Origin of the sequence: Roseobacter sinensis (genome assembly GCF_025755255.1) — a bacterium.
GTDB classification, from domain to species: domain Bacteria; phylum Pseudomonadota; class Alphaproteobacteria; order Rhodobacterales; family Rhodobacteraceae; genus Roseobacter; species Roseobacter sinensis.
The window spans coordinates 168397-378606 of record NZ_JALIEB010000004.1 but is presented as its reverse complement, the minus strand read 5'-3'; the positions used below and the strand labels follow the sequence as shown (position 1 = coordinate 378606).

General features: G+C 63.6%; 214 protein-coding genes, 2 tRNA genes and 1 riboswitch (1 of these 217 only partly in view). Of the genes, 107 read left to right on the top strand and 109 right to left on the bottom strand.

Going from position 1 to position 210210, the window contains the following annotated elements:
- Nucleotides 1–94 precede the first annotated feature (94 nt).
- From MUB52_RS09245 to MUB52_RS09215, 7 genes are all read right to left on the bottom strand, one after another.
- Nucleotides 95–385, bottom strand: coding sequence for a hypothetical protein (locus MUB52_RS09245; RefSeq protein WP_263843917.1), 291 nt, complete (start codon nt 383–385; stop codon nt 95–97).
- 6 nt (nt 386–391) lie between these two features.
- Complete coding sequence (rplA, locus tag MUB52_RS09240; RefSeq protein WP_263843916.1) at nt 392–1090, bottom strand: 50S ribosomal protein L1; 699 nt, start codon at nt 1088–1090, stop codon at nt 392–394.
- A 1-nt stretch (nt 1091) separates the two neighbouring features.
- Nucleotides 1092–1517, bottom strand: a complete 426-nt coding sequence (rplK, locus tag MUB52_RS09235; RefSeq protein ID WP_263843915.1) for a 50S ribosomal protein L11 — start codon at nt 1515–1517, stop codon at nt 1092–1094.
- A 124-nt stretch (nt 1518–1641) separates the two neighbouring features.
- Complete coding sequence (gene nusG / locus MUB52_RS09230; protein ID WP_263843914.1) at nt 1642–2175, bottom strand: transcription termination/antitermination protein NusG; 534 nt, start codon at nt 2173–2175, stop codon at nt 1642–1644.
- A gap of 207 nt (nt 2176–2382) precedes the next feature.
- Entirely contained in the window at nt 2383–2580 is a 198-nt protein-coding gene (secE, locus tag MUB52_RS09225; RefSeq protein WP_263843913.1) for a preprotein translocase subunit SecE, read from the bottom strand.
- Between the two features lie 113 nt (nt 2581–2693).
- Nucleotides 2694–2769: transfer RNA gene (locus MUB52_RS09220), tRNA-Trp, on the bottom strand.
- 78 nt (nt 2770–2847) lie between these two features.
- A complete protein-coding gene (locus MUB52_RS09215) occupies nt 2848–3504 on the bottom strand; it encodes a CatB-related O-acetyltransferase (protein ID WP_263843912.1) in 657 nt (218 codons plus the stop codon).
- A gap of 234 nt (nt 3505–3738) precedes the next feature.
- Here MUB52_RS09215 and MUB52_RS09210 point away from each other — a divergent pair, with 234 nt between their 5' ends.
- Nucleotides 3739–3888 carry a hypothetical protein gene (locus tag MUB52_RS09210; protein ID WP_263843911.1) on the top strand — a complete coding sequence of 50 codons (150 nt, stop codon included), beginning with the start codon at nt 3739–3741 and terminating at the stop codon, nt 3886–3888.
- A gap of 241 nt (nt 3889–4129) precedes the next feature.
- On the opposite strand, the gene tuf is transcribed toward MUB52_RS09210, so the two are convergent.
- Nucleotides 4130–5305 carry an elongation factor Tu gene (gene tuf, locus MUB52_RS09205; RefSeq protein WP_263843596.1) on the bottom strand — a complete coding sequence of 392 codons (1176 nt, stop codon included), beginning with the start codon at nt 5303–5305 and terminating at the stop codon, nt 4130–4132.
- A 109-nt stretch (nt 5306–5414) separates the two neighbouring features.
- Nucleotides 5415–5945: a hypothetical protein gene (locus MUB52_RS09200; protein ID WP_263843910.1), complete on the bottom strand. Its 531-nt coding sequence runs from the start codon at nt 5943–5945 to the stop codon at nt 5415–5417.
- A 191-nt stretch (nt 5946–6136) separates the two neighbouring features.
- Between MUB52_RS09200 and MUB52_RS09195 the strand changes: the two genes are divergently transcribed.
- Complete coding sequence (locus tag MUB52_RS09195) at nt 6137–7513, top strand: cytochrome P450 (protein ID WP_263843909.1); 1377 nt, start codon at nt 6137–6139, stop codon at nt 7511–7513.
- On the opposite strand, the gene parC is transcribed toward MUB52_RS09195, so the two are convergent.
- Complete coding sequence (gene parC, locus MUB52_RS09190) at nt 7510–9813, bottom strand: DNA topoisomerase IV subunit A (RefSeq protein ID WP_263843908.1); 2304 nt, start codon at nt 9811–9813, stop codon at nt 7510–7512. The two genes, MUB52_RS09195 and parC, sit on opposite strands and share 4 nt — an antisense overlap.
- Nucleotides 9814–9994: 181 nt before the next feature.
- Between parC and MUB52_RS09185 the strand changes: the two genes are divergently transcribed.
- The 6 genes from MUB52_RS09185 to MUB52_RS09160 all read left to right on the top strand — a co-directional run bounded on the left by MUB52_RS09185 (nt 9995) and on the right by MUB52_RS09160 (nt 14397).
- Nucleotides 9995–10612 (top strand): SH3 domain-containing protein, encoded by a 618-nt coding sequence (locus tag MUB52_RS09185; RefSeq protein ID WP_263843907.1) that lies wholly within the window; start codon nt 9995–9997, stop codon nt 10610–10612.
- A 57-nt stretch (nt 10613–10669) separates the two neighbouring features.
- Nucleotides 10670–11500: an SDR family NAD(P)-dependent oxidoreductase gene (locus tag MUB52_RS09180; RefSeq protein WP_263843932.1), complete on the top strand. Its 831-nt coding sequence runs from the start codon at nt 10670–10672 to the stop codon at nt 11498–11500.
- 80 nt (nt 11501–11580) lie between these two features.
- Nucleotides 11581–11784 carry a twin transmembrane helix small protein gene (locus MUB52_RS09175; protein WP_263843906.1) on the top strand — a complete coding sequence of 68 codons (204 nt, stop codon included), beginning with the start codon at nt 11581–11583 and terminating at the stop codon, nt 11782–11784.
- A 5-nt stretch (nt 11785–11789) separates the two neighbouring features.
- Nucleotides 11790–12362, top strand: coding sequence for a cob(I)yrinic acid a,c-diamide adenosyltransferase (locus MUB52_RS09170; protein ID WP_263843905.1), 573 nt, complete (start codon nt 11790–11792; stop codon nt 12360–12362).
- Between the two features lie 350 nt (nt 12363–12712).
- The gene (locus MUB52_RS09165; protein ID WP_263843904.1) at nt 12713–13471 is read left to right on the top strand and encodes an electron transfer flavoprotein subunit beta/FixA family protein; all 759 of its coding nucleotides are present in this window, start codon (nt 12713–12715) and stop codon (nt 13469–13471) included.
- Nucleotides 13471–14397, top strand: a complete 927-nt coding sequence (locus tag MUB52_RS09160; RefSeq protein ID WP_263843903.1) for an electron transfer flavoprotein subunit alpha/FixB family protein — start codon at nt 13471–13473, stop codon at nt 14395–14397. The genes MUB52_RS09165 and MUB52_RS09160 overlap by 1 nt, the downstream gene beginning before the upstream one ends.
- Before the next feature lie 57 nt (nt 14398–14454).
- Here MUB52_RS09160 and MUB52_RS09155 read toward each other — a convergent pair whose 3' ends face one another.
- Nucleotides 14455–15291 carry a DUF6473 family protein gene (locus MUB52_RS09155; RefSeq protein WP_263843902.1) on the bottom strand — a complete coding sequence of 279 codons (837 nt, stop codon included), beginning with the start codon at nt 15289–15291 and terminating at the stop codon, nt 14455–14457.
- A gap of 157 nt (nt 15292–15448) precedes the next feature.
- Here MUB52_RS09155 and MUB52_RS09150 point away from each other — a divergent pair, with 157 nt between their 5' ends.
- On the top strand, nt 15449–16324 hold the full coding sequence (locus MUB52_RS09150; protein ID WP_263843901.1) for a 3-hydroxybutyryl-CoA dehydrogenase: 876 nt from the start codon (nt 15449–15451) through the stop codon (nt 16322–16324).
- Nucleotides 16325–16327: 3 nt separating this feature from the next.
- Here the strand turns inward: MUB52_RS09150 and MUB52_RS09145 are convergent, their stop codons facing one another.
- From MUB52_RS09145 to MUB52_RS09115, 7 genes are read right to left on the bottom strand one after another with little or no spacing between them, the layout of a single operon-like run.
- Entirely contained in the window at nt 16328–17209 is an 882-nt protein-coding gene (locus MUB52_RS09145) for a lysophospholipid acyltransferase family protein (RefSeq protein WP_263843900.1), read from the bottom strand.
- 43 nt (nt 17210–17252) lie between these two features.
- A complete protein-coding gene (locus tag MUB52_RS09140; protein WP_263843899.1) occupies nt 17253–17522 on the bottom strand; it encodes an HPr family phosphocarrier protein in 270 nt (89 codons plus the stop codon).
- Between the two features lie 7 nt (nt 17523–17529).
- Nucleotides 17530–17931: a PTS sugar transporter subunit IIA gene (locus MUB52_RS09135; RefSeq protein WP_263843931.1), complete on the bottom strand. Its 402-nt coding sequence runs from the start codon at nt 17929–17931 to the stop codon at nt 17530–17532.
- A gap of 5 nt (nt 17932–17936) precedes the next feature.
- The gene (gene rapZ, locus MUB52_RS09130) at nt 17937–18824 is read right to left on the bottom strand and encodes an RNase adapter RapZ (RefSeq protein ID WP_263843898.1); all 888 of its coding nucleotides are present in this window, start codon (nt 18822–18824) and stop codon (nt 17937–17939) included.
- Nucleotides 18821–19237, bottom strand: a complete 417-nt coding sequence (locus MUB52_RS09125; protein ID WP_263843897.1) for an HPr kinase/phosphorylase — start codon at nt 19235–19237, stop codon at nt 18821–18823. Before MUB52_RS09125 ends, rapZ begins: the two co-directional genes overlap by 4 nt.
- A gap of 43 nt (nt 19238–19280) precedes the next feature.
- Nucleotides 19281–21002, bottom strand: coding sequence for a sensor histidine kinase (locus MUB52_RS09120; protein ID WP_263843896.1), 1722 nt, complete (start codon nt 21000–21002; stop codon nt 19281–19283).
- An 8-nt stretch (nt 21003–21010) separates the two neighbouring features.
- A complete protein-coding gene (locus tag MUB52_RS09115) occupies nt 21011–21712 on the bottom strand; it encodes a response regulator transcription factor (RefSeq protein WP_263843895.1) in 702 nt (233 codons plus the stop codon).
- 323 nt (nt 21713–22035) lie between these two features.
- Between MUB52_RS09115 and MUB52_RS09110 the strand changes: the two genes are divergently transcribed.
- On the top strand, nt 22036–23634 hold the full coding sequence (locus MUB52_RS09110) for a phosphoenolpyruvate carboxykinase (protein ID WP_263843894.1): 1599 nt from the start codon (nt 22036–22038) through the stop codon (nt 23632–23634).
- A 21-nt stretch (nt 23635–23655) separates the two neighbouring features.
- Here MUB52_RS09110 and MUB52_RS09105 read toward each other — a convergent pair whose 3' ends face one another.
- Both MUB52_RS09105 and MUB52_RS09100 read right to left on the bottom strand, forming a co-directional pair.
- The gene (locus MUB52_RS09105; protein ID WP_263843893.1) at nt 23656–24387 is read right to left on the bottom strand and encodes a hypothetical protein; all 732 of its coding nucleotides are present in this window, start codon (nt 24385–24387) and stop codon (nt 23656–23658) included.
- A 54-nt stretch (nt 24388–24441) separates the two neighbouring features.
- Complete coding sequence (locus MUB52_RS09100) at nt 24442–25419, bottom strand: LysR family transcriptional regulator (RefSeq protein WP_263843892.1); 978 nt, start codon at nt 25417–25419, stop codon at nt 24442–24444.
- 109 nt (nt 25420–25528) lie between these two features.
- Here MUB52_RS09100 and MUB52_RS09095 point away from each other — a divergent pair, with 109 nt between their 5' ends.
- The 4 genes from MUB52_RS09095 (at nt 25529) to MUB52_RS09080 (ending at nt 28912) form a co-directional block, all read left to right on the top strand.
- On the top strand, nt 25529–25888 hold the full coding sequence (locus MUB52_RS09095; RefSeq protein WP_263843891.1) for a helix-turn-helix domain-containing protein: 360 nt from the start codon (nt 25529–25531) through the stop codon (nt 25886–25888).
- A 288-nt stretch (nt 25889–26176) separates the two neighbouring features.
- Nucleotides 26177–27862: an acyl-CoA dehydrogenase family protein gene (locus tag MUB52_RS09090; RefSeq protein WP_263843890.1), complete on the top strand. Its 1686-nt coding sequence runs from the start codon at nt 26177–26179 to the stop codon at nt 27860–27862.
- A gap of 130 nt (nt 27863–27992) precedes the next feature.
- Nucleotides 27993–28514: a TetR/AcrR family transcriptional regulator gene (locus MUB52_RS09085; RefSeq protein WP_263843889.1), complete on the top strand. Its 522-nt coding sequence runs from the start codon at nt 27993–27995 to the stop codon at nt 28512–28514.
- 5 nt (nt 28515–28519) lie between these two features.
- Nucleotides 28520–28912, top strand: coding sequence for an META domain-containing protein (locus MUB52_RS09080; RefSeq protein ID WP_263843888.1), 393 nt, complete (start codon nt 28520–28522; stop codon nt 28910–28912).
- Here MUB52_RS09080 and recO read toward each other — a convergent pair.
- From recO to folK, 12 genes are all read right to left on the bottom strand, one after another.
- Nucleotides 28896–29621, bottom strand: a complete 726-nt coding sequence (recO, locus tag MUB52_RS09075) for a DNA repair protein RecO (protein ID WP_263843930.1) — start codon at nt 29619–29621, stop codon at nt 28896–28898. The genes MUB52_RS09080 and recO overlap by 17 nt on opposite strands.
- A complete protein-coding gene (locus tag MUB52_RS09070; RefSeq protein WP_263843887.1) occupies nt 29621–29950 on the bottom strand; it encodes a DUF1491 family protein in 330 nt (109 codons plus the stop codon). The genes recO and MUB52_RS09070 overlap by 1 nt, the downstream gene beginning before the upstream one ends.
- 72 nt (nt 29951–30022) lie before the next feature.
- Complete coding sequence (gene era, locus MUB52_RS09065; RefSeq protein WP_263843886.1) at nt 30023–30931, bottom strand: GTPase Era; 909 nt, start codon at nt 30929–30931, stop codon at nt 30023–30025.
- Nucleotides 30928–31614: a ribonuclease III gene (gene rnc, locus MUB52_RS09060; protein ID WP_263843885.1), complete on the bottom strand. Its 687-nt coding sequence runs from the start codon at nt 31612–31614 to the stop codon at nt 30928–30930. Before rnc ends, era begins: the two co-directional genes overlap by 4 nt.
- Complete coding sequence (gene lepB, locus MUB52_RS09055; RefSeq protein ID WP_263843884.1) at nt 31611–32450, bottom strand: signal peptidase I; 840 nt, start codon at nt 32448–32450, stop codon at nt 31611–31613. The genes rnc and lepB overlap by 4 nt, the downstream gene beginning before the upstream one ends.
- Before the next feature lie 240 nt (nt 32451–32690).
- Nucleotides 32691–33095, bottom strand: a complete 405-nt coding sequence (acpS, locus tag MUB52_RS09050) for a holo-ACP synthase (RefSeq protein WP_263843883.1) — start codon at nt 33093–33095, stop codon at nt 32691–32693.
- Nucleotides 33092–33715, bottom strand: a complete 624-nt coding sequence (locus MUB52_RS09045) for a LysE family translocator (RefSeq protein ID WP_263843882.1) — start codon at nt 33713–33715, stop codon at nt 33092–33094. Before MUB52_RS09045 ends, acpS begins: the two co-directional genes overlap by 4 nt.
- Nucleotides 33712–34461 (bottom strand): pyridoxine 5'-phosphate synthase, encoded by a 750-nt coding sequence (locus MUB52_RS09040; protein ID WP_263843881.1) that lies wholly within the window; start codon nt 34459–34461, stop codon nt 33712–33714. The genes MUB52_RS09045 and MUB52_RS09040 overlap by 4 nt, the downstream gene beginning before the upstream one ends.
- Before the next feature lie 39 nt (nt 34462–34500).
- Nucleotides 34501–35172 carry a DUF2062 domain-containing protein gene (locus MUB52_RS09035; protein WP_263843880.1) on the bottom strand — a complete coding sequence of 224 codons (672 nt, stop codon included), beginning with the start codon at nt 35170–35172 and terminating at the stop codon, nt 34501–34503.
- 90 nt (nt 35173–35262) lie between these two features.
- A complete protein-coding gene (locus MUB52_RS09030; RefSeq protein WP_263843879.1) occupies nt 35263–37422 on the bottom strand; it encodes a RelA/SpoT family protein in 2160 nt (719 codons plus the stop codon).
- A 33-nt stretch (nt 37423–37455) separates the two neighbouring features.
- Nucleotides 37456–37809, bottom strand: coding sequence for a DNA-directed RNA polymerase subunit omega (gene rpoZ, locus MUB52_RS09025; RefSeq protein WP_263843878.1), 354 nt, complete (start codon nt 37807–37809; stop codon nt 37456–37458).
- Between the two features lie 98 nt (nt 37810–37907).
- Nucleotides 37908–38516, bottom strand: a complete 609-nt coding sequence (folK, locus tag MUB52_RS09020; protein WP_318527414.1) for a 2-amino-4-hydroxy-6-hydroxymethyldihydropteridine diphosphokinase — start codon at nt 38514–38516, stop codon at nt 37908–37910.
- Nucleotides 38517–38613: 97 nt separating this feature from the next.
- Here folK and MUB52_RS09015 point away from each other — a divergent pair, with 97 nt between their 5' ends.
- From MUB52_RS09015 to MUB52_RS08965, 11 genes are all read left to right on the top strand, one after another.
- Nucleotides 38614–39168: a LabA-like NYN domain-containing protein gene (locus tag MUB52_RS09015; RefSeq protein WP_263843877.1), complete on the top strand. Its 555-nt coding sequence runs from the start codon at nt 38614–38616 to the stop codon at nt 39166–39168.
- Between the two features lie 136 nt (nt 39169–39304).
- The gene (gene ispH / locus MUB52_RS09010) at nt 39305–40255 is read left to right on the top strand and encodes a 4-hydroxy-3-methylbut-2-enyl diphosphate reductase (RefSeq protein WP_263843876.1); all 951 of its coding nucleotides are present in this window, start codon (nt 39305–39307) and stop codon (nt 40253–40255) included.
- Nucleotides 40256–40272: 17 nt separating this feature from the next.
- The gene (locus tag MUB52_RS09005; RefSeq protein ID WP_404818209.1) at nt 40273–40647 is read left to right on the top strand and encodes a nuclear transport factor 2 family protein; all 375 of its coding nucleotides are present in this window, start codon (nt 40273–40275) and stop codon (nt 40645–40647) included.
- 74 nt (nt 40648–40721) lie between these two features.
- A complete protein-coding gene (locus tag MUB52_RS09000; RefSeq protein ID WP_263843874.1) occupies nt 40722–41336 on the top strand; it encodes a LysE family translocator in 615 nt (204 codons plus the stop codon).
- Nucleotides 41333–41989, top strand: a complete 657-nt coding sequence (locus MUB52_RS08995; protein ID WP_263843873.1) for a glutathione S-transferase family protein — start codon at nt 41333–41335, stop codon at nt 41987–41989. The genes MUB52_RS09000 and MUB52_RS08995 overlap by 4 nt, the downstream gene beginning before the upstream one ends.
- A 31-nt stretch (nt 41990–42020) precedes the next feature.
- Nucleotides 42021–42470, top strand: a complete 450-nt coding sequence (locus MUB52_RS08990) for a DUF3429 domain-containing protein (protein WP_263843872.1) — start codon at nt 42021–42023, stop codon at nt 42468–42470.
- Nucleotides 42470–43063, top strand: coding sequence for a class I SAM-dependent methyltransferase (locus MUB52_RS08985; RefSeq protein WP_263843871.1), 594 nt, complete (start codon nt 42470–42472; stop codon nt 43061–43063). Before MUB52_RS08990 ends, MUB52_RS08985 begins: the two co-directional genes overlap by 1 nt.
- The gene (gene rnhA, locus MUB52_RS08980; protein ID WP_263843870.1) at nt 43056–43520 is read left to right on the top strand and encodes a ribonuclease HI; all 465 of its coding nucleotides are present in this window, start codon (nt 43056–43058) and stop codon (nt 43518–43520) included. The genes MUB52_RS08985 and rnhA overlap by 8 nt, the downstream gene beginning before the upstream one ends.
- Nucleotides 43513–43914 carry an NUDIX domain-containing protein gene (locus tag MUB52_RS08975; RefSeq protein ID WP_263843869.1) on the top strand — a complete coding sequence of 134 codons (402 nt, stop codon included), beginning with the start codon at nt 43513–43515 and terminating at the stop codon, nt 43912–43914. The genes rnhA and MUB52_RS08975 overlap by 8 nt, the downstream gene beginning before the upstream one ends.
- The gene (locus MUB52_RS08970) at nt 43911–44534 is read left to right on the top strand and encodes a trimeric intracellular cation channel family protein (protein WP_263843868.1); all 624 of its coding nucleotides are present in this window, start codon (nt 43911–43913) and stop codon (nt 44532–44534) included. Before MUB52_RS08975 ends, MUB52_RS08970 begins: the two co-directional genes overlap by 4 nt.
- A 180-nt stretch (nt 44535–44714) precedes the next feature.
- Nucleotides 44715–45149, top strand: coding sequence for a YHS domain-containing (seleno)protein (locus MUB52_RS08965; RefSeq protein ID WP_263843867.1), 435 nt, complete (start codon nt 44715–44717; stop codon nt 45147–45149).
- A gap of 93 nt (nt 45150–45242) precedes the next feature.
- Here MUB52_RS08965 and MUB52_RS08960 read toward each other — a convergent pair whose 3' ends face one another.
- From MUB52_RS08960 to MUB52_RS08950, 3 genes are read right to left on the bottom strand one after another with little or no spacing between them, the layout of a single operon-like run.
- Complete coding sequence (locus MUB52_RS08960) at nt 45243–46265, bottom strand: ABC transporter substrate-binding protein (protein WP_263843866.1); 1023 nt, start codon at nt 46263–46265, stop codon at nt 45243–45245.
- The gene (locus MUB52_RS08955; protein ID WP_263843865.1) at nt 46235–47617 is read right to left on the bottom strand and encodes a sensor histidine kinase; all 1383 of its coding nucleotides are present in this window, start codon (nt 47615–47617) and stop codon (nt 46235–46237) included. Before MUB52_RS08955 ends, MUB52_RS08960 begins: the two co-directional genes overlap by 31 nt.
- Nucleotides 47614–48282, bottom strand: coding sequence for a response regulator transcription factor (locus MUB52_RS08950; RefSeq protein ID WP_263843864.1), 669 nt, complete (start codon nt 48280–48282; stop codon nt 47614–47616). The genes MUB52_RS08955 and MUB52_RS08950 overlap by 4 nt, the downstream gene beginning before the upstream one ends.
- 105 nt (nt 48283–48387) lie before the next feature.
- Here MUB52_RS08950 and MUB52_RS08945 point away from each other — a divergent pair, with 105 nt between their 5' ends.
- The 10 genes from MUB52_RS08945 (at nt 48388) to MUB52_RS08900 (ending at nt 57893) form a co-directional block, all read left to right on the top strand.
- Nucleotides 48388–49356 carry a Bug family tripartite tricarboxylate transporter substrate binding protein gene (locus tag MUB52_RS08945; RefSeq protein WP_263843863.1) on the top strand — a complete coding sequence of 323 codons (969 nt, stop codon included), beginning with the start codon at nt 48388–48390 and terminating at the stop codon, nt 49354–49356.
- Entirely contained in the window at nt 49356–49844 is a 489-nt protein-coding gene (locus MUB52_RS08940) for a tripartite tricarboxylate transporter TctB family protein (protein WP_263843862.1), read from the top strand. Before MUB52_RS08945 ends, MUB52_RS08940 begins: the two co-directional genes overlap by 1 nt.
- A 1-nt stretch (nt 49845) precedes the next feature.
- The gene (locus MUB52_RS08935; protein WP_263843861.1) at nt 49846–51351 is read left to right on the top strand and encodes a tripartite tricarboxylate transporter permease; all 1506 of its coding nucleotides are present in this window, start codon (nt 49846–49848) and stop codon (nt 51349–51351) included.
- 121 nt (nt 51352–51472) lie between these two features.
- On the top strand, nt 51473–52828 hold the full coding sequence (locus tag MUB52_RS08930; protein ID WP_263843860.1) for a DUF1446 domain-containing protein: 1356 nt from the start codon (nt 51473–51475) through the stop codon (nt 52826–52828).
- On the top strand, nt 52821–53120 hold the full coding sequence (locus tag MUB52_RS08925) for a DUF4387 domain-containing protein (RefSeq protein ID WP_263843859.1): 300 nt from the start codon (nt 52821–52823) through the stop codon (nt 53118–53120). The genes MUB52_RS08930 and MUB52_RS08925 overlap by 8 nt, the downstream gene beginning before the upstream one ends.
- Before the next feature lie 158 nt (nt 53121–53278).
- Complete coding sequence (locus tag MUB52_RS08920; RefSeq protein WP_263843858.1) at nt 53279–54229, top strand: glycosyltransferase family 2 protein; 951 nt, start codon at nt 53279–53281, stop codon at nt 54227–54229.
- A complete protein-coding gene (locus tag MUB52_RS08915) occupies nt 54229–54615 on the top strand; it encodes a GtrA family protein (protein WP_263843857.1) in 387 nt (128 codons plus the stop codon). Before MUB52_RS08920 ends, MUB52_RS08915 begins: the two co-directional genes overlap by 1 nt.
- Nucleotides 54612–55385 carry a class I SAM-dependent methyltransferase gene (locus MUB52_RS08910; protein WP_263843856.1) on the top strand — a complete coding sequence of 258 codons (774 nt, stop codon included), beginning with the start codon at nt 54612–54614 and terminating at the stop codon, nt 55383–55385. Before MUB52_RS08915 ends, MUB52_RS08910 begins: the two co-directional genes overlap by 4 nt.
- A 19-nt stretch (nt 55386–55404) precedes the next feature.
- Nucleotides 55405–56805, top strand: coding sequence for a hypothetical protein (locus MUB52_RS08905; RefSeq protein WP_263843855.1), 1401 nt, complete (start codon nt 55405–55407; stop codon nt 56803–56805).
- 107 nt (nt 56806–56912) lie between these two features.
- Nucleotides 56913–57893, top strand: a complete 981-nt coding sequence (locus MUB52_RS08900; protein ID WP_263843854.1) for an endonuclease/exonuclease/phosphatase family protein — start codon at nt 56913–56915, stop codon at nt 57891–57893.
- Between the two features lie 13 nt (nt 57894–57906).
- Here the strand turns inward: MUB52_RS08900 and MUB52_RS08895 are convergent.
- The 3 genes from MUB52_RS08895 to MUB52_RS08885 form a co-directional block, all read right to left on the bottom strand.
- Nucleotides 57907–57983 (bottom strand) — tRNA-Arg (locus MUB52_RS08895).
- Between the two features lie 42 nt (nt 57984–58025).
- Entirely contained in the window at nt 58026–58484 is a 459-nt protein-coding gene (locus tag MUB52_RS08890) for a GNAT family N-acetyltransferase (RefSeq protein WP_263843853.1), read from the bottom strand.
- Entirely contained in the window at nt 58481–58792 is a 312-nt protein-coding gene (locus tag MUB52_RS08885; protein ID WP_263843852.1) for an ETC complex I subunit, read from the bottom strand. Before MUB52_RS08885 ends, MUB52_RS08890 begins: the two co-directional genes overlap by 4 nt.
- A 141-nt stretch (nt 58793–58933) precedes the next feature.
- Between MUB52_RS08885 and MUB52_RS08880 the strand changes: the two genes are divergently transcribed.
- The 4 genes from MUB52_RS08880 (at nt 58934) to MUB52_RS08865 (ending at nt 63109) form a co-directional block, all read left to right on the top strand.
- A complete protein-coding gene (locus MUB52_RS08880) occupies nt 58934–59668 on the top strand; it encodes a vWA domain-containing protein (RefSeq protein WP_263843851.1) in 735 nt (244 codons plus the stop codon).
- Nucleotides 59669–59752: 84 nt separating this feature from the next.
- Nucleotides 59753–61960 (top strand): excinuclease ABC subunit UvrB, encoded by a 2208-nt coding sequence (gene uvrB, locus MUB52_RS08875; RefSeq protein ID WP_318527413.1) that lies wholly within the window; start codon nt 59753–59755, stop codon nt 61958–61960.
- 4 nt (nt 61961–61964) lie between these two features.
- Nucleotides 61965–62564 carry a restriction endonuclease gene (locus tag MUB52_RS08870; RefSeq protein ID WP_263843850.1) on the top strand — a complete coding sequence of 200 codons (600 nt, stop codon included), beginning with the start codon at nt 61965–61967 and terminating at the stop codon, nt 62562–62564.
- A 206-nt stretch (nt 62565–62770) separates the two neighbouring features.
- Nucleotides 62771–63109: a hypothetical protein gene (locus tag MUB52_RS08865; RefSeq protein WP_263843849.1), complete on the top strand. Its 339-nt coding sequence runs from the start codon at nt 62771–62773 to the stop codon at nt 63107–63109.
- Here MUB52_RS08865 and MUB52_RS08860 read toward each other — a convergent pair.
- A complete protein-coding gene (locus MUB52_RS08860; protein WP_263843848.1) occupies nt 63106–63345 on the bottom strand; it encodes a TFIIB-type zinc ribbon-containing protein in 240 nt (79 codons plus the stop codon). The two genes, MUB52_RS08865 and MUB52_RS08860, sit on opposite strands and share 4 nt — an antisense overlap.
- Nucleotides 63346–63470: 125 nt before the next feature.
- On the opposite strand from MUB52_RS08860, the gene MUB52_RS08855 reads away from it, so the two are divergent.
- The gene (locus tag MUB52_RS08855; protein ID WP_263843847.1) at nt 63471–63899 is read left to right on the top strand and encodes a hypothetical protein; all 429 of its coding nucleotides are present in this window, start codon (nt 63471–63473) and stop codon (nt 63897–63899) included.
- A 230-nt stretch (nt 63900–64129) separates the two neighbouring features.
- On the top strand, nt 64130–64801 hold the full coding sequence (locus MUB52_RS08850; protein WP_263843846.1) for a hypothetical protein: 672 nt from the start codon (nt 64130–64132) through the stop codon (nt 64799–64801).
- Nucleotides 64802–64806: 5 nt separating this feature from the next.
- Here the strand turns inward: MUB52_RS08850 and MUB52_RS08845 are convergent, their stop codons facing one another.
- The 3 genes from MUB52_RS08845 to MUB52_RS08835 all read right to left on the bottom strand — a co-directional run bounded on the left by MUB52_RS08845 (nt 64807) and on the right by MUB52_RS08835 (nt 68686).
- Entirely contained in the window at nt 64807–66546 is a 1740-nt protein-coding gene (locus MUB52_RS08845) for a right-handed parallel beta-helix repeat-containing protein (protein ID WP_263843845.1), read from the bottom strand.
- 94 nt (nt 66547–66640) lie between these two features.
- Nucleotides 66641–67042, bottom strand: coding sequence for a DUF4864 domain-containing protein (locus MUB52_RS08840; RefSeq protein ID WP_318527412.1), 402 nt, complete (start codon nt 67040–67042; stop codon nt 66641–66643).
- A 60-nt stretch (nt 67043–67102) separates the two neighbouring features.
- Nucleotides 67103–68686: a lysine--tRNA ligase gene (locus MUB52_RS08835; RefSeq protein ID WP_263843844.1), complete on the bottom strand. Its 1584-nt coding sequence runs from the start codon at nt 68684–68686 to the stop codon at nt 67103–67105.
- A gap of 118 nt (nt 68687–68804) precedes the next feature.
- On the opposite strand from MUB52_RS08835, the gene MUB52_RS08830 reads away from it, so the two are divergent.
- Together MUB52_RS08830 and MUB52_RS08825 are read left to right on the top strand one after the other, a co-directional pair.
- Nucleotides 68805–69227, top strand: a complete 423-nt coding sequence (locus MUB52_RS08830; RefSeq protein ID WP_263843843.1) for a tellurite resistance TerB family protein — start codon at nt 68805–68807, stop codon at nt 69225–69227.
- A gap of 87 nt (nt 69228–69314) precedes the next feature.
- On the top strand, nt 69315–70583 hold the full coding sequence (locus tag MUB52_RS08825; RefSeq protein WP_263843842.1) for a hypothetical protein: 1269 nt from the start codon (nt 69315–69317) through the stop codon (nt 70581–70583).
- 35 nt (nt 70584–70618) lie between these two features.
- Here the strand turns inward: MUB52_RS08825 and dacB are convergent, their stop codons facing one another.
- The 6 genes from dacB to MUB52_RS08795 form a co-directional block, all read right to left on the bottom strand.
- On the bottom strand, nt 70619–72160 hold the full coding sequence (gene dacB / locus MUB52_RS08820; protein WP_263843841.1) for a D-alanyl-D-alanine carboxypeptidase/D-alanyl-D-alanine endopeptidase: 1542 nt from the start codon (nt 72158–72160) through the stop codon (nt 70619–70621).
- Between the two features lie 44 nt (nt 72161–72204).
- A complete protein-coding gene (locus MUB52_RS08815; protein ID WP_263843840.1) occupies nt 72205–72846 on the bottom strand; it encodes a nicotinate-nucleotide adenylyltransferase in 642 nt (213 codons plus the stop codon).
- A gap of 71 nt (nt 72847–72917) precedes the next feature.
- On the bottom strand, nt 72918–73394 hold the full coding sequence (locus tag MUB52_RS08810) for an MOSC domain-containing protein (RefSeq protein WP_263843839.1): 477 nt from the start codon (nt 73392–73394) through the stop codon (nt 72918–72920).
- Nucleotides 73384–74661 (bottom strand): alpha/beta hydrolase, encoded by a 1278-nt coding sequence (locus tag MUB52_RS08805; protein WP_263843838.1) that lies wholly within the window; start codon nt 74659–74661, stop codon nt 73384–73386. Before MUB52_RS08805 ends, MUB52_RS08810 begins: the two co-directional genes overlap by 11 nt.
- A gap of 224 nt (nt 74662–74885) precedes the next feature.
- A complete protein-coding gene (locus MUB52_RS08800) occupies nt 74886–75902 on the bottom strand; it encodes an extracellular catalytic domain type 2 short-chain-length polyhydroxyalkanoate depolymerase (RefSeq protein WP_263843837.1) in 1017 nt (338 codons plus the stop codon).
- Between the two features lie 339 nt (nt 75903–76241).
- Nucleotides 76242–79088 (bottom strand): eCIS core domain-containing protein, encoded by a 2847-nt coding sequence (locus MUB52_RS08795; protein WP_263843836.1) that lies wholly within the window; start codon nt 79086–79088, stop codon nt 76242–76244.
- Between the two features lie 405 nt (nt 79089–79493).
- On the opposite strand from MUB52_RS08795, the gene ettA reads away from it, so the two are divergent.
- The 6 genes from ettA to MUB52_RS08765 all read left to right on the top strand — a co-directional run bounded on the left by ettA (nt 79494) and on the right by MUB52_RS08765 (nt 84448).
- Complete coding sequence (ettA, locus tag MUB52_RS08790) at nt 79494–81149, top strand: energy-dependent translational throttle protein EttA (RefSeq protein ID WP_263843835.1); 1656 nt, start codon at nt 79494–79496, stop codon at nt 81147–81149.
- Nucleotides 81146–82222 carry a TIR domain-containing protein gene (locus tag MUB52_RS08785; RefSeq protein WP_263843834.1) on the top strand — a complete coding sequence of 359 codons (1077 nt, stop codon included), beginning with the start codon at nt 81146–81148 and terminating at the stop codon, nt 82220–82222. Before ettA ends, MUB52_RS08785 begins: the two co-directional genes overlap by 4 nt.
- 314 nt (nt 82223–82536) lie before the next feature.
- Complete coding sequence (locus tag MUB52_RS08780) at nt 82537–82920, top strand: hypothetical protein (protein WP_263843833.1); 384 nt, start codon at nt 82537–82539, stop codon at nt 82918–82920.
- 19 nt (nt 82921–82939) lie between these two features.
- The gene (gene cutA, locus MUB52_RS08775; RefSeq protein WP_263843832.1) at nt 82940–83260 is read left to right on the top strand and encodes a divalent-cation tolerance protein CutA; all 321 of its coding nucleotides are present in this window, start codon (nt 82940–82942) and stop codon (nt 83258–83260) included.
- Nucleotides 83261–83326: 66 nt separating this feature from the next.
- A complete protein-coding gene (locus tag MUB52_RS08770; RefSeq protein ID WP_263843831.1) occupies nt 83327–83692 on the top strand; it encodes a hypothetical protein in 366 nt (121 codons plus the stop codon).
- A gap of 90 nt (nt 83693–83782) precedes the next feature.
- Complete coding sequence (locus tag MUB52_RS08765; protein WP_263843830.1) at nt 83783–84448, top strand: hypothetical protein; 666 nt, start codon at nt 83783–83785, stop codon at nt 84446–84448.
- Nucleotides 84449–84888: 440 nt separating this feature from the next.
- Here the strand turns inward: MUB52_RS08765 and MUB52_RS08760 are convergent, their stop codons facing one another.
- The 5 genes from MUB52_RS08760 to MUB52_RS08740 all read right to left on the bottom strand — a co-directional run bounded on the left by MUB52_RS08760 (nt 84889) and on the right by MUB52_RS08740 (nt 90582).
- Nucleotides 84889–85371: a chemotaxis protein CheW gene (locus MUB52_RS08760; protein ID WP_263843829.1), complete on the bottom strand. Its 483-nt coding sequence runs from the start codon at nt 85369–85371 to the stop codon at nt 84889–84891.
- Complete coding sequence (locus MUB52_RS08755) at nt 85372–87963, bottom strand: methyl-accepting chemotaxis protein (RefSeq protein WP_263843828.1); 2592 nt, start codon at nt 87961–87963, stop codon at nt 85372–85374.
- Nucleotides 87964–88297: 334 nt separating this feature from the next.
- Nucleotides 88298–89449 (bottom strand): serine hydrolase domain-containing protein, encoded by a 1152-nt coding sequence (locus MUB52_RS08750; protein ID WP_263843827.1) that lies wholly within the window; start codon nt 89447–89449, stop codon nt 88298–88300.
- A gap of 165 nt (nt 89450–89614) precedes the next feature.
- The gene (locus tag MUB52_RS08745; protein ID WP_263843826.1) at nt 89615–90049 is read right to left on the bottom strand and encodes a c-type cytochrome; all 435 of its coding nucleotides are present in this window, start codon (nt 90047–90049) and stop codon (nt 89615–89617) included.
- 125 nt (nt 90050–90174) lie between these two features.
- Entirely contained in the window at nt 90175–90582 is a 408-nt protein-coding gene (locus MUB52_RS08740; protein ID WP_263843825.1) for a SpoIIAA family protein, read from the bottom strand.
- Nucleotides 90583–90774: 192 nt separating this feature from the next.
- Between MUB52_RS08740 and MUB52_RS08735 the strand changes: the two genes are divergently transcribed.
- Entirely contained in the window at nt 90775–91950 is a 1176-nt protein-coding gene (locus MUB52_RS08735) for a cation:proton antiporter (protein WP_263843824.1), read from the top strand.
- Nucleotides 91951–91998: 48 nt separating this feature from the next.
- Here the strand turns inward: MUB52_RS08735 and MUB52_RS08730 are convergent, their stop codons facing one another.
- Nucleotides 91999–92457 carry a Crp/Fnr family transcriptional regulator gene (locus tag MUB52_RS08730; RefSeq protein WP_263843823.1) on the bottom strand — a complete coding sequence of 153 codons (459 nt, stop codon included), beginning with the start codon at nt 92455–92457 and terminating at the stop codon, nt 91999–92001.
- Between the two features lie 120 nt (nt 92458–92577).
- On the opposite strand from MUB52_RS08730, the gene MUB52_RS08725 reads away from it, so the two are divergent.
- Entirely contained in the window at nt 92578–93093 is a 516-nt protein-coding gene (locus MUB52_RS08725) for a flavodoxin family protein (protein WP_263843822.1), read from the top strand.
- 181 nt (nt 93094–93274) lie between these two features.
- Nucleotides 93275–94927 carry a PHA/PHB synthase family protein gene (locus tag MUB52_RS08720; protein ID WP_263843821.1) on the top strand — a complete coding sequence of 551 codons (1653 nt, stop codon included), beginning with the start codon at nt 93275–93277 and terminating at the stop codon, nt 94925–94927.
- A 15-nt stretch (nt 94928–94942) separates the two neighbouring features.
- On the opposite strand, the gene MUB52_RS08715 is transcribed toward MUB52_RS08720, so the two are convergent.
- On the bottom strand, nt 94943–95281 hold the full coding sequence (locus MUB52_RS08715) for a phasin family protein (RefSeq protein ID WP_263843820.1): 339 nt from the start codon (nt 95279–95281) through the stop codon (nt 94943–94945).
- A gap of 131 nt (nt 95282–95412) precedes the next feature.
- On the opposite strand from MUB52_RS08715, the gene MUB52_RS08710 reads away from it, so the two are divergent.
- The gene (locus MUB52_RS08710) at nt 95413–97995 is read left to right on the top strand and encodes a cation-translocating P-type ATPase (protein ID WP_263843819.1); all 2583 of its coding nucleotides are present in this window, start codon (nt 95413–95415) and stop codon (nt 97993–97995) included.
- Here MUB52_RS08710 and MUB52_RS08705 read toward each other — a convergent pair.
- Complete coding sequence (locus MUB52_RS08705) at nt 97977–99014, bottom strand: sodium:calcium antiporter (RefSeq protein ID WP_263843818.1); 1038 nt, start codon at nt 99012–99014, stop codon at nt 97977–97979. The genes MUB52_RS08710 and MUB52_RS08705 overlap by 19 nt on opposite strands.
- 80 nt (nt 99015–99094) lie before the next feature.
- On the opposite strand from MUB52_RS08705, the gene MUB52_RS08700 reads away from it, so the two are divergent.
- Together MUB52_RS08700 and MUB52_RS08695 are read left to right on the top strand one after the other, a co-directional pair.
- On the top strand, nt 99095–99808 hold the full coding sequence (locus MUB52_RS08700) for a VIT1/CCC1 transporter family protein (RefSeq protein ID WP_263843817.1): 714 nt from the start codon (nt 99095–99097) through the stop codon (nt 99806–99808).
- A gap of 78 nt (nt 99809–99886) precedes the next feature.
- On the top strand, nt 99887–101005 hold the full coding sequence (locus MUB52_RS08695) for a site-2 protease family protein (protein ID WP_263843816.1): 1119 nt from the start codon (nt 99887–99889) through the stop codon (nt 101003–101005).
- Between the two features lie 51 nt (nt 101006–101056).
- Here MUB52_RS08695 and MUB52_RS08690 read toward each other — a convergent pair whose 3' ends face one another.
- Both MUB52_RS08690 and MUB52_RS08685 read right to left on the bottom strand, forming a co-directional pair.
- Entirely contained in the window at nt 101057–101503 is a 447-nt protein-coding gene (locus MUB52_RS08690) for a universal stress protein (RefSeq protein WP_263843815.1), read from the bottom strand.
- Nucleotides 101504–101532: 29 nt separating this feature from the next.
- Complete coding sequence (locus tag MUB52_RS08685; RefSeq protein ID WP_263843814.1) at nt 101533–101970, bottom strand: host attachment protein; 438 nt, start codon at nt 101968–101970, stop codon at nt 101533–101535.
- A 126-nt stretch (nt 101971–102096) separates the two neighbouring features.
- Here MUB52_RS08685 and MUB52_RS08680 point away from each other — a divergent pair, with 126 nt between their 5' ends.
- On the top strand, nt 102097–103641 hold the full coding sequence (locus MUB52_RS08680) for a PAS domain S-box protein (RefSeq protein ID WP_263843813.1): 1545 nt from the start codon (nt 102097–102099) through the stop codon (nt 103639–103641).
- Here the strand turns inward: MUB52_RS08680 and MUB52_RS08675 are convergent.
- Nucleotides 103608–104390 (bottom strand): response regulator, encoded by a 783-nt coding sequence (locus MUB52_RS08675; RefSeq protein WP_263843812.1) that lies wholly within the window; start codon nt 104388–104390, stop codon nt 103608–103610. The two genes, MUB52_RS08680 and MUB52_RS08675, sit on opposite strands and share 34 nt — an antisense overlap.
- 164 nt (nt 104391–104554) lie before the next feature.
- Between MUB52_RS08675 and MUB52_RS08670 the strand changes: the two genes are divergently transcribed.
- Entirely contained in the window at nt 104555–105265 is a 711-nt protein-coding gene (locus MUB52_RS08670) for a helix-turn-helix domain-containing protein (RefSeq protein ID WP_263843811.1), read from the top strand.
- On the opposite strand, the gene MUB52_RS08665 is transcribed toward MUB52_RS08670, so the two are convergent.
- Together MUB52_RS08665 and MUB52_RS08660 are read right to left on the bottom strand one after the other, a co-directional pair.
- Nucleotides 105262–105693, bottom strand: coding sequence for a DUF2267 domain-containing protein (locus MUB52_RS08665; RefSeq protein WP_263843810.1), 432 nt, complete (start codon nt 105691–105693; stop codon nt 105262–105264). The genes MUB52_RS08670 and MUB52_RS08665 overlap by 4 nt on opposite strands.
- 19 nt (nt 105694–105712) lie before the next feature.
- Nucleotides 105713–106900: a hypothetical protein gene (locus MUB52_RS08660; protein WP_263843809.1), complete on the bottom strand. Its 1188-nt coding sequence runs from the start codon at nt 106898–106900 to the stop codon at nt 105713–105715.
- A gap of 148 nt (nt 106901–107048) precedes the next feature.
- On the opposite strand from MUB52_RS08660, the gene MUB52_RS08655 reads away from it, so the two are divergent.
- The 6 genes from MUB52_RS08655 (at nt 107049) to MUB52_RS08630 (ending at nt 113161) form a co-directional block, all read left to right on the top strand.
- On the top strand, nt 107049–107534 hold the full coding sequence (locus tag MUB52_RS08655; protein WP_263843808.1) for an Hsp20/alpha crystallin family protein: 486 nt from the start codon (nt 107049–107051) through the stop codon (nt 107532–107534).
- Nucleotides 107535–107588: 54 nt separating this feature from the next.
- Nucleotides 107589–108428 (top strand): universal stress protein, encoded by an 840-nt coding sequence (locus MUB52_RS08650; protein WP_263843807.1) that lies wholly within the window; start codon nt 107589–107591, stop codon nt 108426–108428.
- Between the two features lie 147 nt (nt 108429–108575).
- Nucleotides 108576–110021, top strand: coding sequence for a YfcC family protein (locus tag MUB52_RS08645; protein WP_263843806.1), 1446 nt, complete (start codon nt 108576–108578; stop codon nt 110019–110021).
- Complete coding sequence (gene arcA, locus MUB52_RS08640) at nt 110018–111241, top strand: arginine deiminase (protein ID WP_263843805.1); 1224 nt, start codon at nt 110018–110020, stop codon at nt 111239–111241. The genes MUB52_RS08645 and arcA overlap by 4 nt, the downstream gene beginning before the upstream one ends.
- A 3-nt stretch (nt 111242–111244) precedes the next feature.
- Complete coding sequence (gene argF / locus MUB52_RS08635; RefSeq protein WP_263843804.1) at nt 111245–112246, top strand: ornithine carbamoyltransferase; 1002 nt, start codon at nt 111245–111247, stop codon at nt 112244–112246.
- The gene (locus tag MUB52_RS08630; protein WP_263843803.1) at nt 112247–113161 is read left to right on the top strand and encodes a carbamate kinase; all 915 of its coding nucleotides are present in this window, start codon (nt 112247–112249) and stop codon (nt 113159–113161) included.
- On the opposite strand, the gene MUB52_RS08625 is transcribed toward MUB52_RS08630, so the two are convergent.
- The 3 genes from MUB52_RS08625 to MUB52_RS08615 are packed head-to-tail and all read right to left on the bottom strand — an operon-like array spanning nt 113132 to nt 115094.
- Nucleotides 113132–113854 (bottom strand): DUF5765 domain-containing protein, encoded by a 723-nt coding sequence (locus MUB52_RS08625; RefSeq protein ID WP_263843802.1) that lies wholly within the window; start codon nt 113852–113854, stop codon nt 113132–113134. The genes MUB52_RS08630 and MUB52_RS08625 overlap by 30 nt on opposite strands.
- Nucleotides 113855–113857: 3 nt before the next feature.
- Nucleotides 113858–114157 carry a chaperone modulator CbpM gene (locus MUB52_RS08620; protein WP_263843801.1) on the bottom strand — a complete coding sequence of 100 codons (300 nt, stop codon included), beginning with the start codon at nt 114155–114157 and terminating at the stop codon, nt 113858–113860.
- Nucleotides 114158–114161: 4 nt separating this feature from the next.
- Nucleotides 114162–115094: a DnaJ C-terminal domain-containing protein gene (locus MUB52_RS08615; RefSeq protein WP_263843800.1), complete on the bottom strand. Its 933-nt coding sequence runs from the start codon at nt 115092–115094 to the stop codon at nt 114162–114164.
- A 154-nt stretch (nt 115095–115248) separates the two neighbouring features.
- Here MUB52_RS08615 and MUB52_RS08610 point away from each other — a divergent pair, with 154 nt between their 5' ends.
- Together MUB52_RS08610 and MUB52_RS08605 are read left to right on the top strand one after the other, a co-directional pair.
- The gene (locus MUB52_RS08610) at nt 115249–116094 is read left to right on the top strand and encodes a universal stress protein (RefSeq protein WP_263843799.1); all 846 of its coding nucleotides are present in this window, start codon (nt 115249–115251) and stop codon (nt 116092–116094) included.
- 203 nt (nt 116095–116297) lie between these two features.
- On the top strand, nt 116298–117608 hold the full coding sequence (locus MUB52_RS08605; RefSeq protein ID WP_263843798.1) for a ferredoxin reductase family protein: 1311 nt from the start codon (nt 116298–116300) through the stop codon (nt 117606–117608).
- A gap of 133 nt (nt 117609–117741) precedes the next feature.
- Here MUB52_RS08605 and MUB52_RS08600 read toward each other — a convergent pair whose 3' ends face one another.
- A complete protein-coding gene (locus MUB52_RS08600; protein WP_263843797.1) occupies nt 117742–118626 on the bottom strand; it encodes an MBL fold metallo-hydrolase in 885 nt (294 codons plus the stop codon).
- 280 nt (nt 118627–118906) lie between these two features.
- Here MUB52_RS08600 and MUB52_RS08595 point away from each other — a divergent pair, with 280 nt between their 5' ends.
- The 5 genes from MUB52_RS08595 (at nt 118907) to MUB52_RS08575 (ending at nt 125117) form a co-directional block, all read left to right on the top strand.
- On the top strand, nt 118907–119902 hold the full coding sequence (locus tag MUB52_RS08595; RefSeq protein WP_263843796.1) for an HlyD family secretion protein: 996 nt from the start codon (nt 118907–118909) through the stop codon (nt 119900–119902).
- Nucleotides 119899–122595, top strand: a complete 2697-nt coding sequence (gene rbbA, locus MUB52_RS08590; protein ID WP_263843795.1) for a ribosome-associated ATPase/putative transporter RbbA — start codon at nt 119899–119901, stop codon at nt 122593–122595. The genes MUB52_RS08595 and rbbA overlap by 4 nt, the downstream gene beginning before the upstream one ends.
- Complete coding sequence (locus tag MUB52_RS08585) at nt 122592–123713, top strand: ABC transporter permease (protein WP_263843794.1); 1122 nt, start codon at nt 122592–122594, stop codon at nt 123711–123713. Before rbbA ends, MUB52_RS08585 begins: the two co-directional genes overlap by 4 nt.
- A gap of 485 nt (nt 123714–124198) precedes the next feature.
- A complete protein-coding gene (locus MUB52_RS08580) occupies nt 124199–124675 on the top strand; it encodes a histidine phosphatase family protein (protein ID WP_263843793.1) in 477 nt (158 codons plus the stop codon).
- Nucleotides 124676–124877: 202 nt separating this feature from the next.
- Nucleotides 124878–125117 (top strand): hypothetical protein, encoded by a 240-nt coding sequence (locus MUB52_RS08575; RefSeq protein ID WP_263843792.1) that lies wholly within the window; start codon nt 124878–124880, stop codon nt 125115–125117.
- 91 nt (nt 125118–125208) lie between these two features.
- On the opposite strand, the gene MUB52_RS08570 is transcribed toward MUB52_RS08575, so the two are convergent.
- The 9 genes from MUB52_RS08570 to MUB52_RS08530 form a co-directional block, all read right to left on the bottom strand.
- Nucleotides 125209–125472 carry a hypothetical protein gene (locus MUB52_RS08570; protein WP_263843791.1) on the bottom strand — a complete coding sequence of 88 codons (264 nt, stop codon included), beginning with the start codon at nt 125470–125472 and terminating at the stop codon, nt 125209–125211.
- A 196-nt stretch (nt 125473–125668) separates the two neighbouring features.
- Entirely contained in the window at nt 125669–126658 is a 990-nt protein-coding gene (locus MUB52_RS08565; protein ID WP_263843790.1) for an ABC transporter substrate-binding protein, read from the bottom strand.
- A gap of 22 nt (nt 126659–126680) precedes the next feature.
- Nucleotides 126681–127523, bottom strand: a complete 843-nt coding sequence (locus MUB52_RS08560; RefSeq protein WP_263843789.1) for an ABC transporter permease — start codon at nt 127521–127523, stop codon at nt 126681–126683.
- Nucleotides 127520–128380, bottom strand: a complete 861-nt coding sequence (locus MUB52_RS08555; RefSeq protein ID WP_263843788.1) for an ABC transporter permease — start codon at nt 128378–128380, stop codon at nt 127520–127522. The genes MUB52_RS08560 and MUB52_RS08555 overlap by 4 nt, the downstream gene beginning before the upstream one ends.
- A gap of 284 nt (nt 128381–128664) precedes the next feature.
- Entirely contained in the window at nt 128665–129438 is a 774-nt protein-coding gene (locus tag MUB52_RS08550) for an ABC transporter ATP-binding protein (protein ID WP_263843787.1), read from the bottom strand.
- 2 nt (nt 129439–129440) lie between these two features.
- Nucleotides 129441–130046 (bottom strand): lysozyme inhibitor LprI family protein, encoded by a 606-nt coding sequence (locus tag MUB52_RS08545; RefSeq protein ID WP_263843786.1) that lies wholly within the window; start codon nt 130044–130046, stop codon nt 129441–129443.
- A 3-nt stretch (nt 130047–130049) separates the two neighbouring features.
- Nucleotides 130050–131510 carry a dihydropyrimidinase gene (gene hydA, locus MUB52_RS08540; RefSeq protein ID WP_263843785.1) on the bottom strand — a complete coding sequence of 487 codons (1461 nt, stop codon included), beginning with the start codon at nt 131508–131510 and terminating at the stop codon, nt 130050–130052.
- A gap of 83 nt (nt 131511–131593) precedes the next feature.
- A complete protein-coding gene (locus tag MUB52_RS08535) occupies nt 131594–131917 on the bottom strand; it encodes a hypothetical protein (protein ID WP_263843784.1) in 324 nt (107 codons plus the stop codon).
- Entirely contained in the window at nt 131914–133164 is a 1251-nt protein-coding gene (locus MUB52_RS08530) for a Zn-dependent hydrolase (RefSeq protein WP_263843783.1), read from the bottom strand. Before MUB52_RS08530 ends, MUB52_RS08535 begins: the two co-directional genes overlap by 4 nt.
- 178 nt (nt 133165–133342) lie before the next feature.
- Between MUB52_RS08530 and MUB52_RS08525 the strand changes: the two genes are divergently transcribed.
- Both MUB52_RS08525 and MUB52_RS08520 read left to right on the top strand, forming a co-directional pair.
- Nucleotides 133343–133960: a TetR family transcriptional regulator C-terminal domain-containing protein gene (locus tag MUB52_RS08525; RefSeq protein WP_263843926.1), complete on the top strand. Its 618-nt coding sequence runs from the start codon at nt 133343–133345 to the stop codon at nt 133958–133960.
- A 116-nt stretch (nt 133961–134076) separates the two neighbouring features.
- Nucleotides 134077–134547 carry a hypothetical protein gene (locus MUB52_RS08520; protein ID WP_263843782.1) on the top strand — a complete coding sequence of 157 codons (471 nt, stop codon included), beginning with the start codon at nt 134077–134079 and terminating at the stop codon, nt 134545–134547.
- Between the two features lie 5 nt (nt 134548–134552).
- On the opposite strand, the gene preA is transcribed toward MUB52_RS08520, so the two are convergent.
- The gene (preA, locus tag MUB52_RS08515; protein ID WP_263843781.1) at nt 134553–135854 is read right to left on the bottom strand and encodes an NAD-dependent dihydropyrimidine dehydrogenase subunit PreA; all 1302 of its coding nucleotides are present in this window, start codon (nt 135852–135854) and stop codon (nt 134553–134555) included.
- Between the two features lie 13 nt (nt 135855–135867).
- Nucleotides 135868–137190: an NAD(P)-dependent oxidoreductase gene (locus MUB52_RS08510; RefSeq protein ID WP_263843780.1), complete on the bottom strand. Its 1323-nt coding sequence runs from the start codon at nt 137188–137190 to the stop codon at nt 135868–135870.
- A gap of 325 nt (nt 137191–137515) precedes the next feature.
- On the opposite strand from MUB52_RS08510, the gene MUB52_RS08505 reads away from it, so the two are divergent.
- Nucleotides 137516–137722, top strand: a complete 207-nt coding sequence (locus tag MUB52_RS08505; RefSeq protein ID WP_159977586.1) for a cold-shock protein — start codon at nt 137516–137518, stop codon at nt 137720–137722.
- Between the two features lie 51 nt (nt 137723–137773).
- On the opposite strand, the gene MUB52_RS08500 is transcribed toward MUB52_RS08505, so the two are convergent.
- Both MUB52_RS08500 and MUB52_RS08495 read right to left on the bottom strand, forming a co-directional pair.
- A complete protein-coding gene (locus MUB52_RS08500) occupies nt 137774–138391 on the bottom strand; it encodes an SOS response-associated peptidase (protein ID WP_263843779.1) in 618 nt (205 codons plus the stop codon).
- A gap of 3 nt (nt 138392–138394) precedes the next feature.
- Complete coding sequence (locus MUB52_RS08495) at nt 138395–139033, bottom strand: arylesterase (RefSeq protein WP_263843778.1); 639 nt, start codon at nt 139031–139033, stop codon at nt 138395–138397.
- Between the two features lie 53 nt (nt 139034–139086).
- Here MUB52_RS08495 and MUB52_RS08490 point away from each other — a divergent pair, with 53 nt between their 5' ends.
- Both MUB52_RS08490 and MUB52_RS08485 read left to right on the top strand, forming a co-directional pair.
- A complete protein-coding gene (locus MUB52_RS08490) occupies nt 139087–139776 on the top strand; it encodes an ABC transporter ATP-binding protein (protein WP_263843777.1) in 690 nt (229 codons plus the stop codon).
- Entirely contained in the window at nt 139773–142301 is a 2529-nt protein-coding gene (locus tag MUB52_RS08485; protein ID WP_263843776.1) for an ABC transporter permease, read from the top strand. Before MUB52_RS08490 ends, MUB52_RS08485 begins: the two co-directional genes overlap by 4 nt.
- 232 nt (nt 142302–142533) lie before the next feature.
- Here MUB52_RS08485 and gcvP read toward each other — a convergent pair whose 3' ends face one another.
- The 3 genes from gcvP to gcvT all read right to left on the bottom strand — a co-directional run bounded on the left by gcvP (nt 142534) and on the right by gcvT (nt 146950).
- Nucleotides 142534–145377: an aminomethyl-transferring glycine dehydrogenase gene (gene gcvP / locus MUB52_RS08480; protein ID WP_263843775.1), complete on the bottom strand. Its 2844-nt coding sequence runs from the start codon at nt 145375–145377 to the stop codon at nt 142534–142536.
- A 72-nt stretch (nt 145378–145449) separates the two neighbouring features.
- A complete protein-coding gene (gene gcvH, locus MUB52_RS08475; protein ID WP_263843774.1) occupies nt 145450–145809 on the bottom strand; it encodes a glycine cleavage system protein GcvH in 360 nt (119 codons plus the stop codon).
- A 16-nt stretch (nt 145810–145825) separates the two neighbouring features.
- Entirely contained in the window at nt 145826–146950 is a 1125-nt protein-coding gene (gene gcvT / locus MUB52_RS08470) for a glycine cleavage system aminomethyltransferase GcvT (RefSeq protein WP_263843773.1), read from the bottom strand.
- Between the two features lie 145 nt (nt 146951–147095).
- Nucleotides 147096–147184: riboswitch (glycine riboswitch) on the bottom strand.
- A gap of 97 nt (nt 147185–147281) precedes the next feature.
- Here gcvT and MUB52_RS08465 point away from each other — a divergent pair.
- Nucleotides 147282–147872 carry a gamma-glutamylcyclotransferase family protein gene (locus MUB52_RS08465; protein ID WP_263843772.1) on the top strand — a complete coding sequence of 197 codons (591 nt, stop codon included), beginning with the start codon at nt 147282–147284 and terminating at the stop codon, nt 147870–147872.
- On the opposite strand, the gene MUB52_RS08460 is transcribed toward MUB52_RS08465, so the two are convergent.
- The 3 genes from MUB52_RS08460 to MUB52_RS08450 all read right to left on the bottom strand — a co-directional run bounded on the left by MUB52_RS08460 (nt 147819) and on the right by MUB52_RS08450 (nt 151083).
- Complete coding sequence (locus MUB52_RS08460) at nt 147819–149219, bottom strand: MATE family efflux transporter (protein ID WP_263843771.1); 1401 nt, start codon at nt 149217–149219, stop codon at nt 147819–147821. The two genes, MUB52_RS08465 and MUB52_RS08460, sit on opposite strands and share 54 nt — an antisense overlap.
- A gap of 68 nt (nt 149220–149287) precedes the next feature.
- Nucleotides 149288–150613 (bottom strand): glutamate--tRNA ligase, encoded by a 1326-nt coding sequence (gene gltX / locus MUB52_RS08455; RefSeq protein WP_263843770.1) that lies wholly within the window; start codon nt 150611–150613, stop codon nt 149288–149290.
- A 59-nt stretch (nt 150614–150672) separates the two neighbouring features.
- Entirely contained in the window at nt 150673–151083 is a 411-nt protein-coding gene (locus MUB52_RS08450; RefSeq protein ID WP_263843769.1) for a DUF1801 domain-containing protein, read from the bottom strand.
- Nucleotides 151084–151186: 103 nt separating this feature from the next.
- Between MUB52_RS08450 and MUB52_RS08445 the strand changes: the two genes are divergently transcribed.
- Nucleotides 151187–152113, top strand: a complete 927-nt coding sequence (locus MUB52_RS08445) for an MBL fold metallo-hydrolase (RefSeq protein ID WP_263843768.1) — start codon at nt 151187–151189, stop codon at nt 152111–152113.
- A 47-nt stretch (nt 152114–152160) separates the two neighbouring features.
- Here the strand turns inward: MUB52_RS08445 and MUB52_RS08440 are convergent, their stop codons facing one another.
- Nucleotides 152161–152970 carry an alpha/beta hydrolase family esterase gene (locus MUB52_RS08440; protein WP_263843767.1) on the bottom strand — a complete coding sequence of 270 codons (810 nt, stop codon included), beginning with the start codon at nt 152968–152970 and terminating at the stop codon, nt 152161–152163.
- A gap of 157 nt (nt 152971–153127) precedes the next feature.
- A complete protein-coding gene (locus MUB52_RS08435; protein WP_263843766.1) occupies nt 153128–154786 on the bottom strand; it encodes an NAD+ synthase in 1659 nt (552 codons plus the stop codon).
- Nucleotides 154787–154968: 182 nt separating this feature from the next.
- On the opposite strand from MUB52_RS08435, the gene MUB52_RS08430 reads away from it, so the two are divergent.
- Both MUB52_RS08430 and MUB52_RS08425 read left to right on the top strand, forming a co-directional pair.
- Complete coding sequence (locus MUB52_RS08430) at nt 154969–156354, top strand: MORN repeat-containing protein (RefSeq protein ID WP_263843765.1); 1386 nt, start codon at nt 154969–154971, stop codon at nt 156352–156354.
- An 86-nt stretch (nt 156355–156440) separates the two neighbouring features.
- On the top strand, nt 156441–157202 hold the full coding sequence (locus MUB52_RS08425) for a hypothetical protein (RefSeq protein WP_263843764.1): 762 nt from the start codon (nt 156441–156443) through the stop codon (nt 157200–157202).
- Here the strand turns inward: MUB52_RS08425 and MUB52_RS08420 are convergent.
- The 3 genes from MUB52_RS08420 to MUB52_RS08410 all read right to left on the bottom strand — a co-directional run bounded on the left by MUB52_RS08420 (nt 157199) and on the right by MUB52_RS08410 (nt 160404).
- Nucleotides 157199–157996, bottom strand: coding sequence for an EAL domain-containing protein (locus tag MUB52_RS08420; RefSeq protein WP_263843763.1), 798 nt, complete (start codon nt 157994–157996; stop codon nt 157199–157201). The genes MUB52_RS08425 and MUB52_RS08420 overlap by 4 nt on opposite strands.
- A 219-nt stretch (nt 157997–158215) precedes the next feature.
- Nucleotides 158216–159742 carry a cryptochrome/photolyase family protein gene (locus MUB52_RS08415; RefSeq protein WP_263843762.1) on the bottom strand — a complete coding sequence of 509 codons (1527 nt, stop codon included), beginning with the start codon at nt 159740–159742 and terminating at the stop codon, nt 158216–158218.
- Nucleotides 159739–160404 carry an SDR family NAD(P)-dependent oxidoreductase gene (locus MUB52_RS08410; RefSeq protein ID WP_263843761.1) on the bottom strand — a complete coding sequence of 222 codons (666 nt, stop codon included), beginning with the start codon at nt 160402–160404 and terminating at the stop codon, nt 159739–159741. The genes MUB52_RS08415 and MUB52_RS08410 overlap by 4 nt, the downstream gene beginning before the upstream one ends.
- A 282-nt stretch (nt 160405–160686) precedes the next feature.
- Here MUB52_RS08410 and MUB52_RS08405 point away from each other — a divergent pair, with 282 nt between their 5' ends.
- The 7 genes from MUB52_RS08405 (at nt 160687) to MUB52_RS08375 (ending at nt 169047) form a co-directional block, all read left to right on the top strand.
- Nucleotides 160687–162255 carry a 2-isopropylmalate synthase gene (locus MUB52_RS08405; protein ID WP_263843760.1) on the top strand — a complete coding sequence of 523 codons (1569 nt, stop codon included), beginning with the start codon at nt 160687–160689 and terminating at the stop codon, nt 162253–162255.
- Nucleotides 162256–162444: 189 nt separating this feature from the next.
- Nucleotides 162445–163485: a rod shape-determining protein gene (locus MUB52_RS08400; RefSeq protein ID WP_195819615.1), complete on the top strand. Its 1041-nt coding sequence runs from the start codon at nt 162445–162447 to the stop codon at nt 163483–163485.
- Between the two features lie 73 nt (nt 163486–163558).
- A complete protein-coding gene (mreC, locus tag MUB52_RS08395; protein WP_263843759.1) occupies nt 163559–164461 on the top strand; it encodes a rod shape-determining protein MreC in 903 nt (300 codons plus the stop codon).
- Nucleotides 164458–164997: a rod shape-determining protein MreD gene (locus MUB52_RS08390; protein ID WP_263843758.1), complete on the top strand. Its 540-nt coding sequence runs from the start codon at nt 164458–164460 to the stop codon at nt 164995–164997. The genes mreC and MUB52_RS08390 overlap by 4 nt, the downstream gene beginning before the upstream one ends.
- Nucleotides 164998–165028: 31 nt before the next feature.
- Nucleotides 165029–166972 (top strand): penicillin-binding protein 2, encoded by a 1944-nt coding sequence (gene mrdA, locus MUB52_RS08385; protein ID WP_263843757.1) that lies wholly within the window; start codon nt 165029–165031, stop codon nt 166970–166972.
- A complete protein-coding gene (rodA, locus tag MUB52_RS08380; RefSeq protein ID WP_263843756.1) occupies nt 166969–168108 on the top strand; it encodes a rod shape-determining protein RodA in 1140 nt (379 codons plus the stop codon). Before mrdA ends, rodA begins: the two co-directional genes overlap by 4 nt.
- 6 nt (nt 168109–168114) lie before the next feature.
- Complete coding sequence (locus tag MUB52_RS08375; RefSeq protein ID WP_263843755.1) at nt 168115–169047, top strand: 2-hydroxyacid dehydrogenase; 933 nt, start codon at nt 168115–168117, stop codon at nt 169045–169047.
- On the opposite strand, the gene MUB52_RS08370 is transcribed toward MUB52_RS08375, so the two are convergent.
- From MUB52_RS08370 to MUB52_RS08345, 6 genes are all read right to left on the bottom strand, one after another.
- Nucleotides 169048–171063 carry a M3 family metallopeptidase gene (locus tag MUB52_RS08370; protein ID WP_263843754.1) on the bottom strand — a complete coding sequence of 672 codons (2016 nt, stop codon included), beginning with the start codon at nt 171061–171063 and terminating at the stop codon, nt 169048–169050.
- Nucleotides 171064–171134: 71 nt separating this feature from the next.
- Nucleotides 171135–172190: a HesA/MoeB/ThiF family protein gene (locus tag MUB52_RS08365; protein ID WP_263843753.1), complete on the bottom strand. Its 1056-nt coding sequence runs from the start codon at nt 172188–172190 to the stop codon at nt 171135–171137.
- Entirely contained in the window at nt 172190–172660 is a 471-nt protein-coding gene (gene dut, locus MUB52_RS08360) for a dUTP diphosphatase (RefSeq protein ID WP_263843752.1), read from the bottom strand. The genes MUB52_RS08365 and dut overlap by 1 nt, the downstream gene beginning before the upstream one ends.
- Nucleotides 172661–172664: 4 nt before the next feature.
- On the bottom strand, nt 172665–173858 hold the full coding sequence (coaBC, locus tag MUB52_RS08355; RefSeq protein WP_263843925.1) for a bifunctional phosphopantothenoylcysteine decarboxylase/phosphopantothenate--cysteine ligase CoaBC: 1194 nt from the start codon (nt 173856–173858) through the stop codon (nt 172665–172667).
- A gap of 70 nt (nt 173859–173928) precedes the next feature.
- Nucleotides 173929–174720: a ChaN family lipoprotein gene (locus tag MUB52_RS08350; protein WP_263843751.1), complete on the bottom strand. Its 792-nt coding sequence runs from the start codon at nt 174718–174720 to the stop codon at nt 173929–173931.
- Nucleotides 174721–174740: 20 nt separating this feature from the next.
- Nucleotides 174741–175619: an RNA polymerase factor sigma-32 gene (locus MUB52_RS08345; RefSeq protein WP_263843750.1), complete on the bottom strand. Its 879-nt coding sequence runs from the start codon at nt 175617–175619 to the stop codon at nt 174741–174743.
- A 97-nt stretch (nt 175620–175716) separates the two neighbouring features.
- Between MUB52_RS08345 and cobU the strand changes: the two genes are divergently transcribed.
- Genes cobU through MUB52_RS08325 form a run of 4 tightly spaced genes read left to right on the top strand, consistent with a single transcriptional unit; the run spans nt 175717 to nt 179143 of the window.
- Nucleotides 175717–176238: a bifunctional adenosylcobinamide kinase/adenosylcobinamide-phosphate guanylyltransferase gene (gene cobU, locus MUB52_RS08340; protein ID WP_263843749.1), complete on the top strand. Its 522-nt coding sequence runs from the start codon at nt 175717–175719 to the stop codon at nt 176236–176238.
- Nucleotides 176235–176816: a histidine phosphatase family protein gene (locus tag MUB52_RS08335; RefSeq protein WP_263843748.1), complete on the top strand. Its 582-nt coding sequence runs from the start codon at nt 176235–176237 to the stop codon at nt 176814–176816. The genes cobU and MUB52_RS08335 overlap by 4 nt, the downstream gene beginning before the upstream one ends.
- Before the next feature lie 60 nt (nt 176817–176876).
- Nucleotides 176877–177572, top strand: a complete 696-nt coding sequence (locus tag MUB52_RS08330) for a glutathione S-transferase (RefSeq protein WP_263843747.1) — start codon at nt 176877–176879, stop codon at nt 177570–177572.
- Nucleotides 177573–177628: 56 nt separating this feature from the next.
- On the top strand, nt 177629–179143 hold the full coding sequence (locus tag MUB52_RS08325) for a YifB family Mg chelatase-like AAA ATPase (RefSeq protein ID WP_263843746.1): 1515 nt from the start codon (nt 177629–177631) through the stop codon (nt 179141–179143).
- On the opposite strand, the gene gshB is transcribed toward MUB52_RS08325, so the two are convergent.
- From gshB to rsmI, 3 genes are all read right to left on the bottom strand, one after another.
- Complete coding sequence (gene gshB / locus MUB52_RS08320) at nt 179140–180075, bottom strand: glutathione synthase (RefSeq protein WP_263843745.1); 936 nt, start codon at nt 180073–180075, stop codon at nt 179140–179142. The genes MUB52_RS08325 and gshB overlap by 4 nt on opposite strands.
- Nucleotides 180076–180148: 73 nt before the next feature.
- Complete coding sequence (locus MUB52_RS08315) at nt 180149–180523, bottom strand: YraN family protein (protein ID WP_404818211.1); 375 nt, start codon at nt 180521–180523, stop codon at nt 180149–180151.
- A gap of 10 nt (nt 180524–180533) precedes the next feature.
- A complete protein-coding gene (gene rsmI, locus MUB52_RS08310; RefSeq protein WP_263843744.1) occupies nt 180534–181391 on the bottom strand; it encodes a 16S rRNA (cytidine(1402)-2'-O)-methyltransferase in 858 nt (285 codons plus the stop codon).
- Nucleotides 181392–181473: 82 nt separating this feature from the next.
- Here rsmI and MUB52_RS08305 point away from each other — a divergent pair, with 82 nt between their 5' ends.
- Genes MUB52_RS08305 through murJ form a run of 3 tightly spaced genes read left to right on the top strand, consistent with a single transcriptional unit; the run spans nt 181474 to nt 186983 of the window.
- Entirely contained in the window at nt 181474–182655 is a 1182-nt protein-coding gene (locus MUB52_RS08305) for a penicillin-binding protein activator (RefSeq protein WP_263843743.1), read from the top strand.
- Between the two features lie 9 nt (nt 182656–182664).
- Entirely contained in the window at nt 182665–185442 is a 2778-nt protein-coding gene (locus MUB52_RS08300) for a [protein-PII] uridylyltransferase (protein ID WP_263843742.1), read from the top strand.
- Nucleotides 185439–186983: a murein biosynthesis integral membrane protein MurJ gene (murJ, locus tag MUB52_RS08295; protein ID WP_263843741.1), complete on the top strand. Its 1545-nt coding sequence runs from the start codon at nt 185439–185441 to the stop codon at nt 186981–186983. Before MUB52_RS08300 ends, murJ begins: the two co-directional genes overlap by 4 nt.
- A 191-nt stretch (nt 186984–187174) precedes the next feature.
- Here murJ and MUB52_RS08290 read toward each other — a convergent pair whose 3' ends face one another.
- Nucleotides 187175–187861 (bottom strand): rhomboid family intramembrane serine protease, encoded by a 687-nt coding sequence (locus tag MUB52_RS08290; protein ID WP_263843740.1) that lies wholly within the window; start codon nt 187859–187861, stop codon nt 187175–187177.
- A 76-nt stretch (nt 187862–187937) separates the two neighbouring features.
- Here MUB52_RS08290 and trpS point away from each other — a divergent pair, with 76 nt between their 5' ends.
- Complete coding sequence (trpS, locus tag MUB52_RS08285) at nt 187938–188954, top strand: tryptophan--tRNA ligase (protein WP_263843739.1); 1017 nt, start codon at nt 187938–187940, stop codon at nt 188952–188954.
- Between the two features lie 10 nt (nt 188955–188964).
- Here trpS and MUB52_RS08280 read toward each other — a convergent pair whose 3' ends face one another.
- Complete coding sequence (locus MUB52_RS08280; protein WP_263843738.1) at nt 188965–189396, bottom strand: hypothetical protein; 432 nt, start codon at nt 189394–189396, stop codon at nt 188965–188967.
- A gap of 289 nt (nt 189397–189685) precedes the next feature.
- Here MUB52_RS08280 and MUB52_RS08275 point away from each other — a divergent pair, with 289 nt between their 5' ends.
- From MUB52_RS08275 to MUB52_RS08260, 4 genes are all read left to right on the top strand, one after another.
- Entirely contained in the window at nt 189686–190165 is a 480-nt protein-coding gene (locus MUB52_RS08275; protein ID WP_263843737.1) for a VOC family protein, read from the top strand.
- Between the two features lie 90 nt (nt 190166–190255).
- Entirely contained in the window at nt 190256–191356 is a 1101-nt protein-coding gene (locus MUB52_RS08270; protein WP_263843736.1) for a class II histone deacetylase, read from the top strand.
- Between the two features lie 2 nt (nt 191357–191358).
- The gene (locus MUB52_RS08265) at nt 191359–191937 is read left to right on the top strand and encodes a nitroreductase family protein (RefSeq protein WP_263843735.1); all 579 of its coding nucleotides are present in this window, start codon (nt 191359–191361) and stop codon (nt 191935–191937) included.
- Nucleotides 191934–192659 (top strand): EI24 domain-containing protein, encoded by a 726-nt coding sequence (locus MUB52_RS08260; protein WP_263843734.1) that lies wholly within the window; start codon nt 191934–191936, stop codon nt 192657–192659. Before MUB52_RS08265 ends, MUB52_RS08260 begins: the two co-directional genes overlap by 4 nt.
- On the opposite strand, the gene MUB52_RS08255 is transcribed toward MUB52_RS08260, so the two are convergent.
- A complete protein-coding gene (locus MUB52_RS08255; RefSeq protein WP_263843733.1) occupies nt 192589–192885 on the bottom strand; it encodes a DUF1467 family protein in 297 nt (98 codons plus the stop codon). The genes MUB52_RS08260 and MUB52_RS08255 overlap by 71 nt on opposite strands.
- Nucleotides 192886–192903: 18 nt before the next feature.
- Nucleotides 192904–193308, bottom strand: a complete 405-nt coding sequence (mce, locus tag MUB52_RS08250) for a methylmalonyl-CoA epimerase (RefSeq protein ID WP_263843732.1) — start codon at nt 193306–193308, stop codon at nt 192904–192906.
- A 157-nt stretch (nt 193309–193465) separates the two neighbouring features.
- Here mce and MUB52_RS08245 point away from each other — a divergent pair, with 157 nt between their 5' ends.
- Nucleotides 193466–194185: a response regulator gene (locus MUB52_RS08245; protein WP_263843731.1), complete on the top strand. Its 720-nt coding sequence runs from the start codon at nt 193466–193468 to the stop codon at nt 194183–194185.
- 312 nt (nt 194186–194497) lie between these two features.
- Here MUB52_RS08245 and aspS read toward each other — a convergent pair whose 3' ends face one another.
- The 4 genes from aspS to MUB52_RS08225 form a co-directional block, all read right to left on the bottom strand.
- A complete protein-coding gene (aspS, locus tag MUB52_RS08240) occupies nt 194498–196498 on the bottom strand; it encodes an aspartate--tRNA ligase (protein WP_263843730.1) in 2001 nt (666 codons plus the stop codon).
- 122 nt (nt 196499–196620) lie between these two features.
- Nucleotides 196621–197304 (bottom strand): GntR family transcriptional regulator, encoded by a 684-nt coding sequence (locus MUB52_RS08235; protein ID WP_263843729.1) that lies wholly within the window; start codon nt 197302–197304, stop codon nt 196621–196623.
- A 208-nt stretch (nt 197305–197512) separates the two neighbouring features.
- On the bottom strand, nt 197513–198733 hold the full coding sequence (gene acdA / locus MUB52_RS08230; RefSeq protein WP_263843728.1) for a 3-sulfinopropanoyl-CoA desulfinase: 1221 nt from the start codon (nt 198731–198733) through the stop codon (nt 197513–197515).
- 94 nt (nt 198734–198827) lie between these two features.
- Nucleotides 198828–199676, bottom strand: coding sequence for a LysR substrate-binding domain-containing protein (locus MUB52_RS08225; protein WP_263843727.1), 849 nt, complete (start codon nt 199674–199676; stop codon nt 198828–198830).
- Nucleotides 199677–199943: 267 nt separating this feature from the next.
- On the opposite strand from MUB52_RS08225, the gene MUB52_RS08220 reads away from it, so the two are divergent.
- From MUB52_RS08220 to MUB52_RS08195, 6 genes are read left to right on the top strand one after another with little or no spacing between them, the layout of a single operon-like run.
- Nucleotides 199944–202814: a monovalent cation/H+ antiporter subunit A gene (locus MUB52_RS08220; RefSeq protein ID WP_263843726.1), complete on the top strand. Its 2871-nt coding sequence runs from the start codon at nt 199944–199946 to the stop codon at nt 202812–202814.
- Nucleotide 202815: 1 nt separating this feature from the next.
- Nucleotides 202816–203163 (top strand): Na+/H+ antiporter subunit C, encoded by a 348-nt coding sequence (locus MUB52_RS08215; protein WP_263843725.1) that lies wholly within the window; start codon nt 202816–202818, stop codon nt 203161–203163.
- Entirely contained in the window at nt 203160–204710 is a 1551-nt protein-coding gene (locus tag MUB52_RS08210) for a monovalent cation/H+ antiporter subunit D (protein ID WP_263843724.1), read from the top strand. The genes MUB52_RS08215 and MUB52_RS08210 overlap by 4 nt, the downstream gene beginning before the upstream one ends.
- Nucleotide 204711: 1 nt before the next feature.
- Nucleotides 204712–205209 (top strand): Na+/H+ antiporter subunit E, encoded by a 498-nt coding sequence (locus MUB52_RS08205; protein WP_263843723.1) that lies wholly within the window; start codon nt 204712–204714, stop codon nt 205207–205209.
- Entirely contained in the window at nt 205206–205493 is a 288-nt protein-coding gene (locus tag MUB52_RS08200) for a K+/H+ antiporter subunit F (protein ID WP_318527411.1), read from the top strand. The genes MUB52_RS08205 and MUB52_RS08200 overlap by 4 nt, the downstream gene beginning before the upstream one ends.
- The gene (locus tag MUB52_RS08195; RefSeq protein WP_263843722.1) at nt 205490–205891 is read left to right on the top strand and encodes a Na+/H+ antiporter subunit G; all 402 of its coding nucleotides are present in this window, start codon (nt 205490–205492) and stop codon (nt 205889–205891) included. The genes MUB52_RS08200 and MUB52_RS08195 overlap by 4 nt, the downstream gene beginning before the upstream one ends.
- On the opposite strand, the gene MUB52_RS08190 is transcribed toward MUB52_RS08195, so the two are convergent.
- Nucleotides 205877–206818: a LysR family transcriptional regulator gene (locus MUB52_RS08190; protein ID WP_263843721.1), complete on the bottom strand. Its 942-nt coding sequence runs from the start codon at nt 206816–206818 to the stop codon at nt 205877–205879. The two genes, MUB52_RS08195 and MUB52_RS08190, sit on opposite strands and share 15 nt — an antisense overlap.
- Before the next feature lie 138 nt (nt 206819–206956).
- Here MUB52_RS08190 and MUB52_RS08185 point away from each other — a divergent pair, with 138 nt between their 5' ends.
- Nucleotides 206957–208669: a BCCT family transporter gene (locus MUB52_RS08185; RefSeq protein ID WP_263843720.1), complete on the top strand. Its 1713-nt coding sequence runs from the start codon at nt 206957–206959 to the stop codon at nt 208667–208669.
- A 152-nt stretch (nt 208670–208821) separates the two neighbouring features.
- Here the strand turns inward: MUB52_RS08185 and MUB52_RS08180 are convergent, their stop codons facing one another.
- A complete protein-coding gene (locus MUB52_RS08180; protein ID WP_404818206.1) occupies nt 208822–209181 on the bottom strand; it encodes a LysR substrate-binding domain-containing protein in 360 nt (119 codons plus the stop codon).
- A 214-nt stretch (nt 209182–209395) separates the two neighbouring features.
- Between MUB52_RS08180 and MUB52_RS08175 the strand changes: the two genes are divergently transcribed.
- Nucleotides 209396–209803, top strand: coding sequence for a RidA family protein (locus MUB52_RS08175; RefSeq protein WP_263843718.1), 408 nt, complete (start codon nt 209396–209398; stop codon nt 209801–209803).
- A gap of 33 nt (nt 209804–209836) precedes the next feature.
- Here MUB52_RS08175 and MUB52_RS08170 read toward each other — a convergent pair whose 3' ends face one another.
- On the bottom strand, nt 209837–210210 hold the 3' portion of the coding sequence (locus tag MUB52_RS08170) for a metal ABC transporter permease (protein ID WP_263843922.1). The gene runs 475 nt beyond the window's last position; the window shows 374 of its 849 coding nt (coding positions 476–849); the start codon falls outside the window, past its right edge; the stop codon is at nt 209837–209839.

Here is a 210210-nt window from a genome sequence, read left to right as displayed (position 1 = left end):
TAGATCGCTCATATCACCATTCGATTTTCGACCGATGAATCATGCCACTCAAAGGAAATCAATGGGTCCTGACCCTAAGATGGCTGTAGGCGAACTAACTGCGCGCAAATACACTTAAAGTCTTTATCAGCGTAGCTGCAGCGAAAGCTAACTTCGTCCCACGACTTGTCAAATGCCGGGCTGATCTTGGCTGCGCCATGAACGAACGGCAGCGATCTCCGCCGCCGCGTGGCGTAATGGCCAGAGCTTCTTCAGCAATTTTGTCCTGCGAGCGCATGCAGCGAGAAAATGCAATGGCCAGGTCGGGCTCAAAGCTGACTTCGACGATCATAACCAGAACAAAAAAAAAGCGTCCCAAAGGGACGCCTTTAATCAATCTTGCCAAGCGCGACTACTCGGTCACAGCATTATCCACGGAGACGGACACGCCCGGGCCCATTGTAGAACTCAGCGCGATTTTCTTCATGTAGGCGCCTTTGGCACCGGTCGGCTTGGCCTTGGCCACAGCACCCACGAAAGCGCGGATGTTTTCGACCAGCTTGGCTTCGTCGAATGACAGTTTACCAACGCCCGCGTGCACGACGCCGCCTTTTTCGGCCTTGAACTGCACTTCACCACCTTTGGCGGCTTTCACGGCCGCTTCGACGTCCATGGTCACGGTGCCGACCTTGGGGTTCGGCATCAGGTTACGGGGGCCGAGCACCTTACCCAGACGGCCCACGATGGGCATCATGTCGGGCGTGGCGATGCAGCGGTCGAACTCGATCTTTCCGCTTTGTACGGTTTCCATCAGGTCCTCGGCGCCGACGATATCAGCACCGGCCTTCTCGGCTTCTTCCGCTTTCGGGCCGCGGGCGAAAACAGCCACGCGGACCGATTTGCCGGTGCCATTCGGAAGGCCAACCACACCGCGGACCATCTGGTCTGCGTGGCGCGGATCAACACCGAGGTTCATCGCGATCTCGACGGTCTCGTCGAACTTGACGTTCGAGTTGCCCTTGATCAGCGCGACGGCCTCTTCGACGGTCACATTCTCTTTGCCAGCGAAAGCCTCACGCGCGGCGCGGGTTCTCTTTCCAAGCTTTGCCATCTTACTTCACCTCGATGCCCATGGAGCGGGCAGAGCCCAGGATGATCTGCATCGCCGCCTCAACGGAATTGGCGTTGAGATCCTTCATCTTCGCCTCGGCGATCTCGCGCACCTGCTTGGTGGTCACGTGACCCACAACCTCGCGCGAAGGCATCTTGGCTCCGGACTTCAGCTTGGCCGCTTTCTTCAGGTAATACGACGCCGGCGGCGTCTTTATGTCCATGGTGAAGGACTTGTCCTGATAGTAGGTGATCACCGTGGGGCACGGCGCGCCGGGCTCCATGTCTGCCGTCTTGGCGTTGAATGCCTTGCAGAATTCCATGATGTTGATGCCGCGCTGACCGAGCGCCGGACCAACCGGCGGGGACGGGTTCGCTTGACCGGCGGGGACCTGAAGCTTCATGGTCCCGGCAAGTTTCTTGGCCATTGGCCTTCTCCTTTTCCAACCCCTCTCCGGCGCGCCGGTTTGGGCTTTCGGCGGGGAAACCCGCCGTTGTTGTCGTGGTCCGGTCCGGGTGCCGCGGCCCCCTCGCCTCCCACGTTTGACGCACTCAGGTCTGTTTGTTGACCTGGGTGAATTCCAGCTCGACCGGGGTTTCCCGGCCAAAGATCGACACCGACACCTTCAGGCGCTGGTTCTCGTCGTCGACCTCTTCGATCATGCCGTCGAAGTCCTCGAACGGACCGTCGGCCACCTTGACCTTCTCGCCCACCTCGAAGTGGATGAGCGTGCGCGGGGCTTCTTCGCCTTCCTGAACCCGGTTCAGGATCGCATTCACTTCCGCATCGCGCATCGGCATCGGGCGGCCTTGCGGGCCCAGAAAGCCAGTCACGCGGTTGATCGAGTTGATCAGGTGATAGCCCTGGTCCGACATCTCCATGTGCACGAGCACATAGCCGGGCATGAAGCGCCGCTCTGTCGTGACCTTCTTGCCGCGGCGCACTTCGATCACCTCTTCGGTCGGAACCAGCACCTCGTCGATCTGCTCTTCGAGGCCCTGTTCACTGACCGAGGTCCGGATTTGCTCTGCGATCTTCTTTTCGAAGTTCGACAGGACACTGACCGAATACCATCGCTTTGCCATCTGATCCTTCGTTCCTGTCTTGCACCGCGCCCCCGAAGGAGCCTGAATTTCACTGATTTTCAGGCGCCTGGCCTGCTGATCCGGAACAAAAAATCGGCGCACAACTCGAATCGCCGTACGCCCCTGCTCTGGTCAGGTGTGCGGGATACTCCGCAAGAGCCAATGTTTCAAGGGGGCTGATGTGTTTTTTGGCCGATGCCGCGGGGGTCAGCCGAAGACGTTCAGAACGGCCTGCAGGCCCCACCTGATGATGATGTCGACCGTCGCGAAGAAGACCGCCGTCAGGGCGGCAAGGATAAAGACCATGACCGTCGTCAACATCACCTCACGGCGGGTCGGCCAGACAACCTTGGCCACCTCGGCACGGACTTGCTGAATGAACTGAAGCGGATTGGTCGTGGCCATCGAGCGTCTCACTATGCGTCTTGTTGCGTCGACATAACGAGACCGCCCATCAAATTCAAGGGCCAGAGCCCATCGGTCCGTCCGCGCGCCATGCGTTCAAGCGGGTCTGTAAGTGGCAGGGGCTGAGGGACTCGAACCCACGACCCTCGGTTTTGGAGACCGATGCTCTACCAACTGAGCTAAACCCCTATGCCGGACTTTGGCCTAGTCGGAAACGCGTTCGGGTTCAAGAGGGATCGCAATGCGCCGCTGAAAAAGGCGGCGCGCCTACGCGGCGACAGCCTCCAACGCTGTGATATCGGCGCCCACGATCAGCGCCTCATGCTCCAAGATGTTCTCTATGGGCCAGTCCCACCAGGCGACCTGGAGCAGACGCTCCACGACCTCGGGCGCGAACCGGCTGCGGATCACGCGACCGGGGTTGCCGACGACGACGCTGTAATCGGCGATCTCGCCCCCCACGACGGCACCCGATCCGATAATCACACCGCTGCCGAGCCGCGCGCCCGGCAGCACCCGCGCCTCCGCACCGATCCAGACATCATGCCCGATGATCGTGTCCCGCCCCCTTGGAAGCGTGTCGGTATAGCCCGAAAACCGCTCTGGATCGTGGATCGCGAATGGGAAGGTCGAAATGCCCCTCATGTCGTGATTGGCGTCGTGCGTGATGAAGCGGACGCCATGCGCGATCTGGCCGAACTTGCCGATGATCAGCCGATCACGAGAGTTCGGAAAGAGGTAAGGAGCGAGCCTGCTGGCCCAATCCGAAGGCGCCGCAGGTGGATCGAAATCATTTGCGTAGGTGTAGTCCCCAACTTCGATACGCGGATGATCGATCACCGCCTTGAGAAAGACGTTGTTGGGCAAGCTGGTGCCATCGGGAAACCGCACCGGATGCACTGTATCGGGGGATGGAAACTTCATCGAAACTCTCCACACTCGGACGCCTCGCCGCTCTTCTACCGGACACGCGACGAAAGAGAATGAACAATTTTCAATAAATCTGGGGAAGTGTGATCCGCTTCACTGAAGAGGGGGATGTTTCGGGTCAGAAAGAGCCCAGTCGGTGTGTTGAGTGATGTTGTGATTGGTAGCTGCCGGGATTTTTAGCACAGGCCGGACTCATTACCGGCACCTTCTATTTTTGGGACCAGAACCATGCATATGAAATTCATCTCGTTCATCGCCGGAGCTGCGATCATCCTTGCGGGATGCGCCAGCCAAGCGACCTATCCGCTGACCGGTGCTGCGGCGGAGGATGGCGATCCGGTCTACGTCATGACGGCGCCGCGGGTCGCACAGTATTGAGCTAGCGGGCGTCCGATGCCGGACATCATCGGACCCTGGTGTTGCGCTCTTCCTCGGGGGCGTTGCACAAAAAAAGAGCCACCAGTCTGCTGGTGGCTCTTTTCCTTTTTTTGGGGGGGCCGGGTGTGGCTCGCGCCCCTTTGGAGTGGCTTTCAGTCCTTGTTAACGAAAGTGACCACAGATTTGCTGCGACCTCTCGCAATGCTGAACCGCGCGCGGGGCTGTTGCCCCGCGCCCCGGGTTACTCGGTGATCTTGGACACGACGCCTGCGCCGACGGTGCGGCCGCCTTCGCGGATCGCGAAGCGCAGGCCCTGTTCCATCGCGATCGGCGCGATCAGCTCGACGCCGAAGGCCACGTTGTCGCCCGGCATCACCATCTCCGTGCCCTCGTTCAGCTGAACCGTGCCGGTCACATCCGTCGTGCGGAAGTAGAACTGCGGGCGGTAGTTCGCGAAGAACGGCGTGTGGCGGCCACCCTCATCCTTGGTCAGGATGTAGGCCTCGGCCTCGAACTTGGTGTGCGGCGTCACGCTCCCTGGCTTGCAGAGCACCTGACCACGCTCCACGCCGTCGCGGTCGATGCCGCGCAGCAGGGCGCCGATGTTGTCGCCCGCTTCGCCACGGTCCAGCAGCTTGCGGAACATCTCGACACCGGTGCAGGTCGTTTTCTGGGTGTCGCGAATGCCGACGATCTCGATCTCGTCGCCCACGTTGATCACGCCCCGCTCGACACGCCCCGTCACCACGGTACCGCGGCCGGAGATCGAGAACACGTCCTCGACCGGCATCAGGAAGGGCTGGTCCACCGCGCGCTCGGGCGTCGGGATCCACTCGTCGACAGCCGCCATCAGCTTGCGGATCGATTCCTCGCCGATCTCGGGATTGTTGCCTTCCATCGCCGCCAGCGCCGAGCCGGGGATCACGGGAATGTCGTCGCCGGGGTACTCGTAGGAGCTGAGCAGCTCGCGGATCTCCATCTCGACGAGCTCGAGCAGCTCTTCGTCATCCACCTGGTCGACCTTGTTCATGTAGACAACCATCGTCGGGATGCCCACCTGGCGGCCCAGCAGGATGTGCTCGCGCGTCTGCGGCATCGGGCCGTCGGCCGCGTTCACCACCAGGATCGCGCCGTCCATCTGCGCCGCACCGGTGATCATGTTCTTGACGTAGTCCGCGTGGCCGGGGCAGTCGACATGTGCGTAGTGGCGCGCGTCGGTCTCATATTCCACATGCGCGGTCGAAATGGTGATGCCGCGCGCCTTCTCTTCCGGTGCACCGTCGATCTGGTCATAGGCCTTGAAGTCGCCGAAATACTTCGTGATCGCCGCCGTCAGCGTCGTCTTCCCGTGGTCAACGTGACCAATCGTGCCAATGTTTACGTGCGGTTTCGTACGTTCAAACTTTGCCTTTGCCATGGTGAGAGGCGCCCTTTTTGCTTGCAGGGGGTCGTGACGGACCCATTCTTCATATGGCGCGCGATGTATTGCGAAGCCGCGGGAAAATCAAGCACTACCGCAGGCTGGGCTAGCCTGCCTCGGCAACGGCACTTTCTTCGACACCTTGCGGAGCGTCCGGAGCGGCGACGCCGGGCCCCTCTTCGAACCAGCCCTCTTCCGCATTCTTTTCGACGAGGTAGTCCTCGATGGCCTGCGCGACGTTGCGCGAGAGGTTCAAAAGCTGGGTCTCGGCAGACTGGCTCCACCCGGTCCCAACGATGCTGGCGCCGTCCAATGTCTCGAGCACAGTGAGCTGTTCCGGTTCCTCATTGAGTTTGACGCCGCGCGCGTCATCCCAAACGGTCAGCCGGATGATCATCGCGGACTTCGGCGCCGCGACGACCGGCACCCCGCGTTTGGCGAGCACATAGCCTTCGATGCTGACACCGAAGTGATAGTCCTTCGCCCCCTCATAGCGGTCGAACCGCTCTGCAATCGCGCTCTGCAGCGCGTTGGTCAACTGCTCTTTCGAGACTTCGCGGCTCACGGTTGCGGTCGTCTGGACCTTAGGCGCCACCACGACGTTGTGCCCAAGGCTGAAGTCTCCGAGCGGAACCATGGGGGCATCCAGATCCCGCGCCCCTGTGCATGCAGCGAGCGATATGCTCGCCAAGAGGAGAGTTAATCGCCTGATCATTCTTCGCCCCGTTGGTGTTCTTGTTGTCATATGCCTAGCCGATGGGGCCTGCGCGCGCAATCCGCAGGGGGTCTAGCCGTGGAACACCGCGCATCCGGCCCTATCTTTGGAGCATGGGACATCACCCGCCTTGGACAATCAACGACCGGCGCCTGCCGGTCCGCGTGCCCCTGACGCATGAGAAGCTGGGCGTTTTGCGCAGCTTCAACATGATGCGCGAGAACGTCCTGAACATCATCCCTGAGATTGCCACCCGGCAAGCCGTTGTCTCCGGCCGGACCGCACGGCGCTGGCACATGATCATGCACCCGCCGTCGATCCGGCAGATGCTTCTGGACCGGGTCGAAGACTACCCGAAATCGGTGGTGACCAAGAACCTGCTGCGCCCCGCGGTGGGCGACTCGCTGTTCATCGCCGAGGGCCAGCACTGGCGCTGGCAGCGGCGGCTTGCGGCACCCGCCTTCTCGCATCGCAACGTGCGCAACCTCGCGCCGGTGATGACCGCCGCCGCCGAGCGCAGCGCCGAGCGGATCGCAGATGCCGGACGGCGTGCAGTGAACCTGCTCGATGAGATGATCGCAGCCACCTTCGACGTGATCTCGGAAGTGACCTTCAGCGACGACGGCAGCTTCGATCGCGGCGACATCCACCGCGCCATCGAAGACTATGTGGCCGATGCCGGGCGGGTGTCGCTGCTCGACGTTCTGGGCGCGCCCGACTGGCTGCCCCGGCCTGCGCGCGTGTTCTCGGCGCAATCCATGGCCGAGATGCGCCGGAGTGCGGATGCGGCCATAGATGCGCGCGCCGCCCGAGGGCCGGGCCCCGTGCCCGACTTTCTCGACCTGCTGCTCGCGGGCGAAGATCCGAAGAGCAAGCGCAAGCTGACCACGAGCGAGCTCCGCGACAATCTGTTGACCTTCATCGTCGCCGGCCACGAAACGACCGCGCTGTCGCTGGCCTGGTCTTTCTACCTCTGCGCCTTTGACCCGGAGGTTCAGGAGCGCGCGCGCGCCGAGGCGCACTCCGTCCTGCAGGGCCGCGCGGCGACCGGCGATGATATCGATCAACTGCCGTTCATCCGCCAGATCATCGACGAGGCGCTGCGGCTCTATCCGCCCGCCGGGGTGGTGTCGCGCACGGCGCAGAAGGCCGACAATCTGCACGGCGCAGACATCCGGCCCGGCGATACGGTGATGATCCCGATCTATGCGCTCGGTCGGCACAAGCAGCTGTGGGAGGATCCCGACACATTCAATCCCGACCGCTTTGCCGATCGCAAGGCCATTGACCGCTATGCCTATCTGCCCTTCGGGGATGGCCCACGCATCTGCATCGGCGCGTCGTTTGCCTTGCAGGAAGCCGTGATCATCCTCGCCACCCTGCTGTCGCGGTTCCGCTTCACCCCGGTGGCCGGCCGAGACCCCAAGCCCGTGATGATCCTGACCCTGCGGCCAGAGGGCGGTGTCTGGCTGATGGCCGAGCCGGTCTAAGTAAACTTGTTGTCGCGTGGGAACCCGCGGGGGGCCATGCGCCCGGCACTGGCCCGCTTGCCTGTCCACTCCGCGAGTTCGGTTTCGGTGCGCGTGCGCCCTGCCGGGTCGAGCCAGCTCAGCCCCTCGTCCTGCGTGAATGTGGTGGCGTCCGACAGGCCGCCGTCCTTGTAGCGCTGCAAGCGGACGCCTTTGCCGCGGCCCATCTCGGGCAATTCGTCGAGCCCAAAGACCAGCACCTTGCGGTTCTCACCTACCACGGCCACGCTGTCACCCGCCACCGGCTTGCACACACACGCGCGGCTTTCGCCGCGCACGTTCAGCACCTGCTTGCCTGACCGGGTTTGCGCGACCACGTCATCCTCGGGCACGATGAATCCATCCCCGGCACTGGACGCGACCAGCAGTTTGCGCCCGGGCTGATGGCTGAAAATCGTCACGATTTCAGCCTCATTCGGCAGGTCGACCATCAGGCGCAGCGGCTCGCCCATGCCGCGCCCGCCCGGCAGATTGGATGCCGAGACGGTGTAAAACCGGCCGTTCGCGCCAAAGACCAAAAGCCGATCCGTCGTCTCCGCATGGAAGATGAACCGCGGGCCGTCGCCATCCTTGAACTTGAGCTCGCGCGTCAGATCGATATGCCCGGTCATCGCGCGGACCCAGCCCATCTGCGAACAGACCACGGTGATCGGTTCGCGGTCGATCATCGCCTCGATCGGGACCTCTTCGATCTCGGCGGCTTCTTCGATCAGCGTGCGCCGCGCGCCGCCCTCATAGTCCTTGCCGAATTGTTTGCGGGTCTCGCGCAGCTGGGTGGTGATCGTCTCCCACTGCAGGTTTGGGTTTTCCAGAAGGTCTTCCAGATGCGCGCGCTCCTCCATCAGCTCGGATTGCTCGCGCATGAGCTCGATCTCTTCGAGGCGGCGCAAAGACCGCAGGCGCATGTTCAGGATCGCCTCGGCCTGTACCTCGCTCAGCTGGCCTTCGCCCGGCGCAGGAGAAACATAGTCGGCCTCGTCCTTCGCCCGGACATGCGTCTTGCCCCAATCCTCGCGCATCAGCGCCGCCTTGGGGTCGTCGTCATAGCGGATGATGTCGATCACGCGATCGAGATTCAGGAACGCGATGATGAAGCCTTCGAGCACCTCCAGCCGGTGGTCGATCTTCTCCAGCCGGTGGCGCGAGCGGCGCAGCAACACGTCCTGACGGTGGTCGAGGAAGGCGCGCAGCACCTCCTTCATCGAGCAGACCTTGGGTGTGACCCCGTCGATCAGCACGTTCATGTTCAGCGAAAAGCGCACCTCCAGATCGCAGTTGCGAAAGAGCATGCCCATCAGCACCTCCGCATCCACGTTCTTGGAGCGGGGTTCCAGGATCATGCGTATATCGTCAGCGGATTCATCGCGCACATCGGCAAGGATCGGGATCTTCTTGGTCTGAATGAGCTCCGCGATCTTCTCGATCAGCTTCGACTTCTGAACCTGATAGGGGATCTCGGTGACCACGATCTGCCACTGGCCTCGGCCCAGATCCTCGACCTCCCACTTGCACCGCAGCCGAAAGGAGCCGCGCCCGGTACGGTACGCGGCCGCGATGTTCTGCGGCGGCTCCACCAGCACGCCGCCGGTCGGGAAGTCCGGGCCGGGGACATACTTCAGAAGCGTATCATCACGCGCATCGGGGGTCTTGATCAGATGAATGCAGGCATCGCAGAGCTCCGCGATGTTATGCGGCGGAATATTCGTCGCCATACCGACCGCGATGCCACTCGATCCGTTGGCCAGAAGGTTGGGAAACTGCGCAGGCAGCACCACGGGTTCGGTCAGCGTGCCGTCGTAGTTCTCGCGGAAATCGACGGCGTTTTCGTTCAGCCCCTCCAGCATCGCCTCGGCGACAGCGGTCATCCGCGCCTCGGTGTAGCGGCTGGCGGCCGGGTTATCGCCGTCGATGTTGCCGAAGTTCCCTTGCCCGTCGACCAGCGGGTAACGCACGTTGAAATCCTGGGCAAGCCGGGCCATCGCGTCGTAAATCGCCGCGTCCCCGTGCGGATGGTAGTTCCCCATCACATCGCCCGAGATCTTCGCCGATTTGCGGAAACCGCCCGTCGAGCTCAGCCGCAGCTCGCGCATGGCATAGAGAATGCGCCGGTGCACGGGTTTCAGCCCGTCACGTGCATCGGGCAGCGCGCGGTGCATGATCGTGCTGAGCGCATAGGTCAGATAGCGCTCGCCAAGTGCCCGGCGCAGCGGCTCGGACAGATCGGCGGGCGGCATATCGGGAGTGTCGAGATCGTCGGCCATTACGGCTGTGTAGCCTCAGCCGTGCGGTCGAACAAGCGCCATGTGGCACCGCCATGACCGCCGATTGAAGATGGCTCGGACGCCGCGCCTGTAAGCCGCGTTGAAACCATTTTTGCGTAGGACGGACCCAAAGGCCGTCGAAATGTGTTAGACTACCACAGCGCGTAACGAGGATTTTGATATGAAGCGATTCATTTTATTCAGTTTTGCATTCCTGGGGCTCGCATTCTACGAGCTCAGCGGCGGCTCCGATTTTGACCCGGTGACCGCGCGGAATGACGCGGTATTGGCGCGGAGCGGCGTCGATCTGACTGCAGAGCCTTCGGCCGACCAGTCCGGTGATACAGTGCAGCTGGCGCAGGCCGATGCTGTACCCGAAGTGACCCGCGTGTCGCTGAACCTGACCGCGCTCGGCGATGTGTTGGAGCGTGAGAGCGCGCCTGCGCGGACCACGGAGCCCCTGCCAACACCTGAACCGAACGCCGCCTCGGTGACATCGGTCACCTTCAGCCGCGACAACGATGTCGTGCTGCCCAGCCTGATCTTTCCCGGCACCACCGCCCGCGCGTCCTCCGATGCGGTGGGTGCAGCGGCAGACCCGCGCGATCTGAGATCGGTCACCGCGGACCGGGTCAACATGCGCGGCGGGCCGGGCACGGCGTTTGATGTGGTCACACAGCTGGACCGCAACACGAAAGTCGAGGTCTTGCAGGACGACGGTTCGGGCTGGGTCAGGCTGCGCCCGCTGGATGGCGGCCCCGAGGGCTGGATCGCCGATTTCCTGCTGACCCGCGGATAGGCTTGCGCGCCCTACCGCAACTTGCCAATGCTGGCAAAGGCAGATGCGGGGCAGGTCATGGCACAGAAGTCGATCCTCATCACCGGATGTTCGTCTGGCATCGGGTATTGTGCGGCCGTCGGCATGCGCGCGCAGGGCTGGCGGGTCTTTGCCGCCTGCCGCAAGCCAGAGGACTGCGAACGGCTGAAGGGCGAAGGATTCGAGAGCCCGCATATCGACTACACGGATGAAGCGACCATCGAAGCCGCGCTGGCCGAGGTGCTTGCAGCCACAGGCGGAACGCTGGATGCGCTCTTCAACAATGGCGCGCACGGAACCCCCGGCGCTGTGGAAGACCTGCCCACGGACGCGTTGCGCGCCATTTTCGAGGCGAACTTCTTCGGCTGGCATCACCTGACGCGCGCCGTGATCCCGGTGATGCGCAAGCAGGGGCATGGGAGGATCATCCAGTGCTCTTCGGTTCTGGGCTTCGTCACCATGCCCTGGCGCGGCGCTTACAACGCCACGAAATTTGCGCTCGAAGGGCTGACCGATACCTTGCGGGTCGAGATGCGCGACACCCCCATCCACGTCAGCCTGATCGAGCCCGGACCGGTGACGTCGAACATCCGGCAGAATGCGATCCCGCATTTCGAGCGCTGGATCGACTGGCGTAATTCGGTTCGTTGTGCGCAATACGAAACGGGCCTGATCAAGCGCCTTTACGAAGAGAGAGGACCGGACCGCTTCGAACTCCCCGCGACCGCCGTACTGGAGAAGCTGATCCATGCCTGCGAAGCGCCGCGACCGCAGGCGAGGTACTATGTGACGACGCCGACGCATATCATGGGCACCCTGCGCCGCATCCTGCCGACACGCGCGCTCGACTGGGTGCTGTCGAGGGGGTAATCCGCAGGCAACCGGAAAACCGGTTCGCTTTTTCTGCCTATGCCCCTACATGTGCGGCTGACAAAGAAAAGGAACATGCCGTGGGTGACCCCTTACTCGTCTTGATCATTCTCGCTTGTGTCGCTGTCGTCGTGGTGCTGATGCTTGGCCTGGGCGGATTTGCGGGCGGCGGCGACTTCAACAAGAAGAATTCCAACAAGCTGATGCGCTACCGGATCGCGGCACAGTTCGTAGCGGTCGTGCTGATCGTCATCTATGTCTACCTGCGGCAAACGGGGAGCTGAGCCTTATGGTCGTCCTGAACAAGATCTACACCAAGACCGGCGATGCGGGTGAGACCGCCTTGGGCAATGGCGCGCGGGTCGCGAAACATGCGGTGCGTGTCTCGGCCTACGGCACATCGGACGAGTTGAACTCCTTCGTGGGTGTGGCCCGGCTCGAGGCCACTGGGGCCGTGGACGAAGCGCTCAGCCGTATCCAGAACGATCTCTTCGATCTCGGTGCCGATCTCTGCCGCCCCGATATGGAACAGGACGCCGAGGCCGAATACCCGCCGTTGCGCATGGTGGACGCGCAGGTCTCGCGTCTGGAGAGCGAGATCGATGTGATGAATGCCGAACTCGACCCGCTGCGCAGCTTCATCCTGCCGGGTGGATCCGCGCTCGCCGCGCATCTGCACGTCTGCCGCACTGTCTCGCGCCGGGCCGAGAGGCTCTGCGTTGAACTCGCCACGATGGAAGCGATCAACCCCGCGGCGGTGAAATACCTCAATCGCTTGAGTGATTGGTTCTTCGTGGCGGCCCGCATGGCCAACAACGGCGGAAAAGACGACGTGTTGTGGGTTCCGGGCGCAAACCGCTGAAAGCGGCGGCGCATCCAGTGGATGTGTCGGCGACCGGACGGGCGGAGCCCCGGCACGGCACGGCGGGCGCGAACCGCTGAAAGCGGCGGCGCATCCGGTGGATGTGTCCGAACCCCGGTTCACCGCCGCGTTTTTCGACCACATGACCGCCCGGTTCTATTTCGCACCCATGGCGCGGACGATCGGAAATTTTTGCTCTGATCGGTGAAAATCAAAGAAAACGCGGCGTTCCTGCGCACCGGCGTGACGATTTTACACTGTTTCATGCGCCCCAGCTTGGGTAAACCACCGCTCAGACAACGAAAGGCTCACGGGGAGTGTGAGTCGCTTATCCAAGGAGAGATGCGCCCATGAAGGTTCTTGTGCCTGTCAAACGCGTGATCGACTACAACGTGAAGGTGCGCGTGAAAGCGGACGGATCGGGGGTTGATCTTGCCAATGTGAAAATGTCGATGAACCCGTTTGACGAGATTTCCGTCGAGCAGGCCATCCGCCTGAAGGAAGCCGGGCAAGCGGATGAAGTTGTCGTGGTTTCCATCGGCGTGAAACAGAGCCAGGAAACCCTGCGCACAGCGCTGGCGATGGGCGCAGACCGGGCCATTCTTGTTGTGGCCGCCGACGACGTGCATCAGGACATCGAACCGCTCAGTGTGGCGAAGATTCTCAAGGCCGTTGTCGACGAAGAGCAGCCGGGCCTCGTGCTCTGCGGAAAGCAGGCCATCGACAACGACATGAACGCCACCGGCCAGATGCTCGCCGCACTGATGGGGTGGAGCCAGGCGACATTCGCATCCGATATCGCCATCGAAGGCGACAAGGCGGTTGTCACCCGCGAAGTCGACGGGGGGCTGCAAACGATCAAAGTGTCGATGCCCACCGTGATCACCGTGGACCTGCGCCTCAACGAACCGCGCTATGCCTCGCTGCCGAACATCATGAAGGCGAAGAAGAAGCCTTTGGATGAAAAGACCGCAGCGGATTATGGCGTCGATGTGACCCCGCGTCTGGAAATCGTGAAGACCGTTGAGCCGGAGGCGCGCGCCGCAGGTATCAAGGTGGGCTCGGTCGATGAGCTTGTGTCGAAACTCAAAGAAGCGGGGGCTGTGTAATGGCTGTTCTACTCCTTGCCGAAGTAACCGATGGTGAGCTGTCGATGGACGCCACCTCCAAGGCCGTGACCGCGGCCAAGATGCTCGGTGATGTGACCGTGCTGGCTGCAGGCGGTTCTGCCGCTGCGGCGGGCGAAGCGGCTGCCAAGATCGACGGCGTCAGCAAGGTTCTGGTCGCGGAAGATGCGATGCTGGGGCACCGACTGGCGGAGTCCACGGCAGCTCTGATCGTCTCGCTCTCCGGAGACTATGAGCACATCGTCGCACCGGCCACGACAGATGCCAAGAACGTCATGCCGCGGGTCGCGGCTCTGCTGGATGTGATGGTGATTTCCGATGCCTCCGGCGTGGTCGACGGCAACACTTTCGAGCGCCCGATCTATGCGGGCAACGCCGTCCAGACGGTGAAATCCGCTGACGCCAAGAAAGTCGTGACCTTCCGGACATCGACCTTCGATGCGGCGGGCGAAGGCGCGGCGGCCCCGATCGAGACCATCTCGGCAGCAGACAACCCCGGCCTCAGCGAATGGGTCGAGGACAAGGTTGCCGAAAGCGACCGGCCCGAGCTCACCTCGGCGGGTGTCGTCGTGTCCGGCGGGCGCGGTGTGGGGTCGGAGGATGACTTCGCGCTCATCGAGAAGCTCGCCGACAAGCTGGGCGCAGCCGTTGGCGCGTCGCGCGCCGCGGTCGACTCGGGCTATGCGCCCAACGACTGGCAGGTGGGTCAGACCGGGAAGGTTGTGGCACCCGATCTCTATGTGGCCGTCGGGATCTCTGGCGCGATCCAGCACCTCGCGGGGATGAAGGACAGCAAGATCATCGTTGCGATCAACAAGGACGAAGAGGCGCCCATCTTTCAGGTGGCCGACTATGGGCTTGTGGCAGATCTCTTCACCGCCGTGCCGGAGTTGATAGAGAAGCTCTGAGCAGCGGAAGACACCGCATTTTGACAGGGGCCGTGCGTCGTCGAGCGCGGCCCCTTCTCATACCAGATCCTGCAGGACCGGGCCCAGAGCCTGCGCCAGTTCGCCATGCGCTTTGGGGCCCAGCATCTCGGCCGCGGCCATCGCCTCCAACTGGCTGAACACCATACCCTCGGTCCCCGCGGCCATGGCCTCGGGCGTGACGACCACTTCCGCGTAGGCCGCCACCTCGGGCATGAGATCGTTCAGCATCTCACGGGTGACGAACAGGGGTGACTTGCCGGTTGCGGGGTCAATGGTGTCGTCGACCTCCGGCAGGGGCGCGTGATCGGCAAACCAGACCAGCACCGCCTTGCCGTTGATCTTCCGCAACAGCAGCTTCATCCGGGCCAGCCATGCGGTCTGAACCTCGTTGCGAACCGCGGCAAACCGCTCGGCCGACACATTGTAGAGCCGGCTGAGCATGTGCTTGTTGAAGTGGAATTCAGCAAAGTCGACTTCGGGATAGATCGAGTGCAGCAGCGAGGACGCCTTCACGAAGCGGTCGTTGCGGCGCGGGTGCACGGTGTAGAAGCGATTCGACAGGTTCTGCGCGCCAAAGATCTGAACCACCGTCACCTCGGCCCGACAGCAGGCGTCTTTCAGAACGGCGTCATTCAGCAACACGTCGATGCCGGCGTTTGCGATCCCGAAGTTGACGCAATTTACGCCCAGGCCACTCTCGACCAGCGCTGGATAGGGAGTCTTTATGAATTTTCCGTAGGTTGCGGTGCCGCCGAGGAATGCGACATAGGGCGCATCGAGCCGCCGCTCGGGCCCCCGGAACAGCAGCTTTGACGTGCCATACCGGCACGGCATGTAGTCGAGGGCCCCCGCCCCCAGTACCTCATAGGTCATAGAACCCACCTTGTTAAACTCACCCGATATGGAGTTTGCCTTGCGGGTCCTTAGATTCCCTTAAACCTTCATTTTGTCCCGTATTTTAAACACCGGATGGCCTTGCGGCGGCCCCATGCGGCACCCTAAGGTGCCTCAAATCGAAAAGGGGCGGCCGATGGACATCAAGGCAATCGGGATTGTGGGCGCGGGGCAGATGGGCAACGGGATCGCGCATGTGATGTCGCTTGCGGGGTACGACGTGCTGCTGAATGACATCAGCGAAGACGCGCTGAGCGCCGCAGTCGAGCTGATGTCGAAGAACATGGCGCGGCAGGTCAGCCGCGGGAAGATCACTGACGCCGATCAGGAGGCGGCGCTGGCGCGGATCAAGACCACACAGACGCTGACCGACCTTGGCCAGACCGATCTGATCATCGAAGCGGCGACGGAACGGGAATCCGTAAAGCAGGCGATTTTCGAAGACCTGGTTCCCCATCTGCAGCCACATACGATCCTCACATCGAACACCTCCTCCATCTCGATCACCCGGCTCGCGAGCCGGACCGACCGACCCGAGAAATTCATGGGCTTCCACTTCATGAACCCTGTGCCCGTCATGCAGCTGGTGGAGCTGATCCGCGGGATCGCGACGGACGAAGCCACCTATGCCGCCTGCAAGCAGGTCGTGGATCGGCTGGGCAAGACAGCCGCCTCGGCCGAGGACTTCCCGGCCTTCATCGTGAACCGTATCCTGATGCCGATGATCAACGAGGCCGTCTATACGCTTTACGAGGGCGTCGGCAGCGTGCAATCTATCGACAGCTCCATGAAGCTGGGGGCGAACCACCCGATGGGGCCGCTGGAGCTTGCGGACTTCATCGGGCTCGACACCTGTCTTGCCATCATGAACGTGCTGCACGACGGATTGGCAGATACAAAATACCGCCCCTGCCCGCTGCTCACGAAGTATGTCGAGGCGGGCTGGCTGGGCCGCAAGACGCAGCGGGGCTTTTACGACTACCGCGGCGAGAACCCGGTTCCGACGCGCTGAGACCTAATCGGTGAGAGACAGCGTGTGGTCCCGCAGCCAGGCCATGAAGCCGCGTGGGTCATCATCCCATTTGCGCAAATCGTCCTGATCGAGCGGGTGGCCGACAATCGGGGCCTGTGACTTGTTCAGCGAATGCACAATCTCGTGCAGCAGCAACCCCTGCCGCAGGATCGGCGAGAGCTTGTTGGCGATCTGGTAGGCGCGGGAGTTTTGGCCCGGAAACTTGATCGGCAGCACGGTGGCGCCAGAGCGGCGGATGAGCTTCGCGGTAAAGACATTCCATTCGCCCTCGACAGCCGGGCCGAAGAACGTCTCCGACGCCGCAACACCGCCGGACGGAAAGAGCGCAACCACGCCGCCGTCCTTGAGGTGCTGCATGGCCTTGGCGCGCATCTCGACCCCCTTGCGCTGCGCGGCGGGGTCGTGCGGGAAGGGCACCGGGATCATGTAAGACCCCGCGACCTCGTCGATGACGGTCAGCAGAGAGCGCGTGAGGATACGATAGTCGGGCCGCACGCGCCCGATTAGATCCGCAAAGATCATCCCATCGACCATCCCATGCGGGTGGTTCGAGACCACGATCACCGGGCCAGTCTTCGGAATGCGAGCAAGCTGATGCTCGGGGGTCAGCAGGTCGATGCCCATCACGTCCAGAGCCGCTCGCCAGAAGGCCTGACCCTGTGGCGCGCCACGCCGCTCGAACTCCCGGACCAGGCGCAGGATGGTGAGCTTGCCGGTCAGAGCCTCGATGATCCTGATCGCCGTTGACTTCCAGGGATCTTCGAAGGTCGAGGCGTAGGAAAGGCTGCGACGGTCATATTTGGTGAAATTGACCGGCTTTGCGACGCCTGTGGGTACGTCAATGTCTTGTGAGCTCTCTACCAAGACCTGTTATCCCGTTCTGCAGCTCTCTGGCCGCTTCGTTTTTCTACTGACCTTCGCCGAATTTGTCGGCCACAAGAACCGTCAGCGCCTCGGCGAGCGCGTCCGCGTCTGGCCCCGAAGTCCGTATGTCAATAAAGCTTCCCTTGGACGCTGCCAACATCAAAAGTCCCATGATACTGTCACCGGAGGCGGATTGCCCGTCTTTCAAAACCTCGACACATGCATCGAACCCCTCCACAACCTCGACCAATTTGGCCGACGCGCGGGCGTGCAGCCCCTTCTCGTTCACGATTTCAAGTCTGCATTCAGTCATGGGTATTTCAGCTGTCCTGTTCCGGGCTGACGTTTTGGCTGTCGATATACTTTTTTCCGGCCTCAAGCGCCAATCGCACCGCGTCCGGAACCGGTTTCTGACGGCTTTTCGCCAGTTTGATCAGCATCGGCAGATTTGCACCATAAACGATCCGGCGGTTGCCGGGCCGGCAGGCCAGAAGGCTGAGGTTCGACGGCGATCCGCCATAGAGGTCGGTCACGACCACCACGCCACCACCGGTGTCGACCGCGTCGGCAGCCTCGCAGATCTCGCGCTCCTTGGCGGTCCGGTCGTGGTCTGCCTCGATCGAAATCGCCCGGATCCCCGGCTGTGTGCCAACCACATGTTCAACGGCAGCCAGATACTCTTTGGCCAACCCACCATGGGCCACAATCACGATACCGATCACCAGGCTCAAGCCTCTTCTTTTTTGCGCAGGTCCAACTCGCGGTGTCTTATAGACACTTGCCAGCCCGCCTCCGCAAGGCGCAAAGCATGCCTTTCGGCCATCACGACGGAGCGATGCTTGCCACCGGTACACCCAAAGGCGATTGACAGATACGACTTTCCCTCATCGCGATAAGCGGGCAGCAGGAGCAGGCTGAGAGACAGCACCTGCTGCTCGAAGTCGGCGAAGCGCGGATCGGCTGTGACATGGTCAGCGACAGGCTGCGACGTACCATCCAGATTGCGCAGATCGGGCACCCAGTAGGGGTTCGACAGAAAGCGGCAGTCGAACACCATGTCGACGCTGCGGGGCAGGCCTCGCTTGTACGAGAACGACTGAACCGAAACCGTCAGCCGCCGCTGACCACCCGGAGCGAACCAATGTTCGACTTCGGCCCGCAGTTGGTGGACGTTCAGATCGGTGGTGTCGATCAGCACGTCTGCGCGGGCGCGCAGGGGCCCAAGCATGTCGAGTTCCCGGATTATTCCTTCGGAGGGTCGGTCGTCCGGCGCCAGCGGATGCCGGCGGCGCGTTTCCGAAAACCGCCGGAGCAGCACATCGGTGCTGCAATCCAGGTACAGCAGTTCGGGCGCCAATCCCGACACGCCGGTCAGGCGCCCGAGAAGGTCGATGATCGCATTCGTCGAGAAATCCCGGTTGCGCGGATCGATTCCCAGCGCCAGAGGACGATCCGAATGCGGCCCGTCCAGCAGGGCAGGCAGTAATCGAAGCGGCAGATTGTCGACCGCCTCGAACCCTGCATCTTCCAGCACGTTCAGCGCACTCGACCGGCCCGCGCCCGAAGGTCCGGTGACAAATACGATCCTGCGTGCCGTGGGTTCGGGGTCGGTCATGACGGGTCTCTTCTGCCCGCCTTTAGATATTGCAAAACGGCCGCGGGGAAACCGGGGCTGTCCACTTTGTGAAGACAGGGCAGCGCTATCCCGGCGATCTTATGTTCACGCACTGGGGGCAGCCGGTCATTTTCGAGATGATCCATGTCAATCACCAGGCAAAGCTCTGCTCGCGGAGCGAAGTCGGCATTCAGCAGGCCAACGCCTCGCGCCTCGATCAGACCCGCAATTGCGTCTGGTGCGCTCGCCCAGAGCGCACTGCCTTCTCGGGTGACCTGGGTGCGGTCGTCGGCCACGAGTTCGGCGCCAAACGCCATCAATTGCAGAGCGAGCGAGGATTTCCCCTGACCTGCTGCACCGATGATCAGAGCTGCACGTCCGTTATGGGCCACCGTGCTCGCATGCAGGATCATGTTCTCCGGCCCCGCGCAACCCTCGGCGTGCCCCCATCATCACTCAAATCGGCAGGCCAACCACAAATCGCGCGCCCAGCGGGTCGGAGGTGATGTCGGCCTCGGTTGGCCGAATGTTCTCCGCCCAGATGACACCGCCATGCGCCTCGACAATCTGCTTCGAGATCGCCAGCCCGAGGCCTGAGTTGTTACCGAAATGCTCGTCCGGCCGTTGCGAGTAAAAACGCTTGAAAATCTTCGACAAGGCCTGATCCGGAATACCGGGGCCGGTGTCTTCGACCACGATCAGCACGCGATTGTCCTTCTTGCGCGCCCAGATGCGGATGGCATCACCATCTTCACAAAAGGAAATCGCGTTGGTGATCAGATTGACGAAAACCTGCGCGAGCCGCGCCTCAAGCCCATGCACGGTGATCGGCGTCTTTGGCAGATCCGTGATGAACTCGATACCCTTCGCGCGGGCCTCCTCGCCGAGATATTGGCTGAGATTGGTCAAGGTCGTCAGCACATTGAAAGGCTCTTCTTCCTCTTTCACCAGCTCGCTGTCCAGCCTGGACGCATTCGAGATGTCGCTGACAAGCCGGTCGAGACGTCGGACGTCGTGGTCGATCACGTCGAGCAGCTTTTCACGCTGATCCTCGCGCGTCACCATCCGCAGCGTTCCCACGGCGGAGCGCAGCGACGCGAGGGGATTCTTGATCTCATGAGCAACATCTGCGGCGAATTGTTCGTTCCCGTCGATCCGGTTGTAAAGCGCAGATATCATACCGCGCAGCGCGCTGCTCAATCGCCCGATCTCGTCCGGTCGCGCCGTCAGATCCGGGATGCGGATCCGACCGGAGTTCATCTTGCGCGCATTCCTGTCCCGTCCGAGCTCCGCAGCGGCAGAGAGTTCGGCGAGGGGGGTGGCGATGGTCGAAGCCAGCACGAGGCTCAGACCGACCGAGACAAGAATGGCGATAACGAACATCTGCAAAACACGCTCGTGGCCGATCCGGACAAGGTGGTCAATTTCTCCGGCCGCGGTTGCGACCGCAACGACACCGATGGCTTCCCCATTCTGCACAACCGGTGTGATGACAGTGAAGAGCTTGCCACCTGCGATGTCCAACTCGTTGCGGATTTGCGTCCCCTCGGTGAGACCATCTCCGATCATCGGTTTGAGCTTTTCGCTCAGGGGTGTCGGGTCGACCGCGCGCGGCTCCGAAAAAGGGATGGATACGGTTGACCAGAGCCAGCTCAGACCATCGGTCAGGTAGGTCTTGTCCCCGAACCCACCGTCGGACTGTCGGGTCGGAAGCTGACCTTCGATGTTGGCGATGAGACGTTCGGAGCGGTCATAGATAAAGACTTCAACGCCGTTGCGCAGATCGAGACCCGCGAGTGTCGCCGCAACATCGGGCCCCTCGCCAGCGGCGAGACTCACAGGCGCCGTAGCGGGAAGCTGCGCTTCGATCACATCGGCAATCAGCTCGGCTTCGGACAAGAGCGACGTTGCGCGCTGTAGCGCAAGGCTGTCGCGGGAAGAATTGAGATTCAGGATCCCGGTCACAAGCACGCAGAGCGCTATGACATTGAATGTGATGATCTTTCTGGTAATCGGCGACGCGCGCAGAGACATCAACCCGCGGCGTTCGCGGGGGGCAGGCGCTTCCGTGTCTGCAGTGCTGTCGTGCGCGACCCCGTCTTCGCCCAGAGCGACGTCGCCGTCGCTATTGGGCGGAGGCGTAATATCGCGCACAAAGGTCCTATCGGCCAGGGCCATCTCAACGATTAGTCTTCGTTGTATCTGTAGCCGATCCCATAGAGGGTCTCAATTGCCGAAAACTCTTCATCGGCCGTGCGCATCTTCTTGCGAAGGCGCTTGATATGGCTGTCGATGGTCCGATCGTCCACGTAAACTTGGTCGTCATAGGCGACGTCCATCAGCTGGTCGCGCGACTTGACGAAGCCGGGACGCTGCGCCAGAGCCTGCAACAGCAGGAACTCGGTCACCGTCAGAGACACGTCCTTGCCCTTCCAACTCACCGCGTGACGCAGCGGATCCATGCGCAGATCGCCCCGCTCCATCACCTTGGTCTCTTCACCGTCTGAGGTCACATCGCCCGCGACGGCATCCTGTCGCCGCAGAAGAGCACGAATACGCTCGACCAGGAGGCGCTGCGAGAACGGCTTCTTGACGTAGTCGTCTGCGCCCATCCGCAGACCGAGCACCTCGTCAATCTCATCGTCCTTGGAGGTCAGGAAAATCACCGGCATTGCCGTTTTCTGACGCAGGCGCTGCAGCAGATCCATCCCATCCATCCGCGGCATCTTGATATCCAGCACCGCCATATCCGGCAGCTTCTTGTTGAACGCATCCAACGCGGCTTGCCCGTCGTTATACGTCTCGACCTCGAAGCCTTCGGCTTCGAGCGTCATCGACACCGATGTCAGAATGTTCCGGTCGTCATCCACCAGTGCAATTTTTGACATGACCCGTTTCCTTGTACTGCCCGATCGTTTGATGGCGAGGCCCTTCGCCTTCTCTTGGCCCTTCGATATCGATACTCACGCGCGAATCAGCAGTGCGCACCCCGACAGTTGAGCCATAATTTGATTACGAATGACTGAACTGATGCGTATTCCCGCCGCCTTTTGGCCAAGATCTCCGCGCAAATCCACGCACACCGAACCCTTCGGAGACAAAGTTTGAAATGGTGGCGCTAACTGCGCGCAGGCGCCTGTTCAACAACAAAAACGTCATGTTATGAGGCCTCTGCGCCCGTGCGCGCGGCGTTGAAATAGGAGAACGACGGATGACACATGGACGGGTGAACCCGGATTTCACGCTCGAGGATCAAGGGATCAAGGGGGTCGGGGCCGTCTATTACAACCTGATCGAACCGGACCTGATCGAACAGGCGCTCGCGCGTGGCGAAGGGCGCTTGGGCAAAGGCGGCGCGTTCCTCGTGGCCACAGGGAAGTTCACAGGGCGCTCTCCAAAGGACAAGCATGTGGTCAAGACCGAAAGCGTCGCCGACACGATCTGGTGGGAAAACAACGCCGCCATGTCGCCCGAGGGCTTCGACGCTCTTCATGGCGATATGCTCAAGCATATGGAGGGCCGCGACTATTTCGTGCAGGATCTCACGGGTGGCGCAGATCCGAAACATGCGATCAACGTTCGCATGATTACCGAGCTCGCCTGGCACGGGCTCTTCATCCGCCATATGCTCCGCCGCCCTGACCGGGAGGATCTGGACGACTTCATCGCGGATTTCACCGTCATCAACTGCCCGAGCTTCCAGGCCGATCCGGCCCGGCACAGCTGCCGTTCGGCAACCGTGATCGCCATGAATTTCGACAAGAAGCTGATCCTGATCGGCGGGACGGAGTATGCAGGCGAGAACAAGAAATCTGTCTTCACGCTGCTGAATTACCTGCTGCCCGAGAAGGGCGTTATGCCAATGCACTGCTCGGCCAACCACGCGACGGGCAATCCGGTCGACACCGCCGTGTTCTTCGGCCTGTCGGGAACCGGCAAGACAACGCTCTCGGCCGATCCGGCGCGTATGCTGATCGGCGATGACGAGCATGGCTGGTCCGACACCGGCACGTTCAACTTCGAAGGCGGCTGCTATGCCAAGACCATCAGCCTCAGCCCCGATGCCGAGCCCGAGATCTATGCCACGACCGAGAAGTTCGGCACAGTCATCGAGAATATGATCTACAACGAGGAGACGCGAGAGCTCGACTTTGAGGACGACAGCCTGACCGCAAACATGCGCTGCGCCTACCCGCTGCACTACATCTCGAATGCCTCCGCCTCGGCGCGGGGCGGGCATCCGAAGAACATCATCATGCTGACCTGCGACGCTTTTGGCGTGCTGCCGCCCATCTCGCGACTGACGCCGGCGCAGGCGATGTATCACTTTCTCTCAGGCTTCACCTCGAAGGTGGCGGGCACCGAGCGTGGCGTGACCGAGCCCGAGCCGACGTTCTCGACCTGCTTCGGCGCGCCCTTCATGCCGCGCCGCCCCGAGGTCTACGGCAACTTGCTGCGGGAGAAAATCGCGACCCATGGCGCAACCTGCTGGCTGGTGAACACGGGCTGGACGGGGGGGGCCTATGGCACCGGCTCGCGCATGCCGATCAAGGCGACACGCGGGCTGCTGACCGCGGCGCTTGACGGCTCCCTGGCGGATGCGACCTTCCGGAAGGACCCGAATTTCGGCTTCGATGTGCCGGTGGATGTCAAAGGCGTGCCGACCATCCTGCTCGACCCGCGCCGCACCTGGGATGATGCAGAGGCCTACGATCGTCAGGCCGCGAAGCTGGTGAAGATGTTCTCGGACAACTTCGAGCAATACCTGCCGTTTATCGACGACGACGTCAAAGCTGCGGCGATCAGCTGATCGCCGCCACGCTCCCGGTGATCAGGCGGCTTTCTTCGACGGCTCCGGAACGTCCACCACGTCGATTATGGGCATTTCAAGCAGGTACCGCGTGTCTTCGTTGGTGAGGTAGCTCAGAAACCCCTCCAGCGGCCTGTCGGAGCCTTTGCGGAACCACCGTAGCGCACCCGGTTCGTTGTGCATGTAGCCCATGCGCTCGGCAAACCCCTTGAACGCCACCGTGCGCGCCATGAAGCCGAAGATATGATCGGGGTTCCAACGGCACATCGCCTCGTGGATGCCGTATCGCGCGAGCACCGTGGACAGCCCGGTGCCGCGGTACGGCCCGGTATCGCCCATCCAGACTTCGCCGTGGTAGACCACGCGCCCGGTGATGCGGTTGGCCCCGGGGCTGGCCCGAAACCGCGAGCGCCGCAGGTCGAGGTCGGGGATCGCCGGGGGAAAGTCGCGGAACCGCTTGAGCATGTAGCCGCCCAGGGTCTTTTGCCGCAGATCGATCAAGCGGGAGGCTTGCGTGTGCATCAGCAGGCCGTCAGCGTCGCGCGCGATCAGCCAAAAGGCGTTCTTGTCGTTCAGGTCGTGCACATCGGGATCGAAGGGTGCGCCGAGGCCCTGCTGCGGCCGCTCGGCGCTCAACAAGGCTCGATACTTGAGAAAATTTGACCCAATCGTGACAGAAATGCGGTTTTGGTGCAGAATATCGCGACTTGTCGCCACGAATTGTGTCCCCGCATTCAAACTTTGAAAAGACATGCCAAAACTCCTTTGCACGAGCATCCCCATGCAAAGGTTAGACTAAATAAGTGCTTAACGCTCGAACTTTGCGTCAGCAGGATCGAAATTTACCATAATATCGGCAGAAGGCTGCACAATCTTGCCATGATCGAGCCCAAATATCTCAATATCGGACGAAGGCTCGACCAAGGAATAGAGCGCCAGACTGCCGTCAGGGAATCGCCCCCCAAGCATTAGACGTTGATAGTTGACAGGTTTGAGGGTCCCATCCGCCTCGGACGGAACCAGTGTGAAAACATGGTCCAAGCGCAGACTCTGCGTGGTTTGAACCTCGTGGAAGGGCTCATCCAGCATCCGCGCGAAGTCGTCGCCACCGGGCATGCGCCCCAGCGACCGGCCGACGCTGCTGCGCGCCTTGGCCCAACCGAACCACTTAACAAAAAACGATTCTTCGCCGAACTCCACGCAGATCCAGCCTGCGATCGTATGGCGATAGACGATGAGATAAGGACGCACGTGCTCCATATGTGGCGATTCGATATCGCCCCCGGCCATGGCCCAACTGCGCAGCGTCTCGCGCTGCAAACAGGACGGAGAATCCCAAACGCGCCCCAGGGAATGCTGCTGCTGCCAGAAGCACCACCCGTCGGGCAGAACCGAACTGAAGAGCTGCAGCCCATGCACATGGCTGACGTTGCTGTTCAGCCAGGCGTTGCCGCGCGCCAGAATGCCCTGCGCTTCGGGCAATGCACGCTCACCCGCCTCGGTCAACTGGTACTGACGGTCCTCAACGGTGAAAAGCGCCTCGCCCTTCGCCTCCTCCAGCTGGGCGATGTGCCGACGCACCGTTTGCCGCGTGCTGCCAAGCTCCTTGACCGCGTGACTGAGGTTGAGCGTCCGCGCCAGCGTCGTGAACGACCGGATCATCTCATGCAACAAGCCATGAGAATCAGCGGTCTTCTTGATCGCTTCCGACGTATCTGACGGGTCCACCATTCGGTTCATAGCATGGATGGTAAATAAATCACCCAGTAATGCAACATTTTTCACCCATCACCAGAACATTTTTAATCAAAAAAATGAAAAAGGTACTCAATTGAACGATTCGGTGATTCCCGGAAAGAGTGTGAACAGTCACAACCAGAGGTGTTAAATAGTTATGTCCCATCCAGTCGATGTTCACGTTGGTCGTAAATTGAAGCAGATTCGTACGATGCGCCGCCTGTCGCAGACAGATGTCGCTCGCAAACTGGACCTGTCGTTCCAGCAGATCCAGAAATACGAAATCGGATCGAATCGAATCGCGGCCAGCAGACTTTACGAGTTGTCGCGAATTCTTGACGTTCCTACGTCTTATTTCTTCGAAGGTCTTGATGCGGAGGTTGAAAAATCCGAGCGCCGAGACCCAAGCCTCGAGATCGTCACGGCCCTGGCTGCCATCCGCGACGACACAATCAAGACACGCATCGTAACCTTCATCGAAGATGTTTCGGGCGTGACGGTAGCGCGTCAGGGCTGAGCCCCTGGTCATTGGCGCATCGGCAGGCAGTTTCGCCTGCCTTCCGATGCGCCCTGTATCAATCAAGAATCTTTAGTGAGTTTGTGACTGATCAGCGCCGCGCAAGCGGCGCTTTTTCGTGTGAGGGTTGCAAGTTGCCCCTAAGAAACAGAGTGTTTCCAGATCAACCACGCAACACCGCAAAAAACGTCGCGAAATTTTCGTCCAAATTGACGCATCATCCCGCATTTATGTTGCGCTGCAACTGCGAAAGACTTACATCGTCCCCAACCGATGAAGGATGCTGACATGCCGCATGATGGACAGACCCCTCCGACGCAGGACACCGTGATCCTGGACGATCTGCTGAGCCTTACCGCCGCTGCTCTGCCGCCGCTCGATGCGCTGCTAGAGACCGCGACGGCGCGCGTGACGTCGCAGGTAAGCGAGGACGGTCGCATCTCAGGCGCGCTGGTCGAACAGCACCAGACCGCGGCCCACGGTTTGGCCTGGATCGCGACCTACGTCCAGGCTCTGCGGCAGATGCAGACCTGGGCCGAGCGTCTCTCCGCGAGCGGCTCCTTTGGCGAGACCGAGCAGCTCATCCAGCAGATCGCGTTTGGCGAATACCTCTGGCAGCTCTACGGCGGCCTCCAAATGAATCAGGGCGAAATGCTGCGGCTTCAGGATCTGGGGTTGGACCAGTCCGACATGCGCGCGATGATGGAGCCGGCGATCATGACGCTGACGCAGCGCGGCAACACCCAAGCCGCCCGCACGCGACTGGTCGAGCTGATGCAGGAGCACTCCGCCGACATCATCACCGGTGCCTCGGGCCTGGATGATGAACTGGAGATGATCCGGGAACAGTTCCGGCGCTACGCGGTCGAGAAAGTCGAGCCCTTCGCCCACGACTGGCATCTGAACGATGATCTGATCCCCCTGGAGGTGATCGAAGAGCTCGCGGAAATGGGTGTCTTCGGACTCACGATCCCGGAAGAATACGGCGGCTTTGGTCTCTCCAAGGCGTCCATGTGCGTTGTCTCCGAAGAGCTGTCGCGCGGATACATCGGCGTCGGCTCGCTCGGCACCCGGTCAGAGATCGCGGCGGAGCTGATCCTCGCGGGCGGCACCGAGGCGCAGAAAGAGAAATGGCTGCCGCAGCTCGCCAGCGCGGAAACCCTGCCCACGGCGGTCTTCACCGAGCCGAACACCGGCTCCGACCTCGGGAGCCTGCGCACCCGCGCGGTCAAGGACGGCGATGACTACCGCATCACAGGCAACAAGACGTGGATCACCCATGCCGCGCGCACCCATGTGATGACCTTGCTCGCGCGAACCGATCCCGAGACGACCGACTACAGGGGTCTGTCGATGTTCCTCGCAGAGAAGACGCCTGGCACCGATGAGGCCCCCTTCCCCACCGAAGGTATGACTGGCGGCGAGATCGAGGTCCTGGGCTATCGCGGCATGAAGGAATACGAGCTCGCCTTCGACAACTTCCACGTCAAGGGCGAGAACCTGCTCGGCGGCGAAGAGGGCAAGGGCTTCAAACAATTGATGGAGACCTTCGAGAGCGCCCGCATCCAGACCGCCGCGCGCGCTGTTGGCGTCGGTCAGTCCGCCCTCGACATCTCGATGCAATATGCGCAGGACCGCAAACAGTTCGGCAAACCGCTCATCGCCTTCCCGCGTGTTTCGGGCAAGCTGGCGATGATGGCGGTCGAGCTGACCATCGCGCGGCAACTCACCTATTTCTCTGCATTCGAGAAGGACGAAGGTCGCCGCTGCGACGTCGAGGCCGGAATGGCCAAGTTACTCGGGGCTCGTGTGGCCTGGGCTGCCGCCGACAACGGGCTCCAGATTCACGGCGGCAACGGCTTCGCGCTGGAGTACAAGATCAGCCGCGTGCTTTGCGACGCGCGAATCCTCAACATCTTCGAAGGTGCTGCGGAGATTCAGGCCCAGGTTATCGCGCGGCGTCTGCTCGCCTGACGCCGCGCACGGGGGGCCGACGGCGGGCATCCGCGCGAAAACCGGGCCCCAATCAGAAGGCAAACGCCGTTCCACGCCGTGTGGTCGCTTCGCACTTGCAGCATCACAGCCACCTGCGTATGGCTGACCCATGGCAACACAGCGACTCACCCGTCAAAAGTGGATCGACGCAGCCCTCACGGCGCTCGTCGAAAATGGCCCGCCCGCCCTTGCGGCGGAGCCGCTGGCCCGCGAACTCGGGGCCACAAAGGGTTCATTCTACTGGCATTTCAAGGATGTTCCGGCCCTGCACGAAGCCGTCGTGAAGGACTGGCAATCGCGGGCGCTGTCAGACATCGCCGAAGCGCTGTCCAAGAGCGGCAATGCCGAAAAACGGCTACGCAGCTTCGGCAAGCAGTTCCTCGCCGACAAGCAGGATCCGGCGTTTCGTGCCTGGGCTCAAACCACATCGATGGTGGCGCAGGCAATGACGGATGTGGACACGGAACGGCTCACCTATCTCGTCAACATCCTGGCGCAGTTGGGCGTCCGCAATCCCGCCTTTGCGCAAAGCTGTCTCGCCGCACTGATCGGTTTGCCGCAACTGCACAGCAAGACCAAACCTGCGCAGGCCTTCGATACGATGATCGACCTCGTACTCGCCCTGAAATGACGCGGATGTGGATACTGGCCGTCCTGATCGCTTGCGTCGGTCTTTCGGCCTGCCGGCGGGACGAGACGCTGACCGCCTACGGTGCGGCGAACAAAACCTGGCGGCTTGTCGAATTGGATGGTGCGGCAACCTCCTACAGCGCCAATCTGCGGTTTCCGGAACCCGGGCGGATGTCGGGTCAGGCCCCCTGCAACAGCTTCAGCGGGCGCATGAGCGCGCCCTACCCGTGGTTCGAGGCGAGGGAGCTGGTGACCGCGCGGCTGGCTTGCCCGCACTTGCAGGAGGAAAGCGCTTATCTGACGGCACTTGCCGCGATGACCCTCTCGGAGGTGCTGGGCGATACGCTGATCCTATCGACACCAGAGGGGCGTCAGATGATCTTCACAGCCGCCGAGTGAGCACATCGACGAAGCGCGCTCGTGCGTCGGGCAGCGGCGCGGTACCGAGATCAGCGGCCAAGTGAGCGGTCAGGAAATGCCCTGTCGTGCGAAGCGCTTCTGAGATCTCGGCATCCGCCCCGGAGCCTTCGCCGCGCAGCACATCCGGCAGCGGCAGCAGCCGATCCGCCCAGTCGCCCGCGGCTCCGCGCGAGACGGCGCGGCCTGATCGCGGCGACACAAAGGCAAGGTCCTCCGTCTGGCCCGTCACCGCGCAGGTATCGAGCTGAAGCGCGTACCCCATCTCCTCCAGAAGCCCAAGCTCCCACCTCAGATAGGCCAGTGGCCAGAGGTCTGGCTGGTCCAGCAGATCGAGCAACTGCTCGCTGCGGTGATAGAGGCGCGGGTGCGGTTCTCGTTCGGGCAGGGAAAAGCTCAGAAGGGCCACGACCGCGTTCAACCCCGCAAGCGAAAGACGATCGCCGAGGGCGGCTGCGGCGCGGCTGCGCACAGGCTCCACCTGGAAACTGCCGATATGATCTTCCAGCCGCGCCCGCCAGGTCACGTCAAGCTGCGCACCGGGCTGCAGCACAGGCGCGATCCGACGACTTGTCCCGCCCCGAACAACCCCCGCGTGCCGCCCGTGCTCGGGCGTAAAGACTTCAATGATGGCCGACGTCTCTCCATGGCGCCGGGTGCTCAGTAGGATCCCCTGGTCGCGCCACTCGATCATGCGAAGCCGGGCTGATCCAGCATGTGTCGGCCCTGCCGGTCCTCGACCTCGATCACCCAGACGTCCGGGTCGTTCTTGCGTTGCCTGTGAATGCAGGCATCCACCTCCGCCTCGCTGCCCTGTTCGAGGATCGACCAGCTGCGCGTATCCTCCATCAGATTGTAACTGCGATGATAGATCGTCGCCTGCCCGTCCAGACGGTTCAGCTTGACCAAAACGCTGCCCGCATCGTCATCGCCACGAGCGACGATGAACGCAGGGATGTCGAGCCCCCGCAGCCGTGTCAGATAGGCGTCAATCCAGAACCGGGCCGTCAGCCGGGTCATGCCGACCCCTTTGCACGTCCAAAGACGAGCGACCCCAAGCACAGGCCTGCATAGGCGCAGAACCACTTCGGGTCAGCCATTGCCATCTTTGAACTCCAGCCCCATCTCGGCGTAACGCTCGGCTTCGTCGAGCCAGTTCGGCCGCACCTTGACCTGCAGGAAGAGATGCACCTTGCGGCCAAGAAACTCCTCCAGTTCTTCTCGCGCGGCCTTCGACACTGCCTTGATCGTCTCCCCTTTGTGGCCCAGCACGATGCCCTTGTGCCCGTCGCGCACCACATAGATCAACTGGTCAATCTTGGCTGAGCCGTCCTTGCGCTCCTCCCAACTCTCAGTCTCGACCGTCAGCTGATAGGGCAACTCCTGGTGCAGGCGCAGCGTCAGCTTCTCGCGGGTCATCTCGGCGGCGATCATGCGCATGGGCAGATCGGCGATCTGATCCTCGGGGTAGAGCCACGGGCCTTCGGGCAACTCTGCCGCCAGCCAGCCGCGCAGGGCCTCCACGCCATGGCCCTTTTCGGCGGAGATCATGAAAGTTTCGGCGAACGGATAGCGATCATTCAAGTCCTTGGTCAGCCCCAGCAGAACCTCCGACTGCACCCGATCGATCTTGTTGATGGCCAGCGCCACCCGACGGCCTTCACCGATGTCACCGAGCCCTTCTAGGATACGCTCCACGCCCTCGGTCAAGCCACGCTGCGCCTCGACCAGCAACACGATGATGTCCGCATCGGCTGCCCCGCCCCAGGCCGCGGCGACCATGGCGCGATCAAGCCGGCGGCGCGGCCGGAAGAGGCCTGGCGTGTCCACAAAAACGATCTGCGCCTCGCCTTCCATCGCGACCCCTCGGATGCGTGCCCGGGTGGTTTGCACCTTATGCGTCACGATTGACACCTTGGCACCGACCATACGGTTCAGAAGGGTCGATTTACCCGCATTCGGCTCGCCGATCAGGGCGACAAATCCGGCCCGCGTGGTCATTCCGAGGTCTCCAGCGCAGACAGCAGATTACCGGCAGCGGCCTGTTCGGCCTGGCGCTTCGAGCCCGCGGTTGCCTCGCGCCGCTCCCCCGTCTCGAGTTCGGCCGCTATGGTGAAAATCGGCGCGTGGTCGGGGCCCGAGCGCGACACCTCGACATAGGACGGCGGTTGAAGGCCACGCGCCTGCGCCCATTCCTGCAGCGCGGTCTTGGCGTCGCGGGCGTCCTCTTCCACGTTATGCAAACGGTCGCCCCAAAGGCGCAGGATCAGCGCCTTCGCGGTATCAAACCCCGCATCGAGATACACCGCTGCCAAGACAGCCTCGATGCTGTCGCCCAGAAGCGCCTGCTTGCGCCGCCCGCCCGACAGCATCTCCGAGCGCCCAAGCCGCAGCACAGCGCCCAGATCAATCTGGCGGGCCACATCCGCACAGGTCTCCTTGCGGACGAGCGCATTGAATCTCGGGGCCAATTGCCCTTCAGTCGCCCCCTTGTCGAGGCTTAGCAAGGCCTCTGACATCACGAGCCCCAGCACCCGGTCCCCAAGGAACTCCAGCCGCTGATTGTCGTCGCGATTGGTGGAGGAGATCGAGGCGTGTGTCACCGCCTGCGCCAGCAATTCCGGGCGCTTGAACCGATGCCCGAGCCGGTCCTCGAAGGACTTCAGTTCCGCTGACAGCTTCACTCGACCGCCCTGAAGAAGCGGTCGCCCCGCCAGGTCCAGAAGAACAGCATCGACCGGCCCGCGGAGGAGAACATGATCCGATCCGCGCGTCCGATCAGATTCTCATAAGGCACGAACCCCACGCCTTGCACCTGCTGCGCAAGACGGCTGTCAGCGGAGTTGTCACGGTTGTCCCCCATGAAGAAGTAATGACCCTCCGGCACCGTATAGACACCGGTCCGGTCCGAGGCCTGCGGGCTGATGTCGAGGACAATATGCTCCGTGCCACCGGGCAAGGTCTCGATGAACCGGGCCTTCTGGCAGACACCGCCATCGCCGACCGGCCCATTGCCGCAGCGCGGACGACGGCCCTCGGGACCCTGCGGCTCCATGATCTCTTCGAATGTTCCGGCAGGCTCCTGCGGCGCCGCTTCACCGTTGATGTAAACGATCCCGTCGCGCATCTGGATGCTGTCACCGGGCATGCCGATCAGGCGCTTGATGTAATCGCGCCCCGAAACCGGGTGGCGGAACACCACCACATCCCCCCGCTCGGGCTCGCCGCCCAAGAAGCGCGTGTTGTCGCCGTCGAAGACACCGCAGATGTCCTTGGCATCGATGTTGATACCGAAGCGCGGCAGGATCAGGCTGGGGCACGACGCATAGGAGTAACCGTAGGCCATCTTGTTCACGAAGAGGAAATCCCCCACCAGCAAGGTCTCTTTCATCGAGCCCGACGGAATCCAGAACGGCTGGAAAAAGATGGTGCGAAAGACGCCCGCGATGAGCAGCGCGTAGACGATCGTCTTGATCGTCTCGACAAAGGCGTTTTGCTGCTTTTCTTCCTTGGCGTCCATCGGGCGCTCCCACTCATTGGTTTGCGCCTAAATGCGGGGGTGGGCGGGGGGTGTCAAGGCGACTGCGCGCAACCCTGCGCGAGCCGGTGCGACCGATTGGGTCGAAACCAACCCAAAGCCCTTGTTTTCAACGTCAAAGCCCATGTGATCGTGCCACGCCGACCCTTCCGAGGCTGTGCACTGGTTCTGGGACGCCGCGCCGCCCGAAGGAGCAGCCGCTTGGCCGCCCAAAAGACGACACTAGCGCTCAACCGGCCGCGCCTCGATCACCACGAAGGCCTGCGCCCAGGGGTGATCATCGGTCAGGGTGACGTGAATCACCGCCTCAAACCCCTCAGGCGTCATCTCATCGAGCCGCTCCCTGGCCCAGCCCGTGACATGCATGACCGGCTGCCCGGTCGAGAGGTTGCTGACCGACATGTCCTTCCACGCGATCCCCATGGCAAGCCCGGTCCCCAGCGCCTTGGAACAGGCCTCTTTCGCCGCCCAACGTTTGGCATAAGTGCCCGCCACGTCCTTGCGCCGCTCGGCCTTGCGCTGCTCGACTTGTGTGAAGACGCGGTTGCGGAAGCGGTCGCCAAAGCGGTCGAGCGTGCCCTGGATCCGCTCAATGTTTGCAAGGTCGGTGCCGATGCCGAGGATCATTCCAGACGGGCCGTCAGGATCTTGAAGCTGGCAAAGCCGAAGAACCCTGCGAAGACAAGGTCGAACCAGCGCTGCGCCCGGGCGTAGGCGCGCACCACGGCCGCAGAGGAAAAGAGCAACGCGTAGCCCAGGAAGATCAGCATGGACCCGGCGTAGAGCAACCCGAAATAGCCAAAGAGCATCAGCGGGGTGGCGTCCGCGGGTGCCACGATCGCGTAGATGGAGCCCCAGCTGAGGATCGCCTTGGGGTTGGTGATATGGATCGCGGCCCCCTTCATGAAGAGCGTGCGCGCGCTGCCCGAAAACGGCGTGCCCATGGCGGCGGGGCCCGAGCTGGCGGCCCGGCGCAGCGCCTTGAGAGCCAGCCAGCCGAGGTAGAGCGCACCGGCATAGCGGATCATCTCGAACACCCAGGCGTTGGCAAGCATGATCGCCGAGAGACCGAGCGCGGCAGCGATGCCCCAGGCGGCGGAGCCGGCGAGGATGCCCAGCGCGAAGACGAGCGCCGAGGCGCGGCCCGCGGTCATGGCGGTGCCCGCGATGCCCATGGTGGCGGGGCCGGGCGAACCGCCCGCGAGCACCCAGGCAATCCAGATGGCGACAAACTGTGCGGTGATCATGCCCGCGCCTCGTCCATCAGGCGGCGCATCTCCTTGATCGCCGGTTCGAGCCCCAGGAAGATGCTCTCGCCGATGAGGAAGTGGCCAATGTTGAGTTCACGCACTTCCGGGAAGGCCGCAACCGGCATCACGGTATCATAGGTCAGCCCATGGCCCGCGTGCACTTCCAACCCCAGTGAATGGGCGTAGGTCGCCATCTCGCGCAGGGCGTCGAGCTCCTCGTGGTGGGTGTCGAGCTCGCCATCGGCATAGGCATCGCAATACGCACCCGTATGCAGCTCGATCACCTGTGCCCCGATGCGGTGCGCGGCCTCGACCTGGCGCTTGTCAGCGGCGATGAAGATCGACACGCGACAGCCAGCATCGCGCAGGGGTGCGATGAAATGGGCCAGCCGGTTTTCGTCGCGTGCGACATCGAGCCCGCCTTCCGTGGTCCGCTCCTCGCGCTTTTCCGGTACGATGCAAACGGCGTGTGGCTTGTGGCGCAGCGCGATCTTCTGCATCTCGTCTGTGGCGGCCATCTCGAAGTTGAGAGGCACGTTCAGCACCTCCATGAGCCCCTCGATGTCCGCATCCGAGATATGGCGACGGTCTTCGCGCAAATGCGCGGTAATGCCATCGGCTCCTGCCTTCTCAGCCAGCCGCGCCGCGCGCAGCGGGTCCGGGTAGGCGCCGCCGCGTGCATTGCGCACGGTTGCGACGTGATCGATGTTGACGCCGAGGCGCAGGTGTTCGTGATTGGCCATGACGAGCCCCCCTGTTCACGTGCTTTGACCCAAGCACTGTTAGTCCCCGGTTGGATGTTCCGCTTTGCGTTTTGCGTCTGCTTTTGCAGCAGCCTTGGCCTTGAGGGCGTCGAATTTATTCTTGATCATACCTTTACGGCGCGCCTGGTAAACCCGGATCACCGGCACGGAGAGGTAATAGCAGAGACTGGCAAAGAAGATGCCTGGCAGAATGCCACCAACCAGATAGGGAAAGAAGATCTCGTCGTAGAAGATGCTGAGCCGGGTCCAATCGGCACGGGCATCGGTGAAGATGGCGATAAAGTTGTCTTTCAGATCGGCGGCGGCATCAGCGAATTTTCCAACAAAGGAGCGATGCATCCGCTCGTCCACTTGATCGCCCAAGAGCCAGTGCCCGGTGCTGAGTGCAGCCACCCCGATGGGCACATAAGTGAGCGGATTGCCGAAGAAGGTGCCCATAAGGGCGGCGATCACGTTGCCGCGCAGCACGAAGGCGAGCCCTGCCGCGATGAAGAAGTGAAAGCCGTAAAACGGGGTAAAGGCGGCGAAGACTCCGGCCCAGATGCCGCGGGCAATCCGTTCCGGGCTGTCGGGCAGACGCCGCATCCGGTGCTTGACGTAATGGAACGCGCGCGCCCATCCGCCACGCGGCCAGAGAAACTCTGCCACGGCGCGGGGCCAGCTCTTGGGATCGCGGCGCTTGAAGACCAAGGGACGGGGTTCCTCTGCAGCAATGATGTCGGATGCCTGCCCGCGCAGAACACTCCGGAATAGTGACCTATCAATGACGGGGTCGCTGCCTCAGGCAGGTGTTTCCACCGGCCCTTGGGACAGATTGCGGGCCCGCGAAATCGCGGCCACATCGCTCTCGGCCTCAAGGGTCAGCATCAACGAATGCAAATGCGCAACGTCCCTGAGCTCCACATAAATCAGAAGTCGGTAAAAGTCAGGTTTCCTATCGATAAATTGCAAATCTGAAATATTCGCTCGGGTTTCTCCGATTAAAGTACAGATGCGACCCAAGGTCCCTGCATCATTATTGAGCGTCACATCGAGCGTCGTGCCGTAGATCGCCGAGTGCGGGCCCTCGTGCCAACGCAGGTCGAGCCAGCGGTCGAGCTGCTCTTCATAGGTGCTGAGCCTATCGCAGTCGATCGCATGCACCACCACGCCACGACCGCGGTAGGTGATGCCGACAATGCGCTCGCCCGGCAGAGGCTGGCAGCAGAAGGCACGCTCAAAGGACTGCCCGGGCGTGAGGCCGATCACGGCCCGGCGCGCATCGACCCTCTCGCCGGGTTTTGGCGTGAGATCGGGGTAAACCGCCTGTACCACTTCGCGGCCGGTAATCTCGGCACTGCCGAGGCGCGCCAGCAGATCGTCGCGGTTCTTGAAGCGCATGTGGCGCGCGGCGGTGGCCAGCGCCTTGTCGGTGGCCTTGCGGCCCACATGTTCGAAGGCCGAGCGCGCGAGTTCGCGTCCGAGCTTGACGAAACGCGCGCGGTCCTCGTCGCGCAAGGCGCGTCGGATCGCCGAGCGGGCCTTGCCCGTGGTGGCGATATCCAGCCAGGTCGCCTGCGGGCTCTGGCCTTCGGCGGTGATGATCTCGACGTTCTGGCCGTTCTTCAGCCGGGTCCAGAGCGGCACCCGCATGTGGTCGACCTTCGCGCCCACGCAGGCGGTGCCGATGCGGGTGTGGATGGCGAAGGCGAAATCGATCGGCGTTGCGCCACGTGGCAGCTTGACCACTTCACCCTTTGGCGTGAAGCAGAAGACCTGGTCGGAATACATCTCGAGCTTGACTGCCTCGAGAAAATCCTCGTGGTCTTCCTCGGCGTCGAACTGCTCGGAGAGCTGGGTGATCCATTTCGCGGGGTCCACGGCGAAGGGGTTCTTGCTGCGTACCCCGTCGCGGTAGGACCAATGCGCCGCCACCCCGGTCTCGGCCACATCATGCATCTGGCTGGTGCGGATCTGCACCTCGACGCGCTTGCCGTCGCGGCCCGAAACGGTCGTATGGATTGAACGATAGCCGTTGGATTTCGGCTGACTGATGTAGTCCTTGAACCGCCCCGGCACCGCACGCCAGCGCTGGTGGATGGCGCCCAGCGTGCGATAGCAGTCCTCTTCCCGCTCAGTGATGATGCGGAAACCGTAGATGTCGGAGAGGCGGGAAAACGTCTGCTCCTTCTCCTGCATCTTGCGCCAGATCGAATAGGGTTTCTTGGCGCGCCCGAAGACCTCGGCCTCGACGCCCGCCTTGTCGAGCTCCAGCCGCATGTCGCCGGTGATCCGCTGGATCACGTCACCGGCCTCGCGTTGCAGGTTGATGAAGCGGCGGATGATACTGGCGCGGCCTTCTGGGTTCAGGACACGAAAGGCCAGGTCTTCCAGCTCCTCCCGCATCCACTGCATCCCCATGCGGCCCGCGAGCGGCGCGAAGATCTCCATCGTCTCGCGCGCCTTCTGCGCCTGTTTTTCGGGGCGCATCGCCTTGATCGTGCGCATATTGTGCAGCCGGTCGGAAAGCTTGACGAGGATCACCCGCAGATCCTTCGACATCGCCATGAAGAGTTTGCGGAAGTTCTCGGCCTGCTTCGTTTCCGTCGAGTTGAGCTGGAGGTTGGTGAGCTTGGTCACCCCGTCGACCAGCTCGGCCACCTCGTCGCCAAAACGCTTGGCGACCTCGGCATAGGATGCCTTGGTGTCCTCGATGGTGTCATGCAGCAGCGCGGTGATGATCGTCGCATCATCGAGCTGCTGCTCGGTCAGGATGGCGGCAACAGCCACCGGATGGCTGAAGTAGGGCTCGCCCGAGTGGCGCAGCTGCCCCTCATGCATCGCGCGGCCATAGTCGTAGGCCGCGCGGATCAGCGCTTCATTCGTCTTTGGGTTGTACTTGCTTACGAGGCTGACCAGATCGTCGGCAGTGATTTCGATCTGGTCCAGCGTCGTTGTCATCCATCAGCCCCTTGGGCCGGGGTCAGGCTGTGCTCAGCTCTGCCCTTGCGCCGCCATCAACTGCCGCAGCAGCATCTCTTCAGACATGGTATCCTCTTCGGGCTTGTCCTGTTCGGCGCCCATCAGAAGTGCCATTGCGTCCTCTTCCGGCTCGTCGACCTCGATCTGGTTCTGGTTGCTCTCGATCAGGCGCTCGCGCAGCTCATCGGCGCTCTGGGTTTCGTCCGCGATTTCGCGCAGCGATACGACCGGGTTCTTGTCGTTGTCGCGGTTCACGGTGATCGCGGCGCCTGAAGAGATCTCGCGCGCACGATGCGCCGCCAGCATCACCAGCTCGAACCGGTTCGGAACTTTATCGACGCAATCTTCGACAGTGACGCGGGCCATGGAACACTCCATTGATCGGGGGTGGGTCAGAAGTCGCCTATTTAGGCTTCTTTTTCCCGATTTACAAGCACCCATTGCGGCGCGGTGGCCGCCATGTGCTAGAGCGCTTTGACCTCCCGCTTCAGGGCAGCGGGCAGCTGGTCCAGCATTTCGACAACCGTCTTGTCGAGGGCCGGGTGCACCCAATCCGGCGCCACATCGGCGAGCGGGACAAGCACGAACGCGCGCTCCTGAAGCCGCGGGTGCGGCAAGATCAGCTCGTCCGGGACGGTCTGCAGTTGGTCTTCGAGCGGCAGAGCGCGCCATCTGGCCTGGGTGGCGGCGTCCGGCAGCAGGATGTCGCCAACGCCAATCAGGTCCAGATCGAGGGTCCGCGCGTCCCACCTCTTGACACGGGTGCGGCCCATCTGCGCCTCGACCATGTGCAGCGCCTCAAGAATGGCCACGGGGGGAAGCGCGGTTTCGACGCTGAGGGCTGCATTCACATAGTCGGGGCCGTTTCCTGGCGGAAAGGCCGGGGTCCGGAAAAGGCGGCTCTCGGCCCGAATCACCCCCAGCCGCTCTACAACCGCAGCGATAGCCATTTTGACCACTTTCTCGGGCAGGCCCTCGCCCGATGCGCGATTTGACCCAACGGCAACCAGCGCGATTGTTCGGCTTTGTGGCAGGTTTTTGCCGGATTTCGGGGAGAGTGTCTCTTGCGGCACAACCAAAAAACCCTATTTTTGAACTGATCGGTTCGCCAAATAAGTAATCAAATTGTTTCGTGAGCACCAGCGACCGGGTTCAGCGGAAGGACCAAAAATGTTTTACAAGGACGAACGGCTTGCGCTGTTCATCGACGGCTCGAATCTCTACGCCGCGGCGAAGTCTCTGGGCTTTGACATCGACTATAAGTTGCTGCGTCAGGAATTCATGCGTCGGGGCAAGCTGTTGCGCGCGTTCTACTACACGGCCCTCCTGGAAAACGACGAGTATTCGCCCATTCGACCGCTGGTCGACTGGCTGAACTACAACGGGTTCACGATGGTGACGAAGCCGGCCAAGGAATACACCGACAGCATGGGACGCCGGAAGGTCAAGGGCAACATGGATATCGAGCTCGCTGTCGACGCAATGGAGCTTGCCCCGCGGGTCGATCACATCGTGCTGTTCTCCGGCGACGGCGATTTCCGTCCTCTGGTGGAGAGCCTACAACGCTCGGGCGTTCGCGTGTCGGTTGTTTCGACCATCCGCAGCCAGCCGCCGATGATCTCGGACGATCTGCGCCGTCAGGCCGACAACTTCATAGAGCTTGATGAGCTCAAGGAGGTCATCGGGCGCCCGCCGCGCGACATGCCGGATGCGGCGAACGGCTGATGCTGCCGTCGCACCTGTGGTGCGGGCAGGAAGTGCGTATTTCTTGAACAGTTATGACGGCGGGTGCGGCGGCAGCGCTCTGGACGCCCGCGGCGTGAGGCGGTAGCTAGGTCTTAAGCGGAGGAGAGCCTCACCGATGACCAAGCCGCCACTGACCCTCTATCTGGCCGCGCCGCGCGGGTTCTGCGCCGGTGTGGACCGCGCCATCAAGATCGTGGAGATGGCGCTGGAAAAATGGGGCCCACCTGTCTACGTGCGCCATGAAATCGTGCACAACAAGTTCGTGGTGGATGGGCTGCGCGATAAGGGCGCGGTGTTTGTCGAAGAACTGGACGAATGCCCCGATGACCGCCCGGTGATCTTCTCGGCCCATGGCGTGCCCAAGGCGGTGCCCGCCGCCGCCGCAGCGCGGGAGATGATCTATGTGGACGCAACCTGCCCGCTGGTCAGCAAGGTGCATATCGAGGCGCAGCGGCACTCCGACAACGGTTTGCAGATGGTCATGATCGGCCACGCAGGCCATCCCGAGACCGTGGGCACGATGGGGCAATTGCCCGAGGGCGAGGTGCTGTTGGTGGAAACCGTCGAGGATGTGGCGACGGTGGAGGTCCGCGACCCCGAACGGCTGGCCTATGTGACGCAGACAACGCTCAGCGTCGACGACACGGCCGACATCGTCGCCGCTCTTCAGGCCCGCTTCCCCACCATTGTCGGTCCGCATAAGGAAGACATCTGCTATGCCACCACCAACCGGCAGGAGGCGGTGAAGGCGATGGCACCAAAATGCGACGCAATGCTGGTGGTGGGGGCGCCCAATTCTTCGAACTCCAAACGGCTGGTGGAGGTGGGCGCGCGTGCGGGCTGCCGATACGCGCAGCTGGTCCAGCGCGCAACGGACATCGACTGGCGCGCGCTTGAGGGCATCCGCAGCGTTGGCATCACCGCTGGTGCGTCGGCGCCGGAGGTGCTGATCAACGAGGTGATGGACGCCTTTTCCGAGCACTACGACGTGACCCGAGAGGTGGTGGAGACCGCCGTTGAGAATGTCGAGTTCAAAGTGCCACGCGTGCTGCGCGAGCCGGCGTGACGCCAAAGGCGGTCGTCGTGGCCTTCTGGAAAGCGATGCAGAGCAACGATTTCGTCCATGCGAGCAGCTGGCTGTCAGAGGGCTACGAGGGCTATTGGCCGCAGTCACGCGAATTGATCCGTGGCCGCACGAATTTCATTGAGATCAACCGGCAGTATCCGGCTGCAGGGCGCTGGCAGTTCGACATCCGCACGCTGATCGCGGAAGGGTCACGGGTGGTGAGCGAGGTCGACGTCACTGACGGAGTGGTTTCGGCCCGCGTGATCACCTTCCACCAGGTAGAGCGCAAGCGGATCCGGTCGCAACTGGAGTATTGGCCCGATCCCTTCCCGACGCCTGCATGGCGCGCGCGCTATGTCGAAGTCATTGACCGTCCGAACTTTCCCGACTGAGCAGGCGTCGCTCCGGCTCGCCAAGCCCGCCGGACCCGGATAAGGTGAGCTCAATGTCGTCCGGAGGGTCTCTCATGATCTCGCTGCAATTTCTTCTGACCGCCATCGTCGTCGTCCTGGCTCCGGGCACCGGCGTGATCTACACGCTGGCACTGGGCCTGGGTCAGGGCCGTGGCGCAGCCCTGTGGGCCGCCATGGGCTGCACCATCGGGATCGTGCCACACCTGGCCGCGGCCACGCTGGGGCTCGCCGCCCTACTGCACACATCGGCAGTCCTCTTCACCATCGTGAAATTCGCGGGCGTCGCCTACCTGCTCTATCTCGCGTGGCAATCGCTGCGCTCCGGCGGGGCGCTGGCGATCTCGGCGGACCGAACGGTCGAAAACGGCTGGCGCATCGCGCGACGCGGCGCGCTGATCAACATTCTGAACCCCAAGCTGTCGATCTTCTTCCTGGCCCTCTTGCCACCGTTCCTCTCGGGCAACCCGGCCACGGCGACGCTGGAGATGACCGTGCTGGGCGCGATCTTCATGGCGCTGACCTTTGCTGTCTTCGTGCTCTACGGCCTCTTTGCCGCGCAAGCGCGCACGTGGCTGTTGGGCTCGGAGGCGGTGATGCGCTGGCTCAACCGCTCCTTCGCTGCGATCTTCGCAGCGCTTGCCGGCCGGCTGGCGCTGGAACGCGCGTGAGCGGGCTCACGCTCTACGGTTACCGTCCTTCTGTTTATACCCGCGTGATCCGGCTGGTACTGGCCGAGAAGGGGCTGAGGTATCGCTCCTGTGAGGTAAACCCCTTCGACCCCGGGGCCAGCGGTGACCGGCAGACGCCACATCCCTTCACGCGCGTGCCGGTGCTGGACCACGATGGCGTCCGGATCTACGAGACAGCGGCCATCGCGCGTTATCTCGACGCGGCCTTTCCGGTGCCGCCGCTCACGCCCGGCACGCCGATCGCGGTGGCCCGAATGGCGCAGGTGGTCGCGATCGTCGATGCCTACGGTTACTGGCCGCTGGTCCGGCAGGTCTTCGGACATGGCGTCTTCCGGCCACGGCACAGGCTTGAGGCCGACCCGAAGGAGATCACGGCCGGGCTTGCCGCCGCCGAGGCCGTGCTCGACGCGCTCGAGGCGATTGCCGTGGAAGGCACGGTGCTGACCGGCGCGGGGCCTACGCTTGCCGATTGCCACCTTGCGCCCATGATCGCCGCCTTTGCCGCGGCACCCCAGGGGCGCGCCGCCGTGGCCAGACGCCCGGCGCTCTCCAAATGGTGGCAGTGTTGGGCCACCCGCCCAAGCATGCGTCAGACAGATGTGGGCTTTGATAGAGCAAACGCAGAGTCTTGACCTCGCCGGTCGGCATGTCACAAAGCAGATCATGGCCCGTATCCCCACCGCACCGCTGATCCTTGGCCTTGCCGGGCTCATTCCCTTTGTCTGGGGGGCAGCGACCTATGTGAACAGCCCGCTGGCGAGCTGGGGGGCCGAGGCGCTGGGGCCGCGGTTTGTGGGACCTTACGTGCAGCTTTTCTATGGCTCGGTGATCCTCAGCTTCATGTCCGGCGTGCTCTGGGGCTTTGCCACCAAGACCACCGGCGCGAGGGCCGCAACGGGCTATGCGCTGTCGGTGATCCCTGCCCTTTGGGCCTTCTTCATGACCGGCGGCGGGCCGACCACAGCGGCGATGAACCTGATCTTCGGCTTTCTGGGCCTGCTGGTGCTGGATTTCGCCTTTTCGCAATGGGGGCTGACACCGCGTTGGTGGATGTCGCTGCGGGTGCTCCTGACCGCCGTGGTGGTGGCCTGCCTTGTGATCACGGTGATCTGATGAGCGACCCCGAAACCCTGAAGGTCTATGCCAAGCGGGCGCAGGACTATGCCAGGCGGTTCTCCGGCGACAGCGCGCAGAACCCGCATCTGATGGATTTCATCGCCGCACTGCCAAAGGGTGGCCATGTGCTCGATCTGGGCTGCGGGCCGGGCACCTCCGCCGCGCGCATGGCAGAGGCGGCCCTGCGGGTCACGGCCTTTGACCCGGTGCCGGAGATGGTGGCGCTGGCCGCCGCGCATCCGGGTGTCGAGGCGCGGGTGGCCGGGTTCGATGATGTGACGGGGCACGATCTCTATGACGGTGTTTGGGCGAACTTCTCGCTGCTGCACGCGCCGCGCAGCGACATGCCCCACCATCTGGCCGCCATTGCGTCGGCGCTGAAACCCGGCGGGCGCTTTCACATCGGCATGAAGACCGGCACCGGCGAAAAGCGCGACCCGATCGGACGGCTTTATACCTATTACATGGATGCGGAGCTGACCTGGCTGCTCAAGGAGGTTGGCCTGACGGTCACCGACCGCACGACAGGCCGTGGAAAGGGCCTTGACGGTGTCGAAGCGGACTGGATATGCCTCGCCGCTCATGGCTGAGCTTTTCGCATACACCGATGGGGCCTGTTCGGGCAATCCCGGGCCCGGGGGCTGGGGCGTCCTGCTGCGGGCGATGGATGGTGAGACCGTCGTGAAGGAACGCGAGCTCAAGGGCGGCGAGGCCGAGACCACCAACAACCGCATGGAGCTTCTGGCCGCGATCCACGCGCTGGAAAGCCTCAGTCGCCGCAGCGCCATCACCATCGTCACCGACAGCAATTACGTCAAGAACGGCATCACCGGTTGGATTTTCGGCTGGAAGAAGAATGGCTGGAAGAATGCCGCCAAGAAGCCGGTGGCCAATGCCGAACTGTGGCAGCGACTGGATGCGGCGAATGCGGCGCATGATGTGACCTGGAAATGGGTCAAGGGCCACGCGGGCCACCCCGAAAACGAGCGCGCGGATGAGCTCGCCCGCGCGGGCATGGCGCCTTTCAAGAAGGCGGCCGGTGCGTGAGGTCGCCTGCCCCGTCGCGCTGCACCTTAATGGGGTGCCGCGGCGCATCACGGCGTTCGAGCACCCCTTGGCCGGGCGGCAACTGGTGAAAGGCGGCATCCGGGCCGGAGAGCGCCCCGAACAGGCCGCCGCACGCGAGCTCTTCGAGGAAAGCGGGCTAGAGACGCGGGCGGCGATCTATCTGGGCGAAAGTGCCGAGATAGATGCAGGCACCCGCTGGCACTTCAGCCTCTGCCGTCTGGCGGGGCCCCTGCGGGCGCGCTGGCAGCACCGCTGCGCCGACGATGGGGGGCATCTCTTTCGCTTCTTCTGGGTCGAATTGGACGCGCCGCTGCCCGAGGGCTTCGCGCCGCCGTTTCAGCGCGCGGTGGATTGGATCAGGGGCCACCTATGACCCTCATTGCATTTCTCGACTACGCCTCGGTCTTCATCTTTGCGCTCACCGGCGCGCTGGTGGCCTCGCGCCAGCAGCTGGATCTGGTTGGGTTCGCCTTTGTCGCCTGCCTGACGGCGGTGGGCGGCGGGACGGTGCGCGATGTGCTCCTGGACCGCAACCCGATCTTCTGGATCGCGCAGCCGGCCTACATCGGCGTGGCCTGTGCCGCCGCTCTGCTGGTGTTCCTGACCGCGCATCTCTTCGAGAGCCGGCTGAAGGCACTGATCTGGCTCGACAGTTTCGCGCTGGCCGTGGCGGTGGCGGCAGGCACCGGCGTGGCGCTGTCACTGGGCCAGCCGGTGCTCGTGGTGGTGCTGATGGGCACCATCACCGGCTGCATGGGCGGGCTCTTGCGGGACGTGGTGCTCGACGACGTGCCGCTGGTGCTGAAGCAGGGCGAGCTTTACGTCACCGCCGCCTTTGCCGGCGCGACGGTCGCTGCGCTGATCCGGCCCTACTTCCCCGATGCGCTGGCGCCGCTGATGCTCTGCGCGGGCGTGACCTGGGCACTGCGCGCAGGCTCGCTCGCGTTCGGTTGGCGCCTGCCCGTCTACAAGAGCCTCCCGCCGCGGTCTTGATGGTGCTTGACGCCATCAGCGACCGAACGGAGCCCCGGCAAGGAGCCACCTCACTTTCAAAACAAGAGCCCGTGAGGCCGGTCACTTTTCTCTCGATGGAACGTCATTGGTCAGTGATCCGTCCGGTGGCGTATCCGGGGGCGCGCCCCGTACAAGCGGGTGCTTAACATGGAGAAAAAAGTGATCAGAAAACTTGTCGCGGCATTTGCGGCCGCAGTCACCCTCGCCCTCACCTCGTTGCCGGCAACGGCAGGAAACCAGCTGGCGGTGGCCATCGGGGGATACGACACGGTGTCGTACCATCAGGACGGACCAAAGCCCGGGGAGGCGCGAATCAACCACTTCTGGAACGGCGCGATCTGGTACTTCTCCTCGACGGAGAACCGGGACGCCTTCGCGGCGGATCCTGCGCGCTATGCCCCGGCCTATGACGGGTATTGCTCTTGGGCGGCGAGCCAGAACTACAAGGCCCCGGGCGATCCCAATGTTTGGCAGATCGTGGATGATGTGCTCTATGTGCAGGTTCATCCGCGGGCGCAGGAGCTGTGGCAGGCGGATATCCCCGCGCATATCGATGCGGGCAACGAGAACTGGCCGCGCATTCACCCGTTCTGAACCCTGCTCGCAAAACCAGGCCCCCGCGCCAGCCATTGGAGCGGGGGCAGACGTTGCAAGCGCAGCTAAATCTGTCACAGCGCAGATCTCCGTCTACTCCTGCTCGATGGAGCTGACCCAGCTGCGCAGGAAGGTGTCTCGACGCAGCCGGTCCAAGAACACAAGCAAGCCAGGGCCCAGGCGGATCGGGCGGATCACGCTTTCGTCGGCGCCCGCACCGCTCACGACCGGGGGCAGACCTGTGGCCGCCAGCAGATCGGGGCGCAGACGCAGCCCTGCCAGAAAATCGATCATCTGCCCCGCGGCCTCGGGCGCCTGTGCCGTTTGCGGGATGAGCGCGGTGCGCAGCATAACCGAAACGAAGTCATCCATCTCAACGATCACGATGCCCGGCGTATTCGGCAGCCGCGCCCGCGCGTAGGAGCCCAGAACGTTGTAGGCCAGCGCCAGCTCGCCGCGCGCCACCGCATCGATCATCTCGGCAGAGCAGCAATACAGCCGGGTGCCCAGCCGCCCCATGACTTCCGTGAGCCGCCAGAAGCTTTCAGTGTTGCGCGAGTCCTGCGTCGCGAAGAGATAGCCTGCGCCCGAGATCCGCACGTCGTAGGTGCCGATGCGCCCGCCAAAAACATCTGGATGGTCCCGCAGCAGCGCGATCAGCCCCTCGCGGTTGGTTGGCACCTCGAGCGTCTCGAAGGCCTCGGCGTTCAGCACCAGCACCGCAGGCTCCTGCGTGAAGGCGAAGACGCGGTCACGCCACTTGGCCCAGGACGGCAGGGCCGCCGTCGCGTCCGAACTGTAGCGCTGTGCAAATCCGTCGTTGGCAAGCTTGGTCTGCAGGTCCATCGCCGAGGAGATCGCCAGATCGTAATGCGCGCCCTCCTCATAGAGCGCCACCATCACCTGCGCGGAGCTCGCCACGTCATAGGTGATGGCAATGGGGTAAAGCGCCTGGAAGGCCTCGATGATCGGCTCGAAGACATCCGCGTCGGCCGTCGACAGGATGCGCAACTCAGCACTGCCCGGGGCCGGGTAGCGGCGGCTCTCTTCCAGCTCGAAGGCGTGGGCGAGGCTCGCGGCAAGGCTCAGCAGCAGGGCAAGACAAGCGTGACGCATGCGCCGGATCCTTCGGAACTGGAGATGATTTCAAGCGCCCCGCCATGGGCTTCGGCCACGTCGCGCACGATGGTCAGGCCGAGGCCGGAGCCGACCACATCGCCGACGTTCGAGCCCCGCGAGAAGCGCTCGGGCATTCGAGCCACATCCTCGGGCAGAAAGCCGCGGCCCTGATCGCGGATCTCCAGCCGGCATGGGTCGCCCGGCACAAGCCGGGCGGTGATGACCGTGTCGGCGGGCGAGTACTTGATTGCATTGTCCAGGATGTTGCGCACCGCGTTCTGCAGCAGGATCGTATCCCCCTGCACGGACAGCGGCATGTCGGGCAGGTCGAGCGTGATCGCGATGTCCTTCAGATCCGCGGTGGGCGACAGCCGGTCGACCGCGTCGCGCAAAAGCTCCCCCGGGTCGATCTCTTCGGTCTCCAGCTGATCCGAGCGCAGAGTGACCATCGCGTGGTCAAGCAACTGCCCGGCAGAGCGGGAGCTTTCATCCACCGCACGGATCATCTGGCGCAGGGCAGCGCGGTTTTCCGGCTTCTCCATCTGCAGGTGCACCATTTCCGCCTGCGTGCGCACCGTGGCGAGCGGCGTGCGCACCCGGTGGGCGGCCTCGACGATCAGGTCTTCGGAGCGCGTCAGCGCCGCGCGCAGCCGGTCGATGAAGCCGTTGAGCCCGCCCACCAGCGGTGTGAGCTCCGTCGGCGTCTCGGCCGTCACGGGCCGCAGATCCCGGGGGCCGCGCCGGCGCACGGCTTCGGCCAGACGGCTGAGCGGCGCGAGCGCATTCTGTGCAGCGAAGGTGCTCAGCGCGGTGGCCGCAAGGAAGAAGACCACCCCGATCGCGGTTGCCGTTGTGGTGATGCGCGCGGAGATGGCGGCGAGCCCCAGCCGCGTCTGCGCCACCACCACCTCCACCCTGTGGACCTGCCCCGCCGCATTGAGCGCGCGCCGCACCACAACCGCGCGTACCGTATCGCCGCGGTAGAGATAGGTTGCAAAGCGCGGGTCGCGCCCAGTGCCCGACGCCTCGGGCACCGGCAGGTCGTCGTAGCCGGTCAGCGTTTCGCCATCGAGGCGCACATGGTAAAACACCCGATCCTCGCTGACCGTACCCAGCATCGAGAGCGCTGAATAGGGGATCTCGACGCGCACGACCCCCGCATCGGTGTAAAGCGCATCCGCGATGGATGTGGCAGAGGCCGCGAGGATATTGTCCTGGGTCGCCTCCGTCGCCCGCTCGGCCACAACACGCAACGAGAAGAAAAAGGCCACCGACAGGAGGGCCGCCACCAGCGCCAGCTGCACCACCAGACGGCGGCGAATGGAACTCTGGCCGCGGGCGACAGTCATTCCCGGCGCACCATGCGATATCCCAGCCCCCGCACCGTCTCGATGGTGGCCTGCGTTTCACTGAGCTTGCGGCGCAACCGGCCCACGTAGACCTCGATGGCATTCTCGGAGACATCGTCGGCAAAGGAAAACAGACGATCCATCAGGTGCGATTTGGAGAAGATCTGACCCGGTGCGGCGAAGAAGACCTCCAACAGCCGCATCTCGCGATTGCGCAGCTGTTCGGCGCGCCCGCCGGCCGAGATGGTCCCCGCGTTCGAATCGAATATGAGCTCCGCGAATTCCTTTTTGTTGTCCGCCGCCCCGCCCAGGCGCCGCATCACCGCGCGGGTACGGGCCTCGAGCTCGGCGAAATCGAAGGGTTTCGTGATGTAGTCGTCGGCCCCGAGATCGAGCAACCCGACCCGGTCGGAGACCTCAGACCGCGCGGTCAGCACAATCACCGGCGTGGGTGCGTCCTGCGCACGATGTCGGCGCAAGAACTCGCGCCCATCGCCATCGGGTAGCATAATATCGAGCAAAATCAGATCGTAAGACACCGTGCGCGTGGCCAGCTCGGCATCCGCAAGGCTCGCCGCATGATCGACCACATGGCCATCGACGGCAAAGCGTCCGCTCAGCGCGCGCGCCAGGTCGGCGTTGTCCTCAACCAGCAAAAATCTCATTTGGTGCTGCTCATTCTTCCGGCGTGACAGGTTCGTGTCAGGTTCCTAAAGTCATCTGACCACATGAAACGAGTGCAGACTCGTGAAGTCAAATGGGAGGAACCAATGACACAAAGCTTCTTGAAGGCGCTCATGACGGGTGCCGTGTTGTCTGTTGGCGTGGCAAGCGGTGCCACGGCGGCGGAATGCATCGCACCTGCGAACCCCGGCGGCGGCTGGGATTTCACCTGCCGTCAGATCGGCAAGATCATGTATGACATCGGCGTGGTCGATCAGCCGGTGCAGGTCACCAACATGCCTGGCGCGGGTGGCGGCCTCGCCTACAACCACGTCGTCACCGAGCGGTCTGACGACGCGGATCTGTTCGTCGCGGCCTCGTCCGCCACCACCACGCGGCTGGCCCAGAACGCCTATGCCGGCATGACGGCGGACCAGGTGCGCTTCGTCGGTGCAATCGGAGCGGATCCGGGTGTGATCGCCGTGGCTGCTGACAGCGAGTACCAGTCGCTGACCGATCTGGTCGAGGCGATCAAGGCCGATCCGGGCTCCGTCGCCTTTGCCGGGGGCTCCGCCGTGGGTGGCTTCGACCACATGAAGCCGCTGATGATCCTGCAGGAAGCGGGCTTCACCGATATCACATCGGTGAAATACATCGGTGTTGATGGGGGTGCGGATGCGATCACCCAGACCGTGGGTGGCTTCACCCAAGCGATGACCGGCGATATGTCCGAGATCGTCTCCTTCCTGGCCAATGGCGACATCCGCGTGATTGCCGTTCTGACCGAGGAGCGCGTGCCGGGCTTTGAAGACATCCCGACAGCAAAAGAGCAGGGCTATGACGTGGTCGCCGTGAACTGGCGTGGCCTCTACGTGCCAAAAGGCATCTCCGACGAGAAGTTCGATGAATGGGCCGGCAAGCTGCAGCAAGTGGCCGACAGCGAGGAATGGGCCAAGGCAATGGCCGACAACGGCCTTGCTCCCTTCACCAAAGTCGGCGGCGACTTCCAGGCCTACGTTGACGGGCTGGTGGCCGAGATCAATGCCATGTCAAAGGAACTGGGGGTCATCCAGTAATGGCCTCGGACCGGATCTTCAGTCTGGTCTGTCTGATTACGGCGGTCGCGTATATTGCGGCCGCCACCCAGATCCAGACAAACCCGTTCTCGGGGGAATTCCTGCCCAAGCTCTTTCCGCTGATGATCGGCGGCGTGGCAGCGCTCTGCTCGCTCACGATCATGTTCCGCCCGGACCCGGACCCGAACTGGCCCCCGGCCCGCACCTGGGGCGCGATGGCGGTGGCGGTCCTGGTGCTCTGCGTCTACGCGGTGATGATTACGCCTCTGGGGTTCATTCTGCCCACGGCGATTGCCGCCGGCATCCTGAGCTACCAGATATCCCCGCGGGTCAAGCCCGCCATCCTTTCCGGCATCGGCCTCTCGCTGGGGCTTTTCGTGCTCTTCAAGTTCGCGCTCGGTCTGGGCAATATCGTGGCCTACAAGGTGCCGACCGCTGCCAAGCTCTGGGACGCGCTGACAATCCTCATTCCATTCGTGGGGCACTGAGATGGATATCCTTGCCAACCTCGCGCTCGGGTTTTCCGTCGCACTCTCGCCCTTCACGCTGTTTCTGGCGGTCTGTGGCTGCTTTTTGGGCACCATCATCGGCGCGCTGCCGGGTCTCGGCCCGTCGAACGGCGTGGCGATCCTGATCCCTATCACCTTCACGTTGGGGCTGGACGCGACCTCAGCGCTGGTGCTGATGACAGCCGTGTATTACGGCGCCATGTACGGCGGACGGATCAGTTCGATCCTGCTGAACATTCCCGGTGACGAGCCGGCGCTGATGACAACGCTCGACGGCTATCCGATGGCCAAACAGGGCCGCGCAGGCGATGCGCTGGTGCTCTCCGGTGTGGCGTCCTTCGTGGGTGCCCTGCTGGCGACGGTGGGTCTGATGCTGCTGGCGCCGACGCTCGCGCGGGTGGCCTTCTTCTTTGGCCCAGCCGAGTATTTCGCCCTCTATTTGCTGGCCTTTTGCACGTTGGGGGGCATGGCGTCCAACAACCAGGCCAAAGCGGCGCTGGCGGCCTGCATGGGGCTGGGCATCGCGATGATCGGGGTGGACAGCTCTTCCGGCCTGCCGCGGCTGACGGGCGGCAACCTGCATCTTTTCGACGGGATCGACTTCCTTGTGGCCATCGTGGGGCTCTTTGCGATTGCCGAAGTGTTCTTCTTCATCGAAAGTCACGGCAAAGGCTCCTCCATCGGCGTGAAGCTCGACAAAGTGCGCATCCCCTGGAAGGACATCATGTCCACCAAATGGACGATGCTGCGCGCCTCGGGCGTGGGGTTCGTCGCGGGCATCCTGCCCGGCGCGGGGGCCTCGCTGGGCTCGTTCCTGGCATACATGTCCGAAAAATCCATCGCTGGCGAGAAGGGCGGCTTCGGCACAGGCGTGCCCAAAGGCGTGGCCGCGCCCGAGGCGGGAAACAACTCCGCGGCGGGCGGCGCTCTGGTGCCGATGCTGACGCTGGGCGTGCCCGGTTCCGGGACCACGGCGGTGCTGCTGGCGCTGCTGATGACGCTGAACATCACACCGGGACCCACGCTCTTCACCGAGCGGGCGGACGTGGTCTGGGGCCTGATCGCGTCGCTGTTGATCGCCAATTTCGTACTTCTGCTGATGAACGTGCCGATGGTGAAGATCTTCGTGAAGATCCTCTCAGTACCCGCCTGGGTGCTGCTGCCGGGCGTCACGATGATCTCCTTCGTGGGCATCTACTCGCTGTCGGGCAGCTATTTCGACCTGCTGCTCATGGTTGGCTTCGGCGTGCTGGGGTACGTGCTGCGCAAGCTCGACGTGCCCACCGTTCCGATCATCCTGGGCATCCTCTTGGGCGGGAAGATGGAAGACGCGCTGCGCCGCGCCATGACGCTGTCGGATGGAGACCCGACCTACCTCTTCTCCAGCCCCATCGCCATCGGGCTCTGGGTGGCAGCCATCGCGGGCTTCGTGGCTCCCATGTTCCTGCGCAACATCCTGAAGAAGCCCCAGGCGGTGACCGACTGATGGACGGCGTAGCCGTCCTGCCCGGCTTTGCCGGGCTTAGCCGGGGTGCCGGCGGGCGCGGGCCAAGGCCCGCGCCCGCCGGCACCCCGGCACCCTGCGCTCCACTGCAAGGGCGGCGTATATGACACGGGTTCTTGTTCCGTCCGGCGCCTTGGGCCTCAATTATGATCCAGAGGCACTTGCCCGCGGCATTGCGGCCACGCCAGACATCATTGCCATCGACGGTGGCTCAACGGACAGCGGGCCGTCTTACCTTGGGCGCGGCGTTTCGAAGTACGCCCGCGCCTCGACCAAGACGGAATGGGCGGGCTTGATGCACGCTCGTGCCGAGGCTGGTGTCCCGCTGGTCATCGGCACAGCCGGAACATGCGGGACCGACAGTGCGTTGGACTGGATGCTCGACATCACCGGCGAGATTGCGGCCGAGCAGGGCACGCCTCTCAAGGTCGCAGTGCTGCGCTCCTCGCAAGACCCAGATTGGATCGCAAATACCTTCGCCGAGGGAGCGATCACACCCCTGCCCGGCGCGCCTGACATCGCTGAAGACGATATTCGCGCCTGCACCAACATCGTGGCCCTGGCCGGGGCTGAGCAGATCGCTGCGGCCCTGCAAACCGGAGCGGATATCATCATCGCCGGGCGCACCACCGACACGGCGATCATCGCCGCGCTGCCACTGATGCAAGGGTGTCACGCGGGCGGCGCCTGGCACGGGGCGAAGATCGGCGAGTGCGGTGCGCTCTGTGCGACCAATCCGCAATCCGGCGTGATCCTCATCGACTTCGACGACGCGGGCTTCACCGTGACCCCGCTGGCAGACGGCGCGCATGCCAGCCCGCAGACGGTCTCGGCCCACATGCTCTATGAAAACTCCGACCCCTTCATCCTGCATGAACCGGGCGGGCATCTGGACGTGACGCAGGCGCGCTACACCGCGCTCGACGACAGCTCGGTGCGGGTTGAAGGGTCGGAATGGGTGCCGTCCGACCGCTATACCGTCAAACTCGAAGGCGCGCGGCCCGCGGGCTGCCGCACGGTGCTGCTGGCGCTGCTGCGCGACCCGCATTATGTGGCGAACGCTGCCGCCTGGGCGGATGACATCGTTGGGAAATGCTCCGCGAAGGTGATGAACCGGATGGGACTTGGGCCGGAGGACTTCACGCTGGAGATCCGCCTGATGGGCCACTCGGCCAGCTTCGGCGCCTTGGAAACGCGCAAGGGCGACCCGGTGGAAATCGGGGTGATCGGGATCGTCACGGCACCCTCGGAGGCGCAGGCGGCCGAGATCGGCAAACTCCTCAACCCATATCTGCTGCACCACCCGCTGACACAGGAAGAAGAGCAACCGACCTTCGCCTTTCTCTTCTCGCCGCCCGACATGCACCAGGGTGTGGTCTATGAATTTGCACTGCATCACGTGCTGCATCTGGACGACCCGATGGAGGCGTTCCGGCTAGAGGTGGTTCACATTGGCTGAGTTGCGCACCCTCGTCAGCAAAGTCCGCAGCAAGAATGCAGGGCCCTTCTGGCTGACCATCGACATCTTCTGCGGCAGCCCCGAGGCCTACGTCCGGGTCAGCCGCGACCTCGCCACGACCCGCATCGCGAGCGTGTTCGACGCGGACAGCCAGACGGTCAAACGCTTCGACATCCCGGACCTGAACGTGGTTAAGTTCTCACTGCCACGCCCAACCGTTCAGGGTGCCCTCGTGGATCGGGACATGCACGGCGCCTCTTGGGCGGCGCTGGTGGGAGAACTTGATATCTAAGGGTTTTTGCCGTTCGAAACGCGGCTTTGTGAACACTGTTTTTCCAATCCACCGACAATCCGACGGTCGCGCTTTCGCAGTTTCGTGCTGAAATCGCCTTATTCCCACCGTATTGCCTGGCTAATTTTGCGGCGAGTCAAATCGCGCGGGGCCGCACCATGTTTCTGTCGATCGTCGTTCCTTGCATGAACGAAGAAGACATCATCCCGACGTTGCTCGACAGGCTGTCGGCAGCGATTGCGCCCTGGCAAGACGCGGCGGAGATCGTGCTCGTTGATGATGGGTCCAGCGATGGCACCTGGGAAGCGATTCAGGACGCCCGGCTGTTCTGCCCCAACCTCGTCGGCGTGCGGCTCTCGGCCAACCGAGGTCACCAGATCGCGTTGACGGCGGGGCTGGAAGCCGCACAGGGCGAGCGGATCATGATGCTTGATGCCGATCTTCAAGATCCGCCCGAACTGCTCGGCGACATGATGCGGATGATGGACCAGGGCTATGACGTCGTCTACGGCCGCCGCATCGAACGACAGGGCGAGAGCCTGTTCAAGCGCGCCACGGCGCATCTCTTCTACCGGCTGCTGAACGCGCTGTCGGACGTGCCGATCCCGCACGACACCGGTGACTTTCGCCTGGTGAACCGCAAGACGCTCGATGCGGTTCTGGCCATGCCCGAACGCGCGCGGTTTGTCCGCGGCATGTTCGCTTGGGCCGGGTTCCGTCAGATCGGCATCGAATACTCTCGTGCACCGCGCGAGACGGGCGAGACGAAATACCCCTTCCGCGCTATGCTGCGCTTTGCCATCGACGCGATGACCTCTTTCTCGACCAAACCGCTGAAGCTCGCCACGCGCCTCGCCTTTGCGAGCCTCGGTATCACCGCGCTCATGGCGATCTACGTTGCCTATTCGCTGATCCTGTACCAGACGGCTCCGGGCTGGGCCTCGGTGGTGCTGGCGATCGGCTTCTTCTCGGGCGTGCAGTTGCTTACGCTCGGGATCATGGGCGAATACATTGGGCGCCTCTATACCGAGGCCAAGAACCGCCCGCTCTATTTCGTCAGCGAGGAGTCGCGGGAGCCTCCCAAGCCCGCTGTACGGAAGTCCGCCTGATGCAGATGCTGCGCTTTGCCCTGATCGGCGGCCTCGTGGCGCTGAGCTATCTGCTGCTCTACCTGGGCTTTCTCGCGCTCGATCTGTCGCGCGGCTGGGCCAATACGCTTGCCTTCGGGCTCGCCATCTGCCTGCAATATGCCGGTCAGGCCGGGTTCACCTTTCGCAAGCGCCTGCTCGACAACGTACAGATGGCGCGCTTTGGCGCGATGGTGGGTCTGGGGTTTGTAACCTCCGCGCTGATCACCGGCTGGCTCGCGCCGAGCCTCGCGCTGCCCGACTGGGCCGCGGCGCTCATGGTCACGGTGGTGCTGCCGGTGCAGAACTACATCGTCATGAGCGCCTGGGTCTTTGCAGGGCACAAAGTGGGAGGCACGCCGTTATGAGCCACATCTACAGCGGCACCTTCTTCGACTACATCGACGCAAGCGCGCGCGCCTCGGCACAGAGTGTCACGCAGCTGCTCTCCCCGCAGCTGCGCCCGGCGAGCGTTATCGATCTGGGCTGTGGCCGGGGCGTCTGGCTCGACGAATGGCAGCGCGCGAGTGCTGCGGATGTGCTCGGCGCCGATGGCGCGTATGTCGACCCGGACACGCTCGAGATCGCGCGTGACGCGTTCCTGCCAACCGATCTGACCCGGCCGCTTGCCACCGGGCGCCGCTTTGACCTTGCACAGAGCCTCGAGGTGGGCGAGCACCTGCCCGCCGATGCAGCCGAGACGCTGGTGCAGAGCCTCACCACGGCGTCCGACCGTGTGTTGTTTTCCGCCGCGGTTGTGGGACAGGGCGGCGAGTTTCACATTAACGAGCGGCCGCTCTCCTATTGGCAAGGGCTGTTCGAGGCGCGCGGGTATCGCGCCTATGACTGTGTGCGCCCGCATCTGCACCACAATCGGGCGGTGGCGCCCTGGTATCGCTACAATACGATCCTCTATGTGAACGACGCGGGCCGGGCCGGGCTGCCGGAAGCGGTGCTGCACCATGAGGTGCCCGCCGGAACCGCGGTGAAGAACGGCGGCGACGCCTTGTGGCGCCTGCGCTGTGCGGTGCTTGGCCGCTTGCCACAGCCCGCCGTCACCCGCATCGCCCAACTGCGCGCCGCGTTGCTGGCCCGCCGGGCGCGTTCCGCCGCCGCCCGCGCGCACGCCTCGGCCTGATCCGATGGCGATGGCGGAGATGACAGAGGCGCCGACGCGGATGCCGCTCCGGATCCCTCCGGTCTTCTGGCTGGCGCTCGGGGTCATCGCCCTCATCTCGCTGCCGAACCTGCGCGACCCGATGATCCGCCATGACGACTTCCCCGCCCTGCTCGGCCATGCGGATGCCTTCTGGAACAAGACCCTGCATGAGGGGCGCTGGCTGAACTATGTCTGGCATCTGCGTGACATGATCACGCCCGCCTGGTTGAACTTCGCCCTGTACCAGATCTGTTGGGCGATTTTCGCAACCGCCCTTGCGGTCGCAGCGACACGGCAGGACAAATCGGTGCCCGCGGCCGCGCTCATGGCGGCGCTGATCCTTGTCGCGCCGCCGGCGACGCTGATCTCATTGTGGTTCAACACGCTGCTGCCCGGCCTTGCGCTTGTCGCACTGTACGGGGTGATCGTCTGTTGCAGCCCCCAGCCGACGGCGCGGCGGCTGCTGCCCGTCTTCATCGTCGCCACCTTCATGGCTTACACCACCTATCCCCTCCTGCTGCTGGCGCTCTGCCTGGCCGCAACGCAGAGGAGGTCTCTGCGCGACCTCTTCGGCCTGCTGTCGCTGTTCTCCGCCAGCTTCATTGGCGCGGTCCTCATTACCTATGCGTTGAACTGGCAGGTGCATGGCATCTTCGGCGTGCCACTGGCAGAGTGGCGCGAGGCCGAACCCGCCGAGAGCATCGCGGGGCTCTGGGCCAATCTGTCCTGGGTGCAGACCTCCTTTGCACGGTTCTTCGAGAAGGCGATGTTGGGGTCGATACCGCTGCTTCTGGTCCATGGCGGTTGCTTGCTTGGTGCGGCCCTCGTGATGATCCGCCGGGCACCGATGGAACTCGTGTACTTCGCCACGGGACTGCTGACGGGGCTCGCCCTCGTCGTGGTGCAGGCTGCCAAACTCGGCGTTCTGGTGCCGCCCCGGGCGATGATCTTCCTCTGGGTGTTCTACGCCGCGATTTTGGTCCGCGGCGCGCAACTGCTGAGCCAAGACCAGACACCCCTGTCCCGCCTCGGCGTGGTTGCGGCCGCAATCCTCACGTTGGCCTATGGCGCGGTCACTCACCAGCGCTATGCGGGCTTCCAGCAGTGGCAGACACAAACCCGCAGCATCGGCCTTGCGCTGGCCAACCTGCCGGGGCCCGTGCATGTCGTCGGCCGTGCAACGCAAAGTGCCGCGGGCCAGTCAGCAGGCATCCAATCGGATCAGGCGCTTGCCTACCGGCTGGAACAGTTCAGCGGGCACCGGATCGTCCTCTGCCAGCCGACTGGGATCGACTGTGGTGACCTGCCGCCTCACACATCCGCCGGCTGGCAGGTATTGCGAACCGGTGACACGACGCGGGTCATCGTACCCGACGACGGGGCCGAACGACCCCGCTAGGCCCACCACATTGGGCCTTCAAATTCGCCTCTGCCTGGGGAACAATCCCCTGGCAGCGTGGTTGACACCAGGGCGTGTCCGGCGCGCGGCCGTCGTCAGAAGCGAGTATGCAGGATATGTATTTCGGTCTCACCCTCTTGTTCTGGATACTCGTGGCCCTGGTGCTCTTCACGACGCTGGCGCCGCTGACCCACAGCGCCTTGTGGTGGGTGCGCGGCTGGGACTTTCCGCGCGTACATATCGCCTGTGTCGCACTGCTGACCGCTGGCCTTGGGCTCTATCTCGCTGGCACTCCGCCGCGCATCGGCGCGGTGATCCTGATCTGCTGTGCGCTCTATCAGGGATACCGGGTGCTGCCCTACACACCGCTGGTCCGGACCGAGCTGGCGCTTGCGCCCGATACGCCGGCGGACGCGCAGGTCTCCATCCTCGCGGTCAACGTTCTGATGGAAAACACCGACCACGACCGGTTGCGCGCGCTGATCGACCGCGAAGACCCCGACGTGCTGTTCCTGATGGAAACGGATCAGACCTGGGTTGATGCGGTCGAAGACCAGCTGGCCCGCTACGAGACGGTACTGCGGCATCCGCTCTCGAACTACTACGGCGCAGTCTTTGCGACGCGCCTGCCCGTCACCCGGGCTGAGATGGTGTTTCTGAGTGATGACGACACGCCTGCGGTGCTGTCGCAGCTGACGGCGCCAACGGGGGATTTCTTCTTTGTCGGTCTGCATCCGAAGCCCCCGGTGCCTGGCACCGACACCGAGGCGCGCGATGCCCAGATCAAGCGCGCGGCGCAGATGGCCGACCGAACTGTACTGCCCGTGGTGGCCATGGGGGATTTCAACGATGTGGCCTGGTCCTGGACGGCGGAGCGGTTCAAACGCTACGGCGACTTTCGCGACCCGCGCGTGGGCCGCGGGATGCTGCCGAGCTTCGACGCACATTCATGGATCATGCGCTTCCCGATCGACCAGCTTTACCTGACGCGCGGCGTCGAACTCGTCTCCTTCGGGCGGCTGGAGCATGTCGGCTCGGATCATTTTCCGATGAAGGCGGTCATCACTATCACCGGGCTGGACCCATAAAAACAAGGGCGGGTGGCGATCCCTGAAGGACTCGAACCCTCAACCTGCTGATTAGAAGTCAGCTGCTCTATCCAGTTGAGCTAAGGGACCGCTGGTGTCACTCATGCCGCAGCGAAGCGGCCCACGCAAGTCTCAGATCGTGCGGGTCATGAAAACGCTTTCGGGGTCATGCGTGTACGAGCCGAATGGATCCGTGTAGCGGAAGCCATGCTTCTCATAGAGCCGGCGCGCCGCGGCAGAGGCCTCGCGGCTGCCGGTTTCCAGCCAGAGACTCCGCAGACCCATCTCGCGCGCCGCCGCGATGACATGAGCGATCAATGCGTTGGCCACGCCTTGACCTCGCGCGATGTCGGCCACATGCATGGATTTGACCTCGCCCGCGTCAGGCGACAGCGGCTGCAACCCCGCCATGCCAAGACACTGCTGCCCGCGCCACGCCACCCAGAGCATCACATCGCTGTCGGCATAGTCCTGCGGTGTCAGATGGTGGTTGCTTTCGGCGGGGTAGTGCGCATCGCCATGGGCGTTGTGCGCTTCGATCAGAGCAACAACAGGCGGAGCGGCCGGATCAGCCCGCCGGATATCGATCAATGGGTCCAGGCGCCGCGCCGGCCAGTGGCGAAGTTCTCACCATATCCCCCGGGGCGAATGTTCGGGCGACGCTTCTTGGGCTCTTGCACGATGGCCTCGATACCATTGTCCCGGGCGTATTCGACGGCCTCTTCCTTTGTCTCGAAACGCAGCCGTACCTGGCTTTGCGTATCGCTCGACGACGTCCAGCCCATGAGCGGATCCACCTGACGCGCCGACGCGGGCGCGAACTCCAGCACCCAGTCATGCGTCTTGGCGGTGCCTGACTGCATGGCGGTTTTTGCAGGCTGATAGATGCGCGCACGCATGGCAGAACTCCTCAGATCTCCGGCCTCTTATATCGGCAATTTGCCGTTCTGAAGCAAGACGCCAAATGCTGCAAAGCCTCGCTATTTTGGCGGGATAGACACACCGCCTGGCATTTGCGAGAGTTCGAGAAGGAGGCGCCCATGACGGCAAAACGATCTCTCGGCGTGATGCTGGCCACGGTGGCGACACTGGCCGCCGGGCCGCTTATCGCCTCGCAAAGCTGCACCGATGACGCGATGCTGGTCTTCGATGGCTCGGGCTCGATGTCCGAGATGGGGTTCAACCTGCTGGATGAGCCGCGTATTTTCGAAGCGCGCCGCGCGGTGCAGGACAGCATACCCCAGATCGCCGCCTTGCGCCGCGTGGGCCTGGTGATCTATGGTCCCGGCCAGCCCGAGGCCTGTGGCCATATCGAGCTGAGATTTGGCCCGCGCGCAGATGCCGCCGGCCCGATCATCGACGCGGTCGAACGGCTGCAACCGGCGGGCGAGACGCCGTTGACCAAGGCGGTGGAACGCGCCGCCGAGGTGCTGAATTATCGCGCAGCGCCGGGCGTGATCGTGCTGCTGACGGATGGCAAGGAGACCTGCGACGGCCAGCCCTGCGCGCTGGCCTCGGACCTGGCAGCGGAGGCGCATGACCTCACCGTGCATGTGATCGGCTTCAAGGTGCGTGACGACCACTTTGGCTGGGACGACCCGCAGGACGAAGGTTATGAACGCCGCGTGACCGTCGCACGCTGCCTCGCGGATCGCACCGGCGGCACCTATGCCTCGGCCGAGACGTTGGAGGAACTGACCGAGGCGCTGACCCGCACGCTCGGGTGCCAGTTGATCGGGCAGCACACAGGCACGCGGCACCGCCTGCCCAGCTGACAGTTTTTGTCACGAGCGGCGGCAGCGCCCCTTGAACCCCTGACAATTCGTGGCACCTTGGAGGGGACCTGCAAAGGAGCCCTCATGCCCTACGCCCAGACCGATTCGTCCGACGCCCCCGTCATCATGGCCAACCCGGCCCCCGACGTGCGCAGCCGCGCCAAGCTGGAGGGTGGCAAGAAGTTCGTGATGGCGACGGACTTCGAGCCGGCAGGCGACCAGCCCACCGCGATTGCTGAGCTCAGCGCGGGCGTGCTGGATGGCGAGCGCGACCAGGTGCTGCTGGGCGCCACCGGCACCGGCAAGACCTTCACCATGGCCAAGGTGATCGAGGAGACCCAGCGCCCCGCGATCATCCTCGCGCCCAACAAGACGCTCGCCGCGCAGCTTTACGGTGAGTTCAAGGGCTTCTTCCCGGACAACGCGGTGGAGTATTTCGTCAGCTACTACGACTACTACCAGCCCGAAGCTTACGTGCCGCGGTCGGACACCTACATCGAGAAGGAAAGCCAGATCAACGAACAGATCGACCGGATGCGCCACTCCGCCACCCGGGCGCTGCTGGAGCGGGACGATGTGATCATCGTGGCCTCCGTCTCCTGCATCTACGGCATCGGGTCGGTCGAGACCTATGGCGCCATGACGCAGGACCTCAAGGTCGGCAAGATGTACGACCAGCGGCAGGTCATGGCCGACCTTGTGGCCCAGCAATACCGCCGCAATGATCAGGCGTTCCAGCGCGGGTCGTTCCGCGTCCGCGGCGATTCCTTGGAAATCTTCCCCGCCCACCTGGAAGACCGCGCCTGGAAGTTGTCTTTTTTCGGCGAAGAGCTGGAATCTATCACCGAGTTTGACCCTCTGACCGGTGAAAAAACCGACAGCTTCGACCAGATCCGCGTTTATGCCAACAGCCACTATGTGACGCCGAAGCCGACGATGCAGCAGGCGATCATTGGCATCAAGAAAGAGCTGAAGATCAGGCTGGACCAGCTTGTAAACGATGGCAAATTGCTCGAAGCTCAGCGGCTGGAGCAGCGAACGAATTTCGATCTGGAGATGTTGGAGGCCACAGGCGTCTGCAATGGGATTGAGAACTATTCGCGCTATCTCACGGGTCGCGCGCCGGGCGAGCCGCCCCCCACGCTCTTTGAATTCATCCCCGATCACGCCATCGTCTTTGCCGATGAATCCCACGTCTCCGTTCCGCAGATCGGCGGCATGTACAAGGGCGACTACCGCCGCAAGTTCACGCTCGCCGAACACGGCTTCCGCCTGCCCTCCTGCATGGACAACCGCCCCCTCAAGTTCGAGGAATGGGACGCGATGCGGCCCCAATCCGTCTTCGTCTCCGCCACCCCCGCCGCCTGGGAGATCGAACAGACCGGCGGCGTCTTCACCGAACAGGTGATCCGCCCCACCGGCCTGCTGGACCCGGAGGTCGAAATCCGCCCCGTCGAGATGCAGGTGGACGATCTGCTCGACGAGGTGCGCCGCGTCGCCGAGGCCGGCTACCGCACGCTCTGCACCACGCTGACCAAACGCATGGCCGAGGATCTCACCGAATACATGCACGAACAGGGCATCCGTGTGCGCTACATGCACTCCGACATCGACACCATCGAACGCATCGAGATCCTGCGCGACCTGCGCTTGGGCGCTTTCGACGTGCTGATCGGCATCAACCTGCTGCGCGAAGGGCTCGACATTCCCGAATGCGGGCTGGTCGCGATCCTCGACGCGGACAAGGAGGGGTTCCTGCGCTCCGAAACCTCGCTCATCCAGACCATTGGCCGCGCGGCGCGCAACGCCGATGGCCGGGTGATCATGTATGCCGACAAGATCACCGGCTCGATGGAGCGCGCGCTGGCCGAGACCGACCGCCGCCGCGCCAAGCAGATCGCCTATAACGAGGAACACGGGATCACGCCCGAGACGGTGAAGAAGAACGTCGAGGACATCCTCGCCGGGCTCTACAAGGGCGACGTGGACATGAACCGCGTGACCGCCCAGGTCGACAAGAGCCTCGCCGGCGGCAACCTGCAGGCCGTTTTGGACGGGTTGCGCGCCGACATGCGCAAGGCCGCCGAGAACCTCGAATTCGAAGAGGCCGCCCGCCTGCGCGACGAGGTCAAACGGCTTGAGGCGGTGGATCTCGCCATCGCCGACGACCCCATGGCCCGGCAATATGCCGTGGAGAAGGCCGTCGACGACGCCCAAAAAGCCTCAGGCCGCAGCACCATGGGCCGCGGCGGCATGCGGGGTGGCACGCGGCGGAAGCGGAAGGGGCGGTAGAAAAATGGCGCTTACTCTTGGAATCTCGAATCTCAACTTGTCTGGATCAACCCATGTTCCCGCTGCCCCAAAGGAAGACTTAGACAAGCTACCGTTAGACCTGATCCTTCCTACGGAAATTCTAGAGCTTGCAGAGACAACCAGCGAAGGGTCGTTGATACGAGCCCTTGCATTCCCTTGGTTGGAGATTCTCAATCAACTTGAAAACAATCCGGATTTGATCCACGACTTCTCGCAATCTCCAAGAAAGTTCGAAGAGTTTGTTGCGGCAAGCTATGAAAAGGATGGTTTCAGCGTCACTTTGACTCCGCAAAGTGGTGACGGTGGCAAGGATGTGATTGCCGAGAAGAAAGGTTTCGGGGCCTTTCGGATCATCGACCAGTGCAAAGCTTTCTGCAAAGGGCGCGCCGTCAGCCCTAACGATGTTCGTGCAATGATGGGTACTCTTTACCGCAACACCAATGCATCGAAAGCGGTGATAACGACTACTTCGGTGTTTGCACCTTCGGTCGCGGATGAATGGAAAGACTACATGCCAAATCGATTGGAGTTGAGAGACAAAACCGGACTAATCGAATGGCTTCAAGGATTAAAAGATAGATAGACTCACCTGTGGTGAGGAAACTAGGCGCCCGACCCTAGGGGGCGTGAAGCGCCCTCCCTGGGGGGAGGGTAGGGCGCTGCCGTGCGGAGCACGGCTGGTTTGGGTGGCGAGCGAACCGCGCAACTCAAGCCCAAGATGCGCGGGGACGGGTTTTGTGCTATACTCGCGGCATTTCAAACCAAACCCTTTTCAAACCGCGAGTATTTATGACCCAATTTGCCTTCGGCTACGCCTTCGCCCTTTTCACCGCGCTCATCGTCATCATCGGCGACTTCGCGATCAAAACCGCCGCCGACGCGGGGCACACGATCACCTCGACCTATGTCGCCATCGGCGTGGCGCTCTACGGCGTCTCGGCGCTCTTCTGGTTCTACGCCATGCAACACGTGACCCTCGCGCAGGCGGGCGTGGCCTATTCCATGCTCACGCTTGTCGCTCTGGCGGTCATCGGCGCGGTCTGGTTCGGCGAGGCCCTACACGCGCGCGAGTATGCAGGCCTCAGCTGCGCGCTGCTCTCCATGGTGCTGATGAGCCGCCTCGCCTAGAAGTCGAACAGCTCGTCGAGGAAGCCGCCGCGCTTCTTCTTGCGATACCCTCGGTCGCCCCGGTCGTCATAGCCGCGCTGTTGCGGCGGCGGCGGAGGTGCGGAGGCACTGCGGTCGATGATCTTGTCGAGTTCGCCCCGGTCCAACCAGACCCCGCGGCACTCCGGGCAATAGTCGATCTCGACCCCGCTGCGATCGGTGATCACAAGTGTTGCTCCATCCACGGGGCATTTCATAAGGCGGTCTCCTATTGTTGCGTTACGTTCCGATACATGTAGGGGCGCTGGTGCCGGTTTTCATCCGGCAGGCCCGAGAATCCGCCCGGGCTGGTCAAGCCCCGCCGCCAGCCTAGCTTTGCGCCATGAAGTTGACCCTGCCCGCTCTGATTTGCGCGGCCACCACGGCCCAGGCCTGGGAGTTCACGCCCGGCCTGCCCTGCCGCCTCACCCATGAGACGGCGGACGTGGCGGTCGAACTCACCCATGACCCGACCGAGCCGCTCTATTCGATCACGCTTACGCTGCCCGCGCCCTGGACCCCGGCGCCGGTGTTCTCGATGGGCTTCGAAGGGGGCGCGGCGCTTAGCATCGCGACCGACCGGCACCAGTTGAGCGCCGACGGCACGGCGCTCACGGTCACCGACCGTGGCTTCGGCAACGTGCTGCGCGGGTTGGCCTTCAACCAAGCGGCCATCGCGACCGTGGGAGATCAGCGCGTCGCAATCCCGCTGGACGGGGCGGCAGAGCCCGTCGAGCAGTTCCGCCGCTGCGAGGGGCGCGCCGGGGTTTAGGACCCCACGTCGCGAGACCAGCGCTCGCGGTGAAGCCTTTCGCCCCGCGGCGACCGCCGCGCAGCGCCCGATCCGCCTCGATGGGGGTGAGGGCGCTTTTCGCCCACCCAAGGCTCCGACCCTGTCTTCACCGTGCTGTGCAAGCATTGCGGATCGGATCATCCATGCTGCCCCCGGGCATTTACCAATTGTTAAGGCCCGTTAACCATGATCCGCGCCGGGAGACTGGTATGATGCGGCACCTCGCGCTGGCCATTGGGATCTTGCTGGCAAGCGCGCAGACCGCGCCCGCTGGCCCGTGGCTGCGCGAAAGAGGCAAGGGCTTCATCTCCACCTCCGGCAGCGTCACCGAGGAGAAAGACGTCTCGGGCTCGGTCTATTTCGAATACGGGCTGCGCGACACCATCACCCTCGGCGCCGACCTCTTCTACGGCATCGACCGCACGCTGCAGCAGTCGGGCTCGGGCATCGTCTTCCTGCGCTTTCCGCTCAGCAAACCGGACGCCACGCACAAATGGGCCTGGCACATCGGCCTGGGCGCGCGGTCGCTCAACACCGTGATCACGCCAGCGGTGGAGGCGGGGCTCTCCTGGGGGCGGGGCATAAAGGTGGGCGAGCGTTACGGCTGGGCGGTGATCGACAGCAACCTCAACATCCCCGGCGAGGACCTCGAGACGCGGATCAAACTCGATGGCACCATCGGGCTCAGCTTCACCGATCACGTCAAAGGCATGGCGCAGGTCTTCCTGACCCACCAGGGCGGCGAGGTCTTCACCAAATTCGCGCCGTCTTTGCTGCTCAGCCCCGGAAAGGGCCGCACAACGATCCAGCTGAGCGCGGAAATCCCCGTCTCGGGGGGCGGCGAGACGCAGTTCAAGATCGGCCTCTGGCGCGAGTTCTGACCCGGTCAATCACCTGAAGTGGAGAAGAGATTGCCGTCGGGCTGGAGTATGTCCTGCCCTTCACCCACGACCACCGTGCAGTCTTCGAAGTGATTGCCGACGAGAAGCGCGACGGAGCCGCGCGCGAGAACCAGCCCGGGATGCTCTGCTCCGGTGGTATTGGTCAGATGGCAGCCGGACATCAACATGTACGCACCGGCGAAGTGTCCGAGCATATGCGGCCCGTCAGAGCGGCAGTTCACGATCCGCAGACCGCTGGAGCCCGCATTGAAGCCCAGATGCGGCAGCGCGGTGCGGCGGCGACTGACGAAGGCGCTGCGATCAAGCACAAGACCGGTGCAGCCGGTACCGCAGGAGGTCAGCCCACGGTCGCGCATGTCGCGGATCGTGCAATCCTGAAGGCGGAGGTTCGCGCCGCGCGGGGGCAGCAGGATGCCGCTGGCCAGCCCCTCGCAGCAAAGCTCGATGTTCGACAGGGTGAGATCGTAGAGCCCCGGCATCGCGCTGAAGTCCAAGAGATAGCGGAAGCGGGTCAAGGTCAGATCGCGCTGCCCCGCGCCGCCGCCGAGATCACCGTTCAACGTGAGTAGCCCGGCTTTCGCATCCGTCGCGCCGACATAGATTTCCGGCTCCACGCCGGCGCCCGCAACATGCGCGCCCGGCGGCACCTGCCCGGCGATAGCTGCGTCGCTCAGCACCCGCGGCTGGTCCGGCGACCACTCGACCCGCACCCGCCGCTCCCACGGGATCCAGTCCGGCCCGGCGGCCGCAGTGATCTGCCCGTTGCACAGCGTCTTGCGCACATGGGGCGTGGCGGTGCGGCGGGGTGCAGGCAGCCGCAAGGGTTCGCTCAGGGTGACTGCCAGCCCTTTCATATCGAACCGGTTCGGCGCATCAGGTGCCATCAGGGCCTGTAGCCCCTTGCGCAGGGCCAGTGTCATATCGGCGAATGCGGCGGCGTAGCTTGGCAGATCGAACTGCTGACACAGCAACAGCACCGCCGCTTCCGGCATTGCCACCCGGCCTTCGAACCGCACCTGCGCCGAAAGGGCGACGTCGCGGCCCAGAAAGAAGCACCCTCGGGGCACGAGCAAGCTGCGGCCTTCGGCTGCGGCATCTGCGGCCTCGAAGGCGTCGCTGTCATCCGTGATCCCATCGCCTGCTGCGCCGAAATCGCGCACGTCGATCTGTGAGAGCTGTTGAGAGAAGAAGACCGAGGTCACGTCGTCGATCACGATCCTGTCGATCCGCAGGCGGGCGCCTTTCGGCCCTGTCACATCGAGCCCGAAGTGCCCATAGAGTGCATCGGGGCCCCAGACCATGTCGACACCGAGACGCGCGCCGGGTCCAACGATGGCGGAGACTTCGACGATCTCGCCAGGCGCTCCAAGGCGCAGGCTTGGCCCTTCCGTCTGGGCATCGGCCACGATTCCGCCGCCCGGCCCTCCCGCAAATCCGGCAATCCGCACCGAGGGCGCAGGGCCCTCCAGGAGCTTGATGCGGACCGACACCCGAAGATAGCAACCCGGCAGCAGCGGCGTTTCACCCCGATATCGGAGGCGGTGCAGGCTTTCGGTCTTTTCCAGTTCCAGACAGGTCCCAAAATCGGGATCACCCTGGACAAGATGGAACTCCCGGCCCAAACCCGACGCGCCAGGCTCGCCAGAACCGCCACTGTAGGCGTCAAAGGCCTGCGCGTAAGCGGGCGGCATCAACTCCGCCCCATCGGTGATTGCCTTGTTCATGCTCTGACCTCGATCGCGCCCATCGCGAGTGGCCCAGAGCTAGCGCGCCGGGGTTAAGGCCACCCTTGACCACCGTGACGGTGCCCGCGGCGGATCAGGCGGCGAACTCGCTGCTGTCGAGGATCTGCACGCCATTGATGCGCCAGCCTGCGCCGGTTTCTAGCATGCGGTATTCCAACACGTGCACGCGCCCTTGCCGATCGGTGATCATCACCCGCTGGGCGTAGGTGCTGCCCTCTTCGCGCAACTCCAGATAGCGGACATCGGCGGGCCGCCAGACCATGGGATACCCTTGCGTGACCATGCGCTGGAAGTTCTCCGGCGTGCCGAATAGCCGCTGGATATTGGGGCTCGCGAATTCAAAGGCCGCACCGAAGTCATCCGCCTGAAAAGCGTCGAGCTGGCTGTTGATCGTGGCCCGGATGTCGGCCTCCTGCGCAGGCACCGCCGTCGCCAAACCCAGCGCAAAAACGGCCCCGATGATGATGGTACGCACGGCGCGCCTCCCTCTTGTTTCAGTCAAAAGAGTAAGGCGCGCCGGGCGCAGGGCAAGCGGTCAGCCGTCGCTGACAAGCTCACCTGCCAAGGCCTTGTCGATCAGCGCGACGGTTTCCTGCACCCCGTAGAGTGCTATGAACCCGCCAAAGCGCGGCCCCTGGCTCGCGCCCAGCAGCACCTCGTAGAGCGCCGTGAACCACGCGCGCAGCGGCTCGAAGCGGTCGCGCCCGCAGGCATAGACGAGGCTTTGCAGCGCCTCGTCTTCGACCGGCCCGTCATAGGCGGCAAGTTGATCCCGCAGATCGGCCAGCGCCGCGTGCTCCAGATCGGTGGGCAGCCGGTACACTTTCTTCGGCTTCACGAAGTCGTTGTAGTACCGCACCGCAAAGCCTGCGGCCGCATCCATGTCGGGATGGGTTTCCGCGGATGTTTCAGGCGCATAGCGCTGGATGAAGCCCCAGAGCTGCGACTTGTCCTCCGCGGCCGAGACGCTCGCCAGATTGAGCAGCATCGAAAACGGCACCAGCAGGTTGGACGTCGGAACGTCACCCGAATGGATGTGCCAGACCGGATTATTCAACCGCTGAACTATATCCTGGGCTTCAAAGGCGCGCAGCTGCTGGTGGTATTCATCCACCGCCTTCGGGATCACATCGAAGTACATCCGCTTGGCCGTCTTCGGCTTGAGGTACATGAAATACGACAGGCTCTCGGTGCTGGCATAGCTCAGCCACTCGTCAATGGAGATGCCATTGCCGGAGGACTTCGAAATCTTCTGCCCGTTCTCGTCGAGAAAGAGCTCATAGCTGAAATGCTCCGGCTTGCGGCCGCCGAGGATCTCGCAGATGCGGTCGTAGATCGCCGTGTTCGTCGCGTGCTCCTTGCCGTACATCTCGAAATCGACGCCAAGCGCGGCCCAGCGCGCCCCGAAATCGGGCTTCCACTGCAGCTTCACGTTCCCACCCGTCACCGGCAGCGTCCACTCGCGCCCGTGCTCATCATCAAAAGTAACGGTGTGCTCGACCGCATCCACATGCTTCATCGGCACATAGAGCACGCGCCCCGTCTCCGGGTGGATCGGCAGGAAGATGGAATAGGTCTGCTGCCGCTCCTCGCGCAGGGACTTCAGCATCACCTTCATTACATCGTCATAGCGCTCGGCCGCACGACACAGCACCGCGTCGAACTGCCCCGAGCGATAGAATTCGCGCGCGGAAATGAACTCGTACTCGAACCCGAAGGTATCGAGGAACCGACGCAGCATGGCGTTATTGTGATGGCCGAAGCTTTCGAACTCGCCAAAGGGGTCGGGCACGTCCGTGAGCGGCTTGTGCATATGCGCGGCCAGCATCTCCTGCTGCGGCACATTGCCCGGCACCTTGCGCATACCATCGAGGTCATCCGAAAAACAGATGAGCTTGGTCGGAATGTCCGACAGCTGTTCAAACGCCCGGCGCACCATGGTCGTGCGCAGCACCTCGCCGAAGGTGCCGATATGCGGCAGGCCGCTGGGGCCATACCCGGTCGAGAACAGCACATAGCCCTTCTCGGGCGGCGCTGTCTCATAGCGTTTCAGTATCCGGCGCGCCTCTTCAAAGGGCCAGGCCTTGCTTGTCATCGCAACGTCGCGGATCTCGGACATATCTCACCAGATGCTTTGCCCACGCGCCCCATGCGCCGGGTCCGCCCGTCCCTATTGCGTTGCAGCATTGGCGTCAATAATCTGGCAGCCGAAGACCCGTGATGAAAGTGAATCCTCCGTGCAAGATGACGCGCCCCACTCCTTTTCGCCCCAGGACAGCCTGGTGGCCCTCATGGTGGCGGTCTCCGCCTCCGACGAGGACATCCGCACGGCCGAGTTGGTCAAGATCCAATCCGCCGTGCAGATCCTGCCGATTTTCGGGGACTATGACGAGGACCGTCTCACGACGGTGAGCCAGGCCGTGTTCGACCTCTTCGAGCAGGAAGACGGGCTCGACGCGCTCTTCGGACTGATTCGCGAGGGGCTGCCCGAGCGGCTCTTCGAGACCGGCTATGCGCTCGCCTGCGATGTGGCCGCAGCCGACGGCACATTGGACGAGGCGGAACTCCGGCTGCTCGAAGAAATCCGCTATGAGCTCAATATCGACCGGCTACATGCGGCGGCCATCGAACGCGGCGCGCGCGCGCGGCATCTGACCTGAGGCCCGCAGCGTACCACGCGATTTCGTGATTTCGACGTGTGCGTGTGCGGGCGTACTCTGCGGGAGAGGTTGGCAGAGAGAGGCTGGATGCAGATGTTCACACGCCGTCCCAGACGCAGGGCGCCGATCGGCCCCACCGGACGTAGCGGCACCGGGCCGCTGCAGCACCAAGCGGATGGGTCGGACGCGGTGCGCGGCCTCGCAGCCCTCCAACGCAAGGCGGATGCGCGCGCGCCGCTGCAGCGCAAGGTCAGCATCACAAAGGACGGCGACCCGTCGCTCAACATCACCCACTCCAACACCCGCAAGAGTTACGTCAAGACCCCGCTCATCACCGCGCTGGAGCAGGAGTTCAAGACCGTCGGCTCCGAACCCGCCTTTGGCTGGAAAGCGGCCGTCTGGGAGATGGAGCGCGACCAGCAGACGACGCACAGCTACGACACCTTGGCTGACTTCGCCAGCGAACTCATCGATGACCGGCCCCGCAAATCGGGCAGTAAGCAGCCCGAAGACCCCGCCTTCCGAGCCAACATTGAAAAGCATGTCTCGCAAGGCGGCACCAAGCCCTACCGGCAGGCCTGGGGCACCCACAACCTCGCGGTCAGCGGCCAGGCGCAGGACCAGCAGCAGTTCCTGACCGATCTGCAGCAGCCGCAGAACCGCCAGGGTTTCATCGACAGCACCCGTCAGGGCAGGCTCAATGAGACGCTGCTGACCTCGCAGTCGGACCAGGCGGCTATGCGCAGCATGGGTCAGATGCAGGGCATCGAAGCCACCGCGCCGACCCGTTCGGGCGGGCAGCACAGCTGGATGTCGGCGCAGTGGCAGACCAGCGCGCCCACCGACTACTTCGCCTTCAAGAACACCACCAAGACCCCGAGCGGCAAGATCCAGGACACCCATATCAATGCCCAGACCTACATCGAGGATGCGCAGGGCAAGAAGCATATGACCGTCGGCGGCACCAGTCACGACTATCACCTGGGCAACAACAACTCTCTGGCCTCGATTTTCGACGAATCCACGCGCATCCTCAGCTGGGCGCGGCGCAACGCGAAGCTGCACAATAGCTACCTCGCGCGGGGTCATGATATCGTTGCGGTGCTGGCGAACCAGCGCACCCAGCAGTACTACGAAACCAGCTGGGGCAAGCGGCTGGATCTGTCGAAACCGTCGGATCTGCAGCTCTTTGCCCAGATTGTCGAGGTGCACCGCTCGAAGATTCTGACCATGTTGAAGACGTTCGAACAGGAGATCTTGCCCACCGGCTATGAAAGCGAGTCTTCCGTCGATTACGACAAGATGGATTTCGAGACCATCGGGCTGGACGAAAACACGCAGGACCACATGGAATAGCAACCCGCCGTGGCGGCCCTACGGGCGTATCCCGCCTAAGGGTTGGTCGGGGCCAACCGGGCGTCCCGGATCGTCTGTGCTTCGTCAAACGTCTCGCCCCAGCGTGCCAGGAGTGCGCGCTGCAGCCGCCGGGCGCGGTTCGCCCAGGGGCGCGCGCCTTCAGGTCGTTCGCGGTTGGCGCGTGTGATCGTGGCGCGGATGTCTTCATCGGCGCAAAAGATGGCAAAGACCATCTCGCGTCCGCCCGGCGCCGTGATATAGCCCGCCAGGCCCGACACGAAGTTCAGCGTGCCGGTCTTGGCATCCACCTTCACCGGGTGGTCCTCGACCGGGCGCCCCTTCGCGTCCCGCATGGTGACCGGCTTCAGGATCGGGCGCAGCGTGGCGTTGCGATGAGCCGCCGTGAGACCGAGCAGCATGTCCTGCGCGCTGACCCGGCTGCCGCTGCCGAGGCCCGAATGATCGACAAAGGCCGGGTTTTCCATCCCCAGCGCCTCCATCGCCCAGAGGTTCATCTGCCGGGCCGAGGCCGCCAGCGTGTGCGGGCGTCCCGCCCGCGCGCGGGTGGCGGCCTGTCCCACCATTTCCGCGGTCAGGTTGTTGGAGTACTTCAGCATCCCATGCAGGATCTCGCGCAGCGGTGGGCTGTTGACGGCGCCCAGCAGCGTGCCCTCGGGGCGTGTCGCGATGACTTCGGGCGTCTTCAGCACGATCCCGTGCGAGCGCGCCAGTGTCGCAAAGACGTCGCCAGCATAAAGGCCGGGGCGCCGCACTGGCAACCAGCGCGCACCTTCCGTGCCCAGCGCGCCGCGGGCGACCGTCCACTGATCGTGCGTCTCGGCGTCCTCATAGGTATAGACGGGCAGCGACCGGTCCACGACGGTCATCCGCGCAACCGTCACATCCGGGCGATAGCCGGCGGTCCGCGCGTCCATGGTCACCTTGTAGGTCTTCGCCGCCTCCCGCTTCCATTCGAAATGAACCCGGTTATAGTTCAGCGCGATGCCCGACACCGCAGGGCTATAACCGAGGTGGTCCGGTTGCTCGGGATCGATCGAGCGTAGCGGGCGCAGCGCGTCCTCATAGACCAGAAAGCGCCCGCGCACCTCGCGCAGGCCCGCGTCTTTCAGCTGCGCTGCCAGCCCGGCCAGCGCACGTGTGTCGAGCGTAGGATCGCAGCCGCCCACAAGCACCAGATCGCCTTGCAGCACGCCACTCTCGAGTGTGCCATCTGCCACCACTTCCGTCACGAACCGGTGCTGGGCCCCGAGCACATCAAGCGCGTAGAGCGCCGTGATCGCCTTGGTCACGCTGGCCGGGGCGATACCCACGCGCGTGCGCCGGCCTTCCAGCAACGCTCCGGTTTCCGCATCCCCCACCGCAAAGACCACCTGCCCGCTGACGCCGGAATCGCGCAGCATGCGGTCCAGCCCGGCGGTTCGACCACGATGCAGATCGCGCAGCCGGGGCCGCAACGAGACCGCCGGCGCCTCGGCCGAGACGGGAAGCGCAACGCCGGCCATGGCGCCGGCAAGGAAGCCGCGGCGGGACAGAGTGGGCAAAGATCTTTTGCTCATAACGGTGACTAAACCTCAGCACGCGGTCAGAGACAACAGGGAGGCTAAGGCGCAGAGCTTAAAATTCCGTGAGGCCCCGTATCGGCTCCGGACCAGCCACCTGCCGCACGGATTGCGGTCGAGGATTGTGCCACCATCGGGACATTCACAAAGCACCACGCCGGCGCGTCGGCCCGGCCCAGCAGATGCGATGCGCGCCCTGCAATGCGCGCGGCAGCGAAAACCCTAGCGGCAGGGCTCATGCGCGCCGAGATACGGTCGCCCGGCCGGGCCATCACACCGATAGGAACCGATGACATGATGCCGCGCCAGTCCTGCCAGCGGTGAAACTGTGCCAGATTGTCCGCCCCCATCAGCCAGACGAAGCGCACACCGGGGTAGCGCGCCATGAGATGCCGCAGCGTCTCGGCGGTGTAGCGCGTGCCCAGATGCGCCTCGATATCCGTGATCTCGACCCGCGGGTGTCGCATCAGGGCACGGGCGCGCGCCATGCGGCTGGCCAGCGGTGCCGGGCCGCGCGCCTTGATCGGATTGCCGGGGCTCACCAACCACCAGATGCGGGTCAGCCCGAACCGCTTGAGCGCCTCGCGCGTGATATGCGCATGCCCCTCATGGGCGGGATCGAAGGATCCGCCCAGAAGACCGATCACCTCGCCTGCGCGCGCCATGGGGAAACCCTCTGCCATCCGTGCCGTGCCTTGCGCCTCACCGTCGTCGCACTCTTGAACGGTGCGCCGCAGCGCTTGTCAATGGCCACTCAAAGCGGAGTAACCCTATCGCCGCAGCGGATCGCGCCTGGGTGGATCACTCGCGCGCACCAGCCGCCATGGCCACGCACCGCCGAATAACCGCCCATGCCCAGGGCCTCTTCCATTCGGCTGCACGGTGCGCAGATGTCGGTGATTTCCAGAATAGCGCCGCCGAGTGCCACCTGCCGTCCCTTCAAGGCAGCGAGGTTCAGCCCGGCGATCACAAGATTGCGCCGCAGCGCCTGCGCTGACACCGGCCCGTGCCCCAGCATCGCGCCGATCACGGCCAGATGCTCGGCCTGCACCAATGTCACGGCCCGTTTCTCCGACGCCCCGTGATCTCCCTCGATCCCGCGGGCTATGATGGCCGCTGCCGTCTGGGGCAGCACCTCCGCCCGCCGGGCCAGGCGCACAAGGATGTGCTCCAGCCGACCGGGCTGGGCATAGCGCGCGATCAGCGCACGGAGCGCGCTCTCAGCGGTCACTACCTTCAACCCGCAGCAAGTCCGGCAAGCGCTCAAGCGGATAGTTCGGATGCAGCTGCCAGAACCCGTCCTCGCCCAACTCCAGCGGGCGCAGCGTGCCGCCCGGAAAGGCCCGCGTCCTGAGCGCCAGCACAATATCCGACAGCACCGCCGGGTTCTCGCGGAAATAGGAATGACCGCGCCCGCGCACCTGCTCGACCCGGATGAAATGCACCAGCTCGGACGTTTTGAGTTGCTCGATCTCCTCCCGCAGCACCTCATCCGGCGTGACCGATCCCAGCCGCGGCACGCTGGTCAGGATCGCCGACAGCCGCAGCGCCCCGTCGCTGGGGTTCACATAGACATTGATCTGCTCGAAGGCCTCCGACACCCGCTCGGTTTGCAGGCGCTGCTCGACCACCCCGATGTCGAGATCCGCCGCCGCGAGGATCAGAGTGCCCCCCTTCATCGCCGTCTTCGGATGCACCCCGCGCCCGCGGTGATAGATCACCAGTTCGCGGATCGCCGTCGACATCACGTCGGTGCCGCGCGAATGCGCGACGATATCGATGTCCTCCAACTCGGGGATCTCGGCCAACAGGCGGAGAAACTCCTTGGCGTGGTAGACACTGAAATCGCCGGCTTCCCGATCGCGGAAATAGCTCAGCAGCCCGGAATTACCCGCCGGCCAGGTGAAGGCGATTGGGATGCTGCTGCGCCCCTCGTAATGCCAGAGGTTGGCCAGCGTCGCCATCGCCCGGTCGAAATCATTGCGCACGCCGTGGGTGAAGATGAGCACGCGCCGGTTGCCCGTGCGCGCGATTTCCGCCCGGATGGCCTCCTGAAAGGCCCGCCCGGTCGCCTGATAGGTGCGCAGCGCCTCAGGCTCGAAGATCAGCGCGCCATCCTGCCGCCGGGTGCGCAACGGCACATCGGCAAAGCGCACCAGTTCGGAGGCCTCCTGCACGTCGAGTTGCGAAATCCGTCCGCCGCCATCGACCGACGTCCGCGCAACAAGGTCTTCCCAGTCCGCGGCGCCGAATTGTACCTGCACCGCGCCCAGTGCCATCGAGTTCGACCGTTCGGTGCCGTAGAGCAGTTTGCCTTCCCCGGTCTCTTCAGGCGCCCGGTCGGTGACGTAGAACATGAGTGGAGAGACGTTGCGCAGCACTTCGGGCACCTCGTCGGTGGGGTAGTTCTGCCCGTCCAGATAGAGGTTCGGCGGCGGCGCCAGCATCACCTCGCGTACCGCGCAGCCCGCGAGCAGCAGAACTGCCAACGCCACCATGATCCGCACCCTGCCCACTCCGCCGCTGTCCCAATTGCCTCAAGCGCTAACACGGGCTTGGGAAAAATCAAAACACGCGTTGGCCAAGAGCCGACGACCGCCGACGGATGACACGCGCCGCGCACCGCCAACTTGTTCAAACCGACGTCTGCCGTGGCCATCGGATACAGACCGCTGCTTCGGCAGGGACTGGCCACGACGTGAAGCCGCCCCGAGCGTCTGCTCTAGTCCGCGAGCGGGGCGCCGAGCGCGGCCGCCATGCGAGCAATGGCCGCTATCTGAGGGGCGTTCTGACTAAGGTAGTCATCACCGGCATAGCCCCACCAGTCCCAGCACCCGTTGGGATTGCCGCCGAACCAGTTCCACCATGGCGCCGGAATGCTCTTCGCCTGTGGATAGAGCACCACGATGCCGTTTGCCTCGGCCCACCGGTTGTATCCGGTGCTCACGCCGTAGGCGTCGCCGATCACCTCGCGGCCCTGTTTGCAGCCATGAAGCGCTATATGCAGACGGCAGGGTGCACCCGCTGCGCAGCTTTCGGGGACATAGACAAAAGCAGTATCATCCATGCCGACCGCATCCTCGAGGTACAGAGCCTGATCGAACATCAGCAGCCGGTCATCGTGCGACTCGGACGCGGGCAGAAGATCGCTGTAGAGCTGGCCGAGGATGTCCCCTGCCTGGTCGAAGTCGCAATCGATCAGGAAATCCGGATCCGTGGTGCTACACTCCAGATCCCCACGTTCGGTGACAAACCCATGACCGGCGTTGATCCCGGTTTCGTAGGCGATTCGAGCGTCGGGCACACCCAGAAGCGCATAGGTTTGGCGGAGCGCATCCATTGAAGCACGCGCAACCGTATCATCCGCCTGACCGTGAAAGAGGTAGAGCCGGTCGGAGGCGAGATGACTGGCATCGTCGATACGGCCTTCGGCAGCCAGCGACTGGATCTCCTCCAGCGCACTTTCGGCGTCTGCCTCTCCCAGGAAGGCGTTCATGCAGACGCGTATGGCCCGGTAGACGTTGCCATCGGCGCATCCGTAAGGCCCGCCAGCTATGACGCCTGCGCCTGCAATCCGTTCCGAGAATGCGACCTGCAGCTGCACGGCCATGAAGGCTCCACTGGACAGGCCGGACACCGTCGTGCCGCTTGGGTCGAGATTCAAGGCGGGGAGCGGCTCGGCGCTGGCGACACAAGGTAACAAGGCCAGCACGGCGGCAATACGCAACTGGTGAACCATTGGGCAATCCTCTTTGACGACAAAGTCTCATATGGGGCCTAGTGTATCCGGCATAGCCCACTCAATGTAACGCCCTTGGACGAAGAAAGGTTCAAAGACGCCGTGCCAAGCGAAGACGCTGACCTTTTTGGCCGAATTGTCATCCGCGAGGCACTCTCCAATCGACCAAACGCGCCCATGAACGCTGATCGCGCGATGGCATGCAGAGCAGTCCGGTGGGTGAAAGGCGCATAACACGACCCACCGCTCAAGCGGGATCAGATGGGCGAATGGGTGATGCGTCTGGCATCTCCGAACCTGATCTTCCGACCCGCCATGCCCTTGGACATCGCCCCCACGTCAAGCCTCGGTCACAAGCAGCAGGTCCTTCACGTTGGCATGCGGACCTCCCATTGCGCTGTAGATCGCCGGCCATTGACCCGGCTGATAGCGCTGCGCCTCGTTGAAGTTCGTACCCGGCGGGAAGACAACCTCCAGTTCGCCGTAATTCGAACTGATGAAGGAGATATCCCGCCCGGAGGAATGCCGTATCAGACAAACCGCCGGATTGTAGCCTTGCTGGGCCGCGAAGGAAGTCTCGAACTCCTTGCTGAAACTGGTGATGCCTGCGCCGCCACCAGTACCGCCGCCGCGCCAGAGCACCCCCCCCTGATAGGGGTTCATGCGCATCAGCGCTCTGACGGCCAGTTCCGCTTCCTTGCGGGCCTTTGGCAGCTGGGTCCTCTTCACACGGGGCAAGACGGCGGTGATGGCGTCATTCAGCCCCTGCTGCGTGCTGATCTGCTGCCGGAGCATCGGGTTGAACCGCGCCCCCGATATGACCTGCTTGTAGGCGATGCCCCACGCTGCATTGTCGTCATCGGCGTAGATCAGGACCGGGTTGTAGGTCTCGAACCCCTCTTTCGTATACTTGTTGAGCGCGAGAAACTCCTTCGCCGCCTTCATTGATTTCTGGTTGTTGCCGGCGTTCACGAATGCACCACGCATCATGACCATGTTCTCTTCGTCATAGCCGGCTTGCTTGACCGCGCCGTGTTCGCCCAGACCGGGCGTGGAATCCCGGATCTGATCGAACTGGTTGACCAGCATGGTGCCGCCCGCCCGGTCATTGTCCGCATCATAGGCCGCACTGGCATCGGGCACTGCCGCATAGAGCGCGGCTTCGGCCACGGGATCGGCAGCTGGATCGTCATAGGCGGCGTCGACCCAAACCGGCGGTGGCGGCCCGGGTTGGTCCGCGAGCATCGCCGTTGCCTTGAGCACCAACCATTCCAAAGGTTCAACGCGTTTCTTTTTGGAGCTCCTGTTGTTCGGATTGTGCCGCGCAAGCCACCGTTCGCTGTGGCGTTTGACTTTTCGCAGCTCATCCTTTTTCAGATCGGCCGTGGCCGCCGTGTTGTACGCATCGAGCGCTCTCAAAATGGCCGGATAATGCGTGCCCTTGACCCCGCCGCCCAGGAGCCACGCCCTGTGCGTGGCGGGCCCGGCCAGATGGATGAAACCGCTGGAGGTTGGCAATCCGTGCTGTTGCGCCAGACCGGTCGGCGCCTGGCCCTTGGCGTCCTCGGTGTTGAACGCGGCAGCCTCGAGATCTCCAGGAAAGAGCGGCTTGCCCGCCGCGCCTGCAATCTGCGCCTGATCCAGCGGTGCAAGCGTGGCATAGCCGGCGGGCAACTCGTCGACGTAGTCGTTCAGTTTCCCCTGCGTGCGCGCCTCATGCATGATCTCGTGGTACGAGTGATCGCGGTTGACCAGCATCTGACCCAAGGCGGCCAGCCGCAGCTTGCGCCGGTCCGTATCGTCAAGACCAAGCTGCCGGGCGAGATTGAAGTACCAGTCGGTCGACCCCGAAAGACCGGCGGCCAAAGGCGCCAGCCGTTCGCGCTGATACTGGGCGAAGCTCTTGGTGGCACCGGCACCGCCTGTGCTGGTATCTTGCAGATTTCTGTTCCCCTCGAGAAGATAGCCGGCCGACCCCGGAACGAAATGCGGGTGTTGGCTGCCCTGGGTCAACAGCTTTTCACGCGAGCTGAGTGGCGCATTCTTGTCATCGAGTTCCTGTCTGCCCATCCGGTCCCGGCGGGTCAGATTATCCCAATTTGACACGCGGTCCTGGGTCGAGACCGAATCGCGACGGCGCAGATGGCGGTTGGTCAGGGCATGGGTGTCCGGTACCAGACCACCCTGTTGCGTCTGCCGACGAGGGATCGCCACTACCTCTTCCTGAGCCAGCCTGTAAGCGACGGCCCCGCTGCGGATCGCCGCATAGACCATGTACATTTTCTCGCGCAGGTTGCCCTGCGCGCGGGCCTCTGCAACCTTGTCGGAGGGGATGGCACCGGCTTCGGTATCTGACGGCATGGAGCCAAAGACCCGGTTGGCATCTTGGGTCGACCCGATCAGGGTTTCGATCGCGTCGATCAGCGCATTGGCCCCCTCATGGGCCAGCGCATGCGAAAACAGCCCCGCCCCCAGCGCCTGCTCAAACTCCTGCGCCCGCGTCATGTAGCCTGCAATCGAAGTTTGCGTGATAGACATCTTGGCAAGTGCCGGATCCTTGTCCCAGAGCGCTTTGTAGTCGCCCCGCGCCCGCTGTACCACTGCGGACCCCGGCGCAGCCGCCATCTGGAGCGGTCCCTTGTTTGCGGGCACCTTGGCCTGCGCAACACCTTTGCCCATTGCCTCCGCTTCCGCCTCCAGCGACGGGTCATCATTGATGCTGACCCCCGCCATCTGCAACGTCGGCCGCACCCGTCCCTGTGCCTGCTGCACCACATGCCAGGCTTCATGCGGCAGATGTCGCTCCTGCCCCGGACCGAGGTGGATATCGGTTCCCTGCGCGTAGGCCTCAGCGCCAAGCTGTTCCGGCGCGCCTGAATTTCGATGCACGCGGACGCCGGACAGATCCATACCCGATGCGGCCTCAATGCCGGATTTCAAGTCATCGGGCATGCCGGTCATGTTCCTGCGATCGGCCTGCCGCTGGAGCGCAGTTGCGCTGGACGTGTGAGGGCTTCGGGCCGCTTTCTGCTGTATCACCGCTGCGGGTGTCGCGGATACGGCACCTGCGGCCAGCGCGGAAAGCCGGCTCAACCTGCCGTCCGGGCTTTCCACGCCGGGGTCGGGCGTCCTGGACGGGTCCTTGGCCTCCGACACGGGCCGCTTTTGCTTCGGCCGCTCGCCCATCGCCGCCCACCCAATCAAAGGTTGAAGTTTGATGGAGTATTTACCTGTTAAAGTTGTATTTCAATGTTTTTCTCCTGAAAGCGGTAAGAGGATCGCGTCGAGAAAAATGGCCGAATGGGAACGCCGACGAGACGTGAACGAGATCGCCTTGATCGACGCGGAACCTGCAAACGGCTTGCTTTGACTTAGAAGGCTGCCGCCCAGCGCGCTGCAGTCTTTGCAACAGCACCTCCGCTGGAGGTCATCGACTACAGCCTCTGCGTCGCCCAGGTCTCCGGCGAACGGGTGTTTGACCGCGCATCCCGGCATTCGCTGACACCAAAGCTGCATCCCGGATTGCCCCGGCCCAGCCGCTTCGCTATCACTCCCGGAACGACACGCCTCACCACAAATTCGGAGCATCCCATGGCCGCCTATCAGTACGTCTATCACATGTCCGGCGTCTCCAAGACCTACCCCGGCGGCAAGAAATGCTTCGAGAACATCAACCTGAACTTCCTGCCCGGCGTGAAGATCGGTGTCGTCGGTGTGAACGGCGCCGGGAAATCCACGCTGATGAAGATCATGGCGGGTCTGGATACGGAGTTTTCCGGCGAGGCCTGGGCCGCCGAGGGCGCCACCGTCGGCTACCTGCCGCAGGAACCGAAACTTGACCCGGCGCTGACCGTCCGCGAAAACGTCATGCTCGCCGTGGCCGACAAGAAGGCCATTCTCGACCGCTACAACGAGCTCGCCATGAACTACTCCGACGAGACCGCGGATGAGATGGCGAAGCTGCAGGACGACATCGACGCCCAGAACCTCTGGGATCTGGACAGCCAGATCGATGTCTCCATGGAGGCCCTGCGCTGCCCGCCCGACGACGCCGATGTGACCAAGCTCTCGGGTGGCGAGGCGCGCCGCGTCGCCCTCTGCAAGCTGCTCCTCGAAGCGCCCGACATGCTGCTGCTCGACGAGCCCACCAACCACCTCGACGCCGAGACCATCGCCTGGCTGCAACAGCACCTCATCGACTACAAGGGCACCATCCTGATCGTCACCCACGACCGCTACTTCCTCGACGATATCACCGGCTGGATTCTCGAACTCGACCGCGGCCGTGGCATCCCCTACGAGGGCAACTATTCCGCCTGGCTTGAACAGAAGGCCAAACGCCTGGAACAGGAAGCGCGCGAGGACAAGTCCCGTCAGAAGACGCTGGAACGCGAACTGGAGTGGATGCGTCAGGGCGCCAAGGCGCGGCAGGCCAAATCGAAAGCAAGGATCAACGCCTACAACGAGATGGCCGAGACCTCCGAGCGCGAGAAGCTCTCGCGCGCGCAGATCGTCATCCCCACCGGCCAGCGCCTGGGCTCCAAGGTGATCGACGTGACCGGCCTCTCCAAGCACATGGGCGACAAGCAACTGATCGAAGGGCTCGACTTCTCGCTGCCCCCCGGCGGCATCGTCGGCGTGATCGGCCCCAACGGCGCGGGTAAATCCACGCTTTTCAAGATGCTCACCGGGCAGGAAGCGCCCGACGCCGGAGCCATCGAGATCGGCGATACGGTCGATCTCGCCTACGTCGACCAGTCCCGCGACGACCTCAGCGCGGATGAGACCGTGTGGGAGGCCATTTCGGGCGGCGCCGAACTCATCCAGCTGGGCGATGCCGAAGTGAACTCCCGCGCCTATTGCTCGTCCTTCAACTTCAAGGGCGGCGACCAGCAGAAGAAAGTGGGCCTCCTCTCAGGCGGCGAGCGCAACCGCGTGCACATGGCCCGCCTCCTGAAATCCGGCGGTAACGTGCTCCTGCTCGACGAACCCACCAACGACCTCGACGTCGAAACCCTCCGCGCCCTCGAAGACGCCCTCGTCGACTTCGCCGGCTGCGCCGTGGTCATCAGCCACGACCGCTTCTTCCTCGACCGCATCTGCACCCATATCCTCGCCTTCGAGGGCGAAGCCCACGTGGAATGGTTCGAAGGCAACTTCGAGGACTACGAAGAGGACAAGAAGCGTAGACTTGGCGCGGATGCGCTTGAGCCGAAGCGGTTGAAGCATAAGAAGTTTGTCAGATGATCGACGTCTTCATTAGCTATGCCAGAGAGGACATCGAAATCGCAAAGGAGCTATTCGCGCTCCTAAAGAAGAATGGCTTTAGACCGTGGTTAGACAAGGAAAACCTACTTCCTGGCCAAGATTGGGCTAGTGAGTTGGAGTCAGCCGTCAAAGGATCCGACGCTCAACTATTCCTTTGCTCACCCCGATCGGTCAACAAACGGGGCTTCTTCCAGCGGGAGATTAGGATTGCGCTAGAGAGCGCAAAGTCCCTGTTGGACAGCGATGTTTCGATTATCCCTTATCTCGTCGAGCCTTGTGACCTTCCGGAGAGCCTCGCTCGCTACCAGTGGGTTGATAGAAGCGAGCCGGGTTCTCACTTTAAGATGATCAAAGCACTGGCGCTTGTCGCCGAGCAGCGCGGCTTTTTCGAGGAAACCTCAGAGAAAAAGCCCGTGGTGGTTGAATATGAGGCTTCAGAGAAACTTGAATTGGACAGGGGCTTCCAGTCTTCTGTTTCAGTCCCAAAGCTCAGGTTTCCACGTGATCCAGATCTGTCGAACTTGATCAATGCTTTCCTCTCAGGGCAAGCATTTCAATCGTTGTCCGAGTTCCGTCGCGCGAATATAGACGATCAGTTCGCTCTAGAGCGGAGTATTCCAAATGAATTTCACCTTACCACTGAACCTGAATACCTGAATGAATTTGTGGTCAGCGTGGTGAATTACGTATGGTGGTACGGTGGGGGAGCCCACGGGAACAGCTACCGGAGTTCGTTAAACGTTGATATTGCCGACCAAGGAACATTTCGAGTTTCAGACCTGTTCAATAGTCTCGACGAAATAGTAGAATTCGTACGAGAAGAAATCACTCGGCGTGGTGTGGACCCGTTGGTCGAGCCGGACGAACTAGGCGGGACCGTGAAAAGTTCGCTGGATACGAAATCGTACATAAGCAGCGCGGGCGTTCGCATCTTGTTCGATCCATACGAAATTTTCCCTTACGCTTTTGGAAACTTCGATATTCTATTGCCCAGCAGCCATAGAGCTTTTTCCCGATCAAATCTTACAGCGCTTGGGATACGCCTACTCTGAAATGAATGAGCTAGCAGCTTTGTAAATGAAGTAATAGTAGGTTAGCGGACCAGCAAAATGGCGGCTCTCCCCGACCGCGGGTCGGAGGCCGTCTCGCAATCGCTCCGGTGGAGCACGTCGCGTTTCTGCAAAACACGACGGAATTGAGGCCGGAGAGGGCTGACAAGCCCCGGGGGAGACGCAGTCGCCCCCGCCCAGGGGGGCGGTCGAGGGCGGCGAAAACGCGGGGCGTTTCCGTGGTAAATGCATCTCTTAGATTTCCGATGATTTCGTGTATACTGCCTTGCATTGAAAAAGTGATTGGAGACATAGAAATGAAAGCTATTGCAAGAGCCACTCTCATCGCCGGGCTTACGTTCACGACTGCGGCCACGGCTGAAACCAAGGGCGCATTGAAGAACAAGCATCCCACAATACTGACTGAAAACGGAATTACGCTCAAACTTGGCGGCGAAGGCCACGGATATGTCGGCAGCCTGAAACTGACCAACGATGGTCGTGGCACGGGCAGCGCCAAAACGGATAGTGGTCGCACAATAAACATCGACGGGACATGGGCGGTCAAAGGAGACCAGTTCTGCCGCACATGGAAAGACTTGGATGACGGCAAAGAGGTTTGCGAGACGTGGATATCAACCTCGCCTCGGTCGGTTGATGTGTACAAGGGCGATCAGAAGCTCGGCGTAAACTCATGGTAGCGGAAAAGGAGGGGCAGGGATGCCCATCATCGACATCCTCGTGAACTGCCCCGACATTGAGACCGCCGACGCCATCAGCGCGGCGCTCATCGAGCAGCGCCTCGTTGCCTGCGCCAACCGCTACGCGCCGATCCAGAGCAGCTATCGCTGGCAGGGCAAACTTGAACACGAAGAAGAACACCCGCTCCTGCTGAAAACCCGCGCCGACCTGGCGCAGCCGGTCGAAGACGCCATCCGCGCGCTGCACCCCTATGAGGTGCCGCCGATCATCCGCATCCATATCGATGGCGCCAATCAGGATTACATCGACTGGGTCTATGCTGAGACCCGCGCGCCCTAAGAACTTTTCATTGCCATCCGGATCAGAAATAGTCTGGCCAAACTCTGCCATCTCAAGGAATTTTCCATGACGAAATACCTCGCCCTTGCGATCCTCACACTCGCCGCATGCGCGCCGACACCGGACCCGGACCCGGATGGCACCTGGCAGATCACCGCAGTCTGCCCCGCCACCAGCCCGCTCGGGCCGACGACGATCAACGCAACGGCCAAGGTGGCCGAGATCAGCCCCGGCACCTTTGTGGGTGAGCTTCGGAACAGCCGTGGGCAACGCGGACGGATCAACGCCGCCCTTTCGGGAGAAACGCTCGAGGCCGATCTCAACTGGGGGTCGGGCTTTTCAGAAGCGACGCTGACCCAGCAGGGCAGCCCCGATATCTTCACCGGCACCGACACCTATGACTGCGAGATCACGACACGGCGACAAATCTGAGCGCTCACGTGAAAGTTGTCGCGACTCGGACCGCCTGCTAGGCTACCCCGCATTTAAAGTCAGGTGATTTTCGATCAGGGGGCCGAACTCATGGAGTCCAGTGAGGTGTCAACCGCCGCGGGCATTTTTTTCAACAAGAACTTTCTCGACTTCTTGGGTATCGCCATCGTCGCGCCCGTCATTGCCAGCATCATCGCCATCATCACCGCGCGGCTGGGCGTGACCGGGCGGATCCGGCGGTTGGAGCTTGCTGAGAAGCGCATCGAAGTGATCACCTCGCTGCTCTCCAAATCCGATATTGATGATGATATCCGCGCTCAATTGCGGGCGCAGATGAACGACATTACCGCTGATATCATCTCTGAGTACGGTGGCACGACTGATGAGGGTGCGCGCCGTCCCGAACTGCAAAGACCCCAACACGCGCCCACGAAGTGGGCCGAACTCTCGCTATGGAAGCGCTATCTCTTTCCACCCTTCACCAAGAGCATTCTCAGCTGGGTTTGCGGCATCTTCTATTACTACTCACTGCTAAGCGTCGCTGTTATGGCGCTCGGTTTCACGCTCGTTGTCGCGGACGGTACGGCTGTCGAAGACGACTACATCTTCGCGCTTGTGCTTTTCCCTCTGGCCGTTTTGTTTCTCTTCATCCCGCGCTTCGGCATGCGGCATGCTTACAACAACGCTTATGCGGGCCAGTTGGAGCGGCAGCGAGTGTCCGACCATACGCTGACGGGACAGCGCCAAACTGTGTAGTCGGTCGTTGACGGCCATGACCTAGGCCGCTGGTAACTGCCTCTGCACCGCATAGAACCTCGGATAGCGGCTTTCTCAACTTCGCCTCGATCCTGGTTCAACAGCTCCGTCAAGCGGTATACCAGCAAGATGCCAGAGCCGTGTATGCGGACTGACGGACACTCCAGGAGTGATTAGCCGAGGCGGCGACTTCGCAATCCCTGTATTGGCTGTACCCGATCCACTGCTCGTTGAGATCACCACTCATTCCGACTTTCGGCTCCGGCCGGGCTCACCCGCAATCAGAGCCGAAGAGGGGTCTGGACAACTGCTTCCGATCAAAAGCGGTGTTTTAGCGGTGAGATGGCGACGTACGTCGCTCACACCGGCAGCCTTGGTGCCCTAAGCAAAACAGAGGTTCGATAACCCATAGTCGCGCTAGAACGGTCTCCTGCCAGGGCCTAGGCCGCGTCGAGTACCTCGTCGGGGACGATCGCCGCGAGGTCCAGGATCCTGACAAGTTTTTCATCGACCAAAGTCAATGCCGAAACGAAATTGCTCGCAGCGTTCTTAGCGCTCTCGGGCGGTTCCTTCATCTCCTCCGCGGGCGGCGCGATGATGTTCGACACCGAGTCAACAAGCAATCCGATTGCGTTTTGGCCAATTTCGACGACGATGATGACGCTACGCTCGTTGATTTGGGGCGTTTTCAGACCGAGCTTGGCAGCAAGATCCAACAGGGGCAGCATTTCGCCGCGCAAGTTGATCACGCCCATGAAGCAAGGATCCGCATCAGGCATGCTTGAGGGATCCGTCCATCCTCGGATTTCCCGCACGGAGGCGATAGCGATCGCATATCCCTCGCCTCCGACGACGAAGGAGAGATACTCCTTGCTATCGCGTGTGAGCGTATCGGTCTGATTTTCCGCTTGAGCATTTTCCATTTAGAAATCCTCCCAGCCTTCGGTTTGTTGCGCCAAGTTTCCTGTCACCGGGGGCACAGCCGCCTTCCTTTCGGCGATCGGTGCGGGCCGCTTCACGGGTTCGGAACGCGCAACTTGAATTTCGTTTCCAGTTTTGAACCGTGCAGCGGAGGCCTTGAGCCCATCTGCTTCATTCGACAACAGCTTGCTTGCCGCGGCGAGTTCTTCGAAGGAGGCGGCCTGTTTCTGAGTGTTCTGATCGACTTGTCCGACCGCGGTGTTGATTTCCCCGACACCGTTGACCTGCTCGGAGATCGCCTGTGCCACGCCGTCGATGCTGCCGGAGACATCCACGATGCTCTCCGTGATCTCCTGGAGGGAGGCTTCCGCGCCCTTGACCTTTTCCACGCCATCCGAAACAGCCGCGTCGCTGCGCGAAATCACAGCGGCGATCTCATTCGAAGCCTCGCTCGCGCGCTGCGCCAGTTGCCGCACCTCGGACGCGACGACCGAGAACCCGCGACCGGCCTCACCGGCGCGTGCGGCCTCGACGCCGGCATTGAGCGCGAGCAGATTGATCTGGAAGGCGATGTCATTGATGACGCTCACCACTTTGGAGATCTCCTTCGAGGCCTCATCAATGCGGTTCATCGCCTCTGCGGCCTCCACCGCCACGGTGCTTCCCTTCTTCGCGGAGTCGCTTGCAAGGCGCGCATTGTCATTGGCACTTTTGATATTCTGGTCGACCTGCTTGATGCTCGCCGACAGCTGTTCCAGTGCGGCCGAGGTTTCTTCCAACGCCGCTGCATTTTGCTCGGTCTGCTTGGACAGCGACTCCGACGTCTCGCTCAACTCTGATGACGAGTTTGCCAGATTGTCGGTGCTGACTGCCATGCCACCGATGAGGTCTTGCAGCGCCTCGATCATCGCGTTCGTGTTGCTCTGAAGCTCCTTGAACGCGCCCTGGAACTGGCCCTGCATGGTCTGCGTCAGGTCTCCTTGAGCAATGCGAGAAAGGGTCGCGCCTGCTGCACTGAGGCCGGTATCGACAGCATCCAGCAGTTCGTTGACGTTCGCGGACAGCGTCGACAGAGTTTGATCATCGAAGCTGACCTCAACACGCGATGAGAAGTTCCCGATTTTCGCCTGGCTGACCACCGCGCCGATGGACTCGCCCAAGACGCGCATCATTTCTTCCCGCTCCGCGCGTGCGGCCGCTTCCCTTTCTTCTTTTTCGCGCATGCGCTGCGCCTCGAGTTCGGCCTCACGCTCGGCCGCCTGCTGCTTCAGCGCCGCTTCTTCCTGCTCCTTCGCCTTCAAGCTGGCGTCGAGCTCACGCGCTTTTCTGGAATTCTCCAAGAACACCACCATGGCATTGGTCATCTTCCCAATTTCATGAGTGCGTTCGGTGCGCTCAAGCTCTGCCGACAGGTCGCCAGAGGACACCTGCTCCATCGTCTCGGTCAGTTTCTGAATGGGCCGGCTGATGAGTCGTGCGTTTGCAAATCCGATAGCCGCACCAACGGCGATCATACCGGCCAGAAGGCCCAGCATCGTCACCCGTGCTGTCGTCACCTGCTGTGCGGCCTGCTCGTCCGCTCCGTCGCTGACGGCATCCGCGGTATCGGACACGGTATCCAGCGTATCGATCAAGATCGCAGCGGCGGTGTTCATCTCCTCCGCAAGGCGGTCGGCCTGGAACTCGGCCTGCAGCATGTCGCGATGCGTGTCGAACAGTTGTTCGTCCGCTTGCGTGTTCTCGACCCACGTCGAAAGATCCATGCTCAAAGCCTCGATCTGCGCCCGTTCCGCATCGCTCTCGGATCGGTCGATCAGGACGGCGAATTGCGGTGCAACCAGAGCATAGGCATCCGTGAACTCCGTCCGGATGCTATCCAGCTGGTCGGGGTTTTCCGAGGCCATGTATTCGCGCGCCGCCCCTTCCAGCACCGCGACGATCAATTGCAGTTGGACGGCGGCCTCATAGGCAGGATAGTCGACCTCAAAGAGCTCACCGATCAGATCGTTCAACTGTCGCGCCGTCGTAGTGGGGATCTCCGCCAACTCATCGGCGCGATCCTCGGCGGCTTGCATTTCAGTTTCCTGCGCATTGGCGATCTCGGCCAGCCGCGCGATCAGCTCGGTCCCGCCAACCTCGAATCTCGCCAGCAGGTCCCGGGCCTTCAGTTCTTCTTCAAGCTCGACGATGTGCGCTGCGAACATACTTTGCGCCAAATCGTGAAATGTCTCCCACTCACTGCCAGTCTCTTCCAGGGTCGTTTGCAACCCCGGGTCGCTTACATACTCATCAAGTTCTGCGACAGCGTTCTTGTAACTCTGGGCGTATCCTGCAAAGACCTCTCGTCGCTCAGCAATATCTGCCAATTCCTCATCAGCGAGGATCTCGATGGCGACCTTGTGGGCCTTATTGACAAAGAACGTAACATCAGCGGACGTTTCCACGGTGGGCGCCGCGACATCGGTGATCTGGTTCAAGGTTCCATTGATCCGCCCGATAGAAAGAATGCTCACGGCCACCACGCCGATGCCAAATAGAATAAGGATTGCAATGCCGACGGTTGTTTTTGCTCCGATGTTCAAATTCTTTATCATAATAGATCAAGCTCCAATTGGGTCGGCAGAATCCGTAGGCATGGGCGACCTAAGATTCCGTAAATGCACGCCGGGTTGTCCGGACTTGTGTCAAAAGCAGGTACTGAAGGGGGTGAAATCCCTCGTCAACCACAACCTGAGATTGTTTCCCACTCTCGGAAGACGCCTAAGTATTGGGCAGTCGCGGCGCCGCGACTCACCCCGTACGGTGGCAGCGCTGCAATGCTTTGGCCCGTTACCCGATCATCTGGCGGCTCTGAACCGCCTGTGGGGTCGGCTGTCCGCCGACAGGCGGATACAGCCCCATTGCGACAGGGCAGAGCCGCCGTGCAATCTACTCGGTGCGGGCGGTCAGCACAGATACCAGCCGTCTCGCCAGCGCGTCGATGCGATCGGCGGTGTAGACATTGGTCGCGACAGCGACGACCAATTCGTCTTCAGGGCTCAGGATAAGGATGGCATACCACATGGTGTTCGAACCGTTGTGCCATATCATCGGCTGTCCTGCGCCGCTGCGCTGCACGACCCAGCCCAATCCGTATTCGGAAGAGACCGGCGTCTGCATCGCCTGACAGCTCGTCACGCTGAGGTAGTCCGCCCGTTCGCCCGCACAGGCCTCAAGGTGCAGCTGCCCCCATGCCACCAGATCGGCGAGGCTTAGGTGGAGCGTCCCCGCAGGACCCATCCATGCTGGATTGTCAGACGCTGGGCCATCCGGCTCAACCGGTCTGCGCAGACCAAGCAGCGATTTATGCCCTCTCGCAGCATCTGCTTGCGTCGGCGCGCCAAACCCCAAGGAGGAGAGCCCGAGCGGCTGGCCGATTTCGGACTGGACCAACGTCTCCCACGGCTCCCCGGTCACCGTCTCAAGAACATGGCCGGCAAGAACATAACCGAGGTTGGAATAGACATACTCGCCGCTGGTCCCGGCCAGCGGCGCGCCCCACATGGTAGAGAGAACCCGGTGCCTCCCGACCTCGGGCGGCAGGGTATAGGTGTCCCGGATGATCTTGCGCGGCGCATTCGCCGGCAGACCAGCGGTGTGACTGAGGAGTTGCCGCAAGGTGACCCCGCTCCAGTCCGGGTGCATCCCACCTGCATCGGAGGCCAGATATTGCCCGACTGGCGTATCAAGCTGCAGCTCACCCCGCTCGACCAGCCGCATCACCATCGTGGCTGTAAACGACTTACTGATCGACCCGATGTGCCAGGGCGCGGTGTCCGCCACCGGATCCGACCCGCGCCTGACGGTCGGCCCCGAGGTCATGACCGTGGGATCATCGCGCCCGAGCGCGTAGGACACGCCCAGTGCATATTGCGGCTGCGCACGGGCGGCCTCCTGAAACAGGCTGAGCGGGCTGATGTCGTCTGCGGTGACGGCCGCAGGCGCGAGGGAGGCGAGCGATACACCGAAAAACCGGATCAAGTTCCAAACCATGCGCTCAAGGTGGCGGTTGCCCGGCCGCAGTTCAACCTGGATTGCCACCTCGCGCGGTCTTGGGTGGTCGGCCTCGAGGATTGTCCGGCAAAGAGCCATCGGTTCAGGCAAGACGTTCGGCTGGCCGCCCATCGACCACGCCCTTCGTCTCGGCCCTGCAGCGCCGTTCTTTGATCCCAGAGCCGTATTCTGCCCGTCGGCATCTCGAACTCATCACTCGACGCGCTGAATGCTCTCCAGATAGACCAGAAGACCTGCAAGCTCTCGGGGGGTTGGGGTCAACACGCCTTCGATCTCGACAGGAACGAGATCCTCGGCCATTGCGCCACCGAACTCGGGCATCACGCGCGCCAGGTGACCGGTCCGCGGATCGCCGTAGATGTAGCTCAACGCCTCGGCAGCCGGGAAGATGCCCCCGTTTGCCGCACTTAGCGTCGTCAAATCCGGCGGCGGCGCGGCAAGACTGCCTGCGGCAACGCCCGCACCGCGGCCATCAGCGCCATGACATGACGCGCAGTTGGCGGCGAAGAACGCAGCACCGTCCGCCTGCGTGGGCATCACCTCGTTCTGCCCGGTCGCGGTTGTGCAGGACACAAGCGCTGTCAACGCGCTCCCCACAACCAACACCGTCCAAACAGGTCTTCGCATAGGCACTGCTCCTTTCCACTCATGTCACTTCGACTGTCGCGCCTTCGATACCGTCAGCCGTGTCCAAAGCGCCCAGATCCCCGCATCCTGACGAAATGACGGAAGCGCACCGCGGCGTGATTGGATCAGACGGGAACGTTTTCCCCGTCGCTGTCGTCATTCTCATGGCTGCCCTCCAGCCACTCTTCCGCTGCGGCTGCTGCCGAAAGCGGAAAACTCTTGATCGTCAGAGACGGGATCAGCGCCCCCTCGATTTCCGCGGCGGTCCGGATCCACGAGACATCTGACAGGACCGCGCATCGCTCGAACTTGCCAATGACCCCAAAGAGCTTGGGCAGATGCTGCAACTCCACCGCCAACGCGCCCATGGTCGGCATCTCGAAATCGAGGATCTTGTAGAGCATCTTGCCGTTTTGGATGCCTTCTGCTTGCTCAATGAACGCGTCGAGGGCATTCCGCATGGCATCCGAATCGAGAACGCCCGACAGCTCAAGGTCCAGACGGTCCTCCGAGCGCTTTGATATGTTGAACATCACCCACCTCCTCATCTTTGCCAAGGCCAGACTGCCGCGACTACGCTGGCCGGTCGTTGACGCAAATCAAGCGCCCGCGCCGCCTGTCGCTGCACGATGGTCCGAAAGCAGCGGAGCGTCGCCGAGACAACGGCATCTCCTTGCTCGGAATCGTGCCAAGGGTCCTCCGACCAGATCCATGCGAGACACCTGATGATCCAATCCGAATTCATTGTTGCCATCGGTTTTCTGCTCTTGCTCGGTCTTCTCGCCGATCATGTCGGACGCCGGACAAGGGTGCCGCGTGTGAGCCTTCTTCTGCTCTGCGGTGTGGTCGCATCCGCAACGGGTTTGATCCCGCAGCAGCTCATGGCGTCCGCCGAAAGCGTGACGGCGATTGCCCTTGCCCTTGTCGCCTTCCTGCTGGGCGGATCTTTCAAGATCGACCTGCTGAGATCGCAAGGCATGGCCATCCTTTGCATCTCAGCCGCCATTCTCGCGAGCACGCTGGTTCTGGTCGGCTTCGGCCTCTATCTGCTGGGAGCCGAGCCCGCGCTCGCGCTACTGCTCGCGAGTATTGCGACGGCGACAGCCCCCGCCGCGACGCTGGATGTCATCCGTCAGTCGGGCGTGTCGAACAGTTTCACACAAGTCGTTGAGGGCGTCGTTGCGGTGGACGACGCCTGGGGCCTGCTTGCCTTCAGCTTCTGCCTCGCCGTGGCTGCCCAGATCGCGGGTGACGGCGGCGGCGCCGAGGTCTCCGCACTGCGCGATATCGGGGGGGCCGTGCTGCTGGGCGCTCTGCTGGGTCTGCCCGCCGCTTATGTGACGGGCCGGATCGAAGAGGGCGAGCCGCTGCTGGTCGAAGCGCTCGCCATCGCCTTCCTGATCGCGGGGCTGGCAAGCCTGTTCGATGTGTCGTTCCTCATGTCCGGGATCGTCGCCGGTGCGCTGGTCGCCAACCTGGCCCGTCATCACCGCAAAGCCTTTCATGAAATCGAGCACATCCAATGGCCTTTCATGATCGTCTTCTTCTTTCTGGCCGGCGCCGCACTCGACCTCGCGTCGATACCGGACATGGGCGTGTTGGGCGCCGCGCTTGTGCTCCTGCGCACCGCCGCGCGCCTGCTGGGCGGTTGGATCGGTGCGGCCATTGCCCGCGCGCCAAAGACGCAGCGCGCCCTATTCGGACCCGCTTTGTTGCCCCAGGCAGGCGTGGCCATCGGCATGGCGCTTCTGGCCGGTCAGGCCTTGCCGCAATGGCGTGATCAGATCATGGCATTGACGATCGGGACAACGGTCGTCTTCGAGCTCTTCGGGCCGGTGATCGCCATGTGGGCGATCAGGAAAACTGCCGTACCGGGCCAGCCCGCCGCACCGGGAAGCTGAGCGGCACGGAAACCGCGGCATCGTCGCTCAAGGCACCGCGGCAGCCGTCTAACAAAGACGGATCGGCACACGCTCGCAAGCCAGCCTCTCGATGGCAGCCAGCAGGTCGGTCACGCGTTTGGAGTAGGCCGCGAAGACAAGCGCCCGAAGCTCAGCGGAGGCCGACATCAGACTGTCGACGTCGCATCGCGGGATCAGAAGGGCCTCGACGTCGGTCTCGGCGACGACCTCGACCGCAGCGGTGTCAACGGCAAGCAGGCCAGCCGCCGCGGGCGCACGACCGGTGTCTGCCGCGACGCGATAGAGCGGCCGCTCCGGTCCGTTCTCCGACACCAGCAGCACCTGGACCGAACCGGACAGCAGCAGAAGGACACTCTGAAACAAGCTGCTTGCGCCAGAGACGGCGCTGCCTTGGGTCAATGTCAAGGGTGTTGCCTTGCGCTGCAACGCCGCGCTGATCTCGAAGGGCAGACCGGCCAGCCGGGGCAGATGTAATTGGCTATGCATCTCATCGATCCCATGTATGCCCGAACCGTAGACCGCCGATCCCCCCCGACTTTGACATTTGTCAAAGGTCCTCGCGCCGAGAGGCGCAAGAAGGACACCAGAAGCTGTCGAGGACGGATCATGGATCAAGCCCGCACAACCGCAGTCGTCTGGTTTTCGATCACGGGGCACTCGCAGAGGGTCGCGAAAAAGCTGGCCGAGGCGCTGAACGGCGATCTCATCGCCCTGCATGCGCCGGCCTATCGGCCCGGTGTCTTGGGTTACATGCGTGCGGGGTTCGACAGCCTGCGGCAGAAATGCGACCTCGCGCCTCAGGAGTTCACATCGCTGGAACACTACCGCCATCTGGTTCTCTGCGGGCCGGTCTGGACGTCCTATCCCGCCACGCCGCTGCGCGCTCTTCTTCGCTCGAACATCGGCCTGCCCCCCGCGGTCAGCCTGTTTCTGACATCGGGAGGGCATTCCCCGGCGCAAAAGGCCTTTGACACCGCCGAGGCGGATCTGGGACGCACGCTGGCCGCCACCGCGTCACTGAGCAATGCAGCCGAGCAAACCGAGACGGAGACGGACGCCCTGAACCAATTCGTCAGCGATGTGAGGGCCCATGGCGGCACGACGCTCACGCCGGTCAGTTGACCACGATCTCACACACATCTCAGACATCGGACATGGAGGTTCACTGTGACGCACCCCCGCTTCGCGCCTGACCAAGCCAACGCTCTGCCGACGCACGGCGGCTTCGCCGCCGGACATCTGCGCCCCGTCGCCCTCGGGACAGGACACGGCACGAGCCGCGCAGTGGCTGGAGGTCGGCACGATGCGTGAGGCGGCAAACGAGAACCGGGCCATCGATCCGATCTGGCACTCGATGATCGGCAAGCTGAGCGCCGGGCTGTCTCCGGCCGCACTTGCCACCGCCTATCTGGACTGGTCCCTGCACCTGATGGCCTCGCCCGACAAACAGGCCGACCTGGCGGCTGCGCTCTTGTCAAATCCGCAACGACAGGATCCATCGCAGGATCCGCGCTTTCGGGATCCGGGCTGGCTGATGCAACCCTACAAGTCCTATGCCCAAGGGTTTCTGGCCGTGCAGGACTGGTGGGACCGCGCGACCCGCGGTCTGCCCGGTGTCGACCCCAAGCATGAGCGCATCGTGAATTTCGCGACGCGGCAAATGCTCGACATGATGTCGCCCTCGAACTTCGCCGCCACCAACCCGCAGGTGATGGCGCGGACCGCTGAAGAGGGGGGGAACAACCTCAACCGCGGGCTGCGCTATTGGATCGAAGACTTCAACCGGGTGATATCGGGTCATCCCCGCCGCCCGAGCGCGCATAGCGTCGGCGCCAACCTCGCCACCACACCAGGAGATGTGGTGCTGAAAAACGATCTCATCGAATTGATCCGCTACCATCCGACAACGGACAAGCTGCATCCCGAACCGATCCTGATCGTGCCGGCCTGGATCATGAAATACTACATCCTCGATCTCACGGCCGAGCGCTCGCTCGTCGCCTATCTGCGCGATCAGGGCTTCGAAGTCTTCATCATCTCGTGGAAGAACCCCGACGCCTCGGACGCCGATCTGTCGATGCAGGATTACCTGGATCTGGGACCACGCGCCGCGCTGGATCATCTGAAGCGCCGCGGTGCCGAGCGGGTGCATGCGGTCGGCTATTGCCTCGGCGGCACGCTGCTATCCATCGCTGCCGCCGCGATGGCGCGCGATCAGGATCGCACCTTCTGCACCGTCAGCCTGCTGGCCACGCAGGTCGATTTCTCGGAACCCGGTGAGCTGAGCCTCTTCATCAACGAAAGTCAGGTGGCCTTTCTGGAGGACATGATGGCCACGAAGGGCTATCTCGAGGCGGATCAAATGGCCGGCGCGTTCCAGCTTCTGCGTTCGAACGATCTGATCTGGAGCCGCGTGATCCGGCACTACCTTTTGGGCGAGCGCACTCATGACAACCCCCTGATGGCCTGGAACGCGGATGCGACGCGGATGCCGGCACGGATGCATTCCGAGTACCTGCGGCGGCTCTTTCTCGAGAACGCGCTGGCCAAGGGGCAGTTCATTGTCGATGACGCGCCGGTCGCGCTGACGGACATCCGCTGCCCCATCTACAGCGTGGCAACCGAGCAGGACCACGTCTCGCCTTGGAGATCCGTTTACCGGTTGCAGATGCTGAGCGACACCGACGTCACATTCGTTTTGACGAAGGGCGGTCACAACGGCGGCATTCTCTCACAGCCGGGCCACCGCAACCGCCACTTTCGCGCTGGTCTGAAGACCGAAGGCGATCCCCACGTCCCCGCACAAAAATGGTTCGACAGCCATCCGCCGCAGGAGGGCTCGTGGTGGGAACACTGGTCGGACTGGCTGCGCGCCAAAAGCGGAGATCCTGTAGAGCCCCGCGCAACAGGCACGGCCACAACAGCCAGCGCCCCCGGAGCTTACGTCTTCGGGTGACGCGGCGCGGGCCTGCTAGCCGTCCGCCTTGGGCGCAAAGGCCTTGCGGCTCATCTCGACCAGCTTTCCGGTTTCGGCCTGATACTGATCCATCGCCTTCTGGATGAATTCGGCCTGGATCTGCTGAAGATCGCCCACGTTCTTGCAGTGCAGGATCTGATGCTGCGTTTTCACGTCTTCCTTGATCCGCTCGGCGATGAAGCTGGCGACCTCGGCGCCCATGTCCCCCATCGCTTCGACCCACGCCGTGCTCATGCCAAGCATATTGCCCAGCCCTGCTTCCTGAAGCTTCGAGATCGCGGCCAAGGTCGTTTCGTCGTCAATCGTCGCATCGTTGCTCTGCTTGTTTGCCATGTTTGATCCTCCGGTGGCGATTCACTCAGCTTGATCCTACCGTCGGTTGAGCGCACTTAGATTGACATTGCTCAAGGCGGGCGGAGCTGTGCATCGGATATCCGGATCAGAGACTGAACCGGAGAGATCTTGTGGCCGACACCGATGACAGACGCGGGCTCACCGAGGCCGAAGTTGAGCAGGCGCGGGCCCAAGCGGGCTGGAACGAGCTGCCGCAAGAGCCCCGCGCCAGCGCCCTGGCCGTCTTTCTGCGCCAGTTCTCCAGCTTTCTGATCCTCATTCTGATCCTGGCGGCGGCGGTCGCCCTGGCCTTGGGCGAACTGCTCGACGCCGCGACCATTGGCCTTGTGGTGGGGCTCAACGCGGTCCTGGGGTTCGTGCAGGAATGGAAAGCCGAAACCGCGCTCGCGGCGCTGCGGCAGATGCTGTCGCCCAAGGCCATGGTCGTGCGCAACGGAGAGGAGCAGATCATCCCCGCACGTGAGATCGTGCCCGGCGATCTGCTGATCCTGTCCCCCGGCATCAAGATCGCGGCGGATGCCGAACTGACGCTCAGCACCGATCTGCGCACCGACGAAAGCATCCTCACCGGCGAATCCATTCCCGTCGGCAAGTCGGTAGAGGATGCGGAGCCTTTCGTCTTCACCGGCACATCTGTGGTCTCCGGCCGCGCCGAGGCGCGGGTCACCGCCATCGGCGCGCAGACCGAATTCGGTAAGATCGCAGGGCTGACCGGGGCGGTCGGCACCAAAGTCACAAATCTTCAGAAAAAACTGGGGCAACTGGCCCGCCAGCTTGGCCTTGCCGCACTGCTGGTCGCCGCGGGGGTCAGCCTGCTGGGCATCACTCTGGGCCGGGACTTCATCGAAATGGTGATGACGGGCCTCTCGCTGTCGGTCGCGATGGTGCCGGAGGGTCTGCCCGCGGTGGTCACGATCACCCTTGCGCTGGGGGCCACGGCGATGGCCCGGCAGAACGCGCTTGCCCGCCGCCTGCAAGCGGTCGAGACGCTCGGCGCGGCCTCGGTCATCTGCACCGACAAGACCGGCACGCTGACCGAAAACAAGATGACCGCCACCCGGATCTGGACCGCTGACCGCCGATATGACGTGACGGGCACCGGGTACGACCCGGCGGGGCATATCGAAAGCGAGGGCATCCGGTTGCGCGCCGAAGACGACCCCGTGCTGGGCGCGCTGCTCGAGACGGCGATCGTCTGCAATCATGCGCGCCTGTCACAAAGCGGAACCAGCTGGACGATGATGGGGGCTCCGACCGAGGGGGCGCTGGTGACGCTTGCCTACAAGGGGTGGTGCGATCCGCCCGGCGCGCAAAATCTGCTGGCCGAAATCCCCTTCAGCAGCGCGCGCAAGCGCATGAGCGTGCTCTACAAGGGGGCCGACCGGACCCGCATCCTCAGCAAGGGGGCGCCGGAACAGATCCTCGAGATCTGCACGAATATCATGGGCGAGGCCGGGCCGGGCCCCCTGACGCCCACGGATCGCGCGGCCATCGAGGCCGCCTATGAAGAGATGGCCAGCCAGGGTCTGCGGGTGATCGCGCTGGCGCAGGGCGACGCATCAACCGAGCAGATCATCGAAGAGCGCCTGACCTTCCTTGGACTCGTCGGCCTGATCGATCCGCCGCGCCAGGAGGTGAAGGCCGCCGTCGCATCGGCCCGGTCCGCCGGCATCCGCGTGATCATGATCACCGGCGACAGCCCCGTCACCGCCCGGGCCATTGCCGAGCAGCTCTCGATGGAGGTGTCGGCCAGCCTCACCGGCGCGGAGCTCGACGCACTCGACGACGCGCAACTGACCGCGCTTCTGGCGCAGGAGGTGCTCTTTGCCCGCACCAAACCCGAGCAGAAGATGCGGATCGTCGCAGCGCTTCAGAGCAAGGGGCAGATCGTTGCGATGACCGGCGATGGCGTGAACGATGCGCCGGCGCTCAAGAAGGCGGACATCGGCGTCGCCATGGGCATTCGCGGCACCGATGTGGCCCGCGATGCCTCCGACCTCGTGCTGCTCGACGACAATTTCGCCACCATCGTGCGGGCCATTGGCGAGGGACGACGGCAGTTCGCGAATGTGCGCAAGTTCGTGCGCTACCTTCTGTCCTCCAACGCCGGCGAGGTGATTGCACTGGTCGTCAACATCGCCGTCGGCGGCCCGCTGATCTTCCTCGCCACCCAGATCCTGTGGATGAACCTGGTCACCGATGGCGTCACTGCCGTGGCCCTGGGCATGGAGAAATCCGAGCCCGACACGATGCAGCACCCCCCGCGCGACAAGACCACGCCGATCCTCGGCTGGAGCGGGATCATCACCATCCTCGCCCTGGGGCTCTACACCGGCGGGTCCAGTCTCTGGATCTTCTTCCAGCTCCTGGATCAAGGCGTGGAGCTGGCACGGACCACCGCCTTCACGGCGATGGTCGTCTTCGAGAAGGTCAGTGTCTTTGCCTTCCGGTCCCTGCGCCTGCCGGGGCACAAGATCGGCTGGTTCAGCAACCCGTTTCTCCTGATCGCGCTGACGGCGACACTGGGCATGCAAGTCGCTGCGGTCTACTGGGCGCCGTTGCAGGCCATGCTGAAGACCGTGCCCATGGGCGGCACCGAATGGCTTTGGATCGCGCTCTTTGCCCTGCCCATCCTGATTGTGCCGGAGCTTCTGAAAATCTCCGCCGCCATGGCTCAGCGCACCACGAAATAGGCAAAGAGGCTGGCGATGAAGGTGACGAGCACCAGGATCGAATCCAGCCCGAAGCGCGCGATCCTCGGCTTGCGCCGGACGATCAGGCCAACGAGGTAGATCGCGGTGACAACGATGCCGAAGGACAGGGCGAGGCCCACGGTTTGCGAGGCGCCCTGAAGGATCGGGCCTGCCCGGAACAGGAGATCGGCGGGAAACACCAGAACCAGCATGATCAGGTTGCTGCCGAAGATATTCGAGATCGCCATGGTATAGGCACCGATCCGCACGGCGGTGATGCTGGTCGTCAGCTCCGGAAGCGATGTCGCGGCCGCCAGCAGCGTCACACCGACAAAGCCCGAGCCGAGGCCCGACTGATCGGCGATGCGCTGCGCGAAAGAGACCAGCAGCAGCCCGAAGACGAGGATCCCGATACATGCGAGGCCCGCCTGCCAGAGCAACGCGCTGTTTCCCGTTCGCGACAGGCCGGAAGGTGCGGGAAAGGGCAGCGGTTCGGGGTCGGGCAGATCGACGGGCACCCAGTCGCTGGCATCATCGTAGCGGCGCAGCAGCCAGATCGCGCCACCATAGGTGACAGCGATCACGACGCTGCCGATGCCAACCTCGAAGATGACCAGTGTCTCGCCCAGACCGGTCACCACAAGCGCCACCCCCAGCAGCATCACCAGCAGAGTGGCCTCGAGCGCGTGGTTGGCTTTGCGCGGATAGCCGGTGATCGACCCGCGCGCCCAGAAGTCGGACATCGCAAGGATCGCGGTTTGCAGGGCGATGCCGCCGAACAGATTGTTCAGGACCAGGTCGCGGGACTGCTGGATCGCCGCGGACAGGGTCGTGGCCACCTCGGGCAGCGATGTGGCCAGCGACAGCAGCAGCAGACCCACGAGCGACTTGGCCAGCCTGAAGCGGTCGGCGAGCGTGTCGGCGAGGTACGCCAGCCGCGCGCCCGAAAACCAGACGACAGCGGCGCAAACCGCGAAAGCGAGAAGGCTTTGCGACAGTGTTGTGGCTGGCAACTCCATGGCCCTCGGCTACCGGTTCTGGACTTGCCGCGTTTGACATTGCTCAATCGGCGCGGGCGCTGCGGCGCCAGTCTGGACCCATGCAGACGGATCACGGGCACAGCCCGGAGGAGGTTGCAGCGCGTCTCGCCGCCGGCCGCCGGACAACCCACCTCAAAGACATGATTTACGGCGGAATAGACGGTGCGGTCACCACCTTCGCGATTGTCGCTGGCGTGGAAGGGGCTGGCCTGTCCTCGGGTGTCATCGTGACGCTCGGAATGGCCAACATCCTCGCGGATGGCTTCTCCATGGCCGCGAGCAATTACTCCGGCACAAAGGCCGAGCTCGATGACCGCGCCCGGATCAGGCGGATCGAAGAGCGCCATCTTGAGCAATTCAAGAGCGGCGAGTTGGAAGAGCTGCGCCAGATCCTCGCCTTGCGCGGCCTTTCGGGCGAGGTCCTCGATCAGGCGACCGCGCTCATCTCGCACAACAAGCCGAAGTGGATCGACCTGATGCTGACCGATGAATACGGTCTGTCGCCAACCCCGCCCAATCCGCTTCGGGCCTCGCTCGCGACCTTCGCCGCCTTTCTGGCGGCAGGGTCGATCCCGCTCCTGCCCTATCTGATCGGACTGGACGGCGCCTTTCGCCTGTCGGTCCTGACGACCTTGCTGACCTTCTTTCTCATCGGTGCAGGCAAAAGCCGGTGGTCACTCGCCCGGTGGTGGTGGTCGGGCACCGAGACCTTGGCCATCGGAGCCCTGGCCGCAGCGATCGCCTTTGGCGTCGGCAGCCTCTTTCACCCGTAGGGCGGTCTGTTGAATTGAGCGAAATCAACCGGATGCTCCGGTGCGGCGCTAACATGAGCCATAGACTGCGAGGCGCCCATGTTTTCAAACGCGGTAAAACTCGTCACCATCGGCGGCTTTGACATCAAGGTCGATCCCAGCTGGCTGATCATTGCCGGGCTGATCACCTGGAGCCTTTCGGAACAATACTTCCCCTCGCTTCTGCCAGACCAGATGCCCGCCACCTATCTGATGATGGCCCTGTCCGCCATGCTGCTCTTCTTCGTCTCCCTGCTTCTGCACGAGATGGCCCATTCTGTGGTTGCGCGCCGGTTCGGTGTTCCGGTGAAGCGGATCACGCTTTTTCTCTTCGGTGGCGTCGCCGAACTCGAAGCGGAGCCGAAGTCCGCCGGCGTCGAATTCTGGGTGGCGCTCGCAGGGCCGGTCATGAGCCTTGCGCTCTCTTTGGGGTTCTGGGTCTTGGGCAGGTTTGCGGAGGGCGTGTCTGGCATGATCGCCACAACCGCGGTGCTGACCTATCTGGCGATGATCAACCTGGTGCTCGCGCTGTTCAATCTGATCCCGGCGTTTCCGCTCGACGGCGGGCGCATCCTGCGCGCCGTGCTGTGGCACCGTTCCGGGCAACTGCTCGACGCGACACGCACGGCCGCCGCCGCCGGCACCGTCTTCGCCTATGCGCTGATGACACTCGGGCTCATCGCGCTGTTTCTAGGGCAGACCCTCACGGGGTTCTGGCAAATCCTGCTCGGCGCCTTTCTTCTGTTTGCCGCGCGCTCCAGCTACCAGACCCAGCGCGCGATGTCCGCCTTCGAAGGCAAGACCGTTCGCACGCTCATGAATTCCAGCCCCGTGGTTGTCTCGCCCGACACCACATTGTCGGAATTCGCCAACAGGATCATGCTGCTGGGCGGGGTCAGTTTTGCGCCGGTGGTCGAGGATGGCGTCCTGCTGGGACATATGGACCGCGTGCTTCTCTCTAAGATCGACCGCGAGAATTGGGGCAGCATGCGGGTGGGCGATGTGTTCGAAGGGCTCGACCCGGCCACCACCGTGCCGCCTGAACTGCCGGCACCGCAGCTTCTGAAACGCATCACCGAGACCGGTCGGCGGAAGTTCCTTGTGGTCCGGGATCACCGGCTGGAGGGCGTGATCACGCTTGCGGACCTGACGCGGTACCTGCGCGCTTTCGACGACTGAGACAGCCATGTGCCGACGCTCATCGCCACACCCGCTGAACGAGTGCTGCCTTCAGACCACGGAGAGGCACGCGCATTTCGCCAGGTGGTTGATCTTCTGGGTCGTGCTGCCGAGGACGAGGCTCGCCACCCCGCTCAGTCCACGCCGTCCGGTGACAATCAGATCAGCGCCGATCTCATCCGCGTAGGCGAGCAGCTCGGTCGCGGCATCGCCATGCGGCATATGGGTCGTCACGGTCTTGCAGCCCACGTCCGACGCGATCTTCAGACCCTCGTCGAGAATGGTCTGGCCGGCCGCCTCGATCTCGGCGAAGCTCGGGCGCGTGATGGCGGCGTGATAGCCGGCAATGGCGCCCACCACATGCGCCGCCGTCTCTGCATGCGGCACATGCACCAGCGTGACCGTCCCGGCGTAGTACTTCGCAAGATCGCAGCCGATGCGCGCGGCCTTCTTGGCCTTTTCCGATCCGTCAAGGCCCACGATGATCTGCCTGAACATGCAAGTCTCCTGTGTGTTTGATACGCGCGTCAAACCGCCATGACGTCGCCGAGATGGGTGGCCAGTGCCGCGATGGGCAGAGCGCTGAGGTCCTTGTCGATCTCGCCGATCAGGGTGTATTTCAGCCGGTGATCCATCGCCTTGCGCATCAGACCGAGCATCAATGGTCCGGCCACGATGACCAACCGGTCGAACTCTTCCGCGGCCAGCGCGCCGGAGAGCGCGCACATCACCTTGCGCGCAAAAAGCGCACTGCTTCTGCGATGCGGATCTGTCTGCGCCACCGCCGATACCGCCGGTCCCGCTATGCTGTGTCCGACGCCGGCACGGTCTCGGGGCGGGTCGGGGTCCTCTGCCGTCCAGCATTGGCCCGGCACGGGCGCAAGGCCGCTGCCGGGTCCGCGATTGGCCAGCACCCGCGCCTCACGGGCATTGGCCAACACAATCCATGTCACGATGGGTTTCACGGCGCGCTCCTGTCGACCTCCTGCGGCCAGTATCGTGGCGGGATCGACTGAGCCGTTGACGAATATCAATACCTCCGCGCATGATCATGCGCGCGATGGCGGAATGTGACCGGGACCGAGGCCGAGATGGAACGAACTGCACGCGACAGCGCCGTTTTGCACGCGATCCTCGAGGCCGCCGTCGACGCGATCGTGATCTCGGACGAAAACGGCAACATCGTTGAGACCAACGAGGCCGCCAGCCGGATGTTTCAGTACACGCCCGGCGAGATGGTCGGGCAGAGCGTGAACATCCTGATGCCCAACGGCGTTGCCACCCAGCACGACAGCTTCATGCTGCACTACCGGCGGACCGGCACGCGCCACATCCTCGGGACGAACCGCGACGTGCAGGGACGACGCAAGGACGGGACGGTGTTTCCCGTGCATCTCTCAGTTGGCGAAACCAGCGGCGCCAGCCAAAGGATGTTCATCGGCATCTTCCACGATCTGACCCAGCGAAAGACGGCGCAGGAGGCCCTGGCACGATCGCAGCGCCTCGACGCCATCGGGCAGATGACGGGCGGGATTGCGCATGATTTCAACAACCTGCTCACGGTCGTCATCGGGAACCTGGAGTTGCTGCAACAGCGGACAACGGAGGATCGGCAAGCGGCGCTGATCCAGGACGCGCTGGAATCGGCCGAGCTCGGGGCCGAACTGACCTCACGGCTGATGATCTTTGCCCGCAAGAGCAGTCTCAAACCCGAACGCACGAATCTTCGGACGCTGTGCGAGGAAACGCTTGCGCTGCTGCGGCGGACACTGGGGTCGCGCTACGTGATCAAGACGGATTTCGCCGACGACCTCGACCCGGTCATGATCGACCCGGTTCAGTTGCAGTCGGCCCTCGTCAATCTCGCGCTGAATGCGCGGGATGCCATGGGCGAGCGTGGCGAGTTGCTCATCTCCACCGCCAATGTGGTGATCGACGACAGCTACATTGCGCAGGAGACGGACATCGAACCGGGGCACTACGTCCGCCTGTCGGTGATCGACAATGGCGCAGGCATGGACGCGGAGGCAAAAAAACGCGCCTTCGAGCCGTTCTTCACCACCAAGGCCGACACCGGCGGCACAGGACTGGGGCTTGCCATGGTCTACGGCTTCGTGCGGCAATCCGGCGGGCATATCACCCTTTACAGCGAAGATGGGCTGGGCACGAGTTTCGGCCTCTATTTTCCGGCCCTGCCCGAGACGGCTGCGGGCCGCGCGGCGCAGGGCGGCAGCGCGGCGAGCAAGGCCATCGCCGAGGGCGAGGTTGTCCTCATCGTCGAAGACAATCCCCACGTGCGCAAGCTCTCGGTCGAGCGCATCCGCGCGCTGGGTTTCGCCACGAAGGAGGCGCCCAGCGGCGACGAGGCCTACCGCATGCTAAAGAGCGGCGTGCACGCGGACATCCTGTTTTCCGATCTTGTGATGCCGGGAGAGCTCAACGGATACGATCTGGCAGCGAAGGTCGCGGCGGAGTTTCCTCGGATCAAGATCCTGCTGACCTCGGGCTACGCCAGTGACATCGTGACGAATTCCATGGCCGAGGGCCAAAGCTACAGCGTCCTGCACAAACCCTACCGGCAAGCGGAGCTTTCGGCGCGGCTTCAGGCGCTCTTGGCGGGCGCCGCTCCGGGCTGAAGCGCTTCGACGTCGCAGGCAAGGGTGTACCCGATGCCGCGCACCGTCTTGATCAGTTTGGGATCGGACGGGTTGCGCTCGATCTTCTTGCGCAGCCGGGCGACCTGATTGTCGATCGTGCGATCCAGCGGCGACCAGGCCTGCCCGCCGATCAGATCCATCAGCTGGTCGCGGGACAACACCCGTTTGGGACGCTCCAGAAAGACGGTCAGAAGCCGGTAGTCGCCGCTGGTCAGGGCACAATCCCCACCCGTGCGGTCCTGCAACTCCAGACGGTCCGGCGTCGCGATCATGCCGTCAAAGGCGAAGCGCCGGCTGTCGTCGACCGCGGGCGGACATCCGAGCGACGGCCCGGGCGGTGCGCATTCGGCCAACGGCACCGGCGGCGCCCGGCGCAGAACGCTTCGAATGCGCGCCACAACCTCCCTGACATGGAACGGTTTGGTGATGTAGTCATCGGCACCGAGCTCAAGCCCGACCACGCGGTCGATGAGGTCGTCCTTGCCCGTGACCATCACGATGGGGACGCTCGATTGTCGCCGGATCTCGCGCGCAAGCTCAAGCCCGTTGTCCGCGCCCAACTGAATATCGAGGGTGATCAGGTCGATACGTCCGGCCACAACAGCGTCGAGAACCTCGGCCCTGCTCTGCGCCTCGCGCACGGAGAAGCCTTCGCCCTCCAGAACGTTGCGCAGCAGCCTGCTGACTTTCGTGTCGTCCTCGACAACCAGGATTGTCTGATCTGTCATATGTCGCCCCTCGGACCGCCTCAGTCCTGCCCCCTCCAGATATATATGGGGGCTGGGATGTGATCCTGCATCTACACAATGATACAAAATCTTACACCGCCACCCTATCCCAGCTTACAGATGGTGTCCAACGTCCCCCGAGTTGAACGAGGGGGGCCGCACGCATGTACGTCACGATCACCGGCGATCAAACCACACCCGAACCTCTGGCATCGATCTCGAGCAAGATCACCAGATCACCGACCGCTCACGTGAAGGCGGGGGCGCATCTCTACTTCGAAGGTGACAGGGTCGAGTGGCTCTACCAGATCAAAAGCGGCGTCCTGAGGCTTGCACGGCTCCTGGAAGACGGCCGCCGCCAGGTGATCGCCTTCGGCTATCCCGGCGACATTGTCGGCTTTCCGTCCAGCGGGCGGCATCACACCGACTGTGACGTGCTCGAAGACGCCTGCCTGCAGCCGTACCGCAGATCGATGCTGGAAAGCGGCGAAGGCGACCCGCAGCTGCATCACGACCTCTTGCAGGCCGCGCTGCGTGAGATCAGCGCCATGCAGGACCATTTCATGATGCTTGGGCAGAAATCCGCGGCGGAAAAGGTCGCGTCCTTTCTTTGCGTGCTGATGCAGCGCGTCGGGGAGGAGGTGGCGGGCGAGACGCAGATCGCCCTGCCCATGAGCCGGGGCGACATCGCCGATTTCCTCGGCCTGACCACCGAAACGGTGAGTCGGACCCTGACGCAGCTGCGCAAGAGCGGGATCATCGATATCCACAACATCCACACGGTCGTGGTGCGGCGTCCGAAGGCGCTCTGGAGCTTGTCACTTGGCGAGCGCGACGCACCCGGTCCGGTGCGTGTCGCCGGCTCTGCCCTTTAGGGTGCCGGCCAAAGCGCGCGGATGTCCGATGGCAGGCTCGCGCGAATGTCCTCCACCTCACCGGCGCTGATCTTCGCATTCAGAAGCTTGAAGACGCATGTGATGTCCGCAACACCCCGGTATTCTTCCGTATCGCCGAACTGCGCCTCGATATGGCGCACGAAGTCCTCGGCCGAGCGTTCCTTGATCGGTGTCGCCTTCGGCACCCAGCCTTCGAACAGCATGCCGCGGATCAGCAGCGGCAACTGAGCCGAGAACTGCGCCAGCTCGTCGACGAGCAGATGATCGCGCAGATGGCGCAGGGTGGTTCTGAGAAGCCGCAGCGTGCTGCGGTCCGACGACCACCCAAGCCGGCCGCCAAGCTCGTTGATCCACTCGTATGTCGTTTGAATGGAATGGTCGATCACTTCCAATCCTCTGGCAGACATGGGCCGTCTCCTCTCTTGCTCAGCTACGCTCGTCGACAGGTTTGAGGTCGATGTCGAAGGCGTCTCCGGGGTTTCCGATCATGTAGTGGAAAAGGGCGCTGGTCATCGCACCGAGCCCGAGCAGGACCAGCGTGTAATTCGCGACCCAGCCCACGAAGGGGATGAAGTTCAAAAGCGCAACGACGACGATGGCGGCTGCAAAGACGCTCAGCCGGGTCAACCGGCTCGGGTCTTCCTCACCGCCAAAGCCGGTCCAGACCCGCATGGCGACGCTGTAGGCTCCCAGCGCATAGCCCAGCGTCCAGGCCACGACGATTGAGAGCAACACGATGGGCACGAAGGGCAGGCCGATGATGGTGAGGCCGGTGATGGGCACCAGTCCGAAGAGTATCGACAGGCCGATCACCCCCAGCACGAGGGTCTGCCCCGGTGCCGCGGCAATGCTTCGCCGCATCCGAGAGAGCCGCTTTGGCATGAACCCGAGCATCAGCGCACCGAGGGCGATGAAGAACAGCAGCGAAACGATGAACCCGAAGACCAGCGAGGCAAAGGCCGGCAGCACCGGCATCTCCTTGCGCAGCTCGCGCCACCGATCCCGCGCGGCTGAGGCGCTCAGCCGTTCGAATACCACGCGCTCCTCCGGGGCCACGCGGTTCGGCACGGTGACCGGCTCTCGCGCGCTGTAGGTCAGCGTGCCGCCGACCAGTGCTTCAGGCCCGAAGGCAATGGATTGGGCCACAATGCGGACATCGCCCTGCACCGCGGCGTTCAGGACAACATCCTGCGCCGTGACGAGCAGGGCGCCGTCGATAGGCCCTTCGATGGTCACCTTCCGCCCGAAGAGCCGCGCGTTCCCGCCGATTGCCGACCCGTTGCCCGTCCGCACCGAAAAACCGGACGCGGTCAGATCCTCGGTGACCCGGCTCTGCACCAGAACGAAAGCCCCGGCGGCATAAAGATCCCCCGTGGCGGCCGCGTCGACCGTCACATCAAAGCCCGCCGCATGTATGTCACCGTTTGACCGACCATGCGCACGGACCGTCCGGCCTGCGAGAAAGGCGTCGCCCGGCGCCTCCAGGGTCTCGTCCAGAAGCCGCCCGGAGACGAAGCTGTCGCCGCCGATGTCGGCACGTTGGACATCCGGCTCCGCAGTCACCGGGCCGCAGAGAAGAGCTCCGATCAGCACAGTGCAAAACATGCGTGTCATGGGCACCTCCCCGGCTTTCTCCACAGGCTCTGACTACCGCGGGCGGCGACCGGACGATTGATCCCGATCAATCGCAACGCGCCGCAATTCGCTAGGAAGACGACAGCACGCACGCCGTGCCCAGCATTCCAGAAAGAGGAGAGATATCATGTCACGACAGTCGTTGCCGGGCTTGCCGCCAGAGTCCGACACATCGCCATTTTTTCCCTCGTTTCAACGGGAGATAAATCGCCTGATCGACCAGTTTCGAGCGGGCTTTCCCGGACCCGAAACCGCCGACTCCATGGCCTTCGGCACCGCCATGTTCCCAGCGATCGATGTGGTGGAACGCGAGGATGCGGTTGAGATCAGCGCCGAGGTGCCCGGCGTGCGCGAAGAGGACCTCGACGCGTTCATCTCGGGCGATGTGCTGACCCTGAAGGGGAAGAAAAGCTCGGAGCACAAGGACGAAAAAGAGGGCTATCACCGGATCGAGCGTCAATACGGCAGTTTCCGCCGTCAGATCCCCTTGGGCTTCCATCCGGACGACGAGGCCGTTGAGGCCAGTTTCAGCGATGGCGTGCTGAAGCTGCGGATTGCCAAACCGGCCGCGGCGAAATCCGGCATTCGGAAGATCGACATCAGCAAGAGCTGATCCCGCCGTCGGGTGCGATCCGCGCCCGGCGTCACCTCCAGAAGGAAAAGACCCATGCGCCTGAAAACACTGCTCGTCTGCCTCACGACGCCCGCCCACGCCGAGACCCTGATGAAGGTTGCGGTTCCGCTCGCGCGCAAGCATGGCGCTCATCTGACCGCGCTTCATACCATCGAGGCGCTGGTGGTTTACCCCGGGATCGCCATGCACATTCCGGACGTCGCCTTCGAGGCCTTCAACGAAAGCCAGCGGAAGGAGGCGGCCGACATCAAGGCGGTGTTCGGCAAGCATACCGAAAACGAGGATTTTCCCAGCGCGTTCCGGCTCGTCCGGACTGAAGCCGTCTCGGCCGCCGAGCGGATGATCGAGAGCGCCCGGGCCGCGGATCTGGTGATCATGTCGCATGAAGACCGCGCGGTCGACCGCTACGACCAACGCAACGCACAGGCGCAGGTCATCCGCGACAGCGGCCGCCCCGTGATCGTCGTTCCGCTGGACTATGACGGGCCGGAGATCGGCCGGAACATTCTGGTTGGATGGAGCGACACGCGCGAGGCGGCGCGGGCATCGCATGACCTTCTGAGCATCGCCGACAGCGGGGCCGCCATCACCGTGCTGCGGGTCGGCGAGCCGCCGAAGGACGCGCTGACGGATTCCGATGGCCTCGATGTCGTGGAAATGTACGCCCGTCACGGTCTGAAGGCGACGCTGACACATCAGCCCTTGCGCGGCAGCAGCATCGCCGAGACGCTCAACAGCGTTGCTTTCGAGAAGGGCGCGGACCTGATCGTCACGGGGGCCTTCGGCCACTCCAAGGCCTACGATTTTGTCATTGGTGCAACGACGCATGCGTTGCTGAGAGACGCAAAGCTGCCGGTCCTCTTCAGCAAATGATCCGCCCCGGCCCCGGCACCTGATCCACAGGGGCGTACGGATCACGCCAGCCATGGATCGGTCATCCGGGATCGACCCGCCTCACCCTGACGCGCGGTGGCTCATTCACCCTTCCGCGCGGCTCAAGCCACACAGGAGACGCCAACCATGGACGAACCCGCCCCGTCTCAGCCCACGCCGGCCCCGGCGGCTGAGGGCCGGTTTCCCTCGGCCTACACAATCCTTTTTGCGCTGATCGTGCTGATGGCCGCGCTGACATGGCTAATCCCCGCAGGCGAATACGACCGGGCGGTCAACGCAGCACTTGGCCGGGAGGTGCCAGTGCCGGGCAGCTACCGCCCGGTCGAGGCCGCCCCCCAAAGCCCGCTTCAGGTGCTCATGGCGCCGATTGCGGGGTTCTACGATCCAAGCTCTTATGAAGCCAATGCGATCGACGTCTCGCTCTTCGTGCTGATCGTCGGCGGCTTTCTCGGGGTTGTCACCGCCACCGGCGCCATCGACACCGGCATCGCCCGCGCCATGCGCCGCCTGAAGGGGCGGGAGAAATGGATTATCCCCATCATGATGGCGCTCTTTGCCGCCGGAGGCACGACCTACGGCATGGCGGAGGAAACGCTCGCCTTCTACGTGCTGCTGATCCCGGTCCTGATCGCGGCGGGCTATGACGCGCTGACCGGCGTCGCCGTCATCATGCTGGGCGCGGGCGTTGGTGTGATCGGCTCCACCATCAACCCCTTCTCGACCGCGATCGCCTCGGATGCCGCGGGCATTGCCTTCACCGAAGGGATGGGATTGCGCTTTGCGATCCTCGGTCTCAGCTGGATCACCGCGGTTGCCTATGTCATGCGCTATGCCGAACGCGTGCGCCGCGACCCAGGCCGGTCGCTCGTCGCCGACATGAAAGAGGCAAACGAAGCGCACTTCCTTCAGGGCGCGGGCCATGCCTCCGACAGGCCGCTCACGGCACTGCAACTGCTGATCCTTGTGGTCTTTGCCGCGACCTTCGGCGTCATGGTCTGGGGTGTGGCCGCGCAAGGCTGGTGGATGGCGGAAATGTCGGCGCTCTTTCTCGGCGCTTCGATCCTGATCGGGATCCTGGCGTGGTTGGGCGAGAAGCGCTTCACCAGCGCCTTTGTCGACGGCGCGCGCGACCTTCTCGGCGTGGCACTGGTGATCGGGCTGGCGCGCGGCATCGTTATCGTCATGGATCAGGGCCGCATCACCGATACGATCCTCTTTACCTTCGAGGGCTGGATCGCGGGCATGTCCGACGTCGCCTTCGTGAACGCGCTTTTCGCGGTCGAGGCCCTGATGAGCTTTCTGGTGCCCTCGACCTCCGGCCTCGCCGTGCTCTCGATGCCGATCCTCGCCCCGCTCTCCGACTTCGCCGGTGTCGGCCGCGATCTCGCTGTCACCGCCTTCCAGACCGCCATCGGCATCACCAACCTGGTCGCGCCGACCTATGCGGTCGTTGTCGGCGGGCTCGCCATCGGGCGCGTGCCCTACAATCGCTGGCTGCGGTTCGTCTGGCCTTTGCTGGTGCTGCTGTCCTTGATCTCGATGGCGCTGCTCAGCGCCGCGGTGCTCCTGTGACCGCCCCGCTCGGTGTCCATTCCGAGGTGGGCAGGCTGCACACCGTGCTGGTCTCGCGACCGGGGCTCGCACACGAGCGGCTGACGCCTGCCACCTGCGATGCGCTGCTCTTTGACGATGTGCTCTGGGTCGACGAGGCGCGCAAGGATCACTTCGCCTTCTGCGACAAGATGCGGGATCGCGGGGTCGAGGTGCTGGATCAGCATGATCTGCTGACAGAAATACTGGATCAGCCCGATGCGCGCCGATGGCTGCTGGATCGCCGGATCACCGAAGACCACATCGGCGTCGGCATGATGGACGAGTTGCGCAGCTGGCTGGACGAGATGCAGGCGCCGGCGCTGGCCCGGCACCTGATGGGCGGCATCGCGGTGCAGGATCTGCCCTTTGCGCCGACCAGCATGTTCGGGCGCTTCCTGGGGCCGGACGGTTTCGTGCTGCCGCCGCTGCCGAACCTGCTCTTCACCCGCGACACCAGCAGCTGGATCTACGGCGGGCTGACGCTGAACCCGATGCACTGGCCGGCGCGTCAACAGGAGACGCTGATCGCCGCGGCGATCTATAAGTTCCACGCCAGATTCAAGGCCAAACCGCCTGTCTGGTGGGGCCACCCCGATCAGGATTTCGGCCCCGCGACGCTGGAGGGCGGCGACGTGATGCCCATCGGACAGGGCTGCGTTCTGATCGGCATGGGCGAGCGGACGACGCCGCAGGCGGTCGGGCAGCTTGCGGTGTCGCTCTTCCGCCATGAGGCCGCCGAACGCGTCGTCGCCTGCCAGATGCCGAGCACCCGTGCCGCGATGCATCTCGATACCGTTTTCTCCTTCTGCGATGTAGATCTGGTGACCAGCTATGCCGCCGTCGCCGACAAGATCCGATGCTTTTCGCTTCGGCCCGACGACAAGCGCGGGCTGCGGGCCGAGGAGCAGTCGAAAAGCATCTACGAAATGGTCGAAGAGGCCCTCGGCCTCAAGACGCTGCGGGTCGTCGGCACCGGCGGCGACCAGTTCGAGAAAGAGCGCGAGCAATGGGACGACGGAAACAATGTCGTCGCCCTGGAGCCGGGCGTTGTCGTCGCTTACGACCGCAACGTCCACACCAATACGCTGCTGCGCAAGGCCGGGATCGAGGTGATCACGATCCCCGGTGCCGAACTGGGCCGCGGCCGCGGCGGCGGCCATTGCATGACCTGCCCGATTTCACGTGACCCTGTGGAGTAAGACATGGCCTACAACCTCAAGAACCGCTCCTTTCTCAGCCTGCGCGATTTCACCGCCCAGGATATCCGCTTCCTGCTGAAGCTGGCGGCCGATTTGAAAGCCGCGAAATACGCAGGCACGGAGCGCCAGACGCTGAAGGGGCGGGAACTCGCCCTGATCTTCGAGAAGGATTCCACCCGCACCCGCGTGGGCTTCGAGGTGGCCGCCCATGATCAGGGCGCCCATGTCACCTATCTGGGCCCATCCGGAAGCCACATCGGCAAGAAAGAGAGCATCAAGGACACGGCGCGCGTGCTGGGCCGCATGTACGATGCCATCGAGTACCGCGGCTTTGGCCAATCGGTGGTCGAGACGCTGGCGCGCTGGTCGGGGGTGCCCGTCTACAACGGTCTGACGGACGAGTTCCACCCGACTCAGATCCTCGCCGATGTGCTGACCATGACCGAACATGTTCACAAGCCGCTGCCCGAGATCGCCTTTTGCTTTCTCGGCGATGTCGGCAACAACATGGGGGACAGCCTGCTGATCGGTGCAGCCAAGCTCGGCATGGACGTGCGGCTCTGTGGGCCCAAGTCGCTGTGGCCCGACAAATCCATCGTGGACGAGGCCCTCGCCGAAGCCAAGCGGTCCGGCGCGCGCATCCTGCTGACCGAGGATGTGCAACAAGGGGTCAACGGCTGCGATTTCCTCTATACGGATGTCTGGCTGTCGATGGGCGATCCGGAAGACGCCTGGGCCGACCGCATCAAGCTCTTGATGCCCTACCAGGTGAACGCCGAGGTGATGGCGATGACCGGCACTCCGCACAGCAAGTTTCTGCACTGCCTGCCCGCGTTCCACAACACCGAAACCGAGGTCGGTGCGCAGATCCGTGACCGTTTCGGGATCGACGCCATGGAGGTCACCGAGGAGGTCTTCGAAAGCCCGGCCTCGGTGGTCTTCGATCAGGCGGAAAACCGAATGCACACGATCAAATCCGTGCTCGTGGCAACGCTGGGGTCCTGAATGAGACTTGTCGTCGCCCTGGGCGGAAACGCCCTGTCGCTCCGCGGAGAGCCCTTCACCGCCGAAAGCCAGCGCGCCAGTATCCGCGGCGCAGCGCAGGCGCTGTCCCGGCTGCTCGACGCGGGCCATGACGTCGTGATCACCCATGGCAATGGCCCGCAGGTCGGGTATCTGGCGCTTCAGGGGGGCGGCTTCCCGCTCGACGTGCTGGGCGCCGAGACCGACGGCATGATCGGCTACGTGCTGCAGCAGGAGCTCGACAACGCGCATGTGCCGGAGCGCAACTATGCGACGCTGCTGACGCAGATCGAGGTCGATCCCGCAGACCCGGCGTTTCGGACCCCCACCAAGTTCATCGGCCCCGTCTACACCGACGCCGAGGCAACCCGGCTGAGTGCCGCGCGCGGGTGGACCATGGGCCGGGACGGGTCGCATCTGCGCCGCACCGTGCCCTCGCCGCGCCCGCAGCGCATCCTCGAACTGGAGGTGATCCGCCTTCTGCTTGACCAGGGGGTGGTGGTGATTTGTGCGGGCGGTGGCGGGATACCGGTGGTCCAGACCCCGGATGGCGCCTTGATTGGCATCGAAGCGGTGATCGACAAGGATCACGCCAGCGGGCTCCTTGCCCGCGCTTTGGGCGCTGACGGTTACCTGATGCTCACCGATGTCGAGGGCGTCTTTGCGGATTGGGGAACGCCCGATGCCCGCCTGATCCGCCACGCGACACCGGCGGAGCTGTGCGCCATGGCCTTTCCCGCCGGGTCGATGGGCCCGAAGGTCGATGCCGCCTGCGAGTTCGCCGAGGCCACCGGCGGGTTTGCTGCGATCGGGCGCCTGTCCGACACCATCGAGCTGGTTGCGGGCACCCGCGGCACCCGTGTCAGCCTAGACCGGAACACCCCACCAGCTGCGTGACGTCATGGACCGCCGCACGAGCGGGCTGAGGCTGATGCAGAGGATCGCGATCGAGAACAGGCACCAGACGGCCGGCATCTCATTAGGATTGCTGGTCAGCGCCCAGGCCAACGCCGGCCCGGCGGCCGCGTGCAGCAGCACGAAGCGCCACGCGCCGTAAAGGAGCGGCAACAGGAAGACGGTCGCCATATAGCTCGGAAACCCCGATTGTGAGCCGACCATCCCATCCACGGGCACCATCAGACCGTTGTAGGGAATGTGCCATGCGATGTGCCAGTTTCCCGAGGCAGTGCAATAGCTCTGCCCACACAGCGGAGTCCCGGGAATACACGCCCCGAGCGCGGGCCAGGGTATGATCTGGGCCAGCATCACCGCTGACGAAAGAGCACAGAGCCCGAAGACCCACACCCGGACCCGCTGCTTCACCGGCGCCGGCACAAGCTCCATCGCGAAGGCATTTATGAAGAGCGGTTGAAACACGATGTGGAGATAGGAGAGCAGGGTGACCGCCTGGTTCTGCGCCGTCCCGCAGCGGTCCACGACCATATAGCCGGCCACCTGCAGCGCCTCCATGACGGTGAAATAGCCCAGCGTCGCCCAGATTGCAGTGGGCTGTCCCTGTCGGTGCGCAACGCCGGTGGCGGCGGCACCCGCGACGACCATGGCCGCCGAGGCCTCCAGACTCCAGCACATCGCTCAGTTGGCCTCGTATTGGTAGAGACGGCGCAAGGCCGCGTCCCGCTCTTCCAGCAGGTCCAGAACAAGTGCGACGCCGGCCACGTTGATCCCCAGATCACGCCGCAACCGGCTGGCCTTCTTGGCGCGCACGATACTCTTGCCCTGAAAATGCCAGGTCTCGGCGGTCGAGCCGCGCGGCTCCAACACGCCATGCTCCACCAGGTCGATCACCCAGGCCTGATCCACCTGGCAGAACCGGCACAGATCGGGCAGCGTGAGCGTGTCCAACACCATGGTGCGGCGCGTGGTCTTCTTCATGATCCTATCCTCCCAAGCGGGCGCGCGGATCAAATGGCAGATCCCGCGCCATCTGTTCAAAAAAGGCTCTTGCCTCGGGCGTGCTGGCATCCGGATTGACGATCTTCAGCGTGGCGTAGATGTCGCCTGCGGGACGACCGGGCAGCCCCTTCCCCTTGAGCCGCAGTTTCTGCCCGGTCCGGGCGTTCTTCGGGATGCGCAGATCGACCTTCCCGGCTGGCGTCGGCAGGATGACCTGCGTGCCGAGCGCCGCCTCCCACGGGGCAACCGGCAGATCCATGAAGAGATCCGCCCCATCCACGCGGTAGACGGGATGCGGTGCGAAGGTCACCTCGAGAAAGAGATCGCCCGCCGCCCGCTGCCCTGGTGCCGGAGCCCCCTGACCCGGCAGACGAATGTGCTGGCCGGGGGCCACGCCTTTCGGGATGCGCACCGCAATCGACCTCTCCTGCACCTCGATGGACCCCTCCGGCCCAACGACGGGCGTGCGAAGTGTGAGCATCTTCTCCACCCCGCGATAGGCGTCCTCAAGCGCGATCTCGATGCGCGCATGGCTGTCCGCTCCGGCAACGCCCCGCATATCGTCGCCTGGGTCCGTCGACCGCCTGAAGAGGGCCTCGAAAAAGTCGCTGAAGGCTTCGTGTTCGCCCGGACCGCCGCCTGAGAAGGAAAAGCTGCCCGACCAATCGGGCGGGGGCTGATAGCGCGCGCCATCCTGCGGCGGCGCTCGGCCAAGCTCGTCGTAAGCGGCGCGGCGCTCCGGGTCGCCAAGAACCTCATAGGCTTCGTTGACCTCCTTGAAACGGGCTTCGGCCTCTGCACCAGGGTTGATATCGGGGTGGTACTTGCGCGCCGCCTTCCGGAAGGCCGTTTTGATGTCGGCGGGCGCGGCGTCCCGCTCGACGCCGAGTATCTTGTAATAGTCCTGAAACTTCATCTGCCATCGCCCTAGAAGCCGATCCACCGACAACCTGCCACGGCGTGCGATGCTGGCGCTTGATCTTTGTCAGTCCTGCGGCTCCGAGGCCTGCCACACTGCCCAACGCCGATTGTGACGCCATGCGGCACGCAACGCCGAAAAGGAGACCGATATGACCCGCCGGACCACACTTCTGGTATTGAACGCCGAAACTCCGGACGGGGTGATCTCGGAGGCAGCCGAGATCGCCGCAGCGCATCAGAACCGCCTGACCTGCCTGCTGATCGGCCCGGCGCCCGCCTTGCCGATGTATGCCTACGGGGTTCCGCCCTACGGCAGCATGAGCATCCCCGACAACTGGAGCGAGCTCGTTGTCGAAGCGCAGCAGGCGCAAAGCAACCGGGTTGACGAGATCGAAGCGCTGCTTGCCAAGAGCGGCGCCGCCGGCGACGTCCGCCCGGTGATGTGTGCCACGGCCGATGTCCGGCAGTGGGTTTCGCGATCTGCTTGCGTGAGCGACGAGGCCTTCATTGCCCCGAGCTTGCGCGACGCGCCCGAGATCTTTCGCGAGGTGGCCTATGGTGTGCTCTTCCAGTCCCCGATCGGGCTGCGGGCCAACGGCTCCACCGCGCCAGAGGCCGAGAGGGTCTTCATTGCCTGGAACACCAGCCAGGAGGCCGCGAGCGCGGTTCATGCGGCCCTGCCGTACCTGCGCGCCGCGAAAGAGGTCGTGGTGGGCTGCATCGACCCGGTGATGACACAGCAGGACGACGGGCAGGACCCGGGCACGGATGTTGCGGCCTGGCTGAGCCATCACGGGTGCACAGTGACCGTCTCGCAATATCCAAGTGGCGGGCGTGATGTTGCTGCATGTATTCTGGACCGCGCACAGGAGATCGGCGCCGATCTGGTGGTGATGGGCGCCTATGGCCATGCCCGGATGGTTCAGGCCGTCTTTGGTGGCACGACGCGCTCCATGCTGGAGCAGACCGACATGCCGGTGTTTCTCGCGCACTGACGATGCGCCTGATGGTCCGTTTTATGTCCCGCGGCCCAGCCGGACTCGGCACTGGCCAGCAGCCTTCGCGATCCGACGGTGGCAAAGATGGCTGACCACGCAACCCTTAGAACTGCTGCCCGAGCGTTGTATCGGCTCAGCCGCACTCGTCCGTGCATCGGCCCGGGTGCAGTCTGATGCCGGGCCGGCGGCGGACATTGCGGATGGGCCTCATCCTCGTCTATCTCGGTCTTGTCGGGTCGCCGCTCGCGCTCTCCTGGACCTCCGACATGCCACCCCGTGCCTTTCGGAACGAGCTTGCCTCAGGCCTCGGCCTTGCCGCCTTTGCGATGATCCTCGCGGAGTTCGTCCTCTCCGGCCGGTTCCGAACGGTCTCGGCCAGTTTGGGGCTGGACCGGACGATCCGGTTTCACCAGCTCATGGCGCGCACCGCCCTGGCCTTCGCCCTGCTCCACCCGTTTGTCTACAAATGGCTTCCAGGCCCCCAGAGACCGTGGGATCCGACGCGCCAGCTGACGCTGACCGGGGATTTTACAGCACTGGTCACGGGCATCCTCGCCTTCGTGCTGCTGCCTGCCTTCGTCTTGGCGTCGATCAAACATGACGCCCTCGGCTACAAATACGAACGGTGGCGGCTTTTGCACGGCTTTGGCGCTTTGCTGATTGCGGGGCTTTTGCTGCATCACGCCTTGAGCGCGGGCCGCTACGGGGCCGATCCCCGGATGATCTGGATGTGGAGCATCATGACCGCCGTCGCGGTCTTCTCGCTGGTCTTTGTCTACTGTCTCAAGCCGGCATATCAGCTCGGCCACCGCTGGCGCGTCTCCGAGATTACACCGCTTGCGCCCCAGCAATGGGGCGTCACGATCAGCCCTGACGGTCACGGCGGTCTGCGCTACAAGGCGGGGCAATTCGTCTGGCTGAACATCGGACACACACCGTTTTCGCTCTTTGAGAACCCGTTTTCCATCAGCTCGGCGCCCAGTGCCGGGCGGGACATGAGCTTTGTCATCAAGGAGCGTGGCGACTTCACCTCTCACCTCGGCCGGATCAGCGTCGGCGACCAGGCACATCTCGACGGCCCGCATGGCACGATGACGGTCGAGGAGCGGCCGGAGCCCGGAATTGCTCTGATCGCCGGAGGTGTCGGCATCGCGCCGCTCCTCAGCATACTGCGCGAGGCCGTGCTGACCGACGATCCGCGCGAGACGGTCCTTCTCTACGGCAATCGCACCCGAGACCAGATTGTCTTCGAGGGTGAAATCGCCGCACTCGCCACCGCCGAACGCCGCCGGGTGATCCACGTATTGGAGAAGCCCGATGACGGATGGACCGGGCAGCGGGGCCGGATTGACCTCGACCTCCTGGAGCGCGTTTTCAGCGCCGCGCAGCGCGCTTCGTGGCTCTTCGTGCTCTGCGGACCGCCGGCCATGATGAACAGCGTCGAAGAGGCGCTCATGGCGCGTGGCGTGTCTGCGGACCGGATCCTGTCGGAGAGGTTCCAATATGACTAGATGGTTCTGGCGCCAACCGCAGGAGACGCGCATCCGCTGGACGGTGCGCATGGTCAATACCGTGCTGGCGATTGCGCTGGTCGCCTTCGCGCTGCGGTGACAGGCGGTCCGCGATTGGCTTCGCCCTGCCGCGCTAAAGCACGTTGACGGGCACCTTCAGCATCGGCGTGCCGTCCTTGGTTTTTGGCACCTTGCCGGCTCGCATGTTGACCTGGAGCGACGGCAGGATCAGCTTCGGCATATCCAGCAAGGCATCCCGCGCCTCGCGGAACGCTATGAACTCCTCGCGCGTCTTGCCTTGACCCACGTGGATGTTCTCGGCCTTTTCCTCCGCCACCGATGTTTCCCACATGATGTCGCGGCCCCCAGGGGCGTAGTCGTGACACATGAAGAGCCGCATCTCATCCGGCAGCGCCAGAACCTTCTGGATCGAATCGTAGAGCTGCCCCGCATCGCCGCCGGGAAAATCCGCGCGTGCCGATCCGCCATCGGGCATGAACAGGGTGTCGCCCACAAACGCCGCACTGCCGAAGACATGCACCATGCAAGCCGGCGTGTGACCGGGCGTGTGCATTGCAAACCCCGTCATCTTGCCGACCTTATAGGTATCGCCATCCTTGAACAGCCGATCGAACTGCGAGCCGTCACGCTGAAACTCCGTGCCTTCGTTGAAGACCCTGCCGAAGGTCTCCTGCACGACGATGATCTGGTCGCCGATCCCGATCTTGCCACCGAGTTCCGACTGGATGTAGGGCGCGGCCGACAGGTGATCGGCATGCACATGCGTCTCGATCAGCCACTCCAGCTCGAGGTTGAATTTCCTGATGTAGGCGATGATCTCGTCGGCGTGGTCATAAGTGATCCGTCCGGCGGCATAGTCGATGTCCATCACCGGGTCGATGACCGCGCAGCTATGCGAGCCTGGGTCCATGACCACGTGGCTGATCGTATTGGTTTGCGGATCAAAGAAGGACTCGACCTCGGGATGAACCTCCATGTCGACCGGATAGCGCGCCATCAGTCTCTCCATTTCCAAGCTGAACCCAAATCTGTGACAAGGGTTACACTGCATCACCGCCCCGCTCGGGCGTTGAGAAATATCAAGACCTCGGGCGGATGTGCCCCGGTCGCCTGCCCGCCAGATCACGGCGATGTGGCGCCTCAAAAACAGGCGTTTTGACAGGTGCCGTTGCGGAAAGCAGGGCGGTTGTGGCCACGAAATTGATCAAACGCAAGGCGGGCCCGCAGGCGTGCCGTTAGGTGCAGGATCGAAGCACGGAACAACTGGCGTTCAGATCATGAAAAAGACCATATCCATCATTCTCGTCGCAACGGCTCTGCTGCTGGCCGGCGTCGCGGCGTATCAGTACATCTCGGGCAACGGCGACGGCCTGCCCGCCGGTTTCGTTCAGGGCAACGGCCGGATCGAGGCCGAGGAGGTCGAGATCGCCCCGACGATTGCCGGGCGGGTCGAGAAGGTGCTGGTCGCCGAAGGGAGCCTGGTCGCGCCCGGCGATGTTCTGGTCGAGATGGACACCGACGAGCTCTCGGCGGCGCTGGATCGCGCCAAGGCCGAGGTGGCACTGGCGCACCAGACAAAGGCCGAAGCGGAGGCTGTTGTGGTGCAGCGTCAGAGCGAGAAGCACCGCGCGGCGCAGGAATTCGAGCGCGCGCGGTCGCTGTTGGCCAGCGAGAACATCCCCGAAAGCCTCTTCGAAGAGCGCGAAACCGAGCATCAGGTCGCCGAGGCGGTGCTTGGGGCGGCGATGGCCCGGGTGGCCACGGCGGAGAGCCAGATCGCCGCCGCCGAGGCCGAGGTGCGCCGGATCGCCGCACAGATCGAGGACAGCACGCTCTTTGCCCCGATGCAGGGGCGTGTCCTCTACCGGCTGGCCGAGCCCGGCGAGGTCGTGGGCTCAGGCGCGCCGATCATGACCATCCTCAGCCTCGAGAACATCTATATGGAGGTCTTCCTGCCCGCCCGCGAAGCCGGGCTTCTGCCGATCGGCGCGGAGGCGCGCATCGTGCTCGACGCCCTGCCCGACTTCGCCATCCCGGCAACCGTCACCTTTGTCTCCCCCGAGGCGCAGTTCACGCCCAAACAGGTCGAAACCCTCAGCGAGCGCGAACAGCTGGTCTTTCGTGTCCGCGTCCGCATCCCCGAGGATCTGGTGGCTGGCCGGATCGAACATGTGAAAACCGGCCTGCGCGGTATCTCCGTGATCCGGCTCGATGCCGCTGCCGCATGGCCCGAGGCACTGGAGCGGCGGATCCCGCCCGAGCTCTTCGAATGAGCGCCGAGACCCATGCGCCGGCGATCCGGGTCGCGGGCGTCACGCACAGGTACCGCAAGATCGCCGCGCTGGAGGATATCTCCCTCGACGTGCCCGCCGGCCAGCTGACCGGGTTCATCGGGCCGGATGGGGTCGGCAAATCGACGCTTCTGGGCCTGATCACGGGGGCCAAGAAGATGCAGGCCGGGACCATCGAGGTGCTGGGCGGGTCCATCGCCGACCCCAGGCACCGGCGCCGCATCTGCCCCGCCATCGCCTTCATGCCGCAGGGGCTCGGGCGCAACCTCTATGCCGAGCTCTCGGTGCGGGAGAACCTAGAATTCTTCGCCCGCCTGTTCGGACAGGGCGCAGAGGAGCGCGAAATCCGCATTGCGGCGCTGCTGTCGGCCACGGGGCTTGCGCCCTTTGCCGACCGGCTGATGGGCAAGCTCTCAGGCGGCATGAAGCAGAAACTCGGGCTCTGCTGCGCGCTCATCCACGACCCCAAGCTGCTGGTTCTGGACGAGCCGACCACCGGGGTCGACCCGCTCTCGCGGCGGCAGTTCTGGGCCCTGATCGCGGCGATCCGGGCGGACAACCCGGCACTCACGGTGCTTGTCTCAACCGCCTATATGGACGAGGCCCAGAGCTTCGATCACATCGTCGCCATGGACGCCGGGCGCGTGCTCTTCGAGGGGACGCCGGATGCCTTGAAAGGCGATGCCAGAGACCTTGAGGCGGCCTACCGGCAGCTCCAGACCCGGGGGCGGCCGTCAGAGACCGCAGACCAGCGCCCAACCCGGATCGTCGATCCCGACCCGGTGATCATTGCACGTGGTCTGACCCGAAAGTTCGGCGATTTCACAGCCGTCGACAGTGTCGATTTCTCCATCAACCGCGGCGAGATCTTCGGGTTTCTGGGCTCGAACGGCTGCGGCAAATCCACCACGATGAAGATCCTGACCGGCCTGCTGCCGGCCAGCTCGGGTGAGGCGCGGCTCTTCGGCAAGCCGGTGGATGCCCGCGACCGCGCCATGCACCGCGAGATCGGTTACATGAGCCAGGCCTTCTCGCTCTACGGAGAATTGACCGTCGAGCAGAACCTGCAACTCCATGCCCGTATCTTCACCATCCCCGACAAGGCGGCGCGGATCGCGGCGCTGACCGAGCGTTTCGGGCTGACGGCTCACCGCCACACCCTTGCGAGCGCCCTGCCGCTGGGGATCAAACAGCGCCTCTCTCTGGCCGTTGCGGTGATCCACCGGCCGCGGATCCTGATCCTCGACGAGCCGACCTCCGGGGTGGATCCCGAGGCGCGCGATGCGTTCTGGGTGCTGCTCGAAGAGCTCGCGCGCGATGATGGGGTGACGATCTTCGTCTCGACCCATTTCATGAGCGAGGCCGAGCGCTGCGACCGCGTGTCCTTCATGCATGCGGGCCGGGTGCTTGCCGAAGGGACACCCGATGCGCTGATTGCGGCAGAAAGCGCGGACAGCCTCGAAAGCGCCTTCATCGCCATTCTGGAACGGGCCGAGCCACCGACCCGGGCGCTGGCACCCCAGGTTGATAGCCTGCCCGTCGAAGCGGCGGGGTCGGGCGGAATCGGACGTGCCCTGGCCTATGCGCGGCGCGAGGCGGTCGAGGTGCTACGCGACCGGGTGCGCCTCGCCTTTGCGTTTCTCGGATCGGCCATTCTGATGCTGGTCTTCTGCTTTGGCATCACGCTGGACATCGAAGATCTCGACTTCGCGGTGCTCGATCTGTCGCAAAGTCCAGAGAGCCGCGCCTACATCGCCGAGATCGCCGGGTCCCGGTATTTCAACCCGACCCCACCGCTGAGCAGCGCCGCAGATGGATACAGGCGGCTGACCGCGGGGGAGGTCTCGCTCGTCGTCGAGCTGCCGCCCGACTTCGGGCGCAAGCTGCGCGCGGGCGAGCGCACCGAGGTGCTGGCGACCGTCGATGGCGCGATTCCGTTCAAGGGCGAAACCGTCGAGGGCTATGTCGCGGGCCTGCATCAGAGTTTTCTGGCCACCGAAGCCCGTGCCAACGGGACCGAGCAGGTCGAGATCGCCCGGATCGAGCCGCGGTTCCGCTACAACCAGAGCTTTGAAAGCATCGCCGCCATGGCCCCGGCGATGCCCGCGATCCTGCTGATCATGCTGCCTGCGGTGCTGATGGCCGTCAGTGTCGCCCGCGAAAAGGAGCTGGGCTCGGTGACGAATTTCTACGTCACCCCGACCACGCGGCTTGAGTTCCTGGTTGGCAAGCAGATCCCCTACATCGTCATCGCCTTTGCGAATTTCCTGTTGCTGGCCGCGATGACCGTCGTGGTCTTCGATGTGCCGCTGAAGGGAAATCCGCTGCCGCTCGCGCTCGGGGCCCTGCTCTATGTGTGGGCCACGACCTCCTACGGGCTGCTGATCGCCACGATGACGTCGAACCAGGTGGCGGCCACCTTCGCCACCGCTATCGCCTCTGTGGTCCCGACAATCCAGTTTTCGGGTCTCTTGCAGCCGGTCTCGACGCTGGAGGGCGGAGCGCAAACCATCGGCGCGCTCTGGCCCTCGTCCTACTTCCTGCACCTCAACGTCGGTGTCTTCACCAAGGGCCTGGGGTGGGAGGCACTTGGGCCCGACATCCTTGCGCTGGCATGCTTCGGGCCGGTTCTGACCGCTATCGCCGCGCTGTCGCTGCGGGCTCAGGAGGCATGATGCAGCGGCTCTCGAGCATCTTCTGGCTGGGGTTGAAGGAAATGATCAGCCTGCGCCGCGACTGGGTGATGATGGCGCTCTTGGTCTGGTCCTTCACGCTCGCCCCGGTGATGGAGGCGACCGGGGTTGCGACCTCGGTCAACAATGCCTCCATCGCCTTTGCGGATGAGGACAACTCGCCTTTGTCGCGCGCGCTTGCGGCCTCCTTCTTTCCGCCGGAGTTTCAACCGGTCGTGCAGATCGCACCCGGGTCCGGCCCGGCGCATATGGACGCGGGCCGGTTTCTCTTCGTGGTTGCCGTGCCACCCGGGTTCGAGCGCGATGTTCGGGCGGGGCGCGTGCCCGAGATACAGGTTCTGATCGATGCCACCGCGATGGAACAGGCCGGGATCGGGGCCAACTACATCACCAGTATCCTCAGCGCCGAGATCCAGCGCTTCGCGATCGGGACCGATCTTGTGGAGGAGCCGCCTCTTGTCCTGACCATCCGCAGCGGCTTCAACCCCAACCGCGACACGGTGCGCTTTGCCGGCATCGTTGCGCTGATCGGGCAGATCATGTGGCTGACCACCATCCTGACCGGCGCCGCGATGATCCGGGAGCGCGAGCACGGCACGATCGAGCACCTGCTGGCCATGCCGCTCGCCCCTTTCGACATTGCGGCGGCCAAGATATGGGCGAATGCTGCCGTGGTGCTGGTGGCGGCGGGTCTGTCGCTCGTCTTCGTGATGCAGGGGTGGCTGGGGGTCACGATTGCGGGATCCACCGGGCTGTTTCTGTTCGGAACGGCGCTCTTTCTCTTTACCGCCACGGCCATGGGCGTGTTTCTCGCGACCATCGCGCGGTCCATGGCGCAGTTTGCGCTGCTGGTCATGTTGATCATCCTGCCGATGCTGATGCTCTCGGGCGGGGAAACGCCCGTCGAGGGCCAACCGGCCTGGCTGCAAACGGCCACGCTGCTGCTGCCGTCACGGCACTACATGTCCGCAAGCCAGGCCATCTCCTTCAAGGGAGCGGGCCTCGACGTGGTCTGGCCGGAGTTTTTGTGGATGACAGGGCTCGGCGCCGTACTTCTGATCACGAGCCTGCTGCTGTTTCGAAGATCGGTTGCGAAATAGAGGGCTTGCGCGGATGGGGCCGTCTCAGGTGAGGACATGGCCTGCAAAAAAAAGGCGGGCCGGTGAAACACCGACCCGCCAGAGGGAGAGGGAGACGCAGGGGGAGAGGCTGCGCTCCCTTGGGTCAGAGAGCAGCCCAGTCGGTGAAACGCCAAGTAGTGGGGCATTTCGGGCCGGGACGACGGCTGACTGGGCTGCGCTCCGTTGCACGCCAGGAAGAGGTGCGCGGAACCGGGGAGACACCCGGGGAAATGTCCCGGTGGTCGTCATAAAATGTTGGTACTCTGGTCACAATCATTACTCCACTTCCGAGGAGGTTACATCACCCCGGCTCACGTCCCCATCTAGCGGCATTTTCAACGCCCGGTATGTGATCCCGTTCACACTGGTTCGAAGTTTTTTCAGAATTCTTAACTTTTTTCTGGCGGCATCGGATCGCGGCGCGAGAGGGTGGTGAGACCTCTGGCTGTCAGGAGATCCGTGGGATGCGTCGTCGTCATGCTGTGCTTGGACTTCTTGCCGTTGCCGCCTGTGCGCCGGCCGGGATTCCTCCCGGGGCAAAGACGACCGTCATCCTGGTGCGCCATGCGGATCGGGCGGGAGAGATCCTGAACGCACAGGGCAAAGCGCGGGCAGCGAACCTCTCTGAGGCGCTCGTCGACTATGAAATCGATGCGATCTACAGCCCCGACATCCTGCGCAATCTGCAGACGGCCGAACCGCTGTCGCAGGCGCGTGGCCTCCCCGTCTCCGTGATCGCCAAGGAGCGGGCCGGGGCGCAGATGTCGCGTGCTCACCCCAACGGCACGGTCATCTGGATCGGCAACAAGGGCAATCTGCGCACGATCTGGGAGGAGTTGGGCGCACCCGGCGCGGCACCGCAGGAATATGGCGAGATCGGCATCGTCACGCTGGGACCGACCGGTCCGCCGGAGGTCGCACGGCGTGTGGTTCTGCCCTGACAGCGCACCGGTTTGACGACCGCTTGTGCGGGGTAACCTCGCGCAGGTCCGCGCCAAAGCGCACAAGTTTATTCAAATTCTATGAAAATTCAGGTGCCGGTTCACAGAAACCGCGCCGCCCCGCCTCAATTTCGTCCAGCCGTTAACATTTGGTCAACGCACTCTCTGGTAGCGTTCCGAAGGAGGAGACGAAATGGCAATTATGTCTGCCCTGGTCGGAGGCGTCGGCGGTTTCATCACGTTCGTGACCGCGATGATCTTTTTCAATGTCGGCTTTCTCACCGCCCTGGGGCTCTATGCCCTTGTTGGGTTGGGATTGACCGGCTTGTTGATCACAGCAGGGCTGACGATACGCCATCTGAGCGCGCAGAGCGTCTCGAGCACATCTCCAAGACATTACGGACGGCCGGCACGGCAAACGCTGGCCAAGCGAAGCGGCTGAGCCCTCCTCCCAAGAGCGTCGGCGTACAATAATGAACTCGCGCACGATCAACGTGTGCGCCACCAAAGCGATTTTGGATGAGGGCTGGGATCTAGAGCAGCACCCGCCAGACAAGCAGGCTCGGCACCAGGAAGGCGAAACCGATACAGAACAGTTTCGCCCAATGGCTGATCTTGCCAAATGTGCCGGTCCCAAGCGCGCCTTCGCCATATCCCAGAAAGCTTGCCATCACGGCATATCCGCGCGCTTCCTGCCGGATACTCTGCGACTCGATCGCTGACAGCGCCCGCGCATTGACCTCGGACTGACGTTCGCGCTCGCTCAACTGATGCTCCAGATTTTCCATATTGCTCATATGACACGGTACTCCCTTAGCTTGGGGCTGCACATGGGGCCGTCGCGAAAAAAATCCACCCTGCCACACGGAAAAAGGCCGGTCTGGGACCGGCCTTTTGTCACATCTGTGGAAACCCGCCGAGACTCGGCGGGTTTGCTCCGCCCTGCATCTGCGCGAGGGGGTCTGAAGCAACCACCGCGACGAGCGGGCCGGCTCAGTTCAGCGCGGCATCCGTGATCTCATGTGTCCAGGCCCCTTCGGGTTCCTTGGTGATCACCGGATCGGACCCGCCGGAGAGCAAAGAGGCCACCGTCCGCTCGTAATCCGCGGGATCGAGCGCCCCGTTGCTGCCTGCCGTCAGCTTGGCGATTTCGCCCATCATCCGCTTCTGATGCGCTTCGGTCTGCGCGCCGGTCGCGTCATTGTCGAGCACGATCTCCGCAGCCTCATCCGGATTCTCCTCCGCATACTTCCAACCCTTCATCGACGCCCGCACAAAGCGCACCATCTTGTCCTTGAAGGCCGGGTCTTCGAGGTTCTCTTCCAGCACGTAAAGCCCGTCTTCCAGCGTCGCAACGCCTTGATCTTCATACTTGAAGACCGTCAGATCGTCTGGCGTGAGGCCGGCGTCGATCACCTGCCAATACTCGTTGTAGGTCATGGTCGACACACAGGCCGCCTGCCCCTGCAACAGCGGGTCGACGTTGAATCCCTGCTTCAGCACGGTCACGCCAGTATCGGAGCCATCGGTGGGAATGTCGAGCTTGCTCATCCAGCTGAGAAACGGGAACTCATTGCCAAAGAACCACACGCCGAGCGTCTTGCCAGCAAAGTCCTCGGTGCTGGTCACACCGGCATCCTTGCGGCACGTCAGCATCATGCCCGAGGATTTGAAGGGCTGGGCGATGTTGACCATGCTCAACCCCTTCTCACGCGCCGCCAGCGCCGCCGGCATCCACTCCACGGTCACATCCGCGCCGCCACCGGCCAGCACCTGCGTGGGCGCAATATCAGGCCCGCCGGGGTTGATGGTCACATCGAGGTCTTCCTCCTCGTAGAACCCCTTGTCGAGCGCCACGTAATAGCCCGCGAACTGGGCCTGGGTGACCCACTTGAGTTGTAGCGTCACCTCGTCCGCCGCCTGTGCCGCGACGCTCCAGACGCCCAAAGCCGCGCCTGCGGCCAATGTGTTGATCAGTTTCATCATACTCTCCTTGTTTGGTTTTTTATGTGTGTCGTTGGGACGGGTGCCAGAAGGTCACCGCCCGTTCGACCAGCGCCACGATCCCGTAAAACGCCGATCCCACAACCGCTGCAACAACAATCTCCGCCCAGACCAGATCTAGCGCAAGCTGTCCCACGGACGTGGAAATCCGAAAGCCCATCCCGCGGATGGGAGAGCCGAAAAACTCGGCAACGATCGCCCCGATGAGGGCCAATGTACTCGCAATCTTCAACCCGTTGAAGATAAACGGCATCGCCGCGGGCAGCCGCAGTTTCAGCAGCGTCGCCCAGTATCCGGCCGCATAGGTGCGCATGAGGTCGCGCTGCATGGCCGAGCTATCGGCGAGCCCCTGCACCGTGTTCACCAGCATCGGGAAGAACACCATCACAACGACCACTGCCGCCTTCGACTGCCAGTCAAAGCCGAACCACATCACCAGGATCGGCGCCATGCCGATCACCGGCAGCGCAGCCACGAAGTTGCCCACCGGCAAGAGCCCCCGGCGCAGAAAATCGAAGCGGTCCACGAGGATCGCGATCAGGAAGGCCGAGCCACAGCCCAGCACATAGCCGCTCAGCGCGCCCTTGATCACGGTCTGCACAAAGTCCTCCCAGAGGATATCCGTCGAGGCGGCAAACCGCGCCGAGATCATTGAGGGCGCGGGCAGCAGCACCGGGCTGATCTCCAGCCCGCGCACCAGCCCTTCCCAGATCGCGATCAGCGTGATCCCAAAGATCAGCGGCACCGCAAGCCGGGTGAAACCTGTCCGGGGTCGCGCTGCCAGCCGCGTGTTGACCCACCACCCCAGCGCCCATGCGCCAAATGCAAAGACCAGCCAGATCATGCCATGCCCATCCGCTTGAGCGTGATCCGCTGCATCAGCCCAATGAGCGCCACCAGCGCGGCCGCCAGCACCGCCGCCATGATCAGAGCCGACCAGATCTGGATCGTCTGCCCATAGTAGCTTCCCGCCAAAAGCCGCGCGCCCAGCCCCGCGACGGCGCCGGTCGGCAGTTCCCCCACAATCGCCCCCACCAGCGAGGCCGCCATCCCGATCTTCAGCGACGTGAAAAGATAAGGCATCGACGACGGCAGGCGTAGCCGCCAGAACATCTGGGACGGCGATGCGTTCCACGTCCGCATCTGATCCAGCTGCATCGCATCGGGGCTGCGCAGCCCTTTCACCATGCCCACAACGACCGGGAAAAACGACAGATACATCGATATCATTGCCTTCGGCAGCAGCCCCGAAATGCCCACCGCATTCAGCACCACGATGATCATCGGCGCAATCGCGAGGATCGGGATGGTCTGGCTGGCGATCACCCAGGGCATCACCGACATGTCCATCGTCCGGTTGTAGACAATCCCCACCGCCAGCGCGATCCCGAGCCCCGTCCCCAGCGCAAAGCCTAGCAAGGTCGCACTCAGGGTGATCCAAGAGTGATAGATCAGCGACCGCTTCGAGCTGATCTTCTTCTCCACGGTCGTGTCCCAGATCTCCGCGCCCACCTGGTGCGGCGCGGGCAACTTCGGCTTGTCCTGGCTCCAGGTGTCCGCCACCAACATGACAAAACCCAACTCCTCGCCCGTCCGGCTTGCCTTGTCATAGGCCCAGGCCGCATTCAGCCAGATCGCCGCCAGATACCAGATCACAAAAATCCCAGCGACCACGGTGAGAACAGGGAGCACACTACGCATCTGTTCTCTCTCGCCGCCAAAGCCCGAGGGCCGCCGAGAGGGCCACTACGAACACCAGAGCCATCATCCACATGGTTCCGACCGCATCGGGGCACTGGTTCGCCGGCATCTCCCGACAGTCCAGGTTCCGATAATCGCTCGACGCGGCGACGAAGACGAACGCGGCCAACAAAGCCACAACGGCAAACATCAAAGAGACTGACCGCGTGATCACCTGCGCCCCGCCCTGCTTCACCCGTCGACAAATACTCCCCCCGGAGGGCCGCTCGCCACCTGCTCGTACCTCAGTCATCCAGATGCCCCGCGCGCAGCCCTTCGCGGACCCGATGCGCCACCTCCAGAAACTCGGGGCTATCGCGAATGTCCAAGGGCCGCTCCGTCGGCAGCGGGCTCTCGATCACATCCGTAATCCGCCCCGGCCGCGGCGACATCACAACGATTTTCGTACTCAGATAGACCGCCTCGGGGATCGAGTGCGTCACAAAGGCAATCGTCTTCTCCGTCCGGCGCCACAACTGCAACAACTGCTCATTCAGATGATCCCGCACGATCTCATCCAGCGCCCCGAACGGCTCATCCATCAGAAGGATATCTGCATCAAAGGCCAGCGCCCGCGCAATCGACGCCCGCTGTTGCATCCCGCCCGAGAGCTGCCAGGGATACTTCTTCTCAAACGCCGACAGCTCCACCAATTCCAGCACCCGCGCGACCCGCTCCTGCTGTTCCGCCTTGGAGTACCCCATGATCTCCAACGGCAAACGGATGTTCCCGCCAATCGTCCGCCACGGATAAAGCCCCGCCGCCTGAAACACATAGCCATAGGCCCGCGCCTTCCGCGCCTCTTCCGGGCTCACCCCGTTCACGCTGATCTCGCCGCCGGTGGGATGCTCCAGATCCGCCATACAGCGCAGAAAGGTCGTCTTCCCACAGCCCGATGGCCCGATGAAGCTGACAAACTCCCCCTTGCCGATGTCGAGGCTCACGTCTTTCAAGGCCTGCACCGGCCCGTCTTTCGTCTGGAATGTCAGATTGAGATTTCGAGCACCGATGACGTTCATCTTTAGAGCAGCAACTCCTGAAGGTGCCGCAATTCCTTCAAACGCGACATGGTCGATTGCTCTAGCGAAGAGTTGAATATCATTGGCTCCATACTTCCGCCTTCGGCAGTGAACAGAGCCTCCGCCCTGGCATCTTTGAAAATAAACTCCTTCCAAGCTTTTTGCGCTTCGACCAGCGCGTCCTTTGCTGCTGCACTTACATCGCTCGACTCTTTCAGGCTTTCCATCCGCATCGACAGCAATTTATCAGCCGCTTCATATCTCGCCAACGCAACTGCCGTCATTTCCGCTTGCGTGGAAGCGTTGCTTTCCAATCTCTCTGCTTCGACTTCAACAAATGACAATCGGTCTGCTTCTTGATTGTCATTTAGGCGACTTACGAAGTCGCCGGAGTTCTCAGTAATGTGTCTTGCCAGATCGGGACTTTTGCCAATCTTCCTTAGCTTATCTCGTACTTCCAGTTCCTCCAAATTCGCCCTTTTGTTGGATTCTTTTTGCAAAGAGGGAATAATTCTCGCCAGAAGAGCTTCGCTTTGGGGAAGGAACACTTTTCTAGCGATATCGGCGGCGATACCGCCTAAAAAACTGAGGATATACCCTCCGATCATACATCAAATCCCCGCCGGAATATTCATCGGATCACGCTCGATCATCTTCGGAGCCGTCAGCGCCTTCCACTTGCTGAGCGCCTTATGCGCACTCGGGAACGCCGGGCGCGGAATGAACCGCCCGCGCCCCGGGTTCGGCTGCGAATTCTGCCCCCAGGCCCAGATCACCTCGCCCCGGTTCAGCGTATAACGGCTCTGCGCCGTGACCTCGAAACCTTCGAAGACGTTGTAGTCCAGCACCGAATGGTGGTTCGACGGCGAGATCGTCTTGGTGATCTTCGGGTCCCAGACCACGATATCCGCATCCGCCCCTTCGACAATCGCGCCCTTGCGCGGATAGATATTCAGGATCTTCGCCACATTGGTCGAGGTGCAGGCCACGAACTCATTGGGCGTCAGACGCCCGGTCTCCACCCCTTCGGTCCAGAGCACGGCCAGCCGCTCCTCCAGCCCGTTCGAGCCATTCGGGATGATCCGGAAATCATTGCGCCCGGCCCGCTTCTGCTCGGTGTTGAAGGCCGCGTGATCCGTCGCCACGACCTGCAGCGACCCCGCCTGCAACCCAGCCCAGAGGCTGTCCTGATGGTCCTTGCTGCGAAACGGCGGCGACATCACCCGCCGCGCCGCATGATCCCAGTCGGTGTTGAAATACTCAGACTCATCCAGCGTCAGGAATTGGATCAGCGGTTCGCCATAAACCCGCATCCCCTTCTGCCGCGCCCGCCGGATCGCCTCATGCGCCTGCTCGCAGGACACATGCACAATATACAATGGCACATTCGCCGCATCGGCAATCATGATCGCGCGGTTCGCGGCCTCGCCCTCCACCTCGGGAGGCCGCGAATAGGCATGCCCTTCCGGTCCCGTGATGCCTTCGTTGAAATATTTCTCCTGCAGGGCCGCCACCACATCGCCGTTCTCCGCATGCACCATCGGCAGCGCGCCCAACTCCGCACAGCGCTGGAAGGAGGCGAACATCTCGTCGTCCTCCACCATCAGCGCGCCCTTATAGGCCATGAAATGCTTGAAGGAGTTCACGCCCATCTCCACCGCGTCCTTCATCTCGTTGAAAACGCTCTCGTTCCAGCCCGTAATGGCCATGTGATAGCCCACGTCCGAGCAGATCTGCGGCGCCGACTTGCGGTGCCATTCATTGATCGCATTCTTGATCGAGCCATCCGCGCCGGGCAGGCAGAAATCCACGACCATCGTGGTGCCACCCACCGCCGCCGCCCAGGTGCCCGACTCGAAGGTCTCGGCGGCCGTCGTCCCCATGAAGGGCATCTCCAGATGGGTATGCGGATCAATCCCGCCGGGGATCACATAGGCCCCTTCCGCATCGATGTATTCATCCCCCGAAAGGTCCTCGCCAATCTGCTTGATCGTCTCGCCTTCGATCAGCACGTCCGCTGTCCACGTCCGGTCCGCTGTGCAGACCTGACCGCCCTTGATCACCTTGGTCATCTCATCTCTCCCATCTCACCGGCCTTGCTTCTTCTGGCCATAAATATCCCGGGTGAGGCCGCAGGCCGAGGGCAGAGCCCTTATCAGACCGAGCCGAAACACCCCAGCGCGGACCCATGCACGCCGATGTCCAAAGGCCCGAAATCACTCTCGACGCAGAGCGAGAAATATCCCGCAACCGGCATGTACATCACCCGATAGTCGCCATCGCCCCGCGTCACGCTCCAGCAGTCCTGCGCGATCCCGCCGGAGAAATTCACCCTGATCTTCCGCGGGGGGCAGAGAACCTCTCGCATCGCTTCCGCCGTCTTGCGCAGATCCATATCTATGCCCTGCATGGCCTCGTCCAACTCGGCCTCAACCAACGCCGAGACCCGCTCCGCAAGGGTCAGGTCGAGCTTGATCACCCGACAATCTCCGCAGTCTCGACCACCGCATGCAGCAGCACATCGGCGCCTGCCATGGCCCACTCCTTGGAGATTTCCTCCGCCTCGTTGTGGCTCAGCCCGTCGACGCAGGGGCACATCACCATCGCCGTGGGTGCCACCCGGTTGATCCAGCAGGCGTCATGGCCCGCGCCGGAGATCAGGTTCATATGGCTGTATCCAAGCCGCTCAGCTGCATCGCGCACGGCTCGGACACAGCCTTCGTCAAAGGCCACCGGATCGAAGCCGCCCACCTTCTCGAAGGAGATCTCCAGTCCCATCTCAGCGGCGATCCTCTTGCCTTCGAGGCGCAACCGCGTCTCCATATCCTCGATCACCGAAAGCTCTGGCGAGCGGAAATCAACCGTGAAGACGACCTTACCCGGGATCACGTTGCGTGAGTTTGGATAGACGTCGATATGTCCCGCGGCGCCCACCGCATGGGGCTTGTGGCTCCAGGCGATCTCGTCGACCTTCTCGAGCACCCGCGCCATGCCGAGGCCTGCGTTGCGGCGCATCGGCATGGGCGTCGAACCGGTGTGGCTGTCCTTGCCGAGGATGGTCACTTCCGTCCAGCTCAGCCCCTGGCCGTGGGTGACCACCCCGATATCCTTGCCTTCGGCTTCGAGAATGGGCCCTTGTTCGATATGCAGCTCGAAAAAGGCGTGCATCTTGCGCGCGCCCACCGCTTCGTCGCCGCGCCACCCGATGCGCTGCAACTCGTCACCGAAGGTCTTGCCCTCCGCATCGACCCGCGCATAAGCCCAATCCTGCGTATGAACTCCCGCGAATACCCCCGACGACAGCATTGCCGGCGCGTACCGCGTGCCCTCTTCATTGGTGAAATTCGTCACCACAATCGGGTGCTTGGTCTTCACATTGAGATCGTTCAGCGTGCGCAGGATCTCCAGCCCGCCGAGCACGCCCAGCACCCCGTCATATTTGCCACCCGTTGGCTGGGTATCGAGATGTGAGCCCACGTAAACGGGAAGCGCATCCGGGTCCGTCCCCTCACGGCGCGCGAACATATTCCCCATCTGATCGAGCCCCATCTCGCAGCCCGCCGCCTCGCACCAGGTCTGGAAGAGCGCGCGGCCCTCCGCGTCCTCATCCGTCAGCGTCTGGCGGTTGTTGCCCCCCGCCACACCCGGGCCGATCTTCGCCATCTCCATCAGGCTGTCCCAGAGCCGGTCGGGGTTGATCTTCAGGTTCTGTCCGGGCGCGGGCATTGCTGGGTCCTTCCTGGCAGTGCGGATGTTGACCGATGGCAAATTTTACCATTTGGTAAAGGCACGATTGCGACTGCGCTCGACCAAGTCAAGACTTCCTTTTGGCGGTTTCGCGTGGGAGTGTATCCGTATTGTTCGAAATGCCAAATTTTACGGCACCCCCCTGCGGAGACCCCCTTTGCCAGACGGCGTAGAGAAAAAGCCCAGCCGGATCCAACAGCGCAACCGACGGCGGATCCTGGATGCGGCTCTCGATGTCTTTTCCAAGCATGGCTATCGCGGCGCCACGCTTGACCAGATCGCCGAGGCGGCCGGGCTCAGCAAGCCCAACATCCTTTACTATTTCGACGGTAAAGAAGAGATTCATGTCACCCTGCTGAACCAGCTGATGGAGACCTGGCTTGACCCGCTGGTAACGCTCGATCCCGATGGAGATCCGCTGCGGGAGATCCTCGGCTATGTGCAGCGCAAGCTCGACATGGCGCGCGATCTGCCGCGCGAGAGCCGTCTCTTCGCCGGCGAAATCCTGCAAGGTGCGCCGCGCATGGCGCCGCATCTCGTCTCGGGCCTGCAACCGCTCTTCGACGAAAAATGTGCTGTCATAAAGGCTTGGATGGACAGAGGCGCGCTGGCCGACGTCGACCCGAGGCATCTGATCTTCTCGATCTGGGCCACCACCCAGCACTACGCAGATTTCGACGCGCAGGTGCGCGTGCTGCTCCGGGAAGATGCCCGCTGCCACGATGGCGCCGGTCAATACCTGCAAACGTTGTTTACCCGTTTGCTCACGCCTTAACCGATCCGTAACCTCGATGCGAAAAACCCCTGGCTGTTAAGAGCCCGTTAGGATTCATATTGGCTTAATGGTTGCCGGGTGGCGGCTTCAGACTGTGATCAAGATTGGAGCTAAACATGAGTGCGATATCATTCAACGCCCCATACGCGCCGCAGCCCGTGGCCATGGTTCAGAACGACGCCATCGCGGCGCTGGTCGGCATGGGGCCGATTGCCAAATCGACCGCAGGCAGCGGTGCGAACATGGCGTCCGACCATTCCGGCCAGGGATCGGGCAACGGGACAGGAACGGGCGGTGCCCATCTCGCCGCACTGCTGAAGCGGGGCCGCGTGGCCATGCCCCCGGTCGATGCCTCGCCGAAGTCGGTTGTGGAGGCACAGACGCAAAGCAAGGTGCCTGACGCCTTCCTGGAGCAGCAGGCCAAGATTCGCGCCGAGTCGAAAGCCCTGCAGGAAGCGCAGGATGCGGAACGCGTGGCCGAACGCGCTGCTGCAGAAGCCGAGGCCGCGGCCAAAGCCGCCGAGCCGAAGGTCGACCTGCCCAACCCGCTGCCCACCGCACCGATCCTTCAGCGTGACGACGCCTGAGGCCGCTACTCGGCGGCCTTCGCGGCGGGATTGTTCGGATGCGTGGTCCAATTGGCGTACTCCGCCTCCACCACCTTACCCGTCCGCGGATCGACGGTGCCTGGCGTCATCGCTTCCATGGTGATGCACTCTTCGACCGGGCAAACGTTGACGCAGAGGTTGCAGGCCACGCATTCCTCGTCGATCACGGTGAAGGTGCGGTCGTCCGACATGGCGATCGCCTGATGTGACGTGTCCTCGCAGGCGGCAAAGCAGCGCCCACAGGAAATACACAGCTCCTGGTTGATCTTCGCCTTGGCGACATAGTTGAGGTTGAGGTGCTGCCAGTCGGTCACATTCGGCACGGCGCGACCGACGATCTGATCGACGGAGGTCAACCCCTTGCTGTCCATGTACTCGCTCAGGCCGGACATCATCTCCTGCACGATCTTGAACCCATAGGTCATCGCCGCCGTGCAGACCTGCACATTGCCCGCGCCCAGCGCCATGAACTCCGCCGCATCCCGCCAGGTGGTGATCCCCCCAATCCCGGAAATCGGCAGCTTCGACAGCTCCGGCGTCCGCGCAATCTCGGCCACCATATTGAGCGCGATGGGTTTGACGGCGGGCCCGCAGTAACCGCCATGGGCACCCTTGCCGTCAATCGTCGGCTCCGGCGCAAAGAGGTCCAGATCGACGCTTGTGATCGAATTGATGGTATTGATCAGGCTGACCGCATCCGCGCCGCCCTTAAGCGCCGCCTCGGCGGGCTTGCGGATATCCGTGATGTTCGGCGTCAGCTTCACGATCACCGGCATCCGCGTGTTGGCCTTGACCCAGCGCGTGACCATCTCAATGTATTCGGGCACCTGCCCCACCGCCGAGCCCATGCCGCGCTCCGACATCCCGTGCGGGCAGCCGAAGTTCAGCTCCACCCCATCGGCGCCGGTGTCCTCCACGAGCGGCAGGATGAATTTCCACGGCTCCTCCTCGCAGGGCACCATCAGCGAGACGATCATCGCGCGGTCGGGATAGTCGCGCTTGACCACCTTGATCTCATCGAGGTTGGTTTGTAGCGGTCGGTCGGTGATGAGCTCGATGTTGTTCAAACCCAGAAGCCGCCTGTCTGCACCCCAGACAGCTCCATAGCGCGGCCCGTTCACGTTCACGATATGCGGGTCGAGCCCAAGGGTCTTCCAGACCACGCCGCCCCAGCCCGCATCGAAGGCACGGCGCACGTTGTATTCCTTGTCTGTTGGCGGCGCCGAGGCCAGCCAGAACGGGTTCGGGCTCTTGATGCCCACAAACTCACTTGTCAAATCAGCCATCTCGCAGCCTCCCTCAAGCCGTCAGTGTTGCATGAATGTCCATGGCCGCGTCGCGCCCTTCGGCCACCGCGGTCACGGTCAGATCATCGCCGCCCGCAGCGCAGTCGCCCCCGGCCCAGACGCCTGCCACCGAGGTGCGCCCTGCGCCCGTGATCTTGATCTTGCGCCCGTCCAACTCCGGCAGGCCGTCACCCACCAGGGTCTGACCAATGGCGCGGAAGACCTGATCGGCGGCCAGCCGAAGGGTCTGGCCCGTAGGCTGCATCGCGTCGTCCACATAGTCGAACTCGATCTCGCGCACCGCCCCATTGCCGATCACCGCCTTGGGCACCGCATGGGTCACGATCCGCACGCCTTTGCGGGCCGCGAGGTCCTGCTCGAAGACGCTCGCGTTCATCCGGTCACGCCCGCGACGGTAGACCAGTGTCACATTCAGCGCGCCCAGCAGCTTCGCCTGCACGGCGGCGTCGACCGCGGTCATACCACCACCGATCACCACCACATCGCGGCCCACCGGCACCTGCGCGAGGTCCTGCGCCTGGCGCAGATCGGCGATGAAATCGACAGCGTCGAGCACGCCGTCCTTGTCAGCACCTTCTGCGCCGAGTGCATTCACGCCGCCGAGGCCGATCCCGAGGAAAACGGCGTCATGTGTCTCCCGCAGGCTCTGGAGCGTCACGTCGACCCCCAGAGCCTTGCCATACTCCATCGAGATCCCGCCGATTTTAAGGAGCCAGTCCACCTCGGCCTGCGCGTATCCGTCGACTGTTTTGTACGTCGCGATGCCGTATTCGTTCAGCCCGCCAGCCTTGGGCCGGGCGTCATAGACCACCACTTCGTGGCCCAGCATCGCCAGCCGGTGCGCGCAAGACAGCCCCGCAGGCCCCGCGCCCACCACAGCCGCCGATTTGCCGGTCGGCGCCGCGCGTTCAAACGGATGAAGGCCCTGCTCTTGCAAATGGTCTGTCGCATAGCGCTGCAGCTGCCCGATCAGCACCGGCTTGCCCTCGGCCATCTCGCGCACGCAGGCCTCTTCACAGAGCTGTTCGGTCGGGCAGACCCGCGCACACATACCGCCCATGATGTTCTGGCTCAGGATCGTCTTGGCCGCTGCATCCGGCGTGCCGGTCGCGATCTGGCGGATGAAGAGCGGAATGTCGATATCCGTCGGACAGGCCGTGATACAGGGCGCGTCATGACAGAAATAGCAGCGATCTGCCGCCACCAGCGCCTCGTGATCATCGAGCCGCGGATGCAGATCCGAGAAGTGCTCGGCGTAGGCCTCGGCGGCCATCCGGCCGGGCACAATGCCCGGTGTAAATGCGTCGCTGGACATGGTGTGACCCCATTTCTGGCTTGTTCATTTCTGAAACGCTGGCACGGAAAAAAATTTTTATCAACTGGTAAAAATTGTTTCCGAACACGCTCCAACGGTCGCGATGAATTATTGTGCAATACACGGCTGGCGGGAATTTGCCGACCATTTAGACGTAAGCGCTGTCATCGGAATTTAACTTGCTTTTGCACCTCCGGCACCCGATATCGAAGGAGCGACGCGACAAACTATCGACCACTGCTCCTTTTGGCCAGTCCCTCGATCTGCTTTCGACCGAGCCAAGCTGCCGCATTCCGCGGGCAGCACAAAACAGGAGACACGGAACATGGCCACTGGCACCGTGAAATGGTTCAACACCACAAAAGGCTACGGCTTTATCGCCCCCGACGGCGGCGGCAAAGACATCTTTGTGCATATTTCTGCCGTTGAGCGCGCAGGCCTCACAGGCCTCGCGGACAACCAGAAGGTGACCTTCGACGTGGAAGCGGGCCGCGACGGCCGCGAAAGCGCAGGAAACCTGGCACTGGCCTGATCTCAGGCTGAAAAATGCGATCTGCAAACGGGCGCTTCAGTGCCCGTTTTTTTACGGCGCGTCCCAGTTCAGATCCGTCGCCTCCGAGACCGTCAGCTGCCCGTCGGGCCAAGGTCGCAGCAAGGGCATCACATGCTCCTCGTCGCCGGTCAGCCAAAGCGGAATATCCTGCGGCGCGAGGATAACGCCCATGCGATGGTGAATATCAGCCACGTCGCCTGACGGCGGGCAGGTCAGCGTCGCCACCTGATCCACCGCGATGCCGCCGGGCCCCTGCCAGCGGTCGGTGATCGCGGCAAAGAAGAGAAATCCGCCCGTTTTCGGCATGATGCGCCAAGGCGTCTTGCGCCGCGTCTCGCCTGTCCATTCGTACCAGCCGTTCATCGGCACCACCGCGCGCCCCGTGCCCAGATAGGCGGATTTGTCGAAGACGGTTTCACTGCGGGCATTCACGATGGTTTCCATCACCGGGCGACCCCGCGCATTGACGCGGCCGACGGGGATAATCCCCCAACGCATACGCGAAAGGCCTGCCTGGGTGAGCACCACGATCGCCTCGCCGGGCGCGATGTTGCTCCGCGGCGGCTCGTCCGCGATGGGTTCCGCGTCCTGCGCCACCGCAGCAGCCAGCTCTGTCATGGGTGCGGTCAGGAAAAACCGGCCGGGCATGCCTCAGCCTTCGGCCCGGGCGATCAGCTCCATCACGTAGGGGCCCAGCCCCTCGACGATCCGCGCCACGCCTTCTGCGCTGGGGTGGATACCGTCAGGCTGCATGAAGGGTGCAGCGGCTGCCGGATCCTCCGCCGCCGCGCCGAGCCCCTCGAAGAAGCTCGGTGCGTAGAGCGCGTCATAGGTCTCGGCCAGGTCCGGGTACATGGCATCGAAGTCGGCTTTGAACTCGGGCCCATAGTTGCCGGGCGCCTGCATCCCCACCAGCAGGACCTCTACCTCCGCGGCCGCAGCGGCCTGCAGGATGCCATCAAGGTTCGCACGGCTCACCGTAGGGTCGATCCCGCGCAGAAGGTCATTGCCCCCAAGTGCGACGATCATCGCATCAACCTCCGGCGTCAGCGTCCAGGCCGCCCGGCTGAGCCCCCCCGCCGTGGTATCGCCCGAGACACCCGCGTTGATCAGCCGCACCTCGGCACCCTGCTCCTCGAGCCAGCTTTGTAGCTGCGGCACGAACCCCTGCGCTTCGACCAGGCCGTACCCCTGTGTCAGGCTGTCGCCCAGAGCGGCGATCACCAGCTCTTCGGCATTTGCGGTCATGGGCCACGCCAGTATCAGCGCTCCCATCACAACCTTGTGCATCTTGATCCAGCCTCCATATGCCACACGTATACCTGCCAAAGGTGATCCTGCGTATGTCCGACCCCGTCTTCTCTCTCCAAGATGCGACTTTGTCGCTCGATGGCAATGCCGGCCGGGTGGATATCCTGCACGGGATCTCGCTGGAGGTTCAAGACGGCGAGAGCCTCGGGCTGATCGGCCCCTCCGGATCAGGCAAATCTTCGCTGCTCATGCTCATGGGCGGGCTGGAGCGCGCCACCTCAGGCACCGTCAGGGCCCTCGGGCAAGACCTGACACAGATGTCCGAGGATCGGCTTGCGCGCTTCCGCCGCGACCACATGGGCGTGGTCTTTCAGTCGTTCCACCTGATTCCAACGATGACTGCACTCGAAAATGTCGCCACGCCCCTGGAGCTGGCCGGAGACGCAGATGCCTTCGCAAAGGCCGAAGCGGAACTGGCCGAGGTGGGTCTTGCGCATCGCGCCGATCACTACCCGTCGCAGCTGTCCGGCGGTGAACAGCAGCGTGTGGCACTTGCGCGCGCTTCGGCTCCGCGGCCCGACATCCTGCTGGCCGACGAGCCGACCGGCAACCTCGACGGCGCCAATGGCGCTGCCATCATCGACCTGCTCTTTGGTCTGCGCGACCGGCATGGCGCGACGCTTGTGCTGGTCACCCACAGCCAGAGCCTCGCGGCGCGCTGCGACCGCGTGATCCGGCTGGGCGATGGGCGAGTGGTGCCGATGGACCGGGCGGCGGAATGAGCCTCGCGCTCGCGGCCCGCCTTGCCCGGCGCGAACTGCGCGGCGGCCTGCGGGGGTTTCGCATCTTCCTCGCCTGCCTCGCCCTTGGAGTGGCGGCCATCGCCGCCGTCGGTTCGGTCCGCTCGGGCATCGAGGCCGGGCTCGCCCGCGAAGGTGCCGCCCTTCTGGGCGGCGATGCCGAGATGGATTTCACCTATCGCTTCGCCACCGAAGACGAGCGGGCTTGGATGCACGGCGTCGCGGAGGCCCTCTCCGAGATCGTCGATTTCCGCTCCATGGCCGTGGTGGGCGAGGGAGAGACCGCCGAGCGCGGCCTGACCCAGATCAAGGCCGTCGATGGCGCCTATCCCCTGATCGGCGCTGTAGAGCTGGCGCCGGATATCTCGCTGGATCAGGCTCTGGCGGTGGAAAACGGGCGGCCCGGAGCGGTCATGGAGCGGGTGCTGATCGACCGCCTGGGCCTCAGTTTGGGTGACAGCTTCCGCGTCGGCACACAGGAATTTCGCCTGAGCGCCGAGCTTGCCCGCGAACCCGACAGCGCCGCCGGCGGCTTTGCCCTTGGCCCGCGCACGATTGTGACCACCGAGAGCCTTGCAGACTCGCAACTGCTCGCCCCTGGCACACTCTTCTCCACGAAGTACCGGCTCGATCTGCCGCCGGACGCGGATCTTGCCGCGCTCGCCGCCGAGGCGCGCAGCCGCTTCGAGGACACGGGCCTGCGCTGGACCGATTCCCGCAACGGCGCCCCTGGCGTATCCGAGTTCGTGGATCGTCTGGGCGCATTCCTGATCCTCGTGGGACTCTCGGGCCTCGCCGTCGGCGGGGTCGGCGTCTCCTCTGCCGTGCGCGCCTATCTCGCCGGCAAGACCAGCGTCATCGCGACTCTGCGCACCCTTGGCGCTACACGGCGGGTGATTTTCCAGACCTACTTCTTGCAAATCGGAGTCTTGTCGCTCGCTGGCATCGTCCTCGGCGTTGGCCTGGGCGGGTTAGCCCCCTTGGTCTTTGCGCCACTTATCGAAGCGCGCCTGCCGATCCCGGCGGCCTTTGCGCTTTATCCAGCACCGCTTCTGGAGGCTGCAATCTACGGGCTGCTCACAGCGTTTCTCTTTACGCTCTGGCCGCTGGCACGCGCCGAGGAGATCAAGCCGGCGACCCTCTTTCGCGATGCGCTGCAAACCGCCCGCACGCTGCCGGCGCCGCGCTATCTGCTGGCCACGGCCCTGGCGCTTGGTTTGCTATTGGCGCTTGCCGGTTGGTTCTCGGGCACCTGGTGGCTGACGCTCTGGACGGCGGGCGGCATCTTCGGCGCGTTGAGCCTGCTCGCCGGGGCCGCCCTGCTCATCCGTCACCTCTCGCGCCGGGGCGCCCACCTGGCGCGGGGCATGCCCCGCGCCAGGTGGGCGCTTGCCGCCATCTCCGGGCCGCGCGAAGGGGCTGCATCGGTGGTGCTGTCTTTGGGCCTCGGCCTCTCGGTACTGGCTGCGGTCGGCCAGATCGACGGCAATCTGCGCGGCGCCATCACAGGCAACCTGCCCGAGGTGGCGCCCTCCTACTTCTTCGTTGATATCCAGAGAGACCAGATGGACGGGTTTACCGAGCGGTTAGCCAACGATCCGGCGGTCGAGCGTGTGCAATCCGCTCCCATGCTGCGCGGAATCATCACCCGCATCAACGGACAGCCCGCGCGCGACGTGGCGGGGGATCACTGGGTCCTGCAGGGCGATCGGGGCGTGACCTATTCCGAGGAGATGCCGGAGAACACCCGTCTCACCGCCGGCACGTGGTGGGAGCCGGACTATTCCGGCCCCCCGTTGATCAGTTTCGCCGCTGAGGAAGCGTCTGAAATGGGCCTCTCGATTGGCGATGAGCTGACGGTGAACATCCTGGGCCGTGACATCACCGGCACGATCGCCAGCTTCCGGGAGGTGGATTTCTCGACCGCTGGCATCGGATTCATCCTGTCGATGAACCCGGGCGCGCTCGCGGGCGCGCCGCATAGCTTCATCTCCACTGTCTATGCAGACGAGGAGGCCGAAGCGCAGATCCTGCGCGATCTCGCCGGACAGTACCCCAACATCACCGCCGTCCGGGTGCGCGATGCCATCGACCGTGTGGCCGACGTGCTGGCCGGGCTTGCAGCGGCCACCTCATATGGCGCAGCGGCCACCTTGCTCACCGGTTTTCTGGTGCTTGTCGGTGCCGCCGCCGCCGGCACCGGGGCGCGAGTCTACGAGGCCGCTGTGCTGAAGACCCTCGGCGCCTCGCGCCGCAGCATCCTGATCAGCTTCGCGTTACGCTCGGCGCTCCTGGGTTTCTGTGCAGGGGTCGTCGCCCTTGCCGCTGGCATTGCCGGCGGCTGGGCGGTGAGCCACTTCATCATGGAGACGGAGTTTTCGGTCATGTGGTCCTCGGCGCTGGCAATCATCTTGGGCGGTGCGCTGGCGACGCTTGCGGCGAGCCTTGCCTTCACCTGGGGCCCGATCAACGCCCGGCCGGCGCAGGTACTGCGCGCGCGCGAGTAAGACTTCATGCCTCCGGCGGGGATATTTTCCCCAGAAGAAGCAACGAAATCTTAACCAAGATCATACGTCTATCAACCTGCGGTACAGGCGGGGACGCCGATGATCGCGCCAGGAGAAGCCAAAACGCTTCTTGTTCGGGGAGCAGTTGGAAAAACCGCTCCCCGTTTCTTCTGGTCTCACGTGCCGCGGGATCGGGCAGCATGCGTCCCGCATGCCTTCGTCACGACGCGCCCTATTCAGCCGCTTCGGCATAGTCTTCCATAGGTGGGCAGGTGCAGACCAGATGCCGGTCGCCATAGACATTGTCGACCCGATTGACTGGCGGCCAGTACTTGTCCACACGAAAGGCCCCCGGCGGGAAACAGCCCTGCTCGCGGCTGTAGGGGCGCTCCCAAGGTCCAACGAGATCTTCCACCGTGTGCGGCGCGTGCTTCAGCGGATTGTCCTCGGCATCGATGTCGCCCGCTTCGATCGCCGTGATCTCTGCGCGGATCGCCAACATCGCATCGCAGAACCGGTCGAGCTCTGCCTTGGTTTCGCTCTCGGTTGGTTCGACCATCAGGGTGCCCGCAACCGGCCAGCTCATGGTCGGCGCGTGAAAGCCGCAGTCGATCAGCCGCTTGGCAATGTCCTCGACGGTGACGCCCGCGCTTTCCGCGAAGGGTCGCACATCGAGGATGCACTCATGGGCCACGCGTCCTGTCGGCCCCTTGTAAAGGACCTCATAGGCGCCTTCGAGCCGCCGGGCGATGTAGTTGGCGTTCAAGATCGCCACCCGCGTCGCTTGGGTCAGCCCGGCGCCCCCCATCATCAGGCAATAGGCCCAGCTGATCGGCAGGAGCGACGGCGAGCCAAAGGGCGCCGCCGACACCGCCCCCTCACCGCCATTGGGCGCGCCCGGCAAATGCGGGATCAGATGCGCCTTCACGCCAATAGGCCCCATGCCCGGGCCGCCACCGCCGTGCGGGATGCAGAAGGTCTTGTGCAGGTTCAGGTGGCTCACGTCACCGCCCAAGTCACCGGGGCGGCTAAGCCCGACCATCGCGTTCATGTTGGCACCGTCGATGTAGACCTGCCCGCCGTGTTCATGGGTGATGCGCGTGACCTCGGTGACCGTTTCTTCAAAGACGCCATGGGTCGACGGATAGGTGATCATGCAGCCCGCGAGGGTCTCCGAATGCTGCTCGGCCTTGGCCCGGAAGTCGTCGAGGTCGATGTCGCCGTTCTCGGCAGATTTCACCACAACGACGGTCCAGCCCACCATCTGTGCAGACGCCGGGTTGGTGCCATGCGCGCTCACCGGGATCAGGCAGACATTGCGGTGCCCCTGCCCCTGCGCTGCATGGTAGCCCGCGATGGTCAGCAACCCCGCATACTCGCCCTGAGCGCCGGAATTTGGCTGCATGGAGATCGCGTCATAACCGGTGATCTCGCAGAGCTTGGCACTCAGGTCATCGATCATCTCGCGATACCCCTGCGCCTGATCGGCGGGCGCATAGGGATGGATCAGCGAAAACTCCCGCCAGCTGACCGGCATCATCTCGGCTGCGGAGTTCAGCTTCATCGTGCAGGAGCCCAGCGGGATCATCGCCCGATCCAGTGCCAGGTCGCGGTCCGCGAGACGGCGCATGTAGCGCATCATCTCCGTCTCGGCGCGGTTCATGTGGAAAATCGGGTGGGTGAGATACGCCGACGTTCGCAGCATCTCCTCGGGGAAGCGATAGTCCGGCGCGAAATCCTCGTCCTTTCGGTCGACACCAAAGGCCCGCCAGACCGCCTCGAGCGTTGCGGGCTTGCAGCGCTCATCCAGCGTGATGCCGACCCGGCGCTCACCCACGGCGCGCAGGTTGATCCCTTCGTCAACGGCGGATTTCAGCACCGCCGCCTGCAAAGGCCCCACATCGACAGTGATCGTGTCGAAACAGGCCTTGGGGTCCACCTTGAAGCCCGCCGCCTCAAGCCCCTTGGCCAGCCGCACCGTCTTGCGGTGGATCCGCTGCGCAATGGCCTTGAGCCCCTCGGGCCCATGAAACACCGCATACATCGACGCCATCACCGCCAAGAGCGCCTGCGCGGTGCAAACATTCGAGGTCGCCTTCTCCCGGCGGATATGCTGCTCGCGGGTCTGCAGGCTCAGCCGATAGGCGCGGTTTCCATTGCTGTCGACCGACACGCCCACGATCCGCCCCGGCATCGCGCGCTTATAGGCATCGCGGCAGGCCATATAGGCCGCATGCGGCCCGCCATAACCCTCGGGCACCCCAAACCGCTGGGTCGAGCCCACGGCGATATCGGCCCCCATCGCCCCCGGCTCCTTCAAGAGCGTCAGCGCCAGCGGATCGGCAGAGACAACCCCAATCGCACCATGTTCGTGCAGCGCCGCCATGTGATCCGTGAAATCATGCACATGACCGTAGGTGCCAGGATACTGAAAGATCGCGCCAAAGACCTTGGAGGCGTCCATCTTCGCCGGGTTGCCCACGATCACCTTGATGCCCAAAGGCTTTGCCCGCGTCCGTACCACAGCGATGTTCTGCGGATGGCAGTCGCGGTCCACGAAAAACGCGCGTTCTTTCGACTTCGCCACCCGCTGCGCCATCGTCATCGCCTCGGCACAGGCCGTCGCCTCATCCAGCAGCGAGGCATTGGCGATCTCCAGCCCCGTCAGATCACAAACCATCGTCTGGAAGTTCAAGAGCGCCTCCAGCCGGCCCTGCGAAATCTCCGGCTGATACGGCGTGTAGGCCGTGTACCACGCCGGGTTCTCCAGGATGTTCCGCTGGATCGCCGGCGGCGTGACCGTGCCGTGATAGCCTTGCCCGATGAGCGAGGTCAGCACCTTGTTCTTGGCCCCTGTGACGCGCAGATGCTCGAGCACCTCGCGCTCCGACATGGCCTTGCCGAAATCGAGCGGCTCGGCCTGTCGAATACCCTCCGGCAGCGTGTCGTCGATCAGCGCCTCCAGCGACGCAGCCCCCACCACCTCCAGCATCTCCGCCATTTCGGACGGGGACGGTCCGATATGCCGGCGGTTGGCAAAATCATAAGGCAGATACTCGGTTGGCTTATAGACCATCACATCGCTCCTTGCGCGCGCCTGCGCTTCACCCGTCCAAAAATACTCAAGATCCCGAAGGTCACAGCCCGCTCAGGCGATGAACTTCTGATACGCCGGCTCATCCATGAACTCGTCCAGCTGGCTCGCATCGCTGACGCTCATCTTGAAGAACCAGGCCTCGCCCTGCGGGTCGTCGTTCACCGCCCCCGGATTGTCCGCCAAAGCGGAATTGACCTCGACGATCTCGCCGTCGACCGGCGCCAAGATGTCACTCGCGGCCTTCACGCTTTCGATCACCACAACCTCGTCGTCCTTGCTCACCGTGGTCCCCTCCTCGGGCAGCTCGATAAAGACCACATCGCCCAGTTGCTCGGCGGCATGGGTGGTGATGCCCACCACCATCACACCGTCCTCTTCGCGCAACCACTCATGCTCTTCGGTGAATTTCATACCTGTCTCCTGTTGCTCATCTCTTGAAGTTCGCGGGCACGAAGGGCAGCGCTGCCACATCGACTGGCAGCCGCTTGCCCCGCACCTCGCCCCACACGCGGGTGCCCACCGCGGCATGGGGCGCCGTGACGTAGCCCATCGCCACCGGCCCCTCGACCGAAGGTCCATAGCCGCCGGAGGTCACGGTGCCCACCTGCGCGCCCCCCTCTTCGGCATCAAAAAGCTGCACACCCTCGCGCATCGGCGCGCGGCCTTCAGGGCGCAGCCCGACGCGCTGCCGCGCCACCCCTTGCGCAAGGGCCTCAGCAATCACATCCGCTCCCGGATAGCCGCCTGCCCGCGCGCCGCCCGGACGGCGCACCCTCTGCACCGCCCAGCTCAGCCCGGCCTCCACAGGTCCCGTCATCGCATCGATGTCATGCCCATAAAGGCACAAGCCGGCCTCCAGCCGCAGCGAATCCCGCGCACCGAGGCCAATCGGTGCCACATCGCGCTGCGTGAGCAGCGAGCGCACCAATGTCTCCGCCTCATCCGCCGGTATCGAGATTTCAAAGCCGTCCTCGCCGGTATAGCCCGACCGTGACGCCCAGACCGCATGGCCGCAAAGGCTGAGGTCTGCCACATCCATGAACCGCATGTCGCTGGCGGCCGGATCCAGATCCTCGATCACCACAGCCGCCGCCGGGCCCTGCAGGGCGATCAGCGCGCGGTCCGCCAGTTCGGTGACCGCAATCTCGTCTGGCAACCCCGCCCGCATCCGGGCAAAATCAGCCGCCTTGCAGGCAGCATTGACGACGACGAGGAGCTCGTCCCCGCGCCGCGCAAACATCAGGTCGTCCTCGATCCCGCCTGCGTCATTGGTGAAAAGGCCGTAGCGCTGCCGCCCGTCGTCGAGCCCCAGCACATCCATCGGCACCAGCGCCTCGAAGGCCTCGGCCACCGCCTCCCACGAGGGCCCGGACAGCATCGCCTGCCCCATATGGCTGACGTCGAACAATCCGGCCGCAGACCGCGTATGCAGATGCTCCTTCAGGACGCCCATGGGGTACTGCACGGGCATCGCATAGCCCGCGAAAGGCACCATCTTCGCGCCCAGCTCCACATGCAGCTCGTATAGCGGCGTCCGCGCCAAATCCGTCATCCGGCCTCTCTTTCCAGCCGGTTCTGCGTGACACACACCCGGCATCCATTACGCGCCCCGCGCGCTCCAGATGCCCCCTCTGTCTTTTCGCCTGAGATCGTTATCCCTTCGGCGGATGCCATCCGGCACCTCTCTCCAGAGTCTGTTGTCCCGCACGGTCCGGTGGCCTGAGAGTTTCCGGGGCGGTTGCTCCTTCGGCACCGGCACAGCGGCCGGTTCTCCCGGGCGGGATGCGGTGACGGTATGCGCAGGCATGCCGGAGCGTCAAGACATCTTGTGCCCGCCCCCGTCAAATGATTGAGTAAGGCGCATCTTCGCGAGAGACGACAGAATGAGCGACCCCTATTTCTTCGGCTACGGCAGCCTGGTGAACACCCGCAGCCATGCCTACCCCGATCCGCATCCCGCGCGTCTGCGCGGCTGGCGCCGCGCCTGGGTCACCACACCGCGGTCCGGTGCGGTGCTGCTCACCGGCGTACCCGCGCCTGGCCACTGCATCGAAGGTCTCATCGCGGCGGTGCCCGGCGCGGACTGGACGGCGCTGGACGCACGCGAAAACGGCTACGCCCGCGTCTCGGCGCATGGCGACATCGATCACGCGCACCCCGCCACGCCGCTGATCGACGTCTACGCGGTCGAGCGTCACCACCTGCGCCCGCGCAGCGACCAGATGATCCTGCTCAGCTACCTCGACGTGGTCGTACAGGGCTTTCACGACGTCTTTGGCGAGGCCGGTGTGCAAAGCTTCTTCGACACCACCGACGGCTGGGACACGCCGATCCTGAATGACCGCGACAACCCGATCTATCCGCGTCACCAGCAGCTCACCCGCAAGCAAACCGTGTTGGTCGACGACCACCTCCACCGTCTATCGGCGCAGGTGAAAGAGCGACATGAGGCGCCCCTGCCGCCCGAATTCTGAAGCAGCAACAGGCCCCGCATCGACCATCGCTTCGCGCATCACCCGACGGGCGAGCGCCCAGGCAATCGATCCGAAGATGACGCCCGCCAGCGCCTGCCCGATCAGCACCCCGGCCGGCCCCAAAAGCCAGGCACCGCCCAGCACAAGGGGCACCATGCCCAGGGTGTTGCGCCCCCAATTCAGCGCCGTGGAATAGAGCGGCCGCCCCATGTTGTTGAAGGCCGCGTTGCCGACGAAAAGCACCCCATTGAAAAAGAACAGCAGCGACAGCGGCCCACAGAACAGGAACACCAACTCGCGCGTGACGCCTTGCGCATCGAAGAGGTCTGCTATCGGGCCGCGCAGGGCAAAGAGCACGGCCGAGACCAGCGCAATCACCAGCGCGGTAAACAGCACCGCGTCGTTGAACCCGCGCCGCACCCGCGCATGATCCCGTGCCCCGAAGTTCTGGCCGAGGATCGGCCCCACCGCGCCGGAGAGCGCGAAGATGATGGCAAAGGCCAAAGGCGTCAGCCGCCCCACGATGGCCATGCCCGCCACCGCCGCCTCGCCGAACTGCGCCATGGCGCGGGTCACAATGGCCTGCCCCACCGGCGTGGCGATCTGCGTCAGGATCGCCGGCGCGGCAATCGCCAGGATCGGCCCCAGATCCCGCAGCATCGGCCCCAGCTGCGGCCGCCCCAACCCACCGTAGAACCGGATGATCGGACGCAGGGCCATGACCGCAATCGCGATATTCGCCGCCACCGAGGCCAGCGCCGCCCCGGTCAGCTCCAACCCCAGCCCGAAAATCAGGATCGGGTCCAGCACCGCGTTGACCAGCCCGCCCCAGATGGTCGACATCATCGCCCGCCGCGCGTCGCCATGCGCGCGCAGGATCGCACCCCCGATGATCCCGATCATCAGAAACGGCAGCGCCGGCACGGTGATCCGCAAATAGGATAGAGCCAGATCCGCCGTCTCTCCCGTGGCCCCCATCAGCGTCACGAGCCAGGGCAGCTGTGTCCAGACCACGGCGGCAAAGCAGATCCCGAAGATCGCGCCGTAGGCCAGCGCATGGGTCTTGCGCGTCTCCGCCTGCACGGCGTTCCCTTCCCCCAGCGCCCGCGCCACCAGCGCCCCCGCCGCAATCGCCATCCCAATCCCGAAGGAGGTGTTGAAGAAGAGGATCGCCGCGGCATAACCCACCGCGGCGGCCAGCTCCTCCTTGCCCAGCATGGCAATGAAGATCATGTCAATGAAATCGACGGCAAAGACCGCCATCAGCCCGATGGAAAAGGTGCTCGCCATCACCGAGATATGGACAAACAGATTGCCCGTCAGGAACTTCGCCTGCGCCTCAGCCACGGCCGCACCCTGGCTTCACCCGTCCAGAAATACTCAAACCCCACATCGGACCCTCGCGGACCGCAGGCTCATCCGCGTGCGCGCACCACCTGCAACAGCGGCATCAGCGCGGCCATGTCGGGCCCGTGCGCCTGCCCGGTCAGCGCCTTGCGGAGCGGCATGAAGAGCCCGCGCCCCTTGCGCCCTGTGGCCTCCTTCACCGCGCCGGTCCAGGTGCTCCAGGTCTGATCGTCAAACGGCCCCTCGGGCAACATCGCCATCGCCTCAGCGACGAACTCTGCATCCTCCGCGTCGATCACCGGCTCCGCACCGTCGCGCATCATCTCCCACCAGCCCGACAGATCGTGCAGCGTCGTGATGTTCTCGCGGGTGACCTCCCAGAACTGCGCCGCCTTGTCCTGGGGCACGCCTGCCTCCGAAATCGCGCCAGCCACGTCTTCCAGCGGCAAACCGGCCAGATGCCGGGCGGTCAGCGGGAAGAGGTCATTTTCATCGAATTTCGTTGGCGCCGATCCAAAGTGCGAGATATCGAACCCCTCGATCAACTCCGCCATCTCCGACCGGAGCTCCACCGGGTCGGAAGACCCCAGCCGCGCCATCAGGCTTAGAACCGCCATGGGCTGCACACCCCGCGCGCGCAGATCGCGCAACGACAATGTGCCGAGCCGCTTGCTGAGCGCCTCGCCCTGCGGTCCGGTCAGCAGGGAATGATGCGCAAACACCGGCGCGGTACCGCCCAGTGCCTCGATGATCTGGATCTGCGTTGCGGTGTTGGTCACATGGTCGGATCCGCGCACCACATGGGTCACGCCCATCTCCGTGTCATCCACCACCGAAGCCAGCGTATAGAGCACCTGCCCATCGCCGCGGATGAGCACGGGATCCGACACCGAGGCCGCATCGATCGAAATGTCGCCCAGAATTCCGTCAGCCCACTCGATACGTTCGTGATCGAGCTTGAAGCGCCAGACCCCGTTGCCACGTTCCGCGCGCAGCCTCTCCTTCTCCGCCTCCGAGAGCGCCAGCGCCGCCCGGTCGTAAACCGGCGGCTTGCCCATGTTGAGCTGCTTCTTGCGCTTCAGATCAAGCTCCGTCGGCGTCTCGAACGCCTCGTAGAAGCGTCCGATCTCGCGCAGCGTGTCTGCGGCTGCTGCATAGCGATCCAGCCGTTCCGACTGCCGCTCCACCCGGTCCCAGTGCAGCCCAAGCCAGTCGAGATCCTGCTTGATCCCGTCGACGTACTCTTCCTTCGACCGCTCCGGATCGGTGTCGTCGATGCGCAAGATGAACGTCCCGCCCGCCTTGCGCGCGATGAGAAAGTTCATCAGCGCGGCGCGCAGGTTGCCGATGTGGATATGGCCGGTGGGCGACGGCGCGAAACGGGTGGTGGTCATGCAGGTCTCCTGTTCCTGCGGGTCCTCTCACAGGTGTGCAGATTTGTCCAGCAAGGCACTCAGGTCGGATGCACCGGCCAGCGCGCGCCCAGATCGTCCAAGCCTGCACGGATCAGCCGCTTCAGCACGTCCAGGTCCACATCCTCCAGCCTGTTGATATAGAGACAGGATTTGCCGGTCTTGTGTTTTCCGAGATCGGCAAGGATCGCGGCGAAATCCGCATAGCCTGGCAGGATATAGACCGAGAGCCGCGCCTTCCGCGGCGCAAAGCCGGTGGCAAAGAAGGTGCCGGACCGGCCCGAGGCGTAGGTGTAGTCATAGCTGCCGTAGCCCAGCATCCCGCCTGACCACAGCCGCGGCCCCCAGCCGGTCACCTCGCGAAAAAGCGCATCCAGCACGCCCGCCTCGCGGTAGCGCCGCTCCGGGTGCACCGCGGCGAGGAATGTGGCCACTTCTAGCGCGTCGTTCATGTGGCACCTCGCAGGAATATGATCGCGCGCCGGCGATTTTTTCGTGGGCAGGTTTCCGCCACATACTACCTCAAGGAGTGTCCAACAGGAAAGGAAAGTGATCATGTCCGATCGGATCAATCTGACCCGCCGCGCGGCTCTTGCGGGGGCTGCCGCAGCGCCCTTGGCCGCAGCGACCGGCGTCGCCCGTGCCGCCGCGCCCATCAAGGGGACCGCGATGTCCCCGTTCCATCGGGTGAAGGTCGGCGCCTTCGATGTCACCACGTTGCTTGCCGGATCCGTCGCCCGCGACGACCCGCACAGCATCTTCGGTCTGAATATTGATGCAGACACCTTCGCCTCGGTCTCGGAAGAAGCCAACCTGCCCACTGATACGGCGCAGTTCTTTTTTACGCCCACGGTGGTCAACACGGGCGACGAGCTCGTGCTTTTCGACACCGGGCTCTCGGGTGAGGGCACCTCGGCCGCACTCGAAGCCGCAGGCTACAGCCCTGATCAAATCGATGCGGTGGTGATCACCCATATGCATGGCGATCATATCGGCGGTATGACGCGCGAAGACGGATCGCTGACGTACCCGAATGCACGCTACATCACGGGCCGCGCCGAATTCGACGCCTGGGCGGCGCAGGACAATGACAATTTCGAGGCCAAGATCGCCCCGTTCGCCGAGCAGTTCTCCTTCTTGGAGGACGGGGGCTCGGTGGCCTCGGGCCTGACAGCCATGGCCGCCTTCGGCCACACGCCAGGCCATATGGTCTACATGGTCGAGGACGGGGGCACGCAGTTGGTCATCGGCGCCGATTTCGCCAACCACTACGTCTGGTCGCTTGCGCACCCGGACTGGGAGGTGAAGTTCGACATGGACAAAGCCGCGGCTGCCGCAACCCGGCGGCGCCTGCTCGACATGATGGCCGCCGACAAGACCGCCTTTGTCGGCTACCACATGCCCTGGCCCGGGATCGGCTATGTCGAGACGGCGGGCGATGGCTTTGCTTATGCGCCGCACAGCTATCAGCTGATGCTCTGAGTATCCGCACGCAGCAGGGTGGGCGCCTCGGCCCACCCGATCGGCTGTCAGAGCCGGCCAATCTTTTCAAGCTGGTCCCATCCGAATCTGACGAACTCCGTCCGGAAGGAATGACCCCCCTCGAAGAGACAGAACTTGAGCATGTCACCTGCTTTACTCGCCTCTTCGGTGCAGTCCAGATCGCCGTAGGTGGCCGCGCCCTGCGGCTCAAAGCCGCCATAGCTCCGATACATCTTGAGCGCTGCGCTGACCTTGCCCTGATGTGTCGGTCCAATGGGGCGCCCGTCGAGCGGTACGATACGGTCGGTGGTGCCATGGATATGCACAATGCTGGCGACCGGACCCGCGCAGGTCTCGGGCGGTTCCAGCCAGAAGGTGCCGGAGATCGGGATGAACCCGGCAAAGCGGCCGCTCATCGAACAGGCGAGGTTCCAGGTCATCATGCCACCGGCGCTGAAGCCGGTGGCGACGATCCGGTCGCCGTCGATGGGAAAGCGCGCCATCGCATCATCAAGCATCGCATCGAAATAGTCGAACTCCGGCGCGCCATCGGTGTCCATGTGCCGCGGCGCGTTGGGAATGACCCAGTCGTCGCCCTCGGATTTGGCGGCTATCAGCGCAACCCCCATGTCGGATGCCATGCGCCGCAGCGACCCGTTGCGCATCACAGCCTGGGCCGAGCCGCGATACCCATGGGCAAAGACAATCGCCGGCACCGGGGTCGCGCCGTCGTGCCCTTCGGGCATCGCAATGCGGTAATGCCGGTTCCCGAGTTCACAATTGGTGTCAGGCCCGCAGGCCAGCGCAGGCGCACTCACCACAAACAGCGATGACGCAATCAACGACAACAGGCGCATATAATGACTCCTTGATGACCCGTGGCGACGATGGCGCCGGCTCCGGCGCAGGTCCAGTCACAAGACTGTGGGTCGCGGCGGCCTGAAAGCCCGCCGAACCTGCCGGTCCTGACCGCCCGTGCTGGCAGGTGCGGTGGGCCTTCGGGCCACCGCTGCGTCAGGAGGGGTCGCGCCACCGGTTCACGATCGGATAGCGGCGGTCAAGCCAGAACGCGCCTTCCGTCAACCGGGCGCCGGGCGCGGACTGGAAGCGCTTGTATTCGCTGATGTAGATCAGATGCTCGACCGTCTTCGCCACGTCGCGGTCAAAGCCTGCAGCAACGCAATCCTCGATCGAGCCCGCCTTGTCCACGAGGATCTCGAGCATCGCGTCGAGGTCGGGATAGTCGGGCAAGCTGTCGCTGTCCTTCTGATCCGCGCGCAACTCGGCGGAAGGCGGCTTGTCGATGACCCGCTGCGGGATCACCTCACCGCCCGGGCCCTTCATCCAGTCGCGATGATTGGCATTACGCCAGCGGCAGGTCTCGAAAACGCGGGTCTTGTAGAGGTCCTTGATCGGGTTGTACCCGCCCGCCATGTCGCCATAGATCGTCGCGTAGCCCACCGCCACTTCGGATTTGTTCCCCGTCGTCAACAGCATCTCGCCGAACTTGTTGCTGAGCGCCATCAGCAGAAGCCCTCGCAGGCGCGACTGGATGTTCTCTTCCGTCAGATCCGGCTCCGTCCCGTTGAAAAGCGGCGAAAGCGTCTCGGTCACCGCGGCGCGCGGCCCGGAGATGGGCACATAGTCGTAGCGACACCCAAGCGCCTTGGCGACGGCCTCGGCGTCCTCCAGCGAGACCTGAGAGGTGTACTCCGACGGCAGCATCACGCAGCGCACGTTCTCCGCCCCCAGCGCATCCACCGCAATCGCCGCCACCAATGCGGAATCCACACCGCCCGACAGCCCCAGCAGCACCTTGCCGAACCCGGTCTTGCGACAATAGTCGCGCAAGGATGTGACCATCACGCGGTAGTCCTGCTCCCACGCGTCGGGACGCGGCGCTTTCTCGCTCTCGACCACACGCCAGCCGTCGGGCGTGCGTTCCAGATCCACATGAGCCACCCTCTCCTCGAAAACCGGCAACTGCACGGCCAGCGCGCCGCCAGGACTGAGCGCGAAGGAGCCACCGTCAAAGACTTGGTCGTCCTGCCCGCCCACCATGTTGAGATAGACCAGCGGCAGCCCGGTCTCGACCACGCGGGCCACCATGTGATTGAGGCGCACCTCGAACTTCTTGCGATCGTAGGGCGAGCCGTTCGGCACCAGCAGGAACTCCGCCCCCGTCTCGGCCAGCGTCTCGGCCACATCCTCGTGCCAGGCATCCTCGCAGATCGGAGATCCGACACGTGAGTTGCCGACAGAATAGGGACCACCCAGAGGCCCTGCGTCGAAAATGCGCACCTCGTCGAACACGGTGTCATTCGGCAGGTGGTGCTTCAGAACCTGGCTCGCGATCCGCCCGCCCTTCAGGATCAGATAGCCGTTGTAGAGCTTGGCACCCTCAACCCAGGGGGCCCCGATGGCAAGTGCCGGGCCCTCGGCACAGTCCTTGGCCAGCGTCTCGACATGCCGCGCCACATCGAGCTGAAACGCCTGCCGCATCCAAAGATCCTGCGCATTATAGCCGGTGATGAACATCTCGGGCAGCGCGACAAGGTCCGCGCCTGCCTCGCGACCGGCGTCCCAGGCCGCTTTCGCCAGCGCCGAATTCCCCGCAAGATCGCCCACGGTGGGGTTGAGCTGCCCCAGAGTTATCCGAAATCGATCCACCATGCGCCTGCCCTCTTTCACCAGTCAGCAGCCATGTAGCAGATTACATGCGCGTGAAAAGCCTGCCGCCCCCTGATGCCAGAAAAGAAGATTGCCCCCAAAGCGGCCTTTGCCTAAGTTCCGGCAAGGGGGTGTGCAGCACGTCACGCCCGTTCGATACCACCATGTCACGCTCTAGGGGTCATATGTCTCTTCGCCGCCTGATTATCTGCCTTGCCTTTCTGCCGACCGGGCTTGTCGCTCAGGACGGGCAGGTCCTGACCAAACAGTATGACGACGGCGGCGTCTACGAGGGCACCTTCCGCGGTGGAGTCCAACACGGCACCGGCACCTACAAGCTGCCCAACGGCTATGAGTACACCGGCCAGTGGATCGATGGCGAGATCAAGGGCGAAGGTGTCGCCCGCTTCCCCAATGGCTCGGTTTACGAAGGGGTTTTTGCCAAGGGCAAGCCCGACGGGTTTGGCAAGATCACCTTTGCGGACGGCGGCACCTATGAAGGCGAATGGCAGGCCGGGGCGATCATGGGCACTGGCATCGCGCTCTATGCCAACGGCGTGCGCTACGAAGGCCAGTTCCGGAACGCCAAGCACCATGGCAAGGGCACGATGCAGAGCCCGGGTGGCTATGAGTACAAGGGGGACTGGGTCGATGGTGTGAAGGAAGGCACCGGCACCATCACCTACCCTGACGGCGCGGTCTACGAGGGCGAGATCAAGGCCGGCAAGCGCGCGGGTCAGGGTACGCTGACCATGCCCGACGGTCTGGTCTACGTGGGCCTGTGGCGCGACGGGCAGATCGACGGCACCGGCAAGCTGACGCAGGCGAACGGCGATGTCTATGAGGGGCAGCTGGTCTCGGGCCGGCGCGAAGGCATCGGCAAGGTGGTCTATGCCAACGGCGACACCTATGAAGGCGAGTTCGCAAACGACCTGCGCGACGGCCAGGGCACCTTCGCCGCGCAGGACGGGTACACCTATACCGGCTCTTGGGTCGCGGGCGAGATCGAGGGCCAGGGCCGCGTCATCTACCCCGACGGATCCGTCTATGCCGGTAGCTTCGCTGACGGTCTGGCCCATGGGGAAGGGCTGATCACCTATCCCGACGGCTCCACCTACGAGGGCGAGTGGAAGACCGGTGTGATCGACGGCAAAGGCAAGGCCACCTACACCAACGGCGTGATCTACGAGGGCGAATTCAAGAACGCCCGCAACCATGGGCAGGGCGTGATGACCTATGCCGATGGCTACACCTACAACGGCACCTGGGTCGATGGCCAGCGCCAGGGCCAGGGCACGGCCACCTACCCCGACGGCACGATCTATGTCGGCGAGTTCGAGAACGGCCAGCGCCACGGCCAGGGCAAGATCACCATGCCGTCGGGCTTCACCTATGAAGGCGCCTGGGTCGAAGGCGAGATCGAAGGCCTGGGCATCGCCACCTATGCCAACGGCGACGTCTATGAAGGCATGTTCGAAGCGGGCAAGCGACAGGGCACAGGCACCATGCGCTACGCGACGGGAGAAGAGGCCACCGGCGATTGGGAAAACGGCGCGCTCACCGATGGCTGAGCCTGCCGGCACATGACGTCGAGTTGACTTGATCGCAGTCCAGGTCTTCAGCAGGCTGCCCGTGCCGAGGACCAAGGACTGCGACGATGCCGACGACCAGGATACTGACCGCCTTGATGCTTGGTCTCATCGGATTCTGGGCGCTCACTTTGGTTTCGGAGGGGGAAGCCAACCATATCCTGATCAGCGACACCGCCGCACGCACGACCCACAGCGGCGGCCTCGTCGTCACCTTCCAGATCGAGAACCGCGGCGCGCCCGACCGGCTGTCGGCCGTCGCTAGCACGGCAGGGGAGGCCAGCCTGCGCGGCGCCGGTGCGCGCGGACTGACTGTGCCCTCCGGTGTCAGCTGGCTGACCGCCGAGGCAGGCCATATCCGGTTGGAAACCGCGGGGAGTCTCATGGCGGGTGACACCGTGCCGCTCCGCATGGAATTCGAGACCGCAGGGCAGGTCTCCGCGATCATCCGCTATCAGGACACCAGCGCCGAAGAGACAGCGGCGCGTCTATCGCGCTTCGAGCGCCCGAGGGATATGGCTGGAGCCGGCCTCGTGCCGTCCGTGACGCTCAGCGCCAGCCCCGACGGCGAAGGCTGGCGTGTGGCACTCGACACAGAACATTTCGCCTTCGACGGCCAATCGGAGGCTGCAGACGCCCCCATCCGAGGCTATGCCGAGCTCTTCGCGGATGGCACCCGGCTGGGCCGCATTGCAGATCCCGTCGTGCGGATCGGCGCGTTGCCCTCGGGGCCTGTTGCCCTGCGCGTCGTGCTCAGTGCGCTCGACGGCACACCCTATTTTTCTGCGGACGGTCCGGTCGCTGACACGATCCGCCTGACGGTCCCCTAGCGCGCAGCTGACGCACCGCGTCCCGTCTGGCCGAAAGGCACGTTCGGCAGGCTTTGCATCTGCTCAAACAAGGGCCGCGCCAGGTAGTAGCCCTGCACCAGCGTGATCCCGATCTCCTGCAGCGCTTCAAGCTCTTCCGCGAGCTCGATCCCCTCGGCCACGACCGCAACACCGAGATCGTCGCAAAGCGCCTTGGTGCGGGTCACGATGGCCCGCCGGACGGCATCCCTGTGCAGCCCCTTGATCAGATGCCGGTCGAGCTTGATCAGGTCGGGAACCACATCCGCCAGCAGGTTCAACCCCGAAAAGCCGGCACCGAAATCGTCGATGGCGGTTCGAAACCCGATCTCCTTGTAGGTTTCGATGATATTCGTGAGGTGCGATACGTCCCGCACCAGCTCCGTTTCCGTGAACTCGAAGATGATACGGCTCACGTCGAACTCATACTTCTCCGCGGTCCACAGAGTGTGCGAAATGCAGTGACGCGGCTCGTAAACCGCGTTCGGCATGAAGTTGATCGACAGCGCGCTGTCCAGTCCGAGCCGGGTCGCCACCTCGATGGCCGTCGTGCGGCAGAGTTGATCGAACCGGTAGCGGTTCTCCTCTGTCACCTTCTCGAAAATCTCGCCTGCGCCGCGCCCATCCTTGCCCCGCACCAGCGCCTCCTGCGCAAAGACGGTGCCGGCGGCCAGATCGAAGATCGGCTGGAAGGCCATCGTGATGTCCTCGGTAAAGGAGGATCCTGGACGTGACGCGCACTGCGGACATCCTTTCTTTGCGCGTTCGGGTTCCATTCACTCGCTCCTCCGGATCACTTCCGCACTGCATAGCATGTGCTGATATCGGAAAAGGAGAAAGAATCCGTTTCGGTTTTCGATCAAACTGTCGGCATGCAAGCGGGACGGCGGGCGGGGCGACGGCGCAGCCGAGCGGCGTCCCGGCGTCATGGAACCGCATGACCAGGCCAAGGCGTGCCACCTGCAGCCGCACCGCCCCGGTCCACGCTCACGTGCTCAGACGGTCTCGCCGGCGTCCAGACGCTTCAAAAAGGCATCAGCCTCCGCGATCACCGTCGCGCGCCGCTCCGCATCCATCCTGTCCCAGGTCCGATACATGTTCCCCATGCGCGCATTGTCCTTGAACCGCTCGCGATGCCGGTCAAGGAAGTGCCAATAGAGCAGGTTGAAGGGACAGGCACCCTCCCCCGTCTTTGTGCTGACGCTATAGTGACAGCCCTTGCAGTAGTCCGACATGCGGTTGATATAGGCGCCGCTCGAGACATAGGGTTTCGAGGCGATCAACCCGCCATCGGCGAATTGGCTCATGCCGATTGTGTTCGGCGCTTCGACCCATTCGAAGGCATCCATGTACACCGCCAGATACCATTCGTGCACCTGATGCGGATCGATCCCGGCCAGCAGCGCGAAGTTCCCCGTGACCATGAGGCGCTGGATGTGATGCGCATAGGCTTCGGCCCGTGTCTGCTCGACCGCTTTCGCGAGGCATCGCATCTTCGTTTCACCCCCCCAGAAGAGCGCCGGCAGGTCGCGCTCGTGCCCGAGCGCATTGCCCGTCACATAGTCCGGGCCTTTCAGGAAGTAGATGCCCCGCATGTACTCCCGCCAGCCGATGATCTGGCGGACAAACCCTTCCGCGGCATTGATCGGTACGTCTCCCGCCGCATAGGCCTCGGCCACCTGTTCGCAGACCTCTAGCGGATCCAGCAACCCAATGTTGATATAGGCCGAGATCACCGCGTGATAGAGAAACCGGTTCTCGGCCAACATCGCGTCCTGATAGTCGCCGAACTTCGGCAAGGCCTTTGAAACGAAATGAGACAGCGCGCGTCGGGCCTCGCCTTCCGTGGTCGCGAACCAGAAGGGGTGCAGGTCACCGAAATGGTCCCCGAACCGAGACTCCACCAGCGCCAGCACCTCCTCGACCGTCTCATCCGGCGTGAACTGCATCGGTCCGTTGAACGCCACCTCGCCGGGCGCGGGCTTGCGGTTCTCATGGTCAAAATTCCACTTGCCCTCAACCGGCTCGTCACCGTCCATGAGCAGCCCCGTCTTGCGCCGCATCTCGCGATAAAAGTACTCCATCCGCAGCGCCTTGCGCCCCTCGGCCCAGTCTTCAAACTCCTGGTGCGAGGCGATAAACCGGTCATCGGGCAGGATATGCGTGGTGATCGGCGCGTGTTTCAGCTTGTCGATCAGCCGCCACTCGCCGGGTTCGGTCGCCAAAACCTCCTTGGCGCCGGTTTCCTCGGCCCGGCGCAGCAGCTCGCCCACGATGGATCCCGCATTCTGCGTGTCATCGAGCTGGCTGTAGCGCACATCCCAGCCCTCGTCGCGCAACCGCGCGGCAAACTTCCTCATCGCCGCGAAGATCAGGGCAATCTTCTTCGGGTGGTGCTTCACGTAGTCGGTCTCTTCCGCGACCTCGGCCATGACCACAATATCGCTGTCAGGGTCTGCCTCGCGCAACGCGCTCAGCCCCGGGCTAAGCTGATCCCCCAGAACCAGAACCAGCCGGCTCACCAGGGCACCGCCTTCCTGGCCCAGTCAAAGAACTGGCCCGTCTCCGCCGGGCTAAGCTGTTCGACCACCTGCAACAGGTTCTCCGCCGCCTCCGCGGGCAGGACCGAGGGATGCCGCCCCAGGTACTTCTGCGTGAAGGGCGTCGCCACCGTGCCCGGATGCAGCGCCACGCAAATCGACTGCTTGTGCGTCCGGCTGAGCTCGATCGATGTCGTATGCACGATCTGATTCACCGCCGCCTTGGCGCTGCGATAGCTGACCCAACCGCCGATCCTGTTGTCGCAAATCGATCCCACCCGCGCCGAGAGCACCGCCAGAACCGCGCGGCGATCCCGCGGCAAAAGCTCCGCCGCATGCCGCAGCACCAGCGCAGGCCCGAGCGCGTTCACCGCGAACTGATCCATCATCGCGCGGGCCGTGACCGCCTTGATGGTTTTCTCGGGTTCGGCCCCGTCGATCTCCAGCGCGCCTGTGGCGACGAGGATGAGATCGAAGGTGCCCTCCAGCGCGTCCAGATGCCGAGCGACCGCAGCCTCGTCGGTGATCTCGAAGCCATCGGCCGACCGTGACAGGGTGACCACGTCGTCGCCCCGCGCCCGGCAACCGCGTGCCAACGCCGCGCCGATCCCGCCCGAAGCGCCTATAATCAAGGTTCTTTTCATCTGCGCAGACCTAGCCGGGGGCTTGCCCCCTTCAAGAGCCGGAACGGGGCAGATTGTCGCTGCGCAGGGCGAGATGCCCGAAAAACCACCTTCCCATTTGCGCGCGCCTGCGTATAACTACGGCCATGCATCCGAAGACGCATATCCTCTGCCCGCGCTATGCCTTGCGCCCAGCCGCCGCTCTGCTGCTGCTAACCCGCCTCTGAGCGTGCCCTTCGGCGCGCCCGCTCAGAGGATCGTGCCGCGCGCCAGGGAAAACAGCAGAAACGAAAGACCCGAAACATGACAGACAAGAGCGAACAGGACCGCGTCCTGATTTTTGACACCACCCTGCGCGACGGCGAGCAGAGCCCGGGCGCGACCATGACCCACGCGGAGAAGCTTGAGATCGCCGGGCTGCTCGACGAGATGGGCGTGGACATCATCGAAGCGGGCTTCCCCATCGCCTCGGAAGGCGACTTTGCTGCCGTCACCGAAATCGCCAAGCAGACGCGGAACGCCACCATCTGCGGGCTGGCGCGCGCCCAGATCGGCGACATCGACCGCTGCTGGGAGGCGGTGAAACACGCAAAAGCCCCTCGCATTCATACGTTTATCGGCACCTCGCCACTGCACCGCGCGATCCCGAACCTCGACATGGATCAGATGGCCGAGCGGATCGAGCAGACCGTGACCCACGCCCGCAACCTCTGTGACAACGTGCAGTGGTCCCCCATGGATGCGACCCGGACGGAAGAAGATTACCTCTGCCGCGTGGTCGAGATCGCGATCAAATGCGGTGCGACGACGATCAACATCCCCGACACGGTGGGCTACACCGCGCCGCGAGAATCGGCTGAGCTGATTGCGATGCTGATCAACCGGGTGCCCGGCGCGGATGAGATCACCTTCGCCACCCATTGCCACAACGATCTGGGCATGGCGACGGCGAACTCACTGGCCGCCGTCGAAGCCGGCGCACGTCAAATCGAATGCACGATCAATGGTTTGGGGGAGCGTGCGGGCAACACAGCCCTCGAAGAGGTGGTCATGGCCCTGAAAGTGCGCAACGACATCATGCCCTTCCAGACCGGCATTGATGCCACCAAGATCATGAACATTTCGCGTCGCGTGGCCGCCGTCTCGGGCTTCCCGGTGCAGTTCAACAAAGCCATCGTCGGCAAGAACGCCTTCGCGCATGAAAGCGGCATCCATCAGGACGGGATGCTGAAGAACGCCGAGACCTTCGAGATCATGCGCCCCGAGGATGTGGGCCTTTCCGAGACCAATCTCGTCATGGGCAAGCACTCCGGTCGCGCGGCATTGCGCTCCAAGCTGGAGGATCTGGGCTTCGAGCTGGGGGACAATCAGCTCAAGGATGTCTTCGTGCGGTTCAAGGAGTTGGCGGACCGCAAGAAAGAGATCTACGACGACGATCTGATCGCGCTGATGCGGACCTCCACTGATCCCGAAAACGACCGGCTGAAGCTCAAGTCTCTGAAGGTCGTCTGCGGGACGGAAGGACCGCAACAGGCCGATCTGGTGATGGAGATCGACGGTGAAGAGCAATCGACGACGCAGACGGGCGATGGCCCGGTCGATGCCTCCTTCAACGCGATCAAGGCGCTGGTGCCGCACAGCGCGCGGCTGCAGCTCTACCAGGTGCATGCGGTGACCGAAGGCACCGATGCGCAGGCGACCGTCTCGGTCCGGATGGAAGAAGACGGCCGCATCGTGACCGGCCAGTCAGCCAACACCGACACGGTCGTCGCCTCGGTGCTTGCCTACATTCACGCGCTGAACCGCCTGCTGATGCGTCGCGAAAAAGGTGGCAAGGACAAGCGCGAGATCAGCTACAAGGACGTCAGCTGATGCGCGGGCCCCGGTCTTGCATCGGGGCCCGACTTGAGCGCGAATTCACAGAAGCGATGAAAAAGCAATATGATGCTTACATCATCGTTAACGCCTCTTTCACCCTTTAACGCCTAAGCCTATAAGTGTGGAAAGCCCGCCTTTCTGGAAAGCGCGGGCCAAGAAGATTTCGGGCAAGGTATCAACAGAATGTTTGACAAAATTCGCGGGCTGTTTTCATCCGATATGGCGATCGATCTCGGCACCGCCAACACGCTGGTCTATGTCAAAGGGCGCGGCGTGATCCTGTCCGAACCCTCGGTGGTGGCGTATCACGTCAAGGATGGGGTGAAGAAGGTCCTTGCGGTGGGGGAAGACGCCAAGCTGATGCTGGGCCGCACACCTGGCAGCATCGAGGCGATCCGCCCGATGCGCGAAGGCGTGATCGCCGACTTCGATACCGCCGAAGAGATGATCAAGCATTTTATCCGCAAGGTGCACAAGCGATCGACTTTCTCCAAACCCAAGATCATCGTCTGTGTGCCCCACGGCGCCACCCCTGTGGAGAAACGTGCAATCCGCCAGTCGGTGCTGAGCGCAGGCGCGCGCCGCGCCGGGCTCATTGCCGAACCCATCGCGGCGGCCATTGGTGCCGGCATGCCGATCACCGACCCGACGGGCAACATGGTCGTCGACATCGGCGGCGGGACCACCGAGGTGGCGGTGCTGAGCCTGGGCGATATCGTTTACGCCCGCTCGGTCCGCGTCGGCGGCGACCGTATGGACGAGGCGATCATCAGCTACCTGCGCCGGCAGCAGAACCTTCTGGTGGGTGAGACAACGGCGGAACGGGTGAAAACCTCCATTGGCACCGCCCGCATGCCCGATGACGGGCGCGGAACCTCTATGCAGATCCGCGGGCGCGACCTGCTGAACGGTGTGCCGAAGGAAATCGAAGTGACGCAGGCACAGATTGCCGAAGCCCTGGCCGAACCTGTACAACAGATTTGCGAGGCGGTGATGACCGCCCTTGAGACCACACCGCCGGATCTGGCCGCGGATATCGTGGACCGCGGCGTGATGCTCACCGGGGGCGGCGCCCTGCTGGGCGACCTGGATCTTGCCTTGCGCGAACAAACCGGTCTCGCTGTGTCGATTGCCGATGAGTCGCTCAACTGCGTGGCGCTCGGCACCGGTAAGGCCCTGGAGTACGAGAAACAACTGCGCCATGCGATCGACTACGACAGCTAAGCGCATCCGATCATAGCGCCCCGTTCAGCGGCAGGTCTGCCCTGCCCGATCCGGGGCAGGAGACCGCCGAGAGATGGCCAAGGACCGACCCACCAGCAGCGAATACACCGGCCCCGTCCGGCGCCTGCTGCTGAGCGTGGTGGTGCTCTGCCTCTTTGCAATTTTCCTCGTCTGGCGGATCGACAGCCCCCGGGTCGAACTCTTTCGCGCGCTGGTCACGGATAAGTTCGTGCCCAGCCTCGACTGGGCGATGGCGCCCGTGACCGGTACGATCAACCTTTTGAAGAACTTCCAGAGCTATCAGCGGCTGGCGCAGCAGAACGGCGAGCTGCGCTCGGAATTGCGGCGCATGCAAGCCTGGAAAGAGGCCGCACTGCAGCTCGAACAGGAAAACGCAAGGTTGCTCGATCTGAACAAGGTCCGGCTCGATCCGCGGCTGACATACATCACCGGCGTCGTGCTGGCGGACAGCGGCTCGCCCTTCCGCCAGTCGGTGCTGCTCAACGTCGGTGCACGCGACGGCGTCGTCGATGGCTGGGCCACGATGGACGGGATCGGTGTCGTCGGGCGTATCTCCGGTGTCGGCGAAAACACGGCCCGCGTGATCCTGCTCACCGATGCATCCAGCCGTATTCCGGCGATCATCCAGCCGTCCGGGCAGCGGGTAATCGTCGCGGGCGACAATTCCTCGGCCCCACCCATCGAGTTCCTCGAAGACAGCGACCAGGTGCGTCCAGGCGATCGGGTGATCAGTTCCGGTGATGGCGGTGTCTTCCCGCCCGGGCTGCTGATCGGTCAGGTGGCACTTGATCCCGGTGGCAAGCTGCGGGTGCGGCTCTCGGCCGACTATCAGCGGCTCGAGTTCTTGCGGGTGCTGCGCCATCACGGGACCGAACCGGTGTCTGACACCGCCCGGATCATCGGCCCGCAGCTGCCACCGCCGCCGGTGATCGCCACCGAGGGCCTGGGCCAGTGAGCGAGCTGCCGCAAACACGCCTTTGGACGATGCGCCTGGGCTTTGCCCTGCTGGTCTGCGTGATCCTCTTCTTCCACCTGCTGCCGCTCGAGACGACCCCGCGCCGCTGGGTCGGACCCGACCTGCTGCTGGCCTTTGCCTGCGCCTGGTCCCTGCGCCGGCCGGAATATGTGCCCGTGCTCGCGCTCGCCGGGCTGTTTCTGCTGGCTGATCTGCTGCTGCAACGGCCGCCGGGCCTTTGGGCGATGGTGGCCCTGCTGGGCTGCGAGAGCCTGAAGCGCCGGGCGCGTGGCCTGCGCGACACGGGTTTCGCAAGCGAATGGCTGCGCGTCGCCATCGTCATGGTGAGCGTGGCAATCTTCTATCGGGCGCTCTTGATCATCACGCTGGTGGATTTGCCACCCTTCGGCTTGACGATCTTCGAGACGGTGATGACAATCCTGTTTTATCCGCTGGTGGTCGCCGCAACGCATGGGCTGATGAGGGTCCGCAAGGCGACGCCGGGCGATCTCGACAGCACGGGTGCGCGGCTATGATGCAGACCACCGACACAACCGAGGCATCGGCATGAAGAAGACACGCGCCGAGACTGATTTCAGCCATCGCCGGATCAGCCGCCGGGCCGCCCTGCTCGGCGGCGCGCAGCTACTCTTCATCGGCGGCCTCGCCGCGCGCATGCGGTTCCTGCAGGTGGAACAGGCCGACCAGTTCCGGCTGCTGGCCGAGGAGAACCGCATCAACGTCCGGCTGATCCCGCCGTCTCGCGGCGAGGTCTTCGACCGCAACGGCGTGCGCCTGGCTCAGAATGCGCCCTCCTATCGCATCGTCATCGTGCGCGAGGATGCGGGCGACACCGACGCGGTGCTCGAGCGCTTGTCACGCATCATCCCGCTCGATCCCGAAGACATCGCCCGCACCAAAGAAGAGCTCAGACGCTCGCCCTCCTTCCTGCCGATCACCATCGCCGAGGACGTGCGCTGGCAGGATATCAGCCGGGTATCGGTGAACGCACCCGCACTGCCTGGGGTCACCCCGGAGGTGGGTCTCAGCCGCGTCTATCCGCAGGGATCGGATTTTGCGCATGTCTTGGGCTATGTGGGGCCCGTCTCGGACTATGATCTGCAGAAGATCGAAGATCCCGAGCCGGTCCTGCGCATCCCCCGCTTCCAGATCGGCAAGGTGGGGGTCGAAACCAAGCTGGAGCCGCTCCTGCGTGGCAAGGCAGGTGCCAAGCGGGTCGAGGTCAACGCCGCCGGGCGGGTGATGCGCGAGCTTGACCGGCGCGAGGGCATTCCCGGCTCCGACGTGCAGCTGACCATCGACGCCAAGCTGCAAGGCTACGTTCAGGCGCGGCTGGACCAGGAGAGCGCCAGCGCCGTGGTTCTCGATTGCGACACGGGCGATGTGGTGGCCTGCGCCTCGGCGCCGACCTTCGACCCGAACCTCTTCGTGCGGGGGATCTCGGTCAAGGACTATAACACCCTGACCAACAACAAGTATCGCCCGCTCGCCAGCAAGACCGTGCAAGGCCTCTATCCGCCCGGCTCCACCTTCAAGATGATCACGGCGATGGCCGCACTCGAGGCGGGGCTGATCGGGCCGGATGAGACGGTCTATTGCCCGGGCCACCTTACAGTGTCGGGTCGGCGGTTTCACTGCTGGAAGCGCGGGGGTCACGGCTGGGTCGATCTGCAAACCTCGCTGAAACGGTCCTGCGACGTCTACTATTACGATCTCGCGATCAAGGTGGGGATCGAAAAGGTCTCCGAGATGGCGAAGCGCTTCGGGCTTGGGGTGAAGCACGATGTGCCCATGTCGGCAGTCGCGCAGGGCCTCGCCCCGAACATGGCGTGGAAACAGCAGACCTACGGGCAAAGCTGGCGGGTCGGCGACACGGTCAACGTCTCGATCGGCCAGGGTTTCATGCTCGCCTCGCCGATGCAGTTGGCCGTGATGACCGCACGGCTGGCCACGGGCCGGGCGGTCGAACCGCGGCTGATCAAATCGATCGACGGGGTCGAGCAGCCCGAGCGCGGCGGCGAGAGCCTCGGCATGAACGAGAACAACCTGCGCAAGATGCGCCGCGCCATGGATGTCACGGTCAATGACCGGCGCGGCACGGCCTATGGCTCGCGGATCATCGACGAGGGCATGCGCATGGCCGGCAAGACCGGAACGAGCCAGGTGCGCAACATCACCGCGGCAGAGCGGCGGGCAGGTGTGATCCGCAACGAAGACCTGCCCTGGGAACGGCGCGATCACGCGCTCTTCGTCAATTTCGCGCCCATCGATCGGCCGAAGTACGCGATTTCCGTTGTCGTCGAGCATGGCGGTGGCGGCTCGAAAGCCGCTGCTCCGATTGCACGCGACATAACGCTTCAGGCGCTCTATGGAGGAGAGCCGCCGCTCGAGGCTTATCCGACAAAGGACCGCGAGCGCATTGAAGAACAGCAGGAGCGGCTGCGCGGCGTGCAGCCCCAGGCCTCCTTCGTCGGGCGGGATCAGGCATGAGTTATCTCGAGTATGCCGTCAAAACCGCACCGACCGGGGTGCGCAAGATCCTCTATCTGAACTGGCCCATCGCGATCCTTCTGGCCTCGATCTCCGGGGTCGGGTTTCTGATGCTCTATTCGGTCGCAGGCGGCTCCTTCAGCCCGTGGGCCGAGCCGCAGATGAAGCGTTTTGCCGTAGGGTTCGTGCTGATGATCAGCGTCGCGATGGTTCCGATCTGGTTCTGGCGTTCGCTGGCGGGCATCGCTTATCTTGTCACGCTCGCACTGCTTGTCGCGGTGGAGTTCTTTGGCGTGGTCGGCATGGGGGCACAGCGCTGGATCGACCTCGGCTTCATGCGCTTGCAGCCCTCCGAACTGATGAAGATCACGCTGGTGATGTTCCTGGCCGCCTACTACGACTGGCTGCCTGCGAAACGCACCTCTCACCCGTTCTGGGTGCTGCTGCCGGTGATCGTGATCCTGATCCCGACCGCGCTGGTGCTGCGACAGCCCGATCTGGGCACCTCCATCCTGCTGCTGGCCGCAGGGGGCGGGCTGATGTTCCTCGCCGGCGTGCACTGGGCCTATTTCGCTGCCGTGCTCGCCAGCGCCATCGGGCTGGTGACCACCGTCTTCAAGTCCCGCGGGACCGAGTGGCAGTTGATCAAGGACTACCAGTTCCGCCGCATCGACACTTTCCTCGACCCCAGTACCGACCCGCTGGGCGCGGGCTATCACATCACCCAATCCAAGATCGCGCTCGGCTCCGGCGGATGGACCGGGCGTGGGTTCATGCAGGGCACACAGACGCGGCTGAACTTCCTGCCCGAGAAACACACCGATTTCATCTTTACGACGCTGGCCGAGGAGTTCGGCTTTCTGGGGAGCATGTCGTTGTTGGGGCTTTATGCGCTGATCATCGTCTTCTGCATCTGGTCGGCGCTGATCAACAAGGACCGCTTCTCGTCCCTGCTGATCCTCGGGATCGCGCTGAACTTCTTCCTGTTCTTCGCGGTGAACATGTCGATGGTGATGGGCCTTGCGCCGGTCGTGGGTGTGCCGCTGCCGCTGGTGAGCTTTGGCGGCTCGGCGATGCTGGTGCTGATGCTGGCCTTCGGCCTGATGCAAAGCGCGCATGTGCATCGCCTGAGATAAGCCACCGTGACACCAAACGTCCTTTTTGCCGCACATCCAAGCCGCTGGACCATCTACGAGACGCCACTGAGGTCCGCCTTCGCCGAGCTTGGCCTCTCGCCCCATCTCGCACCGGACATTCCACCTGCCGAGGTTGACTACATCATCTATACGCCGAATGCGCCGTTGCAGGATTTCAGTCCCTTTACCCGGGCCAAGGCGGTGCTGAACCTCTGGGCGGGTGTCGAGACAATCGTGAACAACCCCACGCTGACCCTGCCGCTTGCGCGCATGGTCGACCCCGGCATGACCCAATCCATGACCGAATGGGTGGCGGGCCACGTGATGCGCTATCACCTCGGGATGGACCAGCACATCCACAACCCCGACCATCTCTGGGTGCCGCATACACCACCCCTGGCGTCCGAGCGCCAGGTCACCATCCTGGGCCTCGGCGCACTGGGATCGGCCGTAGCCGAGGTGCTGCTGAGCCTCGGCTTTGCCGTGACCGGCTGGAGCCGTCGGGAGAAACACGTGCCGGGCGTCATCGCGCATCATGGCTCGGGCGGGCTTGCAACGGCCCTGGCGCAGGCCGAGATCCTCGTGCTCTTGCTGCCTGATACACCGGCCACAGAGAACACGCTCAACACCGAAACCCTGGCGCGGCTTCCGAAAGGCGCGTTTGTGATCAACCCGGGCCGCGGGCCGCTGATCGACGATGAGGCGCTGCTCGACGCGCTCGACCGAGGCCATGTCGCCGGCGCGACGCTCGATGTCTTCCGTACCGAGCCGCTGCCGCAGGCTCATCCCTTCTGGGCGCATCCGAAGGTCACAGTCACACCGCATGTGGCCGCCGAGACGCGCCCGACCACCGCGGCCCGAGTCATCGCCGAGAATGTCCGACGCGGGGAGGCCGGGGAGCCCTTCCTGCATCTGGTGGACCGCCGCAGCGGGTACTGATCACTCTGCGGCGAGACCGCGCCCCGTCAGCAAGGCCTCGACCCCCGGAAGCCGCCCGCGGAACGCCGTGTAGAGCTCGGCCGCATCCCGGCTGCCGCCGGTCGACAGGATATGCTGCTCCAGCGCGGCCGCGCGCTCGGGGTCGAAGGCACCGCCCGCCTCTTCGAAGGCCGCAAAGGCATCGGCGTCCATCACCTCGGACCACATGTAGCTGTAATAGCCGCTGGAATAACCGTCGCCGGCAAACACATGCGCGAAATGCGGCGTGGCGTGACGCATCGCGATGGCCTCGGGCATACCGATCTCGCGCAGGACCTCCTCCTGCCGGGCCATCGGATCGCTTGGCGCAGGCCCGTCGTGAAAGGCGAGGTCAACAAGGGCCGAGGCCACGTATTCCACCGTCTGAAAGCCCATGTCGTAGGTGGCTGCAGCGAGCACCTTGTCCAGCATCTCCTGCGGCATCGCGGCACCGGTCTCGACATGGGTGGCGAATTCGGCCAGCACCTGCGGCACGTCCAGCCAATGCTCGTAAAGCTGGCTTGGCAGCTCGACAAAATCGCGCGCGACAGACGTGCCCGAAACGCTTTCATAGGTCACATCGGACAGCATCTGGTGCAGCGCATGGCCAAACTCATGGAACAGCGTCCGCGCGTCGTCATAGGACAGAAGTGCAGGATCACCCTTGGCGAAGTTGCAGACGTTGACAACCACGGGCGTCTGCGGCTTCGGGAACTTGGCCTGCGCGCGCATGGCCGAGCACCAGGCGCCCGAGCGTTTCGAACCCCGCGCGAAATAGTCACCGATGAACACCGCCACATGCGCTCCGTTCCGCGTCACCTCCCACGCCCGGCAATCAGGGTGATAGAGCGGAACATCGAGCGGGGCGAACTGCAGATCGAAGAGCCGGGTCGCGCAGGCAAAGGCGGCTTCGATCATGCGCTCCAACTGGAAGTAGGGCTTCAGCGCCGCCTCATCGAGGTCATGCTCGGCCAGGCGGCGTTTTTCCGAATAGTAGCGCCAGTCCCAGGGAGCCAGCGGGCCGTTGATCCCATCGGCCCGCATCATCTCGGTCAGCGCGTCGGCATCGGCCCTGGCCCGGGCCACGGCAGGCTCCCAGACCGCCATAAGCAGATCGCGCACCGCCGCAGGGGTCTTGGCCATTTCGGTTTCGAGCTTGTAGTCGGCAAAGCTGTCATAGCCGAGCAGGCGCGCGCGTTCTTCGCGCAGACCGAGGATCTCGGCCGCGATGGCCCGATTGTCGGTGGCCCCCCCGTTGGCCCCACGCGCAGCCCAGGCCCTGAAAGCGGTCTCGCGCAGATCCCGCCGAGGCGAAAACTGCAGGAACGGTACAATCAGCGAGCGCGAAAGCGTCACGACAGGGCCGTCCGCGCCCTTCTCCTCGCCTGCGGCCCGCGCCGCGGCAACAACGAACCCCGGCAAGCCCTCAAGGTCGGCCTCGGCCAGCGGCAAGGTCCAGTCGCGCTCGTCCGCCAGAAGGTTCTGGGTGAACTCGGTGCCGAGAACGGCAAGCCGCTCCTTGATCTCTGTCATCCGCGCCTCGTCCGCACCTTCCAGAGCCGCTCCCGACCGAACCAGGTTGCGATGTTTCAGCATCAGCACGCGGGCCTGCTCGGCAGTGAGGTCCAGCGCGTCACGACGCTCCCACAGGTCAGCGACTCTGGCGAAGAGCGCCTTGTTGCTGGAAATCTGCGAGAAATGCGCGGCGAGCTTGGGCGAAAACTCGCGCTGCAGCGCTTCGCGCGCCGGGTTGCTGTCGGCCCCCACAAGGTTGAAGAACACGTTCAACACCTGATCGAGCGACGCCCCGGCAGCCTCCAGCGCCTCGATCGTGTTGGTAAAACTCGGTGTCTCGGACGCGCTCGCGATGGCCTCGATCTCGTCGCGGTGTGCGGCGAGCGCCTGCTCGACCGCGGGTGCGAAATCATCGTCTGAAATGGCGTCAAACGGGGCGATCTGAAAGGGGGTGGTCCAGTCCTGCAACAGCGGGTTCGTCATGCGGCTCTCCTTTGGGACACAAGCTAGGTTCGGGACCGAGGATGCACAAGCGGCGGACCTGCTGCGCCGGGCTATCCTGGGCGCTTTCCAGCGCAAACGGGACAGTCGGACCGGGGCGCCACCGCGATGGTCCGGCTTTCGCCGTAAAGCGCGTCGTAAATAACCATCTGGCCCCGCAGGACCGTCCCGGCATCGGTGATGAGCTTGATGGCCTCCGCGGCCATCATGGCGCCGATGACGCCGGGCAACGGGCCCAGAACACCGGCTTCGGCACAGGACGGGGCCAGCTCTGAGGCCGGCGCCTCCGGGAAGACGCATTGGTAGCACGGGGCGCCGAACGCCGGATCGAAGACGCTCAACTGCCCTTCCCACTGGCTGAGCGCACCCGAGATCAGCGGTTTGCCCTGCGCGACGGCAACGCGGTTGACGAGGTAGCGCGTGTCGAAATTGTCCGTGCCATCGAGGATTAAGTCGTAGTCGCCAATGAGGTCATCTGCGATCTCCTCGGTCAGGCGGCGGTGATAGGGCCGCACGACGACATGCGGGTTCTGCGCGGTCATTTCCGCCTGAGCAGAGAAGACCTTCGGCGTCCCGATAGACTGATCCTTGTGGATCACCTGGCGCTGGAGGTTCGCGTTCTCGACCGTGTCGTCATCGATCACTCCGATGGTCCCGACGCCCGCCGCCGCGAGGTATTGCAGCGCCGGTGCGCCAAGCCCGCCGGCGCCCACCACCAGGACTTTTGCCGCCTTAAGCCGTTTTTGCCCCGGCCCGCCGATTTCGCGCAGGACGATGTGCCGGGCGTAGCGGTTCAGTTCCGTCTCACTGAAACCGGGTTTCACGACATCGAACCGATGCGAGGATTGTGCAGTGTCTGCGCGGCTTTGCAGGGCGCGCAGACCGCGCCGGTACCCGAGCACCAGCGCCACGAACCCGCCCAGGATGAGCCACAGGGCTGGGCTTTCGCCGGTGGCCGCGCGCAGGGCGCTGCCGTCGGGCAGCGTCAGCTGAATGATGAGAACACCGACGTAAAGCGCGCCGATCATCGTCAGGCGGGTGCTGCGCGGCGCCCCCATCAGCGCACCGAGCCCCCAGAACCCCGCGGCCATGGCCAGAACCAGAACCATCAGCGCGGCCCCGTTGATCCGAACCCGCCCTCACCGCGCTCAGTCCCGCTCAACCGGTCCTGCAGCGTGAAACCGGCCTGCACAACCGGTGCCACCACCAATTGGGCAATCCGCATGCCGTGGGTGACGGTAAAGGCGGCCTCACCTGCGTTCAGGACGATAATGCCCAAGGGGCCGCGATAGTCGCTGTCGATGGTGCCCGGGCTGTTGACCAGCATCAGCCCATGCTTCAAGGCCAGGCCCGATCGCGGACGCACCTGCACCTCATACCCGTGTGGGATCTCTATCTTCAGGCCGGTCGGGATCAAGGCGCGGGCCCCCGGTACAAGCGTGACATCGCCTTCCGGCAGGTTGGCCCGCACGTCCGCGCCGGCCGCGCCCGGCGTCTGATACGCCGGCAACCCGAGGCTGCGGTCGGCGTCGTCCGTCCAGGCAAACGCAATCTCGACATGACCGGGTTCCGCTGTCATGAGATCAGTTCAGCGCCTCAGCGATCCGCGCGGCGAGGCGCTTGGCCACCTCGGTCTTGGTCATCTTGGGCCAGCTCTCAGGGCCTGCTTCGTCGATCACGGTCACGGTATTGTCGGCACCGCCCATGACACCCGACCCGCCCGAGACATCGTTGGCCACGATCCAGTCGCAGCCCTTGCGCTGCCTCTTGGCCGTCGCATTGGCAAGGACATCATCGGTCTCGGCCGCGAAACCGACCACCAGCTTGGGTCGCCCTGCGCCCAGATGAGAAACCTCTTTCAGAATGTCCGGGTTTTCCTCGAACGCGAGCGTCGGCAGGCCGTCCTTGGACTTCTTCAGTTTCTGATCACGCGCGCCCTGCACGCGCCAATCCGCGACCGCAGCGGCGAAGACAGCGGCATCTGCGGGCAAGGCCGCCTCGACCGCCTCACGCATCTGGCGCGCGGTCTCGACCGGCACCACCGTCACCCCCTCGGGCGGCGGAACATCCGCGGGGCCGGTGACGAAGACGACCTCTGCGCCAAGAGCCGAGAGCGCGCGGGCGATGGCTGTGCCCTGGGCACCAGAGGACCGGTTGGCGATGTAACGCACCGGATCGATCGGTTCGTGCGTCGGCCCCGAGGTCACGAGAACACGTTTGCCCGAGAGCGGCCCACCTGCCAGCTGCGCCTCGATGGCCGCAACGATCTCCATCGGTTCGGCCATCCGGCCGGGGCCGTATTCACCACAGGCCATGTCGCCGTCGTTCGGCCCGACAAAGCGCACCCCGTCGTCAGACAGTTGCGCATGATTGCGCCGGGTTGCCGGGTGTTGCCACATGCGAACGTTCATGGCGGGTGCGGCCAGCACGGGCGTATCGGTGGCCAGAAGGATCGTACTGGCCAGATCATTGGCCAAGCCGCTGGCCATCTTTGCCATGAGATCGGCCGTGGCGGGTGCCACCACGAGCAGATCCGCGACCCGGCTCAGCTGAATATGCCCCATCTCGGCCTCATCCGTGAGATCGAAGAGATCCCGGTAGACCTTTCTCCCGGCCAGCGCCGAGACGGACAGCGGCGTGACAAAAGCCTCCCCTGCCAGGGTCAGAACGGGGGTGACTTCTGCGCCCCGTTCGCGCAAGCGGCGGATCAGATCGAGCGATTTGAAGGCTGCGATTCCCCCACCGATGATCAGCAAAATGTGTTTCCCGGTCAGCATCATGCGTCCCCGTTGGGTGGTCATCGGCGCGACCATAGGCCGTCATGACGGCAATCGCCAGCCCCGCGGATCAGTTGAACGCGTCGCAGGGATTACCCCGGTCGACCGGCGGGCCATCCACGGTGACGTCGAAGCGCCCAGGCGGGGTGCTGCCATCTTCGCCCTGTCCCAGCGCAAAGATCGCGAGGTCGGGTGCGGCGGTTTCGAGGTAAACAGGCGCACCCCAATCCGCCCGCGCGTGGCCGTTGCCGGTGATCACGACCACAGGGCCACCCGTTGCCGAGACGGCCGCGAGCGCGGCGCGCGCAAGCGCTGCATCGCGCAGCCGCTGGACGGAGACCATCACCGGCAGCATCTCGTCCGGCAGCGCGTTGCAATGGGCCTCGGCCTGCATCTCTTTGCGTGTCGCCTGCTGCGCTGCAGGCAGCGGCTGGTCAAGGCCGAAGCGCACCGCATCCGCGGCGCCGAAGATGTCGACCAGCGCATCCTGCATCAGGCCGCGGATCTGATCCCGGGGGACAGCGGCGCCGAAAATCTGCGCATCCGGTGCGGCGGCGAAGATCGGATAATACATGCCAAAATCGGGCCACCCCGACGCCTCCCACTCCAGCGCGGCTTCGAGATCGCTCTCTGACCTGCGCAGCTGCGGCGTGATCCGGGCCGCCTGATCCGGGGTCAGCATCTCAAAGACCAATGCGGTCGGCGCAAGCGCACGGGTCCAGGCGGCCTGAAGCGTGTGATGAGCAGGGTTGTCATGCTGCTCGCCGATGAACAGCACGTCGGCCGTCTGTGCAGCTTCGGGCGGCATGTCGTCGGCAGAGGCGAAAGAAGCGGCCCAGATGGCCGCTCCAAACAACGTCATAGATCTTGGATATGAGCGCGTCACATCAGGAAATGATGCACTTCGCGCGACTGGCTCTCGAGCGACTTGCGCATCTTGCCGAAGGCGGCGGCCTCCAACTGGCGCACCCGTTCCTTGCTGAGGTTCAGCTCCTGGCCAAGGCTCTCAAGCGTGCGGGGCTGGTCCCGCAGTTTGCGCTCGCGTACGATGAACCGCTCGCGCTCGTTCAGATCGTTCATGGCTTTCAAGAGCCACTCGCGCAGCTGTTCGGTGTCATGGGAATGCTCGACCATATCGGCAGCCTGCGCGCTTTCATCCTCCAGCGCATCGATCCACTCGCGGCCTTCGTCATCGGTCGACTGGGTGGCGTTCAAAGAGTAGTCCGAGCCCGACAAGCGGCCTTCCATCATCTCGACATCATGAAGCGGAACACCGATCTCGGTCGAAATCATCTGCCGCAACTGGTGCCGATCTAGCACCTCGCCTGCGGCAGCACTCTCGCGCTCCAGCCGGGCCTGTACGCGACGCATATTGAAAAAGAGGGACTTCTGGGACGAGGTCGAACCGGTGCGCACCATCGACCAGTTGCGCATCACGTAATCCTGGATCGACGCCTTGATCCACCACACTGCATAGGTCGAAAAGCGCACGCCGCGATCCGGGTCGAACTTGTCGGCTGCTTTCATCAGCCCCAGCCCGGCCTCCTGAATGAGATCATTCATGGGTGCGCCGTACCGCTTGAACTTGGCGGCCATCGAAATCGCCAATCGCATGTAGGCTGTGATCAGCCGGTGTAGGGAGTCTTCACATCGCTCGTCGCGCCACGCGTAGGCCAGTTTGAGCTCGGTTTCCGCGTCGAGCAACTCTGCTTTCATCGCGGTCCGCGACAGTGACATATCTCTTGCTGTGTCCAAAGCCATAGCGACATCTCCCAGTCAGATGAAGCACACCTTGCCGTGTACAATTGATATAGGTACGCACCATACCAACGATTGGTTCACCTCAAAGGTTTATAAAATGTTGCCAAAACTGACTTTCGTTCTAGGAGGTGCAGCCTCCGGGAAATCAGTCTGGGCAGAAAACCTTTTGTTAAGCAGTGCTTTAGAACCTGTTTACCTTGCCACATCGCGGGTCTTTGACGACGAAATAAAAATGCGCGTAGAACTGCACAGATCGCGCAGAAGTGACCGCTGGCTGAATTTTGAGGCACAAATCGAACTTCACCCGGTTCTGTCACAGCTCACCTCGGGCCAGGCCGTGCTGATCGACTGCGCCACGATGTGGCTGACGAACCTAATCATGGACGGGCGCGACATAGCGGAAGGTCAGGCCGATCTCCTCTCTGCCTTGCACGACTGCGCAGCACCAGTCGTGATCGTCTCGAATGAGGTCGGCCACGGCATTGTGCCCGAGAACGCGCTGGCGCGCAGGTTTCGCGAGGCGCAGGGTCGGTTGAACATCGCGCTTGCAGCAGAGGCCGATCTCGCGGTTCAGGTGAGCGCAGGGCTTCCGATCGTCATGAAGGGGACGTTGCCATGACGGTCTGGCATTGGGTGCGGCACGGGCCTACGCATGAAAAAGCGCTGGTCGGCTGGCGTGACGTGCCTGCCGATCTGTCGGACACCGCGCAGGTGGCAAAGCTGCGGGACCACCTGCCCGATCAGGCTCTGCTGGTTTCATCGGACCTGATCCGCGCCTCGGCCACGGCCGACGCCATACAAGCGCCGGGGCACGCGCGGCTGGCTGACACATCGGCCCTGCGCGAGTTTCATTTCGGCGCCTGGGACGGCCTGCATTTCTCCGACGTCGCACAGCGTGATCCGGAGCTGAGCCGCGCCTACTGGGAAACGCCCGGAGATGTTGCCCCCCCCGAGGGCGAAAGCTGGAATGCCGCAGCGCGACGCATCAATGCCTGCGTCGATGCGCTGACGGCCGCGCACCCCGATGCGCACATCATCGCGACCGCGCATATCGGGGTCATCCTCACCCAGGTGCAGCGCGGGCTCGGGGTCACCCCCTTTGAGGCGCTCTCGCATTCCATCGACAATCTGTCCTGCACCCGGATCGTTTTTGCCGGGGCCGAGACCACCGTGCACCAGATCAATCACCGTCCGTGATCGCCACGGTCACAAATGGTCGTTTGATGTCGCACCCGGGCCGCGGCTAACCTGCGCGTCATGACCTACGATCTTTACATCGGCGACCGCCTGTTCTCCAGCTGGTCCCTCCGGGGCTGGCTGATGCTGGAGAAATTCGCGCTGCCCCACCGGACCCATCTGGTCGGGCTTTACAGCGGCACGATGGCCGACGATCTGGCCCCGCTTGCACCCGCCCGTCTTGTGCCCGTGTTGAAAACGCCCGAGGGCGAGATCATCGGCGAGACACTGGCGATGGCGGAGACACTGGCCGAGAGGCATCCCGAGGCCGGGCTCTGGCCGAAACCGCCGGCGCTGCGCAGCCGGGCGCGGTGGTTGTGCGCCGAAATGGCCAGCGGATTTTCGGCGCTGCGCGAGACCTGTCCGATGCAGTTGCATCACGTCAATCAGCGCTTCGAGGTCTCCCCGGCGCTGGCCGCCGATCTGACGCGGCTCCAAGAGGTCTGGGCCAGCGCCCGTGCCATGTCCGGCGCGACGGAGGGTTGGATCATGGGCTCCTATTCGCTTGTCGACGTATTCTTTGCCCCGGTTGCGGCGCGGATTATCGGCTACGATCTGCCCGTATCGGCACAGAACCGCGCCTATTGCGTCCAAACCATTGAGGATCCGGCCTTCCGGGCATGGCGGGCGGAGGCACTGAAAGTGACCTACGACCCCTTTCCCTATCCGACGAATTGCACCCTCGCGGACTGGCCTGCCGAGACGCGCGGGGATTAACCTTTCGTAAACACCCCTGACGTACCGATTAACCACGTTAGTCAGGAGGGGTTTTCGTGGTTGCTCTTGCCCATTCGGTCGCCTTTCGCGGGATTGAGGCCTGTCTTGTCGAAGTCCAGTGCTCGCTCTCTCCAGGTCTGCCCGCGTTCAGTATCGTGGGCTTGCCCGACAAGGCCGTGTCCGAGGCCAAGGAACGGGTGCGCGCTGCGCTGTCCTGCATGGCCATCGCCTTTCCCTCGAAGAAGGTGACGATCAATCTCAGCCCGGCGGACCTGCCAAAAGAGGGAAGCCACTTCGACCTGCCCATTGCGGTCTCGCTGCTGGCCGCGCTCGAGATCATTCCGCAGGACATCACACAATCCGTCGTGGCCCTCGGAGAGCTCTCGCTCGACGGCAAGATCGTCCCTGTCAACGGCGCGCTGCCCGCGGCCATGACAGCGGCCACAGAGGGCTTCGGTCTGCTCTGCCCCGAAGCCTGCGGAAAGGAAGCGGCCTGGGTCAGCGACGCACGTGTGATCGCCGCTCGCACGCTGGGCGATGTGGTGCGCCACTTCACCGGCCAGGTGCCTCTGCAGCAGGCGGCCCCGGGCCAGGTGGAAACGCGGGCAGAAACAAAGGACTTGTCGGAGGTCAAAGGGCAGGAGCGCGCCAAACGCGCCTTGGAGATCGCCGCCGCCGGGCGGCACCATCTGATCTTCGTGGGAACGCCCGGATCGGGAAAGTCCATGCTGGCGCAGCGCCTGCCCGGTATCCTGCCGCCGATGACGGCGATGGAAGCCTTGGAGACCTCTATGGTGCATTCCGTGGCCGGCCTCCTGGACGAGGGCGGCATCACCCGCGACAGGCCGTTTCGCGACCCGCACCACACCTCGTCCATGGCCGCGATGATCGGCGGCGGTCGCATGGCCAAGCCTGGCGAGGTGTCGCTGGCGCACAATGGCGTGCTCTTTATGGACGAATTCCCCGAGTACCAGCGCAACGTGCTCGAAACCCTGCGACAGCCGATCGAAACCGGCGAAGTCATGATCTCCCGCGCCAACGCGCATGTCCGCTACCCCTGCCGCTTCATGCTCGTCGCGGCCGCCAACCCCTGCCGATGCGGCTATCTGTCCGATCCCGAACGCGCCTGCGCCCGCGTACCCCACTGCGGCACAGATTATCTGGGCCGCATCTCCGGGCCGCTGATGGATCGCTTCGATCTGCGCGTGGATGTGCCGCCGGTCGCCTACAGCGATCTCGATCTGCCGGCCACTGGCGAGACCTCCAGCGCGGTCGCCGCCCGGGTCGCCGCGGCGCAGGCGGTTCAACAGACCCGCTTTGCGGAGCGGCCCGACATGCGCTCGAATGCCGAAGCCGCAGGCGAGGCCCTGGAAGAGGTCGCCCGCCCGGACGCGGAAGGCCGCGATCTACTGCTGCGCGCCGCTGAACGGTTCAACCTGTCCGCCCGCGGTTACCATCGCGTGATGCGCGTCGCCCGCACCATCGCCGATCTGGATCACTCCGATCAGGTGCGCAAACCGCATATTGCCGAAGCGATCAGCTTTCGCCTGGCGAGCCCGGCAGACGCCTAACCGGCGCGCGCCTCGATCACCTCCCAGATGCGGGCGGCGATGTTGACGCCATCGAACCGCTCCAGTTCCTGGATGCCGGTCGGAGAGGTCACGTTGATTTCCGTCAGATAGTCGCCGATCACATCGATCCCCACAAAGATCTGGCCCTTCTCCTTCAGCAAGGGCCCGATTGCGGCACAGATCTCGCGGTCGCGGTCGGTCAGGCCGATCTTCTCCGGTCGTCCGCCCACATGCATGTTGGAGCGGGTTTCGCCTTCGGCCGGCACGCGGTTGATGGCCCCGACCGGGTCGCCATCGACGAGGATGACACGTTTGTCACCCTTCGAGACCGCCGGCAGGAACTTCTGCACGATCAGCGGCTCGCGCGAGAACCCCGTGAAGAGCTCGTAGAGCGAGCTCAGGTTGCGATCATTGACGTCAAGGCGAAACACCCCCGCACCCCCATTGCCGTAAAGCGGCTTGAGGATGATGTCGCCGTGCTTTTCCTTGAAGGCCCTGATCGTCGTGAGATCCCGCGCGATGCTCGTGGGCGGGGTCAGATCGGGAAAATCGAGGACCAGCAGCTTTTCGGGATAATTGCGGACCCAGAAAGGATCGTTAACCACAAGGGTGTCCGGGCCGAGCCGATCCAGAAGATGGGTCGACGTGATATAGTGCATGTCGAAAGGCGGGTCCTGCCGCAACCACACCACGTCGAACTCCGCCAGATCGACCTCGCGGGCGTGTCCCAGCTGTGCGTGGTCCCCCTGCACCCGCTGGACCCGCAGATCGTGACCGAGCGCCGTGATCCGCCCCTCCTGATAGGCGAGATGGTCAGGAGAGTAGAAAAACAACTCATGGCCGCGCGCCTGCGCTTCTTCGGCCAGGCGAAAGGAGCTGTCTGCGGTGATGTCGACGTCCCCGATGGGGTCCATCTGAAAGGCGATTTTCATGGCGGCTCCTCGCGTTGACCGCCCCTACATGGCCCAGCTGTCAGAAAGGTTCAATGGTGCCGCAGGCAGAAGATCAGAGCGCGCCGAAGGCGTTTTCGACGATCTGAACACGGCCCGTGCCGTCGACCAGAGCCGCGTCAAAGCGCGCCTCGGTCAGCGACCCCAGCGGCTGTCCTGCCAGGTATTCCTCGGCCGCCGTGTAGATGCGTCGCATCTGCCGCGCCGTCAGCCGAGCTGCAGCGGCATCGAAACTGTCACTCTTCTTCACTTCGACAAAGACGAGGCCTGCAATGTCCCGGACGATCAGGTCGACCTCCCCCGCCGTGCCGCGCCATCTTACGTCTGCGACGGTGTAGCCCAAACTCTCGTAGTGGCGCGCAACCACCGCTTCGGCGGCATGGCCGGCGTGAAAGGCCACCTGTCCGCGCAAGGCGCGCTGTGCGAGCATCCCCAAGCCGTCATCCTTTCGTCAACTCGAGCGCCGTCTGATAGACCTGCCGGCGCGGTACGTCATGCGCCTTGGCCACCATGTCCACTGCGTCCCGCATGGTCATGGTCGCCAAGGCCCGGGTCAGATCGTGTTCTACGTCGTCTTGGCTAACAAAACCTGAACGGTTGCGGTCGATCAGAACGACGAGCTCACCCTTCACGGCCTTGCCGTCATAGCTAGCACTGAGCTCCGCGAGGCTGCCGCGCCGCACCTCTTCGAACTTCTTGGTCAGCTCCCGGCAGACGGCGGCCTGCCGGTCTCCGCCCAGGACGGCCGCCGCATCCGCAAGCATTGCCGCCAGCCGCTTCGGGGATTCGTAGAAGACGAGCGTGCCCGGCACCTCCCGCAACGCCTCGAAAGCGGCCCGGCGGGCGGCCTTCGCGTTGGGCGGAAATCCCGCGAAATGAAAGGCGTCCGTGGGCAACCCCGCAAGCACCAGCGCCGTCAGCACCGCCGAGGGGCCGGGCGCACAGGTCTGCGGCAGGCCGGCCGCCGCCGCTGCCCGCGCGAGCTCGAAGCCGGGGTCCGCGATCAGCGGCATTCCCGCCTCCGACGCGTAGGCCACTGATTTCCCCGCCTTCACCTCGGCCAGCAGCCGGGCGATGACCGCCGTCTTGCTGTGGTCGTGCAAAGCGACGATCGCCCGGCCAGCCAGCGGGACCGCGTGAATGTCCAGGAGCCGCCGCAAGCTGCGGGTGTCTTCGGCGGCCAGCACGTCCGCCGCGGCCAGGATGTCGAGCGCCCGCAGCGTGATGTCGCGCGCGGTTCCGATGGGCACACCCACGAAGTAGAGGCCTGCGCTCAGGGCTATCTTTTGGAAATTCAACGCTGGACCCGCCTTTCGTGACGTCTATGATTGCGGCCTAAGCGCATCTGCGCCCGAATTCTGATTGCTGGAGTATCCGCATATGTTTGCCGTTTTCCCATCCGCCCGCAAGGCCGCGCACCTGATCGCGCTCCCGCTCGTTGCGCTTCTCCTTGCCGCTTGCGACACGCTCCCGGGAGCGGGCTTCGGCGGCGGGCCCAGCATCAACACCGGTGAAGCGGTGCCGGTTGCCTTGCTCGTGCCCAGCGGATCCGGTCAGACCACAGATGAGATCTTGGCACAAAGCCTTGAAAACTCGGCGCGTCTCGCAATGCGGGACCTGAATGGCGCCAGTGTCGACCTGCGCGTCTACCAGACCGCAGGGGACGCAGCCACCGCCGCCGCGCGGGCGCAACAGGCGGTCGACGAAGGCGCCAAGATCATTCTCGGACCGGTTTACGCAGCTTCAGCGAATGCGGTCGGGAATGCGGTGGCGGGCGACGGCATCACGGTGCTGTCGTTCTCGAACAATGCGGCGATCGCAGGCGGCAACGTCTTCGTGCTCGGCCAGACCTTCCAGAACACCGCGGACCGGATGGTGAGCTACGCCCGAGGGCAGGGCAAATCGCGGTTCGTCATCGTACATGGGCAGGATTCTGCTGGAACGCAGGGGCGCGATGCGATCAACAACGCCGTGAACGCCCAGGGCGGCTCGGTCGTCGGAACGGTCGGCTACGCCTTGTCGCAGCAGGATGTGATCGCCTCGATCCCGCAGATCAAATCGGCCGTTGAAGGCAATGCGGCCGACGCCGTCTTCATGACGACCGACACCGCCAGCGCCCTGCCGCTTCTGTCGCAACTGCTGCCCGAGGCGGGCATCAGCTCCCAGACGGCGCAGTTCATGGGCCTGACCCGGTGGGACATCCCGCCCCAGACGCTCAGCCTTCCCGGCGTACAGGGCGGCTGGTTCGCCGGACCCGATCCTGCGGCCTCCGCCACTTTCAGCGCGCAGTACCAGAATGCCTATGGCAGCCTGCCGCACCCCATCGGCGGGCTGGCCTTTGACGGCGTGGCGGCCATCGGCGCGCTTGTCAGCCAAGGCAACCCCAACGCCCTGACACCCGCGGCCCTCACCCAGGGCGCCGGGTTCCGCGGCGCAAGCGGGATCTTCCGCCTGCGCCCCGACGGTACGAACGAGCGCGGCCTCGCCGTGGCGACGATCAACAACGCCCAGGTGACGATCGTGAGCCCTGCCCCGCAATCCTTCGGTGGCGCGGGGTTCTGAGGCGGCACCATGTCCCTGACAGCACAGCGGGCCCATGCACCTCCGAACGGAGAGCTGATTTGTGCGCCCGAGTTGATCTTCGACCGGGCCGCCTTTGATCGGGAGCTTGCCTCGGCGGTGAAGGGGCTGTCTTCGCCCGGCGAGATCCGGTCAGCTGCCGTCACGCTGCTGAAGGCGCGTCAAAAGACGGGCCGGACGCACATCGCCGAAGCCTTCGCGGCGGCGCCGTTCGCGGCACGGCCGATGACACGCTCCTACACCTATCTGACGGATCAGCTGGTCACCGCGGCGCTGCATGTCGCCTGGACCCTGTTGCACCCCAAGCCGAACCCCACCGCCAGCGAGCATCTCACCGTGATCGCAGTCGGTGGCTATGGCCGGGGCGAGATGGCGCCCTTTTCAGACGTGGATCTGCTGTTTCTGACGCCCTACAAGATCACCGCCTGGGCCGAGAGCGTGATCGAGTCGATGCTCTACATCCTCTGGGATCTGAAGCTGAAGGTCGGCCATGCCAGCCGCACGATCAAGGAGTGCCTTCGCCTCGGAGCCGAAGACTTCACGATCCGCACCTCGCTGCTGGAACAGCGGCACCTTGCAGGTGATCCCGGACTCGCCACGACGCTCACAAAGCGCCTGCGCAGCGATCTCTTCACGGGATCGGAGCGCGCCTTTGTCGAGGCCAAACTTGCCGAGCGCGAGACCCGGCACCGCAAGCAGGGTCAACGCTATATCGTTGAGCCCAACGTCAAGGAGGGCAAAGGCGGGCTGCGCGACCTGCAGTCGCTCTACTGGATCGCCAAATATGTGCACAACGTCGATCACGCCGCCGACCTCATCCCGATCGGCGTATTCACCGAGGAGGAGTTCGCGGGCTTTGCGGCGGCGGAAGACTTTCTCTGGGCGGTGCGGGGTCATCTGCATCTGCTGAACAATCGCGCCTCGGAGCAACTGACCTTCGACATGCAGGTCCGGGTCGCCGAGGCTATGGGCTATGAGGACACCAAGGGCCGGCGGGCCGTCGAGGTCTTCATGCAGGACTACTTCCTGCACGCCACCGAAGTGGGCGATCTGACGCGGATTTTCCTGACCAAACTGGAAGCTGATCACGTCAAGGCGGAGCCGATCCTCGAACGGATTTTCCGCCGGCGGCCCAAGGTCAAAGAGGGTTATCAGGTTGTCAACAACCGGATCGGCATCGCCAACGATGCCACGTTTCTGTCCGACAAGCTGAACCTGTTGCGGCTGTTTGAAGAGGCGTTGCGGACAGGTATGCTGATCCACCCGGACGCGATGCGGCTGATCAAGTCGAACCTGCATCTGATCGACGACGAGGTGCGCACTGCGCCCGAAGCCCAGCGCATTTTCTTTGACCTGCTGCTCAAGCACGGCAACCCGGAGCGGGCGCTGCGGCGCATGAACGAGCTTGGCGTGCTCTCGGCCTTTGTCCCTGAGTTCGAGCCGATCGTCGCGATGATGCAGTTCAACATGTATCACAGCTACACGGTGGATGAGCATATCATCCAGTGCATCAAGACGCTTGCCCAGATCGAGAAGGGCGAGCTGGAAGAGGACCTGCCCGTCGTCTCCTCGATCCTCAAGGATGGGGTGGATCGCAAGGTGCTCTATACTGCCTTGCTGATCCACGACATCGGCAAGGGTCGGCAGGAGGATCACTCGATCCTCGGCGCACAGATGGCCCGCAAGATCGCGCCGCGGCTGGGCCTCAACAAGGCCGACACCGATACCGTGGAATGGCTGGTGCGCTATCACCTGCTGATGTCCGACATGGCACAGAAGCGCGACATCGCCGACCCGCGCACGGTGCGCGACTTCGCCAAGGCGGTGAGAGAGGTCAAGCGGCTCGACCTGCTCTGCGTGCTCACGGTCTGCGACATCCGCGGTGTCGGGCCGAACACCTGGAACAACTGGAAGGCAGTGCTGATCCGGGCGCTCTACCGGCAAACACGGCGGGCGCTGGAGACCGGGCTGGAGGACCTCAACCGCGAGAACCGCGGCGCCGAGGCCAAGCGGGCGCTACGAGAGGCGCTCAGCGACTGGCCGCGCAGGGACCTCATGGCCGAAACCGCGCGACACTACGATCCCTACTGGCAGGCGTTGCATGTGACCGCGCATGTCACTTTCGCCAAGATGCTCCGAGACGTGAAGGATGGCGAAATCCTCATCGACCTGCACCCCGACGACGACCGCGATGCAACGCGGGCCTGCTTTGTCATGGCCGATCACCCGGGCATCTTCGCGCGCCTCGCTGGCGCGCTGGCACTGGTGGGCGCCAATGTGGTGGATGCGCGCAGCTATACCACCAAGGATGGAATGGTCACGGATGCCTATTGGATCCAGGACGCCGAAGGGAACCCCTATGACGCCGCGCGCCTGCCCCGCCTGCGCCAGATGATCGAAAAGACCCTGCGTGGCGAAGTGGTGGCCCGTGAGGCGCTGAAATCGCGCGACAAGGTCAAGAAACGCGAGCGCGCCTTCAAGGTGCCCACGCATATCACCTTCGACAACGAAGGCTCGGAAATCTACACGATCATCGAGGTGGACACCCGCGACCGGCCCGGCCTGCTCTATGACCTCGCCCGGACGCTGGCCGCCGCGAACGTCTACATCGCCAATGCGGTGATCGCCACCTACGGCGAGCAGGTGGTCGATACCTTCTACGTGAAGGACATGTTCGGCCTGAAGTACTACTCCGAGAGCAAGCAGCGCTCGCTAGAGAAGAAGCTGCGAGAGGCCATCGAAGAGGGCGCTGAAAGGGCCAAGGAGTGAGGCCAATCCGCCTGATGTCGGGCTTCTTCACGGTGGGCGGTTGGACCTTGATGAGCCGCATCCTCGGCTTTGTGCGCGATGCGATGATCCTGGCCTACCTCGGCACCGGACCGCTCTACCAGGCCTATGTGGTGGCCTTCCGTCTGCCCAACATGTTCCGACGCTTCTTCGCGGAAGGCGCTTTCAATATGGCCTTCGTGCCGATGTTCTCGAAGCGGCTCGAAGGGGAACAGGACCCGGACGGCTTTGCCTCGGATGCCTTTGCCGGGCTCGCCTCGGTCCTGATTGTGCTGACGCTGGTGGCGATGGCCGCGATGCCCTGGCTGATCTACGGGCTCGCGTCCGGCTTTGCAGGTCAGGAGCAGTTCGACCTGTCGGTGGAGTTCGGCCGGATCGCCTTTCCCTACATCCTCTTCATCTCGCTGGCTGCGCTGCTCTCGGGGATGCTGAATGCCGCCGGACGCTTCGCCGCCGCCGCCGCGGCGCCGGTGTTGCTGAACGTGCTGCTGATCGGTGCGATGGCCAGCGCCGCCTGGCTGGGCGGCGATATCGCGCGGGCCCTGATCTGGGCGATTCCGGTCGCGGGTGTGGTGCAATTCGGGCTGCTCTGGATCGCGGTCAGACGGGCCGGCTTCACCCTGAAGCTCAAGTGGCCAAAGCTCAGCCCGGACATGCGCCGCCTGATCAAGGTGGCCATCCCCGCCGCACTCGCCGGCGGCGTCGTGCAGGTCAACCTGCTCGTCGGTCAGCAGGTCGCCAGCTACTTCGACAAGGCGGTGGGCTGGCTCTTTGCGGCGGATCGGCTCTATCAACTGCCGCTGGGTGTGGTGGGGATCGCGGTCGGTGTCGTCCTGCTGCCCGATCTGTCGCGGCGCTTGCAGGCGCGGGACGACGCGGGCGCAAAAGATGCGCTGAGCCGGGCGGCAGAGGTTTCATTGGCGCTGACGATCCCTTCCGCCGTTGCACTTGTGATCATTCCCTTCCCGCTGGTCTCGGTGCTCTTCCAGCGCGGGGCCGCGACCGTGGACGACACAGCTGCCATCGCGGTTGCCGTCGCGATCTACGGCCTCGGTCTGCCAGCTTTCGTGATGCAGAAGATCCTGCAGCCACTGTTCTTCGCGCGCGAGGATACCCGGCGGCCGTTTCACTACGCTGTCGTTTCTATGGTTGCGAATGCCGCACTGGCCATTGGCCTTGCGCCGGTCCTAGGCTGGATCGCGCCCGCGATCGCCACGACAGTCGCGGCGTGGCTGATGGTGGCGCTGCTGCGGGTGGGGGCGCGCAGCTATGGCGATGTCGCCCGCTTCGATGGCCGCTTTCACGGCCGGATCTGGCGAATGGTTCTGGCCTCTGCCGTGATGGGCGGTGCGCTCTGGCTCGGCACGGTCCTGCTCAGCCCCTTTCTCGGCATGCCATGGATTCGCGCCTTCGCGCTCGCGGTCCTGATCGCGATTGGCGTGATCACCTACTTCAGCGTCGCGCATATGACCGGAGCGATCCGGTTTGGCGAGCTCAAGCGGGCTTTGGGGCGGTCACGTTAGATTTCAGCGTTCATCGGTCATCGCCTCATTTAGAGAGGTCCCGCCCGGCTGACAGGCCGGGCTTCGCCCGACCTCCCCCCGGAGGGCGATTTTGCATCGTTTCAATGTGCATGACCGATTGCTGCGCGGTCACGGCGCGCGCAGCATGGGTGTTGCGAATGCCCTCCAGGTCGGGCGAAGCCCTCTTCTTGTCAATCCCGCCGCAGCGCCGCCAGCACACGGGCAATCCCGCCCGGTACCAGGGTTGCAGAGGCACCGAACCCGAAGAAGAACGCTGCAAGATCTGCAACCCAACCGTTGCCGACATCGAAGAAGATGCCCCAGATCAGCTGCAACCCCATGAGGATCGCAATCAGACTGAAGGCGCGCAGCTGTTCCTCGCCGCGGGCCGCCAGGCTCTGCCACATCACGAAGGAATAGCCGCCGATGAGGCCATAGACGGCTGGAAAGCCGCCCACGAGCCAAGTTGGATCGTTCAACAGCAGCGCGTAGACCAGCGCCCCGAACACCGCCCCACCAAAGAAGAGGACGAGCACGGCCACCTGCCCCATGGTCTCACCCACCAGCTTGCCGAGGGCCAGGAGCAGCACACCGGCAAAGAGCGCGGAGGTGAAACTCGTGTGCACGAAGGAATAGGTCAGAAAGCGCAGCAAATGCTCGGGCAGCCAGCGCCCGTTGGTCACCATCCAGTCGAAGATATCGCCGGAAAACGCGTAGGCCTGCACGGAGGCGAGCCGCCATCCCACCGCCTCGGTGCCGCCGATGAGACCGCGCGCGCCGAGACCGAAGGCCGCTTCCGGAAGCGCAATCGCCAGGAACAGGATCACAACGACGAGGGGCAGCGGGTTGACCGGCGAGGGATCTTGGTGGTCGTGCATGGGGCCTTCCTTGACGATGCTTTGCCCCATGGGTAAGGCAGCGCAAACCGCTTTTCCAGCAAGAACGGAGCCCGCCATGACCACCCCCGCCTTCACGCCGCGCGTCTTCTCCGGCATTCAGCCGTCGGGCGGGCTGACGCTGGGCAATTACCTCGGAGCGATCAAGCGCTTCGTGCAGATGCAGGACGATGCCTTCGAGACGATCTACTGCATGGTGGATCTGCATGCGATCACCGTCTGGCAGGACCCTGCGGATCTCGCGCACAACACGCGCGAGCTGGCGGCGGGCTTCATCGCCAGCGGCATCAGCCCCGAAAAATCCATCCTGATCAACCAGAGCCAGGTGCCCGAACATGCGCAGCTTGGCTGGATCTTCTCCTGCGTGGCCCGCATGGGCTGGATGCAGCGGATGACCCAGTTCAAGGACAAGGCAGGCAAGAATGCGCAGAACTCGTCGCTCGGGCTTTTTGGCTACCCGGCGCTGATGGCCGCTGACATCCTGATCTACCACGCAACACATGTGCCGGTGGGCGAGGATCAGAAACAGCACCTTGAGCTCACGCGCGATATCGCAACGAAGTTCAACCACGACTACGGCGTCGATTTCTTCCCGATCACCGAGCCGGTGATCGAAGGGGCGGCCACCCGCGTGATGTCACTGCGGGACGGGTCGAAGAAGATGTCCAAGTCGGATCCGTCGGATGCCTCGCGGATCAACATGACCGACGATGCTGACGCCATCGCCAAGAAGATCCGCAAGGCCAAGACCGATCCCGATGCGCTGCCCTCGGACGCGGCAGGCCTTGAAGACCGCCCGGAAGCGCGCAATCTCGTCAATATCTATGCAGCCCTGAACGATCAGTCGGTTGACGAGGTGCTGGCCGAGGTCGGCGGGCAACAGTTCGGCACCTTCAAGCCGCGCTTGGCTGAGCTGGCGGTTGCGAAGCTCTCTCCGATTTCGTCGGAGATGGCGCGCCTGATGAGCGATCCCGCCGAGATCGACCGGATCCTCGCCCGCGGGTCCGAACAGGCGCGGGAGATTGCAGCGCCCATTCTGGCCAAGACCTACGACATCGTCGGGATGGTGCGCTAAAAACCCTGCGCTAGAAGACGTTGCTCATCGCGCCGCCCTTCTTGCGGGAGGCCTCTGCGTTCCTCTGCCAGATGTGGGTCTGCTCGACCCCGGCGCGGGCCAGCTTGCGCCGGGCGCGCGACAGCGCCTGGCGGCCAAACACGTAGGACGACAGGCTGAAGGCGAAGAACCCGTAAGCGCCACAGGTGAAGGCGGCCTTGGTGAAGGGCGCGTCCGGTGAGGCGCCGATCCCTTCGAGGAACAGCATAAGCGCGATCAGCGCGGCGATGACGCTGCCCAGAGCCAGCGCGTGCGACCGGCGCACGCCAAACACCGACCTCAGTGCCGGGATCGGATTATCGTCCTTGTGCAGATTGTGCAGCACATAGCCGGCGGCGGTGCCGATCAGGCCAAAGAGCACGACAAAAAACGCTTTGGTAAAGAGCACAACCAGTAACATCATCACGAAACCCGAAACGGCCGCGGCCACAGTCCGCGGAGAAGCGCCTATTTTCCGTACGATATCGTACAGCGTCAGCGAATTTGCGAAGCGAAACATAGAGTTATCCCCCAAGGTCGACTTTGGATGCTACCATAAGTGGCGAAACGAGTCTCATACATCACGGCGGAAAGGGCGAAATTTCGCCGATCTGCAACAAACGCCACCGCACAGGTGCTGCGCGTTTGTGCATCTCGCACAAGGAACGCGCGGCGTTAAAACTACTCTTATGTAAATAAATTGGAGCACCCGCATGACAAGGCAAGGCGCGGCCATGATTGGCCATGTTCATCTGAAAGTCGCCAATCTTGACCGCGCGATCGCATTCTATCGCGATCTGCTGGGGTTCGAGCTCACCCAGCGATACGGCGATGCGGCGGCCTTTCTCGGGGCTGGCGGTTATCATCATCACATCGGTCTGAATACCTGGCACAGCAAGAATGGGGCACCGCCGCCGGAGGGTCATACCGGGCTCTATCATGCGGCCTTCCTCTACCCGGATCGGCGCAGCCTCGCAGCGGTGCTCAAGCGCGTCCGGGCGGCAGGCATTCCCTTCGACGGTGCGGCGGATCACGGTGTGAGCGAGGCCGTCTACCTGCGGGATCCGGATGGAAACGGTGTCGAGCTATATCGCGACCGTGCGCCCGAGGAATGGCCACGCGACCCGGATGGAGGTCTGGCGATGGTGAACGATCCGCTCGATATCGATGCGCTCATTGCGGAGGCCGGCTGAGCGTGCCCCGATCCCTCATCCTCGCCCCCGACGCATGGACAATTCCCGTACTCTCGGCCACTTTGCGCCGGAACGAGCGGCAGGGTGGATATGGCGACAGGCTTTTTCTGGGACGAACGGTGTTTCTGGCATGCCGGCGGAAACTACACCTTCACGCTGCCGATCGGCGGCCATGTGCAACCGCTTGCCGCGGGTGGGCTGCCGGAAAGCCCCGAGACAAAGCGCAGGCTGAAGAACCTGATGGATGTGACCGGCCTTTCGGACGCGCTCGACATGCGCCGCGCGCCGGAAGCGACCCGCGAGATGCTGCTGCGCGTCCATCCCGAATCCTATCTGGATGCCTTCAAGACGATGTCCGATGCAGGTGGCGGAGAGCTCGGCCGCCGGACGCCCTTTGCCAAAGGCGGCTATGAAATCGCGGCGCTCTCCGCCGGATTGGCCGTCGCCGCAGTGGAGGCCGTCACCACGGGCGCGCTGGACAACGCCTATGCGCTCTCGCGTCCGCCGGGCCATCACTGCCTACCCGATTTCCCGAACGGATTCTGCCTGCTGGCGAACATCGCCATCGCCATCGAAGAGGCGCAGGCGCAGGGCCGCGCGCACCGTGTCGTCGTGCTCGACTGGGATGTGCACCACGGCAATGGTACAGAGGCGATCTACTACGAGCGCGACGACGTGCTGACGATCTCGATCCATCAGGAGGGGAACTATCCGCTCGACACCGGGTCCTTCAGCGACCGGGGAAAAGGGGCCGGGGAGGGCTGCAATCTCAACCTGCCGCTGCCGGCCGGCGCGGGTCACACGGCCTACCTGCACGCGATGGACAGGATCGTGCTGCCTCAGATCGAGGCCTTTGCGCCGGATCTGATCATCGTCGCCTGCGGGTTCGACGCCTCGGCCATTGACCCGCTGGCCCGGATGCTGGCCACGGCGCAGACCTTCCGCGAGATGACCGCGCGCGTGAAATCGGCAGCCGAACGGCACTGCGAGGGGCGCCTCGTGCTGGTTCATGAGGGCGGGTATTCCGAGGCCTACGTCCCGTTTTGCGGCCACGCCACGCTCGAAGCGCTCTCGGGCAGCACAATCACCGCCCCCGATCCGCTGGCCGAGGCATTGAACATTCGTCAGCCCAACCCCAGATTTGATGCCTTCCTGAAAGGCGAAATCGACCGCTTCGCACGAGACCTCTGATCATGCCGACACCCAACCCCTATGCGTTCGACTTTCTGACCACCCGCCGGTCGCGGCCCGCGAAGACATTGGCCGAACCCGTCCCCAGCGCGGCAGAGCTCGAACCGCTGCTGGTCGCAGCAGCCCGCACACCGGATCATGGCAAGCTGGAGCCGTGGCGTTTCATCGTGATCGAAAAAGCGGCGATGGCGCGATTGGCCACGGTCGCACAGGCGCGCGGCGAGGCGCTCGGTCTGCCGGCGGATCAGATCGCGAAAGGCCGTGGACAGTTCGACGATGGGCATTTGGCTGTGGCGGTCATCGAGGTGCAGAAACCATCCGAGAAGATCCCGCCACGCGAACAGAGCTATTCGGCGGGCTGTGTCTGCCTTGCACTGCTGAACGCCGCCCTCGCCTCAGGCTGGGGTGCCAACTGGCTCAGCGGCTGGCCGAGCCACGATCGCAGCTTCATGACGGACGCACTTGGATTGGCCGAGAACGAATGCATCGCCGGCTTCGTTCATATCGGCACTGAGACATCTGCGCCGCCGGAAAGGCCGCGGCCCGATGTCCCGGCACTCACCACCTGGCTCAGCCAATGATCCTCACCGCCTTTTTCAGCGCGCTTGGGCAGATGACGGACCGGCGGTTTCGGCGCGTGCTGCTGCTGGGACTGGCGCTGACGCTCGCCTTGCTGATTGCGGCCTCGGCGGCCTTCGTCTGGCTGATTTCCGGCCTCGTCGGCGAGACCACAACCATCTGGTTCATCGGCGAGGTCTCTTGGCTGCAGGATCTGGTCAGCTGGGGCTCGGCGCTGCTGCTGGCGGTGCTGTCGTCCTTCCTGATGATCCCGGTCGCCTCGGCCATCACCTCGATGTTTCTTGAAACCGTCGCACAGGCGGTCGAGGATGAGCATTACCCGCATCTTCCGCCCGCCACCTCGGTGCCCTTCGGCGACGCGCTGCGCGATACCGTGAACTTCCTGGGGGTACTGATCGCGGCCAATCTGGCCGCCTTGATCCTCTATCTGATTTTTGCCCCTGCCGCGCTCTTCATATTCTGGGGGTTGAACGGGTTCCTGCTGGGCCGGGAATACTTCACGCTGGCGGCCCTGCGCCGGGTCGGGCGCAAGGAGGCAAAGGTGCTGCGCTCACGCCATATGCTGACGATCTGGGCCGCCGGCACGCTGATGGCCATCCCGCTCACGATCCCGCTTCTGAACCTGATCATTCCGATCCTGGGTGCCGCGACCTTTACTCACCTGTTTCACTTGCTGGCGCCGCAGGGGAGCCACGGCCAAACCAGTCAAGATCGCGCACGGTAATCACCTCGAACACGATGATGGCCGAGATGATCGCCCAGAGCACGAGGCTGATCCACGTGGTGATCCACGCCTTCTTGCGCAGGTTGTGAACTTCCGGCGCGCCTGCGTGGGTGCCCGGCACGATCTCACCTAGATCCCCTTGGGTTTTCACGCGGATCGGAAGCACGATCAGGAAGGTCATCGACCAGATCACGGCAAAGAGCACAAGCGCGGATGTAATGCCCATGAGGCAGCCTCCTGACGGTCAGACCTGCTCGAGCTCGACGAGGCAGCCGTTGAAGTCCTTTGGATGCAGGAACAACACGGGTTTGCCATGCGCCCCGATCTTCGGCTCGCCCGAGCCCAGCACCCGCGCGCCCGTTTGCATCAGATGGTCCCGCGCTGCCAGAATATCATCGACCTCGTAGCAGACGTGGTGGATGCCGCCCGCGGGGTTCTTGTCGAGAAACCCCTGGATCGGGCTGTTCTCTCCAAGGGGATAGAGCAGCTCGATCTTGGTGTTGGGCAATTCGATGAAGATAACCGTCACACCGTGGTCGGGCTCGTCCTGTGGCGGACCGACATTTGCGCCCAGTGCTGTGCGGTACTGATCGGCGGCGGCGTCCAGATCCGGCACGGCAATGGCAACGTGGTTGAGGCGTCCGATCATCGTCTCTGCTCCGGTTGTGCACAACTGCTGCTGCTTATGCTGCGGGCCCCTGGCAGATGCAAGGGACGCAACGCCGCGGGCGCCGGACTGCCATTAACGTGCTGTTAGCCATCTGTACGCCATGGTGACCGGCGACTCGAGTCACCCGGAGACGATCATGGATAGAACGGACCCCTTCGCAGCGACTATTCCCGCACCAACCGCATCTCGCCCCCTGTTGGGCCTGACGGTACTTGTGATCGAGGACAGCCGATTTGCCTGCGAGGCGATGCGGCTTCTGTGCCTGCGCAGCGGGGCGCGGATTCGCCGTGCCGACTGCATGCGCTCGGCGCGGCGCCACCTGCAGGTCTATCGCCCCTCCGTGGTGATCGTCGATATCGGCCTGCCCGACGGCAATGGCATCGATCTGATCTCCGAGCTGACGAAGACCGAGCCGCGCGTCGATGTCGTGCTCGGGACCTCAGGCGACATCGACGGTGAAGAGCTGGCGATGCAAGCCGGCGCGGATGGGTTTCTGGAAAAGCCGATCACCTCGCTTGCGCTGTTCCAGCAGGCCGTGCTCTCCAATCTGCCGGCCGACCGGCAACCCACCGGGCTGCGCGAGTTGCCTGACGAGATCATCCACCCCGACCGCATGGCCTTCCAGGACGATATGGCGCATATCGCCGATGTGCTGGAGGATCCGCCCGATGAGCAATCGCTCGACTACGTCGCGCAGTTCCTCGGCGGTGTGGCACGCTCCGCGCAGGACCAGGTGTTGGAGCAGGCGGCGGAAGCGCTGGCCAAGAAACGCGCGGCTGGCGAACCTGCCACCACCGAGACCGCGAAGATCGCCGGTTTGATCCAGGAACGCCTGACCCAGAAACTCGCGATCTAAATCGTGTCGCCTTCGAGTTGAGAAAGAGCACATCGCCTATTGCGTCGATTTCATTGAAATCAGGCCGCAACAGGGGATGCAGGTTCAAGGCGAATTGCTTTTGAGCGTCTCGGCCTCACGGCGCGGTCATAGGGATCCGACGTCGTGCGTCGCGCTCACCTTTTTGGCAGAGGCAGCCAAACCCGGCGTGGAACCTGGACAGAGCGCACTCCACTCCACCGCCGTCCGCGGCACCGATGCGCCGAGGAAGGACGGGGGCGAGGCCGCAGAGCGGCCGCGCGTGATCCCCGGGCAGCCGCCCCGGAGAGGCCGTCACTCCTGCGGAATGATCCGCAATCCCAGCTCCATCAACTGATCGCTGGTCGGATCGGACGGTGCCGCCATCATCAGGTCCTCGGCCCTCTGGTTCATCGGGAAGAGGATGACCTCGCGGATGTTCTGTTCTTCGGCCAGCAGCATCACGATCCGGTCGATGCCAGCAGCACAACCGCCGTGCGGCGGCGCCCCGTATTGGAAGGCGTTGACCATGCCTCCGAAGCGCTTGCGCACCTCGTCTTCGCCGTAGCCTGCGATCTCGAAGGCCCTGAACATGATCTCTGGCTTGTGGTTCCGGATCGCACCCGAGACCAGCTCGTAGCCGTTGCAGGCCAGATCATATTGATACCCCAGCACGTCGAGCGGATCGCCGTCCAGCGCCGCCATGCCCCCCTGCGGCATCGAGAAGGGGTTGTGTTCGAAGTCGACCTTGCCGGTGTCCTCGTCCTTCTCATAGATCGGGAAGTCCACGATCCAGGCGAAGGCAAACCGGCTTTCGTCGGTCAGACCAAGCTCGGCGCCGATCACATTACGCGCCTTGCCCGCGATCGCCTCGAAGGTCTTGGGCTTGCCACCAAGGAAGAAGGCGGCGTCGCCAACGCCGAGCCCCAGCTGCTGCCGGATCGCCTCGGTTCGCTCGGGACCGATGTTCTTGGCCAGCGGTCCGGCCGCTTCGTAGTCGCCATAGACCCCATCAATTATCAGTTTCGCGCGTTCAGGCTCTCCATTTTTGAGATGCTCTGCAATCAACTCTGTCATTGCTCCATCATGCCATTCGGCAGGAAAGTTATCGTCCCAGTATTGCGCAGCCTTTTCGGCAGCTCTCGGTTGACCTTCCATGACTTCAAGGGCGATCATTCTCCCGGTTTCTTGAATAACTGCTCTTTTTTCTGCTTCCGTGACCGCAGCATCCTTTTTTCGCCAGAAGATGTAGCCCATGCCCGGCAGCCCCTCTTTCTGGGCAAAGGCGTTCATCCGGTCACAGAACTTGCGGCTGCCGCCGCCCGGCGCCGGGATCGCGCGGATCTCGGTGCCTTCCTGCTCCAGCAGCTTGGCGAAAATCGCAAAGCCTGAGTCTGCAAAATGCTCCGAAACCAGCTGCATCCTGATCGGGTTGCGCAGGTCGGGCTTGTCCGTCCCGTACCACAACGCCGCATCCTTGTAAGAGATCTGCGGCCACTCCTGATCGACGGTCTTGCCGCCACCGAACTCGTCGAAGATGCCCGTCAACACCGGCTGGATCGCGTCGAAGACATCCTGCTGCTCAACAAACGACATCTCCAAATCGAGCTGATAGAAATCGGTCGGCGAGCGGTCGGCGCGCGGATCCTCATCGCGGAAACACGGCGCGATCTGGAAGTATTTGTCGAAGCCCGAGACCATCAGCAGCTGCTTGAATTGCTGTGGCGCCTGCGGCAGCGCGTAGAACTTGCCGGGATGCAAACGCGACGGCACAAGAAAGTCGCGCGCGCCTTCAGGGCTGGAGGCGGTGATGATCGGCGTCTGATACTCGCGAAAGCCGCTGTCCCACATGCGGCGGCGGAGCGAGGCAACCACATCCGAGCGCAGCACCATGTTGGCCTGCATCTTCTCGCGCCGCAGATCGAGATAGCGATACCGCAGACGGGTCTCTTCAGGGTATTCCTGATCGCCGAACACCTGGAGCGGCAGCTCCCCGGCGTCACCCAGAACCTCCATCTCGCGGATGAAGACCTCGATCGCTCCGGTGGGAATTTTCGGGTTCACCAATGCGGCATCACGCGCCTTCACGTCGCCGTCGATCCGGATGCACCATTCGGCGCGCAGCTTCTCCACCTCGCCAAAGGCCGCACTGTCCGGATCGCAAAGCAGCTGCGTGATCCCGTAATGATCGCGGAGGTCGATGAACAGAACCCCGCCATGATCGCGCACGCGATGCACCCAGCCTGAGAGGCGAACGGTTTCGCCCACGTTCTCGGCGGTCAGATCGGCGCAGGTGTGGCTGCGGTATGCGTGCATCGGAGGATTCCTTTGGGGCCTGATTTTCGCGCCAGATACACCGTTTGGGTAAGGGGAAGTCAAGCCGTCTGCCGCGGCGGCATCGGGGCCTCGTACAGCTCGGTCTTGCGGCTGAGGGCGGCCTACAGGGCCCGCAGGCGGTGGCGTTCCAGAAGATCCACCAGCATTTCACGCGACTGCTGCCGATGCGCGCGGTGTGCCGCACGCGCGATATCCGCATCCCCCTGCTCGATCGCCTGGTAGACCCGCCGGTGCGCTTCGTTCGATTTCAGCGGCAGCGGCCGCATGAAGAGCGTGGTCGCCCGCGCGCGGCGGACCTGATCGCGCATCATGCTGACGATCATTTCGATCCTGCGGTTCTGGCCCAGGCGGACCAGCTCGGCATGGAACCGGTCATCGGCCAGCGCCCATCCCTCCAGGTCTTCGGCCGCCAGAGCGCGCTCCATGTCCTCGATCGCCTGTCCCAGGTCGGCGAGATCATTCGCGTCGTAGTTCCGCTGTGCCGCCTGTTCGGCCGCAAGGCTCTCCAGCTCTGTCAGAACGTCGTAGATCTCGCGCATGTCATCCGGAGAGACGGGCAGAATGCGCACGCCCTTGCGGGGCTTCAGCTCCAACAGGCCCTGGCCTTCCAGCATCAGCACGGCTTCGCGCACAGGCGTGCGCGACATATCGAGAAGGGCGGCAAGTTCGGATTCCAGATGGTTCGATCCAGCCGCGAGTTGGCCCGAAAAAATCATCTCGCGCAGTTCCTGCAACGCGCGTTGAGCGTTGGACAGCGGTTTGAGCGTGGTCTCGTTCGAGGGCATTCCGATGATACTTTCGGCATCGCGCAGCACTGATTACCCGTCAAGAAGGCCCCAAATGGCACCGCATTGCAAGAGAACACCGCGGAAAGGCGGCTAAAATTCGAGAGGATTTGCGACGGTCGGCCGGTCGCATCACTTCAACTGTGGCGCGAAAAGCGGACGCGGGCGTCGCGTGAGCTGTGGCCCGTGCTGGGTCGGAGATGCGCGCCTACTGCGTCAGATACCCGGCGCGGGTCTGCGGCGTTTTCATGTCAAGCACCTTGCCCGCAATCAGGTTACGCAGCATCTGGGCTGTGCCCCCTCCAATGGTAAACATCCGGGCGTCCCGGACGATCCGTTCAATGGGCGCGTTGCGGGAGTATCCGCTCGCACCGTGCAGTTGCAGCGCGTCGTTGGTCACTTTGACCGCCATCTCCGATGCAAAGACCTTGGCCTGTGCCGCCAGCATGGGATCCGGGAACCCGCTTGCTCGCTGCTCCGCGCTCTTGGCCGCGCGCCAGATCATCAGCCGAGCCGCATCGATCTGCGTCGCCATATCGGCGAGCATCCATTGCAAGCCCTGAAATTCCGCCAGCGGGCGCCCGAATTGCTGGCGCGATTTGACATGGGCACACGCGCTTTCAAAGGCGGATTGCGCAAGGCCAAGCGCGACAGTGGCCGCGCCTACACGTTGCGCGTTATAGGCATCCATCAGACGCGCAAAGCCGCAGGCGGGGCCGTCTGCAGGCCCGAGAAGGCGATCGGCGGGCAGCCGTATGCCGTTGAAATGCAGCGCCGTTTCCGGAATTCCCCGCAAGCCCATCGTGGGTTCGCGCGCGCCAACTTCGAAGCCGTCGTCATCCGGGAAGACCAGAAAGCCGGCGATCCCCTTGGGCGCGCCATCGTCCACCACTTGCGCAAAGACGAGATGCAGGCGCGACACGCCGCCGCCGGTGATCCAGTGCTTCATCCCATTCAGCACCCAGGCATCGCCGTGCCGGGTCGCAGTTGTGACCATCTCGGTCGCCGCACTGCCCGCGCCGGGCTCGGTGATGCAGATGGCGGGCTTGTCGCCGGCCAATACATGACGCGCGGCAATCTCCTTCTGTTCAGGCGTTCCATAAGCGAGGACCGCCCCGACCGCCCCCATGTTGCCTTCGACGGCGATGCGGCCCGACACACCGCAGCAGCGCGCAAACTCTTCCACCACCAGCACAATGTCGGCGCAGCGAAGCCCGGGCCCGCCGAGATCTTCAGGCACGCACATTCCCATAAACCCCGCTTCTGCCATTTGCGACACAACCGCCGCAGGATAGGTCTCGGTCCGGTCGGTCTCAACGGCCTGCGGACGCAGCACGCGCTCGGCAAAGGCCCGCGCGCGCGCCTTCAGCGCGGTTTCCATATCATCCAGGAAAAGGGAATGGGTCGGCTCAAGGTCTTGATCGAACATCGTGTCACTTTCGAGTTGCTGGATCGACCGTAACATGTTTTGAATTATTGATGTTAGTGAGTTGTCCTCGCAGATAATGTGAGAATAACAAAATCTATAGCGCTCTCAGAAACGCTTTGATCAGCGGGTCCTCCGGCGCCTCAGCCATCAGCAGTGCACCTACGTCGCGCACGAAAGGCGGGTCGCCGAACGGCACAGCGCGCAGGCCCGGCCAGCTGGCTTCACGGCCGCGGCAGACCGGGACAATCGACACCCCAAGCCCCTCCCGCACCAGCGTCTCGATGGCATCAAGCGAGTCGATCTCCATCGTGGCGTTGACCTCGAGCCCCCGAGCTTCAAGGTGAGATTCGATTGCGCCACCGGCCCAGGTCTTCCGGTTGAACCAGATGAAGGGGTTGGAGGTGAGCAGATCGCGCTCGCCACCGGCCGTATCCTCGGGCGCAATCACCACCAAGGGCTCGCGCGCGATGTGGTGCCAAGCAAGCCCGGCCATCGGTTGCGGCGGCCGTGTGCAGATCGCGATGTCGAGTGCCCCACGCTGCAGTTGCTCGGCCAGTTTGTCCGAGCCGCCGCTGTGCACATCGATCGAAAGGTCCGGATGATGCGTGCGAAGCGTGGCAAGCGCGCCCGGCAGGAAGCTGCCCAGAACCGTCGGCACCGCGCCCACCCTGAGCCGACCGTGAACCACCTGACCCGTTACGATGGTTTGCGTCGCATCGAAGAGCTTCACGACCTTGCGCGCGTGGTCGACCAGAGCCTTGGCCTTCGGGGTCGGAGCCGGTGGACGCACCATCCGGTCGAAGAGCGCCAGGCCGAGCTCCTGTTCGAGCGCCTTGATCTGCAAGCTGATGGCAGAATGCGACCGCCCCACGCTGTCTCCCGCCGCGGCGAAGGACCCTTCGTCGATCACCGCGATCAAGATGCGCATTTGCTGGATATTCATGGGCCGATGCGTGGTTGGAGGCAGACCGGTGCGGACGCACCACCCCTGCTTCTATGCCATCCGGCCGCCTCGGTCCATCGGTAGAGCAGTACGTCGGTGGCATCGGCGCTTTTGAGCAGGTCGCCTCCGACGCTGTCTTGGAGGCAAGTGGCGACACAAAAACCTCAACATCGCATTTTCTGCCGATTTTCGTCGGTTCGACTTGAGAAGCGCCCCGTTCTGACACAGATAATGGTGGAATTTTCCGCCCGAATGACAGGAGTTCCTGTGTCCCTCTTCCTGATTGTTGCATTGCCATTTTTGGGTGCATTGCTTCCTGGACTGATGAACTCCGCAGGCCGGCAGGCGTGCGCGGGTCTGACGTTCACTGTCTCGCTGGCGGCCTTCATCGGTTTGCTGACCAACCTGCCGGCGGTGCTTGCGGGCGATGTCGTGACAGCGCGGGTCGACTGGATTCCGAGCCTTGGTATGAACTTCACGCTCATGCTCGACGGGCTTGGGTTCTTCTTTGCCTTTCTGATCCTCGGCATCGGGCTCCTGATCATCGCCTATGCCCGCTCGTACCTCGCGCGCGACGACAACATGGGGGAGTTCTTCACCTATCTCCTGCTTTTCCAAGGCGCGATGGTCGGGATTGTCCTGAGCGATAACATCCTGCTTTTGCTGGTGTTCTGGGAGCTTACGTCGCTCTCGTCCTTCCTGCTGATCGGATACTGGAAGCACCTGCCCGAAGGCCGCCAGGGCGCGCGCATGGCGCTGACCGTGACCGGCATGGGCGGGCTGTCGATGATCGGTGGCATGCTGATCCTGGGCCAGATCGCAGGCAGCTACGACCTGAGCGTCATTCTGCAGAACCGCGACCTCATCCAGGCCGACCCGCTTTATGTGCCTGCCTTGTTGCTGATCCTGCTGGGCTGTTTCACGAAGTCCGCACAATTCCCCTTCCATTTCTGGTTGCCGCACGCGATGGCGGCACCCACGCCTGTGTCGGCCTATCTGCACTCTGCCACGATGGTGAAGGCCGGGATCTTTCTGATGGCGCGGATGTGGCCGGTGCTGTCGGGCACGCCGGAGTGGTTCGTGATCGTGACCACGGCTGGGCTGCTGACGATGGTGATCGGTGCGGTGATCGCGCTCTTCAAACATGACCTCAAGGCGCTTCTGGCCTTTTCAACCGTGAGCCACCTCGGCCTGATCACCATGCTGCTGGGGACAGGCACCACCTTTGGTGCGATGGCGGCGGTATTCCATATCCTCAACCACGCGACGTTCAAGGCCGCGCTCTTCATGTCGGCCGGAATCGTCGATCACGAAGCGCATACGCGGGATATCCGACGCTTGGGCGGGTTGCGTCACCTGATGCCGATCACCTTCGTGATTGCAACCATCGCAGCACTGTCGATGGCAGGCATTCCCTTCCTCAACGGCTTCCTCTCCAAGGAAATGATGTTGGAGGAGGCGACCCATACCACACTCTTTGGCGCGTGGTGGCTGGTCCCCGCTCTTGCAACCTTTGGCTCGCTTTTCTCCGCCGCCTATTGCTTCCGCCTGATCGGGCACACATTCCTCGGCCCGGTCCGCGACGACTACCCCACGAAGCCGCATGATCCCGGCGCCGGCATGTGGCTGCCCCCGGCGATCCTCGTCGTGCTGGTTGTCGTGATCGGCGTTGCCCCGTTCCTCGTTCAGGACTTCGTATTCCTCGTCGCCAAATCCGTGATCGGCGGGGTGGGCGAGCTGGAGGTCAAATACATCAAGATCTGGCACGGCTTGGTCCCGGCGCTCTTCATGTCGATTGCCGCGGTGGTGGGCGGCCTGCTGCTCATGACGGTCTTCAACCCCGCGCTGCGGATGTGGGATGCCGCCCCGCGCCCCGAGGCCAAGACCATTTTTGAAGCACTCATCGCAGCGGTCGTCGCGCTGGCGGAGCGGGTGATCCATGGTCTGCACAACGGCGCCTTCTCGCGCTATGGCGCGATCATGGCGGTCACCGTGATCGGCGCGGGCTACTACGCCTGGGCGACCGGTTCGGTGGCGGCTGCCACACGCGAGATGCAGCCCATCACGCCAATGGCAGCCGCGGGGTGGCTGATGCTGGTTGCAGCCACCCTCGGCATGGTCTTCCTGCACCGCAACCGGCTTTTGTCGCTGATCCTGATCGGAATCACGGGGCTGATGGTCTCGGTCGGCTTCGTGTTCTTCAGCGCGCCGGATCTCGCGATGACCCAGATCACCGTCGAGGTGGTCACCATCATCCTTCTGCTGCTTGCGCTCAATTTCCTGCCCAACCGGACGCCCTTGGAGAGCACCGTGATGCGCCGGACGCGGGATGCGGCCATCGCGGTCGCGGGCGGGCTCGCCGCCATGGGAATGGCCTGGCATTTCCTTGTCCGCGAGGCGGTCACCTCGCCCATATCGCAGTTCCACCTGGCGAATTCCTACAAGGGCGGCGGCGGCACGAACGTCGTCAACGTGATCCTCGTGGACTTCCGGGGCTTTGATACCTATGGCGAGATCATCGTGCTCGGCATAGCCGCGCTGCTGATCTACGCGCTGACCGAAACGCTGCTGTCCGGACCGGTGCGGGCGCGCCTGCTGAACCGCACACCCGACCAGCCGCGCGCGGGCGACATGCACCCCACGATGATGGTGGTGCTGACCCGCGTGATGATGCCGGTTGTGCTCATGGTCGGCTTCTACATCTTCCTGCGGGGACACAACGAACCGGGTGGGGGGTTCATCGCGGGGCTGGTCGTCTCCATCGCCGTGGTCATGCAATATATGGCCAGCGGCTTTGGCTGGACCTCGGCGCGCCTGCGCTATCCCTATCACGGCATCATCGGCGCAGGCGTCCTGATCGCGGGGCTTACCGGCATCGGGTCGTGGTTTGTGTCGAAACCCTTCCTCACCTCAGATTTCACCTACGTGCGCATCCCGCCCTTCCAGGAGTTCGAATTGGCGACCGCTGCGCTCTTCGACCTCGGCGTCTTCCTCGCGGTGGTCGGCGCCGTGATGCTGTCGCTGGAAAGCTTCTCGCGCCTCGCGCGGCGCGCCCATGTCAAGGATCCCGAACACCCGATGGATATCGACCCCTCCCGAGACGACCCGCAACCCGTTGCCGTGAAGGAGGGCGTGTGACATGGAGCTGCTCGTCGCCTCTGCCATCGGCGTTCTGACCGGCGGCGGCATCTATCTGATGCTGCGGTTGCGGACCTTCCCGGTGATCCTCGGGATCTCGCTTTTGACCTATGCCGTGAACGTGTTCCTCTTTGCTTCCGGACGGCTCAGCATCGGCGGGCCGCCGATCTTGCGCGATGGGGTAGAGTTCTATGCCGATCCGCTGCCGCAGGCGCTGGTGCTCACGGCCATCGTGATCTCCTTCGGCATGACGGCGGTGGTCGTGATGATCGCTCTCGGCGCCTACCTGGGGGCCGACGATGACAGTGTCGATGACCCGGCCGAACCCAGCACGGGAGAGGTCAAATGACCCATTGGATCGTTGCGCCCATTGTCCTGCCGGCCCTTCTGGCGCCCTTCATCGTTCTGGCCGCGCGCTATCACATCGGCATTCAGCGGGTCTTTTCCGTCGCAGGTGTGGTGGCGCTGATCGCCATCGCTGCGGGCCTGATGTGGCAGGCGTCCGACGGCACTATCACGCTCTATCAGCTTGGTGACTGGGCCGCCCCTTTCGGCATCGTGGTTGTCGCTGACCGGCTCTCGACCATGATGGTGATGCTGACGTCGGTCTTGGCACTCTTCGTGCTGCTCTATGCCATCGGGTCCGAATGGGATGATCGGGGCCGGCACTTCCATGCGCTCTTTCAGTTTCAGCTCATGGGGATCATGGGGGCGTTCCTGACAGGCGACCTCTTCAACCTCTTCGTCTTCTTCGAGGTGCTGCTGATTGCCTCTTATGGCCTGATGATCCACGCAGGCGGCAATGCGCGGCTGCGCGCGGGCGTGCAATATGTGCTCTTCAACCTGCTGGGCTCGACACTCTTTCTCTTCGCGCTGGGGTCGATCTATGCCGAGACCGGGACGCTGAACATGGCCGACCTCGCGCAACGGGTGACGCTGATCGATCCGGCAGAGACAGTCGGTGTCCGGCTCGCCGCCGTGCTGCTGCTGCTGGTCTTCGCGATCAAGGCCGCGGTGCTGCCGCTGCACTTCTGGCTGCCGTCGAGCTATGCCGAAGCGCCCGCGCCGGTCGCAGCGCTCTTCGCGATCATGACCAAGGTGGGCGCCTATGCGATCATCCGGGTCTACACGATGGTCTTCAGCCCCGATCTGGAGGTCACGGCGGGGCTGCACACCACATGGCTGCTGCCCGCCGCTCTTGCCTCGCTCGCGATCGGCATGATCGGCATATTGGCCGCTCGGCATTTCGACAGGCTCGTCGCGTTTGCGATCATTGGCTCGATGGGCATGGTGATGGTTTCGATTTCGCTCTTCACGCCGACCAGTATCACCGCCGCACTGTATTACACGGTGCACTCGACGCTGGCAGGGGCGGCGCTGTTCCTGATCGTCGATCTGGTGCGCAGCGGCCGCGCAAACCTGCGGCTGACCGCGCAGCCGGTTGTGCCCGGCGCGGTGCTGACCTCCGCGCTGTTCTTTGCAGCCGCCATCGCAATGGCGGGGCTGCCACCACTCTCGGGCTTTCTCGGCAAGCTTCTGGTGCTCGACGCGGCCTTCGATTCCACGTCAACCGCGTGGATCTGGGCGATCGTTCTAATTTCCAGCCTGATCGCCGTGGTCGGGTTTTCCCGCGCCGGCAGCGTGCTGTTCTGGAAGGCCAAGGCCACGCCCGCCCCGGAGGAGGATGCTACCGAAGAGGATGCGGCCGCTCCGGCCACGCTTTCCTATGTTGCCGTCGGTGGGCTCCTGTCGCTTTTGGTGGCACATACGGTCTTCGCAGGGCCCGCCACCCGTTATATGACAGGGGTGTCCGAACAGCTCTTCAACCCTGCGCCCTATATTGCGACCGTCCTCGAGACGCCCGGAAAGCTCAGCACGCCGACGGAGGGATACTGACATGAACGCGTTTCGCTGGCTTCTGCCGCATCCCCTGCTGACGCTGCTGTTGGCCCTGGTCTGGACGCTGCTGCAAAACCAGGTCTCGGCGGGAATGGTGGTCTTCGGGCTGATCCTCGGCATCCTCATCCCCTGGGTCACATCGGCCTGGTGGCCGGACACCCCGAAGTCATTCCACCTCAGCCGGATGGTCACCTACAGCATCATGGTGATCTGGGACATCATGGTCGCTAATGTGGAAGTCGCCTGGATCGTGCTCACCAAGCCGAATTCCAAACTGAGACCTGCCTGGATCGTCGTGCCGCTTGAGCTGAAACAGCCTGAGGCGATCACGATTCTTGCCGGCACCATCACGCTGACCCCCGGAACCGTCTCGGCAGACCTGTCCGACGAGGGGCACAGCCTGCTGGTGCACGTGCTGCACACCGATGACCCAGATGGGGTCAGAGACGAGATCAAGTCGCGGTACGAGCGGCGCCTGAAGGAGATTTTTGCATGAGCTTTGCCACCCAGTTGATGGATGTCGCGCTGATCATCGCCTTCGTTGTGGCGGTGCTGGCGCAGATCATGTCGATGATCCGGCTGGTTCTCGGGCCGTCGACCGGAGACCGGATCCTTGCGCTCGACACGATGGTCGTGAACGCGATTGGTCTGATCGTTCTGCTGGGCATCGCGCAGGGTGTCCGCATCTACTTCGAGGTCTCGCTGATCATCGCGATGCTCGGCTTTGTCTCGACGGTGGCCTATGCGCGGTTCGTGCTGCGGGGAGATATCATCGAATGAGCGGCGAGATCATCATGACCTATGCGATTGCCATCAGCCTTCTGGTTGGGGCGATCTTTGCGCTGGTGGGGGCCATCGGCTTGCTGAAGTTCAACGATTCGATGACGCGCCTGCATGCCCCGACCAAGGTGGGTACGGTGGGCATCGGTGCGTTCCTGCTGGCGTCGATGCTGCATTCGTTCACCTACGGCGAAGGGTCGATGCATGAGTTGCTGATCATGGCGTTCCTCTTCGTGACCGCTCCGATCTCGGCAAACTTCATGGCCAAGGTCAACATTCACAGGCGCGCGTGCGACACGCCGCCATCGCCGCCGCGTGACGACACCTGGTCGACCCTCAATGTCCCCGAGGAAGACAAGCACGTGTCGGACACTGCCGCTCCCTCACACCGGATCTGACGCCGCAGTCGCATGCGCCTCGATGAGGCAGCGCAGAAACTCCTCCGCCTTGCGGTCCGAGGCAGGCTTCTTGCGGAGGATGGCGGCAAAACGGGTCGAATAGCCGGTATCTGCCGGAGCCACGGCGCGCACCGCGCCCTTGTGCAGCAGCGTGTCTGCAACATGATCGGCGAGATACCCGAGGTACCGCCCCGACTGGATCAGCAGCGACAGCGCTTCTTCTTCTTGTACGCGCGCCGCGCGGCGGATGCCGAGCCGCTGCCCCGCCATCATGTTGGGCGAGTTGAACGCGTAGCCGGCGTACTTGTACCGCGCGAGGTCCAGGTCAGCAGCCCGCGCGGTCGGATCGGCGTGGAACAGCGGGTGCCCCTCTCCGCAATGAAGCGTCATATGCTCGTCATAGAGAGGCGTGTACTGCAGCGCGCTCGACTGGCGGTGGATCGGAACAATGGCGACATCGAGGCTGCCGTCCGTGACCCGGGCCTCCAGAACCCCCGGTGGCGCCAGCGCGATCTCGAAGGCCACATCGGGTGCCGTCCGGTCGAAGGACTGGATCGCCCGATGCACTGCGGCGTTCGGATTTGTCGTTGACTGGTCGAACAGGCCAAGCCGCAGCGTGCCTGTCAGATGCGTGTGAATATTGTCGATATGCGCCTGGAAGCCGTCAATCGCCGCAAGCAATTCATGCGCTGCGTCAAGTACTTGCTCGCCTTCCGGGGTCAGCGAAAACCCCGACGGTCCCCGGTTGCAGAGCTTCAGACCGATGCGCAGTTCCAGATCAGCGATATGCTTCGAGATTGTCGAGCGGCCGATGTTGAGCTCGAGCTCGGAGGCGGCGAACCCGCCGCATTCGGTGACCGTGATGAACACGCGGATCAGCCGGATGTCTACATCGCTCAGAGAGCGCAGGAGTGCACGTTTTGCCATCCAAAGTTTCTCGGAGTTCAAACTATAGTTGGTAATGTTGCCGTTTATCAAACACTATACAAGTTATACTCTTGACCCTACCATGACAGGTGGATCCGTGCGTCAGATGCGGTTCTACAGGGAACAGGGAGCTCATAAATGTCATTAAAACCCCCATTATCGGATCTGCCGATCAAAACCGCTGAAAGCGGTTTCTACAACGGCTTTTCCAAACAGGTCGCGGTACCGGCCAAGATCATCATCTCAGCGCTCGTGGTTTGGGCCATCGTCTGGCCGGAATGGGCGGGGCAGGTGCTCGGCGCCTGGAACTCCGCGATCCTCGCCTCAGCGGCAGGCTGGTACATCTGGACCGTGACGTTCTTCGTGATCGTCTGCCTTGGTCTAGCCATCTGGCCGACAGCTGGACGGCTAAACCTGGGCATCGAGGGCGAAAAACCCGAATTCTCGAATTTCTCCTGGTTCTCGATGATGTTCGGCGCGGGTATCGGCGTCGGCATGCTCACATGGGCGGTCGCCGAACCGGTGGCGCATTTCCAGAACAACCCCTCCGTCATCCAGGGCATCACCACCGCACGGGCCGAGGATAACATCCTGACGGCCTACACCTGGTCCTACCTGCACTGGGGCCTCGGCGCCTGGGCGTGTTATGCCGTTGCGGGACTGGGGCTCGCGTTCTTCACCTATCGTCGCGGCCTGCCCCTGACGATCCGGTCGTCGCTGACACCGCTCTTCGGGGCGCGTCTGTCTGGCGCGCTGGGTCACTTGATCGATATCGTGGCCGTGGTTGCAACCATCCTCGGCGTGGCACAGACCCTCGGTTTCGGCGTCGATCAGTTCGTTGCGGGCATGACCCGGATCGGCATCAGCGGTCTCGTGCATCCCGAAGGCGCTGTGAATGCTGACGGCGAAAGCATTGGGAACACCGTCAACACCGTCGGCATCATCGTCGCCCTGCTGATCATCATGGGCGCCTCGACGCTCTCGGCCCTCTCGGGTGTCGGAAAAGGCATCAAATGGTTGTCGAACATCAACATGGTGTTGTCGATCTTCCTGCTGAGCTTCTTCATCCTCTTCGGAGCGACCTGGTTCGGCTTCCACGCCTTCTTCGTCGGTATCTGGGAGTATCTGATCGCCCTGCCGTTCCTCAGCTTCAACGTCTATGCGTCCGACGGTGTAGAAGGCTCGGAAGCCTTCCTGCTGGCGCAATGGCAAGGCTGGTGGCCGGTGTTCTACTGGGCCTGGTGGATCGCTTTTGCACCCTTCGTGGGGCTGTTCCTCGCGCGCATTTCGCGTGGCCGGACAATCCGGGAGTTCGTGCTGGGGGCGATGATCGTGCCGTCGCTGATGTGCTTTGTCTGGTTTGCCTGGGCCGGTGGCACCGCCATTGACTTGGAGTTGAACGGCGGCGCCAACGGGTTGATCTATGACGCGGGCAACGGCGACAAGATCTTCGCGATGACCGAGTACATGCTCGCCCCCATCGCCGATCTTCTGGCCTGGGGCATGGCCCTCGTGATCGTGGTGCTGCTGATGACCTTCCTTGTCACCTCGGCGGACTCGGCCGTGCTGATCGTGAACACCATCAATGCGGCCGGCGATGAAGGCCCCAAAGCGCGCCCCCACATCCTCTTCTGGGGATCGGCGCTCGGCCTGGTGGTGGCTGGTCTTCTGATTTCGGGCGGCACCTCGGCGATCCAGACCGCGATGGTCATCGGGGCCTTGCCCTTCTCGATCGTGATGGTGTTGATGTGCTTTGCGCTGATCAAGGCGATCTTCAACGATGGCCGCCGTGAGGCAGCCGGCGTGCCAACGACCATCGAGCCCGAGGTCTCTGCCAACCCGGCGGAGTAACGCAACAGACGAATGAACAGAGAAAGCCCCGCCCCGTGCGGGGCTTTTTCATGTGCGCGCGTTTCCAAGCGGCCGTTGGGTCATGGGCGAGCAGCATCGCACCGCTGGTGAGACAGGCTTGCGTCAATCTACGCGCTCGGACCGAAACGCCTTCAGATCCTCGCTGAGCATGTCGATGAACCAACGGACACGCGGTTCCAGCAGGCGCTTGTGGGGTAGAGCGCAAGGATGGGTCCGGCTCCGATCCCGGTCCGGGGCAGAACACGCTCGAGCCGACCCTTTGCGATATCCGCCTCAACCAGCAGCCGGGGCAGCAGAGCGATGCCGAGCCCGCTGAGCGCCATTGCGCGGAGCGCTTCGGCACTGTCGAGCCGCAGTCGGACATGTCCCTGCGCGCGAATCCAGGCCCCACCCTCTTCCCGCAGGTGCCAACCCTGGCGCGCCACATTGGCCGCAAACTGCACCAGATCGTGCCGCGTCAACTGTTCGATGCGCTGCGGCCGGGCGCGCAACGGCCTTTCCAGCGGTCGACCGGGACAACCCGAAGGTTTTCCCGGCGGCGACGAAACTTCCGGTGTCGACGACCGAGAGAAACACGAGGATATCATTCACCTTCGATCCGATCATGACATCACCATTGCAGCACCATGGTCGCTTCAGACGCGACAACTGTTCGCCACTAGGTGCCTCCATATCTCAAGCGTGCCAACCGCTTGAGGAGGAAACATGACCGCGTCCATCGATCGCATGAACCCGCACACGCTGCCGGATGCCGGCAAGATCGGATACTCTCAAATCTCCATCGCCAGCCCCGGGCGACTGGCCTTCGTGTCTGGACAGGTGGCCTGGCACCCTGATGGTGCCGCAACTCCGACATCGCTGGCCGATCAGACCGATATCGTGGCCAGGAACCTGCAGCGGGCGCTGGATGCGCTTCAGGCGTCGACGGGCGATATTGTTCAGATGCGCATCTGCGTGACCGACCTCGACAACAAGAGCCAGGGGGTCGCGATGACGCCGATCTTCCGCTTTCTTGCCGGAGCGAAGCCTGGCCTGACTGGTGTCGGTGTGGCCGCCCTGGCCGGGCCGGACCTCGAGATCGAGGTGGAGATGATCGTGCAACTCGCGGCCTGAGGTGGCGATGGTCGGGCCGACACCCCCTCCGCTTCACCTCTGCCCGATGCGCTTCAGCGAGGCCCGCCGTGTCTGCACCTGCCGCCGGACGAAAGCCACAACGAAGATCGCGCTGAGGATCAGGACGATGGTTGGCGCCGGCGCGCTGTCGAGGAAGAAGCTGGCATAGGTCCCCAGCAGCATCGCGGCCATGCAAACGAGCACCGACACCCAGAGCATCGTGGCAAAGCTGCGCACCAGAAGGAACGCAATCGCGCCCGGTGCAATCAACAACCCGATCGCGAGGATAAGACCCGCTGCCGAGAGCGTCGCGACGATGGTGAGGGACAGGGCGGCCAGCAACCCGTAGTGCAGCGCGGTGACCGATAGCCCCGACGCCTGCGCTTGCGCCGGGTCGAAACTGTGCA

Excerpts from the sequence above, each read along its gene's own strand:
- MUB52_RS08725 (WP_263843822.1), top strand. The coding sequence starts at position 92,578 with ATGGATCAAGCCCGCACAACCGCAGTCGTCTGGTTTTCGATCACGGGG.
- MUB52_RS08265 (WP_263843735.1), top strand. The coding sequence starts at position 191,359 with ATGCCGACACCCAACCCCTATGCGTTCGACTTTCTGACCACCCGCCGG.
- MUB52_RS08900 (WP_263843854.1), top strand. The coding sequence starts at position 56,913 with ATGCAGGATATGTATTTCGGTCTCACCCTCTTGTTCTGGATACTCGTG.
- MUB52_RS08670 (WP_263843811.1), top strand. The coding sequence starts at position 104,555 with ATGTACGTCACGATCACCGGCGATCAAACCACACCCGAACCTCTGGCA.
- rpoZ (WP_263843878.1), bottom strand. The coding sequence starts at position 37,809 with ATGGCCCGCGTCACTGTCGAAGATTGCGTCGATAAAGTTCCGAACCGG.
- MUB52_RS08195 (WP_263843722.1), top strand. The coding sequence starts at position 205,490 with ATGAGCGGCGAGATCATCATGACCTATGCGATTGCCATCAGCCTTCTG.
- MUB52_RS08435 (WP_263843766.1), bottom strand. The coding sequence starts at position 154,786 with ATGGTGGATCGATTTCGGATAACTCTGGGGCAGCTCAACCCCACCGTG.
- MUB52_RS08620 (WP_263843801.1), bottom strand. The coding sequence starts at position 114,157 with ATGAAGAAGACCACGCGCCGCACCATGGTGTTGGACACGCTCACGCTG.
- MUB52_RS09185 (WP_263843907.1), top strand. The coding sequence starts at position 9,995 with ATGAAGCGATTCATTTTATTCAGTTTTGCATTCCTGGGGCTCGCATTC.
- MUB52_RS09040 (WP_263843881.1), bottom strand. The coding sequence starts at position 34,461 with ATGGCCAATCACGAACACCTGCGCCTCGGCGTCAACATCGATCACGTC.
- gshB (WP_263843745.1), bottom strand. The coding sequence starts at position 180,075 with ATGAAAATCGCCTTTCAGATGGACCCCATCGGGGACGTCGACATCACC.
- MUB52_RS08655 (WP_263843808.1), top strand. The coding sequence starts at position 107,049 with ATGTCACGACAGTCGTTGCCGGGCTTGCCGCCAGAGTCCGACACATCG.
- mrdA (WP_263843757.1), top strand. The coding sequence starts at position 165,029 with ATGAAGAAGACACGCGCCGAGACTGATTTCAGCCATCGCCGGATCAGC.
- MUB52_RS08865 (WP_263843849.1), top strand. The coding sequence starts at position 62,771 with ATGACCCAATTTGCCTTCGGCTACGCCTTCGCCCTTTTCACCGCGCTC.
- nusG (WP_263843914.1), bottom strand. The coding sequence starts at position 2,175 with ATGGCAAAGCGATGGTATTCGGTCAGTGTCCTGTCGAACTTCGAAAAG.
- MUB52_RS08730 (WP_263843823.1), bottom strand. The coding sequence starts at position 92,457 with ATGCATAGCCAATTACATCTGCCCCGGCTGGCCGGTCTGCCCTTCGAG.
- MUB52_RS08185 (WP_263843720.1), top strand. The coding sequence starts at position 206,957 with ATGTCATTAAAACCCCCATTATCGGATCTGCCGATCAAAACCGCTGAA.
- mreC (WP_263843759.1), top strand. The coding sequence starts at position 163,559 with ATGGCCAAGGACCGACCCACCAGCAGCGAATACACCGGCCCCGTCCGG.
- MUB52_RS08870 (WP_263843850.1), top strand. The coding sequence starts at position 61,965 with ATGGCGCTTACTCTTGGAATCTCGAATCTCAACTTGTCTGGATCAACC.
- MUB52_RS08430 (WP_263843765.1), top strand. The coding sequence starts at position 154,969 with ATGTCTCTTCGCCGCCTGATTATCTGCCTTGCCTTTCTGCCGACCGGG.
- MUB52_RS08805 (WP_263843838.1), bottom strand. The coding sequence starts at position 74,661 with ATGGTGGCGTTGGCAGTTCTGCTGCTCGCGGGCTGCGCGGTACGCGAG.
- MUB52_RS08305 (WP_263843743.1), top strand. The coding sequence starts at position 181,474 with ATGTTTGCCGTTTTCCCATCCGCCCGCAAGGCCGCGCACCTGATCGCG.
- MUB52_RS08990 (WP_263843872.1), top strand. The coding sequence starts at position 42,021 with ATGGCCCGTATCCCCACCGCACCGCTGATCCTTGGCCTTGCCGGGCTC.
- MUB52_RS08985 (WP_263843871.1), top strand. The coding sequence starts at position 42,470 with ATGAGCGACCCCGAAACCCTGAAGGTCTATGCCAAGCGGGCGCAGGAC.
- MUB52_RS08660 (WP_263843809.1), bottom strand. The coding sequence starts at position 106,900 with ATGACACGCATGTTTTGCACTGTGCTGATCGGAGCTCTTCTCTGCGGC.
- MUB52_RS09195 (WP_263843909.1), top strand. The coding sequence starts at position 6,137 with ATGGGACATCACCCGCCTTGGACAATCAACGACCGGCGCCTGCCGGTC.
- aspS (WP_263843730.1), bottom strand. The coding sequence starts at position 196,498 with ATGCACGCATACCGCAGCCACACCTGCGCCGATCTGACCGCCGAGAAC.
- coaBC (WP_263843925.1), bottom strand. The coding sequence starts at position 173,858 with ATGCTGACCGGGAAACACATTTTGCTGATCATCGGTGGGGGAATCGCA.
- MUB52_RS08700 (WP_263843817.1), top strand. The coding sequence starts at position 99,095 with ATGCAGACGGATCACGGGCACAGCCCGGAGGAGGTTGCAGCGCGTCTC.
- MUB52_RS08255 (WP_263843733.1), bottom strand. The coding sequence starts at position 192,885 with ATGGGCATTACATCCGCGCTTGTGCTCTTTGCCGTGATCTGGTCGATG.
- rnhA (WP_263843870.1), top strand. The coding sequence starts at position 43,056 with ATGGCTGAGCTTTTCGCATACACCGATGGGGCCTGTTCGGGCAATCCC.
- MUB52_RS09095 (WP_263843891.1), top strand. The coding sequence starts at position 25,529 with ATGTCCCATCCAGTCGATGTTCACGTTGGTCGTAAATTGAAGCAGATT.
- MUB52_RS08215 (WP_263843725.1), top strand. The coding sequence starts at position 202,816 with ATGGAGCTGCTCGTCGCCTCTGCCATCGGCGTTCTGACCGGCGGCGGC.
- MUB52_RS09165 (WP_263843904.1), top strand. The coding sequence starts at position 12,713 with ATGAAGGTTCTTGTGCCTGTCAAACGCGTGATCGACTACAACGTGAAG.
- MUB52_RS08205 (WP_263843723.1), top strand. The coding sequence starts at position 204,712 with ATGAACGCGTTTCGCTGGCTTCTGCCGCATCCCCTGCTGACGCTGCTG.
- MUB52_RS08845 (WP_263843845.1), bottom strand. The coding sequence starts at position 66,546 with ATGAACAAGGCAATCACCGATGGGGCGGAGTTGATGCCGCCCGCTTAC.
- MUB52_RS08450 (WP_263843769.1), bottom strand. The coding sequence starts at position 151,083 with ATGAACGACGCGCTAGAAGTGGCCACATTCCTCGCCGCGGTGCACCCG.
- ettA (WP_263843835.1), top strand. The coding sequence starts at position 79,494 with ATGGCCGCCTATCAGTACGTCTATCACATGTCCGGCGTCTCCAAGACC.
- MUB52_RS08795 (WP_263843836.1), bottom strand. The coding sequence starts at position 79,088 with ATGGGCGAGCGGCCGAAGCAAAAGCGGCCCGTGTCGGAGGCCAAGGAC.
- MUB52_RS08970 (WP_263843868.1), top strand. The coding sequence starts at position 43,911 with ATGACCCTCATTGCATTTCTCGACTACGCCTCGGTCTTCATCTTTGCG.
- MUB52_RS08630 (WP_263843803.1), top strand. The coding sequence starts at position 112,247 with ATGAGACTTGTCGTCGCCCTGGGCGGAAACGCCCTGTCGCTCCGCGGA.
- MUB52_RS08780 (WP_263843833.1), top strand. The coding sequence starts at position 82,537 with ATGAAAGCTATTGCAAGAGCCACTCTCATCGCCGGGCTTACGTTCACG.
- MUB52_RS08835 (WP_263843844.1), bottom strand. The coding sequence starts at position 68,686 with ATGTCCGAGATCCGCGACGTTGCGATGACAAGCAAGGCCTGGCCCTTT.
- MUB52_RS09155 (WP_263843902.1), bottom strand. The coding sequence starts at position 15,291 with ATGACCTATGAGGTACTGGGGGCGGGGGCCCTCGACTACATGCCGTGC.
- acdA (WP_263843728.1), bottom strand. The coding sequence starts at position 198,733 with ATGTTCGATCAAGACCTTGAGCCGACCCATTCCCTTTTCCTGGATGAT.
- MUB52_RS08695 (WP_263843816.1), top strand. The coding sequence starts at position 99,887 with ATGTTTTCAAACGCGGTAAAACTCGTCACCATCGGCGGCTTTGACATC.
- MUB52_RS08605 (WP_263843798.1), top strand. The coding sequence starts at position 116,298 with ATGGGCCTCATCCTCGTCTATCTCGGTCTTGTCGGGTCGCCGCTCGCG.
- MUB52_RS08495 (WP_263843778.1), bottom strand. The coding sequence starts at position 139,033 with ATGCACAAGGTTGTGATGGGAGCGCTGATACTGGCGTGGCCCATGACC.
- MUB52_RS08765 (WP_263843830.1), top strand. The coding sequence starts at position 83,783 with ATGGAGTCCAGTGAGGTGTCAACCGCCGCGGGCATTTTTTTCAACAAG.
- MUB52_RS08885 (WP_263843852.1), bottom strand. The coding sequence starts at position 58,792 with ATGCGTGCGCGCATCTATCAGCCTGCAAAAACCGCCATGCAGTCAGGC.
- MUB52_RS08330 (WP_263843747.1), top strand. The coding sequence starts at position 176,877 with ATGACCTACGATCTTTACATCGGCGACCGCCTGTTCTCCAGCTGGTCC.
- MUB52_RS08530 (WP_263843783.1), bottom strand. The coding sequence starts at position 133,164 with ATGCCCGCGCCCGGACAGAACCTGAAGATCAACCCCGACCGGCTCTGG.
- MUB52_RS08400 (WP_195819615.1), top strand. The coding sequence starts at position 162,445 with ATGTTTGACAAAATTCGCGGGCTGTTTTCATCCGATATGGCGATCGAT.
- cobU (WP_263843749.1), top strand. The coding sequence starts at position 175,717 with ATGTTGCCAAAACTGACTTTCGTTCTAGGAGGTGCAGCCTCCGGGAAA.
- MUB52_RS08935 (WP_263843861.1), top strand. The coding sequence starts at position 49,846 with ATGGATATCCTTGCCAACCTCGCGCTCGGGTTTTCCGTCGCACTCTCG.
- MUB52_RS09045 (WP_263843882.1), bottom strand. The coding sequence starts at position 33,715 with ATGATCACCGCACAGTTTGTCGCCATCTGGATTGCCTGGGTGCTCGCG.
- MUB52_RS08490 (WP_263843777.1), top strand. The coding sequence starts at position 139,087 with ATGTCCGACCCCGTCTTCTCTCTCCAAGATGCGACTTTGTCGCTCGAT.
- MUB52_RS08405 (WP_263843760.1), top strand. The coding sequence starts at position 160,687 with ATGACAGACAAGAGCGAACAGGACCGCGTCCTGATTTTTGACACCACC.
- MUB52_RS09030 (WP_263843879.1), bottom strand. The coding sequence starts at position 37,422 with ATGACAACGACGCTGGACCAGATCGAAATCACTGCCGACGATCTGGTC.
- MUB52_RS08410 (WP_263843761.1), bottom strand. The coding sequence starts at position 160,404 with ATGAAAAGAACCTTGATTATAGGCGCTTCGGGCGGGATCGGCGCGGCG.
- MUB52_RS08665 (WP_263843810.1), bottom strand. The coding sequence starts at position 105,693 with ATGTCTGCCAGAGGATTGGAAGTGATCGACCATTCCATTCAAACGACA.
- MUB52_RS08715 (WP_263843820.1), bottom strand. The coding sequence starts at position 95,281 with ATGGCAAACAAGCAGAGCAACGATGCGACGATTGACGACGAAACGACC.
- MUB52_RS09090 (WP_263843890.1), top strand. The coding sequence starts at position 26,177 with ATGCCGCATGATGGACAGACCCCTCCGACGCAGGACACCGTGATCCTG.
- MUB52_RS08615 (WP_263843800.1), bottom strand. The coding sequence starts at position 115,094 with ATGAAGTTTCAGGACTATTACAAGATACTCGGCGTCGAGCGGGACGCC.
- MUB52_RS08200 (WP_318527411.1), top strand. The coding sequence starts at position 205,206 with ATGAGCTTTGCCACCCAGTTGATGGATGTCGCGCTGATCATCGCCTTC.
- gcvP (WP_263843775.1), bottom strand. The coding sequence starts at position 145,377 with ATGGTCTATAAGCCAACCGAGTATCTGCCTTATGATTTTGCCAACCGC.
- MUB52_RS08915 (WP_263843857.1), top strand. The coding sequence starts at position 54,229 with ATGCAGATGCTGCGCTTTGCCCTGATCGGCGGCCTCGTGGCGCTGAGC.
- MUB52_RS08770 (WP_263843831.1), top strand. The coding sequence starts at position 83,327 with ATGACGAAATACCTCGCCCTTGCGATCCTCACACTCGCCGCATGCGCG.
- MUB52_RS08425 (WP_263843764.1), top strand. The coding sequence starts at position 156,441 with ATGCCGACGACCAGGATACTGACCGCCTTGATGCTTGGTCTCATCGGA.
- MUB52_RS08270 (WP_263843736.1), top strand. The coding sequence starts at position 190,256 with ATGGCGACAGGCTTTTTCTGGGACGAACGGTGTTTCTGGCATGCCGGC.
- MUB52_RS08315 (WP_404818211.1), bottom strand. The coding sequence starts at position 180,523 with ATGCTCGCACAGCGCGCCTTGCGCGGACAGGTGGCCTTTCACGCCGGC.
- ispH (WP_263843876.1), top strand. The coding sequence starts at position 39,305 with ATGACCAAGCCGCCACTGACCCTCTATCTGGCCGCGCCGCGCGGGTTC.
- MUB52_RS08585 (WP_263843794.1), top strand. The coding sequence starts at position 122,592 with ATGATGCAGCGGCTCTCGAGCATCTTCTGGCTGGGGTTGAAGGAAATG.
- trpS (WP_263843739.1), top strand. The coding sequence starts at position 187,938 with ATGACCACCCCCGCCTTCACGCCGCGCGTCTTCTCCGGCATTCAGCCG.
- MUB52_RS08210 (WP_263843724.1), top strand. The coding sequence starts at position 203,160 with ATGACCCATTGGATCGTTGCGCCCATTGTCCTGCCGGCCCTTCTGGCG.
- cutA (WP_263843832.1), top strand. The coding sequence starts at position 82,940 with ATGCCCATCATCGACATCCTCGTGAACTGCCCCGACATTGAGACCGCC.
- rplK (WP_263843915.1), bottom strand. The coding sequence starts at position 1,517 with ATGGCCAAGAAACTTGCCGGGACCATGAAGCTTCAGGTCCCCGCCGGT.
- MUB52_RS08950 (WP_263843864.1), bottom strand. The coding sequence starts at position 48,282 with ATGAGATTTTTGCTGGTTGAGGACAACGCCGACCTGGCGCGCGCGCTG.
- MUB52_RS08600 (WP_263843797.1), bottom strand. The coding sequence starts at position 118,626 with ATGGCGCGCTATCCGGTCGACATGGAGGTTCATCCCGAGGTCGAGTCC.
- MUB52_RS08365 (WP_263843753.1), bottom strand. The coding sequence starts at position 172,190 with ATGGTTCTGGTTCTGGCCATGGCCGCGGGGTTCTGGGGGCTCGGTGCG.
- MUB52_RS08955 (WP_263843865.1), bottom strand. The coding sequence starts at position 47,617 with ATGACTGTCGCCCGCGGCCAGAGTTCCATTCGCCGCCGTCTGGTGGTG.
- MUB52_RS08745 (WP_263843826.1), bottom strand. The coding sequence starts at position 90,049 with ATGCGAAGACCTGTTTGGACGGTGTTGGTTGTGGGGAGCGCGTTGACA.
- MUB52_RS09080 (WP_263843888.1), top strand. The coding sequence starts at position 28,520 with ATGTGGATACTGGCCGTCCTGATCGCTTGCGTCGGTCTTTCGGCCTGC.
- MUB52_RS09085 (WP_263843889.1), top strand. The coding sequence starts at position 27,993 with ATGGCAACACAGCGACTCACCCGTCAAAAGTGGATCGACGCAGCCCTC.
- preA (WP_263843781.1), bottom strand. The coding sequence starts at position 135,854 with ATGGCTGATTTGACAAGTGAGTTTGTGGGCATCAAGAGCCCGAACCCG.
- MUB52_RS09180 (WP_263843932.1), top strand. The coding sequence starts at position 10,670 with ATGGCACAGAAGTCGATCCTCATCACCGGATGTTCGTCTGGCATCGGG.
- MUB52_RS08910 (WP_263843856.1), top strand. The coding sequence starts at position 54,612 with ATGAGCCACATCTACAGCGGCACCTTCTTCGACTACATCGACGCAAGC.
- MUB52_RS08680 (WP_263843813.1), top strand. The coding sequence starts at position 102,097 with ATGGAACGAACTGCACGCGACAGCGCCGTTTTGCACGCGATCCTCGAG.
- MUB52_RS09160 (WP_263843903.1), top strand. The coding sequence starts at position 13,471 with ATGGCTGTTCTACTCCTTGCCGAAGTAACCGATGGTGAGCTGTCGATG.
- MUB52_RS08420 (WP_263843763.1), bottom strand. The coding sequence starts at position 157,996 with ATGGAACCCGAACGCGCAAAGAAAGGATGTCCGCAGTGCGCGTCACGT.
- mce (WP_263843732.1), bottom strand. The coding sequence starts at position 193,308 with ATGATCGGACGCCTCAACCACGTTGCCATTGCCGTGCCGGATCTGGAC.
- MUB52_RS08740 (WP_263843825.1), bottom strand. The coding sequence starts at position 90,582 with ATGTTCAACATATCAAAGCGCTCGGAGGACCGTCTGGACCTTGAGCTG.
- MUB52_RS08855 (WP_263843847.1), top strand. The coding sequence starts at position 63,471 with ATGAAGTTGACCCTGCCCGCTCTGATTTGCGCGGCCACCACGGCCCAG.
- MUB52_RS08555 (WP_263843788.1), bottom strand. The coding sequence starts at position 128,380 with ATGCGTAGTGTGCTCCCTGTTCTCACCGTGGTCGCTGGGATTTTTGTG.
- MUB52_RS08905 (WP_263843855.1), top strand. The coding sequence starts at position 55,405 with ATGACAGAGGCGCCGACGCGGATGCCGCTCCGGATCCCTCCGGTCTTC.
- rbbA (WP_263843795.1), top strand. The coding sequence starts at position 119,899 with ATGAGCGCCGAGACCCATGCGCCGGCGATCCGGGTCGCGGGCGTCACG.
- MUB52_RS08625 (WP_263843802.1), bottom strand. The coding sequence starts at position 113,854 with ATGTGCTGGAGTCTGGAGGCCTCGGCGGCCATGGTCGTCGCGGGTGCC.
- MUB52_RS08335 (WP_263843748.1), top strand. The coding sequence starts at position 176,235 with ATGACGGTCTGGCATTGGGTGCGGCACGGGCCTACGCATGAAAAAGCG.
- tuf (WP_263843596.1), bottom strand. The coding sequence starts at position 5,305 with ATGGCAAAGGCAAAGTTTGAACGTACGAAACCGCACGTAAACATTGGC.
- MUB52_RS08505 (WP_159977586.1), top strand. The coding sequence starts at position 137,516 with ATGGCCACTGGCACCGTGAAATGGTTCAACACCACAAAAGGCTACGGC.
- MUB52_RS08880 (WP_263843851.1), top strand. The coding sequence starts at position 58,934 with ATGACGGCAAAACGATCTCTCGGCGTGATGCTGGCCACGGTGGCGACA.
- MUB52_RS08850 (WP_263843846.1), top strand. The coding sequence starts at position 64,130 with ATGATGCGGCACCTCGCGCTGGCCATTGGGATCTTGCTGGCAAGCGCG.
- dut (WP_263843752.1), bottom strand. The coding sequence starts at position 172,660 with ATGACAGCGGAACCCGGTCATGTCGAGATTGCGTTTGCCTGGACGGAC.
- MUB52_RS08735 (WP_263843824.1), top strand. The coding sequence starts at position 90,775 with ATGATCCAATCCGAATTCATTGTTGCCATCGGTTTTCTGCTCTTGCTC.
- MUB52_RS08570 (WP_263843791.1), bottom strand. The coding sequence starts at position 125,472 with ATGAGCAATATGGAAAATCTGGAGCATCAGTTGAGCGAGCGCGAACGT.
- MUB52_RS08760 (WP_263843829.1), bottom strand. The coding sequence starts at position 85,371 with ATGGAAAATGCTCAAGCGGAAAATCAGACCGATACGCTCACACGCGAT.
- MUB52_RS08565 (WP_263843790.1), bottom strand. The coding sequence starts at position 126,658 with ATGAAACTGATCAACACATTGGCCGCAGGCGCGGCTTTGGGCGTCTGG.
- MUB52_RS08445 (WP_263843768.1), top strand. The coding sequence starts at position 151,187 with ATGTCCGATCGGATCAATCTGACCCGCCGCGCGGCTCTTGCGGGGGCT.
- MUB52_RS08785 (WP_263843834.1), top strand. The coding sequence starts at position 81,146 with ATGATCGACGTCTTCATTAGCTATGCCAGAGAGGACATCGAAATCGCA.
- MUB52_RS08260 (WP_263843734.1), top strand. The coding sequence starts at position 191,934 with ATGATCCTCACCGCCTTTTTCAGCGCGCTTGGGCAGATGACGGACCGG.
- hydA (WP_263843785.1), bottom strand. The coding sequence starts at position 131,510 with ATGACCAAGGTGATCAAGGGCGGTCAGGTCTGCACAGCGGACCGGACG.
- dacB (WP_263843841.1), bottom strand. The coding sequence starts at position 72,160 with ATGAGCAAAAGATCTTTGCCCACTCTGTCCCGCCGCGGCTTCCTTGCC.
- gltX (WP_263843770.1), bottom strand. The coding sequence starts at position 150,613 with ATGACCACCACCCGTTTCGCGCCGTCGCCCACCGGCCATATCCACATC.
- MUB52_RS09170 (WP_263843905.1), top strand. The coding sequence starts at position 11,790 with ATGGTCGTCCTGAACAAGATCTACACCAAGACCGGCGATGCGGGTGAG.
- MUB52_RS08705 (WP_263843818.1), bottom strand. The coding sequence starts at position 99,014 with ATGGAGTTGCCAGCCACAACACTGTCGCAAAGCCTTCTCGCTTTCGCG.
- uvrB (WP_318527413.1), top strand. The coding sequence starts at position 59,753 with ATGCCCTACGCCCAGACCGATTCGTCCGACGCCCCCGTCATCATGGCC.
- rodA (WP_263843756.1), top strand. The coding sequence starts at position 166,969 with ATGAGTTATCTCGAGTATGCCGTCAAAACCGCACCGACCGGGGTGCGC.
- MUB52_RS08575 (WP_263843792.1), top strand. The coding sequence starts at position 124,878 with ATGTCTGCCCTGGTCGGAGGCGTCGGCGGTTTCATCACGTTCGTGACC.
- MUB52_RS08485 (WP_263843776.1), top strand. The coding sequence starts at position 139,773 with ATGAGCCTCGCGCTCGCGGCCCGCCTTGCCCGGCGCGAACTGCGCGGC.
- MUB52_RS09140 (WP_263843899.1), bottom strand. The coding sequence starts at position 17,522 with ATGACTGAATGCAGACTTGAAATCGTGAACGAGAAGGGGCTGCACGCC.
- MUB52_RS09115 (WP_263843895.1), bottom strand. The coding sequence starts at position 21,712 with ATGTCAAAAATTGCACTGGTGGATGACGACCGGAACATTCTGACATCG.
- gcvH (WP_263843774.1), bottom strand. The coding sequence starts at position 145,809 with ATGAAATTCACCGAAGAGCATGAGTGGTTGCGCGAAGAGGACGGTGTG.
- lepB (WP_263843884.1), bottom strand. The coding sequence starts at position 32,450 with ATGGACGCCAAGGAAGAAAAGCAGCAAAACGCCTTTGTCGAGACGATC.
- MUB52_RS08235 (WP_263843729.1), bottom strand. The coding sequence starts at position 197,304 with ATGCCCTCGAACGAGACCACGCTCAAACCGCTGTCCAACGCTCAACGC.
- MUB52_RS08225 (WP_263843727.1), bottom strand. The coding sequence starts at position 199,676 with ATGAATATCCAGCAAATGCGCATCTTGATCGCGGTGATCGACGAAGGG.
- MUB52_RS09200 (WP_263843910.1), bottom strand. The coding sequence starts at position 5,945 with ATGGTTCCGCTCGGAGACTTCAGCCTTGGGCACAACGTCGTGGTGGCG.
- MUB52_RS08815 (WP_263843840.1), bottom strand. The coding sequence starts at position 72,846 with ATGGCAGAGGGTTTCCCCATGGCGCGCGCAGGCGAGGTGATCGGTCTT.
- MUB52_RS08300 (WP_263843742.1), top strand. The coding sequence starts at position 182,665 with ATGTCCCTGACAGCACAGCGGGCCCATGCACCTCCGAACGGAGAGCTG.
- MUB52_RS08290 (WP_263843740.1), bottom strand. The coding sequence starts at position 187,861 with ATGCACGACCACCAAGATCCCTCGCCGGTCAACCCGCTGCCCCTCGTC.
- MUB52_RS09210 (WP_263843911.1), top strand. The coding sequence starts at position 3,739 with ATGCATATGAAATTCATCTCGTTCATCGCCGGAGCTGCGATCATCCTT.
- MUB52_RS08280 (WP_263843738.1), bottom strand. The coding sequence starts at position 189,396 with ATGATGTTACTGGTTGTGCTCTTTACCAAAGCGTTTTTTGTCGTGCTC.
- MUB52_RS08755 (WP_263843828.1), bottom strand. The coding sequence starts at position 87,963 with ATGATAAAGAATTTGAACATCGGAGCAAAAACAACCGTCGGCATTGCA.
- MUB52_RS08860 (WP_263843848.1), bottom strand. The coding sequence starts at position 63,345 with ATGAAATGCCCCGTGGATGGAGCAACACTTGTGATCACCGATCGCAGC.
- MUB52_RS08275 (WP_263843737.1), top strand. The coding sequence starts at position 189,686 with ATGACAAGGCAAGGCGCGGCCATGATTGGCCATGTTCATCTGAAAGTC.
- MUB52_RS08440 (WP_263843767.1), bottom strand. The coding sequence starts at position 152,970 with ATGCGCCTGTTGTCGTTGATTGCGTCATCGCTGTTTGTGGTGAGTGCG.
- MUB52_RS09070 (WP_263843887.1), bottom strand. The coding sequence starts at position 29,950 with ATGACCCGGCTGACGGCCCGGTTCTGGATTGACGCCTATCTGACACGG.
- MUB52_RS08465 (WP_263843772.1), top strand. The coding sequence starts at position 147,282 with ATGAGCGACCCCTATTTCTTCGGCTACGGCAGCCTGGTGAACACCCGC.
- acpS (WP_263843883.1), bottom strand. The coding sequence starts at position 33,095 with ATGATCCTCGGCATCGGCACCGACCTTGCAAACATTGAGCGGATCCAG.
- MUB52_RS08920 (WP_263843858.1), top strand. The coding sequence starts at position 53,279 with ATGTTTCTGTCGATCGTCGTTCCTTGCATGAACGAAGAAGACATCATC.
- MUB52_RS08350 (WP_263843751.1), bottom strand. The coding sequence starts at position 174,720 with ATGACGTTGTTTGGAGCGGCCATCTGGGCCGCTTCTTTCGCCTCTGCC.
- rapZ (WP_263843898.1), bottom strand. The coding sequence starts at position 18,824 with ATGACCGACCCCGAACCCACGGCACGCAGGATCGTATTTGTCACCGGA.
- MUB52_RS08520 (WP_263843782.1), top strand. The coding sequence starts at position 134,077 with ATGAGTGCGATATCATTCAACGCCCCATACGCGCCGCAGCCCGTGGCC.
- MUB52_RS08190 (WP_263843721.1), bottom strand. The coding sequence starts at position 206,818 with ATGGCAAAACGTGCACTCCTGCGCTCTCTGAGCGATGTAGACATCCGG.
- MUB52_RS08370 (WP_263843754.1), bottom strand. The coding sequence starts at position 171,063 with ATGACGAACCCGCTGTTGCAGGACTGGACCACCCCCTTTCAGATCGCC.
- MUB52_RS08595 (WP_263843796.1), top strand. The coding sequence starts at position 118,907 with ATGAAAAAGACCATATCCATCATTCTCGTCGCAACGGCTCTGCTGCTG.
- gcvT (WP_263843773.1), bottom strand. The coding sequence starts at position 146,950 with ATGACGGATTTGGCGCGGACGCCGCTATACGAGCTGCATGTGGAGCTG.
- MUB52_RS08610 (WP_263843799.1), top strand. The coding sequence starts at position 115,249 with ATGACCCGCCGGACCACACTTCTGGTATTGAACGCCGAAACTCCGGAC.
- MUB52_RS08550 (WP_263843787.1), bottom strand. The coding sequence starts at position 129,438 with ATGAACGTCATCGGTGCTCGAAATCTCAATCTGACATTCCAGACGAAA.
- MUB52_RS08720 (WP_263843821.1), top strand. The coding sequence starts at position 93,275 with ATGCGTGAGGCGGCAAACGAGAACCGGGCCATCGATCCGATCTGGCAC.
- MUB52_RS08930 (WP_263843860.1), top strand. The coding sequence starts at position 51,473 with ATGACACGGGTTCTTGTTCCGTCCGGCGCCTTGGGCCTCAATTATGAT.
- MUB52_RS09105 (WP_263843893.1), bottom strand. The coding sequence starts at position 24,387 with ATGTCTTTTCAAAGTTTGAATGCGGGGACACAATTCGTGGCGACAAGT.
- MUB52_RS09150 (WP_263843901.1), top strand. The coding sequence starts at position 15,449 with ATGGACATCAAGGCAATCGGGATTGTGGGCGCGGGGCAGATGGGCAAC.
- MUB52_RS08510 (WP_263843780.1), bottom strand. The coding sequence starts at position 137,190 with ATGTCCAGCGACGCATTTACACCGGGCATTGTGCCCGGCCGGATGGCC.
- MUB52_RS09110 (WP_263843894.1), top strand. The coding sequence starts at position 22,036 with ATGACACATGGACGGGTGAACCCGGATTTCACGCTCGAGGATCAAGGG.
- MUB52_RS08545 (WP_263843786.1), bottom strand. The coding sequence starts at position 130,046 with ATGATCGGAGGGTATATCCTCAGTTTTTTAGGCGGTATCGCCGCCGAT.
- MUB52_RS09120 (WP_263843896.1), bottom strand. The coding sequence starts at position 21,002 with ATGGCCCTGGCCGATAGGACCTTTGTGCGCGATATTACGCCTCCGCCC.
- MUB52_RS08345 (WP_263843750.1), bottom strand. The coding sequence starts at position 175,619 with ATGGCTTTGGACACAGCAAGAGATATGTCACTGTCGCGGACCGCGATG.
- MUB52_RS08825 (WP_263843842.1), top strand. The coding sequence starts at position 69,315 with ATGCAGATGTTCACACGCCGTCCCAGACGCAGGGCGCCGATCGGCCCC.
- MUB52_RS08560 (WP_263843789.1), bottom strand. The coding sequence starts at position 127,523 with ATGATCTGGCTGGTCTTTGCATTTGGCGCATGGGCGCTGGGGTGGTGG.
- MUB52_RS08960 (WP_263843866.1), bottom strand. The coding sequence starts at position 46,265 with ATGCGTCACGCTTGTCTTGCCCTGCTGCTGAGCCTTGCCGCGAGCCTC.
- parC (WP_263843908.1), bottom strand. The coding sequence starts at position 9,813 with ATGGCCGACGATCTCGACACTCCCGATATGCCGCCCGCCGATCTGTCC.
- MUB52_RS08940 (WP_263843862.1), top strand. The coding sequence starts at position 49,356 with ATGGCCTCGGACCGGATCTTCAGTCTGGTCTGTCTGATTACGGCGGTC.
- rplA (WP_263843916.1), bottom strand. The coding sequence starts at position 1,090 with ATGGCAAAGCTTGGAAAGAGAACCCGCGCCGCGCGTGAGGCTTTCGCT.
- era (WP_263843886.1), bottom strand. The coding sequence starts at position 30,931 with ATGACCACGCGGGCCGGATTTGTCGCCCTGATCGGCGAGCCGAATGCG.
- MUB52_RS08945 (WP_263843863.1), top strand. The coding sequence starts at position 48,388 with ATGACACAAAGCTTCTTGAAGGCGCTCATGACGGGTGCCGTGTTGTCT.
- MUB52_RS08690 (WP_263843815.1), bottom strand. The coding sequence starts at position 101,503 with ATGTTCAGGCAGATCATCGTGGGCCTTGACGGATCGGAAAAGGCCAAG.
- MUB52_RS08500 (WP_263843779.1), bottom strand. The coding sequence starts at position 138,391 with ATGCCCGGCCGGTTTTTCCTGACCGCACCCATGACAGAGCTGGCTGCT.
- MUB52_RS08645 (WP_263843806.1), top strand. The coding sequence starts at position 108,576 with ATGGACGAACCCGCCCCGTCTCAGCCCACGCCGGCCCCGGCGGCTGAG.
- MUB52_RS09125 (WP_263843897.1), bottom strand. The coding sequence starts at position 19,237 with ATGATCCTGCATGCGAGCACGGTGGCCCATAACGGACGTGCAGCTCTG.
- MUB52_RS08245 (WP_263843731.1), top strand. The coding sequence starts at position 193,466 with ATGGATAGAACGGACCCCTTCGCAGCGACTATTCCCGCACCAACCGCA.
- MUB52_RS08800 (WP_263843837.1), bottom strand. The coding sequence starts at position 75,902 with ATGGTTCACCAGTTGCGTATTGCCGCCGTGCTGGCCTTGTTACCTTGT.
- MUB52_RS08580 (WP_263843793.1), top strand. The coding sequence starts at position 124,199 with ATGCGTCGTCGTCATGCTGTGCTTGGACTTCTTGCCGTTGCCGCCTGT.
- MUB52_RS08675 (WP_263843812.1), bottom strand. The coding sequence starts at position 104,390 with ATGACAGATCAGACAATCCTGGTTGTCGAGGACGACACGAAAGTCAGC.
- MUB52_RS09000 (WP_263843874.1), top strand. The coding sequence starts at position 40,722 with ATGATCTCGCTGCAATTTCTTCTGACCGCCATCGTCGTCGTCCTGGCT.
- MUB52_RS09215 (WP_263843912.1), bottom strand. The coding sequence starts at position 3,504 with ATGAAGTTTCCATCCCCCGATACAGTGCATCCGGTGCGGTTTCCCGAT.
- MUB52_RS08650 (WP_263843807.1), top strand. The coding sequence starts at position 107,589 with ATGCGCCTGAAAACACTGCTCGTCTGCCTCACGACGCCCGCCCACGCC.
- MUB52_RS09015 (WP_263843877.1), top strand. The coding sequence starts at position 38,614 with ATGTTTTACAAGGACGAACGGCTTGCGCTGTTCATCGACGGCTCGAAT.
- MUB52_RS08175 (WP_263843718.1), top strand. The coding sequence starts at position 209,396 with ATGACCGCGTCCATCGATCGCATGAACCCGCACACGCTGCCGGATGCC.
- secE (WP_263843913.1), bottom strand. The coding sequence starts at position 2,580 with ATGGCCACGACCAATCCGCTTCAGTTCATTCAGCAAGTCCGTGCCGAG.
- argF (WP_263843804.1), top strand. The coding sequence starts at position 111,245 with ATGGCCTACAACCTCAAGAACCGCTCCTTTCTCAGCCTGCGCGATTTC.